This is a genomic window from Neorhizobium sp. USDA 3394 (assembly GCF_056280385.1).
This window is the reverse complement of the sequence record NZ_JBWCDU010000002.1, coordinates 1,298,164-1,527,930: the sequence shown is the minus strand read 5'-3', so window position 1 is coordinate 1,527,930 and position 229,767 is coordinate 1,298,164. Positions and strand designations below refer to the sequence as shown.

The window sequence follows — 229,767 nt, the reverse complement described above, 5'->3', positions numbered from 1 at the left end:
GGATATAGCCGATAAAGAATTCCGGCAGCGAGATCGCCGCCAGTGAAATGACGTTGATGATCTTGTCGGGCATGCGGTTGCGGAAATGGACCGCCAACATGCCCAAGCAGAGCGCCAGTGGCACCGAGATCAAGGCGGCAAAGCCGGCGAGAAACAGGGAATTTCCAAGCCGCTTGCCGATCTGCTCGCCGACGGAATTCTTGCTGGCCCAGGAGGTGCCGAAATCGCCCTCAACGGCATTGCCGAACCAGTGTACATAGCGGTTGACGACGGGCCGGTTGAGGCCAAGCTCCTCGCGGATATTGGCGACAGCCTGGGGTGTCGCCGACTGGCCGAGATAAGTCGTGGCGAAATCGCCGGGCAGGGCTTCGAGCCCGCCGAAGATCAGAACGGAGACCGCAAACAGCAGGATGATGCTGAACAGGCAACGCTCGAAAATGAGGTGCAGCAGAGGAAAACGCTGCTTGAACTTCAACCCGGGGAGAACGGTTCCGGGGGGCAGATTGGACATGGCCGATGCCTCGCGTTTCGAGCAGTTCAGCGCCCCAGGGCGCGCCGAATTGTTCAATCTTGTTGTTTCATGCAGTTGCGGACGGAAAAGCGCAGCGCAGTTATTCCTGGAATTGCCTGAAACGTCGGCAGGACTGCGAAAGGCTTCCGCGGTCCCGGCTTCCTTAGAGATGAGAGCCTATTCGCCCGGCGTCGGGCATCAGGCGTCCAGCCAGACACGCGTCGCGACGTAGCCGTTCGACATATCGTTGCCGATGTCGTCGACATAGCCCTTCAGCGTCTTCGAAGAGGCCATGATGTTGTCGTTGAAGACGGGCAGGATCAGACCGCCATCGTCTCGCACCATCAGGGCCAGCTGTCGATAAAGCACCTTGCGCTTGGCTTCATCGAGCTCAGACCGCGCCTGCAATACCAACTTGTCGAAGTCAGGGTGCATGAAATGCGTGTCGTTCCATTCGGCGGTCGATAGATAGGAGGTGGAATAGCGCGAATCCTGTGTCGGACGACCGCCCCAGAAGGAGGCGCAGAAGGGCTGCTTGTTCCAGACGTTGGTCCAGTAGCCGTCTTCCGGTTCGCGCTTCACGTCGATCGTGATCCCGGCCTTGCGCGCGCTTTGCTGGAACAGGATCGCCGCATCCACGGCGCCCGGGAAGGCTGCGTCCGAGGTGCGCAACAGAATTGGACGGTCGAGACCCGACTTCTTGAAGTAGAAGGCGGCCTTGTCGGGATCATACGGCCGTTGCTCGATATCGGTCGGCGCCAGGGAGTAGTTGGAATTGACCGGATAATCGTTGCCGATCGTTCCGTAGCCGGCGAGAACCTTGTCCAGGATCGACTGGCGATCGATGGCGTACTTCAACGCGAGACGAAGGTCACTGTTGTCGAAGGGTGCCGTGTCGCAATGCATCAGGAAGCAGTAGAAGCCCTTGCCTGCATTCCGGATGATACTCACCGTCGTTGCCCGCTTCAGCATGGGAACTGTCTTCGGGTCGATACTGTTGACGAAATGGACCTGGCCGGAGGCAAGCGCCGCAACGCGGGCGGTATTGTCGTTGATGACGAGTATTTCGACGCTGTCGACAAAGCCGCGGTCGGAGCGCCAATCCTTTGGATTTTTCTCGAATGTGGCGCGGACCCCGGGTTCGAAGCTTTTCAGAATGTAAGGACCGGTGCCGACAGCTGCTGCCGGCTTTTCAACGCCGCCCTTCGGCTGGATGATCAGGTGGTAGTCGGTCAAAAGGAGGGGCAGATCCGCATTGCCTTCGGAAAGCGTCAGAACGAGATCGCCCGCCTTTTCTTCGATGCCTGCAATTGACGCCATGAGCCCAAGAGCGCCCGACTGCGAGTTTTTGTCCGCGTGCCGCTTCAGCGTCGCGATGATATCGGCGACGGTCATCCTGCTGCCGTCGTGAAACCGCACATCGTTCCTGATCTTGAAGGTCCAGATCGAAGCATCCGTCGACGGCGTCCAGGAGGTTGCAAGCGAGGGGAGCGGTGCGCCAGTCTTGGGGTCGGATTCGATAAGTGTGTCGCCCCAGAGGCGGCCAATGACGAACAGGACCGAGGCACTGTATGTCGCCGGGTCGAGCGCGTCGCTGGTGGCGCCGCCCTTGAGGCCAAGCTTCAGATGGCCGCCGCGCTTGGCTTCCTGCGCCCGTGCGTCATGCGGTATCAGGAGGCCCGAGGCGAGGGCCGGCAAGGCGCCGAGCGCGACGGCACCGCCGAGGAAGTGGCGGCGGTCGAAGCTCGGCTGCGAAGATTGATCCTTTTGATGCGTCATGGCGGTTCCCTCTTTTTCATTTGTAAGGTGGGAACGTAGAACCCGGGCTGGCTCACGCAATTTCGCGACTTGACGCATCGTTAAGCGAGTTTACGCTACTTGACGAGAAGACGGAGTTACGGATGCCCCACTTGGTCGAGAACCTCAAAATCGCCTGCGCAACGCAGCGTTCCATTTCGCATCTGTGCCGTGCAATCGATATCAACCGGCAACAGTTCAATCGATACATCAACGGTCAGACGAGGCCTTCCGCCCATAATCTGGCGCGCATCGCCAACCATTTCGATCTTGATGCAGCCGACTTTGGCCTCGCTCCCAAGCAGTTTCGCGAGCGACTTCACAAACCCGTCCCCGGTATCAACGAAGGTTCAGAGCTTCTCAAAGCGTTTCCCGGAAACCTAGCCGCGCTCAGGCGTCACATCGGCTATTTTCAGACCTATTATCGTTCGCCATCCTGGCCCGGGATGGTTGTCTGTTCGTGCAGCCGCCTTATGGAGCAGGGTGGGCTGGTGCAGGCCAAATCGATGGAGCGGCTTCGAGACCTCGGAAGCGGCATTCAGCAGTTTTCGAAATATGTCGGTTTGGCGGCCTTTTATCGCAACCGGATCTTCATCACACAGCGTGTCGTCGGACCGAACGCCATGCTGTCGCAGACGATCCTCCTGCCATTCGACGAGTATCAGCGCGTCTATCTACGTGGGACGACGATGGGAATTTCCTGGCGAAAGGAAAACCTCCCCTATGCCTCGCGGATGATCTGGCGGCATGTCGGTGCCGAGCCGGACTTGCGTGAACTTCTTGCTCGCTGTGGACCTGTCCCGCTATCGTCGCGCCAGTTACCACCGACGGTGCGCTCATTCCTCGGGGATCCATCTGCAGAAGTATATGAGGTGCCAGCAGAGTATTGAGGCCTCGATTGTCTGATTTGGCCTGCGGTGAGATCTGGGAATGATGTGGTCGGCCGTGGAACCTGTGGGGGAGGTTCAGGCAGCCGACTGCCATCGAGAACCTGGCCCAATTCGCGGTCGACGCGACGCGCCATTGACCACACCTCGTCTGAAGTCGGGCCGGGGCCAAATGCTGGCGTGTTTAAAGCGTGCTGTCGCGACTTCGCTGACTACGAATTTGAGCTTGGGCGCCCGGGGATATGGCTTAAGATTGATTTTGAGAAGCCGCCGTCGACGCAGAGGTCTTGACCGGTGATGTAACTCGCAAGCGGGCTTATCAGGAACTCAATCGCATTAGCAATGTCTTTTGGATCGCCGATCCTGGAAAGTGGGATCAGATCCTCTCTCGCCCGCTTGATCGCTGGATCGGCATACATCTTTGCGGACATTGGAGTGTGCGTCATTCCCGGAGACACGATGTTCGAACGAATGCCATCCGGCGCCCATTCCAAGGCAAGGGTCTTCGCAAGCATAGTGAGCGCCGCTTTGGTTGGACTATATGCACCTGATCCCGCATGAGGTACTTGCCCCGACATCGACGATGTGAAGCACGCTGCGCCTCGACTCTGCTTTAAGTGCGGGTGGCAGTGTTTGGCCAGAAGCCAAGCCCCGCGAAGGTTGACCGCGAACATCTTGTCCCAGTCTGCAACCGACAAATCACAGATATTTCCGGGACTTGCGATGCCAGCATTGGCAACAAGAGCGTCCAGGCCACCAAACTCCGACACCGCCGCCTCTACGAGGTTCTGGGCCACATCGATGTTGCCCAGGTCGCCAGACAGCGCAATAGCATCGCCTCCCAACGCGCGCACCGAACGCGCAACGTCCTCTTGCCCTTCGGAGGGACCAAGGCCGCACACCGCGATCAGGGCACGCTCGCCTCTCGATGCAGCAGCTTCTGCGATACGGATACAAACCGCCGCGCCAATTCCGCGGCTTCCTCCACTCACTAAAACTTTCATGGACACTTCTCCCATTGATGTTGTGGAACTGTATGGAATTCACTTCCAAATCGCAATGCAATTCTAAACGAATTCCAGATACGAAAATTGCTGAACTTTGCCCGCCAGCAAGATGGCTTGTTGTGGCATCCAGGGCGTCATGGACACTCACCAAAATTCGCGTTCGCCAAGGCATCGTGGGCGAAGCGCGCTCATTTGCTGACGTGGGATTTTCCACCGAGCGGAATTGCGATGCGGGGTTTATCAGTCAACCCTCCAGCCCCTCTTTTTGAGCTCCTGCATGGCATTGTTAACTTCCAGCAGCGGCTCTTCTTCGCGAATAACCTCCAGGACGACGCTATCAATACTAAAAACTGAATCGACGGCGCGCCCGAGACCCTCAAAATCTATGATCCCCGTGCCGATAGGATCGTGGCCCCAGACGTCCGTACCCGTATCCGAGATATGCACGAGACCTATGTGAGAGTGATGCAACGAAAGACTCGCTACTGGATCCTCGCCAATGTAGGCCGCGTTTGCGACGTCATAGACGATGCCCAGATCTTCGCTTTTGATTTCCTCGACGAGACCGACGAGTTCCCCGATTGTCGGTCTGAAACAATAGGGGGTGTTCTCCATGAGCAGCCGCACGCCGGCTTGCTTTGCAACCGGTAGAAGCACGTCAAGGCTCTCATATAGCCATCCAAGGGTTTGCGGGATGGTAGGAGAAATCATCGGACGACGCGTTCCTGGAGAGATTACAACGTCGGCTACCCCCCAATCGACCGCGAGCTGGATGACATCTTTAATGTGGTCAGTGCTTTTGCGCCTCATATTTGAGCCTGGGCTGGCCAGATTAATATCATATCCGCCAGCATTCAGCGACCTGACGCTCGCTCCGTGGTCCTGCAGTTGCTTTCTCGCATCCAAACGCGAACTTGTCGACATTTCGTCCGGCCAGCAGTGTGGGGAACTCACGGGAACTTCAAATACCGTAAAGCCATGCCGGATAAGTTCAGACATCGCCTGTATCGCAGTGGATTTCCAAAGGTAGGAAAAAGTATTTATGATCATTGACGTCTCCTAGTCGCTTTCAGCGCGACATCTCGCTGCGTGATGCTGTTTTATCTGCAATCCAAAGAGAGAAAGATCGCAGGCCAATCGACCGATCTCGATCATCTGGGCCGCCAGAATTTGTTCAAGAATGATGCGCTTTCCAGAATTGCTCTGTCCGGGTCAGCTGAAACGATCTCGAAAATCGAAGGCCCGCGATAATCGATGCTATCCAGAACCCGAGCGATAGGTTCAAATGACACTGCGCCTCCTCCAAGTGGATCGTGACGAAACTCTTCTAGGGGCGTGTCTGCAACGTAGATGGCCGACAGATGCTCTTTTAATTTGGGGATCACGTCGACCGCCGGATCGCGCCCGAAGGCAGCATTCGCAATGTCATATCCCAACCCGATCTTCGTCCACCCATAACGATCAAAAAAGGACAGAAGGTCGGTGCCCCTATAAAGCCACGACAGCGGATGGTTCTTAACTATGAGCTGGACCTGCAGATCGGCCGCGCGCGGCACAAGGATGTCGAGGGACGATTGAAAACACTCGGTAAGCTTCTCAAGACTCGTCGGGAAAACAGGGTTTGTCTTTCCAGGGTTGACGACTACTCCAGCGGCACCCCAGTCAGCCGCAAGCTCCAACGCAGCGGCAACAACACCGCAGGAGTAGTTGCGGCATTCGGGCGTCAGGGCTGCAAGATTAACGTCGAGATTTGGCTGATTGAGGGTTTCGATGCGGATGTTTCGTTCGTTTAGAAGACTTGCGACCGCTTTGCGCTCCCCGATTGTCGCGGTACTCGGCCAATAATGCCCCGGGACAAGCATCATTTCGAAGCTAGAAAAGCCAAGACCAGAAAGATGGCGTAGGCAATCGAGAGCGGAGTAACGGGTCGTGTAAGAATAGGTGTTCACAGTATAGGAAGCATTCAACTGCATCACTTCGGGCTCCTTTCGTCATGTGTAAAGAGGCTCAAGACAGTGCAAAATCCAGCGAAGTATACTCACCCAGTTGAATGGAAACCTGGCAAGGAGCGCGAACGTCTACGGCACCACAAAGGCTTCCGGTTGTTATGACTGTGCCTGTATCGAGCGAAGACGCGGGTCTGGATCCGTCATTCGCGTAATCACAGAGCCATGTCAAAACGTCTTTCGTCGGATGCTGAGCGGCATTGTCGAAAGCGACATGCTTATTGAGCCAAAGCTTGAGGGGAATTTCCGAACCGGGCTGAAGGACTGCGGGGGGTAGTGCCGGCCCCTTTACATAGCCCGCGTTTCCAAGGCGGTCTGCAAAAAAGGCTAGGAAGGAAACGCTGCCGTATTCCGCAATGCCGCTCCAAACCAATTCTGCGCCAAGGTACACTTCGGAAATTGCGGCCTCGATATCGTTCCGCTGGTAGGCTCTACCCGTTCGAGCGGGAAGATCCTTGCCGAGCCTCACCGCAATTTCGACCTCGATCCTCATATCCTTTCGCCAGGCAACTTCCGCATCGGAGGGTTCATCTAAGTAAGGATGCAGCGGAGCCACGACCGGACGACCGTCGGGCGACTTTGCAACCTTTAACGCGGAGACGTCCGCTCCTTCAAGTTTCGATAACTGGTCCTGTACTTTTATTGCGTCCTCGATCGTTGAAGGAACAGCGACCAACTGATTTGTCAGAACTTGACGAACATCCATACGAAGACTGCGTAGTTGGTAGGCCAAAGCTGTGATATCTGGAACGAGCATAGGGGTCATATCTACCTCTGGAAGGTATCCGGTGCGAAGTTGGTTGAACGATGGGTTACATACTCGACCTTAAGGGCGTTAAAGGGATACTCGACTAAAATCAAATATGCTGGGCGGCGAGGTTCAAGCCGCACCGATGCTGCTTGTGGACGTTATCGGATGAGGTGCCTGCACGGTGCGCAAAGTTTGCCGTTCTTGGCGAAGATGGGCCAAGAGCTCCATGTTTGGCTAACGAAGTTCGGCAAATTCATCAGCTCTCATCTAAAGGAAGGACGCCCTCAAGTTTGAGCATCAATGCTAAACTCGTCACATATCGAATTCGCTGCGACAGTATTCGCAATAACAGTGCCCCGAAGCGACCGTATGCGCGGATGAGGCACTTAGATGTGCGGTCGTTCGGGTACAGCGTCTTCTCAAAAAGCCCCGGATGAATTCTAGTTGCTCGCGATGGATGCTAGCCCAATCGCGAGCAGGCAGAACGCTAGGGCGCCTGCGCGATCAGAGCTTCAGCGTATTTTTGATAAATGCCGTGACTGCCTCGGTCGACGCGCGGGTTGCTTCGGGATCGTGGCCAACGACCGGACTAATTTTTACACAGGCGTCCTTGTAGCTGAAGGGCTCATTGGTCTCAGCGTTGATCAGGATACCTCTATCGTTTTCTCTGATCTGGCAATCGCGCACCGATTGATCAGCCTTCGTGGGCATCGGCGGATTGGCCCCGAGGGGGTTATCGAATGCGTGCGGTGCAGTCGGGTATTCAGTGATCGTGACGTCAACCCCACTTAACTTCAGCCGCTCCGCATAAGCCTTGCATGTATGAACAGGGTTATAATCGTCCGCGGTGCCATGGAAGATGCGGATCGGACGTTGCTGGACGACGCCGTCCTCGCGATAGGTCGTCCCGCAGTCGGGATAGAAAAGCACGTAGCTTGCGAAATCGATGCCACTCCTGTTCCACATTTTCTGAAACCGCGTGACACTCGAATAGAGGGCGCCTTGGCCACCGCGGGAGAAGCCCATGAGAATAATCTTCTCGGGATCGACCCGGGGATGTTTTGCCAAGATGTCAAGCGACCGAAAAATATCGAGAGAGAAATTAAGGCGACCTAAAAGAGCTTGGTTATCGCCCACGCCGGTCAGCCCACGCCCAGTCATTCCGTCGATAATAAAGGTAGAAATTCCTATAGAGTTGAAATGACGACGCCAGTACTGGGTGTTGGGACCAGGGCCTCCCGAACCGTGCATCAGAACGACAACTGGGAGCCGCCCCTTACCTTGGGCAATGCTCAGTTCGCCTCCTAGGATCACCTCTTTCCCATTGGTGTCTCCGCTCAGATACTGCGTGTCCGTGATTGTCAGCGAGTGAATCGGATGAAATTCTACCCTGGCAGGCGTCGATTTATCCGCAAGTTGTTGCTGGCTACTCTGCCCATACGCCAAAGATGTCAAAAGCATAAAAGCGAGCGAGCCTTGCAAGAGTATTCTGATCATATTTTCCTCCCGAAAGTGATGGCTACAAAAACCAACCAGTGAACTAGAAGACCAAAATTTCGAAATCTGACAGCTGTTTTGACTTGCTAGGACATGTGCTTGATCCGCTCTCTAAACCTATCGGTCCCTTGCCGAATATGGTCTAGCAGATCCATGACTGCCCAGTGCCGCTCGGCAATGTCATAATCTGTGACACGGGAATGAACGCTCTCAAACGTGCCAAGGCGCTTGTGCCAAACCTTGGCAAGACCGGGATAGCCCATCGGCTCTGCCATCGCTGCCAGCGCCAGGAAGTTTTCAAGGTCGCGGCGCAAATCGCTGTCTTCGGAAGCGTGCTTGTAAAGCCAGGCGTAGAGGTCTGGGTGGATATTGGTGAAGACGCCAGAAAAGCCTTTCGAACCTGCGCGCATAGCGGCAGCGGCGATGGCCGCATTGGCGTTGACGATCGCAAAGCCGGAATCGCCAGAAAGCGCGATGCGCCGCTTGACCGTTTCGAGGTCACAGGAGACATCCTTCAGTGTTACGAAGCGGCCGGTGTCGCGGCACAGCTTGAATTCGTCATCGCTCAAAAGGCGGCGATAGGGAGCTGGGCATTCGTACAGGCCGAGGGCCAGCTCGCTCGGGAGCCAACTCAAAATGGTATCGAGGCTTGAGCGAAATGCTTCGGTGCCTGCATTCGAGGTATCGAGCCTGTTGCTGACCAGGACAAGCGCGTCAATGCCAGTCTCCGCCATCGCCACCAGTTCTGCGCGCTGGTCATCACGGCTATCGCTGATGTGTCCTGATGAGATGACCGGCACGCGTCCGGCAGCTAACGAGACAACCTTTTTGGAAAGCTCAACTCGCTCCTCCAGCGACAATTTTTGCATCTCGCTCGACTGGCAGACGGCGAAGAGCGTATCGGCACCATTGGCGATGTACCATTCAACAAGTCGCTCGAGACCTTCCCAATCGATCCGGTTATCCGGCTTGAAAGGGGTAAGCATAACGGGAACGATCCCCTGGGCTTTGATCTTCATGATGTAATCTTTCGCTGGTTTTTTCGGTTAAAGCGCAGTTCCTGCCGGCAAGCCTGCGGCAAAACCTGCCATCAGGCGGATCTGCGCAAGCAGCATGTCATTTCCATCAGATAGGGTTGCGCCGGCTGCCTTAGCGGCGCGCAGTAGTTCCGTTTCGCCGCTCAAGCTGGCGATGTCTGCGATGACCATTTCAGGCCGTATGGCCGCGGCTGGCATAGGAAAGACGCTGTCACCCTTGACGCCGATCGGAGACGCATTGATGACGATATCGTAGTCCCAGCCTGTCGATCCATCGACCGCAACTGCGCATTCTTCACCACGGAAGGAATTGACCATATTCGCGGTGAACGCGACGGATTCAGCTGAAAGATCCATAAGATCGATCTTCCCTACGCCCTCTTCAGCTAGCGCAAAGGCGATCGCGCGGCCTGCTCCGCCTGCTCCGACAATCAGCACACGGGCGCCGCGCAGTCGCGATTTCCCCTCTCCAAGTCCTTCAACGAAGCCCACACCATCAAAGAGCGCGCCATGCATCTGGCCGTCCTCGCCACGCTGAACGCAGTTGACGGCACCAACTGCCTTTGCCGTCGGCGTGAGGGTTGAACACCTCTTGGCAGCCGCCACCTTGTGAGGGATGGTCGTGCTGATACCGCAAAGATTGGGAATCGCAGCAAAAATATCCCACGCCGCCGCGAAATGTTCGGCGGTTATCAGAAACGGCACTGCGTAGATGTTAACTTCGGCGGCGGCAAAGATCGGGTTGATCAGCCGCGGCGTCTGGACCTGGTGGATTGGATCGCCAAACACAGCGTAGATACGTGAGTTGCCATCAAGGTTGGGAATATTCACGCGCATAAGTTCATTCCTTGCTGAACAGGCTGCGGCAGCGATCGATCGCAATGTCCATCACCTCGGCCGGGTCGCGAGACCACCAGTCGGTGGAGAAAATCTCTACCTCGATCGCTCCATGGTAGCCGGCATCTTGCATCATCGAGTAGATGCCGCGCAGGTCTATGATCCCGTCTCCCATCATGCCTCGATCGGTCAGGAGATGCCGCGTAGGGATCAGCCAGTCGTTGACATGAAATCCAAACAGCCGGCCGGCGTCGCCCGCCCGTTCGATTTCGGCTGCCAGTCGCTCGTCCCACCAGCAATGATAGACATCGACGACCACACCGATGCCTGGTCCCAATGCTTCGCACAGGGAATTTGCATGGGAGAGGCTGGAGATGACGGTGCGATCACCCGTAAGCATAGGATGAAGTGGCTCAATCGCCAGCTTCACTCCAATCTTGCGTGCGCGCTCGAGGACTGTGCCAACCAGATCCTCGATGCGTCGTCTTGCTGAACCCAGATCCTTTTCATTGTCCCGCAAGCCTCCGGTAAACAGGAAAACATGATCAGCCTCGAATCTGGCTGCGCGCTCAAGCTCCGCCTCAGCCCGGTCAAGGGAATCCGCGGCTAACGGTCCAATGCGATTATATCCTGAGACCGCCATCCCGAAATCATGCAAAACAGAGAGAGCCTCTGTCTCGCCGACCTTGGCAATCTCGTCTCCCCAAATGGAGACGGTCTGAAGTCCTCGCTCCGAGCAGAGGCGAAGAAACGTCAACATATCTGCTTTCTCTCGCACGGTGGCGTGGTTGAAGACAATGTTTGTCATCGGCCCTCTTAGTGTTTGAATTTCAGTGGTCCTCGGACATTCGACAGGTCGCCGCCACAGCCTTGGTACTCGGATCGGGTCGCTCGGTTGGGCCGAAAAACGATCAACTTTTACCTGACAGCAAAAGCGCGATCGCAGTCGGCTTTTGCTAGTCCACCTTCCTCACGTAACGCCGAACCTCCTTCGCGAGCCATGGAGAGACATAGCCACGGTCAGCTTCTTCAATTAGCTCTCCCGGCGGCACAAGTTCGTCAATCTGGTCAAGCGTCGATGCGTGAAGAACGGTCTCAAACCCGGCTTCCATGGCCTTGAACTGCTCGAGCGTGCGAGGCCCGAGGATCACAGACGTCACCGCGGCATGCGCGAGGGGAAACGCCTGAGCCATGTGTATGAGGGACAAGCCGGCTTCAGTTGCGACACGTTCAAGTTCTGGAAGCAGTTCCAGCTTGCGCTTGTTGCCCTCGCGCTGCATGTCGAAGCGGGTTTGCAGGATAGGATAGTGTTGTCCCCACTGCCCTTTGACGCGCTCGGCCCGGGAACCAGACGGCGTGGAGCCATCGGCTTTGTATTTGCCGGTTAACCAGCCGCCGTTCAGGGGACTCCAGGCGGTGAAACCCATACGATAGTGTTGAACTGCGGGAAGGGTTTCTCTCTCTACGGCGCGTTGAAAGATCGAGTAGGGCGAGCTCTCATTGATGAACCGCGCCGTCTTGTTCAATCGGCTAACCGATTGTGTCTCAGCAAGGTACCAGCTCGGCAGTGTCGAGGAGCCGATGTAACGAACTTTGCCTTGGGTTACCAGGTCGCTAAGAGCGCCCAATGTCTCATCGAGATCAGTTTGAAGGTCGGGCCGATGCATTTGGTAAAGATCAATATGATCGGTCTTCAGCCGGCGCAGGCTGTTTTCGACCTGCTTCATAATCCAGTAGCGTGATCCGCCCTGTTCGTTGCGTCCTTCACCGGCCGCCAGACGAAACTTGGTTGCGAGCACCACCTTGTCCCGACGGCCTGCAATCGCTTTGCCGACAATCTCTTCGGCCTCTCCATGGGAATAGGTGTCCGCAGTGTCGATGAAGTTGATGCCGCGGTCCAAAGCATGGTGCACGATGTCCATGCACTCTTTTTCGTCAGTATTACCATCTGATCCGTAGCTCATGGTCCCCAGCATGTATTCGCTGACCTGAACTCCCGTCCTCCCAAGGTAACGATACCTCATAACCGACGCCTCTCTGCAAGTTTGAAAGCGGCCCGGTTCGGATGGTGTTCACGCACGATCTGCGATCGCCGGGCACACCGATGCCGTCGGCTTATTTCAGCCGGCGAAAAGCCTGAACACGGGCCGTCGAAACCACTAATCTTCGCGTCGACGATCGACGACGCGCGTTGATGGTAATGTCTTGGTAGCGGCTGGATGGAGGGGAATATTCACCCCCATCCAGCATTTTCATCTGCAGTTAGGTCAATTACTGCGCCTTCGCGAGTGCCGCGCCATACCGTTCGGTCAGCTCATCGTAGGCATCTGCCGGCGATCCGTCTTTCAGGATCATTCTTTGGAAAGCTTCGCCCAAGATGGTGTGATACGTGGAGAGGATGGGGGTGTAGGTCACAGCTTGGCCGCGCTGGGCTACCAGGTCAGCCCACTTCTTCTGATCCGTACCGGCATCGCTCTGGAAATATGGCGCGGTGTACGCTGATTTACGCGATACAACTTCGCCGCCCTCGGCTGCGAAAGCTTGTGCCTCGGGTGACACCATGAACTTTACGAAGGTCCAAGCGGCACCCTGATTGGCGGTCTTCTTGTTGATCGCAATGTTGTAGCTGTAGACCGTCTGTTTGTCATTTGCTGTATACCCCGGCGCCGGAGCCCAGGCCAAATCATCACCGCCACCTTGCTGCTTCACTGTCTTATAACGATACAGGCCGAAAACGGCCGACGCCGCACTGCCCGACCGGATCGCGTCGTGCAATTCGTTGAACCCCATCTGCGCGCTACGCAGCGGCGTCACCTTGCATGTCGTGTAAAAATTTTTGATCGTTTGCGCCGCTTTGATGAACGACTCTTTTGAGAAAGCAATCTTACCATCAGGGGCGAAGTACTCACCGCCGTTTCCAGGCAACATTGTACTCAGGAAGAATTCGCCGAGGCTCTGGGCGCCACCAAGGCCGCCTGTGGCTCCCAGCGGAACGGCGAACGGAATCGTGTCGGATTCGCCGAATTTGGCACCTAATGCACACACTTCATCCCAAGTCGTCGGCGGCTTCACCCCGGCCTTTTCCAACATGCTCTTGCGGTAGAAGAGGATCGGAATGCGAAAATCCTGGGGGAGAGCATAAAGCTTTCCGGCGACCTTCGTGCTGGACAGGGGCAAGAGCCAATCCTCATCCGGGATGCCGTCCTTCTTCACCAGGTCATCGAGCTGGAGAAGATTTCCGGTTGCGGCAAATTCGGGAACAGCAAAGCCGACCACGCGGATCACGTCCGGTGTCTGGCTGCCGGACTTGATAGCACGAGATGCTGTAGCCCCCGTCGGATCGACAAGGAGCTCGACCTTGATGTCAGGGTTCTTCGCCTGAAAAGCATCGATCATCTTGGTCTGAGCAGCAGACCGGGGATCCTTCGAATTGTTCGGATCCAAGAACGTCTGGTAGATGATCTTCGTGCTCTGAGCAAAGGCTTGCGGAGCAAGGAAAGCGACGATGGCGGTACCAATTCCCAGTGCCGCGACCGATTTGATGAGTTTCCGTTTTGATGTGGTTTGCATGCGTCTTCCTCCCAGGTTGAACAAGGTGTGTGGATGTTTGTGTGCGCCATCAGCCTTTGACGGCGCCTGCCGTAAGGCCGGAGATGAACCACTTCTGAACGAAGCCGAACATGAAGATAACGGGCGATGATGCGACCATGACAAAGGCCATCATGTAGGACCAGGAAATCCCGACAGCGTCGAAAACCTGATTAACGAGGGCGACCTGCAGGGTCCGTTTTGCAACCTCGGGCGCAAAAACTGCGACGGTGATGTAGTCATTCCAGGTCGTTACAATGCCGATCGTCGCGACAGCCGCGATACCGGGACGTATCAGCGGCAAGATCAGGCTCCAGATGATCTGGAAGCGGGAAGCGCCGTCGATCATGGCTGAGTCCTCGATTTCGATTGGAACAGCCTCGACGAAATTTGCGATGAACCAGACGGTCTGCGGGATGATCCTTGCGGAAAGGATAATCGTCACAACGACACCGCTGTTGAGTAAACCGACCGTTTCCAGCAGGTAATAGGTGGGAACCAGCAATGCGACTCCTGGCACCATCGAGGTCGCAAGAACCGTCAGCATCAAGGCACGCTTGCCTTTGAAGGAAAAGCGCGCGGCGGCGTAGCCCCCGGGAATTCCGACGAGGAGAGCGATGATCACGGCACCGACGGAGTAAGCGACGGAGTTCCAGAGATCGGTCAAGAAAGCCGCGTCCTGCAAGACCTTGGTATAGTTCTCGAGAGTTGGTGAAATTGGCCATATGGTCGGAGGAACAACAACCGCTTCAACTTCTGTCTTGAACGACGTTGCAAAGGCCCAAAGAATCGGCCCGAGAACGATAATCCCGATAACAAAGGATCCCAGGACGGCGGGTATTTGTCCGCCTGTGCGGTTCGAAAGAGCGCTACTCATGTTAGAATCCTATCCCGTCACGCGGCCGGTTAGCCGGGTGTAAAGAGCACCAAGGGCGACATTGATAATGAGGACGACGATCGAGACGACAGCAGTCGGCCCAATGTTGACCGCCTGAACGGTCCCACGGAAGGCTTCGAAACTGAGCGTGGTCGTTGATCCCAGTGGTCCTCCCCCTGTCATGACAATGATCAGTGTCATCAAGGTCAGGTACATGATGGAAAGCGTCAGTGCCGTGCTGCCCAAGGTGGGAAGAATTTCAGTGAGCGTGACGTAACGGAACTTCACAAACGCGCCACCTCCATCGATCTCTACCGCTTCGTAGAGTTCTTTCGGAATGGACTGCATGGCTGCCGTCGCCATTACCATGACATATGGGAACGACCACCAGGCTGTGACGATGATGATGAGGGGCAAGGCCATTCCTGGGTCCCCCAACATCAATCCTGGATCGATACCCAGTTTTTGAATCACATAGGGTATGGGGCCAAACGAGGGGTTGAGGAGCCAGAGCCAGATGCTGCCAACGACAGACATGGACAGCGTCCAGGGAAAAAGGATGAAGACGCGTAGAGCAGACCCGGTAACGCCCGCACGGTTCAAAACCAGCGCTGAGGCCATGCCAAGGATTATGGCACCTGCTAGAGATCCGGCAACATAGGTCAAGGAAATTATGGTCGTGTCCCAGAACTCGGATGAGCTTAGAACTTCGACGTAGTTGGCGAGACCGGCAAAGCCAACGAGATCGTAGTATTTCGTTTTCTGAAAGCTCAACCAGATCACGAAGATCGTCGGATAGAGCGTAACAAGAAACAGGATCAAGATAGCGGGGGTAAACCACAGAAAGGGAGCCCAACTAAAGCGGTTTGCGTCGTCAGGGGCGTCCACGACGTCGCTCGCAAGGTTGGTCCCGCTTTGATCAGTGCTGAGTTGTAGCGGAGGTATCGACATTCGATTACTAATCCCGTGTGGGCGCCTCAGGCAGAGTGGGGTTGTCGCGTGCTTTAGGACAGGCGACGGCCAGTGCTCTCGCTGAAGAGATGAACGCGTGAAAGATCAGGGGCTACGGTGATGGTCTCGCCGACTTTCGGCAGAACTCGATCACGGAAGATGCAGACTATGGTCTGTGAGCCATGCCGGGCGATGATCTGCGTTTCAGACCCTGTGGGTTCGACGACCGTAACGGTTATCGGCATTCCTTCGTCACTTAGAGTTAGATGCTCGGGGCGAACGCCGTAAATCACCTTCTCCGATGTATCGGCAATACGCGCGGGCATTGGAAGAGTGTGGCCGTCCTCAAGAACGAACCGACCATGCTCGACTTTGCCCTTAAGGAAGTTCATCGACGGCGATCCGATGAAGCCGGCGACGAATATATTGGCGGGGTAATCATAAAGCTCAAGCGGCGCACCGATTTGCTCAACATAACCGTCGTGCATGACGACGATCTTGTCGGCCATAGTCATCGCCTCGACCTGGTCATGGGTGACGTAAACGGTCGTGGTTTTGAGCCGTTGATGCAGTTCCTTGATCTCAGCGCGCATTTGCACGCGCAACTTTGCATCAAGGTTCGAGAGCGGCTCGTCAAACAGGAATACCTGCGGATCGCGAACAATCGCGCGGCCCATCGCCACGCGCTGACGCTGCCCGCCCGAAAGTTCGCGAGGGTATCGATCAAGGAGTTTGGTGAGGCTGAGGATTTCAGCTGCTCGTTGAACGCGCGTCGCCCGCTCCTCGCGGGGCGCCTTTTTCAGCTTCAAGGAGAAGCCCATGTTTTCCGCAACGGTCATATGCGGGTAAAGGGCGTAATTCTGGAAGACCATAGCAATGTCTCTGGCCTTGGGAGGAATATCGTTGACGGTGCGTCCGCCAATCTGGATCTCGCCACCTGAGATGTTTTCCAGGCCTGCAATCATCCTCAACAGGGTTGACTTTCCGCAGCCCGAGGGCCCGACCAGAGTTACAAACTCTCCTTCATTGATATCGACAGACACGCCATGAAGCACGGGGACGGCGCCGTAAGCTTTGCGAACGGACTTGAGCTCAACACTAGCCAACTGTTTCCTCCTACCGGCCACCGAAGTAGCCACTCCCTTAAGGCGATCTCCACAATCGCTATTGGAACGTTATTCCATTAAGAAGCGCGGGTGTCAACAGACGTGAGTGCCGCGTAGGGCGCTCTGAAAACTAAAAAGGCTATTTATATAATGTTTCCAACGACTTGCGAATTTCTCGGCGCGTTGGTTTGCGGGCTAGGGGAGGCGATCCGATATGGCCAAAGTTGTGAAAGTTCATCGGCGGTGGCCTTCACCTGTTCCGCTAACTGCGGAAGTACGAGCGGAGAAAAGTGGTGGATTGGTCCCGCAATGCTCACCGTTCCAACAACCTGGCCTCCAACGCGAATGGCAGCTGCAACAGCAGCGACGCCAGGTTCAGCTTCCTCGATCGCTGTCGCCCATCCCCGTTCTTCAGTCTCATCCAGAGCGGCAGAAAATGTCTGCTTAGACGTGATAACACGCGGACCGCCTATGTCTGTCCGTCCCAGTCCACTGGCAACGGCTCTGGCGAGCGCCTCCTCCCGATCCAGCGTCGCTAGCCAGGCTTTTCCATTGGCTGTTGTGTGCAACGGGACTTTTGCGACCAATTCTGGCTGGTAAATGAGGCCGGATCGCATGCCTTGCGAGTGGGATATCCACGTCAAACCATCGGGATCGAGGATCGCGATCCTGCCCAACCCCTTCGTATTGCTGGCCAACCGGTCAAGGATCGGTTGACAGATATCGGGGATCCGTGTGCCGGCCAGCAGGCGCTGGCCCATCACGGCGAGGCGCAGCGAGAGCCGGTAGAAGCCGTTTTCGGGATCCTGTTCGGCCCAACCCAGGTCACACAGACTGTTGAGCAGCCGATGCGCTGCACTCTTTGGGACGTCCAGTCGGCGGCTGATTTCGCCAAGTGACAGTCCAGTGGCGTTCTCACTCAACAACGTGATGACGTCGAAACAACGGTCTAGAAGGGATTTGACAAGTCGCATGGTACCACGATATTCGGTTTGTCGGAACGCTATTCCAATAGCATTGCGAGAGGCGTTTCACAAGGAGCCGCCTGAGCGGCGGTCCGCGGACCGTCGGATTCCATCCGGCCACCGCACTTGTTCTGTTTAATCACGGCTCCTTACCTTGATAAACCCGCAATAAACGGAGTCGAGATGAAGATCGCAATATTCGACGTCAGCCACTGGCATTTTCCGCTTTACATCGCTGCGCTGAAGGATCCGGGTATCGAGGTAATCGGGATATCGGACAGCGCTTCATTCGCCGGGCCTCGTTTTTCCGATCTGCTCAATTGCAAGCTCTATGGTTCCAATGATGAACTGATGAGCCAGGACTTCGACTTCGCGCTTGTATTTAGCCGCCATTCCGACATGGCCAAACTTGCAGAGAGTCTGATCGCCAAAGGCAAGCCATTTCTTATAGAGAAGCCATGCGGGGTAAATCTCGAGGAAGTTCGTCGTATTCGCAAACTTTCGGAGAAGCATGGCGTCTATGTGAGCGTGCCTCTCATTATGCGCGTGAGCGACCTGGGCGATCGTCTCTCTCCGGCTGCAGGATTCGCGCCGGAAGGGTTCCAGCATATTTCCTTCAGGTTTATCGTGGGGTCGGTGGCTCGTTATGAGCGAAACGGGTGCGGTTGGATGCTTGACAAGGCGCTCGCGGGAGGTGGGTCGATGCTGAATGTTGGGGTGCACTTCATCGACATGATCTCAAATCTTACACAATCCCCGATCACTCAAGTCTCGGGCCAGGTCCAGATCTATCGACCCGACGTAACAGTCGACGAACAAGCTGTGTTCACCTGCCGCACCGGTTCAGGTCAGATCGGTGTAATCGAGACTGGCTATCTGTATCCGTCCACAGCCGAGGATCAGCGAGATTTTGCGTTCTCGATCTCACATCGTCAGTCTTACGTCCGCGGCTACGCCGACCAATATTTCGCAAAGTCGCGTGAAAGCGATATGGCTCGCTCGACGATGATCGAATACAATACGGACGAATATTATCCGGTTTTCCTCCGCCGTTGCTGGGCGGATCTCGCGAATGCTCGCCCTCCCGTTGCAGGCCTGTTGGAAGCGGAACGTGCACTTGCCGTCATTGAGGCGGGATACCGTTCGGCGGAAAATGCGGGAGCCCCTGAAAAGGTCGATCCCGATAGCTAGTGGGTGCTCGTCACGCCTTACGGGGCACTGGCTCCTTTGGCGCTGAAGTCAGCCATGACAATGCCATCGCTACAACCGCCTAATCCCGGAACTGCGGGTTCAAATTGCATTTCGTCCGCCGGAGTTTTTCGCGCGGAGATCGTCATTCAACATCGGCAAATCTTATGACAGTACCTGACCTTGAGATCATTGCCACGGGTCTCCACTTCCCGGAGGGGCCAGTCGAACTTCCGGATGGATCGATCGCTGTCGTCGAGATCGGTCGTGGTAGAATCCTAAGGATAGGAGAAGAAGGAAAACAGGATGTCTTGGCAATTACAAATGGCGGTCCTAACGGGATGGCTTTAGGGCCGGATGGAGCGCTCTACGTCTGCAACAACGGTGGCTTCTCCTGGGCTGAAGAGGGTGGATGGTTGCGTCCCGTTGGTCTGGCTCCATCTTACAGCGGTGGAACGATCCAGAGGGTGGACGTGCATACGCGTGAGGTCTCGGTCTTGTATGACCAGTGTGATGGCCGACCACTCAGCGGTCCTAACGACCTCGTTTTCGACGATCAGGGCGGGTTTTATTTCACCGATACGGGTAGGGTTCACGAGTTCCAGCGCGACCACGGTGCAGTCTATTACGGAAAAGCCGACGGTAGTTCGATAAAGAGGGTCTTATTCCCACTTCTCGCACCAAACGGGATTGGTCTATCGCCAGATTTAAAGACCCTCTATGTCGCCGAGATGGAGACCGCACGATTGTGGAGTTACGACATCGCAGAGCCAGGAAGAGTTCATATGAAGCCTTTCCCAAGTCAGAGCGGTGGTGCGCTTGTAATCGGAGTCGGCGGCTTCCAGCGGTTCGATAGCTTGAAGGTCACAGCTTCCGGAAACATTTGCATCTCAACTTTAGTTTCCGGATGCATAACAGTGGTCTCGCCAGACGGCGAGTTGCTCGACCAAGTGTGGATGCCGGAGCTCTACCCGACAAACCTGGGCTTTATTGGGCGAGACTTGCAACATGCCGTCGTCACCCTGTCGCTGACAGGTCAGATCGGCCGGCTTCGGTGGCAGGAAAGGGGCTTGAGATTGCAAAACCAAGTGACGAAATAATCTAGCCCCACCCGAAATTATGCCGGTAAAGCGCCGCAGCCAACCTCTGCTGCGGCTAATCAAGAAAATTTCAAAGAATTCCAAGCATCTCGTGAATGATCGCAATGCGCCGCATCTTCTTGGACTCTGCTCGATACCGGTTTGGTCCCTGCGAGCTTGAAATTGCCGTGATGCCCCTGGTTGATAACACGCATTTCGGTTTGCCTATCGGCGTCGCCGAAGCTCCGACATTATCCCTTCATCGTTTCACATAAGTGAAGGCCGGTGATCCATCCCCCTAAGACCAAAAGAGACTTTACATTAACGGAATGCCATTCCATTATTGGCTTGGGAGTGAGCTAATTCGCAGCGGATCTCGATGGTTTTGTGGAATGACGCGTAGAAGCCCTGACGGCATCGCCGCGTGTTCGACGCCTGGATCGATCTCCTTCTCGCAGATGCACCATAGGAGGAATGATGTACAATCGACGCGAACTTATGAAGGGCGTAGCAGCAGCCGGCCTTTTCACTGGTATTGTCCATGAAGCGATGGCGCAGGCCGGACAGGCCGATTACCCGGGGGGGTATAGGGAAAGTGTCGAACCGGTGCCCCAGGGCACCCCGAGTTTCGCCACGGTTCGGGAGGGTGTGCTCGAAGGTGTCGTCGCTGCAAACGGAATTCGCTATTACCGAGCAATCCCATACGCCGCCCCGCCTGTCGGCACGCTTCGGTTCAAGCGGCCTGCGCAACATCCTGGATGGCCCGGAACCCGGAAAGCTGTCGAGAACCCGGCGGCCCCAATACAGGCGCTCAAGGATTTGGTGAATAGTAATGCGCCAGCGGATACCAAGGTCAGCGAGGATTGCCTTACGCTCAGCATCACCGCACCATCGTCGGCAGGGCCGCATCCCGTCTATGTTTTCTTTCACGGCGGCGGTAATTCTTCTGGTTGGCAATTAGAGGATCGGGTCGATGGCGCTAGTTTTGCCCGCGATGGCGTAGTTTTCGTCACCGTCGGCTATCGTGTCGGCGTCCTCGGCTTCCTTGAGCTCGGCAAGTTGATCGGCCCGGAGTACGCCGGGAGCGGCAACAATGCAGTCTGGGACCAGATCGCCGCCCTGCAATGGTTGCGCGTAAACATCAGCGCGTTCGGTGGAGACCCGAATCAAGTAACGATTGGAGGTCAATCGGCAGGTGGATACGACGTATGCGCTATGCTTGGCGCTCCAGCCACTGCCGGATTGTATCGCGGAGTTATCTCGCAGAGCGGCGGCGATGGTACGGTCCTCACAAAAGACGAAGCGTTTGCTTCGGCCGACATCGTGGCGGCCGCCTTTGCGAAGAAAGGCATTCACGGCCGTGATATCCTGACGGCAGCAGTCGAGAATTTCGTCGATAAGGTGCCAGGTTTCCAGAATGCCCCTTTTGTCGATGGAGAATTGCTGGCCGCAAAACCTAGTCAGACAATTGCGTCAGGCGTCAACAAAGACGTGTCGCTGCTCATCGGATGGAATCGCGACGAGATTGCCGGGCTGGGGAACGACGCGTCGGGACCACTTTTTGAAAGATTTAAGGCTTTAAACCCTGGCCTGACAGAAGAGCAATGGAAGCGGCGGTTTGGGGCCACCCGCCTTTTTGGCGCACCGAGCTGGATGATTGCCGACGGTCATGCGTCGGCGGGCGGATCGACTTATGCGTATTACTGGACATGGGCGCCCCCTAGCGGCAAGAATGCCGGCTTCGCCTTTCACGGGGCGGAAATGTCCTATGTATTCGATAATATCGAGGCATTGAGGGCGCGTTACATTGTCCCCGATGCAGCGATCCAGGCGCGTGCCACAGCCATGCACGCACTGTGGGTTAATTTCGTGAAGACTGGAAAACCCACAGCACCTGGGGTTCCTGCTTGGCCGCAGTGGACGCCAGCAACGCGCCGTTATCTCGAGATCGACGAAGACTTCAAGACGTCGGAGTGGCAAGACGCCCAACTCGCACTGTGGCGCGACGCGACAAAGTGAAAGACGGCTAGCCGCGGCACGGCCGCGAGCGATGACGGCGGGTTCAGCCCGCCGTCTTTTTAGAACCTCGTAAACTGCTACTGGTCTGTCCTTTGCAGGTTTTGCAGCCATTAGTCTCGGATTTAGGTGCCGATCTGAAATGCTCGTATAAAGTAAGTATGCTGGCGAGTTTACCGCCAGCTTCAACGATCTGGAGGCATCCGGATCGGCATGCTGAGGGGCAGGCATGCCGATCATCTTAGTATAAATAGCTAAGCCCAAAGCTCGCAAATATGGTCAACGGTAAGGTCAGCCTGTCCGGTAATCATAAGCATCCCGGAATGAGTCTCGACGCCCTTTTCGGCTGCGAGCCTGAGAAGCCTGGTTGTTTCCGGCTGAGCAATGACTTCAGCGAATGTCATCTCAGGCTGCAGGAGATCCGGATCGAGGGGTAGCGCGTCCGTATCTTGAAGGCCCAGTGACGTGGCATTGACGACGAGCTGGCCCGCTTCCGGCTCGGCTTTGCCAGCCTTGGCAACTTTTCTTCCAAAGTCGGCGTTCACTGTCTCCGCCAGCGCTTCGGCTTTGTCAAAAGTTCGATTCGACACCGTAATGCTGTTGGCACCTGCCTCGACGAGTGCAAACGCTATAGCGACCGAAGCGCCACCGGCTCCGATGATGAGTGCATCCCGACCCTCGATCGCGATCGCCTTGGATTGGAGGCCGCGCACAAAGCCTTTGCCATCGAACTGGTAGCCTCGAAAACTACCGTCGCGTTCGCGCCGGACGAAGTTGACTGCTCCGACCCGAGCTGCCACCGGATCGAGACTGTCGCAGAGACCGATCGCCGTCTGTTTATGAGGCAGGGTAATGCCGAACCCCACGAGGTTCGGCATCGCCCTCAGGCCGGCCCAGATTGTGGCCAGGTCTTTTGCTGGGACATGGAGCGGGACAGAGACGATATCTGCCCCGCGTGCCGCAAAAAGAGGATTGACTGCAGCTGGCGACTTGGCTTGCGCTATCGGGTCGCCGATAATGCCAATCAGCTTGGTTGTACCTCGAATGCTGACACTGCTCACCACGACAATTCCTCGCGCTTGAGCCAGACGATGCTGCCGTCCTCGATCCCGACAACGATATCGAGATTTCCGCGGCCGGCCCAATCAACAACTTCCGGAGAGGCGACATGCATTGCCATCTGAATTGTCTCGTCGCGGTGTTTGATCGGGATTGGCAATGCAAAGCGCGGCTCTTCCGGCGTTCCGACATTGCGGCAGTAGAACAGGCCGGCCTGCTTCGTTGTATTACGTGGCGCGCCGGTCTTCGGATCCGGTGGCACGCAGGCGCGGGCATGGGTGCCAAAAATAAGGTCCGTGCGACCTGTGCCTTCCCAATCGCAGAAGCACAGCTTTACGCGCCCGCGCCCGCCGCCAACATCGACCGTAAAACGAATAGCTTCGCCGTCTTCCCAACGTAGGAAACGTTTGTCGACGAGTTCCGTATCGGACGCCTTACTCCAGTCGCTGAGGACTCCGTCCTCATCCAGTGCGACATAGTGGAGGCCGTTGTCCTTGAGCCAGTCGACGACAGCTGGTCGAACCCGCCAGACTGTCTTCAACGGCTTGCCCTTGAAGGTTAGGAACTCCTCCTCGCCGAAGCGTGGCGGCAGGACCTTTTCGCCGGTATTGCGGAACAGCCGATGACGGCCCGTAACGTCGCTGACCAATATGTCCATGCTGCCATTGCCGGTCCAGTCCGCAAGGGTCGGGCAGGAATAGCCAAACATCTTTTCCGATGGCCCCTGGATAGAGCCCGTCAATCCGGCTGCAAGCCGGATCGGCGTGTCGCCACCCTTAAGCATGACTTCCTTGTCGAGATAAATGATCCCGTCTTTTTCCCGGCTCCGGTAGAAGAGCAATTCGCCTGTGCTGTTGCCAACGACAAGATCGTAGTGCCCGTCGCCGCTGAAATCATAGGCCGCCGGGCTTGGCAGGATACCCGCGTGAATCAATGGCTTCGTGGTTTCGATGCGGCCGCGCTGCTCGAAACGTGGAAGTCCGTCTTCGCCAGTGCCGACGTTCTTGAGGAAGCTGATATATCCATCCTCGGCACCGTAAAGGATGTCTTCGCGACCGTCGCCATCCCAATCGACGACGCAGGGGAGATGGATACAGTGTCCGAGTTCCAGAACCTTATCGTCTGTACTGCGGATCAGGCTGGTCGGCTCGAAGGTTCCGTCTTCGCGCTGTCGGGCAATATGCAGGATATTCCAGAACTCGCCTGCGATGATATGTTGCTGCCCAGTCCCGAACTGGCCGAATGCAGGCGCCAGCTGCCCATAGACCTCAAATGGCGTTTCTCCGGCGATGAGGGCATGACCCTTTTCCAGTACGGGAGCTGCGAGCGTACCGTTGTTCTTGAACGCGTATAGGAAGCCCCGCAGCGGACCGCCGAGCCAACGTCCGGCATCGTCATAGCCGCGATAGCCTTCGTCGTTCCATTCCAGACCGTTCGGCCAGTAGTCATTCCAGTAGTCGCTACCGACGATCAGTTCCGCCACCCCGTCGCCATCGATATCGTGGAACCGGGCCATATGGAAATATTCGTTACCCCTAACCCAGTCGGCATCGAGGTCAAGGCGCACAGGGTCGCCAAATTCAGGGGCGCCTTTTTCTCCAATGTTGGGAAACACATAAATCTGCTTTCGCAGCCGCGACGCGGAGACGAGATGGAAAATATCTCCGTCCTTGACGGCCGTCACGTAGCCGCGGACGCCTTCGACCAGTTCTTCTTCACCCAGAATAGGTGTGCCGTCAGGATTGGTGCCGATTTGGCGACGCAAGAAGACGCGACCGTCGTAGCAGGCGTCCCATGCAGAAATCAGCATGTCCTTTGTACCTGTGCCGCTCCAATCGACGATCTCGACACACGTGATGATCCGACCTGCGACAGCCGCCGACTTGACGTCCGGGTGGTATTTCAAAGCCTCCGAGCCATAGTCTGGACCGTGCCAAAGAGTGGCGTCGTCCTCCCATCTTGTTACGCTCATCGCAAACCCTCTCCACTTGCGGAATTAATTGGAAATGATTTCTAAAACGAAACTACCTTTCAAATCCAGTGGAAAATTCAGTCTGGCGCGCCTTCGGGTGCAGGACATCGGGCCGCGATAGATAGGGAGGGAACGGCTGATGTCCGGCAAAGGGCTTGAGGATAAGCGCGAGTGTCCTCCGATTCAGCCTGCGTTACTGGCGGGCTGGCAGTGGACAAGCTGTCCTGGCGATGGCGCGGGACTGCTTCCGTGATGGGACGTGATGAGGTCCGCAATGCCAGAGCCGGGGTGATCCTTGCAGATCCAGCCGGCCGTGATCATGCTTCAAAGTAACCGTAGACGCAGCTACCGCACTGCGCCGGTTGCAACGATCAGTGGCGTCATGGTTCGCTGACGAACGCGCAGAGGCCAGATATCGCTCAGTTCTTCCGCAGCTTTTTTGAGGGACCGAACTAAGTCGGGCCAACGATCTTCGGTTATGCGCATAAGAGGTCCCGCAACGGAGATCGTTCCAGCGACTGGCGCTTCAGCATCAGAACTCGTTCGAAAGGGAACCGCAACTGCTGCGGTACCAGCCTCACCCTCCTCGACAGAGGTTGCGAAGCCGCGCTCCCGGGTTTCATTCAGTCGCACCCTGAGTTCATCGATTGATCGAGCAGAATTGGGACCAAGCTTCCGTTTGGCCGTAAAACCGCGAGAATAGACGATCTCCAGTGCGCGTTCTTCGGGCAGAGTAGAAAGCCACGCCTTTCCATTCGCCGTTGCGTGAAGAACGATTTCCTGTCCCATGTCCGGATCATATCGGAGGCCGGTTGTCGCACCTTGTGCGCGTGCCACCCATATCAAATCCTGACCTTCCAGGATCGCTAGGCGGCAGTATTCTTGTGTTTCCATAGCCAACCGATTCAGGACGGATTGGACCACGTCGGGAACGTTCCGGGCATCGAGATTCCGGAACGCCAAAGCACTCAATCGAAGAGAAAGGGCATAGTTTTGGCTGGCGGCATCTTGGGTCACCCAACCGTGGCTAATCAGGGTCGTCAAGAGGCGATGGACCGCACTCGCCGGCATATCGAGACGTCCAGCGAGGTCGGACAACTCGATTGATCCTGCTTCTCCAGCCAGCACTTCCAAGAGCGTCAGGCATCGTGATACGGCTGCGACGGTCAAACCTTAGTCTCCTTTTCGTCAAGCCTATAAGGTTTGTTTCCAATATGGAATAGGCTTCCATAACCGATCCCCATCTGTTGTCGCTGCCGTCAAGTCTCGGTTTTGGCCCCCGGCCCGCGTGCGCCACAAACGTTCGGAATTGCTCCTTGAGCTTGATAAAAATAGAAACTGATTCTAAAAGCAAATTAAATTCTGATTATGTGCGATGCGCTGAGAGTGAGAACTGACCTGAATTTGTCAGGGCGACGTTCATTTCGATTACCAACGAAGATCACAGCGTTCGCATATGGCTTTGGGACCAATTTCGCGCCGCCGGCGGAAGCAAGTTAGGACATGTCGCATGATCGTCACCTTCGGATCCATCAATGTTGACCTCATCTACCTGGTCAACGAGATACCTCAGGCAGGTCAGACGGTCTTAGCCCGAGGATCCCGCACCGAGCCTGGAGGGAAGGGGGCTAACCAAGCGCTTGCAGCTGCGCGGGATGGCGCAGATGTCGTCATGATTGGGGCGGTGGGTAACGACGCCATGGCCCCTATCGCCCTTCAGAATTTGGAAAGCGAGGTCGATATCAGCCGCGTGGTCAGATCGAACGAGCCTACCGGCTCCGCTGCAATAATCATCGATGCCGATGGCCGCAATATGATCGCAGTTGCAGCAGGCGCCAACCTGGCAGCCCAGTCAGATGGCGTTGAAGATGAGCTGCTTCGCAACGCAAGTTACGTCCTGATGCAGATGGAGAACGACGCTGTTCAGATTGAAAATCTAATCCGACGGGTTTCCAATCATCCCGCAAAATCGATTCTCAACCTCGCGCCGGCCTACCGGCTGGATCGCGACCTTCTCTCTCTCGTCGATATCGTAATCGTCAACGAAGACGAGGCCGAAGCTCTTTCGGGTTGGCTTGGTTGCGAGCCGAGCGCAAGATCGTTGTCCGAGGCTCTCAACACCGGTGTCTTACGCACCATGGGAGGAGAGGGGGCCGAAGCTTTCATCAATGGCGAGAAAGTAACGGTGCCGGCGCTTCGCGTTGATGCTGTGGATACGACCGCAGCTGGTGATTGTTTTGTAGGCGTCCTCGCCTCGGCTCTCGACCGAGGCCTCTTGCTCGACGCGGCGATGCGACGAGCCGCAAAGGCCGCTGCGATTGCCTGCTCGCGTCCGGGAAGCCAGTCGAGCATTCCTGACAACGGCGAGACAGATAGTTGGACCTGGGAAAACCAAGGGCAATCACCTGCGTGAACCCCATCGGACTTGACTAAAGACACTACCACTACAGGCGACCTGCATGAGCTATCCAGCATTTATCTCGGCGGTGTTCATTCTCCTGCTGAGCCCCGGCCCGACCAATGCCTTGATGGGGTTGGCATCGGCACGCTACGGTTTCTGGCTCGTTCCGAGACTACTGCCTGCCGAACTGCTCGGTTACCTCAGTATGATCTTGCCGCTCACGTGGCTTGGGGGAGAGCTGATAAGTCGTTGGCCGGAAACCGCTCTGGTGCTGAAGGCCGCAGCGGCCATTTGGGTTATGTATCTCGCAATAAAGCTTTGGGTAGCGGGAACCAAGGATGTCATGGACCGCGGCGTGACCGCTCGATGCATATTTGTGACGACGACGCTCAACCCCAAGGCTCTTGTGTTCGGGCTTGTTCTTCTACCTCCGCCGACCGCGCCGGACTTCCTGCCAAAGCTTACAATCTTCGTTGCCTTGGCGAGCATCGTTGCCGTGATTTGGGGTTTGCTCGGCAGGTTGACGCAGGTCGGTGCGCGAAGCCATTGGCGCCTGATGATACTTCAGCGGACCGCGTCCGGCTGGCTCGCTATCGTGTCCTGCACGGTCGTCGCGAGTCTTTTTCAGATCTAGGCCATTGGTTGAATGGGTCCAAGTCCGCATCCAATTAGATTTCAGTAATGGCGCAGCAAATTTGAACCATTAATTTGGCGCAGACCTGCACATAGTCCCGATGGCCATGCCTTGCCATGCGGCCTTCCATCGGACCGGAAAATCATGATAAGAAATGTCAAGTTTATTGGCGGCGGGCCGTTGGAGTGATATAGCTGCCGCAATCTTGTCGATTGATCCAAATTTCGGATTGAGAAGCGTTGATCAGCAGTGCCGATAGCGCCTGCAGGACTGCATATGTTTTGAGTATTTTGGAATGAATGTCGGAAAAAATGGCGACCGGTACGCAATGTACCTGCAAAACCGCAAGGCGCTTGTCGACTACGCGACGCCGCTCGTTGGATCGAGGGCTGAAGCCGAAGATGTTGTCCAGGACGCCTACCTGAAATTCGTGCCTGCCGAAACTCGCGAAAGTATTTTGCACCCAGGATATCTCTTCCAGATCGTCCGCAATCTTTCTTTCAATAGACGGCGGCGCCGGAAACTTGAAGAAACGGTGGCGCCTTCTGACATTCCCTGGTGGGCATTGCCGATGCCCAATGATACGCCTGAAGATAGCGTGCTTTTTCAGGAGCGCGTCAAGAGGGTCGCGTCAACTGTCGATGCATTGCCGGAAAGGGCCCGGCTGGTGCTGCAAATGTACAGGTTCGACGGTCTCTCGTTGAAGCAAATTGCCGAAATTCTCAATCTCTCCACAACATCGGTTCATCGGCTGCTCAACGATGCGATGAGGATGATCAAGGAAGAAATGTCGCGCATGCCCTGAGTTGAGAAGCCCTCGAAAAATACGTGCGACTCTGGAATTTTTCAGCGGGTTGAGTGTCTATAGAGTAAGAACAGGGAACAACGCTCCGCGTAATTTAAAGCTGGCAGTATGACCATCGATTCAAAGACGAAGACGCCGTCCGACCAGGCCACGGACTGGCTTATCCTGATCCGTGAAAATCCGGAGGATCCGAGCCTGCGATCGGCATTCGAAGCCTGGCTCCTTGAGGCTCCGGAACACCGACGCGAGTGGGAGGAAACCTGCGAGATGTGGCAGGCCTTGGGGCAGATGCCATCATCCGCTCTCGAAGCCTTGCCGCACCCCGCAGGCGCACCGCCCATGCGCCGTTTCGGCCTGACCTCCAGGCTTGTGGGCGCTGCGGTTTTCACAGGCACAGCGCTCTGTCTTCTGCTCCTGGCCGGCCCCTCTCTGCTGATCCGGCTGCAGGCGGATTTTGTAACCGACACGGCCCAAAGCCGCAGCATAACGCTTGAAGACGGAAGCTCAGTCGTGCTTGCAGCCGATAGTGCCATGGCACTGGCATTTTCCGGCGACCGGCGTGGCGTCATCCTCCTCAAGGGGGAAGCGTTCTTCGATGTTGCACCCGAAAAGACGCGGCCGTTCACTGTCGAAGGAGGTGGACTGAAGGTCGAGGTTTTGGGAACCGCCTTCGACGTCCGCGTCGGTGGCGATGAGACGGCGATCGCCCTCGCTCGTGGCGCGGTCAAGACTTCCCCCGACAGGGCTGGCGCGGCGGAACACGTCCTTGCCCCCGGGGGAATGTTGACGCTTGATCACACAAGTGGTGGCATTACAGTTTCCGCTGTCGCTATCGCCGATATCGGCTCCTGGAGGCAAGGCAGGCTCCACGTCGTTGACCAGACAATCGGTTCGGTCATCGAACAGATTCAGCGCTACCATCCGGCCCTGATTTCGATCCCCGACCGGAGCCTTGCGAACCGGAGAGTGAGCGGGATCTACGACCTGAACTCCCCCGATCAGGCCCTCGGTGCACTGGTTGACCCCTATGGCGGAAAAGTTCGCAAAATATCCGATTACGTCCGGGTCATATCCCGCCTCTAAACAAAGTTGATAATAAAATTCATGATTTAGCGGAAAAGTGAAGCTTTCCGCGGAAATCTGGCATTGCCCAATTGTCTCTAAGTCGAAGGCCCCGCGGATGACGGGCTGAAGACGGAGAGTTTTAGGGCATTATGGCATTCGGGGCGGACGCAAGGGCAATTCGTAGCAAGGGCAGATGGCACGCCCGCAGGGTGATGTTGTGGACCTCTGTAGTCCTCACCGTCTTGTGCCCGGCAGGCTATGTCGTTGGGCAGGACGGGACCGGCGGAGCGTCACCGACGACAAGTCGGGCAGACATGCACAACTTCGACATTTCGGCGCAACCGCTTGCCGGCGCCTTGTCCGCATTCAATCGCCAATCCGGTTTTCAGGTTACGCAGGCCTCGGGTAATGCGCCGCGAGAGGTTACCGTCAATGCGGTGCGAGGCACCATGTCGCCGCAACAGGCGCTGGCGCAGATGCTGGCCGGAACCGGCATACCCTTCTGGTTCACGGGGAACCGGGCGGCGTTGATCGGCGGCCAGCTTTCGGTCAGCACGGGCGCGGCGGATGAAAGTTCCACAGTTCTGGCGCCGATCATCATCAGGTCAGTTCGACGGGCAAATACGGGATCGGGTTTTCAGGGAACGCCGGATTGGGTCTATGAAACGCCCTCCAGCATCAGCGTCGTATCGCGGGAAGCGATCAAGAAGGCCCCATCGCGAAATGCCCGCGATCTTCTCGACAACGTGGCCGGCGTCTTGGTCAACCGCTCCGAAGGCCAGAATCCGGGCATGAGTATCAACATCCGCGGCCTGCAGGATCAGAACCGCGTGGTTACGATGATCGATGGCGCCCGACAGAACTTCCAGCGCAATGGTCATGGTGCAAGCCAGCGGACCTATGTCGATACGGCATTCATCCGCGAAATCGATGTGGAGAAAAGCGGCGTTTCCGGCGTCGGTGGTGCGGGAGCCCTGGGCGGATCGGTAAACTTCCGCACGCTTGTTGCAGACGACCTCATTGAAGGTGGCAAAAACTGGGGCCTCGAAGTCAACGGCACCACCGGTAGCAATGCGTTCAATTTCGATGGATCGGTCCTCGGCGCAGTTCGTCTTTCGGAAGACTTCTCGCTTCTTGGGGGCGTGAGCCACAAAAATATCGGTGCCTACAAGATCGGCAAGAACGGCGACGTCGAACTGAGCGGCGAGGTGACGAATGGTGACGACACATTGGTGTTCACCGGCCAGGAATCGACCAATACCTTCTTCAAAGCCGAAGGCAATCTGACGGACGACCTGAACTTTTCGCTCTCCTGGCTGCGCAACGATTCGCGCTCGAGCCAGGGAGCAGCGGAGAATACCGGGGCTGGCGGCGAGGATATCCAAAACGTCGTTAACAATACTCTTACCGCAGGTTTCGAATGGGATCCGGAAAGCGAGTTGATCGATCTCAAGGTCCGTTTCTGGTATAATCACACCCAGAACGACGAACTGCGAAATCGCGTCTACGATGGGGAAGACTGGACCTTACCCGTCGATTACCGGCTGGCCACCTATGGCGCCAGCATCGAAAACACCAGCCGCTTCGACACCGCAACCGGGCTGCTCTCCCTCAATTACGGCGTCGAAGCCTTTCGGGACGACGGCCAGTCCAGCACGCCGTTCATGGTCCAGGACGGTATCGACTATTCGTTGACCTATACCGGCACCAACCCGGCGGGCCGTCGCGACATGGTCAGCGGTTTTGCCAACGCGACGCTTGAGCACGACGATTGGCTGGTGGTTTCCGGCGGCCTTCGCTATGATTACTATCATCTTCGCGGATCGACATCGTTTTATGGCTCGCAAACGACCACGACGCCGCGCGTTTGCCTCCTGTGGAACGCTGCTGGCACAGTTTGCAGGCGGTGGGGACCCGGCGGCACCGTCACAACCTATTACCCGGTCGAAACCGATATCGACCATTCGGGCGGAGCGTTCCTCCCAACCGCTATGATCGCGGTGAAGGCCACCGACTGGCTTCAGCCTTTCGTCAAATATTCCCGCAGCTATCGGCCGCCGACGGCGATGGAGTCGCTGTTCAGCGGTGCGCATCCCAATACGACGCCCATCCAGTACGCTCCGAATCCGTTCCTCCAGCCGGAACGCGGCAATACCTATGAGATCGGCGCCAATATCTCGCTCGATGGCGTATTTTCCGACAATGATACGCTGCGGATGAAGGTTGTCGCGTTCCACCGCGAAATCGACGATTACATTTCCTTCGGAACGAACGTCTATCGCCCTGAAACAGGAATGGACTACGATTCCTTCGTCAACCTCGATGGCACGACCCGCATGAAAGGGCTTGAATTCGAGGCGAATTATGATGCCGGTTCCTACTATATCGGCGGTTCGTTCACGTGGCTGGATGCGGAATTCCCGACTGCTTACAGCTACAACGGCCAGACGTTCGACGCTGCACCTGCCGCTCTCTTCGTGCCCCCCACGAGTCGTTTCACCGTGGATGCCGGAGCGCGCTTCCTGGAAGAGAAATTGACGGTCGGCGCGCGCGTCACCCATGTCGGAGACAGCGAACCTGCCTACGGGCAATTGGCCGGCAACTACAAGACCGACAAATATACTCTGCTGGACCTTTATGGTTCCTACACATTCAACGAGACGACGACGCTCAGGGTCGCCGTCAACAACGTTGCCGATATCGCCTACGTTCCGGCGCTTGGTTATCGAACGCTTCCGGCACCGGGGCGGACGGCAACGCTCTCCCTCAACGTCAAATTCTAGAATTTCGGCGGCAGTCCTCTGTCGCGGATCCGGGGTTCGCCAAGGGGCGGACATTTGAACTAACCCAAGGAGAAAGCAAATGACTGCAGTCCTTTCATTGACGTCGGCAAGCAGCAATCTGCTCTATTATTTCGAAGAGGTTTGGAGTGCCGGTTTTGCTCCCTATAACGGCAACGGCGAGTTCGATAATCCAACCAGCACGACCCATAGTAACTTTGGCGCCGGCAACGCCACTGATTACGGTGTTGTCCTTGAAGGGAGCCCTCTCGACTACGCGCAGGGCGGGCTGGCGGGTACCAGCGATCTCGACACGATGGAGTTCGGCAACGGCTACAGCTACAATACAGCGTCCGGTTCGAGCCTGACTGGCGTTGATCTGTCAATCGATCTCGGCGGTGCTGCGCCGACCGCCATCTTCAACCAGGCGATCTACTCGCTGACCCATGGTGGCGCCCTGGAAGGCGCCACCTTCTTCGGGCAATCCTTCAGCGGCCTGTACGACTATTTCGCGGAAGTCGGAACGGAACAAATTGGAACATCAGGCGACAACGAGCTTTATTCGTTTGAGGGAAATGACGTCCTGACCGGTGGTGCGGGAGTGGATTACTTCTTCTTTGACCTCAACGGCGCCGGCTTGCTCGATACGGCATTCTCAGTTATCGGCGACGACACGATCGCCGATTTCAACTATGCCGCAGGCGAGGGGATCGTCATCGGGCTCAACAATGCGGCCTACGACACATATGCCGAAATCATCGCGGCGACGTCCAATACTGCATCCGGCGCGGTCATCGATCTCGGTTCCTACGGATCGATCACGTTGACGGGTGTCACGGTCGCAAACCTGTCCGCCTCGAATTTCGAATTCGTCTAACGCGGATCAGACATGTTTGGCTCATCCAAGCGGGTACCGTCGCAGCCTCGTGCTGCGGCGGTCACCTTCGATCTCAAGCATAGCATCGCCGGGATAGCCCTGGTGAGCGGCGTGATCAATCTTCTGGCGCTGACGTCGCCGTTGTTCATGCTGCAGGTCTACGACCGGGTACTGTCAAGCGGCAGCGTTCCGACGCTCGTCGGGCTCGCCGTTCTTGCGGCGGGACTCTATGCGTTCCAGTCATTGCTCGACATCCTGAGAGCGCGTGTGCTGTTGAGGATCGGCGAACGGTTCGACGGGCAGATATCTGGCCGCGTGCATGATGCCATCGTTCGCCTTCCACTTCTGACGCGGATGCCCGGAGATGGTCTGCAGCCGCTGCGCGACCTGGACAATGTGCGCGGCTTCCTGAGCGGCAGCGGTCCAACCGCATTTTTCGACCTTCCATGGATGCCATTCTATCTCGGGATCTGCTTCCTGATGCATGTGTGGATCGGCGTCACCGCCCTCGTCGGCGCGGTCATCCTGATTTCGCTGACGCTCATCGGTAATGTGCTTTCGCAAAAACCGATTCGCGATACGATCGCTCATAACATGGCGCGCAACGGTCTTATGGAGGCAGCCCGCCGCAATGCCGAGATCGTCCAGGCGCTCGGGCTCGGCAAGCGGATTTCTTTGCGCTGGCAAAGGACGAACACCGAATATCTTGCCGCCCATCGCAGAGCTGGCGACGTCGCCGGTGACCTTGGCGGCGTTGCGAAATCGCTGCGCATGGTGTTGCAGTCGGCCATACTTGCGGTCGGCGCCTATCTCGTCATCGAACAGGAGGTCACAGCCGGAGTCATGATCGCCAGCTCGATCATGATGGGCCGGGCGTTGGCGCCCGTCGACCTTGCCATCTCCAGCTGGAAACCTTTCCTCTTGGCGCGACAGAGCTGGGCGCGCATCAAGATCCTGCTGGCCAAGCTTCCTGAAGCGCCGTGCGTCCTGTCGCTGCCGGCGCCGGAGCGCCAACTGCGCCTCGAGGGCGTAACGATCATTCCTCCCGGAGAGAAGAAACCCACCGTTACCAACATCTCGTTCACCGTCGAGCGGGGCAGTGCGCTCGGCATCATAGGCACGTCCGGCTCAGGGAAGTCGACCCTGTCTCGCGCCATTGTCGGCGCGTGGCTGACGGCTGCCGGAAAAGTCCGCATTGACGGCGCCAGCCTTGAGCAGTGGGATCGCGAGATGCTCGGACGTCATATCGGCTATCTCCCGCAAGGCGTCGAGCTGTTCGACGGAACGATTGCCGAAAACATCGCCCGTTTTGAGGACGACCCGGATCCCGCCGCCATTGTCGCGGCGGCCAGGGCCGCCGGCGCCCACGACCTCATCCTGCGCTTCGAGCGCGGTTATGAAACGCCGATCGGTGAAAGCGGATCGGCACTGTCGGCCGGCCAGCGCCAGCGCATCGGCCTGGCGCGGGCCCTTTACGGCGATCCCTTTCTGGTCGTGCTCGACGAGCCGAATGCCAATCTGGACGCAGACGGCGAAGCCGCCGTCGTTCGGGCAATCGCCGCAGTGCGCGAGCGAAGAGGTATTGCCATCGTCGTTGCCCATCGTCCAAGCGCCATTGGCGCCGTCGATCATATCCTGGTGATGGAAGATGGCCGACAGAAAGCCCTGGGGCCACGCGACGAGGTCCTTTCCAAGGTCCTGAAAGCGTCCCGGCCGCCCGGACCGTCGGGCGGTTTCTTCTCGGCCCCTTTCGGCATATCGCCCCTGCGGGTCATCTCAAACCCGGCGCATCCCTCCACCGAGACTGCGGTTGCCGGCGGAAAAGATCATGCAGACGACGACGAACCTGATGTCCAATCTTGACCCCAATTCGGGCGTTTCCCGCTCGATCCGGCTCCACCTGATGGTCGCCTTGCTGGCAAGCGCAGCCCTTGTCGGCGGGGCAGGGGCCTGGGCTTCCGTCACCAATCTATCCGGTGCTGTTATCGCCTCGGGGCATTTCGTAGTCGATTCCTATGTCAAGAAGGTGCAGCATCCGACCGGCGGTGTGGTCGGCGAAATCCGGGTCCGTGAGGGTGACGAAGTGAAAGCGGGCGACATAGTCATCCGCCTTGATGCGACCCAGACGCGCGCCAATCTCGCAATCGTGACCAAACGGCTGGACGAGCTTGTGGCAAGGCTGGCGCGGCTCGAGACCGAACGCGACGATCTGGCGGTGATCGTCTTTCCCGATTGGCTGCTGGCACGTCGCGACAACGCCGATGTCGCTTCGGCGATTTATAGCGAAATGCGGCTATTCGACTTCCGGACTCAATCTCGAAAAGGCAAGAAAGCCCAGCTCGCAGAGCGCATCACCCAGTACGAGCATGAAATCGAAGGCCTCAAGGCTCAGGAAGATGCATATCAGCAGGGGATAGAGGTTCTTGCCAAGGAGATAGGTTCCCTCACCGGCCTCAGGCAAAAGGGCATCGTCTCGGATCAGCGCCTGAACAGCCTCAAGACGCAGCTCGCGACCTATGGCGGGGAACGGGGGGAAAAGATCGCCTATCAGGCGCAGGCGGCCGGCCGGATCACCGAGACGCGGCTGCAGATCCTCCAGGTCGACCAGGACCTGAAAACCGAGGTTGGTAGGGAACTGCGCGAAGTGCAGGCGCAATTCGGCGAATATGTCGAGCGCAAGATCGCGGCTGAAGACGAGTTGCGCCGGATCGACATCACCGCGCCTCAGTCCGGTATCGTCCACCAGCTTGCCGTCCACACAATAGGAGGCGTGGTCGCCCCTGCCGACCCCATCATGCTGATCGTTCCCGAAGACGACGACTTGGCGCTAGAAGTGCAGATCGCGCCGCGGGATATCGACCAGATCCAGCTCGGTCACAAGGCCGTGCTGCGCATGTCGGCTTTCAATCTGCGCACCACACCCGAACTGAAGGGCTATGTCGATCGTATCGCCGCGGACCTCACCGTCGACGAGCGCACCGGTCGATCCTATTATCTGGTCCGCATATCGGTGCCGCACGCGGAAATTCGCAAGCTTGAGGATCTTTCACTTGTTCCCGGCATGCCAGCCGAAGCCATGATCAGGACAGGAGATCGCACCGCCCTTTCCTATCTTGTGAAACCGCTTTCCGACCAGATCAACAGGGCGTTCCGAGAGGAATGACCCTGTCGGCTGACCCTTCACGACGGCAACGAAAACGAGGACTTGATGCACGACAGAGCTGGATGCCGGTCACCACGGTCATCAAGCGATCCTCGGGCAGACGGGGAGCTTGTTGCGCGCCGGCAGCAAGCCATTTCGATTTCGTCAAGTCTTCCCCCGGTAGTCGATTTGGCGCGAGGCGACCGGGTCGCCGCCTCGCGCCTGTGGCGTCATATCCGCACTACAGCTTGTTGATGCGGTCGATCATGCCTCGCGGCCAGGACGAGGACAGCGGCGATCCGGCATACTGCTTCTGGGCATAGTCGCGGAAGGCAGCAACATCCGGCTCGTAGACTTCCAGGCCCTTGTCCTTGAAGAATTGTATGAGCTCGCTTTCCTGCTTGAGGTATTCGGCCGTGCTCCAGGCGAACGCCTTCTTGGCGACGTCCCGCATGCGCTTCTGCTCGGTTTCGGGAAGCTTGTCGAAGACGGAGGAGCCGATCAGCAGCATGCCAAATCCGACATTGTGGCCCGTCAGTACAATCTGGTTCGTCACCTCGTAGAACTTCATCAGCTTGTCGTTGGGCAGCGGATTGTCCTGCGCGTCTATCGCACCGGTCTGCAGACCGGTGTAGACCTCGGCGTAATCCATGGCGACGGGATTGGCGCCAATCGCCTTACCGAGGAACTGCCAGCTTTCGCCGCCCGGCATGCGAAGCTTGACGCTGGCTAAGTCCTCCGGCTTGGATACTTTCTTGTTTCCCTTGAGGTTTACGTGGCGTGCTCCGTAATAGGCGGGCGCCAGGATCTCCACTTTCAGTTTCTCGCGAGCCGTTTTTCTGAACTCCTCGCCGACGTCGCTCTCGAAGATCTTGTTGAGATGATCGGCGTCGCGAACCACATAGGCCGCGCCGAGGATATCGAATTCGGGCGCCTGCTTGGCAAAGTCCGAAGGCGGCAACATTGCCATCTCCAGGTTGCCGCGCTGAACGGCGACCAGCTCCGTGCCCTGCTTGAACAGCGTCGATCCGAAATAACCCTGAAATTCGTAGTCGGATCCCATCTCCTTCGCGAAGATGTTGGTCAGTGCGAGCGAACGCGGCGCATCTGCTGTGGTCACGTCCGCAAAACGCAGCTTGGTGGCCGCAAGTGCCGCACCGGGCAGTCCGGCCGATGCCGCAACCGCGGCCGCGCCCGCCAGAACGTGTCGTCTCGATAAGGCCTGCATGTCTTCCTCCCCTTCAGCGCTCCCGGCGCTCCTCAGATTGCAAATCGGTGTTCCGCGAATCCCTGCGCCACGCCCTCGAGGGCGAAGACGGCGCCCGCCATGGGCTCGGCCGCTCGCTGTTCCTCCGTCAGGAATTTCGATGCAGTGGTGATGAACAGCGTTCGGTAGTCTCGCCCCCCGAAACAGACGCAGGTCGGATTGCTGACAGGCATGGATAAAACGGTGTCGATACGTCCATCCGGGGCGTAACGTAGCACCCGTCCTCCGCCGAAGAAGACGGTCCATAAACCGCCGTCCACATCGAAACAGGCTCCGTCCGGCCGATCGCCCGTCGCCGAATAGTCGGCAAACATCCGCCGTTCCGTGACCGACCCGGTAAGCGGATCCACGTCGAGGATCCAGCTCTGGTAGCGGCGTGTATCGGTAAAATGCATGCGGCGCCGGTCCGGCGAGAAGGCGATGCCGTTGCTCACGATCACCTGGTCAAAGATCCTCTCGACGGTGCCATCCGGATCGACGCGGTAGAGCGCGCCATTCGGGCGGTGGAGCTGGTTGTCCATGGTCCCGATCCACAGCCGGCCCCAGGCGTCCACCCGTCCGTCGTTAAGGCGATTATCGATCCCGCTTTCGATCTCCGCGAAGAGCCGAAGCTCGCCGTCGTCGGAGCGGGTGAAAAGCGACAGGTCACGGGCGAGGAGGTGGCCTCCCGAAGAGGTAAACGCCTGGCTGCCGAGATAGGTGACGTCCGGATCAGGGAAAACGTCATGGCGGCCGGACGATAGATCGAAGCTTTGCAGCTTCGGCTTTTCGATGTCCACCCACCATAACTTGCGCGTCCTGTCGCACCAAAGGGGCGTTTCACCCAATTGGTCCGCCGTACGCACCACGCAATCCAGTTTTTCGGCGGAGATCATCCTCTCAACCATCAAAACCTCTCATATCGATCGTGCCTTCGCCTGAACTCATTGATCAGCGGCAGCCTCACCGTGTCCTGGACCAGCGCGATCGCACGCGTCGGGCCGCCGGTGAGCTGACGCCGTGTGGAAAGCTCGCCTGCTATGATCCTCATCACGTCCCGCATGCCTCTGTCCGCCATGGACGCTGATCCTGTGGGGCAGCGGTCAGGGACATGGTAGATGCTCCTCCAAGCTCTGTGACGGTCGGCGAACACACAGACGACCGTTCGAAGCTTTTGGCTCCGGCGAAAACGAACTGAATGTCGAGAAGCTTGGCGCCTCTCCTCCCCAGGAAAATAAATAAACGTACTATTTGGTTAATTCAAGCGGAAGCGAGCGGGCGCTCCGATTTTTCTGGACCGCGCCAGTCTCTTCACCTGTGGGAAAGCGGATGGCGTCAGCGGCGGCGGGCGATGTCAGCTCAGCTTTAACTCGGATACACGGGAAACGTTCGGTCTTTGGGATTGATCTCAGGCCATGGCTCCGGTCGCAGCTTTCCGCCTGCGAGCTTCCGGAAGTGGCGCTTCGGCGGCATAGCTTCCATAAACCAATCCCACGAAGTAAAAATCATGGGTTGACGGTTCGATGCCTTTCAAGATCTGCGGCTACTCCAGTGTGTTGATAGCGTCTTTGCCGTGTGCATGTTGCCGTACAGGTATTCCCAGAACTCATCTCTCTCTTCGACGGCCGTTCTCGACCATGCTTCATCGACGGCCATTTCTCCACACCAGTAGGCATAAACGAACGGTGCGCGGAGGCGGTGGCCCAGAAAAGCGAGGCGTGATCGGGTTATGTCAGGAGACTGTAAGGACGCGGCCGCGATATCCGGTAGGAATTCGTCAAGTGACCGCTCCAAGCCGAGCACCTGCCAGGCGGCGCGGCACCTGAGCGCCGAACGAAGCCGCTGCAGCAGGTGGCCGAGATGATCCTCTGGTGTTTCGATCCAGTCGAGAAACTGCAGGCCATTATCGGCAATGCCTTCGAAAATGGCCGAACTCGCCGAACTCGTGACGACCTGAGCCGCATCGAGCGGCATGAGGCCTTCCGTCACGCGCCTCTCGCGCAGTTTCAGATGAACGAGATGGCCCGGAAAGGCTTCGTGCACCGCGAGGTGCTTGAGGCTGAACGCAGTGTAGGGAAAATCGATATTGAGCAACAACCGCCTTTCGGGGAAATCGCAATAGGCCGAATACGGGACGTTCCGCTGACCGATCGGCTTGAGCCATTCGCCACCGAGCCAGTCAGCCTTCAGCGCGGTTGCGAGAGCCCCGCATCTTGCCCGCGCCTGACGCTGAAAGTCCGCCAGCACGTCCAGCACCTTGTCGGCAGGTATGCGTGCACGCTCCTCCCAGCGCGCAAGATCTTCCGACAGGTTCCCGCCGCGGAAGCCGAGTTCGTCCAACGCCTCGCGGATCCCCTTGTGATAGCTCGCGATGATCTCTTCGGGGATGTCGCGCACATCGACGCGGATCTGTCGTTCCAGCCTTTCGGCAAAGCTGATGGTCTCGCCGCGGAAGGTGGCGATCAGGGCGAGCAGTGAATCCGACATCTCGTCGAGCCAGTCCCGGCGCAATGCGTTTTCCGCTTCTCCGAGGCGGTCGCGCAAGGACAGGAGTGCGCTTTCCGCCTCCTCGTAGGTGCCGAATGGACGCGGCGAAACGTCGGCGACAGCGACCGGTATCAAACCTTCGGCATCGAGAATACCGGCATTGCCATTGCGCCTGCGATAGAGCAGGTCGAGACCTGCTGTTATCGCCGCCATCTCTCTTCCCAATTCCATCCATCTTACCCCTGATTTTTCACAAAAATCCCGCCCCGGACGATGATCGGCATATGGGCGCCCTGATGTGTCAGCAGCGACATGTCGCTGAGCGGATTGCCGTCGACCACGACCAGGTCAGCGAAGGCACCCGGCGCGATGCATCCGATCTTGCCCTCCATCCTAAGCAACTTGGCTGCGACATGCGTTGCGGAGGCGATGACCTCATGGGCGGGCAGGACGCGTGTGCGGATCACGAATTCCTCTGACTGATGCCGGTGCATTTCGCCGAGCAGATCGGTGCCGTAAGCCATCGGCAGGCCGGCGTCGCGCATGATCGATAGCGATTCCATGCCGGCCAGCCGCACGGAATCGACTTTGGCGACGGAGGCGGGCGGCAGGCCGAGCGCCGGCCCCTCGACGCCGAGCTTCTCGTAGGTGACGAGCGTCGGCACGGAGATGCAGCCGTTTTCGACGGCAAATGTCGCAGTTTCCGCCGTGATCAGGTTGCAGTGTTCCAGTGAGTGGATCCCGCATTCGATAGCCCGGCGGATCGCCTTGTCGGTATAGAGATGCGCTGCGACATAGGTGCCGGCATTCTCCGCCTCCTCGACGGCGGCGATCAGCTCTTCCCGCGAGAAGCCGAGGAAATGGATCGGGTCGGTCGGCGAAGCGATGCCGCCGTTCGCCATGACCTTGATGAAATGGGCGCCCGATTTCAGTTCTTCGCGGGCGGCCTTGCGGACTTCCGGCACTCCGTCGCAGATGCGCCCGAGATTGCCGAGCGTATGGCCGGTCTTCGGCGTCGGCGTGTCGTCATAGGGGCCGCGATAGTCCGTATGGCCGCCGGATTGCGAGAGCGCCTTGCCGCAGATATTGAGCCGTGGTGTCGGCCAGGGCGCTTCCTGCGTGGCGGCCAGCAGGCCGGAGGTCGCGCCACCCAAATCACGCACCGTGGTGAAGCCGCGCATCAGCATGTCGCCCATGATCTTGAAGGCGCGCACGGTGACGATCGGATCCGGAAGTTTGGCGTTCTGGCCGAGGTTCGCCATGCCGGCGATAACATGCACATGGGCGTCGATCAGGCCCGGCATCAGCACCTTGCCGGCAAGATTGATCCGCTGCGCGCCGGCACTGTTGATGGAGGGCGAAACCTCGCGGATCAGGTCGCCCTCGACGAGAACCGAGACCGGCTCGCTCGCCTGGGGGCTCGTTCCGTCGACAATGCGTGCATTTTCGAAGAGATAGGAGGTCACGGTCTTGTTCCTTTTCCATCTCTGGGCGCATGGCCGGCGCGGCGGGCTTCGAGGAAGGCGGGGATCAGCAGCGGAGCGAATTTCCGGGCGATCTCGACATGCGTTTCCTCGTAGAAGAATTCTTCGTGCAGCAGGTTGATCGTGCCGATTGTTTCGCCGTCATAGACGACCGGGATGTTGATCGCCGCATCGAGGCCGATGCTGGCAATCAGTTCGTGATCGAAGAAGGCCCATTTGATGGCGTCTCGGTCGCGGCCGAGAAAGGGTTGCTGCCGGCGCAGCACCAGGTCGCCCCAGGGCGTGACCCCCATCGGCTTGCGGCCGAAGACGGGATAGACGTCCGGCATGTTCGAATAGACGCGCGCCACCTCGTCGCCATCCGTGTAGAGCAGCGTCAGCAGGCGGTGGCCAACGTGCCTGGCGAGAGCGGCGTCCAGCGCGTCGTAGAAGAAGTTTGGCTGGCCAGGTTCTGCCAGAAGCCCGATCAAGTCCTCGATCATCGTGAAACTCCTCTATCGGTGATGGCAGGCGACGGACTGGCCGTCGGCCTTGTGTTCGAGCCGCGGTTCGATTTGGCGGCAGATATCGGTCGCGAGGGGGCAACGGGTGTGGAAGGCGCAGCCCAAGGGTTTTCGCGTGGCGCTCGGAATGTCGTCGCTGACGGCGCTGAACTTGTGACGCTGGCGCGGATCATGCGCCGGCGCCGAACGCAGCAGCAGTTCCGAATAGGGGTGAAGGGGTTTCGTGAAGATCGTATCTTTCGACCCTGTCTCGACGATCTTGCCGAGATACATGACGGCGACCCGGTGCGAGACGTGTTCGACCACGCCGAGATCATGGGAGATGAACAGGTAGGAAAGGCCGAGTTCCTTCTGCAGGTCGCCTAGCAGGTTGAGGATCTGCGCCTGTACGGACACGTCCAGTGCAGAAACCGGCTCGTCGCAGACGATGATATCGGGCTTCAGGGCCAGCGCCCGGGCAATGCCGATCCTCTGGCGCTGGCCGCCGGAGAACTGGTGCGGGAAATTGTCGGCCTGGTCGGGCCTCAAGCCCACCAGCGACATGAGCTTGGCGACCTCGGCTCGCCGTTCCTCGATCGTGCCGATGCCATGGATATCGAGCGGCGCGCGGATGATGTCGCGCACCCGCTGGCGCGGGTTGAGCGAGGAGAAAGGATCCTGGAAGATGATCTGCATGCGGCGGCGGTAGGATCGCGGGATGCTCCGCATTTGCGTGACGTCCTCGGCACCCTGCATGGCGATCTGTCCCTCGGTGGCCTTCACGAGGCCCATGAGGGCGAGCCCGGTGGTCGACTTGCCGCAGCCGCTTTCGCCGACAAGGCCGAGCGTTTCGCCCGGACCGATCGAGAAGGAAACGCCGTCGACGGCCTTCACCTCGCCGACCTGCCGCTGGAAGACGCCGGAGCGGATGGCAAAATGCACCTTGAGGTTCTCAACGGAGAGGAGAGGGGCCGCAGCATCAGGCATTGTCATGCTCCCAGCAGGCGGCAAAATGACCGGGTTTCTTTTCGATGAAGGGTGGGCGTTCCTCCAGGCAGCGGGCCGAGGCGCCGGGACAGCGGGGCGCAAAGGCGCAGCCCTTCGGCAGGTCCCAGAGCGGCGGCACGGTGCCGGGAATATCCGTCAGCCGTTCCGGGGCGGCTTTGCTCCTGTCCCGATGGGGGACGGCGCCCATCAGGCCGATCGTATAGGGATGGATCGGGTTTTCGAAGAGTTCGTAGACGCTGCATTCCTCCACCCGCCGGCCGGCATACATGACGATGACGCGGTCGGCGATTTCGGCAACCACGCCGAGATCGTGGGTGATCAGGATCTGGGCGGTGCCGAGCCGCTTCTGCAGGTCGGAAATCAGTCCGAGAATCTGCGCCTGGACGGTGACGTCGAGGGCCGTTGTCGGCTCATCGGCGATGATGATCTTCGGCTCGCAGGCAAGCGCCAGAGCAATCATCGCGCGCTGCCGCATGCCGCCGGAGAGTTCATGGGGATATTGCCGGGCGCGGCGTTCGGGGTCCGGCATCTGGACCAGTTCCAGGCATTTGACGGCGCGCGCAAAGGCCTCGCGTCGCCCAAGCCTTCGATGCTGGCGGACGGATTCAGCGATCTGTTCGCCGATCGTCAGCACCGGGTTCAGCGCCGATAGCGGTTCCTGGAAGATCATGGCGATCTTGTCGCCGCGGAAATCCTCGACCTTGCGTCGATCCATGGCGAGAAAGTCCTCGCCATGGATCCTGATCGAGCCGGATGCGACGCGGGCGCCGTCGGGCAGGAGGCGCAGCAGCGACAACGCGGTCATCGATTTGCCGCAGCCGCTTTCGCCGACGATGCAGACCGTCTCGCCGGCGCGCACCGAAAGGCTCATCTCCGAGACGACGGGAAAGGCCCCGTTCTCCCCGAGGATCTCGACATTCAGGTCGCTGACGGCAAGCGCCGGTTCCATCGTCTTTTCCATTGCTCGATCCTGCATCCGTTCATTCCATCTGCCGGAGGGATCCGATCAGTCGGTGGACCCTTCGATATTGCCGACCATGAAGCCGTAATCGCCCGCCTCGACGAGGTTGCGGGTCAGGTGCTGCATGACCATGATGCCGGTTTCGAAGGGCGTCGGGATTTCCTCGATCGTCTCGAAGTCGTAGGGGCTGACGACGCGGCCGAGCAGCGAACCGCCCTTGATGATCTCGCCATTCGCCGGAGAAAGCGGCTCCAGCCAGCCGCCATGCTTCGGGCGGATGCCGACGAGTTCGGTGACCACGACCTGTTTCGGATTGGGCTTCACTTCGCCTTCGATCGAGCCGATCAGGCGAAGCTGGTTCATCAGGCCAGCGACGGTGAGCTCGACATAGGGGGTTTGGTCGACGATGCCGCCGCCGAGCTCGATGGTCACGACCTTGGTGCCATGGCGGTCCATCGAAACGGATTTGCTGGTGCCGGAATAGACCGTGCCGGCCTTTCCGGTCGTCGGGCGATAGAGGATCTTCGAACCGAAGGCACGCGACAGCGGCTCGTCATTCCAGATGTAGACATAGTCGACGGTCGGCCGATCCGTGCCGGAATGCAGGTCGAGATTGTAGTCGATCTTGGCGTAGAACTCGTGTGCCAGCGCATCGGCGAGCTGCTGGCTGTAGGTACCGCGCGGATCGCCGGGGAATTCGCGGTTGAGGTTCAGCTGGTCGAGCGGATTGTGACGATGATTGACGGCGAAGGAACGCGGGTTGGCGACCGGCAGGAGAATGATGCGGCCCTTGAGCGGCATGTCCTTGATGATGCGGTAGAGTTCCAGGATCGCCTGCGAGCCGGTGTTTTCGTTGCCGTGGATGGAGGCGGAAATCCCGACGGTCGGGCCGTCCTGTTCGCCCACCAGTTCGTGCATGAAGATCACCGCGTCGCTGCCGTCCGCGTGGGTGGTGAATTTGGGACGAAGCTTGTTGATTGACTTGACCATGGATGTTTCCTTTCAGTGTCGTTGTCGTCTTGATCCTGAGGTTTTGGCTATTTCTTCTTGCCCGCAGAGCGCGAGAGATGCCGCGGGTCGAGCACATCGCGCAGGCCGTCGCCGAGCAGGTTGAAGCCGAGTACCGTCACCATGATCGTGGCGCCCGCTATGATTGCCAGCCACGGCTCGTCCCGCATGAAGCGTGTTCCGTAGGCGAGCGTCCAGCCCCAGGTAGGCGCCGGCGGCGGCAGGCCGAAACCGAGGAAGCTGAGCGCCGATTCCGAGATGATCGCGGTGCCGAAGCCGAGCGAGGCGAGCACGATGATCGGCCCTATCGCATTGGGCAGGATTTCCTTGACGAGGATGCGGACCGGATGGGCGCCGAGCGCCCTTGCGGCCTGCACATAGTTCTGCTCGCGCAGGACCAGCGTCGTCGCGCGAACCACTCGCGCATATTCCGTCCAGGCGACCACGATGATGGCAATTGCCACGTTGACGATGCCGGGGCCGAGCACCGCGACGATGGCGAGTGCGAGCACGATCGCCGGAAAGCCCAGGAAGATGTCGGTGATCCGCATCAGGATCAGGTCCGTCCAGCCGCCGAAATAGCCGGCGGCGAGCCCGACCGTCGTGCCGATGAGAGCCGACGCCGTGACCGAGATGCAGGCGATGGTCAGCGAAACGCGTGCGCCGTAGATCAGCCTTGCCCAGAGGTCCCGCCCGAAATTGTCGGTGCCGAGCCAGTGGGTGAGCGTCGGGCCGGAGAAGCGGTTGCGCATGTCCATCTGCTCGATGCCATGCGCCGACAGATAGGGCGCGAAGACCGCACAGATGACGATCGCCAGCACGATCGACATGCCGAGGATCAGGGAGATATTGCGGAAACGCCTGGATAATCTCATGAGCCTCAACCCAAACGGATGCGCGGATCGACGACCGCATAGAGAAGATCGACGACGAGGTTCACCAGTGCGAAGATGATCGCGAAGGTGAGCACGATGCCCTGGATGAGCGGCAGGTCGCGCTGCGAGATCGCCGTGATGGTCAGCTGGCCGAGGCCCGGCCAGGCGAAGATGGTCTCGGTCAGCACCGCGCCACCGAGCAGGGCGCCGAAGCGCAGGCCGACGACGCTCAGCACCGGGAGGAGCGCGTTGCGGAACGCATGGCGAAGGATGACGCGCTGGCGGCGCAGGCCCTTGGCATAGGCGGTGCGGACGAAGTCCTCACGCAGGACTTCAAGCATCGCCGTGCGCACGAGCCGCGAGATGATCGCGGCAGAGTTCGCGGCAAGCGCCACTGCCGGCAAAAGGATATGCGCGAAACTGTCGACGAGAACCTGCGGCCGGCCGGTAAGAGCCGCCCAGAGCGCTTCGGGGAAGGGTGTTCCGCGGCCGATGGCCGGAAGCCAGCCGAGCGTCACGGCAAAGAGCAGCATCAGCAGCAGGCCGAGCCAGTAGACCGGCATCGAAACGCCAAGCTGGGCGAAGATCATCGAGACGGTATCGACGATCGAACCCTGTCGCGTGGCAGCCAGCACCCCGAGCGAGATGCCGACGAGACAGGCAAGGATCAGCGCGACAACCGCAAGCTCGATGGTCGCGCCCAGCCGACCGGCGATGATTTCCGACACCGCCTGGTTCTGGAAGATCGAGCGGCCCATGTCGCCCTGCAGCAGGCGGGCGAAATAGGCGCCGAGGCGGACATACCAGGGATCGTTGAGGCCGAGCGCGTTGCGCAGGTTGTTGATCGCTTCGACCGACGCCTCCTGGCCAAGCAGGACGGAGGCCGGATCGCCGGGGATCAGCAGCAGCAGGCCGAAGGTGACGACGACCATGCCGGCTGCCATCGGGATGAGCAGCAGCAGACGGCGGACGATATAGGCTAGCATGGGTCAGCTCCCCTTGGCTGTGCCGGCGCGAAGGTCATGACAGCACGATCTCCTCGAAGCGGCGCGGGAATTTCGTGAGTGAATCCGGACCTTGCCCGGTGACGAGAACCGTGTCGGCGAGGCGAAAACCGCCAACCTCCGGCACGTAGAGCGCCGGCTCGCTCGAACAGATCATCCCTTCCTGGAGAATAGTCTGGTCGCCGGCCTCGACCCAGGGCGGTTCGTGGAAGGCAACGCCCATGCCGTGGCCGACGCGGTGCTTGAGATAGGGACCCATGCCCTGTTCGCGGATATAGGCAAGCGCGGTGATATCGGCAGAGGCGCAGGTGCGGCCGGCGACGAGGCCTGCCGTGCCCAGCCGCTGCGCTTCCTGGGCGATGGCGTAATATTTCTCGTGATCCTTGCCCGGTTCGCCGAGTACGAACGTGCGCTCGCTTTCCGCCGAGCGGCCGCCGACCCGGCAACCCAACGACAAGATAAAACTCTCACCCGGCTGGATGCGACGGTGAGAGATGATGCCGTGCGGGTAGGCCGAGTTCGGTCCGCCATAAACCAACCCGCCCGCCAGCGTTGGGACATTCATGATGTACTCGTGCTCGTTTTCCATGATGTCGAGCGCATGACGCACCACATGCGCCTCCAGCGCTATCTCGCTCGGCAGCGGCTTGCCGGCCCGGAAGGCGTCGGTGACGAGATCGACGCCCGCCTGGACCATGGCGTCGGATATGCGTGCCGCCTCGCGATGCAGCCGCAGCTCTGCGGGATATTTCACCTGCCGCATCCTGGCGACGATATCCGTCGGCATTACGCGGTTGTTTGGAAAGAGCCCGGCGAGTTCCTTCGCCCGTCCCACCGAAAGCCCGTAGGAATGGGCAATATCGCCTCTGATTTCGCCGATCGAACGCGCGAGCAGCGAGAAGGCCCGATCTACGCCCGGAAATTCGAAATAGACGAGGGTTTCTGCCGCCACGTTCTGACGGTCGGCGTGCTCGCGCTCCAGTTCGGGGATCATCAGGATCGCATCCGTTGCGGTCAAAGCCAGCGCCACCGGCCGTTCGTTCGGTCGGAAGGAGAAGCCGGTCGTGTAGAGCACGTCGTCGGCAGCATCGAGGATCAGCAGGCCCATGCCCTTTTCCTCCATGCGGGCGCGGATGTCGCGATGGAGCCGCTGGTAGAATTCCGGTGCTAGGCGCTGGCTGAAACTCATTTTCCGAACCTCAGGCGATGATGACGTCTTCGAGCTTGCGGGGATAGAGCGTCATGCTGTCCGGCCCTTCGGCCGTAATCAGCACGGTGTCGGCGATGCGGTAGCCGGCAAAGCCCGGTACGAAGATCGCCGGCTCGCTGGAGGTGATCATGCCGGGCTCCAGGATCGTCTGGTCGCCGCCTTCCACCCAGGGCGCCTCATGGAACATGATGCCCATCCCATGGCCGACGCGATGGAGCAGGTATTCGCTCATGCCGCTGTCGCGGATATAGGCAAGCGCCAGGTTGTCCGCCGAAGCACAGGTATGCCCGGCGATCAGCGCCGCAGTCGCCATGCGCTGCGCCTCGTAGGCGACGGCATAATGCTCCCGTTGCAGCTTCGACGGTTCGCCGATGAAGAAGGTGCGTTCGCTTTCCGAAGCGCGAGCGCCAACCCGACAGCCGAGCGACAGGATGATGCTTTCGCCGATCTTCACCGGATTGCCGGTCGGCATGCCATGCGGGAAAGCAGACCGCGGGCCGGAATAGACGAGCCCGCTTGCCAGTCCCTGCACCAGCAGGACGTCCTCATGCTCCTCGTGCATGGTGCGCATGGCGTGGCGGGAAACGTAGGATTCGATCTCGACCTCGCTCGGCAACGGGCCGCCCTTCCGCATCGCCTCGCGGATCATATCGACGCCGACCTCGACCATCCGGTCGGACAGGCGCGCGGCCTCGCGGTGCAGGGCGATCTCTTCCGGATGTTTCCGGAGCCGCATCTGTTGGACGATATTGCTCGGGATCACCCGTTCCGCATTCGGAAAGGCGCTTTCGATGGGTTTTACCCGGGCAAGCGAGATCGCGTGGCCATAGGCGACGGTTCCCCTGAGCCCGGCAAACTTCCGGCCGAGCACCGCGTGCCACGGGTCGATCCCTGGAAACTCGAAATAGACGATCGCCTCTGCGGCTATATGCTGGTGTGCCGCGTGGGTGCGCTCCAGTTCCGGAAGCAGCAGGAAAGCATTCGTCGCCGTGATCGCCACGACCACCGGCCGCTCTGTCGTGTAGTGCGAAAATCCGGTCGTGTAGATGACGTCGTCGTTGGAATCGAGAAGCAGCAGATCGATGCCGGCCGCGTCCATCCGCTTGCGGATGTCGGCCTGAATTTTCGCGTAGAAGTCCGCGCCGAGACGCTGTGAGAAAGCCATCGGGTCACCCTGGAACTACAATTTCGGCTATGGCGCGGGCCGACCTCCAATACTGGATTGGCCGGCCCGCGATCTGAGCATCAGTCCTTGAGGCCGATCATGCCGCGCATGTTGCCGCGCGAGGTCGCCTGCACCTCGAAGGGCAGTTTCTTCGAGTAGAAGAGCTGGTAGCCCTGGTAGGAGACGATGTAGTAGGGCAGGTCGCTCGCCAGCAGCGTTGCGACCTTCTGGTAGGCTGCGGTGCGGTCCGCCTGGGTGGTTGCCGAACGGCCCTGCTTCAGGAGATCATCGACTGCCGGATTGGAATATCCGCCCCAGTTGGTCGAGCCGCCCGTGGTCAGCTGGGCGAACAGGAGACGGTCCGGATCGACGATGTTCAGCCAGCCGAGCAGCGCGATCTGGTGCTGGCTCTTCTGCACGTAATTGGTGGAGAAGGACGGCCAGTCGCTGACCTGCGTCTTGGCATCGACGCCCGCGGCCTGGAAATTCGCCTGCATGAATTCGACCGTCTGGACGCGGTTGCTGTCTTCGCTATGGGTGGACAGAACGATGCTTAGCGGCTTGCCCCCCTTGTCGAGGATGCCGTCGCCGTTGGTGTCCGCCCAGCCTTCTTCCTTGAAGAGCTTCTTGGCACCCTCGACGTCGAAGACCGGCTGCTTGATGTCCTTCGAATAGGCCCAGGATGAGGGAAGGACGATCGAGGAAGCCACTGCATCGACACCCTGGTAGATGTCGTTAACGATGGTCTTCTGGTCGATCAGCATCGAGAAGGCCTGCCGCATCTTCGGGCTCGAGAGCAGCGGATCCTTGGTGTTGAAGTTGATGTAAGTCACGCCGAGGCCCGGCTGAACGACGGCGCCGAAGCGCTTGTCCGCCTGCAGCCGCTTTATGTCCTGCGGTGCCAGCGGCGACTGGATAATGTCGAGGTCGCCGGCTTCGAAGGCCTGGGCGCGGGCCGAGCCGTCACCGATGATCTTGATGGTGACCTTGTCCACCTTCGGCTTCTCGCCCCAGTAATTCGGATTGGGCTCGAGCTGGATGGCGCTGCCGCGTGTCCAGGAGGCGAATTTCATCGGGCCTGCGCCGACCGGCTTCAGCGCAATGTCCGTGCCAGCTTCGACCAGCGCCTTTGAAACGATGCCGATGTCGAGATAGCTGAGCAGCGGTGCATAAGGTGCGGAAAGCGTGAATTTCACCGTCTGGGGATCGACCGCCTCCACGGCCGAAATCGGCGTATAAAGCGCCCGCATCGGCGCGTTGAAATCCTTGTTCAGGATCGAGTTGAAGGTGAAGACGACGTCAGCCGCTGTCAGCGGGCTGCCGTCCGAGAACTTGAGGTTCGGGCGGAGCTTGAAGATCCAGGTCGTCGGATTGGGGGTTTCCCAGCTTTCGGCGAGATCCGGTTTCGCTTCCAGGCTTGGTGTCGTGTGGACCAGGCCGGAATAGATGAGGTCGATCACGCGGTAAGCGGTCGTGTCGCGCGAAAGGCGCGGGTCCAGCGTGCCGGCATCGACGTCTGTCCCGATGGTGACGGTCGCGGCTTGCGCGGACGAAAGGGCGGTGAAGGAAAGTCCTGCAAGCAGGAACGCGGCTGTGATCGATAGTGCTTTGCTCATGTCTGTTCCCCTTATTGGTTTGGTTCATTCAAAGCGTTGCTCGTATCAGCGGGTCTTGGTCCTCCGCGACGCGAGTTCGGAAACCCTGGCCGGCGCTTCGCCGTCCGTGATCTTGTTGTGGCGCAGTTCGGCAAGTGCCGGTGCAAGAAGGTTCTCAAGCACGCCGGGATCGGGCGAATGGCGGTATTCGAAGCAGCGTTTGTTCGGTCCGGCGAGATCGGCGACATGGTCGGCGCCGGAGGCGAAAATGACGACATCACAACGGGCGATGATGTCGGCGAGATCGTCGGCATAGGACCATGCGACGGTGATGTCGGAAATATGCGGCGCGAACTCGCGCACGCTCGGGCGCATGATGGCGATATAGTCCTTGAGCTGCGTGACGGCGGCGACCCGCGTGCGCGGATCGAGAAGTGCGAGCGACTGCCGGGTCCGCTCCGACGGGATGAAGCGGATCGCCAGGATGTTGGCCTCCGGCACAAAACCGCGGATCTCCACCTCGCGATGCACGAAGGTGAGCACGAGGTCGGCATTGCGGCACTGCTCGCGGACTTCGGCGCTGTCGCGCACCTGATCGGCTGTGACCAGGCTGATCACATCGTTCGCAGCAAGCGTCGGGCGGATCTGCTCGACGTAGTCGCGCGCCGGCGCCTCGAAGATGCCGACGAAGACGATGTTCAGATGAACCCGCGGTTTCCTGAGCCGCGCCTGGGCCTGTACCATGGAGGCGAGCGTGACCGGCGAAATTCCGAGCCGTTCCGCCTTTTCGAGCAGGCTGTCGATATCCGCGCTCAGCACGTTCGCCGGTGCCACGCGGCCGATCTGCCGGTTTGGCTCATAGGCGGTAAAAGCCCCGAGGCCGGCCCGGATCTCCACCAGCCCTTCGGCCCGAAGCTGCTTGTAGACTTCGGCCACCGTCATCGGCGCGATGTCGAGTTCGGCGGCCAGCTGGCGCACCGACTGCAGTTTCACGCCCTTCGGCATGTCGCCAAAGGACAGCATGTAGGCCAGCAGTCCGTAGAGCTGTTTGCCGACCGGAACCGGGAGGGAGCGGTCGATGCTGGAGGCGTCGATGGTGAACATATGCGTATTACTCGTTTGATACACGAACCGTAACACGAGATGCGAGGATGACAATCCCCCTGATAAAAATTTGCATATTTCAACAGCAAGGCGATTGAATGCCTTGAAAGATTCCAATTATATGGCTTTTTCCAAGCCGGCCGCGCGGCAGGTGGCGCTTCTTGAAGGCGAGGTGTATCAATGGATTATGTCAATCTTGGTCGGACTGGCCTGAAGGTTTCGCGTCTCGCGCTCGGCTGCATGACCTTCGGATCGAGCGAATGGGCGCCTTGGGTGCTGGATTTCGAAGACAGTGCCAAGATCCTCCGGCAGGCGGTCGATCTCGGCATCAACTTTTTCGACACGGCGGACATGTATTCGCTCGGCAAGAGCGAGGAGATCACCGGCAAGGTGTTGCTGGACCTCGTTCCCCGCCACAAGCTTGTGATCGCCACCAAGCTTTTCCATCCGATGAGCAGCGACATCAACGACCGCAGCCTGTCACGCAAGCATATCCTCGACGCGGTCGACGGCAGCCTGAAGCGCCTCGGTACCGACTATATCGACCTCTACCAGTTGCACCGGTTCGACTACGGCACGCCATTGGAGGAGACGCTGGAGGCCTTGAACGATGTGGTGCGCGCCGGCAAGGTGCGTTACCTCGGCGCCTCCTCCATGCATGCGTGGCAGTTCATGAAGGCGATCGGGATGCAGAGGCAGAATGGTTGGGCGCCGTTCGTTTCGATGCAGCCGCACTACAACCTCATCTATCGTGAAGAAGAGCGCGAAATGCTGCCGCTCTGCATGAGCGAAGGCGTGGGCGTCGTGCCCTGGAGTCCGCTTGCCCGTGGCCGGCTGGCAGGTCGGGCTGACGGCGAGACGACCCGCGGGCAGACTGACAACACGGCTCGGTCGCTCTACGACCGGACCAAGGCCGCCGACGACGCGGTGATTGGCGCCCTCAAGGCAGTCGCCGAGCGACACGATAGGCCGATGGCGCAGGTCGCCTATGCCTGGGTCGCGAGCCGTCCGTCGGTGACGGCACCGATCGTCGGCATCTCCAAGCCGGCGCAGTTCGAGGATGCTGTCAGGGCGCTGGAGATCAACCTCAGCCCCGAGGATGTGGCGGATCTCGAGCGGGACTATCTGCCGAAGCCGATTGCCGGCCATGTCTGAGGGATGACTGTGGGCGGTCCCGGTGGAATTTGCAGAGCGTCTGGCCAAAGCCGTTCATGAAGAACTCGACATCGACGTCGATGCAAACGTTTACATTAGGAGTGGTGGTCCCGGTCTTGCGGCGATCCGGGATCACCTGACCGCGCGAAAGCTCGCGGCGCATTCGACATCCACCTGCATGGACTCGACTGTAACGAGGCCGGGGGCGGGCGTGACGACGACCGCCAGAGGGTCGTGCGGCGCACAGCCGGTAATTTGCGGATACTGCTCGCGATAGGCTTCGCCTCGCCCGTAGAAAAATCCCGAGTATCGAGCGGAGACTAGTTTTGCGGCTCCTCGGCGTCGCTCCGTCTGCTTGATGCGCGTCAAGGCCACTCCAGCGAGACATGGTAACGATGTCCCGATAGCAGTCCTCTTTGCCAGAATTCAACCCTGCGAATACTGGATCCCAAATTCGGCATGGGGTTGCCTCAAACGGCGATGAACACGAACCATGGCTTATACAAACTCGGACCGATTCAAATCCGCCCTGCTCGTATTGGCCGCGCTGGGTCTCGCACTCGGACTTCTTTTCCATCTCATGGACAGGCCGGATGCGGCTGAGCGCGCCTGGCAAATGGGTGTCGTCCCCGTTCTTGCCGTTTTGGTCTCCGAAATTCTGCGCAGCCTCTGGCGGGGCGAGGTTGGACTGGACATCGTGGCCGCGCTTTCGATGTCAGCGGCACTCCTGTTTGGCGAGACGCTCGCCGCATCGGTGGTCGCCGTGATGTACTCCGGCGGTACATTTCTGGAAAGTTTCGCTGAAGGGCGGGCCAGGCGGGAAATGAGCGCGCTACTGTCGCGGGTACCGAGATTCGCCACGCGTTATGCCAACGGGAGGCTCGAGGACGTCACCCTCGAGGATATCAAACCGGGCGATCTGCTTTTGATACACCAGGGTGCGGTCGTGCCGGCAGACGGCGACATCGAAAGCCAGCGGGCGATCCTCGACAAATCCGCTCTCACGGGAGAATCCATGCCCGTGCGACTGGATCGCGGTCAAGAAGCAATGAGCGGATCGACCAACGCAGGAGATGCCTTTGATCTGCGGGTCCGGCATCGTGCAGCCGCCAGCACCTATGCCGGCATCGTTCGGCTGGTTGAGGCCGCCCAGGCCTCCAAGGCGCCGATGAGCCGGTTGGCCGATCGGTACTCCCTGCTGTTTCTGGCCGTCACCATTGCATTGTCAACAGCGGCATGGTGGCTCACCGGCGACCCTATTCGTGCGGTGGCTGTTTTGGTTGTCGCGACACCTTGCCCGCTGATCCTTGCCGTTCCGGTGGCCCTGGTGGCAGGTCTCTCCAGGGCGGCACACTTTGGCATTCTCATCAAAGGAGCAAAGCCGTTGGAGGTTTTGGCGCGGATCAGCACCTTGATCCTCGACAAGACCGGTACGCTCACGGACGGACGCCCTCAGATCGTTTCGATCGAAACACACGACGGAATGTCGGCCAGCGAGGTCTTATACTTCGCGGCCGCTCTGGAACAGGCGTCGAAACACCCGATGGCCCAAGCGATCGTCACGGCGGCGCGCCGGCAGGGTCTGGTACTGCCAACCCCTGAAAACGTCGCCGAGCGGCCCGGGGAGGGCCTTGCCGGAAACATCTCCGGTCGGGAGGTCGTCGTGGGAGCGGTCGCATTCGTCAGTGCAGCCGTCGGCGTGAGAGCAGCGGCGAGCCCGATCATGAACGCGGGAACCGTGGTTGTTGCCCTTGCCGTCGATAACAGGATCGCCGGCTATCTTACCATGGCGGACACACTCCGATCCGGCACTGCCGAGCTTATTGCCGGTTTGCGGCGATTAGGCGTCAACCGCATTTTGTTGGCGACTGGCGACCGACGGGCGGTCGCCGAAACAGTGACCAAAGGTCTGGGGCTGGATGCGGTCCGCTCGGACCTGACGCCGGACCAGAAGGTTCTTCTGGTGCTGACCGAGCGAAAAAATGGACCGGTGATGATGGTCGGCGATGGTGTCAACGATGCGCCCGCGCTTGCTGCCGCTGATCTGGGTGTTGCCATGGGGGCCCGAGGCTCGGCTGCGTCGGCCGAGGCAGCGGATATCGTTCTTCTCGTCGATCATCTGGATCGCTTGCTGCCGGGCATCGAAATTGCCAAGCGTGCGCGGCGTATTGCACTGGAAAGCGTGATAGCCGGGATCGGAATGTCCGTCTGCGGAATGATTGCGGCCGCGCTCGGCTATCTGACGCCCGTTCAGGGGGCCCTGCTGCAGGAACTGATCGATGTGGCTGTCATTCTGAACGCCCTCCGGGCCTTGCGTATCGAGCCCGATGCTTTGGAAGGATTGATCCATTCGCATCCGCAGGCCCTTTAGGCCCGGTGGTCCGCATCCATATAGATCACCCGCATCGACCGGAAATCCGACCTCAATGAGGCAGGCGAGCGACTTCTTCCTGATCAGGAACATTTGCCGCCCACTTCAGGGCTCGCGGACAGCAGCCGCCGTTTCGGGAGGTTGAGTGCCGAGCGCTCGCAGCTCGCCGAAGAGGCCGGCTTCGATACCGTGTTCGCGCGCGGCCTCCGTCAGCCGATCGACACCGTACCCCTTGGCGATTCCATTGGGGTCGAAGTGGGATTCTCCGCAGGTTAATGTTTTGATAAGTCGCCACCAGTAAGATGTCGGATATCGTAATCTGCGATCGAGTTGATCGTTCCTTACGAGCGTGCGGTGGATCAATGTTGACGAATTCCCGGTTCCAACTTCCATCAGAGTAGATCGGTTCTGAGTGACCCACGCCCTCCCAAATGAAATCGAAACTCATCGTAGCGTGAGACTGTGGGCCGAGCTCGAGCATCGGACCAGAGTCACGCCCGCAATGCTTCATTCGATCAACAAGGAGGGACGATTGATCGCGGTGAGCGACGCCTGGTTATCGAGGCTCGGTTACTCCCGCGAGGAGGTTATCGGGAGGCGGTCATCCGAGTTCCTGACTCCGGAATCGCGAGAATATGCGATCAGGGATGTGTTGCCCGGTTTTTTTCGGACCGGTCGCATTGATGACGTCGAGTACCAGATGGTGTGCAAGGACGGACGGGTGATCGACGTCCTGTTGTCCGCCGTTCTGGACGACAATTCCCCGGGGGGCGGTGTTTCGCTGGCTGTCGTCACGGATGTGACCGCGCTCAAGACCGCCGAGCGGCAGTTGACCTTGAGCGAGGCGCGTTACCGGGAATTGGTCGAGAGCCAGTCGGAACTGGTGTCGCTCGCCAGCCCGGAGGGCGAATTGCGCTTCGTCAATCATGCCTATGCGCGGCAATATGGCCGGCTGCCTGACGAAATGGTGGGCAGGAGCCTTTTCGACTTCGTCCCCGAGGAGGGCCGCGCCGCCGTAGCGGAGCACTTGAAGCAAGTATGCAGCATCGATCGAAGCGTCGAAAGCGAAAATCAGGTGGTTCTGCCAAATGGCCAAACGCGATGGATGGCTTGGACGAATAGAGCGCTCACCGACGCCGAAGGACGAGTAACGGCTATTCATTCGGTCGGTCGCGACATCGACGAACGCGTTGCTGTCGAGCGGCGCCTTCAGGAGAGCGAAGCGCGCTACCGCCTCCTGGCGGATAATTCGACCGACATGATTCTTCTTGTTGGCCGCGATGGAAAACGGACCTATGCCTCTCCAGTATGCGCAGCGCTTCTGGGCTATGAACCCGAAGAGATGCTTCAGATCCGGACCAAGGATGCGATCCATCCCGACGACATCGGCTTTCTGGCCGATCGGCGGGCCTACATCGACGATGAAGCGACGACTTACCGCTATCGAATGCGCCACAAGGACGGCAGTTACGTTTGGGTCGAGAGCGTTTCGAGGGCAATTGCGGCCGAGCCGGGGCAATTGCCACAGCGGCTTGTCGTTGTTCGCGACATCGAACAGCGCCTGGCAGCGGAGCAGCGCCTCAAAGAAAGCGAGGCCCGCTACCGCCTGCTGGCGGATAACGGGACGGATTTGGTGTTTCAGCTCGATCTCGACCTGGTGCGCCGATATGTATCGCCGGCTTGCCGCGAAATTCTTGGCTACGCCCCGGAAGAATTGATCGGGATAAAACCCGTCAGCATGGTTCATCCGGAGGACGCGGGGGCTGTCACGTTGGCTTTCCAATCGCTGCTGAGCGGCCATGTGGATCGCCACTCGATCATCAATCGCTTTCGCCATCGTGACGGACATTGGATTTGGGTGGAGGCGCAACTCAAGGCGCTCAAGGATCCCCAGACAGGCCTGCCGTCAGGCATTATTGGAACCCTTAGGGACATCTCGGCTCGAAAGGCCATCGAGGATCAACTGCAGGACGCCAATCGGCGTTTGCAAGCGCTCGCGGAGCAGGACGGACTGACCGGCCTGGCCAACCGGCGGTCTTTCGATAACGCATTTTCACGCGAGTATGGGCGCGCGCGACGAGACAAAAAGTGCCTCGGGCTGCTCATGATCGATGTCGACTGGTTCAAATCCTCAACGATCGCTATGGTCACCCGGCCGGCGATGAATGCTTGAAGAGGATCGGCGCGGCAATCAAAAACACAGTCTGCCGGCCTGGTGACGTCGTCGCGCGCTATGGCGGGGAAGAATTTGCCGTGCTCTTGCCGGATGCCGATGAAATCGGAACAGCGTCAATCGCAGAGCGGATTCGACAGGCCGTGTTCCGCTTGGCGATCGAACACGAAGCCAGTCCGAAACACGTCGCGACTATCAGTGTCGGAGCCGTCTCACTGGCTGAAGGGGGGCCGGCCGAACCTGAGGCTCTTTTGCGCAACGCCGACCAAGCGCTCTACCGCGCGAAAGACAATGGTCGAAACACCGTCGTTCGTGGCTCACATCTGGTTCCGCACGGATCGCCGGGATGAGGGAATGCCCCAGATCATTTCGCAAACAGATTCAAGCATTTGGACGAGATGGTGATTTCCATCGGCGGCCGGAAAACATTGGCTTTGGCACGCAGTTGACGCCCACATTCATCACTTGACCAGCAAACGTCGGATCGGGATGCTTCAACGCGCTGGCACCGATGATGGTGGCGGGATAATCGAGGCGGAAATCCACTAGCAAAACGCTCGAAACTGTTCAGACAAACCGAGCCAGCTCTCTCTTGCAGATCCCGCGCCACGACATCCCCTCCAACCATCATCGCGAATTGCGTTCAGCGGCGATCGACCCGCGGGCGAAAATCGCCCGGGCATGGCCGACAAAATTGGCCGGCGTCATGGTCTGGCATCTTTGCCTTTGAGTTTGCGATGCCATAAATCCAGCTATTAATGTGACGAACCTGCCTCAAGATGTGTGCGGATTTCACCGACTTGCTTGTCCGATACGGCGTCGGCGTCGTTGGTCCACGCGCCGCGAACGAAGGTCGCCAGTGCGGCAATCTCTTCATTGGAAAGGCGATTGGCAAAACCGGGCATAAGATTGACCGATGGGCCCTTCGGGGTCGACGGGGTGCTGGCGCCGGCAAGGATGGTGGTGATCAGGCCGACCGGGCTCTTGCCAGTCACGATGGAGGCGCCGTCCAGTGTGGGGAAGATCTTCTGACCGCCGCGGCCGTCGACGAAGTGGCAGGCGCCGCAATTGTCGATATAGACCCGTTCGCCGAGCGTCAGGTTCTTCGCCGCCGTAAGCCGGCTGGCCGTCTCCGCGGCGGCCGAGGCGGGCTTGGCGTTTTCGGGTGCTGACGGCGTCAGCGTTTTCAGATAGGCGGCGATGGCATGAAGATCCTGGTCGCTCATATAGCTCGACGAATGGGCAACGACGTCCTTCATCTCGCCGCCGACGGCCGCGAAGCGGTTCCGCCCTTCGGCAAGATAGTCGACGATATCCTGCTCGCTCCAGCCGGCGATACCGGGGCCGGTCGCAGCCTTTGCGCGCAGGGAGGGAACGGGCCAGCCGTTCAGCTCACCACCGGCCAGGAATGCGTCAGACTTTGCATCATACGCCTTTTCCTGCATGCCGAAGCCGCGTTTGGTATGGCAGCTGCCGCAATGGCCGAGCCCTTCGACGAGATAGGCACCGCGGTTGATCGCATCGGATGCCGCGGTTTGGGGTGCAAAGGAGGTACTGCTGGAAAAGACGGCGTTCCAGAAGACCATGCCCCAGCGCTGGTTGAAGGGAAAGCCGAGATCGGTCTGCGGCGAGGCCTGTGCTGCCGGCTCCACACCCTTCATGAAGTAGGCATAGAGCGCGTGCATGTCCTCATCGGTGATCTTGCTATAGGACGGATAGGGCATGGCCGGATAGAGATGCGCCCCGTCGGCCCGCAGACCATGGCGAACGGCATCCGAGAACTGCGCTTGCGTATAGCTGCCGATCCCGCTCCTTGGGTCCGGCGTAATATTGGTGGAGAAGATCGTGCCGAGATCGCTGATGATCGCCCGGCCGCCGGCATAAGGCGTGCCGCCCGGCGCCGTATGGCAGGCGACACAATCGCCAAGGCGCGAGATGTAGGCGCCGCGGGCGATCAGGTCCTGATCGTCCTGGGCGAAGGCGGATCCGGTCAGGCAGGCCAGGGCCGCGAAACTTGCGAAGATGCTTTTCATCGTCGTCATCCCTCTCAGGCCTGGACCAGCGCGCCGGGGTTCTTGATGTACTCTCCGACGATCTTTTCGGCGGAGAACAGCGACAGCGCCCCGATCATGTCGGTCGGATTGGCCTGGAAGTTTTGCGGGAAGGCATTGCCGCCGACCGCGAAGACGTTGTGGACGTCCCAGCTCTGCAGGTACTTGTTGATGGCGGAGGTCTTCGGATCGTCGCCCATGACTGCGCCGCCGACATTGTGCGTCGATACGTAGGGCCTGAGGTCGTAATGCGAGTCCATCTTCAGGAAACTCTCGGTGAAGGAATCCGGCTGCAGTTCCTTGGTGATGTTCAAGACGATGTCACGCAAATACTGCTGCAGCTTCAGCTCGTTCTCCTTCCAGTCAAAGGTGATGCGGGCGAGGGGATTGCCGTACTTGTCCCTGTAGGTCGGATCGAGATCCATGTAGTTGCCGCGATAGGACATGCAGGTCGTGGTGATCGACACCTTCATCGAATGCCCGTACCAATCCTTCATGCCCTTCTTCCAGCCTGCACCCCAGTTGGGCGTGCCCTTGGGAAGCGAGGTGCCGATGGGATTGCCGGTGGCCTGGGAGGAATGGATCTTCGCGCCGCCGATGAAGCCGTATTTGACGCCGTCCTCGAAGCCCGGGCGCGGCGAGATGTCGTTGAACATCTGCCCGGTCGCGCCGGCCGTCGCGAAGGGATTGAAGTTCTTGTCCTTGTAGAACAGCGTGGCGTTGCCATTCGACAGGAAGGCGTAGTTGCGCCCCACCACGCCCTCGCCGGTCATTGGGTCGTAGGGCGTGCCGATGCCCGACAGGAGCATCAGCCGGACGTTTTGGAACTGGAAGGAACAGAGCAGGACGATCTTCGCCGGCTGGAAGACCTCTTCGCCGTTTTCGTTGTAGTATGTCACGCCGCGTGCGGTCTTTTTGTCGTCATGCAGGTCGACGCGGACGACCTCAGCATTGGTCCGGTAGGAAAAATTCGGATGCCGCTTCAACGCGTCGAGGATCGTGGTCTGCGGCGATGCCTTGGAATAGTTCAGGCAGGGATATTTCGAACAGAAGCCGCAATAGTTGCAGGGCGCGATCTGCTGTCCGTAGGGATTGGTCCAGGCCTGGCTCGCATTGGCGGAGGGGTTGGGGAACGGATGGTAGCCGAGCTTCGTCGCGGCTTCCTTGAACATGCTGCAGTTCAGCGTGTCCTCTAGCGCCGGAAGCGGCATGGGGTTCGAACGCGGTCCTTCGAAGGGGTCGCCGCCGGGCAGGATTTCGCCCTTGACGTTGCCCGCCTTTCCGGACTGGCCGCAGACCTTTTCGAAATAATCGAAATGCGGTTCCATCTCCTCCCAGGTAACGGGAAAGTCCTGGAGCTGCATGTCTTCCTGAAGCTGTCGGGGCGCGTAGGTCTCGTCGGCATAGGTCTTCAGCTTCAGATCGGTCGGCGTCGGACGGATCAGGACGGCGGTCCAATGAAGGCCCGCACCACCGACATTGCTGCCTGGTCCGAAGGAGCCCCATTTGCGGGTCGGGAGCGCTGTATCGTCCACGGTATGGCGAACGGTCATCGCGGCGTCTTTCGGCTTGGCGAAAATCTTGTTGCGAACGTCATAGCCGTACTGGTCGGCAGGCATGGGATAGGCAAAATCCTTGCTCGTCTGGTCGCTGCCGCGCTCGAGCGCCCGCACCTTCAGTCCGGCACGGGCAAGTTCGATGCTCATGATCGAGCCGCTCCAGCCGAGGCCGACGACGACGGCATCTACTTCATCATTGATAATGGCCATTTGAAATCTCCTTCGTGCCGCCGTGGTCTCAGGCGCGCTCGCCCATGACGCTGACAGGCCCCAGCGGATAGGGGACGTTGTGCTGCTTCACCCATTCGCGGAAGCTCGCGCGGGCGCCGGGATACCCGATCATGGCCCACGCCCCCATGCCCTTGTTGCCGCCATACATAGGGTCGGCCAGGTAACCGTTCTTCGTGTCGCCGAGGACGTGGCCGAAGAAGCCGCTGGAGGTCAGATATTCCTCGCCATGGGCGGCGAAATCGATCTTGCCCTTTTCGCAGGCGGTCAGGAATTCGTCCTTCTGCGCATCGGCGAGATCGGCGAAGTCCTTGCCGTAGATCTTCTTCGCCTCGGCGGAGAAGATCGCCAGACCCTTTCGGTAGATGTCGGAGGGCAGGTAGGGCAGCTGGTAGCCCATCAGAGGGCTCGGGTCCTTCACGAACGGCCCTTCGAGATAGATTTCGTGGCCGTAATCGCCGCCGACCTGCAAATCGAGAAAGATCGGGACATTCGTTTCCAAAGCCCCAGGACCTTCGTCACCGGCCGGTATGAATCGATCGACCATGGCGCTGAGCGTGCGGAACTCGTCTTCGGTGAAAAAAGACGGCTGGTAGCTATGAAGCTCGGGAGCGGCCTGCCGCAGGATGTCGGAGGCAGCGACGGCCTCAAATGGCTTTCCAATCTTGATTGCGGCCGCGACGGCAAGTGCGCCGATCGCCGCCGTACCGAGCAAAAAGCCCCTGCGCTTTACGAGAGAGTCACTTTGTTCAGTCATGGAGCACCTTTCATGGCCCTATGCGTCAGGAAATACCTCGCCACGAGGCGATGCGATGAATTCGGAGATGTCATGAAGACGCGCACCAATCGCGCCGGGCACCTTGCGGCGTGGCCCATATAGCTTCGGGCCGGCAGTTACCGGTGGGACATCGGTCATTCTGCCCGAGAGCAAAAAAGTGGAAGTCGCAGAAAAGAACGCCTGAATTCATGCTAATATGTTTAAAGAGCCCTGATACGGCCCTTAAGAAGGAACCATTCAAAGCGAATGATGGATGTATGGCAGACTCGTTTTAGGCAGGAGCGAGCGGCAAACACGCAAATGCGCTGCCCGTATTACATTAAACGATATGCGTCGTTTTTCGCTGCGCCGCAACAGAAATGTTGCGGCGGCGCAGCAGAAAAATCCGATCACGTCACGGGCAGCTGCGGAAGACATTCTGGCTGATGGCGTTGACTAGATCCGAAGGTACGCGGTATGTGATGCATTCCATTTCAGAAGGCCTTTTCGTCGGTTATGTTGCTGATAAATTTGAAAAAAATGATCGCCTGTTCGCCTTGTTTCGTGTGCGCAGGACCGGATCAAAAACTACAAAGCGTGTGATAGGCGCTTACGAGAGATCGGGATCGGTCATGACGATATCGACACCGGCCGCTGTCAGGGCCGCTGCCATCTCCGTGTCAGGCATGCGGTCGGTTATCAGGCGTGCGATCTGGCTCAGCTCCGCCACCTGAAAAACGGCTGGACGACCAAGTTTGGTATGATCGGCCAGAACCGTGATGCTCTGCGCCTGGGCGATCATGGCGCGGGCCATCTCGGTTTCCCGCAGGTCGTAGTCCATGATAGCGGTCGCGGTGATCGTGCCAACAGTCAGTACGACATGCTCGGCCTTGAACTGGGCGATCTGTGCGGTGGCCATCGCCCCCAATGTTTCGCGGCCCTCGGCCGCGATTTCGCCGCCGACCAGATAGACATGATGGCGCATCTCCGCCTGAGCCATGATCCTGGCGATCTGCGGAGAATTGGTGATCACCGTCATGTTGCGCCGCTTGGCCAGCGCCTGCGCGAAGGCGATCGTCGTCGAGCCCGTGTCGATGAACAGCACAGAGCCCTCAGGGAACAAGGTTGCGGCCTTGCGGGCGATGGCGGTCTTCTCCGCCTTTCGCTCCTTCATGCGCGTGTCGAATTCGCTTTCGTGAGGCGAGGCATCCGTCAACTTCATGGCGCGCGCGCCGCCATGGAACTTGCGAATGTGGCCGCCGGTGTCCAGATCCGAGAGATCACGCCTGATGGTCTCGCGGGACGCATCAAAACGTTCTGCCAGATCCTCGACCGTGACTTCGCCGGTCTCATCGAGAAGCCTGAGAATTTCCTCCCGCCTGGCTGCCGGTTTCATCGTCTATTCCTTCATCGTGCAGGTGCTTCCAGTAACTGCCGCAGCAGCGAGACCGGATGCTGCAACTCGGTGCCGGTCATATGTTTGGTCTGACATCGGCACGAAAAGCCCGTTGCGAGAATGGCGTCGGCGCCGGGTGCCGTCGCAGCCTTCCAGCTGTGTCCGAAGATTTCATTGGACTTGGTTCGATTGGTGGCCTCATGCCCCCACATCCCCGCCATGCCACAGCAGCCGGTGGCAGGCATGTCGAGCTTGATGCCGAGGCGATCGAAAATAATGCGCCATTCTGCGGTGGCTCCGGCACCCAGAACCCGTTCGCTGCAATGCGGCAAAAGCCGCACCGCCATCTCTGACGTCCGGGCCGGCAATGCGGCAATCAGGGGCGCGAGGATCTGCTGCGGCAGTGCCACTGCCGGCATGTCGTCCGGATAGTCGGTGCGATAGGAGAGCGTCACTGGCGGTTCGAGCCCCATCAGCGGCACGCCTGTCGCGGCTATCGCCTTGAGGCTGTTTTTCTGTTTTTCCGCCTGGCGTGAAAACCCTGCCAGCCGCCCGAGAACCTTGCGAGCCTTGCCGGAAGGCCGGTAGGGCGCCAGCCAAAGTTTTTTCTGCAGGCGGGCCAGTACGACGTCGAGATCCGCGACGACCTGCGGCTCGAAAAACTGGGTGAAAGCGTCGGGTACCAGAACCACGTCGACCTTTGGGTCGAGCCGGGCGATATCGGCCTGTCTCAGCCATCGAAGGTCTCGGGCCTGTTTCGGCATGCTCGGCAGCGCCGTCAGGCCGATCGCGGCCATCAATGCCGCGCCGGGGCCGTCGGTCATCAGATTGAAACCCCATCGGAATTTTGCGGCAAGCGGCAGCAAGCCTTCCAGATGGGCGAGTGCGGTGTCACGCAGGGGCCGGCGATGGCGGCGATAAAAGCTGTCGAGAAACAGCGACCGGATCGAGGGAACATCGACACGCACCGGACATTGGCTGGCGCAGGCGCCGCAACTGAGGCAACCGTCGATCGCCTGCTTGACCTCGATCTCGAACTGCGGATCGGCGTGACCGCCCGGCCCGCCCTGCCGCAGCCATTCGCGCACCAGCCCGGCGCGCCCTTTCGGCGAGTGACGCCGGTCGCCGGTGACCTTGTAGGAAGGACACATGACGTCGTCGAGCGTGCGGTTGAAGCAGGCGCCATTGCCGTTGCAGCCGAATGCGGAGGCGTATTCAGTGCGCAGGTCGGCCGGGACGGTGCGGTCGTTCTGGCCGCGCAAGGGCACCCCGTCGATCTTCCACAAGGGGCCATTGTCGGGCGTGGCGATCTTGCCGGGGTTCATCTGGTTGCGCGGATCGAAGGCCGCCTTGATCCGCTGCAGCGACGGGTAGAGCGGGCCAAAAACCTCGGGCACGAATTCCGATCGGACGCCCTTGCCATGCTCGCCCCAGAGAAGGCCGCCATGGCTGCGCGCCAACGCCTCTACCGCTTCGGTAATGCGGCGGATAAGTGGTTCCTGGGCGGGATCGGTAAGGTCGATCGCCGGCCGAACATGCAGGACGCCGGCATCGACATGGCCGAACATGCCGTAGGCCAGTCCTTCGCGATCGAGGATTGCCCGGAAACCGGCAATGAAGGGCTCAAGATTCTCAGGGGGAACGGCGCAGTCCTCGACGAAGGGGATCGGCCGTTTGTCGCCGATCGCACGTCCGAGCAGCCCGACGGCCGTCTTGCGCAGCACCCAGACCAGCTCGACCTCGCGGCCGTTGGCAACCGTCATCGCCAGTCGCGCGGGCATGCTTGCGAGTTGTGCCACCAGCGTTATCACCCGTTCAGCAAGCGTTGCCGGGTCGTCGTCGGTGAATTCGACGATGTTGACCCCTTGGACACCCGCCTGCGGGAAGAGGTGTGCGACGGCGGAAAAGGTAGGCTCCTCGCGTGCCAGGCCGAGCACGCGGCTGTCGATGGTTTCGACCGACGTGGCGCCGAGCACGGCCATTTCGCGCGCGTCCCGCAGCGCCGACTGGAAATCGGGGTAGAAGATCAGGATCAGCGCCGCAGCCTTGGGAATCGGCAGGACATTCAACCTCGCCTCGGCAATCAGCCCGAGCGTACCTTCCGAGCCGCACAGCACGGCCGCCGGATCGATCGTGTCGCCGTCACGGATATGGGCGAGATCGTACCCGGTCAGCGATCGGTTGAGTTTTGGGAAACGCGCCGCGATCAAGTCCGCCTGGCTGGCCGAGATGTCGTCGAGACAGGCGAGAACCTCGCCGGCACGGCCCATGATCGTCCGATCGAGCGGTGCCCGGCGGGTTTCCAGGATCTCGCCGCCGACCAGCACCGCCCGCAGGTTGAGGACATGGTTGGAGGTCTTGCCATAGACGCAGGATCCCTGTCCGCAGGCATCGGTGGAGATCATGCCGCCGAGCGTCGCGCGCGACGACGTCGACAATTCCGGAGCAAAGAATAGGCCGAGCGGTTTCAGCGCTGCGTTCAACTGGTCCTTGATTACCCCGGGCTGGACCCGCACCCAGCCTTGTTCAGCGTTGATCTCGAGGATCCCGGTCATGTGGCGCGAGCAGTCGACCACCAGGCCGTTGCCGAGCGACTGGCCGTTGGTGCCCGTGCCGCCGCCGCGTGGCCGCAGGACGATGCCGTGGAAACGCGGCTCGTCAAGCAGCTGAGCGATCAGCACGAGATCCTGCTCGTCCATCGGCCAGGCCACGGCATCCGGCAGAAGCTGGTAGATGGAGTTGTCGGTTGCCAGCACGACGCGGTCAGATGCGGCGATGGTCGCCTCGCCACGGAAACCCTTCGATTTCAGGGTTTTCACAAATGCGCTGTAGTCCGCGGATTGCAGGAGGACTGGAGACTTCACGTTCGTTACCTTAGCGCAGAAAATTGGCGGCCATGGGCCGCATGCCGTTTTTCGTGCGGTGACTGGGACGATACAGCGCCTGCCGCACCGGTCTCGAAATCGAACCGCCTCGCTCTTCACTAGCATGATTGTTTAGGCCATAAAATAACACATTCAGTCATCAAGATGACCGAACGTACAATTTTAGCTCGTCAAAAGAGCGGTGTCGCGGTAAGCGTAGGGGACCTGTTCACCTAGCCGTCGATATGGCGGTTGCTCGCTGGCAACGGAGTACGATTTTGACTGCTTTCGGCGATCTTGTGGATGCAGTCATTATCGGTGCAGGCGTCGTCGGCTGCGCCATGGCGCGCCGCTTTTCGGTGGAAGGGGCCAGTGTCGTCGTTTTAGAGCGGGCACCCGACATCCTGTCCGGTGCATCGAAAGCCAACAGCGCCATCCTGCATACCGGTTTCGATGCGCCGCCCGGCAGCGTCGAGCTGCAATGCATGCAGTCGGGTTACGACGAATACATGCAGATCCGCGAGAGTTTCAACCTGCCTATCCTGGAGACTGGCGCGATGGTTGCCGCATGGGACGACAGCGAGGAGGGCAGGCTTCCCGAATTGCTGGACCAAGCGCTCTTGAACGGCGTTGCCGACGCCCGGCTTCTCGGCCGCGCCGAAGTGCTTGCCCGCGAGCCGGCATTGGGGACACATGTGCGCGCCGCACTGCTGGTGCCACGCGAGATCATCATTGATCCCTGGTCGGCGCCATTGGCCTATGCGATGCAGGCCAAGGCGTTGGGCGCCCGGTTCCAGTTCAATGCCGGGCTGTTGTCGGCCCGTTTCGATGGCGACCTTTGGCACCTGGAGACGCCCAGCGGCACGCTGGCCGCGCGTAGCGTCATCAACTCTGCGGGTATTCAGGGCGATAGCGTCGAGCGGATGTTGCTCGGCGAGGCGCAGTTCGAGATTCGTCCGCGAAAGGGGCAGTTCGTGGTGTTCGACAAGGCTGCTGCCAAGCATCTGCGAACGATCCTGCTGCCGGTGCCGACGGCCCGCACCAAGGGTGTGGTGCTGACGCGAACGATCTTCGGCAACCTGCTGGTCGGACCGACGGCGGAAGAACAGGAAGAACGCGAGCGCCCGGACGTCACCCGGCCGGAACTCGACATGCTGATCGCCAAGGCCGTCGAGCTTGTGCCGGCGCTGGCGCAGGCCCAGGTGACGGCCGTTTATGCCGGCTTGCGACCGGCTTCCGAGGAAAAGCATTACCGGGTCCACTGCCTTCCGGAAAAGGGCTATTTCTGCGCCGGCGGCATACGCTCCACCGGGCTGACCGCCGCGCTGGGTATTGCCCGTCATGTCCATGGGCTATGGGCACAAAGCCGGACTGCCGGCGGCGAACGGTTCGCAGCGCCGCCGACCTTCCCGCTGCCCAATCTGGCCGAGCACCTGCCGCGTGACTGGCAGACGCCCGGGCATGACGGCATCGTCTGTCATTGCGAAATGGTGACCGGTCGAGAGATAGAGGCTGCGCTTGGCAGCCCCTTGCCGCCCGGAGATTTTGGCGGGCTGCGTCGGCGTACGCGTTGCGCCATGGGGCGATGTCAGGGGTTCAACTGCCTGGCCCGTCTGGCGAGCCTGACGGAGGGCCGGTTGTCCGTGCCGATCGCACCGGAGGTCGATCCATGAGCGCGGAAACGTATGACGTCGCAATCGTCGGCGGTGGCCCTGCCGGCTTGTCTGCCGCCATCGAGCTGAAACGTCGGGGCGTGGCCAAAGTCGCACTCTTCGAGCGTGGTACCGAGCTCGGTGGCATCCCCCGCCATTGTGGCCATCCACCTTTCGGCATGCGCGAGTTCGGCCGCATTCTCACGGGCCAGGCCTATGCCCGTCGCCTGGCGGGCGCGGCCGTGGCGGCCGGTGTGACGATCCTGGCGAAATATACCGTCGTCCATACGGGTCCAGACGGCCTGCTGACGGTCGCCAGCCCCGCCGGCATCCAGACCATCCAGGCCGCCCGCATCCTGATCGCCACGGGCGCCCGCGAGGCGACCCGCGCGCAGTTGCTGGTGCCGGGCGTGCGGCCGCTTGGCGTGATGAATACCGCAGCGCTTCAGGCTTTCGTCTACCAGGAGGGGCGTATTCCGTTTCGTCGCCCGGTCATCGTCGGCAGCGAACTGGTGTCGCTGTCGGCGATCCTCACCTGTCGAAGCCACGGAATCCGGCCCGTCGCCATGGTGGAGACGGAGCACGAGGTGCAGGCTCGCCCGGCATTTTTTGCGCTGCCGCGAGTGCTCGGCGTGCCGGTGATGACCGGTGCGCAGGTGCTCGCCATCGAAGGCAGCCCGCGGGTGACATCCGTGCGTTTGCGCTTGGCTGACGGCAAGGAAACGGTGCTGGATTGCGACGGGCTGATCTTTTCCGGTCGCTTCATCCCGGAGGCGGCATTGGCTGAGGCAAGCGCCCTTGCGCTCGATCTCGGAACCGGAGGCCCGGTGATCGACCAGCACGGCCGTAGCTCCGACCCCAACATCTTTGTTGTCGGCAACATGATCCACCCGATCGAGACGGCCGGCTATTGCTGGGCCGAGGGGCGCCGCGTGGCCCGCTTGATTGCTGCCGAACTTGCCAACGCGAGAAATGCCGAACCCGATAAGACGCCCGGCCGTCGCATCATCGCCGGCGCAGGGCTGAAATATGTGGTTCCGCAGCGACTGACGCTCGAAGGCAGGGGCACTGTGCCGGCTCTGAACATACGCGCTATCGGGGCCGCGCGCGGCCGATTGATCCTCTCGGACGGCAGCGGTACGGTCCTGCGCACCCAAAGCGTCAATACCGCGCCGCAGAAGTCGATCCGCTTTTCTCTGGCGGGGCTGAACCTTGCCGTCGATAGCAGCGATCTTCAGCTGCGACTGGAGCCACGACCATGAGCATTTTCCTCGCCCTCGATCAGGGCACCACATCGACACGCGCCTTGCGGGTCACGGCCGATGGCGACGCCAGTGTCGTTTTTTCCGCCGCGCACAAGCAGCATTTTTCCGGCACGGATCGGGTCGAACATGATCCGGAGGAACTGCTCGCCAATCTTTGCGCAGCGCTTTCTGCCGCCGGCGAAGCCACGGCGATCGGTCTGTCCAATCAGGGTGAAAGCTGTCTTGCCTGGGATGCGATTGATGGCAGGCCGCTCTCTCCCGTCATCGTCTGGCAGGATCGTCGCACCGCCGCGCAGGTTGCGGCCCTTTCCCATGCGGAAGCCGAGATCAAGACGCTGTCCGGGCTGCCGCTCAGCCCTTATTTCTCGGCCGCCAAACTGGCCTGGCTGCTGGAGAACAATGACGAGGTCAAGGCTGCCCGGCGTGCCGGCAGATTGATGCTCGGCACCACGGATGCGTTCTTCCTGCAGCGCCTGACCGGACGCGCTGCGACCGACATCACCACCGCTTCGCGCACCGCCTTGATGAATATCGCGACCGGCCAGTGGGACAGTACGCTCTGCCAGCTTTTCGGCGTGCCGATCGAGTGCCTGCCGCCCATTCTGCCGACCGTCGGCGATTTCGGTGGCATCGATGGCACGCCGCTGACGGCCTCGGTGGTCGACCAGCAGGCTGCCCTTTACGGCCATGGTTGCCGGGTTGCCGGCGATACCAAGATCACCTTCGGTACCGGTGCGTTCGCGCTGTCGCTGACCGGCCCGCACCTGCGTCTGGATGGCCAAAATGGCCTGCTGCCGACCGTCGCATGGTCGATCGGCGGCGAGACAAGTTATGCCACGGATGGCGGTGTCCATGCAGCCGGCGCGGCGATCAACTGGGCGCAAAGGATCGGGCTGCTGAATGACCCTTCGGAACTCAATGCTTTCGAGGCGGGACCGGCCATCGACCGCGGCCTGGCTTTCGTGCCGGCCCTGGCGGGGCTTGGCAGCCCGCATTGGGATGACAGTGCAGCCGGGCTTTTCATCGGCATGACCGGCGCAACGACGCGACAGGACATGCAACAGGCGCTGATCGAAGGCATCGCCTTGCGTGCCAGCGAAATCGTGGCGGCCATGGCGTTGGATGCGCCGGTCACCCGGATCTCGGTGGATGGTGGCGTCAGCCGTTCGCGTTACCTATGCCAGTTTCTCGCCGACACGACGGGTTGCACCGTCGTCATTCCGAGTGTCGATGAACTGACTGCCTACGGCACGGCCCAACTGGCGGCCCGTGCGCTTGGCGAAACGCTCTCCACGCCGGCACCATCGCAGATTATCGAGCCGAACCCGTGTGACGCGCCCGCGCGGCTATCGCGATTTTCCCAGGCCGTGGACAGGGCCAAAGGTTGGCATTTAGGCCCCGTCAGCTAGCCGCAGGCGCCGCAGACGGTAACGCACTCGCACGTTGAGGCCAGCAAGCGGTGGGATCGCAGGGAGTTCTTGCGGGATCAGACGTGCTGTCCGCCATTGATGTGGATTTCCGCGCCATTGATGTAGGCTGATGTCTCGCTGCACAGGAAGTGGATGGTTTCGGCGACTTCCCGCGGCGTACCGAGCCTTTTCATGGGAACGGTTGCTTCCACCAGCTGATCGGTACCGAGAGACAGGATCGAGGTTGCGATTTCACCTGGTGCAATGGCATTCGCGCGAACGCCATGCGGGCCGAACTCGTGGGCGATCTCGCGCGTCAGAGCTGACAGGCCAGCCTTGGAGGCAGCATAGGCGACGCCGGCAAAGGGGTGTACGCGCGACCCGGCAATCGATGTCACGTTTACGATCGATCCCTTCGCCGCCTCCAGTTCGGGCAGCAATGCTCGGGCAAGCAGGGCGATCGAGACGAGATTGACGTTGAGGACCGTCGTCCACGTCAGCGCGTCGGAAGCGATGACGCCCAGACGCGTGCCCCCGGGACCTTTCGGAGAAATGCCGGCATTGTTGACCAGCGCATGCAGGGCTGCCCCATCCAGCCGCTCGCGCACTTCTGCCACCAGCTTGTCGATTTGCGTGAGATCGGCCAGATCGGCCTGGATATGGCTTTCGCGGGCTGACGGCCAGCGGCACTCCTCGGAGAAAGGTTGCCTTGAAACGGTCAGAACGCGCCAGCCCTTTTCCAAAAACAGTTTGACCGTCGCGTGGCCGATACCCCGGCTGGCACCCGTCAAGAGCATGTAGTGTTGTGTCATTGGTGGCCTTCTCCGGATGCCAGAGGCATCAAATGTCTGAACGTCGTTTTCCGATAGCGGTCCATGAAGATGTGGTGCTGAATTTGCCGGTTGCCAGCAGCCTCGCGCCGGCCGGCGGTAATCAATGCGCTTTTATGGGATCGAACTTCATCGGTTTGATGCGGGCTTTGCCGGCGCCTTGTCCGGCCAGAACCGTACGCCCGGACGGGCCAGCCCGCCACCGAGTGCTGCCACCGTGCCGTCGGCGCGCCAGCAGGCGGCACCAGTCATCGTGTCGCCAAAGGCGATGGCGTTCATGCCGCCGCCGATATGCGGCATCACCCGTACCTCGTGCCCGAGTTCCTCGAGTTTTGCCTGTTGCGGCGCATAGGCCTGCTCGATTTCCACTTCCTGGCCTTGGGTCCAGATGCGGGGAGCTTCCACGGCTTCCTGCAGGCTCATCTTGTGGTCGATCAGGTTGACGATCGCCTGCATGGCCGAGGGGAAAATCCTGAGGCCGCCCGGAAGGCCGAGGGCAAACACCGGCGCGCCATCCTTCATCAGGATCATCGGCGCCATCGAGGTCGGCACACGCTTCCCCGGAACCACCGACAAGGCGTTGCCGGGATGCGGATCGAAATTGCTCATGTAGTTGTTGGGAATGATGCCGGTGCCCGGCACTGCAAGTCGCGCCCCGAACAGCCCGTTGATGGTATGCGTGGCAGTGACGATGTTGCCGTCGCGATCGGCCACGGTGACATGCGTGGTGTCGTGGCTTTCATGGCCGGGCGCCCTCGGTGCCGGCAGGCTGGCAGCCTGGCGGATCAGGGCGCGGCATTCGGCGGCATAGGCTTTCGAGGTCAGCCGCTCGACCGGCACGTCGACAAAGGCCGGATCGCCCGAATAGGCCCGCCGGTCGGCAAAGGCGATGCGGATCACCTCGACGAGAAGATGCAGGGATTGAGGACTGCCAAAACCCATGCCCTCGATGTCATAGGCCTCCAGCATGTTGAGCATCTGGGTGACATGTACGCCGGAAGATGCCGGCGGCGGCGGTCCGGCGATCTCGAAGCCGCGATAGCTGCCGATGATCGGCTTGCGCTCGATCGGGCGATAGGCGCGCAGGTCGGCTTCGGTAACCCAGCCGGCATCATCACCGCCGGTCAACATTCGCGCGGCCAGCGCCGCGCCAAGCGCACCGCCATGCAGCGCCGCGGCGCCCTCACGTTGGATCAGCCGCAGGCTTCCGGCATAATCGCCCATGACAAGGCGGTCGCCGGGTGCCGGCGCCGCGCCACCCGGCATGAGGATCGTGGCGATTTCCTTGTCCTGCGAAAGCTCGCTGGCTGCCTCGCCAATCGCGCCCGAAAGATAATGGGTGACGGCGAAACCGCGCGAGGCCAGCCGGATCGCCGGTTCGACGACATCGGCGAAGGGCAGCTTGCCATAACGCGACTGCATGTCGCACCAGCCCGCAAGGTTGCCGGGAACGGCAACGGAGGATGCGCCGATGATGTTGCGCCGCCCCTTGGCGTCCATGTAGCGCGCCGGCTCGTCCGAAACCGGTTCGTAGATTTCCGGGTGCATGGTCGCTGCCGCCGAAGAAAGCGCGTCGATCACCACATGCGTACCGTCGGCTATTCGCAGATGTGACAGGCCGCCGCCGGCAATGCCGACCATCATCGGCTCGACCACGGTCAATGCCAGAAGCGAGGCGACCGCGGCATCCACCGCATTGCCGCCTGCCGCCAGTATCTCGAAGCCAGCTGCCGAGCCCAGCGGATGGTTGGTGACCACCATGCCACCAGCACCACTGGCAGGGGATTTTTCGCAGGTAAATGGCAGACGGGAAGCGGTCATGGCGTTCTCAATTCGATGGGTATGGCAGTCGTCGGAAACTGGCCGGAGCAAACACTCCGGCTAGAGAGCATGGATCAGCCGAGCTTTGCCAGAACTTTGGCGGTCGCACCCGACAGATCGCCAAGCTTGACGCCGGTTTCGCGCACGCTTGCCTCGCGCGCCTTGCCGCGGATCTGGATGTCGATGGCTTTCTGTGCCTCCGATGCCACTTCTTCCGGCGGCAGGACGATGACGCCGCTCTCATCGGCCAGCACGGCGTCGCCCGGCATGACCACGGTATTGCCGACAGAAACCGGTATGTTGATCGCGCCGCCGAGGTCATAGATGCGGGTGGTGATCGGCGAGATGCCGCGGCACCACATCGGGAAATCCGACTGGACGATTTCCTCAAGGTCGGTGCAAGGGCCGTCGACCACGGCGCCGACGGCACCGGCTGCCTTGGCGCCGACCGTCACGCCGCCGCCCCAGCAGGCATAACGGTCATCATGCAACCGGTCGACGATGACGAAGTCGCCCGGACGGATGAGGCTGAGAAGATGGTGCAGCAGGGTGGAGTCCGGTCCGGGAATGGCAATGGTGACGGCGGTGCCGACGACGCGGCGGCCCGGTATCAGCGGCTGGATCTGCCGGTGCAGGAAGCCGAAATGCCGCCAGTGGCCAAGCGTCGCGGTTTCGACCTGTGCCAGAAGGTCGAGGTCCTGCTTGGCGATCTGTGCCGGCATCGGATTGATTTTGTAAGCCATTTTCGGATCCAATCTGTGACGTGAAAATTAGCGGCCAAAGGCCTTGGCGAAACCGACGCTGCGTTCGACGACGAGTACGATGGCAAGCGAAAGCGCGATCATCAGAACGGCCAGAACTGCCACCATCGGGTCGGTGCGCTCATCGACATAACGGTAGAGGGCGACCGGCAAGGTCTGCAGCCGCGGCCCGACGATGAACAGTGAAAGCACGATCTCGTCGAAGGACAGGATGAGGGCGATGGCGCTGGACGCGATCACGCCGGGCGTCAGCCGGGGGAGGGTGATCTGCATGAACACCTGCAGCGGCCGGGCACCGAGCGTCATCGCCGCCTCATCGACATCGGTGCCGAGATTGCTGAGCGCCGTCTGCAGGATGCGGATGCTGAAGGGCAGCGTCATCACCAGATGCGCCAGCACCAGGCCGGGATAGGTGGCGACAAGGCCGGCCGGCGTGAACACCATCAAGATGCCCAGGCCCAGCATCATCGCCGGCAAGACAAGCGGCGCGATCACCAGACTGCGGATCAGCGCGCGGCCCGGGAAATCCAGCCGCACCAGTGCATAGGCGGCCGGCAGGCCGAGGGCAAGGCTAAGCGCAGCTACGACCCCCGCGATAATGGCGCTGTTGCGGAAACCCTGCATGAAGCTGGTATTGCCAAGCACCGTTCCGTACCATTTCAGGCTCCAGCCCGAGGGTGGGAAGGACAGGTAGCTGTCGGCGCTGAAGGAGATCACCAGGATGATCGCCATCGGCATGAACACGATGCAGAATACCAGCGTGACGTAGGTGCGAGAGATGAAGGAGAGGAAACGTGTCATGCGCCCTTATGCCCTCCGGGTCAGCAGTCGCAGCACGAGACCGGTCAGCCCCATGGCGAGGACGAAAAACGCCAGCATGAGGAAGGACAGCGCCGCCGCCGTCGGCCAGTCGAGCGAGACCAGCGCAAGATCGTAGACTTCGGTCGCCAGCAGGAACACCCGGCCGCCCCCCAGCAGCGATGGCGTGATGAACGACGATACGCACAGCACGAAGCCGATCGTCAGCGCGGCAAGTATGGCCGGCAGGCTGAGCGGCAGCGTCACGTGCCAGAAGACCTTCTGCGGCGGCGCGCCGAGCGACATGGCGGCATCATCCAGCCGCCTGTCGAGCTTGCCCAGCCCGGCCGCGATGGTGAGGAACATGTAGGGCATGATGCTTTCCGACAGGCCGATAATCACGCCCGAAAAGTTGTTGACCATCTGCAGTGGCGCGCTCGTCAGCCCCAATAGGCGCAGCAGGTGGTTGACCGGGCCGGCATCGCCAAGCGTCACCAGCCAGCCGAAGGACCGTACCACGGCCGAGATCAGCAGCGGCGATGCGGCGAGCACGGTCAGCGGCGTGCGCCAGCGCGACGTCATCCGCGACAGCGACAGCGCCATCGGATAGGCCAGCAACAATGCCACTACGGAACATGTGATCGATACGCGCAGCGTCCGGCCCAGAAGGTCCAGGTAATAGCTGTCCTGGAGGATGCCGAGATAGGTCTGCAGGCTGATCGCCTTGGTGATTGCCCCATAATCCGAAATGTTCAGCGACATGCGGAACAGCCAGACGATCGGGCCGATGAATGAGATCGCCAGCACGATCAGAACCGGCGCGAGAAGCAGCCAGGGTGTCATTCTCGTGCTGGTGCCGGGAACGGTGAAGCGGTTCATGCGGCAAAGATCCGCATGTCTGTGGAGCGCCAGCTCAGCGCCACATCGGCGCCCGGTTGGGCAAGCTGCGCTTCCTCGCTGCCGGGGCGAAGTTCGGCCACCAGCTTCTGGCCGCCGCCCAGTTCCAGCTCCACCTCGATCACGCTGCCGACGAAGACGCTGCGGATGACGCGTGCCGTCAGTCCGCCGGCATCCGGCCTGGAAAGCTGGATGGCATGCGGTCGCACCATGGCGGACATTTTTGCGCCTTCACCGGCGTCTTTCGGCAGTTCGTCGACGCCTGGCGCGGGCAACGCCTGGCCTTCGTGATCGAGCCGCGGCGCGCCGGTTCCGAAGCTGAGGGTCGCCGGCACGCTGTTGGCTCGGCCGATGAAGCCGGCAACGAATGGCGTCGCGGCCTTGTCATAGACCTCGACCGGGGTTCCGATCTGCTCGAGCCGGCCGCCGTTCATCACGGCGATGCGGTCGCACATGGTCAGCGCTTCCTGCTGGTCATGGGTGACGAACAAGGTGGTGATGCCGGTGCGGGATTGGATATCGCGGATCTCGAAGCGCATCTCGTCGCGCAGGCGGGCATCGAGGTTCGACAGGGGTTCGTCGAGCAGCAGGATTTCCGGCTCGATGACGATGGCGCGGGCAATCGCGACACGCTGCTGCTGGCCGCCCGAAAGCTCGGCCGGACGCCGGCCGCCAAACCCTTCGAGCCGAACCGCTCGCAATGCCTCGGCTACCCGTGAAGCACTCTCTTCCTTGCCGACCTTGCGCAGGCGCAGGCCGAAGGCGACGTTCTGGGCCACCGTCATGTGTGGAAACAGCGCATAGGACTGGAAGACCAGGCCGAGATTGCGCTCCCACGGGGGGCGAGACACGATGTTCTCGCCGCCCATGATGATCTGTCCGGATGTCGGGGCGAGAAGCCCCGCGAACATCCGCAGCGTGGTGGATTTCCCGCAGCCGGAGGGACCCAGAAGCCCGATGAATTCGCCCCTGGCGATATCGAAGGACAAGGCGTCGACGGCCGGGCGTTCGCCGCCATAGTCGAAGGTCAGCTTGTCGATGGTGATATGGGCGGGCGATGAGGCGAGCTTCATGGGTCCGTCCTGCTGTTTCACTTGCCGGCTGAGATGATCTGGCGCTTCCAGATCTGGTTCCACTCATCCGACTTCGTGGCAGCCCAGCCCCAATCGAGCGGCAGCGTCTTGTCGATCTGGCCTGAAACGGTGCGCGCGGTGGCGGCGGCGCTGACCTTGGCCTTGGCATTGACCGGTGCGTAGAACATCGCTTCCGTGAAGGCGGCCTGTGCCTCGGGCGACAGCGCATAGTCGATGAAGGCCTTGGCGGCGACCGGGTTCTTGGAGCCCTGCACGAGGTTGATCGTGTTGATCTGCAGAATGGTGCCTTCCTTCGGCACCATCACGCCAAGCTTACCCTTGGATTCGTCGGCATAATACTGGCCGCGGGCGTTCCAGCCGGTGCCCAGCACATCGGTGCCGTTGATGACCAGCGTGTAGGAATCGGGCTTGGGGTCGAAGGTCTGTACGCCCGGCGCCATCTCGGCGAGCTTGGCCGCGGACTGCTTGACCGACTTCGTATAGTCCTCGCCCAGCATGGCCGAGGTCATCACCATCAGGCCGGAGCCGAGAATGGACGGCATTGAGGTGACGGCCAACTTGCCGGCATAGGCCTTGTCCCAGAGAACCGCGAGCGAGGTGGGGGCGGTCGGGAAGGCTTCCTTGTTGTAGATCACCACGAGGTTGTCGAAGGTGACGGCCGGGCCATAACCTTCCTTTACGATGGCCTGCGGTACCAGGTCTACGAGGTTTGGAACGTCGGTTTTTGTCAGCGGTGCCAGCAGGCCTTCCTTGTCGCCGATCAGCGAGGTGGAAACGTCGAAGATCACCACGTCGGTCTGCGGGTCGCCGGCCTGCGAGCGCAGGTTGCCGAGCATGGCCGAGGAGGCATTGGAGGCGAAATAGTTCACCTTCACATTGGGATATTTCGCCAGGAATGGCTTGATCACCGCATCGTTGTATTTGTCCTGAAAGACCCCCGAATAGGCGGCGAGAGTGATCTCACCCGAAACATCGGCGGACTGGGCATGCGTGGCGGTTGAGATCAGCGCGGCAAAGATGACGGGGGCAAGAAGACGGGTAATCATCAGCACATTCTCCTGTCGGGTGAAGCGGCCCGGTTGTCGAGGTGGCTGCCAGGATGGCAGGCGGCACGGTGAGACGTGGATCGGCCAGAGCCTTCTTCGCCCGGCCTGTCCGTCTTGGCGAAGCTGGTGGGCGTTTCAAACGATCCACTGCCCCACGATGCAACGATCTGCGGCCGGCATTGTCCAATCGAATTTTCTTAAGTCCAACATCAGAAAAATTTTGGAGAAAATTGCCTGATTTTTTAGCCGATTGCCGAACTAAGCGACTGAATTGTGATGATTCTTTGAACTGAGACCTCCAGCCGTCACGATGGCGGCCAGAAGGTCAGGGAAGATCTGAAAATGAAATCTATGGGGTTAGTAGCCGCGTTTGGCATCCGCGAGATCGGCGACCGTTCCGGTCTCCTGGAAGGTCCTGATGTTCTTGGCGACGATCTTGCTGCCCGTCGGTGCGTCGATCAGTGACGCCACGTGCGGCGTGACCGTGATCTTCGGGTTGGTCCAGAACGGATGCGTCTTGGGCAGCGGTTCGACATGGAAGACATCGAGCGTCGCGCTGCTGATCTGGCCCGAATTCAGCGCCTCGACGAGATCGCTGTCCACCAAGTGCGGACCACGAGCCGCGTTGACGATACTGGCGCCACGCTTCAGCCGGTTGAAGGTGTCGGCATTGAGAATGCCGCGCGTGCTTTCGGTCAAGGGCAGCAGGCAGACCAGGATTTCCGTGCCCTCGAGAAAGGCTCCGAAACCCTCGGTGCCGGAAAAGCATTGTATGCCCGGCAGGTCCTTCTGAGATCGCGACCAGCCGCGGACCTCGAAGCCGATCTGCTTCAGGAGATCGGCTGCGACGGCGCCGAGATTGCCCAGCCCCATCACGCCGATGCGGCGCTGGGTGGCGGGTGGTACGACGATCTGCTCCCAGAGCTGTCGCGCCTGATTCGCCTGGATGGCCGGAAGTTCGCGGTGGTGGCGCAGGACATGCAGAGCCACGTATTCCTTCATCCGCTGCGTCAGGTCGGTGCCGACGGTGCGGATGATCGGCACATGTGTCGGCAACTGCTCGTCGGCCAGGACGTGGTCGATGCCTGCCCCCAGCGAGACGATGGCCTTCAGGTTCCGGAATGGCTTCATGGAACCGGTTGCTGGACGCCAGAGCACGGAATAGGTGACCGCATCAGGATCCGGCACCTTGTCGATCGGGTAGACGTTCCAGTCCGGCATCAGATCGCGCAGCATCTGGCACCACCACTCGGTCTTGTCTGCGGCGGGCAGCGAAACGACAATGTTCATGGAGCATCCTCATTGGCTCATGCGTCACGGTGTGCCTCCATTCACCGCAGGAGAGGCGCGCAGGTCAAAGCAAAAATTCCTGTCTCTTTCATAGAAAATCTTTATGTAGATTTTTGATCGCATTGATCTAGGCTCTGATCATGAATTTCAAACAGCTGGAAGCCTTTTACTGGCTCACTCGTCTCAAGAGCTATCAGCGCGTTGCCGATCATATCGGTTTAACGCAACCGGCTGTTTCAGCGCGGATATCCGGGCTGGAAGACAGTCTGGGCATCCCGCTTGTCGATCGTGCCCAATCCGACTTCACTCTGACTGAACAGGGGTACGAAGTCGCCGAATATGCCGAGACCTTTCTCAATCTCAGTGAGACGTTGACAAGCCGTCTGAAGTCGAAGCAAAAAAGACGTTATACGATCGGCGTGGTTTCCATGGTCACCCAGACCTGGGCGGTCACCTTGCGCCACAAGATTGCCGCCCTGCCGGACCCGCCGCTGGTCGATTTCTATTCCGGCTCGAATCTCGATCTGCGACCCATGGTAAAGTCCGGCGCGCTGGACATGGCGTTCGTCACCGGAGAAGCCGGGCTACCGCAGATCGTGGACAGCTTTTCGGTCCAGTATCATGTCGGTTGGGTGGCTCGGCCGGATGTGGTCGGCGAGATCAACCGCCCTCTGACACCGGATGAACTGCGCGAGTTGCCGCTGGTACTCTACCCGCATACATCGCCGCTGTTCGGGCCTGTTGCCGACCTGATCGAAGAGACGAAACGCCGCCCCAATTCCCGCCACACCGGCAATTCGCTGGCCACCATCTGCGAGATGGTCAGGGCCGGCTATGGCGCCTCGGCAATGCCTCTGGTGTCGCTGGAGCCGGAAATCGCCACCGGAATGCTGGTCGAGATCCCGACCACGGTCCAGCTTGCCCCTCTCGATATCCGCTGCGTTCACCAGAACAGGGCGCGCAAGGCGCAGACCGAGCAGATATTTCAGCTGGCCCGACAGGCGGCCGAGGAATGGGTGGCAGCCCATCCGCGTTATGTCAGCTTTCGCAAGACCTGAGTTCCCAACGGATCGCTTCGGGAATCCCCGGGGCATGCCGCGGATGTTCTTCCGGAATGCGGCACCGAACGGCACCGCATTCCAGACGGTAAGTGATCAGGCGGCAAAGCGCTTGGAGACGTGGTCGCGGATGAAGCCGGCGCCGATCTTGACCAGGCGCTCGGTCAGTGCTGCCCCCGTTTCGGCCGTGCAATAGGCCGGATCGCCGCCCCATACGCCATGGGGCGCAGTTTCCATGGCCTCGATCGGTGCCTGCAGGCGGGCACCGGCATATTTCAGCGCGGCAAAACCCGCGACATCCACGCCCATCGCCTTCCGGCCCTTCGGTGGCGCCTTGGCGAGATCCATGCGCAGGATTTCGGGGTAATAATGCAGGCCGACCGATGTCAGCGGATCGCCGCCGTGACCGGAGGACTTTGCAGCTGCTTCCGGCCCAAGGATCTCCTTCAGCAGTTCATAGCTGATCTGCCACAGATACATCGAAGCCACGAACATGCCGTTGGCCTGGCGCCATTTCAGGGAAACCTCATTGATCGCGCTGACGTTGCCGCCATGGCCGTTGATGACCAGAACCTTGGTCAGGCCGTGGCGGGCCAGGCTGGCAAACATGTCGTTCAGGAGGGCGACGAGCGTCGACTGGCTGAGCGCGATGCCGCCATGCGAGGAGCCGAAATAGTCGGCGCCGCCAAAGGGGATCACGGGGGCAATGAAGGTGGGGACGCCTTCGGCACGCGCGGCGCGGGCAATGTCGAGCGCAACGGCTTCAGCCGCGAGATAGTCGCCCATCGGCGCATGAGTGCCCTGGTCTTCCAGCGAGCCCATCGGCAAAAGGATGACAGCGTCGTCGTTGAGGAACTGGCGGGCTTCTTCGCTGGTCAGTTCGGCGATCTTGATTTTTTCAGTCAGCATGTTGATTTCCTTACAGGATGTCGGTTCTAAGACAGGCCGACTGATGCTGATCGCCAACCGTTTGCAACGGTGGGACGGTTTCGGCACAGGCGGGCTGGGCATAGGGGCAGCGGCTGCGGAAGATGCAGCCTGAGGGCAGGGCGAGTGGCGAAGGGATCTCGCCGGTCAGGCGGATACGGCGGTTTTCGCGGTGCAGGCTGGGCTCGGCCGAGACAAGCGCCGCCGTATAGGGATGTTTGGGTGAGAAATGCACCCGATCAGCGGGGCCGACCTCCATGACGCGGCCGAGATAGAGAACCATCACCCGGTCGGAAATGTAGCGTACCACCGAAAGGTCGTGGCTGATAAACAGCAGCGAGACGCCGGTCTTGGCGCGCAGGTCGGCCAGAAGGTTCAGAACCTGCGCCTGGATGGAGACGTCAAGTGCCGACACGGCCTCATCGCAAACGATGAAGCTCGGCTCGACGGCAAGCGCCCGGGCGATGCCGATGCGCTGTCGCTGGCCGCCGGAAAATTCGTGTGGGCGCCGGTCGAGAAAGCTCGGGTCCAGCCCGACGAGGGTGACGAGCTCGATCAGGCGCGGTCCGCGGGCAGCACCCTGGTGTAGCCCATGGGCGTCGAGCGCTTCCGACAGCACCGCGCGGATGGTCTTGCGCGGGTCGAGGCTGGCATAGGGGTCCTGGAAGATGATCTGCATCTCCTTGCGCAGGATGCGCATCCGAGCCGGCGAGATGCTGTTCAGATCCTGCCCGCCAAAACGCATCACGTCGCTCTGGGAGTCGATCAGGCGAAGGATGGCGCGGCCGATCGTACTTTTTCCGGAGCCGCTTTCGCCGACGAGGCCAAGCACTTCGCCCGGTGCGACGCTGAAGCTGACATCGTGCAGCACTTTCAGCGACCGCTTGGAGAAAAGGCCGCTTCGTCCGATCGAATAGCTTTTCTCGAGGTTCTGGACGTCGAGAAGGGGTGCGGCTGTCATGCGGCCTCCGTCTGGTGGTTCATCAGGCCGGCCGGGGCTTCCGGCGCCCGCAGACAGCGCACGGCGCGCCCCCCATCGGCGCTCGGATAGAGGGCCGGCCGGATTTCGGCGCAGGCGTGCACCGCGATCGGACAGCGGTCACGGAAGGTGCAGCCGGAAGGGCGGGCCGACGGCAGCGGCGGCGTGCCGGAAATTGCCGGAAGCCGGTCGCCGCCGGCGGAGTGCAGCCCTTCATGCGAGGACGGCATGCTTTCGATGAGCGCGCGTGTATAGGGATGATGCGGATCGCGCAGGATCTGGTCGGCGGGACCTTCCTCGACGATCTGGCCCGAATACATCACCGCCACGCGGTCGGCGATATCGGCAACGACGCCGAGATTGTGACTGATGAACAGCAGGCTGAGGCCGGTTCCCTGGTCCTGGCGCAGGGTTTGCAGCAGTTGTATGATCTCGGCCTGGATCGTCACGTCGAGCGCGGTGGTCGGTTCGTCGGCGATCAGCAGTCGCGGTTCGCAGCTGAGCGCCATGCCAATCATGACGCGCTGGCGCATGCCGCCCGACATCTGGTCCGGGTAGCTGTCGATCCGCTGCTCGGCGTCATTCATGCCGACACGTTTTAACAGCTGGACGGCATGGGCGCGGGCGTCGGATTTCGACATCGGCCGATGCGCCTGAATGGCCTCGATCATCTGGTCGCTGATCTTGTGGATCGGATTGAGCGAGGTCATCGGTTCCTGGAAGATCATGGCGATGTCGTTGCCGCGGATGTCTTCGAGCGTCCGCGCATCCAGAAAGCCGAGGTCGACGACTTCCCCGGTCTTGCGCCGCAATTGCAAGGTGCCGGAGGCCTGCCGGATAGCACCGGGCAGGAGGCCCATCAGCGCCAGGGACGAGAGCGATTTACCCGATCCGCTTTCGCCGACAAGTGCTGTGCACTGGTTGGCGCGCAGGGTAAGCGACACGTCTTCGATAACGGCGGCAGATGTTCCGAAGCGGGCGGTCTCGAGCCGCAGTTTGTTGATGACGGCAACCACGTCAGGGTCCTTGATGGCCGGTGCGTCGGCCAAGGCCAGCGGCTTGGACACTTCATCCATGCCGCTGCCGGAAGCGCCCTTCGGATCCAGCGTGTCGCGCAGGCGGTCGCAGAAGAAGTTGATCGCGTAGATCGTCAGTACCAGGGCGGCGCACGGGATCATGATGCCGAGCGGGTCCTGGTTCATGAACTGCCGCGCGCCGCGGATCATCTGTCCCCAGGAGGGTGCCGGCGGTACGACGCCGAGGCCGAGGAAGGACAAACCACTTTCGATGGTGATCGCCGCCGCGGCCGTCAGCGAATACTGCACCGACAACGGTCCGGCGATATTCGGCAGGATGGTGCCGAGCACGATGCGGCGCGACGGCGTGCCGAGCGCGCGGGACGCTTCGACGAAATCGAGCGAGGTGACGCGCAACGCTTCGGAAAAGGTGATGCGCGCAAAGGTCGGGAAATAGAGGACGGAAAGCACGGCCACCAGCGTGCCTGCCCCCGGTCCGAACAGGGTGACGACCAGCAGCGCCAGCAGGATGGGCGGAAAACAGAGGACGATGTCGGATAACCGGCTCGTTATGAATTCCGAAGGGCCGCGGAAATAGGCGCCGATCAGACCGAAAAACGTGCCGATGATGCAGGCGATGGTGGTCGCGACGAAGGCTACGGTCAGCGATACCTGTCCGCCATGAAGTACCCGGGCCAGCCTGTCGCGACCGAATTCGTCGCGTCCCAGCCAGTGTTGCAGGTCCGGCGCCGCCAGCCGGTAGCGGACGGCGATCTTGATCGGGTCTTCAGCGGTGATCAGCGGGGCGGAAAAGGGGATGATGATCAGTGCTGCCAGCAGGACGCTTGGCAGGAACATGCGCTTGGGAAAGTTACGGGCTGACATCATTGCAGGCGGATCCTCGGATCTAGCAGCGATGACAGGATATCGATCACCAGATTGATACCGATGAAGATGGTGGAGACGGTCAGGATGACGGCGCGAACCGTCGGGTAATCCCGCTGTTCGACCGCCGAGACCAGCAGGCCACTGAGGCCCGGCCAGTTGTAGATGAACTCGACGAGAACGGTGGAGCCGAGAAGGATGCCGAGCTGCAGGCCAACCACGGTGATGATCGGGCCGAGCGCGTTGTAGAGGATGTGCCGGCGGACCACGCGCTTGCGGCGAAGGCCCTTGGCAACGGCGGTGCGCACCCAGTCGTGGCCGCGCATTTCGAGAACGCTGGCCCGCGTCATGCGAAACACGATCGTGGCCAGGTGCAGGCCGACGGTCAGCGAGGGCAGGATCAGCATCTGCAGATGTTGAGCGGGATTGGTCGCGAAGGCGACATAACCGCCGGCCGGCAGCCAGCCCAGGATCTGCGCGAAGAAGTAGATGAACAGGGTGCCGAGCACGAAACCCGGCACGGAGGTCAAGAGCGCGTTGATGGCAGACGTGGCAATGTCGAACTTGCCGCCGGCCCGCAATCCCGCCGCTGTGCCTGCCGGAATTGCCAGCAGCAGCGCAAAAATCGTACCGGCGACGATGATTTCCAGCGTGCGTGGCAGGCGCAGTGCGATGACGGACGAGATCGAGCCGTTATCGACGATCGATGTGCCGAAATCCAGCCGTGCCGTGTTGTAGAGGAAGGTTACGTATTGAGTAAGGACGGGCTGGTCGAGCCCCATATTGGCCCGCAGGTTGGCAATGGCCTCTGCGGAAGCGGAGCCGCCGCCCGTCGACAGCAGGAGTTCGGCCGGGTCGCCCGGTACAATGATGAGAAGCGAGAAGATGATCGTGCCGATAACCAGCAGCATGGCAGCAGCTGCTGCCATGCGACGAGAGATGAAGGCCAGCATGCAGCGCTCCTTATGCGAATTTGGTCTCGTCGAGCGCGTAGCCTGATGAACCGCTGAGGAAGCCGGGCAACTGTTCGAACCCTTCGACCGACTGCTTCATCGCATAGGCCTGGATGCGCCAGTTGAGCGGAACTTGCGGCACTTCCTCGTAATAGGCGACGACCAGTTGCTGGTAGATCGCCTTGCGCTTGTCCGGATCGACCTGGTTGCGGCCCTGTTCGAGCAGGCCGTCGATGCGGGCGCTCTTGAAGCCGAAGGACTGCAGGTAGGACGGATTGCCGGAATAGAGCAGCGACCAGAGCGCATCCGGATCATTGTAGTTGCCCGACGTGCCGTGGACGGCGATGTCGTATTTGCCTTCCTTGCCCGCCGTGACGCGTGTGCCCCAGTCGGGAAGATGGAGCGTCGCATTGATGCCGATGGCGCCAAGATAGGCCTGAACAACGGAAGCAGTGTCCTGATGCATGCCGTAGGTTGCGGTGGCCAGCAGGCGGCATTCGAAGCCGTTGGCATAACCGGCCTCGGCGAGCAGTGCCTTGGCTTTCTCGACGTCGTATTTCCATTCATGGGCCGGATCGGCCAGATCGAATTTGGACCCTCGCGGGTTGGGGAGGCCGTAAAGCGGTTCGCCACGGCCGGCAAAGGCGGCATCGACGACATCCTGCCGTTCGATCGCATAGCCGACTGCCTGGCGCACCTTTGGATTGGCGAACGGGCCGCTGGTGACGTTGAACAGCAGGAACATGAACGGTCCCATCGTGGTCTTCATCTTCAGCGCCTTGGAAGCTTCGACCGCGTCGAACTGGGTCCAGGGAAGATATTCGATGAGGTCGACATCGCCTGCTTCGAGTGCCGCATAACGCAGGTTTTCGTCGGCATAGGCGACGAAGCGGATGCCGTCGACCTTCGGCTGATCCACCTGATAGAAGTCCTTGAAGCGGGCAACCTCGATATAGACGTTCTTTTCGCTGCCCTTCAGCGTGAACGGACCGGCGCCGATGATCGCGCTGTCGGTGCTCTTCTTCGAAATGACCGGGCAGCAATAGCTGGCCATCAGGTCGAGGAAAATCGCGCTCGGCGCTTTCAGCTTGATATGCACCGTCTTGTCATTGACGGCCTCGACGGCGGCGATGATCTTCAGGTCGCTCTTCAGGTAGGCAGTGGAGCCATCCTTGGTGATTTCGTTGAGCGAGTAGGCGACGTCGGCGGCGGTGACCGGGCTGCCGTCATGGAAGACGGCGTTCTGACGCAGTTTGAAGACGGCGGTCGTCGGGTCGCTCCACTCGACGCTTTCGGCGAGTTCCGTGACCAGCTTGCCGGTCGCGTCGTAACCCATCAGGCCGCGATACAGCATCAGCTTGACGGTATTGGCGGCACCGCCGGTATTGTCGAAAGGTTTGATCGTCGGCGGGAAGGTGGACAGGCCGAATTTCAGCACCGAGGTGCGCGCCTGTGCGAAGGTGACCTGCGGCAAGGTGAGCGCGACAACACCTGTGCCGAGGCTGATCAATACTTTGCGTCTGGTGGGGTTCAGGCAATCGGAAGGTGTCACAGCTACCTCGAATTTGTTGGGAGGGAAAGTGCGGCTTCGGTCTGTTCCATCAGTCCAGCTTCCTTGCCGTCAGCTGTCCAATCGAAAATATTTTGATGGAATATAGATTTCTTTGCCGGCCAAGGCGGTGAGGGGTGTGCCGTTTAATTTGGCGATTGATTCATATGCATAAATCGTAGCCATGATGGAGTGGCCGGCAATCATAAACCGACGACAAGCTTTTTGCGCGATCACCGATTTTGTTTGATCCGGCTGGAGCCGGCGGCATTTTCCATTGGGGCCTCAGCATGGTGGAAGGCGAGCCAGTGGTCTGGGCAGGCCAGACGGCACTCAAGTTCTATGGCCGCGTCGCGGTCGATCAGAACTACAACGGTCTTGCTCTGGACGAACGCGAAGGCGACAGGATCGCCTCCGTCCTCAGGGACAGGGACATCCTGTTCATGAGAAACCATGGCGTCATTCCGTCTGGGTCAGGACGTCGCTTTCAATAGGGGCGTTTCACCCAGTGTTATGACCATGTGCTCGATGAAGGCGCGCACGCGGTGGGGCAGGGGGCCGCCACCGACGTAGACGGCATGCACCAGTTCAAGATCGCCTGGATTGAAGTCTTCGAGCAACGGGATCAGCCGTCCCGCCGCAATCTCGTCTGCGACGTGAAACAGCCCCACCCGGGCAATGCCGGCGCCGGCCAGCGCCATTTGCTTCATCGTCTCGCCGTTGTTGACGACGATGCTGCCCTTGACGGGTTGCGCGATATCCCGACCGTCGTTGCGAAACGGCCAGGACGGCCTTGCGCGCCGGAAATTGAATGTCAGGCAGTCGTGATGCTCAAGATCCGCCGGAGTTTGCGGCGACCCCTGGCGCGCAAGGTAGCCGGGGGCTGCACAGACCACCCGCCGGCTCTGTCCCAGCTTGCGGGCGATCAACCCGCTGTCCGGCAGGTTGCCCATGCGGATGGCGACGTCGGTCTTTTCCGCGACCAGATCGACAATGCCGTCGGTGAAGCTGAGATCGACGATCAGATTGGGATTGCGCGCAATAAAATCCGGAATGGCCGGTGCGACGAACATCGTCCCGAACGGTATCGTCGTATTGATCCGCAGCCGCCCGCGAACCGCTCCTCCCGCAGCCTCCTGATCCGCATCATTCAAGTCCTGCAGGATCCTCAGGGCCGCATGGTGATAGGCCTCGCCCTCTTCCGTCAGCGTCAGAGCGCGGGTTGTCCGCACCAGAAGACGTGTGCCGAGCCTGGCTTCCAGACGTGCGATCAGTTTGCTGACCGCCGAGGGGGTGATGTCGAGATTACGGGCGGCGGCAGAGAAGCCACCGTCTTGTACAACGCGTGCAAACACTTCCATCTCACCGGAGCGCTCCATCAGGATAGGGGGCATTGATGATCCTCATTCACAGGTGCATGTCCTCTGTGGGCAATAGTGCCTTGTGCTCCTACATCATAAATTGTCTCCAGCAACAATCTGGAGATAGACATGGATCTGCAACTCAAAGGCAAAACCGCCCTTGTTACCGGCGCCACCGCTGGCATTGGGCTCGAAATCGCCCGCACGCTCGCCGTGGAAGGCGCGCGTGTCATCATCACGGGACGCGACCGCGCCAAGCTCGACAGCGCGCTCTCTGCCGTCAAGGCATCCGGCGGATCGGACATAACGGGCATTCTGGCGGACGCCGCCGGGGCCGAGGGCGCCGGGGTCATCGCCAGGGCCGAAGCTTCAGTCGATATCCTCGTCAACAATCTCGGCATCTACGAGAGCAAGGCCTTCGGCGAAATATCGGACGCCGGCTGGAGCCACCTGTTCGATGTCAACGTCATGAGCGGCGTGCGCCTGTCACGGACCTATCTTCCCGGCATGCTGGAACGCAACTGGGGCCGGATCATCTTCATATCCAGCGAGTCGGGCCTGGCCATTCCCCACGATATGATTCACTACGCGACCACCAAGACGGCGCAGCTTTCGGTCTCTCGTGGACTGGCGCAATTGACCCGCGGCACCAATGTCACGGTCAATTCCGTGCTGCCGGGCCCGACCCGTTCGGACGGTATCGAAGGCTTCCTGCGCAGCCAGGCAAGCGATCCGTCAGCGCCGATCAAGCAGATCGAGGCCGAATTCTTCGCCACAGCCCGCTCTGCTTCGATCCTCCAGCGCATGGTCGAAGCGGAAGAGGTGGCAAACCTCGTTGCCTATCTCGCCAGCCCTCGCTCATCCGCCACGAACGGCGCAGCCCTTCGTGCCGAAGGCGGTCTCGTCAACACCATCGCCTGAGAAAGGCTTCCCCCATGTCAAATACGCCTTTGACCATCATCGCCATCACCACCGCCAAGCCCGGCAAGGAAGCGGCCCTTGGTGCCGCACAGGAAAAGCTGGTTGCGGAGACCTTGGTGGAAGACGGTTGCCTTCGTTACGAGTTGCACCAGTCGCTCGATGATGGGCGCGTCCGCATCTTCGTCGAGACCTGGCACAGCGAGGCGCAGTGGCGCGCACATATGGAGGGTGCCGCCATGCAGCGCTTTCAGGCGAGCGGCGTGGGCGACTATTTCGCCGACTTCGCACTGCATCGTCTCACCAAGGTGGTCGGCTGACCGAGCCGCGACCCGTCGCTTCCAAGACTAACATTCATCCATTTTGGAGATAAATCCATGAAACTTCCGCGCAGCCTTGCCATCTCTCTTGCACTCGCCGCCAGCACCTTAAGCGCCCACGCCGGAGACGTGCTGATCGTCCTGTCCGGTTCCGACCACCTCGATCTGAAGGACGGCAAGGTGTTCAAAACCGGATTTTACCTCAACGAATTGATGCAGCCGGTAAAGGCGCTGCGTGACGCCGGCCATGAGATCACCTTCGCCACGCCGGAAGGAACCGTGCCTTCCGTCGATGCGACCTCTATTGACAAGATGTATTTTGGCGGTGACGAGGCGGCGATGAACGCTGCCGAAGCACAGCTGTCGGAGCTGAGCCTGATGTCGAGCGAGAAGTCGCCGGTCATCAGCCTCGCTCGCGTCGAGCAGATCGGCTACGACCATTATGACGCCGTCTACGTTCCGGGTGGGCATGCGCCCATGCAGGATCTTTTGGTGAGTTCCGAACTCGGAAATCTGCTCCGCTATTTTCATGAAAACGGCAAGACGACCGCGCTGGCCTGCCATGGTCCCATCGCGTTACTCTCTACTTTGCCGGATGCACGTGGGTTCGTTACGCAGTTCGAGACGAGCGGAACCGCAAAGGCACAAACGGACTGGATCTATGCCGGCTACAAGCTCACGGCCTTCAGCAACCAGGAAGAGGAAGTGGCCAAGGGACTGCTGGGTGGCGGCGAGATGAAATTCTATCCGCAAGATGCGCTCACACGGGCGGGCGGTCAATTCAGTCAGGCTGACGCAGCTTTCTCCGCACATGTCGTGACTGATCGGGAACTGATCACCGGTCAGAACCCCGCTTCCGCCCCGGCCCGTGGCCCAAGAGCTACTGGACCGATTGAAGTAGTATCTGTCGAAGTCGCTCACTGGGAGAACGTCGGCTTCGCGTCTTCAAGTCGGCACGGACGCCGATGTCGAGCGGGCTTTAAAGCAGACAGCGTCTTGGCGAGGTCTACGCCGACTTCGTGCCGATTTCAGTCACCGACACGTGTTCACGAAATGCAGACCGGTTCCAACGTCCACAATACAGCCGCTCGCCGTTCATCGCGGTAACTTGGCCAGGCCCTTGGCAAGGATCGGCCCGGTTGGGCGCCCCGTAGGCGAACCACCGGCCTGTTCCAACGTGATCTCGTAAAGTTGCCCGTTGCGTGGCAAGGGCAGGCTCGGTCGATCGAGACGCGCAGAGCGGATCCCGTCGATCAGGCCCAGCGAGACAGGTCCCATATCCCGGGAAGGCAGCGTCCAGACCTGGATCGTCTTGTCGTCTGGGACGTCGAAGTCGGCGAGCATTTTAATGACGGCCTGCTGGCTGCCGAAGTCCTCGATCACCGCCCGCACCTCGCCGGCTTCATCGACCAGGACAGCGACCACAACCGGTTCCGTCGTCCGCATCAGGCTGAAGGCAAGACCGACGGCCAGTATAACCGTGGCCGCGATTGCCGAGATCGCGGTGAGCCGCCACCCGGCGCGATTGTCGTTCAGGCCAGGAGGTGGGGACGGCTGAGCCGGTTTCACCTGCGGCTGAAGACTTGCTTCGATACGAGACCAGAGGCTGTCGTTCACCGCGGCCGGCTCGATACTCATATCAAGTGGCAGGAAGCGGTCCCGGCTCGCGGCAACCGCGGCCATCAATTCCTTGTCCTCTTCCATGTCAGCTTCGAGTTGCGCGGCTTCGCCATGATCTAGCAACCCCAGCACGTACTCGTCCGCGATTGCGGGAATGTCCTTGCGGTCGGAGATCATGCCATGCACTCCCTCAGCGAGGCGAGCCCACGCCTGATCCAGGATTTCGCCGTTCCGAGTGGAATTTGCAACCGCCCGGCGATCTCGCCATGGGAGTAGCCACCGACATAAGCCATCAGGATACCGCGTCGCCGGATCTCGTCCAGAGCACCAAGGCACTCACGAAGGCGGGAATTGCGGTCGAGCCTGTGCCACGCGGCCATCACCTCGTCGGCCTGGTCGCGTTCCTGCAGTGCCTCAACCTCCTCGACGGTATGTTCCCGTCCGCTGTCTCGCAACAGGTTGAGCGCCCTGTTTCGGACGATCGCATAGATCCAGCCGCGGGCGGAACCGCGATTGGGCTGATATTGATGCGCATGGGTCCAGATGCGGATGAACGCTTCCTGTACGACCTCTTCTGCAAGATCCCGCCGTCGCACGATCCGTTGAGCGACGGCCACCAAGTGTGCGGCCTCGCACTCGAAGATGGCGCGCAAGGCCATCTGATCCCCCCGGGCACAGGCAACAAGCGCTTTGTCGAGATCATCCGACACTGGGCTTATCAACATCCACTAACCTCTTCCTCATCGCTCGCCGGCCAGCATGCGGCTCCAGCTATACCCGATAGAACACAATTTGGATGCATGATGAAATTTTTCAGGTGCCTGCATCCAAGCGCCAGTTCTCCCGTGTCTCCCTTTCAGGAAGCATCGAAAGCCGAGTGGCTGGTGTCTTCCACAACGGATCAACACGGGAGAAAGACATGAAGACCATTCGTTTCGCTCTGATAGCCTCCTCAGCCTTTGCAGCAACGGTTTCGGCGGCATCCGCTGCCTCGGTCGTCGGCCTCACAGGCGACAAGACGCTGGTGATGTTCGATACGGCGAAGCCTGCCGTCACCAAGACGATGGAGGTCACCGGCGTCGACAAACTCGTCGGCATCGACTTCCGTCCCGGTAACAAGACCGTGATCGGCGTAACCCCGGATCACCGCATCGTCACGATCAACCTCAAGACCGGCGCAGCCACCGAAGTTGCGAAGATGGACAAGATGTTGACCACTACCCAGACGCCCGTCCTGGTCGATTTTAACCCGATGGCGGACCGTCTACGGTTTATGACTGGCACCACCAATCATCGCGTCCATCCCGACACTGGGGCAGTCACCGTCGATGGTGCGCTCGCCTTCGAAGATGGCGATATGCACAAGGGCGAGGTCCCCAATATCGTCGCGGCGGCCTATACAAATTCCATTGGCAAGCCGGAAAAGACTGCGATGTACAATATTGATGCCACCATCGGTGCGCTTATCCAGCAGACAAGGCCCAATGACGGCACGCTGAAGGCAATCGGCAAGCTAGGCATCAAGGACAGCCCGGCCACCTACGCGTTCGACATTCAGGGCGAGGATAGTGGCAAGAACACCGCCTATCTCGCGGCTGGCAAGATGCTCTACACTGTTAACCTCGAAAGCGGCACCGCGACCGAAGTGGGCCCGATCTCCGGCCTGGACAACGAAGTGCGGGATATCGCCATTCTTCCGGCGATGTAAATCCGATCCCGAGCCTGTTCGGCTATTTGAATTAATTAGCAAGAAAGTCGGCCCCGATTGGCGGCTTGACGATATGCTACCATTCTTGCAGCAGCTAGGCGCCTCCATCTCGGGCATAAGGTCTACCCGGCGGCGTCGCTAAAGCGGACAGGGCAGGGTGATGTCAGGTTAATCGGCAGGGATGGGCAATCGGCCGGCATGGAGCGGTCATGCGGCTATCCCTGCCACGCTTCTCCGATGTGCGATCGCCCGAGGCGATGCAAGTGGACGACGATAGCGGTCTTATTCAGGGGAGTTAGGACGAACAGATTCCGGACCGCAGAGAAGACGCTGACGAACCGTTGCAGCGCACCTGGCAAGCGAAATTGCTGCATCACCCGCTCCCGTTTCCGCAGCGGCAAGTGCTGATTACCCCGCCGGAACGTTATTGGGAGAGGTTGAGGCGAGGGGGAAGCGACGAAATAAAGTCGGTCAGCTGGTCGCCCAAAAGCTGGACGTGGTCGCTTGCCGCCTTCTGCGCGGCGTCGGGATCGCCCGCATCGATCGAATCCATGATCCGCACATGCTCGGCCAGCGTTCCCAGCATTCGCCCCGGCTGATAGGTGGCGCGCAGCCTGTAGGCGCCGATCCGACGGCGGAGCTGGATAGTTTGTTCGGCGATGAAATGGGTATGCGCTGCCTCATAGAGCAGATCGTGGAACTGCTGATTGATCTTGTAGAAGTTCACCGGATCGCCGGCTTCGTACGCCTTGACGAGTTCCTCATGGACCGCGCGCATGGCGGCCCGCTCAGTCGGCGTCGCGCGGCGCGCTGCAAGCTTGGCGCATAGTCCCTCAAGAGAGGCCATGACATCGAACATCTCGATGATCGCGGGTATCGACAACAGGGCGACATGTGTGCCCTGGCGCCCACGTGTTTCGATCAGGCCGATGGCGAGCAGCGATTTGATCGCTTCGCGGACCGGAGTTCGCGAAAGCCCGAACCGGCGCGACAATTCCATCTCGTCCAGCCGCTCGCCGGGCGCCAGACGGCCGTCCAGGATCATCTCCTCGAGATGATCACGCAACTCGTCCGATCGTGTCGCTTGGCGTGTCGCGACGACATTGGATATGCGAACCGCATCTTGGTTCAATTCGAATGCTCCTCTGCCGGCGTTGCTGGTGACCGGTCGGGCTTTGGTGGCGCGCATATACGTTCATTTCTCTGCTGCATTCAATATCATATAATCAGTATACCAAGCAGGCGATGCAACTTCTGATCTTGTCCACAATCATCGTCGGCGCCTCTACCATGGGAAAGTGGCCGGAATCGTAGGTGGCGATCGTGGTTTGGGCGAAACAAGGCATGGGCTCGGGATGCGCCAGACGCGCCACGTAAGGTGAATTCAGCAGCATTTTCGGACAGGTTACCAGGGGCCAGCGATCTTCGGCATTCCAGAAGAACAGGTCGTCCTTGATATCCAGCGCGAAGTCGCCCGGTGCCGCGGCCAGCATGCCCTCGGTGATCCGGGCTCGCATGGCCTCCTCGGTGGTCGGATGAACGATCATATCGACCATGGCCCGCATCCGGCCTGGATAATCCAGCTGGAAATCCTCGTGCCGACGCCGGATCTCGTCATCAGGCACACGTCCGTAATAGTCCCGGTCGGACAGCGTATCGAGACCGATCACTGCGGCCACTCTCTGCGGTGCGGCAATCGCCGTCTCCGTGGAGATGGGGCCGCCCATGGAGTGACCGACCAGGATGGCGCCCGAGATGTCGAGATGATCGAGGACATGCGCGACCGCAGCGCCCATGGCCGCGATTGTCTGCCCGCTTGCAGGCGGCGGTGCTGTGCCACCGAAACCGGGATGTGAAAGTACAAGGACCCGGAAATTGCGGGCGAGTTCGGGTCCGATGATATCCCAGTGATCGGCGCTGCCGCACCAGCCATGGATCAGCACCAGCCAATCTCCTGCGGCGCCGAGCGTACGATAGCCGATCTGGCCGCCGAAAGGCGCGTCCAGGAGAAGGAGATCGCTCATCTGCTCAGCCCTTTATCCCGCTGGTGGCCATGCCCTGGGTGAAGTACTTCTGGAGCACCAGGAAGAGCAGGATGAGCGGCACCGTGGCGACCGTCGCTCCGGCGAATGTCTCGCCCCAGTTCGGCAGCTGGGTCGGCGAACCCTGCTGGGCGATCGCCACCTGGATGATCTGGCGCGCAGGATCCTGGACGATGACCAGAGGCCACAGGAAGCTGTTCCAGCAGAACAGGAATGTGATGAGCCCGAGCGTCACCATCGGTACTTTGACGTTTGGCAGGACGATGGAAAAGAAGATGCGCACATGTCCGGCACCGTCGATGCGCGCCGCATCCTCCAGCTCTGTCGGCAGTTCCTCGAAGGCCTGTTTCAGCAGAAAGAGACCGAAGGGGCTGGCGATCCAGGGGATCATGATCCCGACCAGACTGTTGGAGAGGCCGAGCCCGGAAACCACCTGGTAGAGGGGCACCATCATCGCTTCGATCGGCAGAAGGAAGGTCAGAAGGATCAGCATGAAGACGACGTTGGCGCCAGGAAACTTGATGCGCGTCAGCGCATAGGCGGCCATCGAGCACAGCAGCAGCGTGAACGCGACCTGACCGATCGCGACGATCGCCGTGTTCAACAGAGCTCTCAGGATATTCGTGCGCTCGAACAGCGACACATAGTTTTCGATCGTCGCGCCGACCGGCACGAAGGCGCGCCAGGAGAGCGGCGTCACGTCGCCAAACACGGTGAACTGGTTCTTGAGCGACGACGCCACGACCCAGGCATAGGGCGCCAGGAAACAGGCGATGATCAACAGGATGATCACGAGAGTAAGCGCGGTGCGGCGGATGCGGGTCGTTGTCATGTCAGTAGTTCCAACGCGATCGCAGGAGAGCCATCTGGACCATCGAGATGGCGAGGACGACGAGCAGCAGCACGACCGAAAGCGCCGAGGCATAACCGGCCTGCTGCATGATGAAGGCGGTATTGTAGATGTGGTAGACGATCAGGTTCGTCGCCTCTTGTGGTCCGCCCTGGGTCATCAGGAAGGCGGGCGCGAAGGCTTGCAGCGAAAACACGGTCATGATCACCACGACGAACAGCGTGGTCCGCGACAGGAGCGGTATGGTGATGTTCCACAGCACCTGCCACCGCGTGGCGCCATCGATGCGCGCCGCCTCGCCCAGTTCGGAAGGCACGCCCTGGAGGCCGGCCAGAAACAGGATCGCCCCGAACCCGACCTGTTGCCACAGCGTCATGGCGATCAGCGACGGCAGTGCCTGGGTGGTGCTGGTCAGAAACGGTTGCCGGGCGATGCCGACAATATCCAGCGCGCCGTTGATCAATCCGTTCGACGGGTCGAGCAGGAAGGACCACATCGTCGCGATCACCACCGAGGATGTGACGACCGGCAGCATGATCATGGTGCGCACCAGGCCGCGCGCCGGAAGTTTCGAATTGAGGAAGAGGGCAATCGCGAAGGCGATCGGGATGACGAAAACCACTACGCCGAAAGCGAAGAGGAAGGTGATGCCGAAACTTCTCCCGGCATCGTCGTATTCGATCATGTCGGCGAAGTTGCGCAGGCCGACAAATTTCTCCGCCGCCGGGTTGAGCAGCGAATAATCGTAGAAGCTGTTTCTCGCCATCACCAGCAGCGGAACGTACTGGAAGATCAGCAGCAGCAGCATGAAAGGCGCGAGAAAGCCGACAGCGACCAGACGCTCCTGCTTTTGCCGCCGGGTGGCGGCCTTGCGTGGCCGGGTCTTTGCACCCGCCGAAACGGTAAGGGCCTGTTCGCCTGTCGACATTCTCGCGTCCATTGTCATTATCGGTCGAGGATACGCTGAACCTTCTTTTCAGCGTCCGCCATCAGTTCTGCCGGATTGCCACCGAAGGCAACGCCGCGAAGAGCCTCGCTGACAATCTTGTCATACTGGGCGAATTTCGGGCCCGGCGGGCGCGGCTGGCCCCAGGACTGCAGCTGATCGACGAACACCTTCATCGGATATTTATTGTAGACATCGAAGCGGGAGAACAGGCTCTTCAATGTCGGCAGATTGCCGCGCTGGCTGACGTTCATATAGGCATATTCGCCCCATGACATATCGACTACGAACTTTGCGGCGATCTCGGGATGTTTGGAGCGGGCGGTCGCACCGAACGTGGTCGAGCCCGTATGCACGACCGGCGTCTTGAAATACGGCAGCGGCGTGATACCCCATTCGATCTTCGGATCCTTGATCAGCGCGTTGCCGGCCGCCGGAGTGTCGATGTAGAAGCAGGCCTTGGCGTCGAAGAAGGCATTCGGAATGCCGACCTTCGGCGCAACACCTTCGGCATTGAACATCGACTGGTAGAATTTCAGCGCTTCGACGGCTTCCGGCGTATTGAGATAGCCTTCAGCCGTCTTGCCGTCCGGCGCGAACGCCCAAAAGGTCTTGTAGGCGCTGCTGGTCGGGGCTGCCTTCGGGTCGCCGGCGGAGCGCTGGTAGATCAGGTCCTGATAGACGAGACCCGGCTGCCCGTTGCCGAAGCGGGTCGGGCCGAGGCCCCAGACCGTGGCGGCACCTGCCGGACCCTGTTGGCACTTCTTGAAGGCTTCGAGCGCCTGGGGCCATGTCCATGCCTCGGCAAGCGTCTGCGGCGGCTTCACGCCTGCGGCTTCGACCAGCTTCTTGTTGTAGTACATGGCAACGGTGGTCTGCTCGATGCCTGGCGAATAAACCTCGCCATTGTAGCTGTGCTCGGCCTTGGTGGCCGGCAGGATGTCGTCATCCCAGCCCTTCGGCAGGTATTTGGTGATCGGCAGCAGGATGCCGGCAGCCGCGTAGGACTGGGTGTTCGGGCCGTCATAAACGATGATATCAGGCGGATTGGAGCTGGCTGCCTGAACCGAAATCGTGTCCGCGAGCTGCGGGAACGGGACTTCGTTGACGTCGAACTTGACGCAAGGGTTTTCCTTCTGCCACGCTTCCATCGGCTTGGGATAGGGGTAGTTGCCAGGCGTGCGCAGGATGCGCAGCGTCACGGTTTCGCCGGTGCAGGCAGGCGTGCTTTGCGCGTTGGCGCCGGTCGCACCCAACGCCGTGGCGCCGAGCAGACTGGCAAAAACGATAGAATAGATCTTCATCAGCCGTTCTCCTTCTGGTGTTTTAACGGACAGCGTCTTTCAGATGGCGCCGCCGGTATCGGGGTCGAAAAGCGACATGCGGTCTTGGGCGATGCGGAGCGGCTGCTGACCTCCTTCGGGGAGCGCGTGCTGCGGCGCAAGCATGGCTGCGCAGGGCACGCCGGCAAGGGTGAAGTGAACCAGCGTGGTGGGTCCGAGCAGTTCGGCCATATCGACGGGAACCGAAAAATCCGGCTCGCCGTCGCCGGCCAGGAAGTGTTCCGGCCTCAGACCCACTTCGACCGTCTTGCCCACATAGGCAAGGAGAGCATCGCGCCGGTCGGCTGGCGACGGCAGGGTGGTATTGTTGAGTTTCAGCACCGGCGCCCCGCCGTCCAGGGCAACCTGCGCCGGGAGGAAGTTCATCGAGGGGCTACCGATGAACCCGGCCACGAAGCGGGTGGCGGGACGTTCATAGAGTTCCTGCGGGGTGCCCTGCTGCTCGATCTTGCCGTTGTTCAGCACCACGACGCGATCGGCGAGCGTCATCGCCTCGACCTGGTCGTGGGTCACGTAAACGGTTGTCGCCTTCAGGCGCTTGTGCAGCCGGCGGATTTCCGTGCGCATCTGTCCGCGCAGCTTGGCGTCCAGATTGGAAAGCGGTTCGTCGAATAGGAAGACTGCCGGATCACGAACCATGGCGCGCCCCATGGCAACACGCTGCCGCTGGCCGCCGGAAAGCTGCTTCGGCCGCCGGTTCAGCAGCGCGGAGATCTCCAGCACCTTGGCGGCTTCCTCGACCTTGCGGCGTATTTCCGCTTTGTCCACTTTGGCGAGTCGCAGGCCGAAACTCATGTTCTGGGCGACGGTCATATGCGGATAGAGCGCGTAGTTCTGGAAAACCATGGCGATGTCGCGCTCGCGCGGATCGAGCTCGTCAACCCGACGCTCGCCGATCCAGATCTCGCCGCTGCTGACCTCTTCCAGGCCGGCAATCATGCGCAGCGTCGTGGACTTGCCGCAGCCCGAGGGGCCGACAAGCACCACGAATTCACCGCTGCGAATATGCAGGTCAAGTCCATCGATCGTGGTTGCCGAAGCACTCTCGTAGGTCTTGCCCACCTTTTTAAGCTGAACGTCTGCCATGCCGGCTTTGAGGCCTTTTGCTCTTGAAAATTCCAGAGACCTGCTGGTCCTGCCATCCGGACATTAAGGGACGGAACATGTATTCGTGCAATAGATAAATGTATACGTATATTACTTTTTTGTCGCGCAGCCTGCTTCGCCTATTTATTGGGCTGATTGCCTTCTCATTTTGCCTATATTGACGGCATATTGGAATAAGATAGCCATTAAACCCTCTTTATCAGGTGGAAAATTTCAGGCCTTGGCAAAAAATCCATGGACAGAGCGCAGAAATGGCGTATGCAAAAAAGATAAATATGTATTCAGAACAGGAGACGCAGGTGGAACTGAATCTTGCCGGCAAAACGGCCCTCATCACCGGAGCATCCCAAGGCATCGGCTACGCGATCGCGAAGGTTCTGGCCGCTGAAGGATGTCACCTCCACCTGGCCGCCCGCAACGGCGCAGCCATGCAGGCCCTTAAGAAGGAACTCGCCCAGTATCCGGTCAACGTTACCGTGCACGAGGCGGATCTGAGCACGACCGAAGCAATGGTCGCACTCGACAAGGCCTGTGGCGACTATGATATCCTGATCAACAACGCGGGTGATATCCCCGCCGGTTCGATCGAGGACGTCACCGACGAGGCCATCCGCCGTGGTTTCGATCTCAAGGTCTTCGGCTACATTACCCTTTCGCGCGAATTCTGGAAGCGCCGCAAGGGTCGCGACGGCGTCATCATCAACGTCATCGGCAATTCCGGCGAAAACTGGGATGCCGCCTATTTTGCCGGCTCGACCGGTAACGCAGCGCTGATGAGCTTCACCAAGGCACTCGGCGGCCGCAGTCTCGATCAGGGCATCCGCGTCATCGGCGTCAATCCCGGGCCGGTCGATACCGCGCGGATGTTCAAGATCATGAAGCGCAAGGCGATCGACATGCTCGGTGATGAGAGCCGTTGGAAAGAACTCTACGACAAGTATCCGGGCAAGCGCCCGGCTACGGCCGAGGAAGTCGCCGATCTCTGCGCCTTCCTCGCCTCGCCCAAGGCCGGTTATATCACCGGCACGGTCGTCACCATCGACGGCGGTATCGCGGCGCGTGGTTCGGTGATCTGACGATCATGAGCGACGCCCGCATTCGAAACCGCTATTTCGACGACTTGTTCTCCACGCCGGACCTGGCGTGGATGGGGCAGAACACCAACCACATCCCCGCGCATCCCGCTGTTCGCGAGGCCATGATCCGCTCGGTCGAGGCAGGTGAATTCAATGCCTACGCGCCGCCGATGGGTTTTGAGGCGCTTCGAGCCGGGATTGTCGCCGATCTCGGCGTCCTGTCGGCAGAGGCGCTGGTGACGGAAGGCGGCGTCAATGCGCTGGCGATGATCTGCAAGGCGCGCGCCAGGCCCGGCACGACACTGGTGACGACGGACCCGACCTGGAAATGGCCGTGCATGTTTGCCGAACAGGCCGGCGCCGAAGTCATCCAGATTCCGATCTATGACCCTGCGACCAAATACAAGCTGACCCCGGATGCCCTGCGGGCTGCCGTCGATGAGCGTTGCGCGCTGATCTACATCGTCGATCCCAACAATCCGCTCGGCATCCGCTACGACCGCGAGGAAATCGAGGCCTTTGCCGAGATCGCCCGTTCGGTCGGCGCCTTGATGATCCACGACTGCACCTACCGCGATTTCGCCGACGGCCACACGCCTGTCCTGCAGGTCGCGCCGGAAGGTACGGTCGTTTCGCTGAGTTTCTCCAAGTGGCTGGGGCTCGCCGGCATGCGCATCGGCGCGCTCGTCGCATCCCCCGCGCTGGTCGACGAGTTTTCGTCCGCCTCGACCTCCGTTCTCGGTGCATCTGTCGTCGCCCAACGCGCCGCGATGGCCGGGCTTTCGGTCAAAACCGAATGGATGAAGGACGTACGGACTATCGACAGGGCGAACAAGGCGATGATCGTCGCGGCCGCGGAAGCTGCCGGCATCACAGTGCCGGTCCAGCCGTCGCACGGCAATTTCCTCGTGCTGGAAACGGCGGCCACCGGCGTTTCGCCCGAAGCGATCGTCGAGGCGGCCCGCCGCGAAGGCGTCATGATCCGGCAGGGTCGGTACCACACGGCGCGTTTCGGCGACCGGTTCATCAAGGTCTCGACCTCGGTGCCATCAGCCTGGGCCGAACGCTTCTGCGAAGGCCTGCCCGGCTATATCGCGACCGCGCGCACACTGAACGACGTGCCGGCCCTCTTCTAGGGCCGGTCTCTTGACCCAGCAGCATATACGGGAGTAGCCGGTTCATGTTCGTGACCAGCAAGGATGGCATCAAGCTCTATTACGAAACGGCAGGCGAGACCGGAACGCCGATCCTGTTCATCCACGAGTTCGGCGGCAATTACGACGCCTGGGAACCGCAGATGAGCTTTTTTCCCCGGCGCAACCGCTGCATCACCTATGCGGCCCGCGGTTATGCTCCGTCCGATATCCCGGCGGATGTCGAACAGTATTCGCAGGCGCTGGCGGCAGAAGATGCCCTGGCCGTGCTCGACGGTCTCGGCATCGAGAAGGCCCATATCGTCGGCCTGTCGATGGGCGGTTTTGCGACGCTGCATTTCGGCCTGCGCTTCCCTGAGCGGGCGCTATCGCTGACGGTTGCCGGTGCCGGTTACGGTACGGAGCGCGCCACGGCCGATTATTTCCGCAATACGTCGCTGAAGGTCGCCGATAATTTCGAAAAGGATCCGGTCGGTTTCTCGAAGATCTATTCGCTCGGCGCAAGCCGCGTGCAGTTCCAGAACAAGGATCCGCGCGGCTGGGCAGCTTTCGCGGAGCGGCTGTCGCGGCACTCCGCCGTTGGCGCGGCCAACACCATGCGCGGCGTACAGTGCCGCCGGCCATCTTTCTGGGACCTGGAAGACGAACTGAAGAAGATGATGGTTCCGACCCTGATCATGTCCGGCGACGAGGACGATCATTGCCTCCAGCCGAGCATCTTCCTGAAGAAGACGCTTCCCGCCAGCGGCCTCGCGATCCTGCCGAAGACCGGGCATACGCTCAATCTCGAGGAACCCGCCCTGTTCAACACGCTGGTATCCGATTTTATCGGCCAGGTGGAAGCGGGCGCCTGGAAAGTGCGCGATCCGCGCGCCGATCCGGGACAGGTGATGCGGACGGAATAGCGCAATGACCGGCGTGGCCTCGATATCCCCGGAGCGGCTGTGGTCGCGGCTCATGGAACTCGGCAGAGATGGCGCCCTGCCCGAGAAGGGCGTCAATCGCCAGGCCCTGTCGGCCGAGGAAATTCTCAGCTGGCGCCGCATCATCGCATGGAGCGCCGAGGCAGGCTTGAAACCCTCCACGGACGCGGCCGGAAACCTTTTTCTGACACTCGACGGCAAGTTTCCCCACCTGTCGCCCGTCGTCGCCGGCAGTCATATCGACAGTCAGCCGACGGGCGGTCTTTTTGATGGGGCATTCGGCACGCTGGCGGCGCTCGAAGCCGTAACGGCTATAGCCGAGGCAGGCATGATACCGGAGCGGCCCATCACGGTTGTCGCATGGATGAATGAAGAGGGCAGCCGGTTTGCGCCTGGAATGATGGGGTCCGAGCTTTTCGCCGGCAAGCGAACGATGGATGAGGTCATGGCGGTCAAGGACGCCGCCGGTATCACCGTGGCCGAGGCACTGGCCGCCGTGCATGCCGCCTTTCCGGATATAGAGCATCGGCCGCTCGGGTTTCCCGTCCACGCCTATATCGAACCGCATATCGAACAGGCGGACGTGCTCGAACGCGCCGGTGCGGTAATCGGCGTCGTTTCCGGCATTCAGGGCAAGAAGACCTACGAGATCATCATATCCGGACGTGAAGCGCATGCCGGCACCGAGGCGATGGAGCGCCGCCAGGACGCGTTGCAGGCGTTTGTGCGCATGGCGCTGCGCATGCAGCAGGACATGGCGGTCGATGACGTGGTGAAATTCACTATCGGCCGGCTGGAAATCCAACCCAACGCGCCGTCGGTCGTGCCTTCCAGCGCAGTCTTCCGCATCGATCTCCGGCATCCGGACAATGCTGTGCTCGACCGGCTCGGCCTGCGCCTGGAGGCGATCGCTGCCGAGGAGGCGCATCCCTGCAGCTTCCATATCAAACGCCTGGTCGATGCCCCCTCGAACACGTTTGACGAGGGGCTTCGGGCAGCGATACGCCGTTCCGCCGGCCGCCATGGCTATTGGGCGCTCGATTTGCTTTCGGCGGCAGGGCATGATGCCCGGCAGATGGCGCCGCTTGCTCCGAGTGCGATGATTTTCATCCCCTGTCGCGCCGGTCTCAGCCATCATCCCGACGAGTGGGCTGAACCGGAACACGTCGCAGCCGGTGCGGCCGTTCTTCTCGATCTGCTACTGGAGCAGACAGGTCTTTCGCAGAAATATGGAGATGCATCATGAGCACCGTCAACGACATGGCCGAAATGCCGGTTCAGCTGCCTCGCAATCCAGCCAATGCTGCCGAGGCGCGCAGCCGCTATTTCAACTCCGGCAATGCCTTCAACATCAAGCTTCCGCCGGTGCCGGGCAAGATCTTCACCGACGAACCGACCAGCGCTTTCGCGCTCGAAAAGACCGGGTTCATCAACTGCGATCTGTCCGCGGAAATGCAGTGCCCCTTTCCGGCGACGACCCCGTTGATGCTGGCCCGCTATGCGGTGATCAAGTCCGGCGAAGTCCTCGATACGACGCTCACCAATACCGCGTCGATCTGGTACGTCATCAAGGGTAAGGCCGCTCTCGCCGTCGGTGACGAAAAGGCTTTATTGGGCAAGGCAGATGTCTTCCTTCTTCCCGGCGGGGTGCCTTCTGCCATCACTGCGAGCCAGGACAGCATCTTCTGGCTGGTGGGCAATGATCCGCAGCTGATGTTCGATGCTTCGGCGCCGATCGTCGGCGAGGGCGCTGCCGTCAGCTTCGTGCATTACCCGGCAGGCGAGATCAGCCATCAGCTCGACGTGGTTTATGGGACCAACGCCAATGCCAGCACATCCGGCCATGCGCTGATCTTTTCGGCTGAAAAGACGGAAGCAAGCCGCAATATCGCAACCACGATGACCCTGTCGCTGAACACGCTGAAGCCGCGGAGTTTCCAGCCGCCGCACAAGCACAACTCCGCCGCGATCACGCTGGTGGTCAACGGCGATCCGGCCTATTCGATGGTGGCGGATGCCAAATGCGCGTGGTCGCCATGGGCGACGCTGGTGACACCTCCGGCTGCCAAGCATAGCCACCACAATGATGGAGATACCCGGGCCGAATTCCTGATCGTCCAGGACGGCGGTTTCCACTATCATGCCCGCACGATGGGTTTCGAGTTCTACTGATATGCGGCTGATCATAGACACCGATACGGCGGGAGACGACACCTATTCGCTCCTGCTTGCCATGCGCACCCCCGGCTCGACGCTGGAGGCGGTGACTATCTGCGTCGGCAACGTGCCCTTCGACCAGCAGGTTGAAAACGCTCTGGCGACCATCGAGGTGGCCGGTTTCTCTGGAAAGGTGCCGGTCTATCTCGGCGCCCGCCGCCCCATGGTGAAGCCCTGGGAAGCATCCACCATGCACGGCAACGATGGAATGAGCGGTGCTAACCTGCCGATCGCCCGTCAGCGGCCGGAAACCATGCATGCGGTCGATGCCATCATCGAACGGGTGATGGCAGAGCCGGGCGAGATTGATATCCTGGCCCAGGCGCCGCTCACCAATATCGCCCTGGCGGTCATGAAGGAGCCGCGGATCGCCAAGGCGGTGCGCCACCTCTGGATCATGGGCGGCACCGACAATGCGGTCGGCAATATCACGCCCTGCGCCGAATACAATTTCTTCATCGATCCGGAAGCCGCCCGTATCGTCTTCGACGCGGGTTTCGATATCACGCTGTCCACCTGGACGTTGACCATGCGTTCCGGGCTTCTGGAGGGCGACCAGCTGGACGAGATCTTCGCGATGCAGACGCCTCTTTCGGAATTCTACCGGAAGGTTTCTGCGGTGCCGCGCGAGACTGCGGAAGCGCGCTACGGCCGGCCGGTCAGCACCCATCCGGATTCGCTGACCTGCGCCTGCGCTCTCGACCCGGATCTGATCGAATCCTCGCGCGAGGCCGTGGTGCGCATCGAGACGTCGGGTGAAATCACCCGCGGTTTTTCCGCCATCCACCCGCCGAAGCTCGGCACCCGCTGGCCGGAGTTCAAGGTCAACGCACGCGTCATCGAAAAGGCGTCGACCGACGGTTTTCTCAAGATGATGAAGCAGGCATTCGCCGAAGACTGAGGTTTCGGCGGGAGCGATCCCGCCGATGCGTTTCGATGTTGCCGCAGGGCTCAGGCCGCCGGCGCCAATGCGCCATAGAGTGCGTCGGCATCGGCAGCCGTGGCATCCGATCGGATGGTGACGATCGGCGGCATGTCCTTGCCGACCTTCCTGAAGCAGGCCGCCATCGCATCCAGCCAGACGCCTTGCTGCGGCAGGTCTTCCACGGCGGCGATCACTACGTCATAGCCGTTCTTGCGGTAATCGATAAGGTCGCCTACGGAAACCTCGATCAGCCTTTCGCAGCTTTCCGGTTTTGCCACATGCGGCGGCATCTTCATGATGCCCCAGCCGCGCTCCACCAGCGCATCCATGAAGCCGCTCGGCGGTGCTTGTTGTCTGCCGTAAAGTGCCGAGCCGGGATTGACGACGAAATCGGCGATGACCGCAATGCGGCGACCTCTCAGGTCTTCCCGGATCACGCTGCATTCTCCGTGCCTTCGGTCAGAAACTCGTCGAGCTCGAGCATTGCCTTCTGGAGATCGAAATCCTGCGCATCCATCGCGACGCCCGTCGCGCGCGGGAATGCAAGGCCGCGTTCCTCGAACTCGAATTTCAGCTCTTCCATCCAGATGCCCATGCCGGGTCGGCGATCGCTCCCGCCGTGGACGGCGCCCTCCGGTCGGCCACCCCAGGATGCCTTGGTGCTGGTGAGACGGACGCCGCTTGACGGACTGCCGTCCAGGCCGACGATGACGACGTCGTAGCCGGCGTCCTGATGCATGATCACGAGATCCACGACGCTTTTTGCCAGGTTGCGGCAATGGCGCCGGTAACCAGGTGTGTCGTACTGTTCTCGGGATGCCCACCACCGGACGGCACCCATATGGCTCATCTCCGGGCAGGGCAGTTGTTGCAGCTCGAATCCGTTCTTGACCAGCCGCTCGACCAAGGGAGAAAAAACGCCGGCGCATTTTGCGAACTCACTGACCTTGGCATTCTGGTTCATGAGACAGTGCGCCACATAGGCTACTCGTCTTGGTTCATCCTGCATGATGTGCTTCTCCCGATGTCTTGATCTGCCCGATGCGGATAGTCGAAGTCTGCCATGCGGTTGGCTCGACATGCCGATTGGTCCTCGATGCAATCGCCATGCCACTATTCTGCGCCTGGCCGTTTCCGGCAAGTTGAGCGCTTTGCTGGAAATGCCACCCGCGACAATGCCGTAATAGCGGTCAATCTGCGTCCAAAATATGCGCATTGCGTATGCATATTTTTGATTGTTGGATATTTGAGCTGCGATTTGTTGCATGGTAGCACGTTGATCGTTCGATCCTGCCCAAAAAACCCCTAGATTAGTGGCATTCTTTAGCAACTTGTAAAGCTGGCGTGTTTGGCACGAGGCTTGCTTGCATCCTTAATGGTAATAATTGCATGCAAGGAGATGCCTCTCGATGACCGACATGTCGATTGCTTGGAGTGAGGACTACGCATGCGGATTGAATCCGGGAGCGCGCGGTCTCGCGGGCCTGTTGCGGCCGGTAAAGACCAAAGCCCTTGCTGCACCTGCCGCGGAACCGGCCTGGACCGTATCGGGTAACAGGCCGCTCATCGAACTCCGCAAGGTATCCAAGAGCTTTGGCCCTGTGATGGCGCTGGATAACTTGGAGGCAACCATCCTTCCTGGTGAGCTGGTGACGGTGGTCGGCCCTTCCGGCTGCGGCAAGAGCACGCTGTTCAATATCCTCGCGGGCCTCGAAGAGCCGGATCCGGGCAATATCCTGCGTTTCCGAGGCAGGAGTTCTGCGGCCTCGGAACTGCTCGGACAAGTTTCCTTCATGCCGCAAAGGGACCTGCTGCTGCCATGGCGAAACGTCATCGACAACGCCATCCTGGCGCTGGAGATCGAAGGCATGCCGCGGGTGCAGGCCCGGGCGGAGGCGCTGAAGATGCTGCCGGAATTCGGGCTTTCCGGATTTGAGGCGCAATATCCCAATCAGCTCTCGGGCGGCATGCGCCAGCGCGTGGCCCTGATGCGTACGTTTCTCTTCAAGCGCGATCTCATGCTGCTCGATGAACCATTCGGCGCGCTGGATGCACTGACACGAACCATGATGCAGCGCTGGCTGCTCGACGTTTGGCAGAAACACCGGCGCACCGTGCTCTTCATCACCCACGATGTCGACGAGGCGATCTTCCTCGGCGACCGCGTGCTTGTCATGACGGCCCGGCCGGGCAAGGTGAAGCTTGAACAGAAGATCGACTTGCCGCGCCCCCGCAAGGCCGACATCGTCACGTCGCCCGAATTCATCGGGTTGAAGAAGACACTCCTCGACGCCATCGAGGAGGAAAGCATGAAGTCGTTCATGACTTCAGGACATTAGAATATGAGAGGAAACACGGTGGCCAGTGAATATGCCGAACGTCCCGCCCACATTCCCGAAGCCGAGTGGAAGGCGCGCGTCGATCTCGCCGCATGCTACCGCATGGTCGCGCGGCTGGGCCTGGATGACCTTATCTACAACCACATTTCAATGCGTGTACCGGGGCATGACGACCAGTTCCTGCTCAACCCCTACGGCTTCCTGTTTGGCGAGATAACGGCCTCCAGCCTCGTGCGGATCGATATCGACGGCAACAAGCTCGACGACACGCCCTATACGATCAACAAGGCCGCTTTCGTCATCCATGGCGCCATCCACAAGGCCGTGCACGATGCAGCCTGCGTTCTCCACACCCATTCCGATGCCAGCACCGCGATCTCCTGCCAGAAGAACGGACTTCTGCCACTGACGCAGTTTGCCATGCGCTTCTACCAACGCCAGGCCTTCCACGATTACGAAGGTGTGGCGATCGACATGGACGAACAGGCTCGCCTCATCGCCGACATGGGCGACAACCGGGTGATGCTGATGCGCAACCATGGCATCATGACGCTCGGTCGCACGCCGGGCGAAGCATTCATGCTGCTTTATTACTTCGAACGCGCCGCGCGCATTCAGCTCGATCTGCAGGCTTCCGGTGCCGAGCTTCTGACCCCGCCGCACGAGGTTTGCGAGAAGGCGGCACGTCAGTTCTGGGAGAACAAGGGTGACATCCTGATTGCAGGGGAACGGGAATGGCCGGCCTTCCTTCGCCAGCTCGAACGGGAGGGATCGGATTACCGCCGATAGTCGGGAGGAGAACGACTAACGCAACCATAACCCAACCAAGAATCGACAGAGAGGGACCATGCTTAAAAAACGACAGCTTCTCGCGGCGCTTGCCGCAACGTTCATCGGCGTCCAGGGCTTGGGCTACAGCGCAATCCCGGCTGCTGCCCAGCAGACAGTGAATGCCAGCCTGCGTCTCAAATGGCTGACCCAGGCTCAGTTCGCCGGTTTCTACGTCGCGCTGGAGAAGGGGTATTACAAGGATGAGGGCATCAACCTCACCATCAACCCCGGCGGCCCCAATCTGTTGACGGAAAACCTGGTAGCGACCGGCTCCGACACGTTCGGCCTTTCGGGCGGCACCGACAGCGTCTTTGCCGCACGCGACAAGGGCCTGCCGATCGTCTGCATCGGGGTTGCGCATCAGGTGACGCCATTCGTCTTCGTGACCTACAAGGACGGCCCGATCAAAACCATCCAGGATTTCAAGGGCAAGAAGGTGACCGCCTGGTTCACCGGCGCAAACCACGTGCTCTCGGCCATGTTGGCCAAGGCGGGCATCAAAGCTGGTGAAGTCGATGTCCAGCCGCAGCAGGTCTCGATGACGCCGTTCATCGACAAGCAGGTCGATGTCGCGACCGCAACCCGCTACAATGAACTTCAGATCGTCGCACAACGTGCCGGCATGGACAATTTGCGGATCTTCGTGCCCGAAGATAGCGGTGTTTCCTTTCCGCGAGACACATTGATCGTGTCGGAACAGACTGCCAAGGAAAAGCCGGAACTGGTCGAAAAATTCCTGCGTGCCAGCATCAAGGGCTGGAAATATGCCCTGACCAACGAAAAAGAAGCGATCGACATCGTCATGAAGGTGGCGCCGACTCTCGACCGCGCCCAACAAGCAGTCATGCTGTCCGAGATCAAGAAGCTGATGGTCGCCGGCAAGGGCGGCACGGATGGCCTCTTCGCCATTGACAAAACAGCCGTTGGCTCCGCCAACAGCCTGCTCGCTGAATACAAGGTGATCTCTAAGCCCGTCGATCTCGATGCCGCGTTCAACGACAGCTTCCTGTCGAAGATCCCGGTTGCGGAAAAGCGCCTGTGAGCCTCTCGGGCCTGTCTCGTGTATCCCTGTCCGCCGTAAAGGCGGACAGGTTTGTCTCGATCGTGAAGTCCCTGATCTGGATCGCGGCATTGCTGCTGGTGGTGGAGCTGATCGTCGTGGCGCTAGGCATCAGACCTTATTACCTGCCACGACCAAGCGCGATCGCAGCCGCATTCCTTGCCACGCCGCAGGCTTATCTGTTGAGCATGTGGCGCACGCTGCTGGAAACGGTGATCGGCTTCGTCGCGGGCAGCCTTTTCGGCGTTGCCATGGGCGTTCTTTTCCATCGCTGGACCCTGCTCAGGGAGCTGTTCTTTCCGCTCTTTGTGGTGTCACAAACCATACCGGTCATCGCCTTCGGCGCCGTCGTCGTCCTGTGGTTCGGCAATACGCTGCTCGCCAAGGCCGTCATCGCCTTCTACATCAGCTTCCTGCCGGTGACGGTGAACGCGCTTCTCGGCTTTGCAACGGTCGATCCTCGCCAGGTCGCGCTGATGCGCAGCTTCGGCGCAAAAGAGGGGCAGATCCTGCGGCGCCTCTACCTGCCGGCCGCACTGCCGCAGATCTTCGTCGCCCTCAAGCTCGCCTCGTCGCTGTCGCTGATCGGAGCGATCGTCGGCGAATGGTTCGGGGATACGACCGGCCTCGGCGTGCTGCTGCTGCAGGCCATGTACAACGAGAACGTCGTCGGCATCTGGGTCACCATTGTCGCTTCCGCCTGCCTCGGGATCGGCCTTTACGGCGCGGTTTCCGAAGCGGAAAGGCGGATCGTCTTCTGGGGAGCGGAACAATGAGCCCCGTCACCGCAAGCAGCAACGCGCGCCGCATCAGCCGGGGTTTTGCCGGGGCCTTCCTCCTTGCGGCAATCTGGGAACTGAGCGTCCGCGGTTTCAACCTGCCGGCCTATGTCCTGCCTTCGGTCAGCAGCATTATTACCGGCATGTTCGCCGATGCGGGCAAACTCGCCGACGCCGCCCGCTTCACCGCCGCCGAGGCCCTGACCGGCTATCTACTGGGCTGCGTCATCGGCATTGCGGTTGCCGTCGGGGTCAGCATGGTCCCTCGCACCCGCAGCGCCGTCATGTCGGTTGCGACGGCCATCAACTCGGTGCCGGTCGTCGCCTATTCGCCGCTCGTCCTGCTCTGGTTCGGCATCGGCATGACGTCCAAGATCGTCATGGTCGCCGTCGCCGTCAGCTTCACCGTCTTCCTCAGCACCGTCGCGGGGTTGGATCGCGTCGATCGTAAATCGATCGATCTGGTCCGCTCGTTCGGGGCAGGGCGGATGGCGGTGCTCTGGCGTCTGCGGCTCCCAACGGCTTTGCCGTTGATCATTGCCGGCATACGGGTGTCCACCGTCCGCAGCGTGATCGTCGCCATCGTCACCGAAATGCTGGGTGCTTATGGCGGGCTTGGCTGGGTGATCTATCAGGCCGTGCTGCAGATCGATTTCGTCCAGGTCTGGGCGGCGATCATTGTCGCGTCGGCGATCAGCCTCTGCTTCTTCGGTGTGATCAGTTTCATCGAGCAGCGTTACATTTTCTGGAGATGATCAATCCTATGACGCGCAGCATCCACTTGGGCCTTTTCCTTCTGGGCACCGGCAGCCATGTCGCCGGCTGGCGGATACCAGGGGCGATGGACAGCTTCCAGGATATCGAAATGATGCGCAGCGTTGCCAAGGAGGCGGAGCGTGGTCTGTTCGACCTGATCTTCATGGGCGACAATCTCAATGCGGACCCCGGCGCCCACCCGTCCTACACGGCGCGGCTCGAACCGCTGACACTTCTCGCGGCGATTGCTGGCGTGACGCGCCATATCGGCCTCGGCGCCACGATGTCGACCACCTACAGCGATCCGTTCACGGTCGCCCGCGCATTTGCTTCACTCGACCATATCAGCGGTGGCCGCGCCGCCTGGAATGCAGTCACCACGGCCAATCCGGCGGCAGCGGCAAACTTCGGAACGATCCATCCTGATCATTCCAAACGTTACGAGATCGCCGAGGAATTCCTGTCGGTGGTTCGCGGTCTTTGGGACTGTTGGGCCGACGACGCGATCGTCGCCGACCGGGAAAGCGGCGTCTATATCGATGCCGCAAAAGTCCGCGCGCTCGATCACGACGGCACCCATTTCAAGGTCAAGGGACCCATCAACATCGGCCGCTCGCCCCAAGGCCAACCGATCATCCTCCAGGCCGGCGGCTCCGGTCCGGGACAGGAACTCGCGGCCAAGTCCGCCGATGTCGTCTTCTCCGTCACCCAGGATCTCGACGAGGCGCGCTCTTTCTACGCCTCCGTTAAAGGGCGGCTTCCGAAATACGGCCGCAATGCGGATTCGATGGTCGTCTTGCCGGGCGTTATGCCAATTGTCGGGCGCACCGAACGCGAGGCCCACGACAAGCTCGCGGAGTTGCAGGGCTTCATCAGCGAAACCAACGGGCTTTCCATTCTAAGCGACCGCTTCGGCGTGGACATGAGCCAATTCGACCTCGATGGGCCGATCCCCGATATCGACCCGTCGGACAATTATCATGCCTTTGCGCGGGTCATGCTGGACAAGGCAAGGCGGGAAAACATGCGCCTGCGGGACCTCTACAATCTGGTCGCCGCGGCGCGCGGCCACTGGGTTCTCTGCGGAACCCCTGATTACGTGGCGGACACGTTTGAGACTTGGTTCACAACTGGCGCGGCCGATGGCTTCAACATCATGCCGTCTCACTTTCTCGGCGGATTGACGGATTTCGTCGATATGGTCGTGCCGATTCTGCAGCAGCGTGGACTCTACCGCACGAAATACGAGGGCACGACGCTGCGCGATCGGATGGGTCTCGCAAGACCTCCGCGTTCTCAAAATACGCGACCTGTGTGAATTACACGCTTTGAAGTTGCTCACCGAGAGATGATGGGTGTCCGCTTGCGTCAAGGGAACGGTCCCGAGAGGCATTGGTGCAGGGATCAGGAAGAGGTCAGCCTTCGGCCTTTTGCGAGCTCCCCGATCACGGCTGGATGGCATAGGAGACGATCGTCCTCAATAATCCTGAGCAGCTCTGAATCGGTATGCCGGAAATGATCGATCCAGATGGACGTGTCGGCAAGTATCATCGGTCAGTTGCGCCCCGGCGGCGTGGGGCTGCCTCCGCATCCGGCATAGTTCCACCAAGCGCGATGAGGCGTTTTCCCGACTCCACACGCACAAGCGCTTCCAACGCTTGGCGGACTAGAGCGGCGGTTTCTTTCGTGCCGGTTAGGGACCTAGCCTTTTCGATGAGGGTGTCGTCGATATTGATAGTCGATCGCATCGTTTGGTTTCCCGACCTGCTGCTATAGATAGCGCCATTTGGTGATGAATCTACGCTTGGTCTCCACTCAGATACGCCCGCCGTCGGATGTGCAAGTCGAGCGACGTGGTATTTCTGCCCGGTCCCGAGCACCCCCAAGCTTAAAGCAAGTGCAGCCTAGCCAGCGATATGCGTCGACATGGTACACTTGAAACTAAGAAACTACAGGCGCACGGGTTCATATCCCTCCAAGAGCTGCAGACGGCGTCTAATTTGCCCAACCTTTCAATAGCTGAAGTCAAATCGTCGCTGGACAACCGAATTTACCTCCGACGTATATCAGCGCTCGCATGGAATCTTCCTTTATGATCGCTTTGACACGCCCGACAAGGACTGCATGGGTTGGTGAATCGTATTCGCATTCCAGCCGGCAGTCGAAGACGCTAAGCGCATCGGCAAGTATGGGCGCGCCGGTGGCAAGCCGGGTCCATGCGCCGTAATTAAACCGGTCGGAACCATAGATCTTCGTCATTCCCGCAAAGCACTGGGCGAGTTCCGCCTGGCCTTCGGCAAGGAAATTTGCAGAGAAGCAGCCATTAGCGCGCAGATGAGGCAGGATGACGCTGTTGCGGTTCACGCATGCAAGGATCATCGGTGGCTGGTCGCTGAGTGAGCATACGGCGGAGGCGGTCATGCCATGGCGTATCTCGCCATTGCCGGTGGCGATGATCGTCACCGGCGTTGCGACTTTTTTCATCGCCGTCCTGAAAATCTGGGCATCGATCGGCGGCGGATCCATCTGCTCGGCGATCTTGATCGTGTCCACTATCATTATGCATCTGCCTTTCGACGATCGTTTCGGGAGGGGCGGAGGAGGTCTGTTTATTATTTTGCCATCGGTGTGGATGTGTCGCCGCCGTTCAGCCATTTCAGGATCGCGACCAGATGCTCCCGCGTCGCCTGTTCCGCCTCGGCAGCCCTGCGGCCGCGAATGGCATCGACGATCATTTCATGGTGTCGCCAACCGGTCTCGTTCGTGTAGGCCGGCAGACGCGTGCGGATTGTCTCGTCCCAGGTAAGATCCATGACCTGCTCGAGCAGATAGGCCGCAAGGATATTGTGGCTCGCCACCGCGATCGCCCGGTGGAAAAGGTTGTCGTTGCCGCGATCGAAGACCGTCGGCTCGGCCAGCGCATGGGCAGCGACGATATCGTCGATTTCGGTCGGCGTGCCGCGGATCGCCGCCAGGCGGGCGATCTCCGGTTCGAGAAGCAGGCGAACTTCCCATAATTCCGCAGGACTCGTCCGGCTCGCAATATTGGCGCGTGTGGCGATCGCCTGCTTTGCGTTGCGGGGCTTGCCCCTGGTTGGCTGGGCGCTGCGGCCGCGGATTTCCGGAATCCTGTTGTCGTCGCGCAACGTCGAAAGCGCCTTGCGCAGCAGATGGCGGCTGACGCCGATCTGCTCGGCCAGCTGTCGCTCGGGCGGAAAGCCGCCGTTTTCGGCAAGGCCGAGAATGGCCTGGGTAACCTCCTCTATGGAACTGGGAGGGTTCTTTGTATCGATGCCTGCGTTCATGGTGCTCCTCCAGATTTTCCGAATGAAGCAAGCCGGATATGGTTTCCGGCTTTCGTCCGAAAAACTGTGCCTGTTGTTCGGCAGCCCTACGGGTCGCCGTTTTGGTTTCTTGTGCGACCCAATGTATATGGTTGGCGCAACCAAATGTCCATATTGTATCTTGGTTGAATTTTGGTTGCTGACATAATTTCACGGCCGTGCACATAAAATAGACTATTCGCGCCGTGCCTAAATTTTTTTCACGTTTTCCAAGCATAATATAATAACGTAAAATCAATAATTTAGATGGAGTGTTTTAGGGAATTTCGATGCTGCGATTGCGAAATTGTACGAAATTCGTGAAAAGTTCGCTTGCAAGGTTGTCAACCAAAGTCTAGCTTTCGATAAAGTTTATGAGGCGGTTGAGCCTTTGGTTGTGTGAATCCGTTGCGTCAACCAAGTGCGATCAAACTCATCCCAGGAAATAGATCCAGCGCGAATGCTGCGGAACAGCCCGACGCTTTTGTCCGATCCGGACCTTCGGATCGGCAGGAAACCTGTGCGCCCATCCCGCCCGACCAAGCTTGCGGCCGGACCCGGAAGAAGACGGAAGTCAGATATGAACACCATGACGACAATCATCCCCAAACATGCGCTGAAAACCGGTGAGGAATTCAAGGCCTCGCTCGACGATGGACGCCAGCTCTGGGTCAACGGCAACAAGATCGCCAAGGTGATGGACGAGCCGGCACTCGCAGCCGGTGTCGAGCTGATGGCGTCGATGTTCGACGACCAGTTCACCGCGGAATATGCCGAGGCGACCACGGTTCTTGACAAGAAGTCCGGCCTCGTCACCGGTCGCTCCTGGCAGGTGCCGGAGACGAAGGAAGAGATGATCGGCCGGCGGATGATGATGGAATACACATCCCGCAAGACGGTCGGCACCTTCGGACGCCCGCCGGATCTCGGACCGACGCTCGCCGTCGGCATCCTGGCGCATCTGCATCTGTTCAAGGATTTCAAGTCGGCCTTTCCTGAATGCCAGCCGGATTTCGTCGAAAACGTCCAGCGTTATGTCGAATTCGGCCGGAAGAACTCGATCACCTGCGCCGAAAGCCTGACCGGCCCGCAGAACGACCGTTCCTCGCCGCTTGCCCAGGCCGCCTCGCTGCTGCGCGTCAAACGCGTTGAAAAGGACGGCGTCTATATTTCCGGCGCCAAGTCGGTCGGCTCGATCGCGGCACAGACCAACGAGATCTTCTTCTCCAATCTCGCCTATCCCGGCACGCCGGCAGAAGCCGCAATCTGGGGCGCGGTTCCGATCAATTCCGAAGGCATCAAGCTCATCAGCCGCGAGATGCTCTCCAATCCGGGCGCCGATCCCTTCGACCATCCGCTCGGCTACAAGGGCGAGGAAGCCGATCAACTCGTCATCTTCAAGGACGTCTTCGTCCCGAAGGACCGTATCTTCAACCTCGGCAACGAGCATGTCTCGGCGATTTCCGGCAAGGCGACACTGTTTGCCCACTACCACGTGCTGACCCGCCTCAAGGTAAAGTCGGAAGTCTTCGTCGCCTGCGCCAAGATGGTGACGGAAGTGCTCGGCACCGGCCAGATCCCCGGTGTCCGCTCGATGCTCGCAGAGATCATCGAATATAACCGTACGCTCGAAGCCTTCATTCTTGCCGCCGAAGCCAATGCCGAGATCAACGCAAGCGGCGTGATGTGCCCGGACGTGATGATGATCACCACCGGCCGCCTCTACGCTATCCGCAACTATCCGCACATCATCCATGTCCTACAGGAAATGTGCGGCCAGGGCCTCGTCATGCGCTTCGGCAAGGCTTCGTTCGAAAATCCCGACATTGGCCCGGATCTTGCTGAGCTGCTGCCGGGCAAGGGTGTGACCGGCATGCAGAAGGAGAAGCTGATGAACTTCATCTGGGATCTGACCTGCTCGTCGCTCGCCGGCCGCGTGGCGCTGTTCGAAAACGTCAATGCCAGCCCGGCGCCCCGCATGCGCGAGCGCCTCGTCGCCGAATTCGATACGTCCGCCATGGTCGCGGATCTCAAGAAGATTGCCGAGCTCGACTGAGGGATTTCACACCATGCCTACTCAACATGAAATGGTGAAATTGTTCACCGAGCAGCTCAAGCTCTGCGCGATGAAGCCGGAAGAAACGGTCATCATCCTCTGCGAGGACGATATTCGCGCCGATTATGCCCAGGCCTTCATGCTGGCGGCGCGTGATCTTGGCGCCACGCCTTTCCAGATCACGGTTCCGCTGCGCGAAAAGCGCTCGGCCCGGCAGACGACGGGCAAGACCGCGATCGCCGGCAACCGGCCGGTGATCGAGGCGCTGAAAAAGGCTGACCTTATCGTCGATGTGATGGGCACGCTCTTCTCGCCGGAACAGGACGAGATCTGCGGCGCCGGCGCTCGCATGCTGTTCGTCCGCGAGCCTTACGACGTGCTTGCCCAGAATTTCCCGGATACCGATCTGCGTCGCCGCATCGAATACGGCGAAAAGCTTCTGGAGAAGGCAAAGACGCTGCGCATCTGGTCGGATGTCGGCACCGATGTCACCTATGAAATGGGCGGCTACCGGGTGATGACCCAATATGGTTATACCGATACGCCCGGCCGCTGGGACCATATGGGCACCGGCCAGGTGCTGAGCCAGGCCACCGACGGCAAGGTCAATGGTACCGTGATGATCATGCCGGGCGACACAGTCACCGCCTTCCAGCGGATGATCGAAAGCCCGGTCAAGCTCACCATCAAGGAGGGTTTCGTCACCGATATTGAAGGTGACGGAATGGATGCGCCGCTCCTGCGCGATTACATGGAGAGCTTCAAGGACCCGCGCGCCTATGCGATCAGCCATATCGGCTGGGGCCTGCTCAACACCGCGACCTGGTTCCACCGGGCGATCACCCGCACTCGCACCCAGGAAATCAGCGTCAACTCGCTGAGCTATTACGGCAACGTGCTGTTCTCGACCGGCCCGAATACCGAGCTCGGCGGCACGAACGACACGATGTGCCACATGGATATTCCGCTGCGCAAAACCTCGCTGTCGCTCGACAACGTCACGATCGTCGACAAGGGCCGCATTGCCATTCCCGAAATGGCCGTCTGAACCGTCCCGGCCCCCATGTCGGGGGCCGATCCCATGCCTGAGATCCCATGCCTGACCGGCAGAGAATACAGGAGAAGCGATGACTCCGATCGATGCATCCGAGCCTGCGGAAAAGGCCAACAGGCTCATGCCTGGTCCGCCGCCCGTGACGCTCACGGCGTGGCAGAGACAGCAGCGGGGCCTGACGGTTTCGCTGATGGCGCTGCCGACCGTGGCGATGATCGGGGTTTTCGTCATGCCCCTGCTCGTGCTGCTATGGATGAGCTTTGGCGGTGGTACGAAAACCGGGTTTTCGGTTCAGGGTTATATCGACCTGATGCAGCCGGTCTATCTGAAGCTGTTGATGTTCACGCTTCAGCTGGCGTTCATTACCACCGTGCTCTGCGCGCTGTTTGCCTATCCGCTCGCCTATCTGATGGTCAATGTCAGCTCGCGTTTCGCCGCCTGGATGGGCGTCGTGCTGTTCATTACGCTGTGGCTGAGCTTTCTGGCGAGAACCTTTGCCTGGATCATCATCCTGCAGCGGCGCGGCATCATCAACAACTTCCTGGTCGGCATCGGCGTCATCGATAGCCCGCTGGAGCTCGTCTACAATAAGCTCGGCGCTTATATCGGAATGGTCCATATCCTTCTGCCGTTCATGGTCCTGACCTTGATCCCGGCCATGAAGGCGATCGATCCCGCCTATGTCAGGGCAGGCTTGAGCCTCGGGGCAAGCCCGGCAAGGGTGTTTCGCGACATCTACATGCCGCTCAGCCTTCCCGGCCTCGTCGCCGGATCGATGCTGGTCTTCACGCTCGCCTTCGGTTTTTTCATCACGCCGGCCATTCTCGGCGGTGGCCGCGCGCCGACCATCGTCATGGCGATCCGCGACCAGATCCAGCAGCTCGGCAATCTTCAGCTTGCGGCAGCCACATCCATGGTCCTGCTCGTTTTTTGCCTCGGCCTGCTTTTCCTCTACGACCGCATCGCCGGCATCGACCGCATCTATGACAAGGGAGGCAAGTGATGGAACTCCTCGTCCAGGGCAATGCCGCCCGTGTCCTGAAGATCTATGGCTGGGTGATGCTCGCCGTCATCATCCTGCCGGTGATCATGATCGTGCCGATCAGTTTTGGCGCCGGCAGTGCCATCGTCTTCCCGCCGAAGGAACTGTCGCTCGAATGGTATTATAACCTCATCGACGATCCCCGCTGGGGCCGCGATGCGCTGCTGTCGCTGCAGGTGGCGGCCCTCGCCACCCTGCTTGCGACGGTCACCGGCACGGCTGCGGCGATCGGGATGTCGCGTGTAGAGAACAAGGCGCTCTCGAAATTCCTGAAAATGTTCTTCATCGCGCCGATGATCGTGCCGCTGATGGTGATTTCGGTCGGCCTCTATATCGTCTTTGCCCGCAATGGCCTGCTCGGTTCGATGTGGGCGCTGGCGATCGCCCATGCCATCGTCGTGCTGCCCTTCGTCGTCATGCCGGTCACGTCGCGGCTCGCGAGCCTCGACCCGGCCTATGAGCGGGCCTCCGCCTCGCTCGGAGCGACTCAGATCCGCACGCTCTTCGAGGTGATCCTGCCGCTCCTCGTGCCGGCCATCATTGCCGCCGCGATCTTCTCCTTCGTGTTTTCCTTCGATGAGGTCGTGCTTGCGCAGTTCCTCTCGAGCCCGCGTTTCGAGACCCTGCCGAGAAAAGTCTGGGACGGCCTCAGCCAGAACGGCCTCGACAAGACCATTACCTCCATCGCCTCCGTCCAGCTGTTCCTCGTGCTTGTAGCTTTCGCAGGCTGGAACATCTGGAAAGCCGCTCGGACCGGTGTTCTCGCCAGCCGTGCGAAAACACTCGCCGCCGCTGCCGCGAATGCCTTGCCCGCCGTTGACCTCACTGCCAATGGATCTATGCCCATGAACGTCGCACTCAAGACCGCTCCGCCCGTCGGCACGCCCGCCATCCTCCCTTCTGCAGAGGCAGGTCCCGTCAAGGCCGGCGAGCAGCATGGCTACGGCATCGATTTCCAGCACATCAGCAAGTTCTACGGCGACAAGGTCGTTGTCGAAGAGGCGAATTTCTCGGTCAAGCCGGGCGAGTTCCTGACAATCCTCGGTCCCTCGGGTTCGGGCAAGACCACGCTTCTGATGCTGGTTGCCGGCTTCATCTCGCCCGATGCCGGCCGCCTCATGCTCGGCAAGCGCGACATTTCCCGCGTGCCGCCGCACCAGCGCGATATCGGCGTCGTCTTCCAGTCCTACGCGCTCTTCCCCCACATGACCGTGGCGCAGAACGTCGCCTATCCGTTGCGCGCCCGCGGCGTCTCGAAATCCGAGCAGCAGGCCAAGGTGAAATGGGCGCTGGAGCGCGTCCACATGCAGGACTTCTCCGAACGGCGCATTGCACAGCTTTCGGGCGGCCAGCAGCAGCGCATTGCGCTTGCCCGCGCCATCTCCTTCGGTCCGCGCGCACTTCTGATGGATGAGCCGCTTTCGGCGCTCGACCGCAACCTGCGCGTCGATATGCAGCGCGAGATCCGCAGCCTGCAGCAGAGCCTGGGCCAGACGGTGATCTTCGTCACCCATGACCAGGAAGAGGCACTCAACATGTCCGACCGCGTCGCCGTCATCAACGAAGGCCGTGTTCAGCAGGTCGCTACGCCACGCGATCTCTATCTGAAGCCGCAGAACAGCTTTGTTGCCAACTTCTTCGGTGAATCCAACCTCTTCCACGGCGTGGCCGACGGCAACAGCCTGAAATGCGGCGACCGGGCCTTCCCGATGATCGAAGCGCGCTCCGATACGGCAATCCTTTGCGTGCGGCCGGAAACGGTGCGTCTCGCAGCTCCAGGCCAGCCGGCGCCGAACTGGGCGATCGAGGGCACGCTCGCCAATGCCCGCTTCCTCGGCAGCCTTCTGCATATGCAGTTCGCGACGGCCCACGGCACGCTCGTCGTGACGCGGCCACTCGATGGCACGATCGATATTCCCGAACAGGGCGCCGTCCGCCGCCTGTTTTGGGCTCCGGAAACGGCACACGTCATGACCCACTGACGGCCAATACCGTCCAGACAAAGCAGGCAGAAACACGATTCATCCAACCGCCCCGAATGCCTCCCAAGCACGTCCACGGGCCAGCACTTCCGACAGGAGAGACCGATGAAATCTAGATTTGGATTGTCCGCCCTCGTGGCACTCGCGATGTCATTGCCGATCGGCCTCCATGCTGCGGAAGTCCCCCCCGAATTCAAGGGCACCGGCAAGCTCGTGGTCAACAACTGGGGCGGCCCGACGGTCGAAAAGATGCACGCCGCCTGGTATGGCGATTTCCCCAAGACAACCGGCATCGACGTCACCTTCACCTCCATTCCCGACGTCGCCAAGCTGAAGATCATGAGCCAGGTCGGCAATGTCGAATGGGACGTGGTCGATTTCGAAGGCGCGCAGATGCTGCAGGCCATGAAGGGCGACCTGCTGGAGCCGATCGATTACGACCTGATGCAAAAGCTGGTGCCGAAGGACCAGCTCGATCCGGCCCAGATGACGAAATACGGCATTGGTTCGATCGCGTTCGGCACGATCATGGCCTGGAATACCGAGACTGTCGGCAAGAAAGGTCCTGCCAACTGGACGGAATTCTTCGACAAGAAGGCGTTCCCGGGCCGCCGTGCACTTTATGCCCGTCCGAAGCCGACGCTGGAAATCATGCTGATGGCTGACGGTGTGGCGCCGAAGGACATCTATCCGATCGATATCGACCGTGCCTTCAAGGCGCTGGCGAAATTTGGCCCGAGCGTCGATCTCTGGGTCGAGAAGACCTCGCAATGGGACGTGCTGATCCAGAACAAGGAAGTCGATCTGATGGGATCGAGCCTTGGGCGCACGGTCACCCAGATCGACAAGGGTGAGCCGCTCGCGATCAACTTCAACCAGAGCATCATGGAACAGTCTTTCTGGACGATTCCCAAGGGCGCACCGAACGTCAAGGACGCCCAGAAACTGGTGGCCTGGATGATGCGGGCCGGGGGCCAGCGGGCGTCGCTCAAGCTGTTTCCCTATTACAGCGTAGCCAACAAGACGGCGTATGACGGACTGCCGAAGGAGCTTCTTGCGAAGATGCCCGGCACGCCGGAACACTCGGTCAACAGCCTGACGATCAATGCCCAGTGGTGGCTGGAGCATGATGCGGAAGTCCAGACCCGTTGGCTCAACTGGCTGAGCAGCCGCTGAGCCGGCGCTCCATTCTCTGAGCTGCAATTTTTGCCTTAGCCGGCGCGGATGTCGCGCCGGCCCGGGCAAGGCATGCCGAATGTCTCTCATCCATCCCCTCCGGAGATCATCCCATGATGAAAGAGAATGACCTATCCAATTCCGTTCAGCCGGCGGAGACCACAGGCACCGAACTCGACCGCCGCAGTTTTCTCGCCGGGATGGGAGCCACGGGCCTTGCGCTTGCTACCGGCATCAAGCCTGCCCTGGCGCAAGACATGTCGCTGCTGAAGGGTTCCGGCGACGTCGTCGTCTGCACCTGGGGCGGCGCCTCGACCGACGCCATGAAGGAGGTCTGGTTCAAGCCGTTTTCCGAGGTGAGCGGCGTCAACGTCTCGACCGCTTCCGTGCCCGACATCGCCAAGCTCGAAGTCATGGAAAATGTCGGCAATGTCGAATGGGACCTTCTGGATGCCGAAGGCACCCAGATGGAACTGGCGATGAAGAAGGGCCTTCTGCAGAAGATCGATTACGACCTGATCTTCAAGATCGTGCCAAAGGAGCAGATCGACCCGAAGGTGATCAAGGAATATGGCGTCGGTTCGGTCGGTTTTTCGACCGTGATCGCGTGGAACACGACGCTGTTCGGCAAGGACGGTCCGAAGGACTGGAAGGAATGGGCCGATACGACCCGCTTCAAGGGACGTCGCGCCCTGTATGCCCAGCCCCGGCCTTCCTTCGAGATCGCCCTGATGGCGGCTGGTGTTCCGCCGGAAAAGATCTACCCGATCAATGTCAACGACGCCTTCAAGGCGCTCGACGAGTTGCGGCCGAAGATCAATCTCTGGGTCGAAAAAACCTCCCAGTGGGGTGTCCTCATGCAGAATGGCGAGGTCGACCTGATGGGGTCGAGCCTGTCGCGCACACTCGATGAGAAGAAGAGGTCCGGCAAGGTTGATTTCACCTTCAACCAGAGCATCGTCGAACAGGATTACTGGGTTATCCCGAAGTCCGCACCCGGCGGTGCCAATGCGCAGAAGCTGATCGCCTTTGCGCTGATGGCGAAGGGTTCGCTCGGCTTTGCGACGAAGATGCCGTTCAGCCTGGCGAATACCTCGATCTACGGCGACATCCCGGCCGAGATGAAGCAGCAGCTTCCCGGCTACCCGGAAAATTCGGCCCGCAACGTGCAGATCGATCAGGCCTGGTGGGTGGCGAATGCCGATCAGGTCCGCCTTCGCTGGCTCGACTGGATGAGCAAGGGCTGAGCCGACGCTTCTCCGACAAAAGGCGAGGCCTGAACCTCAAGGGCTCGCCACCACGATTGCAGTGCAGCCCGCAGGAGCCGATATGGAACTGTCCGATATGACTGCCCGCCAGATGTTCGAACATCTGAGCAAGAACCCTACACGTCCGCGTTACGGCTTCGGCACCCGCCCGATGCTGATCAATGTCGACCTGCAATGCGCCTATACGCAGCCGGACATCTACAAGACAGGCTATGAGACGGATCCGAACCAGACCGAATACATCAACAAGCTGGCGTCGGAGACCCGCCGGCTCGGCCTGCCGGTCATCTGGACCTATGTCGCCTTTTCGGAATCCGGCGACGATTGCGGCGTGTTCGGTTCCCGCACCGATACGCCGGACAGCCTGCAGAATATCAAGGAAGGATCGCCGCGCGCGGCGCTCGATCCGCGCCTCGACGTGGTGAAGGGTGACGTCATTCTCAACAAGAAGATGCCGTCCGCCTTTTTCGAGACACATATCGCGTCTCTCGCCACATACCACAAGACCGATACGGTCATCGTCACCGGTGGCTCGACCTCCGGCTGCGTGCGGGCAACCGTGGTCGACAGCCTGTCGCGCGGTTACCGGACGATCGTGCCGATCGAATGCGTGGCCGACCTACATGAGAGCCCGCATTTCGCCAATCTCTACGACATGCACAAGAAATATGCCGACTGCATTCCCGTATCAGAGGTGATCGACTGGTATGCGACACTCGGCTGACATGGTTGCCATGGAGCAGGACCGCTTCGTTGTGCAGGCTCCGGTCGTCCATGACGGCGCCGGTGCCCTGCCGGACGAATTGCGTGGTTCAGTCCTGCTGCTCGGCAATTTCGACGGTCTGCATCTCGGCCATCAGGCGCTGCTCGCGCTTGCCTCGCGGCGGTCGAGGAAAACCGGAAGCCCTCTGGCGATCCTGCAATTCGACCCGCATCCCCGACATCATTTCCGGGGAGAGCAGGGGTTCCTGATTTCGGGCAAGGCTCTGCAGAGTCGGCTTCTGGCCGAGGCGGGCATCGACCTCATCTATGCGCCCGTCTTCGACGCGCAATTTGCAGGCCAGCCGGCAGAAAGTTTCGTGCTCGACCATCTCGTCGCGCGGCTTGGCATTTCGGCGGTCGTGACCGGCGCCGATTTCCGCTTTGGCCAGTTCCGCGCGGGAGACGTGCCGCTGCTGCAGGCGATGGGCCGGATGTGCGGTTTCGCGACCCATGTTGTCGGCGACTGCCGGGATCGGGGGGAGGAGGGCGTTCGGATCTCCTCAAGCCAGGTCCGCCAGTTCATCAGGAGCGGTCGGTTGGATGAGGCGGAACGCCTGCTCGGGCGCCCTTTCGAGACGACGATCGAAGCCGGCCCGACTGGTTGGCAATTCGATGTGATGCAGATCCTGCCGCCGGACGGAATTTTTATGGTTGAGGCAAGAGAAGCCGCCGGCCGGCGGCTGGGCCGACGGACGCTCGTCCTGAAAGGACGGCGTCCCGAAGCCCGGCTGCCTGCCGGAACATCGACCCTTCTCTGGCATGCGGCGGCATCTGTCGGAGCCGCGGAAACAGGACTTAAAAGGACTGAAAATGGACTATGACAGTCTCGACGCGCTCGCCATGGCGGATCTGGTCAGACGCGGCGAAGTGGCGCCGGATCACTTCGTCAAGGAGGCGAAGGCCCGGATCGCGGCATTGAATCCGAGCCTGAACGCGGTCGTGCACCATTTTCCGGATGAAACGTCCTACGCGACCGAGGGGCCTTTTGCTGGCGTGCCACTTCTCCTGAAGGATACCGGCGTGCCTTTGAAGGACATGCCGATCACCTCGGGCACGCGGCTTCATCGGGATGTCGTCAGCTCCGCCGACAGCACGATGGGCACCCGCTTGCGACAGGCGGGTTTTGCCTTTCTCGGCCGCACCAACACGCCCGAACTGGCGCTGAGTTTCACCACCGAAGGCACGTTTTATGGGCCGGCCCGGAACCCCTGGGATCTGACGCGCACGCCAGGCGGCTCTTCCGGTGGCGCTGCCGCAGCGGTCGCGGCCGGCATCATGCCGATGACGCAATGCTCGGATGGCGCAGGCTCGATCCGCGTCCCGGCCGCCCATTGCGGCGTCTTTGGCCTCAAGCCCTCGCGCGGGCGCAATCCCTTTGGTCCCGCCATCGTCGAAACCGTCGGCGGCATGGGAACGCTGCATGCGATCAGCCGGTCGGTGCGCGACAGTGCCGCCATGCTCGATGTCACGCACGGCGCCGATATCGGCGACCCCTGGGGGCCTCCTACGATGGAAGGCAGTTTCCTCGATGCCGTCTCCCGCCCGCCGCGCTCGCTCAAGATCGGCATGGAAGTCACTGGTGATGCCGATTGCCGGGCAGCCGTCGAAGCGGCGTCCGCTCTCTGCGAAAAGCTTGGCCACAAGGTCGAGCTGGCCGCTCCGAACTATGACCGCGATGCGGTGAGCCGGGCCTGGCTGACCATTGCGGCCGTCAATATTGCCCGCGGCACCCGCAACCTTGCCAAGGCAAAAAACATCGCCGATCCGCTGGCACTGCTTGAACCCGTCAATGCCGAGTGGGTGAATATGGGCGAGGGACTGTCCGGCACCGACTATCTCGGCGCAATTGACGCGCTGCATCAGTCGAGTCGGGCGATGGGCCGCTATTTCTCCGACTACGACATCTATCTCTCGCCAACGACGGCGGAAGTGGCTCCGAAACTCGGCCATCTATCGGGCGTGGGCCTCGGCGTTAAGGAATTCTTCCAGCGCTTCTGGAACCACGCGCCGCTGACGGCGGTCTTCAACGCCTCCGGCTGCCCGGCCATGAGCGTGCCGCTCTACTGGACCGAAGCGGGTATCCCTGTCGGCGTGCATTTCGGGGCGGCTTTCGGTGCCGAGGCTCTGCTTTTCAGTCTGGCCGGCCAGCTTGAAGCCGCCAGCCCCTGGGCGATGCGTCGTCCGAAACTTTCAGCCTGACATCCCGAAGGTGACATCATGATTATGAATTCGTCAAAGCCATCCGCCGCCGACATCACCGCGATGAGCGCACGCGCGATCGCCAAGGCCGTTGCCGCCGGCACGCTCACTGCCGAGGCCGTCACCGAAATCTGGCTCGATCGCATCGCCACGGCCGAGCCGTCGCTGCGCGCCTTCATCCATCACGCGCCGGAAAAGACCCGTGCGCTCGCTGCCGTGGCGCCAAAAGGGCCACTTGCCGGCGTCCCATTCGGCATCAAGGATGTCATCGAGACGCGCGACATGCCGACGGAATACGGTTCGGCTGCCTATCCCGGTTGGCAGCCCTGCCGGGATGCGTCGGTCGTCCATCTCGCCCGCCAGGCGGGCGCGGTCTTTATGGGCAAGACGGTCTCGACCGAATTTGCCACCGCATCCCCCGGCGCCACCGTCAATCCGTTCGATCCGAAGCGCACGCCGGGCGGCTCTTCCAGTGGCACGGCGGCGGCGCTCGGTGTCGGGCTGATCCTGCTCGGCCTCGGCACCCAGACCTCAGGCTCCACCATCCGCCCGGCCGCCTATTGCGGCGTTGCGGCAATGAAACCGTCGCCGAAACTGATCGAGACCTTTGGTGTCAAGCCGTTGTCGCGGACGCTCGATGTCGTCGGGCCGATGGCGCGCGACCTCCGCGACCTCGCGCTGCTCGTCTCGGTCTGCATGCGGCGTCCGGAGCTTGTTCCGGATATTCTCACCCCTGAAGGCTCTCTGCCGCTTTCGAAAATGGGTCTCTGCCTGCCGGTCCACGAACCTGTCGCCGATTTTTCGCCCCTCGAACGGGCCGCCTCCGTGCTTGGTTCCGTGTCGACAAAGGCGGTACCGGCCTGGTTCGAGGCGCTCGGCCCGGCGCAGGACGATGTCTTCGGCTGGGAGGCTTCGATCGCGCTCAGCACCGACCGCGACCTTCATTGGGACAAGCTGACCCCGGACACTCATGCTTTCATGGAGCGGCAGGCAAAGAGCACCTTTGCAGGTTGGCAGGCCGGACTTGCGGCGCGGGACCGTGCCCTTGCCAATCTCGACGCCCTGTTCGGCGATACGGACTTCCTTATCACTCCATCCGCACCGGGTGAGGCGCCACTCGGCATCGAACGGACCGGGCCTGCAACCTATAATATCCGCTGGACCCTGCTCGGCTGCCCGAGTGTCACCATTCCGGCCGGTTTCGGCCCAGCAGGCATGCCGGTCGGCCTGCAGCTTGTTGCCCGTCCGGGCGAGGATGCTGCCCTCCTGCGGCAGGCTGCAGCGGTGGAAGATCGTCTGCGCGCTGCAGGCATCGAGGCGCGGCCTTCAAAATCGTGATGAAGGTCTCGACATTGCCGGTGTCGCTGCAATGGCTGCTGTTGCTGGCACCGGGCCTCATCCTCGGACAGGTCCTGCAACTGCTCTCGCTTCCCGCCGCATTGATGCTCGGCCCGATGGTCGTCGGCATCGTCATGGCGCGGGGCGGCTGCGAGGTTCGTATTCCCGGCGTCCTGCACCGCATGGCACAGGGTGTTGCCGGATGTCTGATCGCCGCCCATCTCGATCCCGCGCTGCTGGTGCGGATGGGCGAGATCTGGCCGATCGTCATCGTCTTCGTAGCGCTGACCTTCCTTGCCTCCTGCTTTACCGGCTGGATGTCGGCGCGCATGTCGGGGATAGACGGCGAGGTAGCGATCTGGGGTTTTCTGCCGGGAATGGCAGGTACCGTGATTGCCATGGCGCACGAGCACGGTCTCGACAGCCGTCTCGTGGCGCTGATCCAGACGGTGCGGCTGATGGTGGTCATCACAACCATGGTCGTCGCAGCGCTCTTTATCGTTGGCGCTGCGGTTGCGCATCCAGCTGCCGGGTCTGCGCCGGATCTCGCCTCGATATCGATCGTGCTGGGCCTGGCATTCGTCGGCGCGCTCAGTGGCCGTTATCTGCGCTTCATTCCATCAGCGGCATCGCTGGTGCCCTTGACGCTTGCCGGGGCGCTTCAGGTTGCCGGCGTCAATCTCGCCGTGCCGGCCTGGCTGGTGGCGCTCGCCTATCTTGCCTTCGGTGCTCATATCGGCCTTCGGATGACGCCGGATATCTTGCGTGCCGGAGCCCGTGCGCTGCCGGCGCTTGTCGGTGCCGCATTCCTGCTGATGTTGCTTTGCGGTGCTTCCGGTGCCGTGCTTTCGGTTATCGCCGGCGTCGACCTGATGAGCGCGCTTCTGGCGACTGTGCCGGGCAGCATCGATTCCATCGCGCTGATTGCCGTCAATGCCGGAGCCGACATGACCTTCGTCATGACGCTGCAGACGCTGCGTCTATTCGCCGTTTCGATCTTCGGCCCCTTCGTGGCGCGCAGCATGGTTCACATGCTGCATCGCTGGAAGCCAAGTTAAAGCTGACATCAACAGGGAGACAATTCGATGCACAAGCAGATTATCAAGGCCGACGTGCCAGAAAACGGCGGCGCCTACAATCTCTGCGTCCGTTACGGCGACATGCTCTATCTTTCGGGGCTGGCGCCTTTCGACGCGGCATTTTGCGCCGAGGTTGCCGCTGCCCGGATTGCCGGCACGAAGGTTCCGCCTATGCCCGACACACCGTTCCCGCGGCAGGTCGAGATCATCATGGAGAATATCAAGAAACTGGTCGAGGCAGCCGGCTCCAACATGGATTGCCTGCTGAAGACCAATGTCTGGCTGAAGGACCAGACCCAGGCCGAAGAATTCGAGAAGGTTTATATCAAATATTTCTCCAGCCGCGAGACGTTACCCGCCCGCGCCCGCCTGCAGGCCGGCCGCACGCCGATGGATTGCGGGCTGGAGATAGAAGTCATCGCCTACGTGCCGAACGACGACTGACATCCGCATCCCGAGGACCGCCTGATGAGCAATTTTTCAAAGACGCAGCGTGTCAGCAAGGATGTCGTCTGGAGCAACGGCGGACTGGTTGCCGCTCACCATCGGACCGCAGCCGAGGTCGGAGCAAAGATCTTGGCAGAGGGTGGCGATGCGATGGATGCGGCGATCGCCACCTCCTTCGCGCTCGGCGTGGTCGAGCCATGGATGAGCGGCCCGATGGGCGGCGGCATGATGACGCTCTGGCGGGCTAGCGAAAAGCGAGCCGAAACGATCGAGTTCGGCATGCGCGCGCCGGCCGGGCTCAGGCTTTCGGACTATCCAATGGTCGAAAGCGGCGGCGTATCGGACCTTTTCACCTGGGCGCGCGTCAGGGATGACCGGAATATTTTTGGTCCTCATTCGATTGCTGTCCCCGGCCTTGTGGCCGGCATGGAGCTTGCCCACCAGCATTATGCGACGCGGCCCTGGGCGGAGCTTCTGGCGCCGGCCGTGGCTCTGGCGGAAAAGGGCATGTTGGTCGACTGGTATGCTTCGCTGATGATTGCTTCGGTGACGCGTCAGCTGGCGAAGGACAAGGACGCGGCAAAGCTTTTCCTCATTGACGGACAATGGCCGAACATTGCCGGCTGGACCGATACCAAGGAAAGCCGGCTCGACCAGTCCGTCATGGCGGCCGCGTTGTGGCGTCTGGCGGAAGCCGGGCCACGGGATTTCTACGAAGGTCAGTTGGCCGAGGCACTCGTCTCCGACATGCGCGACAAGGGCAATCCGCTGTCGCATGAGGACCTGAGAGCTTACCGCGCCCGTGTCAGCCCGGCCCGCACCGTCTCCTACAGGGATGCAACGATCCATGCGCCGTCCGGTCTCAGCGCGGGCAGTGAACTGGTGACGACGCTGCGGCTGATGGAGGCTGAGCTCTCGACCGGCAAAAGTCCTGATTCCGGCAGTTATGCCGCCATGGCCCGTGCCTTGCGCGCGGCCTATCAGGACCGGCTCGAAAATGCCGGCGACGAGAGCTGTGATACGGAAGCTGCCCCCTGCACGACATCCTTTAGTGTCGTCGACAAGGCCGGCAACATGGTCAATGTCACCCAGACGCTTCTGTCGAAATTCGGCAGCCGCGTCGTCGCGCCTTCGACCGGCATGCTGATGAACAACGGCATCATGTGGTTCGACCCGGAACCGGGCAAACCGAACTCGCTTGCGCCCGGAAAAGCCTGCCTGATGAATGTCTGCCCGACGATCGGCGAACACCGCGGCCGGATGTTTGCGATCGGCGCTGCCGGCGGACGAAAAATCCTGCCGGCCGTCACCAATCTCATCAGCTACATGGTCGATTTTGGCATGAGCTTGGAAGAGGCATTTCTTCATCCGCGGATTGATGTCAGCGGCCTCTCGCAAATCATTGCCGACGAGGATCTCTCCGCGGAGATCCAGTCGGCGCTGGCAGAGATTGCGCCGACTGTCGCCGCCAGGCGCACCGTCCACCCTTATGCCTTCGCGGTGCCGGTTGGCGTGATGCGCAGCGAGGGCCGCAACTGCGGCGCCACCGAGATCATGGCGCCCTGGGGCGATACCAGCCTGGAGGAAAGCATTATCGGCCGGTAAAGGCGGCGGAGAAGTTTTCGGCGATCGCCAGAACCGCCGCATGGACAGGGCCGGACGCGATGCTCGGAATGACCGAGGCATCAACGACATAAAGTCAGGTGATCGAGGGTTGCCGCGGAGGGGGCGAAATTAATAGCCCGGCCGAACCGCAATCAGCGGCTCGAAGTCGTCGTCCGGGCGACGAGCGCCGTGGTGATCGTGAAAGTGTCGGGCCGTCTCCGGCCCGTGCCGATGAGGGCGCTTTCCAACCAAGCTGTTCCAGAGCTTCTGCTTGGCTCGTTGGGGTGTCCAGGCTGTTGTGATCCGGATCAGCCGCATCGCCTCGGTGGCCGGCTTTGACGTCATTGGGGATGTACCAGATAAATTCGGAACGGCTGCTCATGATTTAATCTGTCACCTGATTTCGAAGTCTTCCTTCATCGAGCAAAATCCTGACTGTCTTCGCCGCATTCAGACGCATCTCGACAGCTGCATGATCGGAGTAGAAGGCATTGTGCGGCGTGATAACCAGCCGCCCGGCAAGCCAGTCCTCCCGGTTACGCCACGCCGTCAGCAACGGATGGTCACCGGGTGGCTCCTTGACCAGCGTATCGATTGCTGCAGCGGCCAGGTGTCCGCTCCGCAACGCGACCTCGAGCGCATCGAGATCTTCGATCAACTCGCCGCGTGCGGTGTTGACGACAACGGCGCCGGGCTTCAGCCGGGCAAGTCCATCAGAGTTCAGGAGGCCGCGAGTCTCGGCGTTCGCCGGGCAATGGAGGGTGACGACATCCGACCGGGCGAAAAGCTCCTCCAGTCGCCCCGTGCGTTCATAGCCGATTGCTTTTTCATGTCCTGGCGGCTGTCCGGGATCATAGCCAAGAATGTGGAAGCCGAAGGGTTTGAGTCGGTTGATCACCGCGGTTCCAATTCGCCCGACGCCGACAATGCCCACGGTCGCCCGGTTGGATCGGCAAAGTGGTTTGAGGCTGTGGATCTGCCATCCCGATGTGTAGCCGCGGGCACGAGCGTCGTGTTCCCAAAGCCGTCGATGCAAGGACAGGATCATAGCGAGCGCGTGATCGGCGACTTCTTCAGTGCCATAATCGGGGTTGTTGGCAAAGGGGATGCCTGCGCTGCCGAGCGCCGCGAGATCGATCTTCTCGTAGCCGACGCCATAACGCACCACGCCCCTGCAGCGGGTCAGGTGCGCGATGCTTTTTTGCCCCAGCGGCGCCCCCCAGACCATCAGGGCATCGAGCCTTGCCAGGCGATCGGGGGCGAACGACGCTTCGTCCGTGCTGGCGAAGAAATCTATCTCGACATCATTGCCGAGCACCTCGGCTTCAAGATCGGGGGCGCCGATCATGTGGTCGGTTATCCCGACCACGTATTTTTTACGATCTGTCATTCTCGTCCCGATGCTTTCGCGCTAGCGCGTCATTCCCCATTTCGTCACGGTTCGCTGCTCGAGCTGGCGGAACAAGACGTTTTCGACCAGCAGGCCAAAGAGGATCACCATGATCAATCCGGCGAACACCCGGTCGGTGTAGAGTTCGTTCCGGTTTTGAAAGATGTACCAGCCAAGCCCACCCTTGCCCGAGGAGGCGCCGAAGACGAGCTCGGCGGCAATCAGGGTGCGCCAGGCGAAGGCCCAGCCGATCTTGAGCCCGGCAATGATCGATGGCAGCGCAGCCGGCACAAGGATCAGCAACACATACCGCGAGCCGCGCAGTCCGTAGTTGCGGCCCGCCATCCGCAGCGTTTCCGGCACGCCGGTGAAGCCGGTATACATGTTGAGCGCCAGCGGCCAGAGCACCGAATGGATCAGCACGAAGACGAGACTTCCTTGCCCCAGGCCGAACCAGAGGAGTGCCAGCGGCAGCAATGCGATCGGCGGCAAGGGATTGAGCATGGAGGTGAGCGTCGACAGGAGGTCGCGTCCGACCTGCGTTGAAACGGCAAGCGACGTCAGCACGAAGGCCAGAACGACCCCGGCCGCGTAGCCTTTGATCAGGACTTCCAGCGAGCTCACGGCTCGGCTTGGAATGATGCCGTTGGAAATATCCTCCACCAAGGCTTTCATCGAGGCGGTGAACGACGGCAAGAGGAGCTCATTTCCCTGGAGCTTGGCTGCAATTTCCCACAGGAGGGCAAGGCAGATCAGGATAAGGCTCTTCCTCAGCCAGGCGTATTGCCAGAGGCGCTGGTATATCGGCAACAACTCTTCGCTTTTCGTCTCGGCAAGCGGCTCGAGCGGTCGCTCATATTCCGGCCGGACCGGTGGTATGGCGCGCGTTATCGTTTCGAGGCCGGGGCTCAAGATGTCACTCATGGCTGGCTCCATCGGCTGCTCCGGCCTCTTCGAAGAGGAGCCGGTGAATGCGGTTGGCAGCCGCCTGGAATTGTGGACTTCCGCCACTTTTCAGATCCCATTCATGACTGTTGATCTCGGCCCGCATCCGCCCGGGATGCGGCGACAAAAGCGCGATACGATTGCCAACGACCAGAGCTTCCTCGATGGAATGCGTGACAAACAGCAGCGTGAAGCGAACCTCTTCCCAGAGCGCCAGGAGTTCCTCCTGCATTTTGCGCCGGGTCAGCGCGTCCAATGCAGCAAACGGTTCGTCCATGAGCAGGACGCGCGGCTCCATGGCGAGCGCGCGGGCGATGGCCACGCGTTGCTTCATGCCGCCGGACAGCGTGTTTGGATAGGCTTCGGCAAAACGGGTCAGGCCGACTTTCTCGATATAGTGCTCGGCGCGTTCAGCAGCCTCTTTACGGCTGAGGCGGCCTGAAGCGCGCACCGGGAAGGCCACATTCTCCCGCACTGTTTTCCATGGCGGCAACTGGTCGAATTCCTGGAAAACGACGACGCGATCCGGACCGGGACCGTGCACCGGCCGGCCGTCCAGGAGTATCCGACCCTCACGAGGTGCAATGAAGCCGCCGACGGCCTTCAGCAGGGTGGACTTGCCGCAGCCCGAAGCCCCGAGCAGAATGAAGCGATCGGCTTCCCAAACATCGAAGCTGACATTTTGCGTTGCGCGTACCACCCGACCGGGCGCCTCGTATTCGAGGGTGACGCCCTCGACCGAAAGAAGGGGCCGGGAAGGCGGAACAGCGTTCTCTCGAACGGGTGCAGACATGCCGTCCATTCTCACTTCCATCATGTTGACGGCCCAAAACCGCTTTCAATGCATCGAACCCTGAGCCGTGAATGTTGTGATGCGATATCAGCTGCCGGTTTCGCCGTGTGCCTCGGGGAAGAAATAGTCCTTCCAGGAACCGGCTCCTCTCTTCAGCACACCCAGCTTGTGAAGCTCCGCAGCGTAAACGAAGGTGTTCTGCGGGATGATCGTGAAGTCATTCTCGGGATCGTTGATGATGTCGAGAACCAGTTTAGGTGAGAGCTTGGAACCCTGCTGACGGATAAAGGTTTCTGCAGCCCCCTGCTTGTTTGTGTTGATCCAGTTTGCAGCTTCGCGTAGCGCGGCGTAGAAGGCGGCATAGGTTTTCGGATTTTTGTCGTGGAACGCCGTGCTGGTGTAAAGAACGTTGAACGTCGCAGGCCCGCCCAGAATCTCATAGGAACTGATGACCTTGTGCACGGCCTTGTTGCCTTGCAGCGCCTGATAATAGAAGGGCGCTGAGGAAAAGTGCGAGTTTACCTCCGTGCCGCCGGCAATCAATGCCGCGGTCGCGTCCGGATGCGGCAGGCTGATGGAGATTTGGTCGAGCTTCTGGAAATTGTCGGCCCCGAAGAGCTTGGCCGCTTCGATCTGCAGCGTTCGCGACTGGAAGCCAACACCAGCGGCAGGTACGGCGATCCGGTCCTTCTCGCTGAGATCCTTTAGTGTACGGACATTCGGATTGGTGGTGATGAGATAGTTCGGCAGGGAGCCGAGGGCCGCCACCAGCTTGACATCACCCTTGGTGCGATCCCACATCGTCAGCGCCGGCGGCACGCCTGCGGAGACGATGTCAAGATTGTTGGCCAGAAGCGCCTCGTTCATCGCGGTCGCGCCGGAAATGCTTGCCCACTCGACCTCGATGTCGACGCCGGCTTCCTTGCCGTGTTTTTCGATGAGTTTTTGGTCGCGAACAACGTCCAGGATCAGGTAGGAAATGCCGAACTGCTGTGCAATCCTGATCTTGCCCTCGGCCGCGGCCTGACCAGCGATCAGCGCGGCGGCAATGCCGAACGCCGCGCCAAAAGCCTTGCGGCGACCAAGTTTGACGCTCAATGTCGTAAGGCCAAGTGCCTTCATAAAATACCCCTATTCGGCCAATGAATCTACGTGAACGCGATGAAGCGCATGCTTCTCCGCGAGGATTTCCTGGAAAGCTGCTTCTTCGCTGTAGACGGGAACCAGCCTGATACCGACAGGCTAAGTTTCAATATCAAATCTATCAACATTGTGGTGTTCTATTCCAACGGGTGAAATGAGAGCAGAATCGCTCCGCTCTGTCGAAATGTCGAAAAATCTACTCGGCGCGCGGTTTCTCCTTGAAGGAGGTGACTTCGCCGGTCGGTCCGCGCGAAGTCGTTCAGCAATGGAGACACCGCGCTCCAGACGTGGCCACCAACATTCGCGAAATAGACATCGATTCCGTTTGCACCCAGCAAAGGCACAGTGACAACAGTATTTACTTTTATAATTATGTAATGCAAAACTGTCTTCGTCCGGCTCAGGAGGTGAGCCTTTTTCGATGCGAGGAGGGATATCCATGCGCACTTTCATGAAATACGGCCTGTTGGCCGCCGTAGTCGGCAGCATTGTCGGTTTGGCTGACGGTCAGGCCTCAGCCCAGAATCTGGAACTGACCATTACTGCGCCCGCTGGGGCGGGGGGCGGTTGGGATTCGGCGGCGCGCTCGCTTCAGGAAGCGATGCGAGCTAGCGGCAATGCCAAGAGTGTGCAGGTAGTCAACGTTCCTGGTGCGGGCGGTACGGTCGGCCTTGCCCAGTTTATCGGATCGGCCAAAGGCAGCCCCAATCAATTGCTGGTCGCTGGCATCACCCTCGTCGGTGCAAGCATCTCGAACAAATCGCCTGTCGACCTGACCAAGGTCACCCCACTGGCGCGTTTGACCGGCGACCCGCTTGTGATCGTCGTGCCGAAGGCCTCGCCGATCAAGACGATTGCTGATCTCCAGGCAACCATCAAAAAGGACGTTGCCAAGACAATCTGGGTCGGCGGTTCGGCTGGTGGCGCAGACCACATCCTCGCAGCGCTTGTCACCAAGGCCTCCGGTGCTGACCCCAGTAAGGTAAACTACGTGGCCTATTCGGGCGGCGGCGAGTCGCTCGCAGCCATGCTCGGCGGACAGGCAACTGCTGGTGTTTCGGGCTATGGGGAGTGGGAGGGTCAGATCAAGTCGGGCGATCTTCGTGCGTTGGCCATCTCTTATCCTGAACCCATCCCTGGCATCGAAGCCAAACCGCTCAAGGCCCAGGGGCTTGACATCGAACTGGTTAATTGGCGCGGCATTTTCGCAGGCCCCAATGTTCAGGGCAAAGACCTCGACGCTCTCAAGGCTGCAATCGACAAAACTGTCAAGTCCGAGCAGTGGAAGACGATCCTGAAGACGCGCGGCTGGAGCGATTATTATGCACCGGGAGACGAGTTCAAGACTTTCATCGCGTCCGAGACTGACCGTGTCCGCACGGTTCTGAAGTCTATCGGCCTTGCCGATTGATCTTGCGGCAGGAGGGAGGAGCCTGGCTCCTCCCGTTCGCAGTGAGGAAAACATGATCACCAAAACCCCGAGTTCCGTAAACCGCACCCCGGCGGTGATTGCAGTCGTCCTGTTTGCTGTTGCGGCGATCACCTATTGGGATGCCAGTCATATGGCGACCCGCGCGACGTACGGAATGAGCGCGAGCGCCGCATCCTACTTCGTTGCTTTGCTATTTCTCGTCCTTGGCATCGGGCACCTCGTTTCCGCGTTCAAGCCATCTGATATCGACATTGAAATGGCCGACTGGAAAGCTGTGGCCTGGATTGGGCTGGCGCTAGCAGGGCTAGTTGTCTCGATATGGCTGGGCGGTGGTTTCATTCTTGGATCAACGCTGCTTTTCGCGTTCACCGCTCGTGCCTTCGGGCGCAAGGCGCTGCTCGTCGACGTCTGTCTCGGGGCGGTGATTGGCATGTTCGTGTTTCTGCTTTTCAACAAGCTTCTGACCCTCGCGCTGCCACAAGGCCCGCTTGAGCGGCTGTTCTGAGGAACAACAATCCATGGAATCCATCTCGTTCCTGCTCGACGGCTTCTCGCTGGCGATCCAGCCCGCCAATCTACTCTACGCCGCCATTGGCGTCATCATTGGTACTGCCGTGGGCGTGCTTCCCGGCATCGGTCCGGCATTGACGGTGGCGCTGCTGTTGCCCGTGACATTCAAGCTGGACCCCGGCGGTTCAATCATCATGTTCGCTGGCATCTATTATGGTGGCATGTACGGTGGATCGACGACGGCGATTCTCCTGAACACGCCCGGTGAGAGCGCATCGGTGGTGACGGCGCTGGAAGGAAACAAGATGGCGCGGGCCGGTCGGGGCGGACCGGCGCTCGCCACCGCTGCCGTCGGATCGTTTGTTGCCGCCCTGATCGCCACGCTTGGCCTGGCGTTTCTTGCGCCCATGCTGGTCAAGGTCGCCGTGCAGTTCGGCCCATGGGATTATTTCGGTTTGATGCTGATCGCCTTCGTCACCGTATCGGCGACATTCGGCTCATCTCCGCTGCGAGGCCTGACCAGCTTGGCATTTGGACTATGGCTCGGGTTGATGGGTATCGACCAGCTCACCGGGCAGGCGCGCCTGACATTTGGCGTCCCTGAACTTCTGGACGGCGTCGAGGTAACGACCCTCGCCGTCGGCCTCTTCGCCATAGGCGAAGCCCTTCTGGTGGCGTCCCGACACCTTCGTAAACCGGAACAGCCCATTCCCGTGAAGGGCTCGATCTGGATGACCAAGGAGGACTGGAAACGGTCCTGGAAGCCTTGGCTGCGCGGCACTGTCATCGGCTTCCCTATTGGCGCTCTTCCGGCAGGGGGGGCGGAAATTCCTACCTTCCTGAGCTATAACATCGAGCGGAAACTCAGCCGCAAACCAGAGGAATTCGGCTACGGAGCCATCGAGGGCGTTGCGGGGCCAGAAGCCGCCAACAATGCATCGGCCGCAGGCACCCTTGTCCCGCTACTCACGCTGGGACTGCCGACATCCGCGACCGCCGCCGTGATGCTGGCGGGGTTCCAGCAATACAACATCCAGCCGGGTCCACTTCTCTTCACGCAGCATGCCGATCTGGTCTGGGGACTGGTGGCGAGCCTGTTCATTGCCAACGTCATGCTGCTTGTGCTTAACCTTCCGCTGGTGGGGATATGGGTGAAGCTGCTCAAGATTCCTTTGCCCTGGCTTTATGCGGGTATTCTGGTGTTCGCATCCATGGGAACGATTGCAGCGAACCCATCCGTTGTCGAACTGCTCCTTCTTTCTGGCTTTGGTGCGGTAGGCTTCCTGATGCGGCGGTATGACTACCCCATCGCACCTGCGGTGGTCGGCCTTATCCTCGGACCGCTCGCGGACAGCGCCTTGCGGCGGTCGTTGCAGATGAGCCTTGGCGATCCGATGATCCTGTTTCAGCATCCAGGTTCGGCAATCATGATCGGCATCGCGACGATTGCCCTTGTCGCACCATTCATCTTCCGTGGTTTGTCACGGTTTCAACAGGATGAGGATTGACGTTACGGGCATTGTCGCGAACTTACTCTGCAAGCTGCTCTGCAGCCGACAATCTTGGGACACAGGGCGAAAGGTATTTGACACAGGCATGGCCAGAAACAGCCTCTCTCCCCAGATCAGCATCGAGATCATCGAATTCGTGAGAGCAAACGAAATGCGAAAAGGCGAGCATCTGCCTCTGCAGAAACTCGCCGACACGTTCCGGGTCTCTCGCGCGCCGATCATGAGTGCATTGCGCAAGCTCGAAGAGCGCGGGATCGTCAGGGCGGAAGCCAATCGCGGTTATTTCCTGAATATCGACAGCGACAAAATCGATGTCGCCAGCAGGAGCGAGCACGCCCAAGGGAGCGACCGCGAGGAGCCGATCTATTTCAGAATAGCCGAAGATCGGCTGTCCGGCGTCCTTCCCGAGAAGGTCAGCGAGAGCGAGTTGATGCGCATCTACGACTTGCCGCGCACGAAGCTTCTAAAGATCCTGCACAGGATTTCGGACGAAGGTTGGATTGAAAGACTACCAGGCAACGGCTGGACCTTTCGCCAGACCCTGACATCGAGAAAGAGCTACGAAGAGGGCTATGTGTTTCGCGCGGTCATTGAGCAACAGGCAATGTTGCTGCCGAGCTTCGAACCCAATTACGAAGGTTTTCTGAAGGCGCGGGAAGTGCAGACAGCACTCGGCGATGGTGGATACGAGCATTGGTCGCGCGCAGAGATATTCAAGGCGAACAACGACTTTCATGAAATGCTTGTGGCCTGCTCCGGCAATGAATTCTTTCTCGACTCCATCAAGCGCATCAATCGGCTGCGACGGCTTGTCGAATACCACGTGACCATTGATCGCAGCCGCCTTCCCAAACAGACAATCGAGCATCTCCATATTCTCGATCTGCTGGAGACGGACCGACGCACCGAGGCCGCCGCCTTTCTCTACACGCACATAATGGGTGCGGGACGGATCAAGACGCCTCAGCTTTAACTTCAGGTGCGCTTTCCAGCCGCTCGACACAATCAAGCGCACGCTCCATGGAATTGTATTTTATAATTATATTATGTAAATATGTGATCTGGATCCCAAGCCTCAAAGCAGATGCCCGAATGACAGCGACCAGCAAGTTCACGATTAGAAATACCGAATACGAGATCATCGATCTTCCGAAGGTGGCGGGCGACGATCTCGCGCGGCTGCCTTACATACATCGCGTCCTGCTGGAGAACGTCCTGCGTACGGCCGGATCGGACGCACCGAGAGCTGCATCCGCCATTCTGGGGTGGCTCGCAACGGGCACCAGTGAGCTGGAAATCCCGTTCCTGCCAAACCGCGTTCTCATGCATGACACGACCTGCGGTCCGGCCCTTGTCGATATTGCCGGAATGCGATCTTCCTTGGCGGAGGCGGGAGGTGACCCCGCATTGCTCAATCCCGTTGTCCGGGTCGACGTGTCTACGGATCATTCGGTCGCCGTGGATTTCTTCGGCGGTTCGGGCTCCCTGCGCAAGAACATGACGCGTGAGTTCGAGCGTAATGCCGAACGCTACCGGTTCATGAAATGGGCGACCAACACGCTTGCCGACTTCCACGTCCACCCGCCGGGCACGGGCATCATGCACACGCTGAACCTGGAGCGTTTGGCGACTGTCGTCAGCGTCAATCGAAAGGATGGCAGGAACTGGCTGGCCCCGGACACGCTGATCGGCACCGACAGTCATACGCCGATGGTCAACGGGATCGGTGTTCTTGCCTGGGGTGTTGGGGGACTTGAGGCGGAAAGTGTATTCTTCGGCATGCCTGTCGCTCTGCGCGTGCCGGACGTTGTCGGCGTCCGCCTGACAGGACGTTTGAAGGACGGCGTCCTCGCGACCGATCTCGCGCTTGTAATTACCCATATCCTCCGCAAGGTCGACTTGCAGGACAAATACGTCGAATTCTTCGGGCCGGGGGTATCGACGCTGACGGCCGGTGACCGTTCCGTGGTCGCCAATATGACCCCTGAGTTTGGCGGCAATAGCGGCTATTTTCCGATAGACCAGAGCACGCTCACCTACCTCCGCGCGACTGGACGAACGGAAGAACAGATTGATCTGGTCGAGCAGTATTCGAGACGTGTCGGTCTCTGGTTCGATCCTGAAGCAAGCGCCACCTATACAAGCGTTGTCGATATCGATCTATCGAGCGTCGAGCCCAGTCTTGCCGGACCAGCCCGGCCGCAAGACAGGATAGCCGTCAGCGCCTCGGCGGCGGCGATTGCGCCTTTGAGGAAACCGGGGGCGCGCAACGCCGGTGCTGGGGAACCCAATGACGGTGCTGTTGCAATCGCCGCGATTACGAGCTGTACCAATACCTCCGATCCGAGACTGGTGATCGCGGCAGGACTGCTTGCCAGGAATGCCAGAGCCTTCGGCCTTCGACCGCCGCAATGGGTCAAGACCTCACTCGCACCGGGATCGCCCACCGCAGAGCGCTACCTGCGTCGGTCTGGTTTGCTGGAGGACCTTGAGGCGCTTGGCTTCGGGATCGTCGGTTTTGGCTGCACAACCTGCATCGGGAATTCAGGCCCCCTCACGCCGCTGGTCTCGTCGGCTATAGTGGAGAGGAATATCCTGCCTGTCGCCGTGCTTTCGGGAAATCGAAATTTTCCCGGCCGGGTTCATCCGGAGCTTGAGGCGGGCTTCCTGGCGTCGCCACCAATGGTGATTGCGTTTGCCTTGGCTGGAACTGTCAACCTTGACATCCTGTCCGATGTGATAGGCATTTCCGACACTGGGACGGAGGTGCGATTGTCGATGATCTGGCCAAGCAGTACAGAGATCGACGACGCGCTCGCTCTGGCTTCAAGCCCTGGCGACTTTATGCCCGCCTACGACGATGCCGAAGCGAGCCGGGTCTGGCACGACCTCGATGCGCCAACGACGACGGTCTTCCCGTGGGATGAGAATTCGACCTATATCAGACGACCGCCATTCGCGGGCTTCGGCAAAGGCAGCCTGCTCGGAACTTACTCTGCAACGCCGCTCATGGTGCTTGGTGACGATATAACCACCGACCATATCTCTCCTGCCGGAGCAATTTCTGCTCAAAGTGAAACCGGAAGATATCTTGTTGGGCGAGGCGAGAGCCCGACGGACCTGAATGTACATGCGTCGCGGCGCGGTAACTGGGAATCTATGGTCCGGGGACTTTTCACCAACCGCGCAGTCCGCAACCTGCTGGGGGAGGGCCTGCCCCCCGGCTCGACCATTCATTGGCCCTCGCAGCGGATCGTTCCTCTCTGGACCGCCGCCGATCAATATGCGGCAGACAGCCAGCCGGTGGTCATCGTCGCTGGTGAACGATACGGCATGGGATCGTCGCGAGACTGGGCCGCCAAGGGCGCATCACTACTTGGGGCAAGAGCGGTACTCGCTTTAAGCTTCGAGCGCATTCACCGCTCGAACCTGATCGGCATGGGAATTCTGCCGATGAGACTTCCGGCCGGGTGGGGCCCCGAAGTGCTTAAACTTACAGCTGGCGATCTGATCGAGATCATCGCTGAGTCTGGCCTCATCGAACCACGCTGTCCTATCAACGTGACCGTTAAGCGTGGCGGGGGAGGCGTAATATCGTTCACCGCGATTGCTGCTATCGAGACAAGTGCTGAGGTCGAAATCCTCAAAGCTGGAGGAGTTCTCCCGCTCATTCTGAAGGACGTCCTTGCACGTTCTGCTCCGGCGGGTTCCTCATCTTAGCGCCAGTTCGTCTCGTCAGTGTCATCCCAGCTGTTTGCGCAATAATCGAGGTCCATCGCCGCCATCGGCTCGAAGAGGACGATAACCTGTTGCGGAGACATCATGCCTTCTGCGATGCCGCCTCGCCAGATGCCGATACCTCTTGAGGTTGATTAACGTGACGCCAGATGCTCCTATGTGGTTCATCGCGGCAACTCCTTTTCCGCCGCCTGATATCAACGAGTGGCAGTCCCCAAAGGAGAGGTTCGGTTCCATGGACGAGGCGGTTGTCTCTCCAATGGCGGCGCTGTGTTGACCTTCCGAGCTGAGAGAGTTGCTGAAATACTTCCTCTTTCAGCGCTTCGGGCCTTTGGCTGCGGGAGGTTGTTGCCGAGTTAGTGATCACGCGCGGCGTCGATAGCCTCTCGAAGAGCCTCCGCAAGCTGCCGCCGCGAATAAGGCTTCACAAGTGGTCGGAATCTCGATTCAGCGCCGATGCTTTCGACATCCGCATAACCGGTCGTCAGGACGACGGGGAGCATCGGATATTGCTTTATAAGTTCTGTGGCCAGAGCGCGGCCATCCATCTCCCCGGGCATAACCACGTCGGAGAAAACCAAATCGAATGGGCCGTCTGTTTTTAGTATCCGCAACGCTTCGGTTGCGTCGGCCGCACATGTTACGGAATACCCGAGAGAAATGAGTGTGCCTTCGGCGAATTCGCGAACCATCGTATCATCCTCGACAACAAGAATGTGCTCATTGCCACGATCCAACACCCCGCTCGCGGAAGTCTCGGCAGGTATTTCCGTTGGAGCCAGTCGTGGAAAGTACAGGGAGACGATCGTTCCCTTGCCCGGTTCCGATTCTATTTCGATCCGCCCCCCAGATTGCCGCACGAAACCGTAGACCATGCTAAGTCCTAACCCACTGCCTTTGCCGAAGGGCTTTGTCGTGAAGAAAGGTTCAAAGGCCTTGGCGCGCGTCTCCGCGTCCATGCCGAACCCACTATCCGCGATCCGGACCACCGCATCGCAACTGCTTTGTTCCGTCGAAATGGTCACCTTGCCGCCGTTTGGCATCGCATCACGCGCGTTGATGCAAAGGTTCACTATAGAGGCTTCCAGTTGCGCCGCGTCCGCTCGCACGTGACCTGCGGCCGGATCGAGCTGCAGATTGAGCATGATTGTCTCGCCGAGTGCACTCGACAGCAATCCCTCCATTGCCAGTATTGGGCCGTTGACATTCAGCGCTGCCGGTTCGAGAGGCTGTCGCCCTGCAAAGGTCAGAAGTTGGCGCGTGAGGGCGGCGCCCTGCCGCGAAGCCTTGTGATTAAGCTGCGCGACGGCGGAAAGCCTCGGATCCGAAATTTCGTCAGCCAGCGTTTCCGCGGTGCCGATGAGAACCGTCAGCAAATTGTTGAAGTCATGAGCAACACCGCCGGTCAACTGACCGATGGCTTCGAGCCGCTGTGCCTGCAGTCTTTTCGCTTCCTTTAATCTTGTCTCGGTGACATCGCGGACACCGCCTACCATGCGAGTCGCCTCGGCAGAAGTGTTTCGGATAATGTGGCCCTGATCGAAAACCTCGGCATACGTCCCAGCACCACGGCGGAAGCGGTATTCTTCCTGCCAGGTCTCAGCCTGGTCCTCAATTGCGGCAAGCAAGCTTGATACTACGCGTGAGCGGTCGTCCGGATGAATCTTGGCCTCCCACGCCGCAAATCCGTCCTCGACCGGTTCCTCGCCATGCCCAAAGATAGATGCGATGCTGCCGTTCCATTGGACACGGCCGTTTTTTATATCCCAATCCCAGACTGCGTCCGTCGTCATCATGGCGACGATTGCAAAGCGTTCCTCGCTCTCGACCAGCTTTTCCGCCGCTCTCTTGCGGTCGGTGATATCACGGCCGGTCGCCACGAAATGGGTTGCGCGTCCATCAGGGCCGATGATTGGCGCGATGAGCATGTCCACCCAATATTCACGACCGTCCTTAGCGTAATTGACGAGTTCTGCGTGGATCGCCCTCGACTGTGCGATGGCGCGATTGATCTTCTCGATGGTGGCGACGTCGGTACGCTTGCCTTGGAGGAAGCCCGGCGAGCGACCAGACGCATCGTCTGATGAGTAGCCAGTGATCTTGACGAAGGCGTCATTGACATAAACGATCGTTTGACCGTTTCCGGGCTGCGATCCGGCCGTCGTGATGATGACGAAGTCTTCGATCCGTGAGATCGCCATTTCCAGCAGGTGCAGCTGCTGATCGGCGGCCCGTCGTTTCGTGACGTCACGGAAATAGACGGTCAACCCTGTCGGGCCTGGATAGGCAGTAACAGAAAACCATACGTCGAGCGACTCGTAAAAGACTTCGAAATCGGCCGTCTTGCCTTCGCTGACGGCGCCTTCGTAGTGTTGCCGGATCACACCCGACGCGGCCTCTGGAAACTCTTGCCAGATCGAGGAGCCAAGAAGCGCCGAACGCGAGCGCTCGAGCAGACGTTCGGCCTGATGGTTCAGATAGGTGAAGCGCCAATCGGGATCGAGCTGGAAGAATGCATCACTGATGTGTTCCATGGATTCGGCAAAGCGCCGCTCGAGGTCTCTGGCCGTATTCTCCAACCGCTTGCGCTCATCGATATCCTGAAAGGCGCCTTGGATCCGGGAGACGCGGTCCATGTCATCGCGAATTGCCACGCCAATCACGCGGACCCATTTTCGCCTGCCAGCGGCAGTGATGATTTCCGCCTCGGTGTCGTAGGGAAGGCCTGTCGTTACGCACGACTCGAAGAGCCGAACGACCTTATTCTGCCATTCGGGCGCGAAATAACCGATCCCCTCTTCGAAGGTGATGGCCTCGTCCCCTGTTCTCTCGTGGATCGCCCACGTCTCATCCGAGCACCGTAGTTTCCGGTCGGGCAGGTGCACGACCCATCCACCAAGCTTCGCCGTCTTGCCAGCGATTTCGAGAAGGGTTTGGTCGCCATAAAGATCAGGCTTCTGTCGGCTTGCAACCTCAGGAGTGGCTGCACCGCGACGGAACTGCCACCAAGCGACGATAGGCGCGGCACTGACGACCCAAAGCCAGGCATATGTTGCGGGCCAGGCAACGACAAAAGCCGAGATCCCGCCGGTGAGCAATCCAACGGAAAATCGATCCAGTACGGCTTGCCTGAGACTGGTCACGAGAGCGCGAAAGCCGGTGGCGCCACCAACGTTTCCTCGTGGCATGTTCTCTGTCGTCCTCATTGTCGTTGATACAAGATGTCGATATTCCCTGTTGGCGTCGCGATCCACGAGAAATCGCCCTGTTTATCTTTTTTAAATTTGAAGCCGCAGTCGTTTAATCGTGAGGCGCTCTAATCGATGCAACGAATGTCGCGTCGTCCCTTGCCTTCCGGCGGCGGATGGGATTCGGCAAGCATTGAGGCCAGGGCATGACGTCTACAAAGAGAACGACTTACCTCACTCGTGTCGAGTCCAACTTTTACAGCCGCAAATGGTATCGCCGCAGTGTTATGCTCTTCTGCAATATGCTCTTCACCGGCAAGTGGATGAAACGAACTCGGATCCTTCGCTGCCTCGTTCTTGAGATCAGTGAAGGCGGAGCGACGGTTCGCGCTGAAAAGTCGCAGGTTCCAGATCACCTTTATCTTATTTTTGGACGGTTTGATGTCGTCGTTGGGAGTATTGTCGTTCAGCGAGATCAGGGGCTTCTGCATCTTTGCTTCGTCAAACCGCTGAAGCCGGAATTCGTTAATCGGCTGGCGCGCATGACCTCGCCGTATTCTACCTTGGAAAGACTAGATCCAGGAGCCATATCAGCTGATGAAAACCTGCGACCAACTGCACGTCCGATGCCATCTGCGCCCAATGCTCAGCAAGGAAGCATGGACCAAACAAGCAAGCAAACATCATGAACATAATGATCATCGAAGATCAGCGAGATGTCGTTGAAATGTTGCGCCTCAACTGGTCGGATTCCCGGGACCGCCTGGATTCCCTCGCATCCGTAAGGCAGGCGAACCGCTTTATCCATTCGAATGAACTCGCTGCTTATGATTGCATCCTCATCGATATCAACCTGACGGACGGGAGCGGGCTGGAACTGCTTCGCGATGCGCGTTCACGTTCCGACGTCCCGATCATCATGATCTCCGGCGCTGGTGATGCCGACAGCCGTGCTGACGCTATCAGTGTCGGTGCAGACGACTACGTGATGAAGCCATTCAGCGTGAAAGAACTGCGGGCCCGCGTGCATCGTTTGCACGATGCACGCCTCAGCCGTGTTCCGCCCCGGCAAGGCGCTGCGTTCAAAATCGGCAATATCGATTGCGACATCGCGGGCCTATCACTGGATTGCAATGGCGCGAGCCAGCCACTCACCGCACTCGAAGCCAGGATATTGCAGGTACTTCATGACAAAGCGGGTGATGATTGCCCAAAGTCGTGCATTGCCCGGCAGGCGCTGTTTCGCGAGCACGACCCTCGCGACAAAACGATCGACGTCTACATCAATCGACTGCGCGGCAAGCTTGCGGAACTGGATCCCGCGAGCGGCCACGCCATCAAGACGATCCGCGGCGTGGGTTATCGCATGAGCGATGCCCCCCGATAATGAGAGTTGAAGTCTCATGCCTCAATCGGCTACCTACGATGATATTACGGCGACCACGGTGGCCCAACCCCAAGGATCGTCTACGGAGGAGGGGGCTCGCCTTAAACGTCTGAACGAGTTGGGCATTGTTCTCAATAATCCGGATCCGGTTCTTGATGCCCTGGTCGATGCTGCCTGTCTTGCGGCCGGAACGCCGATTGGCCTCGTCACCTTGCTCGACAGCGACCGCCAATGGTTCAAGTCGAAACGGGGTATAGAAGGCGAAGGTTCTTTTAGGGCGGACGCGTTCTGTGACCACACAATCCGGTCGCCGAGGCCGTTTGTCGTGCCGGACGCCCTTCGCGACCGGCGCTTTGCCGACAATCCCTTCGTGACTGGAAACAACAAGATCCGCTTTTATGCTGGCGCGCCGCTGGAAATCGAATCGGGGCTTCGGCTTGGCTCGCTTTGCGTGCTCGATCGGGTTCCAAGACGCCTCAGCGCTGGTATACACGGTTTGCTGGAGCGGCTGGCGCGCTGCGCCGTGGAACGCCTCCTTCAGCACGAGGACCAGTATTTATTGTCGCGGATCAATCCTCTCCAGCTGGATCGCTCCAAAGCAGATAGGACGGCTCTGGCGCTTGCGGAAGCGGCGCTCGCGCAGGGTTCCTTCATGCTCCATTACCAGCCGAAGATAGCGTTCGATACCGGACGACGCGTTGGTTTTGAGGCTCTCCTAAGACTGAAGAAGCCGGATGGATCAGTGGTCGGCCCATCAGTTTTTGCCGCGGCTCTCGAAGAGCCTTCACTCTCCAGGCGCATCGGCAGCTATGTTTTGCAAAGTGCCGTCGCACAAGCCAAGGCGTGGGAGCTGGCCGGCATTGATTTCGGGCACATCGCGATCAACGTTTCGTCGTCCCAGTTCATCGAGTTGCCAGGGCATCCTTGCCTGGCGGATGAAGTGATCGGTGCGACGCGGTCCTTTGAACTGTCTCCTCTCCGGATCCAGATCGAGGTCACGGAAGGTGTCATGCTGACAGGGCAGGGCGGCAATATAGGTGCCCAGCTTGAAGCGCTCCGTGCGGCCGGCTTCATCGTTGCTTTTGACGATTTCGGTACCGGCTATGCTTCACTCGTGCATCTCAAGGGGCTCCCCTACGACCAAATCAAGATCGACGGTTCCTTCGTGCGTGCGATGATGGGTTCGAGCGCCGATCAGGCCATCGTAAAGGCCATTGTCGATATGGCAAAGGCGTTGGGAAAGCGCGTCGTCGCAGAAGGTGTGGAAACCATTGCAGAGCACCACGCCCTACGCGCGCTTGGCTGTCATTATGGCCAGGGGTACCTTTTCGGACGGCCTGCCGGCGTCGCTGATTTGCAATTTTCCTAATCAAGGGCCAGGAAAGCGGCAAAAAGGGCCAAGGGGCGGCCATGTTTAGTTGCGTCCAATCAAATGCAGATATCGCACAAAATTCGACAGCATCACATCACCGTAATGCGCAACTCAAGTTCGCGCTTCTGCGCCGTAACGGATCACCAGGCAATTGAAAAAAAGCTTGATGCGTCAGGGAATACCCGTTCAAGAACTAAGAGGCTTTGCCGTGTCACGACGTCCACCGTGTGCCATGTCGCGCTACCTGAGGAGGCCACTCAAAATGGGTCGAGCAACTTTCAATATTAGACTTGATGCTTTATGATCGTCCGGATTTGATGGAGTTTGCCTAGCTTGAAGACGGATGGCGTTACCATGAACGACATAGCTAAAATATTCACGGATCCACCGTCGCCGATCGGGTCGGAAAGGCCACCGCTGGTTCAGCGGCACTCATCCGTGCGCCGGACGATGGAGATCGTTCTCGACACCTGGAGCTTCCTCATCCTTCGTGAAGCCTATTTCGGCGTGCGTCGTTTCGACAAGTTTCAGCAGCGGCTGGGCATTCCGCGCCAGACCCTTTCATCCCGGCTTTCTGTGCTGGTCGCCAACGAGATCGTCAGCCTCGGGAAGCGGCCGAACGAACCAGGTCAGCAATACTTCCTGACCGCTCGCGGCAAGGAACTGTTCTCGACCATGCTGTCGTTGATGGAGTTCGGCGACAAATGGCTCGCAGGTGATAACGAGCCGCCGCTTCAGTTGATCCACAAGACCTGCGGCTGCGAATGCCATCCGGTGACTGTCTGCAGCGAGTGCCTGGAGCCCTTTACGGCCAAGGAAGTGGCCCCCCGTGACGGACCGGGCGCCGGTTATGCCCCCGTCGAAAACCGGCTGACGTCGCGCAGGAGTTCCGACTCGGCGCTGCTGGAAAGGGTTAGGCCTTGTTCGGTTGCACGCACGCTCGGTATTATTGGCGATCGCTGGAGCTTTCTTATCCTTCGCGAAGGCTGGCATGGTGTGAGGCGCTTCGAGGAAATGCGGGAGAACCTCGGTATCGCGACCAATATTCTCGCCGATCGCCTGACGAGGCTTGTGCAGGCGGACGTATTCCGGAAAGTGCCTTACAATTCCGGCGACCGGTTCGAATACCGGTTTACCCAGATGGGGCTCGATCTCTACAAGCCGATGCTGGTGATGATGGCCTGGGGTGACCGGTGGCTCGCGGATGGCAAGCCACCCATGCGCCTGCGCCACAAGACCTGCGGTCATGATTTCTCGGCCATCGTCGTATGTTCGGAATGCAGGAAGCCGCTGGCGGCCAAGGATACCGATTACCTGCTTCGGTATCCGTTCGACCTGTAAACCTCGCGTAAATGCAGCTCAAGCGGCATCCGTGGTCTTTGCCGATACTCCACGTTTTGCGTGTAGCATCCGGTATATCCGCTCGGGCGTGACCGGAAGCGTTTCGACCGAAATGCCCAGATGGGAAAGCGCGTCGGATACTGCATTGGCAATGGCTGCCGGGGCGCCGATCGTGCCGCCTTCGCCCATGCCGCGGAAGCCGCCGATATTGTTTGGAAGATCGGCCTCTATGTGGACAATGCCGATATCGGGCACGCTGCTTGCGACGGGAACGAGATAGTCGGCGAGGCTTGCGGCCACGGCCTGTCCCTGATCGTCATGCACGATTTCTTCCAGCAGGGCTGCACCAATGCCCTGCGCCACGGCGCCATGAACCTGGCCGTCCACGATCATCGGGTTGATGATTTTACCGCAATCTTCCGCCACAACATATCGAAGGATCTTGACGGCATAGGTTTCCGGATCGACCTCGATCATGGCCAGATGTGTCGATGAACTGGCGGTTCCGAGATAGGGGTCGTAGGTTTCCGATGCGCTCAGGTCTTCGCGCTGGTCTCGCGGAATGCGGCCCATCTGGGTATAGACTGCGGAGGCGACCTCCTTCAGCGTCAGTGACAGGTTCGAGTTCCGACTGGTGATGATGCCGTCGTGGATATCGAGGTCCTCGACACCCTGCTCCATGAGGAATGCGGCCGCGCGCAGTACCTTCTCCTTGACGACGCGGGCCGCGAGTGTGGCCGCACCGCCGCCAAGGACAGCCGAACGGCTGGCATAGGTACCGCTGGCCATGGGCACCAGCGCACTGTCGCCGTGCTTGACCTCGATATCTTCCAGCTTGCAGCCCAGTTCGTCGACGATGACCTGGGCAAGCGTCGTCTCCAGCCCCTGACCGTGGGAAGAGATGCCGAAAGCAGCGGTGATGGCGCCCGTTGCGTCGATTTCGATCTTGGATGTCTCGGTGCCTGTATTGATCGGCATGCCGGGGGCGACCGAGATACGCGAGCCGATCCCGGTCAATTCGGCGTAGCTTGCGAGCCCGATTCCAACCCAGCGCCCGGCCTTCCTTGCCTCGTCGCGCTCCCGAACCAGCGACGGATAATCGACGTACCTGCAGGCACCCTCCAGGCATTCCTGAAAGGCCGACTTGTCCCAGATGATGCCGGAGGCGGTACGGTATGGAAACTCCTCGTCGCGGACGAGGTTTTTCCGGCGAAATTCGACCGGGTCCATCCCCAGCTTGCGCGCCGCCATCTCGATCAGCCGTTCCATGGCGAAGGTCGATGAGGGGCGGCCGACGCCGCGATAGGGGCCGGTCGGCGGCTTCGGGGTCAATACGCCGCGGATCCGGCCCCGATAGTGTTCCATTCGATAGGGGCCGGGCAGGAAACTGACGACCTGAACGGTTTCCAGCGCTGCCGTCCACGGATAGATCGAATAGGCGCCGACATCGCCGATGACGTCGGCGCGCAGACCGATCAGCATTCCGTCTTTCGTCACGGCAAGTTCCGCCTCGATCAGTTCGTCGAAGGCCTGGCTGGTGGCAGAGAGATCCTCGAGGCGATCACTGATGTATTTGACGGGGCGTTTCAGCTTGCGCGCCAGTGCGCAGACAAGAATTTCCTCGCCGTAAAGCGATCCCTTGCCGCCGAAGCTGCCGCCCACATCCGGAGCGACGACCCGCATCCGCGTTCCGGGAAGATCGAGACAGCCGGACAGGACGTCGCGGATGACGCCGGGTATGTTGGAGGAGGTGTAAAGCGTCAGCGATTGTTTCCGGCCATCCCATTCGGCGAGATAGGACCGATTCTCCATGGCGACCGCCGTCTTGCGCGTCATGCGGAACCGGCCTTTGACGGTGATCGCCGCGCCCTTGAAGGCGGCATCGACATCGCCGCGCTTGAACTCGCGACGAATGATCGTGTTCGTTCCCGCCTCCTCGTGCAAAAGCGGTGCGTCGTCCTTGACCGCATCGACCTGCCGGATCGCAAAGGGCAGGGGTTCGTATTCGATCGTAATGTGTTCGAGCGCATCCTCGGCGGCGTAGCGGCTTTCCGCAACCACGGCGATGACCGGTTCGCCGACGTAGCGGACCTTGCCGCGGGCCAGCGGCCAGATCGGGGTCGCGTAATAGCCCGGCATGCGAGAGGTCGCAATAGCTGGCTTGACCTCTCCCTCGAGATCGCTCGCATCATAGATCGCGACGACGCCTGGAACCGAGAAGGCGTCGCCGATGTCGATATTCAGGATCCTGGCATGGGGCTGGTCCGAGCGCCGCAGCGCGACATGCAGCATCCCTGCCGGTGCCATGTCATCGACATATTGCCCGACGCCCGTCAGAAACCGCGGGTCCTCCGTGCGCTTGACCCGCTTGCCCACCAGTTTGGGGCGCAGCTCGATGGAATGGTCAGAATCGCTCATTCATAGAACTCCGAGCATTTTCTTAGCCCCTGCCACTGCGCGTCGTCATGGCCGGAGATGATCGTGTCTCCGCCATCCCGAAAGGTTTTCAGGCGCTTGAGTGATGCCACCGCAAGATCCATTTTCCAGGTGTTCTTCGGCGCGGTGGCAGTGTCGATGTTGACCTGAAGCGGTGCCGCGTCGGATGCAAGAACGAAGACGCCATCCCTTTCCAGTTCGACGCGCGCCACGCTCATGCCGGGCGTATGCCCGGGCATGGGCAGGACGACGATACGGCCGTCGCCGAACACGTCATGTTCCGCGTCGAATGTCTGAAAGCCCTGTTCTTGCTCCCATTCGGCGCGCAGATAGCCGACATTCTCCGCGCCTTCAGCCTTTGCCGCTGCGGCCTCCGCCTCGTGGCAGAGGAGGGTCGCCTTGCGAAAGTAGCTGTTGCAGCCGCAATGGTCCGGGTGAAGGTGCGAACAGATGACGACGTCGATGTCGTCCGGTTGCAGGCCGATCGTTTCAAGCTGGCGGACGACGGTCTGATCCGGTGTGAAGATCGGGGTCATGACCCGGCTCAGCCCGCCCCAGCGCGCCTGGGGGTCCATGGCCGCTTCCGGGTTGCAACCACTGTCGAAAAGAACGTTGCCCTGGGCATGGCGCATCAGCGTGGCATGGACCGGCAGGTCGATCGTTTCTTCCTTTGCTGCCCCGGCGATATAGATCGAACGTCTCATCCGGAGCCGACCACCTTCGAGAAAATGCATCTTCATGTCAGTGGTCCTCTTTCCCTTGCCAGTTCGCGGACGGCGTTGACGATGTGCTCATAGCCAGTGCAGCGACAGATGTTTCCGGACAGCGCTTCGCGGATCTCATCATCGCTCTCCAGCGGATGGTGGCAAAGGAGATCGGTGATCGCCATGATGAAGCCCGGGGTACAGAAGCCGCATTGCAGTCCGTGATGCTGGCGAAATGCTTCTTGGACGCGACCGAGCCTATCGATGCTGCCCTGGCCTTCGATGGTTTCGATCTGCATGCCTTCCGCCTGTACGGCGAGGGTCAGGCAGGAGCGCGCACTGCGTCCGTCGAGGATGACGGTGCAAGCGCCGCACACGCCGTGTTCGCAGCCGACATGGGTTCCTGTCAGGCCAAGCTCCTGGCGCAGGAAATCGCTCAGCAACATGCGGGCTTCTACGGTGCGCGTATACGAGAGGCCGTTGACGGTAATGGTGATCTTTTTCTCGGTCATGGACGTTTCCGGTTTTGGGCGCGGCTCCAGGCCGCACGGAGCGCGCGCTTGGCAAGCACGCCCGAAAGGTGCCTGCGGTAATCCGCCGAGGCGTGGATATCGGAGTTGGGGGTGAGGATGTCTGCCAGCCTGTCTGCGACCGTGTCGAGAACGGCGTCGGAGAGATGGGTGCCTTCGACGATATCCTCGATCTCATGCAGGCGCAGCGGCGTTTCTCCGACCCCCATCATTCCGATACGAACGTCGGCCGCCACACCGTTTTCGACGCGAAGGGTCGTGGCGAAACAGGCAAGGGCGAAGTCGCCATGGCGTCGGGCAAATTCTTCGAAACCCCAACTGGCTTCGGGAGGCATGGCATCGATTTCCACGGCGATCAGCAGCTCGTCCTCTTCGAGCGCATTCACCAGCGAGCCGACGAAGAAATCCGCCGCGGGAATCCTGCGTTCACCGCGCACGGAATAGGCAATGATCGTGCCATCGAGAAACCGGGTCATCAGCGGCATTTCGGTGGCCGGGTCCGCATGCGCGACGCTGCCGCAGAAAGTGCCGCGGTTGCGCACGGTCATGTGAGCGACATGGTGCATGGCGTCATGGACCACGGGCAGGTGCTTGGCGACGAGAGCGTCGGTGGCGGTCGTGTGATGCCGCACGGTTGCTCCGATCCGCAGACGAGTGCCGTCGAACTCGATCCGGTCCAGTCCGGCAATCCTGTTGATGTCGATCAGCACGGACGGCTTCACCAGCCGGAAGTTTATCATCGGCATGAGGCTCTGGCCGCCGGCGATGATCTTGCCGTCGCCTCCGGATGCAGCCAGTGCCGCGGCCGCCTCCTCGATCGTTGCCGGCGCGATGTAGTCGAACTGTGCGGGCTTCATTGTTCCGCCCGTTCCGCCGGCCCGGCCGTCGTTCTTGTCGATGAACGTGCCATCAGTGCTCCTCCGGCGTCATTTCCCAACAATGACGCTCCTTGTAATTTAGCTTGCATTATTAGACTTAAAAGAAGAATGTCAAGCGAGCTCGGAGGCGGTGTCGTGCGTATCGTCCCGATGGAGATGAGGAGGATTTTCAATGGAAATGTCTGGTCAGCAATTAATACCGGCCACGAGGGATGAGGTCTGGGCGGCACTGAACGATCCGGACGTGCTCAAGGTCTGTATTCCCGGATGTCAGGAACTGACAAAATCGTCCGCGACCGAAATGTCCGCTGTCGCGGTTATGAAGGTCGGGCCAGTCAAGGCGCGGTTCCAGGGCGCGGTGACGCTCTCGGATCTCGATCCGCCGAACGGGTACAAGATTACCGGCGAAGGGCAGGGCGGCGTTGCCGGTTTCGCCAAGGGCGTGGCCGTCGTGAAACTGTCCGAAGTCCAGGGCGGGACTGTTCTGGACTATACCGTGGACGCGCAGATCGGCGGCAAGCTTTCGCAGCTTGGCGGGCGGCTGATCGACGTCACGGCAAAGCAGATGGCGGGTCATTTTTTCAAGCGGTTTGCCGAGGAAATACAGGCGCGCCAGAACCCGCAAGAGGCAGCTCCGGTGGAAGCGGCCCCCGCCGCGCCAGTGCATTACGAACCTGCCGCCGCACCGCGTGAGGTGCCTGTGAGAGCAGTCTCAAGGCCTGCCGCGCAGCCAGCCATGGCGGTCGGGTCCGGCGCCTCGCTGCCGGTGATCGCGGTCGTGGTGTTTGTCTCGGTGCTGGCCGCCCTGTGGATTGTCTATGGCGGGCTTTTGCCGAGTCTTGCTCCGGCTGTGGAGGCGCCCTCGCGCATATCGCCAGATCTTGCCAGTATCGTCCAGCTGGTCATGGCGGTGGCCATCGGTTACCTGTTTGGTAGAATCTCAAAATAGGCTTTTGTCATTTGAGCGAAAAAGGCCGGTGCATATGCTCCGGCCTTTTTCTTTTTTTGCTTGCACAGGAAGACTTCAATCTCCTTTCCGGCGCTCCAGAAAAAGCTTCAGTTCGCCGAACATGCCCCGCCTGAACATCATCACGCAGATCACGAAGAACAAACCGATGATGAACGTGATCGGCAGGCCGCTGGTCGAGAGGAAATGTTCCAGCCCGGCGACGACAGTTGCTCCGACGATCGGCCCGATCAGCGTTCCCATGCCCCCGAGAAGGGTCATTAGGATGACTTCGCCCGACATGTGCCATGTGACGTCCACGAGCGAGGCGAGCTGGAAGGCGATCGCCTTCAGCGAGCCGGCGAAGCCCGACAGCGCCGCCGATAGCGTGAAGGCAATCAGCTTGTATCGCTCCGGCTTAAGGCCGAGCGAGGTCACGCGGGTCTCGTTTTCGCGAATGGCCGACAATGTATGACCGAAGGGCGAATTGACGGCGCGCCATATGATCACCAGCCCGATGACCGTGCCGCCCAGGACGGTGTAATACATCGCGGTGATGTTCCTGAGGTCGATCACGCCGAGCAGATAGCCCCGAGGCACGGCCTGGATACCGTCTTCGCCGCCAGTGAACGGCATCTGGACCGCCATGAAATAGACCATTTGGGCAAGCGCCAGCGTGATCATGGCGAAATAGATGCCGTGGCGGCGGATCGCCAATGCCCCGAATACGAGGCCCAGGATCGTCGCGAACACCGTTCCGGCCAGTACAGCCAGTTCGAACGGCCATTGCCAGACCTTTGCCGCATGCGCCGCGATAAAGGCACCGCCGCCGAAGAATGCCGCATGCCCGAAGGAGAGCAGCCCGGCATAACCGAGGACCAGGTTGAAAGCGGCAGCAAACAGGACGAAGCAGAGGATCTTGATCAGGAAGAGAGGATAGACCGCGAGCGGCGCAATCAGCATGGCGACCACAATGGCGACAAGCAATACGCGGCCGATCATCTGGCCGTAACCGAGCGGGGTGACAGGATTGGCAAGGGTCACGCTTTTCATCTCAAGCCTCACGACTGAACAGGCCGGCTGGCCGGATAAGGATCACCAGCACCATGATGATGAACACCGCGATCGACGAGGCGGCCGGATAGAATGTCTTGGTGAGGCCCTCGATTACTCCGAGCGCCAGTGCCGTGACGATCGCGCCGCCGATCGATCCCATGCCGCCGATCACGACGACGGCGAAGACAACGATGATGATGCTGGACCCCATGCCGGGACTGACCTGATAAAGGGGGGCAGCCAGCGCGCCGGCAAAACCGGCCAGCCCGACGCAGAACGCATAGGTAAGCGTCAGCATGAGGGGTACGTTGATGCCGAAGGCCTGGACCAGCGAGGGATTTTCCGTCGCGGCCCGCAGATAGGCGCCGAGGTTCGTCTTCTCGATGGCGAGCCAGGTCAGGAGGCAGATGACGAGCGAGACCGCAATCACCCAGGCGCGATACATCGGAAGGAACATGAAGCCGAGATTGATGCCGCCCGTGAGGGCTGCGGGAACGGGATAGGGCTTGCCGGCCGCGCCGAAGACGTGACGGAATAGTCCCTCCAGCATCAATGCCACGCCGAATGTCAGAAGCAGGCTGTAGAGATGATCCATGCGATAGAGCTGCTTCAGAAGCAGTCTTTCTACGACTGCCCCGCAAAGGCCTACCACCAGAGGCGCGGCGATCAGCGTGCCCCAATATCCGAGCCCGAGCCGGGAAAGCATGTACCAGGCGACAAAGCCGCCCAGCATGTAGAAGGCTCCATGTGCGAAGTTGATCACGTTGAGCATGCCGAAGATGATCGCCAGCCCGAGGCTAAGAAGCGCATAGAAAGAGCCGTTGATCAGTCCGAGCAGCAATTGGCCGAGAAGAACGGGAATTGGCACCCCGAGGAAATCTGTCATCTGATTCCTACCTGTTGAAACGTGCGCATAGCGATTAGACCCCCAGATACCGGTTCAACCGGTCCATGTTGGCGTCAAGCGCATCATTGGAAATTTCGTCGACGACCTTTCCCTGATCGAGGATGAAGTGCCGGTCGGCGACGGAGGCGGCAAACCGCAGGTTCTGCTCGACCAGGATGATGGTCATGCCGCGATCCTTGAGGATGCGCAGCGCAGCGCCGATCTCTTCGACGATGACGGGGGCGATACCTTCCGTCGGCTCGTCGAGCAGGATGAAGTCCGCTCCGGTGCGCAGGATGCGGCCGATCGCCAGCATCTGCTGCTCGCCACCCGATAGCCGCGTACCCGGCGTGGTGTCCCGGCCCTTCAGGTTGGGAAACAGGCTGTAGATCTCTTTGACGCTCATGCCGCCCGACTGCCAGGCTGGCGGAAACATCAGGTTCTCGATGACGGTCAACTTGGAAAATATGCCCCGCTCCTCGGGGACATAGCCGATGCCGAGCCGTGCGACCTTGTGCGCCGGTGTCCGGAGAAGATCGACCCCCTTGTAGGTGCCGGTGCCCGCCCGTTTGCCGACAACGCCGATCAGGCTGCGCAGGGTGGTCGTCTTGCCGGCCCCGTTGCGGCCGATCAGCGTGACGACCTCGCCCTTGCGGACATTGAAATCGACGCCGTGCAGAACGTGGCTTTCGCCGTACCAGGCCTGAAGATTGCTGACGTGCAGAAGTGCTTCAGCCATGGGCTGCTCCCATATATGCCTTGCGGACTTCGCTATTCGTCGAAACTTCCGCATAAGTTCCTTCGGCGATCACCTCGCCGCGGCGCAACACGGTGATCGTGTCGGACAGGTCGGCAACGACGCCCAGATTGTGCTCGACCATCAGCACGGTTCGGCCCTTGCCGACGCGGCGGATCAGCGCCGCCGTCCGGCCGATGTCCTCGGTCCCCATGCCGGCCATCGGCTCGTCGAGGAGCATGACTTCCGGCGCCAGCGCCAGCGTGGTCGCCAATTCCAGGGCGCGCTTGCGTCCGTAGGAGAGTTCGCTGGCCTTCGTCCGGGCCTTTTCGGCAAGTCCGACGCTTTCGAGGAGTGCCAGCGCCTCTTCGTCAAAGCGCTTCAGATACTGGCTGGACTTCCAGAAAGAAAAGGTCTCGCGCTCGCGGGCCTGCAACGCGACCCGCACATTTTCGTGCGCGCTCAGATGCGGAAAGACCGACGAGATCTGGAACGAGCGGACCAGGCCGAGCCGCGCGATATCGGCAGACGCCATCTGCGTGATGTCGCGACCCTTGAAGAAGATCTGGCCGGAACTCGGGGAAAGGAACTTGGTCAACAGGTTAAACAGCGTGCTCTTACCGGCGCCATTGGGGCCGATCAGAGCGTGGATAGTGCCCGGCCGGATTTTGATGTCGACGTTGTTTACGGCGATGAAGCCGCCGAACGAGCGCGTCAAACCGCGCGCCTCGATGATGGGTGCGTTCTCCGGCACGAGTCCTCCCTCCCGGCTGAATTTCTCTCTTCCAGCAGCGCCAGGCAAAGCCGGTCCGCAAGCCTCATCCAACGGAAAAGGCAACTACAGAAAAACACATAAAGTCTAATAATGCAAGCTTGCGTATCGGGAAAAATTCTGTTTATCTTGATTGCATGGCCTTTTGCATAGCAGCATGACTGAGGTCTATGCCTATCATAAAGTATGATAGCGCAAGTTTATCGTCGGCGCTCGTGGAGGAGCTTCGGCGCCAAATCTGGGAGGATGGATTGATGAAGCGCTTAAGAATTTTGCTGTCGTGCGCCGTGGCTTTGGGCGCGATGGGCATTCAGGCACAGGCCCAAGATACGGGGCCGATCCGGATCGGCGTCCTGACCGATGTCAGCGGTCAGTTCTCGCATGAAGCCGGGGACGGCGCGATTGCCGCCGTGAAGATGGCGGTAGAGGATTTCGGCGGAAAGGTTCTCGACCGTCCGGTGGAAGTCCTCGTGGCCGATCACCAGAACAAGCCGGAAGTGGCCGTTTCGACCGCCCGTCAGTGGTACGAGTCGCAGGGCGTGAGGATGATCAACAATCTGATCAATTCCGGCATTGCGCTGGCGGTGACGCAGGTTGCCAAGGATCAGGACAAGATCGCGATCGTCAACGGTTCCGGCACGTCGCGTCTGACGAATGACAGTTGCACGCCCAACAGCATTCACTATTCCTATGACACCTATGCGCTGGCCAATGGCACCGCCAACGAGCTGATCCGCGAAGGCAAGAAAAACTGGTACTTCCTGACTGCCGACTATGCTTTCGGCCATGCGCTGGAAGCCGATGCAAGCCTGATCGTCAAGGCAAACGGCGGGACCGTGTCGGGTGCAGTCCGCTATCCGATCGAAACTTCCGACCACAGCGCATTCATGTTGCAGGCCCAGGCATCGCCCGCCGAGGTCGTCGCTATGGCAGGCTCCGGCACGACCTTCGTCAATGCAGTGAAATCCGCCGCCGAATTCGGGCTTGCGTCGTCTGGCAAGACGGTTGCAGGCCTGCTTGTCTGGGACACCGACGTCCATTCGCTCGGGCTCGAAACCGCGCAGGGCATGATCCTCACCAACGCATTCTACTGGGATCGCGATGACGAAACCCGCGCCTTCGCCAAGAAGTTCCAGGCGCGTGTCGGGCGTCCGCCGCATATGGGCGACGCGGGAGATTATTCCTCGACGATGCACTACCTGCAGGCAGTGAAGGCCGCCGGCACGACGGATACAAAACAGGTCATGGCGAAAATGAAGGAAACGCCGGTCAACGACTTCTTTGCCAAGGGCGGCAAGATCCGCGAGGACGGCCGGATGGTTCATGACATGTATGTCTATCAGGTCAAGGCGCCGTCTGAATCCAAGAGCGAATGGGACCTGCTGAAGCTCGTCACCACCATTCCAGGCGACAAGGCTTTCCGGCCGCTTTCCGAGAGCAAGTGCCCGCTGGTCAAGAAGTGAGCGAAAGCAGTGCCCGGCTTTCACCGCGCCGGGCACTCACCCCACCATGGCATGAGCAGCGGTAACGGCTGCGGTCGGCAGGAGAGACGAGCAGGACATGAGCGACATTCTGGTCGAGAAATCCGATGGCATCGCCATCGTCACGCTGAACCGGCCAAAGCAGCGCAACGCCGTGACCTATGCGATGTGGTGCGAGCTTGCGCAGCGGTTCGGCGCATTCGACACCGATGCGGATATCCGCGCCATTCTTTTGACGGGTGCTGGCGCCGACTTTTCGGCAGGCGCCGACATCAGCGAATTCGATGCGGTGAGGGGCGGTGCCGAGGAAAGCGCTCGCTACGAGGTCGCCGTCGATGCGGCGGGTGACGCGATATACGAGGTTTCCAAGCCCACGATCGCTGTCTTGCGCGGTTATTGCCTCGGAGGTGCCGCACATCTGGCGATGTCCTGCGATTTCCGGATCGCGGAGGAGAGCGCCGTGTTCGGCATTCCCGCCGCACGCCTGTCGATCGTCTACGGCGTATCGGCAACCCGCAAGCTGTTTTCGCTTGTCGGCGTCACCGAAGCGAAGCGGATACTCTACTCGGCCAAGCGCTTCACCGCCGACGAGGCGCTTGGCAATGGCTTCATCGATGAGTTGGCGGACGATGCGACCGCTACTGCCCTCGATCGTGCCAATGCCATGGCCGCCAGTGCACCCCTCACGATCAGGGGAGCCAAGTTCATCCTCAACGGCTGCGCCCGGGGCAATCTCGATCAGACCGAAGCGGACAGGCTGATCGACGAGGCAAGTTCGAGCCACGACTACGCCGAGGGACGCAAGGCGTTCGGCGAGAAGCGCCCGCCACGGTTTAGGGGCCGCTGAACGCCGCGCCGAACCAGTCAACACGCGTGCTGCAGAGGCAGCATCCCATTACCAAGGAGACATGCAATGGACACCAATCTGAATGGCAAGGTGGCGCTGGTCACAGGCGGCGGCAGGGACGTCGGAGGAGATATCGCCCGCGCGCTTGCTGCAGAAGGGGCCGCCATCGCGGTGAACTATAGCCGGTCGAAAGATGAGGCCGAAGCGGTCGTCTCTTCCATCGAGGCAAGCGGCGGCAAGGCGAAGGCCTACAAGGCGGATATCAGCGACAATGTCCAGGTGAAGGCAATGGTTGCCGGGGTCAAGGCGGATTTCGGCACGGTCGACGTCCTCGTCAACAATGCCGGCTACGTAAAATATCAGCGCTTCGTGGATTCGACACCGGAGGACTGGAAACAACAGGTCGACGTGTGCCTCTATGGCGCGATCAATTGCTGCCACGAGGTGGCGCCGCTGATGATCGCGCAGAATTCCGGCCGCATCATCAATCTCGTCGGCGACAGTTCCCGGATCGGCGAAGCGAACCTCGCGCTGGCGGCGGCGGCACGCGGCGGGACGATCGCTCTCGGCAAGTCGCTTGCCCGCGAATTCGGGCGTAACAACATCACCGTCAATACTGTCTCGCTCGGCCTGATCGAGACATCTCATTCGGACCCGGACTTCCTTGAGAAGAACCGGGAGAAGATCGTCAAGGCTTATCCTCTACGCCGCATCGGCAGGCCGGACGACGTCGCACCCATGGTAACATTTCTCGCCGCTGGGGCCTCGTCTTGGATTACGGGGCAGGTGATCAGTGTCAATGGCGGCTTTTGCATGGTCTAACAGGAGGATTGGGAGGAGCCAACATGATACACTTCGATCTGATCGCGCCCGTCGGGGAGATACTCCGGCGGAATGCGCGCCTGTATCCTGAAAAGATGGCCTTCGAGGACCGGAGGAGGACGGTCACCTATCCGCAACTTGATGCGGAAACTGAGGCTCTGGCGGCGCACTTTGTCGCTTCGGGGCTTCAGAGCGGGCAGACCGTCGCGATCTTCCTGCCGAACTCGGTCAACTGGGTCGTCGCCTGCCTCGCGGTCGTAAGGGCCGGAGGGATTTCCGTTCCGGTGAGCATCGAATCCACCGAGGCCGAGCTTGCTTATCGCTTGACGGATGCCGAATGCACAGTGCTCGTGAGCGTGCCCGAAAAGCGCCCGATGGTGGACGCCGTCCTGTCGCGGCTCGATCGCCCGGTCATCGTGATCGATGCAGATCCGGCTTCTGGATTCGATGGTATTGAGCGGCTGCAGTTGCCCGGTTTCGAGGACGATCCGGATGTCGATCGACCCGCCTACATCGTCTACACGTCGGGAACGACCGGGCAGCCCAAGGGCGTACTTCTTTCGACGAGATCCATGCTTTGGGTGACGGCGGCCTGCTGGACGCCGATTGCAGGGATGAACGAAAAGGACGTCGTTCTCAACACGCTTCCGCTCTATCATTCCTACGCGCTGAACATCGCGGTGCTTTCGATCATCGCGACCGGCGCCAGCGAATACATTATGGAGAAATTCTCCACCACACAGGCGACCGGACTGCTCCGCACGGGGCGATTCACCTTCATGCCCGGCGTGCCGACCGTCTTCCATTATTTCCTGTCCGCCTGCCAGGCGAGCGGCGAGAAACTGCTGTCGTCAGTCAGACTCTGCGTGTCCGCCGGCGCGATCCTGCCCGGCACGCTGAACAACGATTTCGAAGAATTCTTCGGCGTTCCCCTGCTCGATGGCTATGGGATTACCGAGACATCCACCATGGTGACCATGAACTGGCCCGGCCGCTGGCGGGTGCCCGGTTCCTGCGGTCTGCCGTTGCCGGGGCTTACCGTTCGGGTGGTCGATCCGAAAACGGGTCTGGACGTCCCTGCCGGCATTGAGGGCGAGCTGATCTGCAAAGGGCCCAACCTCATGCAAGGGTACCACAACAAGCCGCAGGAAACGCAGAAAGCGGTCGTCGACGGCTGGTACCGCACGGGCGATCTCGCCAAGTCGGATGCGAACGGGTTTCTGACGATTACCGGCCGTCTGAAGGAACTGATCATTCGAGGCGGGCAGAACATCGCGCCGGCCGAGATTGAAGAGACAATCCTGCTTGACCCCTCGGTCATGGACTGCGCCGTGATAGGCATGCCACATACAATGCTTGGTGAGGTTCCCATCGCATGCGTCGTTCTCAAGGATGCTAGCGCTTTCGATGAGGCCGCGTTGCTGACACACTGCAAAGAGCGCCTGTCGGCCTACAAGGTTCCGGACCGGATTTTCGTCGTCAGCGAAATACCCCGGACGGGATCCGGCAAGATCCTGCGCGTGAAGCTTCGCGAGAGCCTCCCCGCTGCTTGAGCGGATGATGATACAGGAGAACTGCATGAACCCGTTCATTTTCAACACGACTGCGCAGATAGTCTTCCGGCCGGGTGCGGCTGCCGAGATCGGCGGTATCGTCCGAACGAAGCTCGGGCAGCGGATCCTCTTCGTAACCGATCCTGGCTTGCGGAAACTCGGACTATGCGAACCGGCTCTGGTGTCGCTTGCAGCGTCGGGCGTCGAGTCGATCGTATTCGACAGCGTTGAGGCTGATCCGTCGCTTGCCACCGTCATGGCGGCATCGGATGCGGCAAAGGCGGCTGGTGCGACCGGGATCATCGGTTTCGGTGGCGGCTCCTCGCTCGATGTCGCAAAGGTCGTGGCGCTTCTCTGCGGCTCGGGCGAGGATATCGATGGGGCTTGGGGCGTCGGAAATGCAAAGGGGCCGCGATTGCCTCTGGTGCTCGTCCCGACGACCGCCGGGACAGGGTCCGAGGTGACGTCGGTCTCCATCATTACCGTCGGCGGCGACGAAAAGCGTGGCGTGTCGTCACCGATCATCCTACCCGATATCGCGATCCTCGACGCGGATCTGACGCTTGGCCTTCCTGCCCATATCACGGCCGCCACGGGCATCGATGCCATGGTCCACGCGATCGAAGCCTATGCCTCGAAGAGCGCCAACAACAATCCGCTGTCGAAAATGCTGGCGCGTCAGGCCCTCCAGCTTCTCGGTGCGAATATCGAAGCGGCCGTTCTGGACGGCAAGGATCGTGCCGTACGCGGTGCGATGCTGCTTGGATCGATGCTGGCTGGGCAGGCCTTTGCCAATTCTCCGGTTGCCGCAGTGCATGCGCTTGCCTACCCGATCGGCGGCATGTTCCACATCCCGCATGGCCTGTCCAACGCGCTTGTTCTTCCTCATGTCCTGCGGTTCAATGCGCCCGAAGCCGCTTCGGTCTACGCCGAAATCGCGGCCGACGCGTTTCCGGATCTTGGCATCGGAGCAGGGGGCCCAGGGTCGTTGCGCGGCGTTCATCGAGAAGCTTGCAGGACTGTCGGCCAGGCTCGGCCTCCAGCCGAGACTTCGCGACGTCGGCATAGGCGAGGAGCATCTGGCGGGAATGGCCCGTGACGCCATGAAACAGACGCGCCTCCTCGTCAACAACCCGCGCGAGGTCGGCGAGGCGGATGCGCTCTCCATCTACAGGGCGGCCTGGTAAATGGCGGAACGTCCAATCCCTTCAAGTCGTTCGGCCTACAAGGTTTACCGGGAGATCGGCCTGCGCTGGTCGGACAACGACATCTACGGGCACATGAACAATGTAGTGCATTACAGCCTGTTCGACACGGCGGTGAATGCCTACCTCATCGAAAACGATGTGCTCGACATCAAGAACGGCGCAGAGGTGTTTCTCGTGGTGGAAACGGGTTGCCGCTACTATGCCGAGATGGCCTTTCCCGATCGCGTAACGGCGGGCCTCCGGGTGAGAAAGCTCGGCAGTTCCTCGGTTCGCTACGAAATCGGCCTGTTCCGCAATGACGAGGACGCGGCCGCCGCCGAAGGATTTTTCATCCACGTTAACGTCGACCGGCTGTCGCGCCGACCTGTTCCTTTTGGCGACACGGCAAGACGGCTGCTCGAGCCGCTTGCCGTCCACGCCTGATTCAAAAACACAAGGATATTCCTATGGCAGCTCTAATTCTCAAGGATCCATCGCTCCTGCGCGACCAGTGCTTTATCGACGGTGAATGGCATCACGCGGATGACGGCCGGGTATTCGACGTCACCAATCCTGCCGATGGTTCCGTGGTCGCGGCGGTTCCGCGCATGGGCGCCATGGAAACACGGCGGGCGATCGAAAGCGCCGAAAGGGCGCAGTCCGATTGGAAGGCGATTTCCGGAAAGCAGCGCGCCGCCATGCTGCGAAAATGGTTCGATCTGCTGATCGAACACCAGGACGATCTTGCCGCCATCATGACGGCAGAACAGGGCAAGCCACTGGCGGAAGCCAAGGGTGAGATCGCCTATGCGGCCTCCTATATCGAATGGTTCGGTGAGGAGGCGAAACGGGTCTATGGCGACACGATTCCCGCTCCCACATCCGACAAGCGCATCGTCATCATCAAGCAGCCGATCGGTGTCTGCGCCGCGATCACGCCCTGGAACTTCCCGGCGGCGATGATCACGCGTAAAGCAGGCCCAGCACTTGCGGCCGGCTGCTCCATGATCATCAAGCCGGCCAGCCAGACTCCGCTCTCGGCATTGGCGCTTTGCGTTCTTGCAGAACGCGCCGGCGTGCCGAAGGGTGTACTGTCCTGCGTGACCGGATCGGCCGGCGAGATCGGCGGCGAGTTGACATCCAACCCGATCGTACGCAAGCTGAGCTTCACCGGCTCCACGGAAATCGGCAAGGTGCTGATGGCGCAGTGCGCGGCGACCGTGAAGCGCACGTCGATGGAGCTTGGCGGAAATGCGCCCTTCATCGTGTTCGACGACGCGGACGTGGAGGCCGCGGTCAAGGGTGCAATCACTTCGAAATACCGTAATGCGGGTCAGACCTGCGTCTGCGCCAATCGCTTTCTGGTACAGACCGGTATTTATGACGCCTTTGTAGCGCGGCTGAGCGAGGCCGTGGCGGCGATGTCCGTCGGAAACGGCCTTGATGCCGGCATCCAGATCGGCCCACTGATCGATGACAAGGCTGTGGCGAAGGTCGAAGAACTCGTGGCCGACGCGGTGAACAGCGGTGGCCGCGTTGTGACCGGAGGAAGCCGCCATTCGCTTGGCCACAGTTTCTATGAGCCGACGGTCATCGCAGATGTTTCGCCGCAGTCGCAGATTTTTGCGGAGGAGATTTTCGGACCGGTCGCTCCGATCTTCCGTTTCGAGACCGAAAGCGAGGCGATCCGGCTTGCCAACGACACCCAGTTCGGACTCGCGGCCTATTTCTACGGCCGCGACATTTCCAGGGTCTGGCGGGTCGCCGAGGCGCTCGAGTTCGGCATCGTCGGGATCAATGAAGGACTGATCTCAACAGAAGTTGCGCCGTTCGGCGGCGTGAAGGAGAGCGGCAACGGTCGCGAAGGTTCCAAATACGGAATGGATGACTACCTCGAGCTCAAGTATCTGTGCATGGGGGTGTCGTCATGACGAGACTGGTTTTATTGGTCCTCCCGGCGCAGGAAAGGGAAACCAGGCCGAACGGCGGGCGTAGGAAAGAGACCTGCTCTCCATCTCGACCGACGCGTCGATGCGCAGCAGAGCATCGATGAGTTCGCCGACGAGATAGCCCCGTCAATCGATACGCGCTTGATTTTCCCACCTCCAAACATTTGTCGTGGTTAGCGCGTCCCTTAAGTTGCGGCACAATAGGTGCCGATGGAGCTGGTCATGACCAAATTCGCGCTCTACGTTCCGCTCGAGGCAAAATCCGGCAAGGAAGAGGCGGTCGCGAATTTCTGCGATCAGCCATACCGCTGGTCAATGCCGAGCCTGGCACGATTTCCTGGTATGCGATACAGGAGGGTCCAAGTTCGTTCGCAATCTTTGATACGTTCGACGATGAGGACGGAAGGGATGTCCACTTAAACGTCCAAGTCGCTGCGGCCTTGATGGCAAACACAGAGGAAGGGGACCTGTTCGCTAAGCCACCGCAGGATCTTGCCCTATGTCTCAGGGACGAACGAAGATATGCTTCAAGCGGCCCTGCTTTCGCGGAGCGTCTGCTTGAACAGTTCGAAGGCAGTCGTCCCGCTTCGATCGGGGTAGTAGAGCTGATAGCCGGCGAACGGCTCGCACCACGGCTCCAGCAGACGGACCAGACGGCCGTCGGCAATCGGCGCCGCCACCAGATCCTCCAGGATGTAGAGGATGCCGAAACCCTCAAGTGCGGCGGCCACCGGCAGGTCTGCGTCGTTAAACACCGGTCCGCGTCCGGGAGTGACGCTTAGATATGTGTCGTCTGCGCCGCGTTGATCGACGAGATGAAGCTCTTGGTACGTTCCTGTCTCGGATCGCCAAAGATTGCTTGCGCGCTGCCGGACTCGACCACTTTTCCGCTCTCGAGGAAAACCACGTGATTGGCGATCCGCGAGGCAAGGCGCAGGTCGTGCGTCGCCATCACCATCGTTGTTCCCTCGGCCGCAAGCCGGCCGAGCACATCGACGACCTCGGCGGACAGTTCTGGATCGAGGGCCGAGGTCGGTTCGTCGCAGAGAAGAACCCGGGGCGAAGGCGCGAGTGCCCGGGCGATCGCCACCCGTTGCTGTTGCCCGCCGGAAAGCTCTGACGGCCAGGCATCTGTCTTATGCGCCATTCCCACCTTGGTGAGCAGTTCGCTGGCGCGGTTATGCGCCTTTTCGCGCGGCCACTTGAGAACCGTCGTCAGCCCTTCCATGACGTTTTCGATTGCGGTTCGATGCGGAAAGAGCTGGAAATTCTGGAAAACCATGCCGGTCTGACGCCGGATTGCCTGGATCGATTTCCAGCCGATCTTCATGCCGGGCTCGAAATCCAGTTTTTCGTCGCCGATGCGGACGGAGCCGGTTGTGGGTATCTCGAGGAGATTGATGCAGCGCAGCAGAGTGCTCTTGCCGCCGCCCGAAGGACCGATAAGCGCGGTCACGCTTCCCTCGGGAATGTTGAGGCTGATGTCCTTCAGGATGACCGCATCGCCGAAACGCTTTTCGATTTTGGAAAGCTCGATCATCGGTTTGACTCCAACATACCGCCATATCGGGCGAAGCGCTTTTCCAGCTTGTTCTGCAGCGACGACAGCACCGAACTCAGGACCAGATAGATCAGGGCCGCCTCGATATAGAGGATGAGCGGTTCATAGGTGGTCGCGACGATCCGCTGGGCGGCCTGGAAGAGTTCCGGCACGGTGATCGCCGCAGCGAGTGAGGTGTCCTTGACCAGCGAGATGAAGGTGTTCGATAGCGGCGGCACGGCGACGCGCGCCGCCTGCGGCAGGATGGTGCGGCTCATCGCCTGGCGCCACGACATGCCGATCGAATAGGCCGCTTCCCACTGCCCCTTCGGAACCGAGGAGATGACGGCGCGAATGATTTCGGAACTGTAGGCGCCGATATTCAGGGTAAAACCGATCAGCGCGGCGGGGAAGGCGTCGAGCAGGATGCCGATGCTCGGCAGGCCATAAAAGATCACGAAAAGCTGTACAAGCAACGGCGTGCCGCGGATCACCCAGACGTAAAACCGGGCAATCAGCGCCAGCGGTGTCGGGCCGAACAGTCGCGTGACCGCCGTGATCAGGCCGAGGATGAGGCCGAACAGGAAGGACAGCAATGTCAACGGAACCGTAAAGCGGATGCCCGCCCATAGGAGGGTCGGAAGTGAATCCGACATCAATTGAAGCCAGTGCGGCACGGTGTGATCCTCAAAAAATGACGCGTCCGGCGCAGGCGCCGGACGCTGGATTCATGCATTCAGGAACGACCTGACAATCTACTTCGAGACGTCCTGCCCGAAATACTTGTCGGAAATCTTCTGATAGGTGCCGTCGGCCTTGATGTCCGCCAGGGCCTTGTTGATCGCTTCAAGCAGTTCCGGTTCGCCCTTGCGGATGATGATGCCGGAATATTCGGCATTGTCCTGCTGGGCTGCGATCTTTACCGGCGCGTCGGGCTTCTGCTTCTTGAAATCCAGGAAGGAGAGGCTGTCATTGATCGTCGCGTCGGCGCGCCGTGTCAGCACAAGCTGGATCGACTGGTCGAACCCGTCCGTCCCCACAAGTTCGGCGCCCGCCTGTTGGGCGATCTTCCCGAAGTTGCTGGTTAGCGACTGAGCGGATTTCTTGCCCTTGAGATCGGCAAAGTCCTTGATGTCGCTGTTGTCCTGGCGAACGATCAGTACAGCCTTGGAAGCGATGTAGGGTTCGGAGAAATCGTACTTCTGCTTGCGAGCTTCCGTGATGCCGACCTGGTTTATGACGGCATCGTAACGCTTGGCGTCGAGGCCCGCGATAAGGCCATCCCACTTGCCTTCCAGGAACTCGGCCTTGACGCCGATTTTCCCGGCAACGGCCTGCCCGATCTCCACGTCGAAACCTACGAGTTTACCGCTTGCGTCATGGAAGGTGAACGGTGCGTAAGTTCCCTCCGTGCCGATCTTGAAGATACCGGAAGATTTGATGGCAGCGAGATTTTCGCCGGCGAGGGACGGCGTAAGGGCCGCCGCGTGAATAAGGGCCGCGGCGATAATGGTTTTCAGCCGGAACATTTGGGTCATCCTTTCAGCAGTGCTTGCTGGCGACTAGATGCCAGAAAATAGGACGCGGCGATTGAAAGAAAACCGCGAATAAAGGCGGCAAATGCGAATATTTTGCTCACATCCGGGTGAGTCCGCATGGTTCCCAAAGAATAACGACGGGTGGCAGCCCACCAGCAGCCATGAATTCCTTCCTCGAAGACCGATGCACGTCAAGGCTGCGGATTTATGTCACCCGGTCATGCCCAAGACTGCGGCGCGCTGAATTCATCGTAAAAAAATCCAAACACCCTCAGCCCCTTAGTGGTGAGCATGCCGTTTTTTGCGCGCAATCGCCTCCGGCGCGATTGACATAAATCAATGACGGCCGGATTATATTCGACATGGATACAGTATATTCAAATAGAATACAAGAGGAAGGCGGCGGGGTTCGCCCACTTTCGACGGTTCTGAAGACCATGGCGGTGCTGGACGTGCTGGCATCGAGCGCTCGCGGCATGAAGCTGCCCGAGATCGCGTTGGCCATGGAGCTTTCGCGGCCGACCGCCTACCAGCGGCTGTTGACGTTGATCGAAGCGGGCTGGGTTGAGCAGGATCAGGAGATGCGCTACCGCCTCTCGATGCACGCCTGCCGGCTTGCAGCGGCAGCCATGGAGCAGGCAAATCTTGGGACGCGGATCCAGCCGATCATCGAAATGCTGGTTCATCGGGTGAAGGAAACAGCGTCGCTGGCGGTGCTCGATCGGGGGTTGCCATGCATCGTCTCGCGCGTCGAATCCGAAAGCGTGCTGCGCGCGGAACAGAAGATCGGCACGACCATGTCGCTCGAGGGTTCCGCATCCGGCCGCGTCCTGACCGCCTTCGCAGACGAAGTGACGCTCGCCCGCCTGAAGGAGAGCGGCGAACCGCTGGCTTCGGAAGAGCTTCTGGTGGAGGCGCGGGCCAATGGTTACGCCTTGTCGAGCGGCTATACCGATAGCGGCGTTGTCGCCATCGCCGCACCGATCTTCGATCTCCATGGCAAGTGCACGTCGACGATCTCGCTGGTCATGCCGGAGATGCGTTTCGACCTCGAAAGCTTCCGCGAGCCGCTTCTCGAAACCGCCCGCACCATCACGAAAATGCAGCAGGGAGAACGTTGACGGTGATGACCGCGACTTCCGAACAGGTGGCCATGCCACAGCCGCGTCCAGATCACGAGGTGATGAAGACCTCGCGGCTGGCGGCAATCCAGCCGAGCCGGCTCAGCGGCACACGCGCCTTCATGAACAAGATGATCCGCGAGCGCTGGGACATTTCCAATGTGCTTTTCGACGTGGACGAAAACGCCGAAGGCACCGTGGTTTACTCCATCAAGGCGCCGGACCAGGAATTCTCGTTCATCGGCTTTTCCCGCCCGCCGAGCCGGACGGCCCGCACCGGGCGTATCATCGGCCAGGCCTGGGATATGATGGGAGCGCTGATCGAAGGACCGGCGACCGAGGTCGAGATCGAAACGGCGCGTCGGGAGATTCCGAAGCTCTATACGGGCCGGGCGACCGCCGGCACGCTCATCTGGTGCCGCTCAAACCGGTCGATGCGGGTCTTCGACCAGACGCTCGAAGCGCTTGCAGAGGGCCGTCAGCCCTTGGTCGCCGATCTTTCCAAGGTCTGCTACCTGATGCGCAATACCGGCCTCGACGGCAACGGCACGTTCGGGACGCGCTCCTTCCCGTCGCTCGGGTCCCGTCACGCGCTCGGTGGTGTCCTGCAGGCGCAGTTGCTGACCGCCTACCTGATGCGCGAGTTCTCCTGCGATCTCGTCGAACATCTCGCCGCAAGGAAATCGGACAAGGCAGTGCGCCTCGACCCGCAGCTTCGCCGCTATATCGGCGTCGGCAACGGTTCAGCGCTCGGCCTCATCTTCTTCGTCCACAAACATCCGCGCCTGATCGACGGGCTTCTGTCTGCCCGCGAGGGCGCGATTGCGATGGCCCGCGCGCTGAGGCTCGCCGCGTCGGATCCCCGCATCGCCAGGCTGCTCGAACTTCTCCGCCAGGCAACAGTGTTCCGCAAACAGGACCAGATGGTCTACGAGACATTTGCGTCGAGCGCTGACGTGTCGGCCGACCTCGAAAAGGTCATGGCAGCACTCGAAGAATTCCGCCGCAGCGGAATGGTGTTCGGCCATGCGACGGATTTCCCGCTTGATGTACTTGCTGCCGGATTCGAAGCCAATCTCATCCCCGAGGCCTTCGAAACACTCCTGTCGTTGATGATCGAGCTGGTGCCGGAAGAGGCCGATAGGCTCCTAGCCGCGATTGATGGCCCTGACGAGTTCAGCGTTTCGCCGGCCGAGACCGTAGGAAGCCTGATGGCACTCATCAGTGACGAATACCGGTGGGCGCTCGACACCGACATGGCCAGTCCCGACGCCTATAAATATGTCTGGTACAAGTCCGAGACGGCAGAAGAGCCACGCCGCGGCGCCCGCGAGGAGGTCCCCGATGCGCTCGATCTCGGCCTCGATGTCTGCGGCAACATCCAGTCCCTTTTTGCCGATCTCGGGAAGGCGGCGGCTTCGCTCAGCATCGCCCGCTTCCTGATGAGGCATCCCGAACATCGCTACATGGCGGCGCGCATCCAGAGCCTGCGCGGGCAGGGCTATCACACGCCCCATGCCAATATCAACGCGGAGGCTTTCGTGCCGATCGACCTCGTGCGGCTGATGAATGTCGGCATCCACGGCATCGACAAGACCCGTGACTTCCTGAGCCGCAACCTGCGCGGTGTGCTTTATCACGGCGCACCGACCCCAGACGATCTGCGCGCCGGCTACACCGGCACCTGGTATTACCCGGCGGAACCTGTCCTATGATCTCCTCGCATTTTTCTTCTTCCATGCGCGTCATGCCCCGCGAAATGCGGCTGATGTCCGAACGGATCTTCTCGCTGAGCAGCCTGCCCAAGGGCTTTTTCCTGACGGTCTGCGACATTCCGATGTATTCGCAGAAACTCGGTCTCGGCGGTTTCAAGCTGTTCGAACAGCGGTTTGAGAGCTTCAAGTCAGCGGCTCCCGCCCGTATCGTGATTGCCTCCGAAGCCGACAACCGCATGACGCTCGACGCTTGCGGCGAACACGCCTGGTTCGTGTTGCCGACCGCAATCGATCTTCTGGGCGAACTCACGGAACGTTTCGGTTCGGCGGAACTGACCGTGACGCGGACGATAGATGCCGAGGAACTTGCCATTGCTGCGCGTTTCGGCGGTCGGTCGGGGCTTTCGATCTCCGTGTCCGGCAACGTGCTGAAGGCCGTTCCGGCCGCTGTCACCGGCGACGTCCGTAAAGATGATCCTCTCCTCTGGTCGCTTCTGGAAAACGGCGCCGAGATCGAGACCGACCTCTGGTGGCGCATCTACCACCTGGCAAAGCAGGCACTCGCGACGGACAGCATCGTCTCGCGCCGCCACGCCGGCCCAATGATCGTCAACGAGGACGGTACCGTCATCGGCCGCAAGGACAATGACGACGAGACCGACGTGTCGTTCCTGTCGTCCAAGCTCTCGGAACGCGAAAAGGCAGAACGCCAGAAGGAAAGCGCAAGATCATGATCATCGATGGTTTGCAATGCGGGCATTTCGATCGCGCCGCCTTTGAAACTCTGCTGAAGGGAACGGTTGGCGGCGTCGTCAACACCTGCGGCTTCTGGGAAGGCACGGTGGAATCGCTCGATTCGATCGGCCGTTGGCGCGATCTGGTCAGCGACAATTCCGACATCGCCGAGATCGCACGGACGGCCGGGGACATCACCCGCATTTCCGATGCCGGCAAGCTTGCGATCATCATGGGCTTTCAGAACAGCAACCTGTTCGAAGGTCGCATCCGCTTTGTCGAGATGTTCGCCGAACTCGGCGTGCGTGTCGTGCAGCTCACCTATAACAACCAGAACGAACTCGGCGGCTCCTGTTATGAGGCCGAGGATTCGGGCCTTGCCCGCTTCGGGAAGGAAGTGGTGCGCGAGATGAACGCGGCCGGCATCCTGGTTGACTGCAGCCATGTCGGAGACCGCACGACGCTCGATGCGATCAAGGTCTCCGAAAAGCCGATTGCCGTTACCCATGCCAATGCCCAGTCGCTGTTCATGCACAAGCGCAACAAGTCGGATGACGTCATCCGGGCGCTGAAGGATACCGGCGGCGTGATCGGCTGCGCGGCCTACCGCAACATCACCGGCGACGAGTACTGCGCCTCGATCGAGGCCTGGTGCACGATGGTCGCCCGCACGGTCGATATTGCCGGCATCGATTCCGTCGCGATCGGCACCGACAAGAGCCACAATTTCACCGCCCCGGACTATGCCTGGATGCGCAAGGGCCGTTGGACCCGTGGCGAGGATTATGGAGCGAGCGCCGCCGGCAAGCCGCTCAAGGCCGCGCCGCCGGAATGGTTCCAGAAGGTCGAGGATATCAGGGTGCTCCCGGACGGTCTCAGCGCCGTCGGCTTCTCGAAGGAAGAAGTCGCGAAGATCACCCACGGGAACTGGCTGCGGCTCTATGAAGCCACTTTCAGAAAATCATAAAAGAGGAGAACTGCAATGACCGGAATGAAGACATTTCTCATGCCTGACCGCCGCCGTTTCCTGAAGACGGCCGGCGCTGCGATCACCGCCTCGCTTGCCGCTCCCTATCTCGTTCGCGCGCAGGAGAAGATCCTCTACGTCAACACCTGGGGCGGTCCGTGGGAGGCTGCCGCAAAGGCCCATCTCATCGACCCCTTCACCGCTGAAACCGGCATCCAGGTGAAGACCGTCTCTCCGGTCTCCTTTGCCAAGCTCGCCCAGCAGGTGAAGACGGGCACCTATGAATTCGACGTCACCACGCTTGGCGGCGGCGAGCTGGTGCGGGCCAATCAGGCCGGCATCATCGAAGCGCTGAAGGAGCCCTACAAAGGTGGCCTCTTCGAAAACGGCGTTGCTTCGCATGCGTTCGCCACCATCATGGCCTGGCGCAAGGACAAATATAAGGAAAGCCCGAAGACCTGGGCCGACTTCTGGAACGTCGAGAAATTCCCCGGCGGACGGTCGCTGCAGCGTTATGCGTCGCGGGTCATCCCGATCGCGCTTCTGGCCGACGGTGTCGCGGTCAAGGATCTCTATCCGCTCGATGTGGACCGGGCCTTCAAGTCGCTCGACAAGATCAAGCCGCATATCCGCGTCTGGTGGACTGCCGGCGCCCAGTCGACGCAGATCCTGCGGGACGGGGAGATCGACATGATCGGCATTTGGCACGGCCGTTATTTCGAGGCCGAGAAGGCGGGCGCTCCGGTGGCCATGACCTGGAACCAGGGCGAGATCGAGCGCGCCTATTGGGTTGTCGCCAAGAAGACGCCTAACCTCGAGAACGCCAGGAAATTCGTCGAATTCGCAACCAGTGCCAAGCCGCTCGCCGGCTTCTCCAAGGCTGCGGATTACGGTGCACTGAACCCGGCCTCCAACCAGTTCGTCGATCCGGCGGATGCCAAGCGCATGCCGACCTCGCCGGATAACTACAAGCTGACCTTCGAGCAGGACATGGCGAATTTGGGCATAGACCCGGCGGAACTCGCCGAACGTTTCGAGGAGTGGGTCGCGAGCTGATCCGCTCTCCTGGATCAACCCGACCCGCTGGCCGGCATCGCGCGGGAACGACCGCGCGATGCCGCAGCGACCCTGCCTGCCATAAAAAGGGAACGGCAATGGGCATCAGCCTTTCAAAACTGACGGAAAAGACGAACATCTGGCCATGGCTGCTTCTGGCGCCGCTCGGCATCTACATGCTCATCTTCTTCGTCGTGCCGCTTGCCGAAGTGGCGATCATGAGCTTCACGGAGCCGAAAGTCTCGCTTGCCAACTATCAGAAGGTCCTGACCGGAGCGCTCTACCAGCGTGTCTTTCTGAACACGTTCGTGACGGCCGCCTTCGTGACGCTCTGCTGCCTTCTGGTCGGTTATCCGCTGGCCTATCTGATGGCGCATTCCAAACCGCGCACGGCGATGCTGATCCTGCTGCTCGTCACCATGAGCTTCTGGACCAGTTTCCTCGTCCGCACCTACTCATGGATGGTTTTGCTCGGCAATAACGGCCCGCTGATCGCCTTCCTGGAGATAATCGGCTTCGACAAGCCGCCGCAGCTTCTCTTCACGCGGTTTTCCTCGACGCTCGCCATGGTGCATATCCTGGCGCCCTACATGATCATGAACATCTACACGGTCATGAAGAAGATCGACCCGGCGCTGATCCGCTCGGCGGAAAGCCTCGGCGCCAGGGGCTGGTCGCTGTTCCGGCATGTCTATCTGCCGCTGACGGCGCCCGGCATCGCCAATGGATCGGTTCTCGTCTTCGTCATCTGCCTCGGTTTCTATGTGACGCCGGTTCTGCTCGGCAGTCCGCGCGAGCAGATGATCGCCGGCCTGATCGGTCACCAGATCGAGGAATTCCTCGCATTCGGCCTGGGCTCCGCCATGGCGATGATCCTGCTCGTGGTGACGCTCATCATCCTCACCATCTATCACCGCCGTTTCGGCCTCGACAAACTCTGGGGGTGACCGAACATGAACACGTTCATGCGCTGGGCAGGTTTCATCGTTGTGCTCTTCATTGCAGCACCGCTCGTCATCGTCGTGCCGATGTCGTTTTCGAATGCGAGTTCGCTGCAGTTCCCGCCGCCGGGCTATTGGCTTGGGTACTACCGGGCTTATTTCACCAGCATGGACTGGCTGATCCCGACCTGGAACAGCATCCTGATTGCGACCGCCACGACCATTCTCACCATGGCCCTGGTCGTGCCCGCAACATTCGCTCTGGTGCGCCACAAGTTTCGCGGCAAGGGTTTTGCCGACCTGATGATGCTGATGCCGATGGCAGTGCCGCATATCGTCATGGCGGTCGGCTATTATTCCTATTTCGGCGATCTCGGGCTGGTGCACAGCCATCTCGGCGTCATCCTGGCACATACCTGCCTGTCGGTGCCGATCGCCTTCCTCGTCCTCTCCGCCAATCTCAAAGGTTTCGACCGAAACCTTGAACGGGCTGCGCAGAGCCTCGGCGCCAGCCCGGCGAAGACCTTCCTGCACGTGACATTGCCGATCCTGCGGCCGGGACTGGTCATCAGTTCGCTCTTCGCCTTCATCCAGTCCTTCGACGAGACCGTGGTCGCGATCTTCATCTCGGGCCGCGACGCCGAGACCCTGCCGCGCAAGATGTTCGACAGCATCCGCCAGGAGGCCGATCCGGTAATCGCCGTCATCTCGACGCTGCTGTTCTTCGTCGTGCTGCTCGGCATCGCGGCTCCCTATTTCGCCAGCGCGCTGCGCAGCCGCGCTCCCAAGCCAAGCCGGCCGGCCGCCGCGCACTGAACATCCCCAAGGGCTTACCCAAGGACTTCCGATGACGAATTACCTGCAACTCTCCAACATCACCAAGACCTACGGGCATTTCACGGCGCTCGACGATGTCAGCCTGTCGGTCGACAAGGGGGAGTTCGTAACCTTCCTGGGGCCGAGCGGCTCGGGCAAGACGACGACCCTGATGATCATTGCCGGTTTCGAAAAGGCGAGCGGCGGCAAGGTGCAAGTCGGTGGCCAGTCGATCTCCGAGCTTGCGCCGCATGAGCGCAATATCGGCATCGTGTTTCAGAACTACGCCCTGTTTCCGCACAAGACGGCGGTCGAAAACGTCTATTTCCCGCTGCAGATGCGTGGCGTCAGCCGTTCAAAGGGCTTGCGGCAGGCAGAGGACATGCTGTCTCTCGTCGGCCTCAAGGGCTTTGGTCATCGTCATCCGAAGGAACTGTCCGGTGGCCAGCAGCAGCGTGTCGCGCTTGCCCGCGCACTGGTCTTCGAGCCTTCGCTGCTCCTGCTCGACGAGCCGCTCGGCGCGCTCGACAAGAACCTGCGCGAGCAGATGCAGATCGAGATCAAGCGCATCCAGCGCAGCCTCGGCGTGACCACGATTTTCGTGACCCACGACCAGTCGGAAGCCATGTCGATGTCCGATCGCATCGTGGTGTTCGAGAAGGGACGCATCGAGCAGGTCGCAGCACCCTTGGATATCTACCATCGCCCGCAGACCTCCTTCGTTGCCGCCTTCATTGGCGAGAGCAACCTGATCCCGGCAACCATTACCAGCGGAGCCGGTAGAACGGCCGAAAACTCGACGCTTGGAGCCTTCCAATACGCTGCCACGGATATTCTTGCCGACGGCCAGAAGGTGACGCTGCTGATCCGCCCGGAGCATATCAAGCTCTCGCGCAACCCGATCGAGGGCCGCAAGAACGTCCGCATGATCGTCGAGACGATCGTCAACTACGGCGACAATGCACTCGTGATCGGCCGGGCAGGGGATATTCCGATGCGCGTCAGGGTGCTCGGCGCCGATGTGGTGATCATCAGGGAAGGCGAGGAATGTTGCATCAGCTGGATGCCGGAGGCTGTCTTCGTCATCACCAAATAGGATCGCAACGGGAGTAAAAGGACGGCCGACGTGATTTCGTGGCAGCGGCGTAACGCAGATCGGTCGCCCAACCCCGTTCTAGATCTGACGGCAGTCGCGCCCCGGGCGGCTCGTGAGAGGTGTGGCAGAATTCGTCTAGCGTTTAACGCAACGGGTCGTTCAGCCTCAACACGGGATCCGGCGCTCGACATCCCACGGTCGTCCACGCGACAAATCTCAATAGAACTTGCCGTATATGTGCATCTTTGGATTCCCGGGTCCTGCTGCCGACCGCAACGCCGCCGGCACGCCAATTCCCTTAATATCCGCCGGCGCTGATCGGCCCGCCGGTGATTGGGCAGTTTTCCGCCTCGAAGCGCCAGCCAACCCATGGCGGGAGCCGTTGGCCGCATTGCCTCGGTTTATGCAAAGCAACGGACCGGAAATCATTATTTTTCAAAGCGGGTGCCTCCGGCAATAGTCCGCGAAGGCTACGGCATGATCCGCAGGCGCCGGATACGGCGTGCATTGTTGCGGACATTGAAAATCTAAAAACGAGGAATTCGAAAATGGTCGTTCACAAACGCATCCGCCCGTTCAACACGAAGGAAACCTACCCCGAGCAGAAGCTGGACAACGATCTGTGCCAGACCGTCGTCGCCAAGGGCAGCATGGTTTTCGTACGGGGCCAGATCGGCCAGGATCTCGACACCTCCGAAAGCGTCGCGATCGGCGATCCGGAAGGCCAGACCGAGAAGGCCATGGCCAATATCAAAATGCTTCTGGAAGAGGCCGGGTCGAAACTGGAGCATATCTGCAAGATCACCATCTACATCATCGATCCCCGTTATCGGGAACCGGTCTACAGGACGGTCGGCAAATGGCTGAAGGGCGTATATCCGGTATCCACCGGCATCGTGGTTTCAGCGCTCGCGAGGCCGGAATGGCTGGTTGAGGTGGACGCGATTGCCGTCATTCCCGACGAAGCATAAGCGAGCCGTATCCTATGACCTTTTCAATATCCGCCCGCTGCCCCGACACCGGAGCCTTTGGCATCGCGATTTCCTCCTCGTCGCCCGCCGTTGCGGCCCGATGCGCGCATGCAAAGGCAGATGCCGGCGTCGTGGCAAGCCAGAACATCACCGATCCCGTGCTCGGCATTCGCGGGCTTGAACTACTGGCGACCGGGCAGTCAGCCCCGCAAGTTCGCGATGCACTTGTCGCCTCCACGCCGTTTGCGGATTTTCGCCAGCTTGCCATCATCGATCGAAACGGCATCACGGCCGCATTTTCCGGAAGTGGCGCATTGGGTATCCATCGGGTCGCGGAGGGACGGGATTGTATTGCGGCGGGCAACCTTCTGGCCGCAGCGTCGATACCGTCCGCGATGGTCAAGGCCTTCGAGCAAAGCCGCGGCTTTCTGGGCGCGCGGCTTCTCGTTGCGCTCAAGGCTGGACTGGACGCCGGCGGCGAGGCCGGGCCGGTCTATTCCGCCGGTGTAAAGGTCGTGCGTGAGGCAGAGTGGCCGGTCGTCGATCTCAGGGTCGATTGGTCTGAACAGCCGATCGAGCGCTTGATCGACATCTGGCAGGTTTACGAGCCGCAGATGGAGGATTATGTGCGTCGGGCCGTGGCGCCGGAAAGTGCGCCCTCCTTCGGGGTTCCGGGAGACGCATAACCGTTCATCGACCGCTTGTTCGTTCAGCATTTGCCGATATAAGCGAGCGGTATGAGATATACATTACGGCAGATCGAGTATTTCATCGCGACCGCAGAAACCGGCAGCATCACGCTGGCTTCCGAACGCCTCAACATATCGCAACCCTCTATCTCGACTGCCATTACCCATCTTGAGGAAGAGCTGGAAACCCAGCTCTTCGTTCGCCACCACGCGAAGGGTCTTTCCCTGACGCCTGCCGGGCGCGTCCTGCTCGTCGAGGCGAAGCGGTTGGTGGACCAGGCCGAGCACATGTATACCGTGGCCTCCGAGGTGAACGACAAGGTTCGCGGCCAGCTGTCGCTCGGCTGCATGGTGACCCTGGCATCGATGATCATGCCCGAACTGTCCCATTCCTTCACCGCCGCATTCCCCGCGACACGTATTGCCCAGACTGTCAGCGATCATGAGACGTTGCTCGACAAGTTGCAGCGGGCGGAACTCGATGTCGTCATCAGCTATGATTTGCTCATTCCAACCGGATTTGAGTTCCTGCCGCTTGCAAGCCTGCCGCCGCATGTCCTGGTTGGTGAAAACCATCCGTTTGCGAGGTTTTCCTCGATCAGCATGGAGGAATTGGCCGGGGCGCCGCTGATCCTACTCGATCTTCCGATCAGTCGGGAGTATTTCCTCGGCTTGTTTGCCAAACACGGGCTTGAGCCAACGATTGCCACGCGCTCGACCCATCAGGACGTGATCCGGACCATGGTGGCCAACGGATACGGCTATACGTTGGCGAATGTCCGGCCGAAATCCCAGGTGGCGATGGACGGAAGGCCGGTCGTACGCGTCCCGATTACCGGCGACCACAAGCCGGTGGTTATCGGGGTCTTCTCGCTGAAGAGCGGGCGAAAAGCCCGTCTTCTGGAAATTTTCGAGCAGCACTGCAAGTCGTTCGTATCCGACGCCTATATTCCCGGCATGGTCGCCCCGCTGATGGAGCGTCGGCGCTCGCCGACATAGGCATGCCAAGCTTTTGGTGAACCTGCGCTTCGGAAATGCTTTCTTTCCTCGGTCCGTTCGCAGTGCCAAGCTGACATCAGTGAAATGAACCTCGATTCCCATGCGGTCCTTCAGCCATCAAACGCACTTGCCTCAGCCCACGGCGAGATGGATGCTGCCGACAGGGAGCCTGCGCCCTTTCATCGTTCGCTTCATCCAGGGAACCATGAAATATCGCATCATCCGGAGACGTGAGAATTGACATACCAAAGACTGATGGACGGCAAGTTTGCTGAGCTCGTCGCCGAAATGACGGATGAGGAGAAGGTTTCGCTTCTCGCTGGGCACCGGATGTGGAAAACCGAGTCGATCGAACGTCTCGGCATCCCGCGCATTGTGATGACCGACGGCACCTATGGGGTCCGGTATTCCATCCCGCAGATCGATGGCGACGAGGCCGGCGGCCAGGATTTTGCCGCGTTCCTGTCGGTCGTGAACCAGCGGGCCGACCACGTGCAGATCGCCTGGGGTCAGATGAATCTGGCGACATGCTTTCCAAACGGCTCGAGCCTCGGATGTTCATGGGATGTCGAACTCGCGCGCCAACTCGGAGAGGCGCTTGCCATGGAATGCCAGGAGTTTGGCGTCCATCTCCTGCTTGGTCCCGGCATCAATATCCGCCGCACGCCGCTCGGCGGGCGCTCCTACGAATATTATGCGGAAGATCCGGTATTGACCGGCGACTTTGCAGCCGGCGTGATCAATGGACTGCAAGACAACGGTGTTGGCGCCTCGCTCAAGCACTTTGCCTGCAATAATTCGGAAGTCGAGCGAACCACGATGGATTCCGTGGTCGAGGAACGCGCTTTGCGCGAGATCTACCTGCGTGGTTTCGAGCGGGCGATCAAGCAGAGCAACCCCTGGACCGTCATGAGTTCCTACAACCGGCTGAACGGCGTTCAGGCTGCCGAAGATCCATGGCTGCTCAATGAAGTGCTGCGTGAGGAATGGGGCTACCAGGGGCTTGTGGTATCCGACTGGCACGGGATCAAGGACCGACCCGCCTCACTGGCCGCCGGCAATGATCTGGACATGCCTGAAAGCGAGACCCGCAAGGCAGACCTTCTGGAGGCAATCCGCGCCGGCCAGGTTGACCGCGCCGTTGTCGACACTGCGTGCGAAAGGGTCCTGAAGCTCGTATATCTCGTAAAGCTCGGTGAGAACCGCGCCGTTACCTTCGATCGCGCCGAGCATCATGCGCTCGCCCGCAGGATGGCGGCCGAATCGATGGTCCTGCTCAAGAATGAAGGCGGGATTCTTCCGATCGAACCTTCCAGGGTCAAGCGCATCGCCGTCGTCGGCGAGGGTGCCGGCACTCCCGTGATCCAGGGATCGGGCTGCGCAACGACCATGCCGACCTCCGTCGACGTGCCGGTCGAGGAAATCCTCAAGCTCGCAGGCGACGATATTGAGGTCAATGTGTTCCGCGGGACGAGTGAATTCCAAGCCGAGCGCGAAGCCTTGATCACGGAGGCCGAAGCCGGCGTGGCCGAAGCCGACATGGTGATCGTCTTCGTCAACAATGAAAACGGTTATGACGGAGAGGGGTCGGACCGACGTACCCTTGGCCTCGCACCGGGGCATGACGAACTTGTGGAGCGGCTTATTGCTGCCAATCCCAATGTCGTCGTGGTCGTTGCCAGCCCAGATGCGGTCGTGATGCCGTGGATCGACAAGGTGCCGGCAGCGGTGGAAATGTTCTTCTCCGGCCAAGCCATGGGCGGCGGCATTGCCGACATCCTGTTCGGCCGCGTCAATCCGAGCGGCAAGCTCACTACAACCTTTCCGAAGCGGGTGGAAGACATGCCTACTTATCTCACCTACCCGGGCGAGAACGGCCGTCACGTCTACAGCGAGGGCATCCATGTCGGTTATCGCTGGTACGATGCGCGGCAGATCGAGCCGCTGTTCCCCTTCGGCCATGGGCTGAGCTACACGGATTTCGCTTACTCCGATCTTATATTGGACAGGCACGAGCTTCGCCTCGGCGAGAGGGTGACGCTGAGCTTTACCGTGACCAATGTCGGAGCGCGCGAAGGCAAGGAGATCTGCCAGGCCTATGCCCGCTGCGACGCTCCGCGTCTCAAACGACCGGTCCGCGAGCTCAAGGCGTTTGCCAAGATTTCGCTGAAACCCGGCGAAAGCCGGAAAGTCACGCTGACCATTCCGGCTGAAGATCTTTGCGCCTACGACACGGCCCGCCGGCGTTGGACGCTGGACGATGACATGATTACGCTCGAAATTGCCGCATCGTCACGGGATATCAGGCTTCATGCAGCGCTTCGCACCGTGTCCTCCGCCTCGGTGCATCGGCGGATCGAGCGGGATACCCAGCCTGTCTTCGTGCTTGCCAACCCGATCGCCCGCCGCAAGGTCATCGGTTTCCTGCAGGAGCAGCTCACGGTCGGTGCCGAAGATGCCGAACGCATGCTGGAACACTGCGCAAATTCGTTCTTCGGCGTGTTCACCACGTTCGACCGCCGCTTCCGCAAGACCTTCAGCAAGGCGGATATCGACGCCCTGATCGAGGACATCAATCGGGAAATGGCGGAACAGGAACGACGGGCGGCCTGAGAACAGCCCGTTTCGCTTCAGGCCCGTGCTTCGCGCGGGCCTTTTCTTTCAATGGTCCGCTCATGAATACGATTACCCTTCTCGAGAGGCTCGTCGCCTTCCCTACGGTCAGCAGCGAAACCAATCTGCCGCTGATCGGCTTTGTTCAGTCCTATCTGGAAGAGCGTGGTTTTTCCTGCCGTCTGATCGCTGATGACAGCGGCGCCAAAGCCAATCTGTTCGCCAGTATCGGCCCGGATAGTGACGACGGAATCATCCTGTCGGGCCACACGGATGTGGTTCCTTGTACGGCGCAAGCCTGGACGTCCGATCCGTTCCGGCTGACTGAGCGCAACGGCAAACTCTTTGGGCGCGGCGCCGCCGATATGAAGGGGTTTCTAGCCTGTATGCTGACCGTCGCCGACCTCGCGTCGAAGTCCGTTCTCTCAAGGCCGCTGCATCTTGCCTTCTCGCATGATGAGGAAATCGGCTGCGTCGGCGTGCGCAGCATGCTCGACGATCTCGTGAAACGGCAGTTCCGTGCGGCCTTTTGCATCGTCGGCGAGCCGACGGCCATGCGGGTCGTTACCGGGCATAAGGGAAAGCTTGCCGCACGAGCGACCTGTTTCGGCATGGGCGGCCACTCGTCATGCGCGCCGCTTTATCTCAACGCCATTCATATGGCGACGGACGTCGTATCGCTTCTCCGGCAGGCTCAGGATGAGTTTGCCACAGCCGGTGCGCAGGACGATGCCTACGAGGTGCCCTATACTACGATCCATGCCGGCCGCATCGCAGGCGGCGTCGCAGTGAACGTCGTCGCGTCTGAGGCAATGGTGGATTTCGAAATCCGCCATCTGGTGGCAGACGATCCTTGCCGTATCATCGAGGATTTGAGGCTGCGGGCAGATGTCCTTGCCGAAGCTCTCCGGCCCCGCTTTCCGCAGGCGCGCGTGGCTATCGACATCGTCAATGCCTATCCCGGCCTTGACCTTGCAAAGGACGCCGCGGCAGGCCTTCTTGCCGGCCTGGTGGATCAGCCGTATGTTGCCAAGGTGTCTTTTGGGACGGAAGCCGGGCTGTTCATGGAGCGCCTCGGCATCCCGACACTGGTGCTCGGCCCCGGTTCGATGGAACAGGGTCACAAGCCGGACGAGTTCATCGAGATGAGTGAGCTCGAACGCTGTGACGCCTTTCTGAAGGGCGTGCTGGAGCGGCTTATCGGTTAGGTCACCCCTAACCAATAAGCCCGAAATAAATAATTTACATAAGCAGTCACGAATGGCTTGTTGAGCGGGCTACACGGCTATCAAAAAAGGGGAACTGGACATGGCCACCAAGGTCAGCTTGACACGCCGCAATCTTTTGAAGACGGGGGCCGGCGTCGCGACCGCATTTGCCGCTCCCGCAATTTTCACGAAGGGCGCCTTCGGCGCCGAAGTCCTGAAGGTTCAGGACATGGGCGGTGCCTTCGAAAAGGGCTTCCGCATCGCCTTTTATGAAGGCTTCGAGAAGGAAAACAACGTCAAGATCAGCGTGACGACCAACGGGCCGGATCCGATCCCGCAATATAAGATGGTCGTGGACACCAAGACGAACCTGTTCGACGTTTGCATGATGACGCCCGAGCACGTCTTCCGCATGAAGGCGCTTGGCGGCGATTATATGCAGAAGCTCAAGATCAAGGTTGCTGATCCGGAAAATTACGTCGCCGGTTCGATCAATGAAAATTTCGCAGGCGTGGCCGTATTCGCGCTGGCGCTTGGCTATCGCACCGATACGTTCGGTGACAAGGGCCCGAAGAATTTCCAGGACTTCTGGAATGTCGAAGCCTTCAAGGGTCGTCGCGGCCTGTGGCGCAGCCCGGTTCTGACCATGGAACTCGCGCTGCTCGCCGATGGCGTGCCGATGGACCAGCTCTACCCGCTGGACGTCGATCGTGCCTTCAAGAGCCTCGACAAGATCCGCAAGAGCGTCGATGTCTGGTGGACAACTGGTGCGCAATCCACCCAGTTGATCCAGAGCGGCGAGCTCGACCTGATGAGCATTTGGAGCACGCGCGCCCAGACCGCCATCGACGACGGCGCCCCTGTGTCGCTGGCCTGGGGCCAGGGCTTCTATAACATCGACGGCTGGACAATCCCGTTCGGCACCCCGAATACCGAGCTTGCCAACAAGTTCATCGAATACTGCATGAACGCCGAACGGCAGGCGAAATACACGGATGTACTGGCTTGCGGCCCCACCAACGTCACGTCTTACAAGTATATCAAGGCTGAGCGCGCCAAGCTTCTTCCCACCGCCCCTGAAAACGTCAAGGGACTGCGTCCCCTCAATGCAGACTATTGGGGCAAGAACCAGACTGCCCTGACCGAGCGTTTCGAAAAGTGGATGCTGAGCTGATAAGCCTCTTGTCGGAATTCCTTCAAGATCGATAGCATTCGAGGCGCGGATGTATAAGGATCCGCGCCGATCATGATGTGCACATGCCCGCGTTGCGTCTTTTGAACAAGCAGCCGGTTCCGTGGCATTCATGGCAACAGCCAAGCTTCCAGAGATCGACGTAATGGCCGAATGGCAATCCCCTTCAAGACGCCGCTTCAAGCTGGATCCGTTATGGCTTGCCGGGCCGGGGATCTTCTACCTCGTCCTGCTGCTGATCGTCCCTGCCGCCGGATTGATGTTCCTGTCGTTCCGCGATTCCTCGGGTTCGTTGAGTTTTGAAACCTACCGGCAGATGTTCGGGGCGGGCATCTACGTCCAGGTTCTCATCAACACCTTCTCCATTGCCACGCAGACGACGATTGCCTGCCTTCTGGTCGGCTACCCGCTCGCCTACTGGCTGGCAAAGATGCCTGAGAAGCGCCGGCGGGTCGTCATGTGGCTTGTTCTTCTGCCCTTCTGGATGAGCGCGCTTCTCAAGAATTTTGCCTGGATGGTGCTCCTGTCGCGGCGCGGCGTGCTGTCCCAGATCCTGACCGGAATGGGAATCGGCGGTCCCGTCGATCTGCTCTATGGCCGAGGAGTCGTCGTTTTCGCGATGGCGCACACGATGCTGCCGCTTGCGGCGCTGACGATGCTGCCGACGCTGCTCAGCATAGATCTGGGACTGGCCCGGGCCGCCAAGACGCTGGGCGCATCGGGCGGCCAGGCCTTCTGGCGGATCGTGTTCCCGCTGTCCATGCCCGGCGTTGCTGCGGCCGGTCTTCTGGTCTTCATCGGCTCGCTCGGCTTCTTCATCACGCCGGCACTGCTCGGCAGCCCGCGGGAGACCGTCATTGGCCAGTTGCTGATCACGCAGGTCCAGCAGCTCCTGAACTGGCAGCTTGCCGGCGCCATCGCCGTCATGCTGCTGGTCGTGACTTTGGCCGTCTGCCTCGTCTATGATCGCGCTTTCGGTATATCCGCTGTGTCGGGAGAACGGAGCGACCGTCGCTCAACCGGCCTCTTCGCGCGTATCGGCACGGTCGTCATCGCTTCTGCGGCCCGGGTTACCGATATTCTTGCGGGCGTTCTCGACGTCGTGCCCGGCCTGCGTCGGCGCGGATGGCTGCTTGACGCCTTTTGCGTGCTGGTCATGGCCATGCTGCTGGTACCGGTGCTGATCTTCCTCCCGATGGCATTCGGCAGTTCGAGCTTCCTGGAATTCCCGCCGCGCGGATATTCGCTGCGCTGGTTCGAAACCTATTGGAATTCGTCGAACTGGACCGGTGCGACGATGCGCTCCTTCGGGATCGCCATCGTTTCGGCGCTGCTTGCATCTGCTATGGGTGGAATTGCGGCATTCGGCGTGGCCCGCAGCAAAAGCAGGATCGGCAATGTGGCATTCCTGCTTTTCATGCTGCCGATGATCATCCCGAATATCGTCATCGCGGTGGCGCTCTTCTATCTCTTCGCTCAGATCGGCCTCATCGCGACGGACGCCGGCATTGCGCTCGGGCATACGCTCACGGCGCTTCCCGTCGTGTTCGTGATCATCCTTACCACCTTCAAGAACTACGACTGGCGCCTCGACCAGGCGGCCGCGACGCTCGGGGCAACCCGGATGGGAACCGTCCGCAAGGTCACCTGGCCGATCGTCAAGGGAAGCGTGGTCGCAGCGTTCCTGTTCGGCTTCCTGCATTCGTTCGAGGAGTTGACCATCGCACTCTTCGTCGGCGGTGGCGTGCGCCAGACCCTGCCCAAGCAGATGTGGGACGACGTTCTTCTGCAGGTGAGCCCGACACTTGCTGCGGCGTCGGTCATCATCCTGGCTGTCGTTACAGTCGTCTTTGTCGCTGCGGAACGTGCGCGTCCGCGCTGAGACCGAACCTTTTGTTGGAATAACCCGGATGTCCCACATGCCAAGTCAGTCGCAGTTCTCACCGCAAGCCGGAATCTCCCCCAAGCTCAGCGTGAGAGGTATCCGGAAGGATTACGGCGCTACCACGGTGCTGCATGCACTCGACCTCAATGTCCACTCGGGCGAACTTCTGACCCTGCTCGGCCCATCCGGGTCCGGAAAGACGACGCTCCTGCAGATTATCTGCGGATTGGTGGAACCGACCTCGGGGCGCCTGTTCATCGACGGACGGGACGAAACCAGCCTTCCGGTCAACCAGAGAGATATCGGCGTCGTCTTCCAGAATTATGCGCTGTTCCCGCATCTCACGGTGAAGGAGAATATCGCGTTCCCGTTGCAGATGCGAAGGATTCCGGCCACGGAGATCGACAAGCGGGTGGCGGAAGTCCTCGATATGGTCAATCTCGGCCATACGGCAGACCGCCTTCCCAAGGCGCTTTCCGGCGGACAGCAGCAGCGTGTTGCCCTGGCGCGCTGCCTTGTCTACCGCCCGAGCGTGATCCTGATGGACGAACCGCTTGGAGCCCTCGACCGCAAGCTGCGCGAAACCATGCAGATCGAAATCAAGCGCATCCATCGCGAAACCGGCGCTACCATTATCTTCGTGACCCATGACCAGGAGGAGGCGCTGGCGCTTTCCGACCGGATCTGCCTGATGAATGACGGTGTCATCGCGCAGGTCGGCACGCCGCAGGAGATCTACGAGGCGCCGGCAAACCGTTTCTCGGCAGAGTTCATTGGCCTGTCGAACATTTTCGACGGAGACATCGCCGATGGAATGCTGCGGTCTGCCGACGGCAATATCCCTGGTATCGCTGGCATGCAGGCGGGGGATGGTCTCATGGTGCGGCCAGAGCATATCGCGCTGACCGACCCGGCGCAGGGTTTCCTGTCAGGAACAGTCACCGAGACAGTGTATGCCGGAGCGGATACCCGTCTTCTGGTGGCTCTGGAATCCGGCAAGTCGATCATCGTTCGGCAGGCTGCGGGATTCCCTATTGCGCCGATCGGATCGTCGGTTGGTCTTACGTGGCAGTCCTCGGCAATCCGTATCGTACGGTAATCGCTCCCAAGGCGAGCATATGGCGTTGTGAGGTGTGATAACCTCCGACGCCATGTGCGTTCTGGCAATCCTGACGGCAGCAGCGCCTTGTTGGTCCTATGCCAAAGCGACCGGGACAGAACATCCCGATCGCGGTTGATTTCCCAAGCTCATCGTATTCGCAGACCCGCAGGCCTATCTTGCGGCGCTCGATGCAATCTTGTCGGCACCGGCAATATTCCCTGCGCGACCCGCTATATGGTCGCCCAGATAGTCTGCATCGTGCCAGACTCCCCAGATGAAGGGAGACGCTCGCCGGGAAAGCCATGCCAGCCCGAGAAAATAGAGCCCAGGCACGGATGCGACGCCGCGCTCATGGACTGGTCGTCCCTTGTCGTCGAAAGCATCGACTTTCAGCCAGCTGAAATCGAGAGCATATCCCGTTGCCCAGATGATGGACGTGACGCCTGCCTTGGCAAGATCAAGCTGCAGGATGGGGTCGGTAACGCATTGCGGGTCCGGCCCGATATTTCGGGCCTCGGGTTCTTCGGGCAGATCGAGCTTGTTTCGGGCGGCATAGGCATCGGCCTCGTCGAGGACGGACAGGTAGTTGGCATCGCCCTGGGCAATATTATCCGCAAGGTCGGGCTCGAAATGCATCACTCCATCCCTGAAGAAATCCGCCTTGCCGACCAGGGTCATGCCGCGCGACGCAAATTCCCGGAAATCGACGGTATGGCCGCCGCGGGCTCCGCTGACTGCGATGGTGACGTGCTCCATCGAGGGATCGCGGGTCTTTGCCTCCCAGTGCCCGAGGACGCCCAGCCACCAGCAGAAATCCTTACCGCGATAACTCCGAGGCGGCCTCTGGTGCGGGCCGACTGCCAGATAGACGCGCCTCCCGGATCGGAGGATTTCGTCGGCAATCTGCGCTCCGGAAGAACCGGCTCCGATGACCAGGACAGCGCCATCCGGGAGCTGGCCGGGATTGCGGTAGTGATTGGAGTGCATCTGCAGAATGTTGCTTTCTGCCGGAACGACCGTTGGGATAATGGGACGCTGGAAAGGCCCGGTCGCCGCAACCACATTTGTGGCCTCGTAATTTCCTTCGGACGTTTCAACGAGGAAGCCGGCGCCGTGGGCTTTCTGCCGTATCGAGATTACGTCGACACCGGTGCGGATGGGAGCCGCGATCTGCTTCGCGTAGGCCTCGAAATATTCGACGATCTTTTCTTTCGTCGCAAAGCTGCCAGGCTCGATGCCGTCGAACGTCATTCCCGGAAACCGGTCATGCCAGGCCGGACCATTGGCGACGAGGGAATCCCACCGCTCCGAGCGCCAGCGCTCGGCGATCCTGTTCCGCTCCAGAACAAGGTGAGCCACGCCACGCCTGCCCAGATGCTCGCTCATTGCCAATCCTGCCTGGCCGCCGCCGACAATGATCGTATCTACTTTTTCGACTGACATTTCGGCGTACTTTCCCTTGGGGTCTCGAGCGTCTCGGCAAATGTTTTCCAGTGGTATGACTGGTGTATGCGAGCCGTTAGATCGGGAAAATAACGATTTGATTCAGCTTTGATTAGGTTGTCCCTAAGTCAGCCATGCCCGGATATGGAAGGAGGGGATCGGTCCGAGGCAGTCACCAGACGGTGGAAGGTTCGACTGTCGTCACCACGAAACGATAGCGGCGTTTACAGGTCAACGTATTACGCTTGCCAGGAGTCCGGCCGCTGCGGAAACATTTGGAATACGGCCGTAAAGCAGGCCGATGAGCTGCAAAGCAGACAGATGAGCTGCTACAGCAGATCGTACCTTTTCAGGATTGCCTTTATTTTCTCGTCCTGGGCTTCATCTGGAAGCAGGGCGGGCTGCCTGCTCGCGCCAACCGATTTGTCCTGAAGGTAAAGCGAACGCTTGACCATGGCCGGCGCAAAGCCCAGCGCATAAAGCTCGGTACGGAAGGCGGTATAGATCTCCTGCTGACGCTCCGCTTCGGCAATGTCGCCGGAGTTGAAAGCCGTGAGGATGCCGGCGAGCACATGGGGCAGGGCATTTCCGAGGCCTGAAATGCAGCCTGCAGCACCGTTCTGCAGCGACCATAGGACCAGATGGTCCGGGCCGGAATAGACCTCGAAGCCCGGGTTTTCTTTCGAGACCTGAAGGTAGGCTGCCAGCGTTTCCTGGGCGCCGCCGGAATCCTTGATCCCCGCGATATTGCCATGCCCGGCGAGCTTTGCTGCCGTCGCCGGTTCGATGTGGTTCTGGGTCCGGGCGGGAATGTCATAGAGGTAGACCGGCGTCGTGACCGTATCCGCGACCGTCGAGAAGTGGCGGACCAGTCCGTCCTGGGTGCAGGCGATGAAGAAGGGGGTGATGACGGCAATGCCATCGACGCCGATCCGGTCGAACGCCTTGGCGAGCTGCACCGTCTCGAAAGTGGCGGGCATCCCGGCATTGACGATGACTTTCGCGCGCCCCGCAACCTCGTCAACCACGTGTTCCGTCAGGCGGATCTTTTCTTCGTGGGTGAGAGCCGTGAAATCGCCGTTGGTGCCGGCGCACATGATGTTGTTGCCTGCCGCCACCTGCCGGCGCACCTGCGCGCGGGTGGCCTCAAAGTTGATCGTCTCGTCCTCGTTGAAGCAGGTCACGAGCGCGACAAAGGCATTTTTGGTCATTCAATCAACTCCGCTTATCCGCCGCTCGGCGGTGTGTCATGCACGTTTGAGACGGGCTGCCCGGTGTTCGGCCTGAACATCCGGGTCTGGGTCGAGGCTCGCCGCCAGGAGCGCTTTTGTATAGGCTTCACGAGGCGCCTCGAAGATCTCCCGGACCGTTCCCAATTCCACCACTTCGCCCTTTTGCATGACCATGACGTAGTCCGCGAAGTCGCGAACGACCGGCAGGTCGTGGGCGATGAAGATGAAGGAGATGCCCATGTCCCGGCGCAGCCTGTCGAGAAGCGCGATGACCTGGGCCTGCACCGACACGTCGAGCGCCGATACCGCCTCGTCGCAGACGATCAGTTGTGGTTCGAGCGCGAGCGCCCGGGCGATCGCGATCCTCTGCCGCTGGCCGCCCGAGAACTGGTGCGGATAACGGCTCATGTGTTCGGCCGAAAGACCAACCTGCACCAGCAGTTCCGCGACCCGTTCCCGCCATTGGCGTTTCGGCAGAATGTCGGGATGGATGACCCATGCTTCGGAGACGAGCTGGAACACCGTCATGCGCGGATTGAGCGATTGCGTGGGGTCCTGGAACACCATCTGAAGATCGCGCCGGAGCTTGTAGAGCTCGGAGGGCGAGAGCTGAAAAAGATCGCGTCCCTTCCAGTGCGCGGTGCCGGCATCGGGCTCGTCCAGCCTTAGAAGAACGCGGGCGAGAGTCGATTTGCCCGAGCCACTTTCCCCGACGATCGCCATGGTCTCGCCGGCCCTGAGGTCGAACGAAACGCCCTTCAACGCCTCGAAGGAGCCGTAGCGCTTGCGCACGTCCCGGACGCTGAGCAGCGGTTCGCCCGAAAGCTGCGCGATGTGCATCTCACCTTTTCCGGGGGCGGCGCCGATCAGCTTTTTGGTATAGGGATGCCTCGGGTTCTTGTAGACCTCGCGCACCGTGCCGGTCTCGACCAGCTCGCCTTTTTCCATGACGACCACGCGATCAGCGATTTCGGCCACCACGCCGAGATCGTGGGTGATGATCAGCACACCCATGCCGGTTTCCCGCTGCAGCTCCTTCAAGAGCGCCAACACCTCGGCCTGGACCGTCACGTCGAGCGCGGTGGTCGGCTCGTCGGCGATCAGCAGGTCGGGGCGCAGCGCAAGCGCCATCGCAATCATCACCCGCTGCCGTTGGCCGCCGGAAAATTCGTGCGGATATTTGCCCATCGCCCCTTCCGGATCGGGAATGCCGACCCGCGTCAACAGGCGCACAGCTTCGCTTCGGGCCTGTTCGGCCGGCATCCCATGGGTCGTCATTGCCTCGCGGATCTGCCATCCGACGGTATAGACCGGGTTCAGATGGCTGAGCGGGTCCTGAAAGATCATGGCCATTCGCCGTCCGTTCGCCTCGCGGCGCGCCGGGGCCGGCATGGTCAGCAGGTCCTTGCCGTCCAGCAGGATCTGCCCGGTGCTGATCCGCCCGGGCGGCATGTCGATGAGGTTCATGATCGCCGCCGACGAAACTGACTTGCCCGATCCGCTTTCGCCGAGGATCGCCAGCGTTTCGCCGCGGTCGAGATGATAGGAGATATTGCGCACAGCATGCACGACGCCAGCCGCAGTATGGAACTCGACCGAGAGGTTGCGGACTTCCAGCAGGTGCTCAGCCATTCTTTCGGCCTTTCATTTCCAGGCGCCAGCGCTGAACGGGATCGAGCGCGATGCGCAGCCAGTTCGACAAAAGGTTGAGCGACAGGGTGGTCATGATGATCGCCAGTCCGGGCCAGAACGAGAGCCACCAGGCATTGGTCAGATACTGGCGCCCCTGGGAAATCATCAGCCCCCAGGTGATCGCCGGAGGCTGGATGCCGATGCCGAGGAAGGACAGTGCGCTTTCGGCAAGCATGACATAGGCGAAGTCCAGCGTCGCCAGTGTCGTAAGCGTCGGGAAAACGACCGGCAGGATGTGGCGGAACAGGATGCGGTTCTGCGAAGCGCCCATCACCCGCGCCGCCTGCACGAACATCCGCTCGCGGATCTCCAGCACTTCGGCGCGGGTGGTGCGGAGGTAGACGGGGATGCGGGTGATGGACAGGACGGCGACCAGGTTCAGGATCGAGGAACCCAGGAGATAAAGGACGATGACGGCGATCAGCAGTGAGGGGAAGGACATGATCACGTCCGCCAGGCGCATGATCACCTGCCCGATGCGCGGTGATGAAAAGCCGGCGATGAGACCGAGCAGCGTGCCGATGATCGACGACAGGATCACCGCGCCGGCGGCGACCATGATCGTATTCTGCGTCGCGACGATGATGCGGGCGAGCAGCGGCCGGCCAAGCGCGTCGGCCCCCATCCACCACACCCATTCGCGGCTCCAGTCGAACGGCGCGAGGTTGCGGCCGCGCAGGTTCTGCTTGGTGGCGAGCTCACCGAGCCAGGACGGCCCGACCAGCGCAAGCACGATGATGACGAGCAGGAAGACGACCGCGCAGAGCGCGAATTTGTCGGCCCAGAGCATTCGCGCCATGCGGATCGGCAAGGGGGGCTCGTGGGTGATCGTCGTATCGGAGGTGGAAACACTCATCGTTGCGCTCCTCAATGACGGATGCGCGGATCGAGAAGCGCATAAGCGAGGTCGATCAGCAGGTTCATGAGGAAGATCGCCAGCGCGGTCACCAGGATCGCGGCAAGGACGACGTTGAAATCCCGCTGCAGGATCGAATCGATCATCAGCTTTCCGACGCCCGGAAAACCGAAGATCGTCTCGACCACGACGGCGCCGTTCAAAAGGCTCGCCGCCTGGTCGCCGATGACAGTGATGACCGGCAGCATCGCGTTGCGCAGGGCGTGGATGAAGATGATCGGGCCGGCCTTGACGCCCTTGGCGCGCGCCGTCTTCACGTAGGCGGAGGACAGTGCGCCGATCATCGAGCCGCGCACCACCTGCACGATGATACCGAAGGGACGGACGAACAGCACGGCGATCGGCAGGATCCAGTGCAGGATCGAGCCGGTGCCGGAGGTCGGCAGCCATGCGAGGTTGACGGAAAAGACGACGATCGCGACGATGGCCAGCCAGAAATCGGGAACCGACGCGCCGACGAGTGAGATGATCGAGGAGAGCCGGTCGAAGAAACCGCCGGAACGAAAAGCGGCGAGCGAACCGACAACGATGGCGGCCGCCGTGACGAGCGACATGGTGATCACGGCAAGCCAAAGCGTCCACACGAAGGCTTCCGTCACCACACCCAGCGCCGGCCGCGCCTTGCGGAGCGATTCACCGAGATCCCCGGTCAGCACGTCGCCGACATAACGTCCGAACTGCACCATCAGCGGATCGTTCAACCCGTGAAGCTCGCGGAACTGCTGCTTCATTTCGGCCGAGGCCTCGACGGGCAGGAAGAGGGCGGCCGGATCGCCCGTCAGGCGGGACAGGAAAAACACCAGCACGAGCAGCCCGACCAGTGAAATCAAGCTCGCCACGGAGCGCTTACGAATGAAACTGAGCATGTCGCCCTCACTATTGTGGCGGCGGATGGGTACCCGCCGCCCTTTGATCGTGATCGGAAATCGGTTTCCGCTGATTATTTGATACCGATCTCGGACAATTGCAGCATCGAATTCGTGGCGATGGTCGGCTTGAAGTCGATGCGCGGCGAAACGCGCGAGAAGCCGACCATGTGGAAGAGGAGGCCGTCGGCGACAACGTCGTCATGCAGGTAGGCGATCAGCTGCGACCAGAGCTTTGCACGTTCATCGCCCACTGCGGCGGAAGCGCGCTTGATCAGGTCGTCGACCTTGGGATCGGAGAAGCCCGACTGGGTGCCCTGCGAGGCATATTTGAAGAACATGGTGAAGGACGGATCACCCTTGGAGTTGTCGTGCATGGCGGCAACGATGATCGGCCCACGACCTTCCTTGAAGGGCTTGGAATAGTAGCTCTCGTGCTCGGCCACTTCGACAAACTTCAGATCGACCTTGAAGCCGACTTCCTGGAGCTGCGACTGAACCGCTTCCATGATTTCGGTGACGTTCGGGAAGTTTGCCGTGCGGGCGATCAGCGTGATCGGCGTATCGACCTTCACGCCGGCGGCCTTGGCCTCCGCGAGAAGCTTCTTGGCAGCTGCCGGATCATAGGGGAATACCTTGACGTCCGGGTTCCAGCCCTGCGTGGTCGGCGGAACCAGCGCCGTTGCCAGCACTGCACCATCCGGCACCAGTGTGCCGATGAATGCCTGGCGATCGATGGCCAGATTGAGCGCCTTGCGAACCCGCACGTCGTTCAGCGGCTGAATGTTGTGGTCGAGACGCAGATAGACCGTCTCACTGTCGAGATAGGAGAAGTCGGTCTTCGGATCGGTCGCATCCAGCTGCGAGATCGACGGAGAAAGGTCCGCTTCACCGGCTTTCACCATCGCCGCACGCACGGACGGATCGGAGCGGAAGAGATAGGTCGCCTCGGTCACCTGCGGTTTGGCACCCCAGTAGTCGCTGCGGGCGGCGAGCACGATCTGTTGGCCCGGGGTCCAGTTCTTCAGCGCATAGGGGCCGGTTCCGATCGGCTCGCGAATGAAGGCGAGCGGGGTTTCTTCCGGAACGATCGTCACCAGCGACATCAGCAAAGGCAGGATCGGCTGGGCCGGGTCGGCCTTGAAATCGATCGTATAGGGATCGACGACATTGGCGCTGATCTTCATGCCGCCGAAATAGCGGCGGGATTCGCATGCGTTCTTGTCGCTCATCACGCGGTCGAAGCTGTGCTTCACGTCCTTGGCGTCGAACGTCGTCCCGTTTGAGAACTTGACGCCCTGCCGCAGATGGAATCGCCAGCTGCCATCTGCGGTCTGTTCCCATTTTTCGGCAAGGCGCGGCATGACGCCCTTCTTGCCGCGAACGTCCAGTTCGGTCAGCGTTTCGCTGACATTCTCCATGATGATACGGCCGATATTGGACCGGGTCGCCATGCAAGGCTCCAGCAGATCGGCTTCTTCAGGCAGCACGATCTTGATGGGGCCGGATCCTGCGTAAGCGGGCGCAAGCGCAGATCCAAGGATCAGCGCGGTCATCAGCATCTTCTTCATGTGGTTCACCTCCCGAGTGAATATAAATTGATTAGGCACCGTTCCGGTCGACCTGCCTTGGTCGGTGGATGAACGGCTTATTCGGTGATTGGCGAGCCGACCCGTAAAGGAAGAGCGATGGCGATTTAGAGGCTCTGTCGTGGAGCGTTCGGATCTTGGACCGAAATCCTCTGACGGCAGGCCACATATTTCGCTGCACCGCGATCGCCTATTCCTCCTGTGTTATTCTCCTTCAAACCATGTTCTGTCTCGTGCACTTTGTCAAATTGTTTTGCGAGGTTATTTTTTGAGAAAAAATTGCTCGCGAAATTATCATTATTTTACATTGGCTTGATTTGAATGGTGTATCCGAAAGCTGCGGCTTATGCATATTATAAAACTTGACAACTTTGTGTTTCTGGCAATTCTCAGTGACGAGAGGAGAGCTTTATGAGCCCTGACGAAATAGCGGCCGCAATGACCGGCACGGTACGGATGGTGACCGCCGGCCGGCGCGAAGCCTTTCTGCCTTCCCCCATGGTGCAGAACCATGCAAGCTTCCTGCATCTCCTGCCCGACGGCACGTTGATCTGCGCCTGGTTCGGCGGCTCGCTGGAAGGCAAGTCCGACATATCCATTTTCGCGTCCGTCCTCGTACCGGGCGCTGACCTCTGGGGTCCGCCGCAGAGGCTGAGCTTCGATGACGCACATTCCGAGCAGAACCCGGTTCTGTTTAGCGCGCCCGATGGCCGGCTCTGGCTTTTCCACACGTCGCAGCCTTCCGGTAATCAGGACGAATGCCGTATCCGCATGGCCGAGATCCGGCGTGATCAAGGTGACGCGACAAGGCTGACGGCCGAGGCGGGCGATTACCTCGGACTGCCGAAAGGATGTTTCATCCGGGCCCCGCTGACGGTGCGGGACGACGGAGCATGGCTTTTGCCGATCTTCCGTTGCGTTCAGCGGCCGGGCCAGAAGTGGAATGGAAGCCATGACACGGCGGCCATCGGGATTTCGACGGATGCCGGGAAAACCTGGCGCCTCGAAGAATTGCCGCAATCGACCGGCTGCGTCCACATGAGTCCCGTCGCCTTGCCGGCAGGCGGTCACGCGGCGTTTTTCCGCCGGAGGCAGGCGGATTTCGTCTATCGGAGCGAGAGCGCCGATGGCGGCAGATCCTGGTCGGTGCCCGAGGCAACGGATGTGCCGAACAACAATTCCTCCATTGCGGCTATTCGCCTGGCCGATGGCCGGCTCGCGATGATCTGCAATCCGGTAAACTCTCATCAGTCAGACGATCGTCGTGCTTCGCTTTATGACGAACTGGGCGAGAGTGACGAAAGGCCGGATGCCGATCCCACAGGCGGTTGCGTGCCCGTCTGGGGCGTGCCGCGCGCGCCGGTTTGCGTCTGTCTCTCGAATGATGGTGGGCTCAGCTTCCCGGTCCGTATCCTGATCGAGGATGGGCCGGGTACTTGCCTGTCCAACGATTCCACCGATGGTCGGAACAAGGAAATGTCCTATCCGTGGCTACTGGAAGCGCCGGACGGGACCCTGCACATCGCCTATACCTATCACAGGCGGGCAATCAAATATGTAAGCCTGGCTTCTGGCTGGGCAGACGCGACTGACGGGAGAATTTGATGAGCAATATCATTGGCATCACCATGGGAGATCCCTGTGGCGTCGGTCCGGAGATCACAGTCAAGGCGCTCGTCGAAATGTCGGAGGCCGATCGCTCCGCAACGCGGGTCTATGGCAATCTTTCGACGCTGGAGGCGGCGCGCGATGCGGTGGGGGCCACGCTCGATCTTACGCCTTATGTGGTCGACCTTCCGGTGGAGGGAGCGCCTCTGCCCTGGGGGCAGTTGTCGGCGGTCGCCGGCGACGCCGCGTTCCGCTTCATCGAGCGCGCCGTACGCGATGCAGAGGCGGGCTCGATCGGCTGCATCGTCACGGCGCCCATCAACAAGGAAGCGCTCAATCTTGCCGGCCATCACTACGATGGCCATACGGGCATGTTGCGCAGCCTCACCGGTTCGGCAGCGGCATACATGCTGCTGGCGTCCGATCGCTTGAAGGTGATCCATGTCTCCACGCATGTTTCCCTGCAGGAGGCTATCCGGCGCGCCACGACGGAACGGGTTCTGGCGACGATCCGCGCCGGTGACGCGCATCTGAAGCGCATCGGTTATGAGCGTCCGCGCATCGCCGTTGCCGGCATCAACCCCCATTGCGGCGAAAACGGCCTCTTCGGCACGGAAGACGACGACCAGATCGCACCGGCCGTTACGGCTGCCCGCGCCGAAGGGATCGAGGTTCACGGTCCGATTTCCGCCGATACGGTTTTCCACCGGGCCTATTCCGGCGCCTTCGACCTGGTGGTCGCGCAGTATCACGATCAGGGCCATATCCCGATCAAGCTGGTGGCCTTCGATACGGCCGTCAACGTTTCTGTCGATCTGCCCATCGATCGCACCTCCGTCGATCACGGCACCGCGTTCGATATCGCCGGCAAGGGGATCGCCAATCACGGCAACATGAATTCTGCCATCGCCTACGCGCGCAAGCTCGTGGCGGGGGGCCGATAAGGAAAGCGTCATGGCCATTGCACCCATCACACTCCACCAGCCGCTGCGCCTCGCCGTCGGTGCCGGTACCATCAGCCAGGTTGGCGCCTGGGCTGGCGACGTCGCCTCGACCCTGGTCATTGCGACGCCGATCACGGCCGGCTTCGCCGATCGCCTGCAGTTACCCGGCCGATATTCCGTATTCGACGCCATTCCGGGCGAGCCTGATACCCTGACGCTGGACGCTGCGCTGGCGGCTGCCCGCGACGCCCGTCCGCAACTGATCGTCGGGCTCGGTGGCGGATCGGTATTGGACGTCGCCAAGCTTGTCGCGGTGTTGTGGGATTGCGAGCAGACCCTCGAAGACGTTGCCGGTCCCAATCGCGTCGCCGGCCGCCGCACGCGGCTTGCCCAGGTCGCGACCACGGCGGGCACCGGTTCGGAGGCGGGGATCCGCTCGCTCATCACCGATCCGGTCAAGCGGACCAAGATCGCGGTTGAAAGCCCGCATATGATCGCGGATTTAGCAGTGCTCGATCCTGAACTGACCTATTCGGTGCCGCCGGCCGTGACCGCCGCCACGGGCGTCGATGCCATGGCTCATTGCGTCGAGGCCTTTACCAACCGCCGCGCCCATCCGATGATCGACGGCTTTGCGCGCATGGGATTCGGGCTTGTTGGCCGATATCTGGCACGGGCCGTAAAGGACGGGCAGGATACGGAGGCCCGGGAAGGGCTGATGCTCGCTTCCTATTACGGTGGGATTTGTCTTGGCCCGGTCAATACGGCAGCCGGCCACGCGATCGCCTATCCACTGGGCACGCGTCTCAACCTGCCGCACGGTCTGGCGAATGCCATCGTTTTCCCGCATGTCCTGGCTTTCAACCAGCCGGTCGCTGCCGCCAAGACCGCGGAAGTGGCCGCAGCGCTCGGTCTCGGTGAGGACCTCTCCCCGGACGAGTTGCGATCGTCAGCATACGACTTTTGCGGAGCGCTTGGCATCCAGATGTCGCTGGCGGCTCACGGTGCCAGGCACGACGAGCTTTCCCTCTACGCTTCGGAGGCGCATGCGATCCGCCGGCTGATGGATAACAACCCGGCCGAAATGAGCGTCGGCGATGTCCTGGCTATCTACGAGGCGGCATTTTGAAGTGACGGTCATCCGGCTATGGGTTACCGGATGACATCTACAGGTTTCACCGGTGCGACGACTGAAACAGCCGTTCGCGTGAACCTTTCAAGTGGTCCAGCATCAACTGGCGCGCCGCTTCCTGGTCTCCGCTCGTGATCGCATCGGCGATCGCCTCGTGCTCGCCGAACACTTTCGCCAGCCCGGTCGCCTCTCTTTTCACGGAGGCTCCGTGGAATTTCATACCCACGGCAATATGATCCTTCAGAGCTTCCATTGCCGTCGAGAAGTAATTGTTCTGGGCCGCGCGCGCGATGGCCAGATGGAACTGATAGTCGGCGTCTTCGCGGTGGGCCTGGCGGTTCGTGGCATCGCGCAGCAATTCCAGCGCCCGCTTTATGGCCGCCAGGCTTTCCTTGTCATGACGCACTGCGGCGGCGGCTGCCGCCGCTGGTTCAAGCGTCATGCGAAACTCATAACAGTTGAGGAGATCGGCGACATTTTCCAGCTGGCCGAAGCCAAGCGGCTCGCGCAGGCCCAGTGCCCGCACGAAGCTGCCGGCACCACGTCTCGAATAGATCAGCCCCTGTTCGCGCAACCGTCTCAGCGCTTCCCGGATGATCGGCCGCGACACTTCAAATTCGTTGGCTAGCTCATGTTCGGTCGGCAACCGTTCGTCCGGCCTGTATGCCCCCGACTTGATCGCGCGCAACATCCGCTCGAAGACGATATCGGGAAGGCCCTTGCGGGCAGTACCGCTCTCAAGCCCCATTGTTCAACCCTTCTCGCCCATGGCTATTCTTGCTATCTCGCACAATGTGCCCGGCCTGCCGAATCCGCCGGATTTGGCGATGATGCATTGACCATCGATATAAGCCAAGCCAAGGCCGGGCAGGCATTCGCCGAGAAGCCGGAACCTCGAAACATTCATTGCCTTCAAGACAGCCTCGGCGGTTGCGCCGCCCGAGAGAAGCAGAGTGGCGGGCGGCGCCGTCATGTGCGGAACTATGCTCGCCGCCAGCCTGTCCGATACGAGAAGCGGCGGATCGTCCTTTCCATCCGGCGTGGCCTGAACCAGGGTCACGGAATGCACGGGCGGTGCGATCCTCTCCGGGCGGCCGTTCGGCGCGGCTATATAGTCAACCACTGCCGACCGCCGCAGTTCCTCGACTTGTGCCAGCGTGATCGGATCTCTCGAGCCGATGACAAAAAGGGCAGGGCCGGGTTCAGGAAGGGCCGGTTGGGCGAGCTGGCTGCCGGTCATGTGAATGGCCAGCGCCTCGGCGAGACCCCTGGCGCCGACAAAAAGATCGGCCCCGGCCTCACGGCCAATCGCCAGAGCCGCGGACATCTCTTCCTGTGAAAGAGTGTCGGGAATGACGGCGCGTTCGGCATGAACGCCCAGCGCATCGGCGACGTTCAGGGGTTTGTCCAGGCCGAAACCTTCGATATGTCCCGCTCGCACGTTCCGTCCGAAATCAGGTATCGCCGGCGCCACCAGCGCCAGGTGAAAAGGCGTGACGTCGAGTTCGGCGGCGATATTGCCCTTGAGGCGGGAATCGATCTTCTTGAACAGAACGATGTCCGACGGCAAGGACGACAGGGCCGACGCAGCCGCCCGCCGCGCATCCTCCGCCTCGACTTCCCGAGATCCGAGATTGACTGAAAGAACCGCGGGCCTCGCTTGCAACGCCGATCCGATAGCCTCGATGCTCAACGCGATTTCAGTATGCAAACCCCTGCCGGCAAACGGCGCCGCGCAATCAAGCGCGCCAGTCAGGTCGTCGGCAAGAATAACCAGCATGATGGACCACATAATCTGTTGTTATCTTTTTGAGCGAAATTTGCTCATATTGTCAATCAGGTAACTGGTGTAATTAACAAATCTACGGTCCGACGGCCGCTGCGGGATTGGTCCGTTGGAGAGGCTGGAGATGATTTCAGCGAGGAGCAGCGAAAAAATGACGAACCGGAAAGACCGCGTCCAAACTTGAAGGCAGATCAGATCCCTGACGGCCCTGTCCGGCGCTCCGATAAACGCACGGCCCTGTCGAACATTCGCTCGTTGCAATTGCCGCTCTTGTCCGAACCGAATTCGCCTCCCTGATGCCGGAGGCGGAGTACGTCCGCCTGTGGTCTTTTTGAAATCGCGCACTAGATCTACTGGATTTTAGGGCAGGGGGGTTCCGTGGCTAGACAGGGCAATGACGTTCAGCGCAGCGGTGAGGATTCGGGCGACCTTTTGGATGTAGATGTCGCGGCGATGACGGACGAAGACTCCCGCGCTTTGCTCGAAGCGCTTCTGGCGATGAGACGGGGAGACTTTTCGGTCCGGATGCGCTCCGACATGACCGGGGTCACCGGAAAAATTGCAGATACTTTGAACGATATCATCGCGGCCAACCAGAAAATGGCCGCGCAGCTTGAAAATGTCGGCCAGGTAGTCGGGCGGGACGGGCGCACCAGCACGCGTGTGAGATTTGGCCTTTCCGATGGGGCATGGGCGGATATGGAAGGGTCGATCAACACCCTGATCGACGACTTGCTGTGGCCGACGACCGCGGTTACCCGGACGATCACGGCGGTGGCCAAAGGCGACCTGCTGCAGACGGTTCCGCTCGACGTCGACGGGCGTCCGCTGAAAGGGGAGTTCCTGCGTTCGGCCGAGATCGTCAACACGATGATCAAGCAGCTGAGCGTTTTCACGTCCGAAGTGACGCGTGTCGCCCGCGAGGTCGGTACCGATGGCAAGCTGGGTGGCCAGGCTCAGGTTCCGGAAGTGACCGGCGTCTGGAAGGACCTGACCGAGAGCGTCAACTCGATGGCGTCGAACCTGACCGCCCAGGTCCGCAATATCGCGGACGTCACGATTGCGGTTGCCAACGGCGATCTTTCCAAAAAGATCACGGTCGATGTTCGCGGCGAGATTCTGCAGCTGAAGGAAGCCATCAACACGATGGTCGATCAGCTCCGCTCCTTCGCATCGGAAGTGACGCGCGTTGCCCGTGAGGTCGGCACGGAAGGAAAGCTGGGTGGCCAGGCGCTCGTGCCGGGTGTCGCCGGCACCTGGAAGGATCTGACCGACTCGGTCAACGCGATGTGCGGCAATCTGACGGCGCAGGTGCGAAACATCGCCCAGGTCACGACCGCGGTCGCCCGCGGCGACCTTTCACGCAAGATCACCGTCGACGTCTCCGGCGAAATCCTTGAACTGAAGGAAACCATCAATACGATGGTCGACCAGCTCAACGGCTTTGCCGGGGAGGTGACACGCGTCGCCCGCGAAGTCGGTACCGAAGGCCGCCTGGGTGGCCAGGCTCAGGTGCCGGGCGTGGCCGGAACCTGGAAGGACCTCACCGACAACGTCAACTCAATGGCGTCCAATCTCACGGCCCAGGTCCGAAACATCGCCGAAGTGTCGACGGCAATCGCCAACGGCGACTTGTCGAAGAAGATTACGGTCACGGTTTCCGGCGAAATCCTGGAGCTGAAGGAGACCATCAACACGATGGTCGACCAGCTCAATGCCTTTGCCTCGGAAGTGACCCGTGTTGCCCGTGAAGTGGGCACAGAAGGGAGGCTTGGCGGTCAGGCAAACGTCCGTGGTGTCGCCGGGACCTGGAAAGATCTCACCGAAAACGTCAACTCGATGGCGGGTAACCTCACGGCGCAGGTGCGCAACATCGCCGAGGTATCCACGGCAATCGCCAATGGTGACCTGTCCAAAAAGATCACCGTCGACGTCAAGGGCGAAATCCTGGAGCTGAAGGAGACCATCAATACGATGGTCGACCAGCTCAACGCATTTGCATCCGAAGTCACGCGTGTCGCGCGCGAAGTAGGGACCGAAGGTCGGCTTGGCGGTCAGGCCAACGTGCGCGGTGTCGCCGGAACCTGGAAGGACCTGACCGACTCGGTCAACTCCATGGCCTCCAACCTCACGGGCCAGGTGCGAAACATCGCCGAAGTCGCGACCGCCGTCGCTCAGGGCGATCTGTCGAAGAAGATCACCGTGACGGTGTCCGGCGAAATCCTGGAGCTGAAGGAAACCATCAACACGATGGTGGACCAGCTCAACGGTTTTGCCGGCGAGGTGACGCGTGTCGCCCGAGAGGTCGGGACTGAGGGGCGGCTCGGCGGCCAGGCGAACGTCCTGGGTGTTGCCGGCACCTGGAAGGATCTGACCGATTCCGTCAACTCGATGGCGGGCAATCTGACTGCCCAGGTCCGCAACATCGCGGAAGTATCGACGGCGATCGCCAATGGCGACCTTTCGCGAAAAATCACCGTCGATGTGAAGGGTGAAATCCTTCAGCTCAAGGAGACCCTCAACACGATGGTGGACCAGCTCAACCGGTTCGCCTCGGAAGTGACGCGCGTGGCGCGTGAAGTGGGCACCGAAGGCAAGCTCGGCGGCCAGGCTCAGGTGCCCGGCGTTGCCGGTACCTGGAAGGATCTGACCGAGAACGTCAACTCGATGGCGTCCAACCTCACCGGCCAGGTGCGAAACATCGCCGAAGTGACGACTGCGGTCGCGCGAGGAGACCTGTCGCGCAAGATCACCGTCGACGTGAAGGGCGAAATCCTGGAACTGAAGAACACCATCAACACGATGGTGGATCAGCTCAACGCCTTCGCCGGTGAAGTGACGCGCGTGGCACGCGAGGTTGGCACGGAAGGCAAGCTTGGCGGACAGGCGCAGGTTTCGGGTGTCGCCGGCACCTGGAAGGACCTGACCGACAGCGTCAACTCGATGGCCGGCAACTTGACGGCCCAGGTCCGCAATATCGCCGAGGTCGCCACCGCGATTGCCAATGGCGACTTGTCGCGCAAGATCACCGTCGATGTTCGTGGTGAAATCCTGCTGTTGAAAGACACCCTCAACACCATGGTCGATCAGCTTCGATCTTTTGCAGGGGAAGTCACCCGTGTGGCGCGCGAGGTCGGCACCGACGGCCGCCTTGGCGGCCAGGCGGTCGTCCCGGGCGTTGCCGGAACGTGGAAGGACCTCACCGACAACGTCAATCTGCTTGCCGCCAATCTCACCACGCAGGTCCGCAACATCGCCGAGGTGACGACCGCAGTCGCGCGAGGCGACCTGTCGCGCAAGATCACCGTGGATGTGAAGGGCGAGATCCTGGAGCTCAAGAACACGATCAACACGATGGTGGATCAGCTCAATGCCTTTGCGGGTGAAGTGACCCGCGTGGCGCGCGAAGTCGGCACCGAAGGCAAGCTCGGTGGACAGGCGCAGGTGCCCGGCGTGGCCGGCACATGGAAGGATCTGACCGACACGGTCAACGTCATGGCCGCCAACCTGACCGAGCAGGTTCGCGGTATCGTCAAGGTGGTGACGGCGGTTGCTAACGGCGACCTCAAGCAGAACCTCACCGTCGCCTCCAAGGGCGAGGTCGCGGCGCTTGCCGAAACCATCAACAACATGACCAATACGCTCGCGACCTTCGCCGACCAGGTCACCACGGTTGCCCGCGAAGTGGGCGTCGAAGGCCGCCTCGGCGGTCAGGCGAACGTACCGGGCACCGCCGGCACGTGGAAGGATCTGACGGGTAACGTCAACCTGCTGGCCGCCAACCTGACCACCCAGGTCCGGGCTATCGCCGAGGTCGCGACGGCCGTCACCAAGGGCGACCTGACGCGGTCGATCCAGGTGGAAGCGCGCGGCGAAGTCGCCGAGCTCAAGGACAACATCAATACCATGATCGGCAACCTGCGCCTGACGACGGAACAGAACACCGAACAGGACTGGTTGAAGACGAACCTGGCAAGATTCACCAACATGCTCCAGGGGCAGCGCGACCTGACCCTGGTCGGGAAAATGCTGCTTTCGGAACTGGCGCCTCTCGTCGGAGCACATCAGGGCGTGATCTATCAGGTGGACGCGGAGGATCGTCAGCCAACCCTCTCTCTGCTGTCCAGTTATGCTGACGGGGTCGGCGCGGCACATCCGCGGCGCCTGGAGTTCGGCCAGGGTCTGGTCGGGCAGTGCGCCATCGATGCCCGTCGCATTCTTGTGACCAATCTGCCCGACAATGTCGTTCCCATCAGCTCGGGGGTTTTCTCGACCCTTCCCAAGAGCGCCATCGTTCTACCGGTTCACTTCGAAGGACAGGTCAAGGCGGTGATCGAGCTTGCTTCGGCCGGTGAATTCACCGAGCTGCAGCTTTCCTTCCTCGACCAGCTGACGACGTCGATCGGTATCGTACTCAACTCGATCGAGGCGACGATGCAGACGGAAGGCCTGCTCAAGCAATCCCAGCAGCTTGCGACCGAACTCCAGACGCAACAGAGGGAATTGCAGCAGACCAACGAACAGCTTGAGCAAAAGGCGCAGCAGCTCGAAGAACGAAACGTCGAGGTCGAGGCGAAGAACCAGGAAATCGAGCAGGCCCGCCGCGCGCTGGAAGAAAAGGCGACCGAGCTCGCACTCACGTCGAAATACAAGTCCGAGTTCCTTGCCAACATGTCGCACGAGCTGCGCACGCCGCTCAACTCGATCCTTATTCTCGGCCAGCAGCTGGGAGAAAATCCCGACGGCAATCTTTCCGCCAAGCAGGTGGAGTTTGCAAAGACGATCCATGGCGCGGGCACCGATCTCCTCAACCTGATCAGCGATATTCTCGACCTCTCCAAAATCGAATCAGGGACCGTTTCGGTCGATGCGGAGGAGATATTCATCACCAACCTGCTGGAGATGATGTCGAGGCCGTTCCGGCACGAGGCGGAAAATCGCGATCTCAGCTACATGGTGGAGATCGGCGAAGAGGTGCCGAGGAGCATCATTACCGACTCCAAGCGGCTGCAGCAGATCCTCAAGAACCTGCTGTCCAACGCCTTCAAGTTCACCGCGCAGGGCGGCGTCAAGCTGAAAGTCGCTCCCGTGAGCGAAGGCTGGTCCTTGGATCATCCTTCGCTCAAACATGCTCCATCGGTGATCGCCTTTGAAGTCTCCGATACCGGTATCGGCATCCCACCCGAAAAGCAGCGCATCATATTCGAGGCATTCCAGCAGGCGGATGCCTCGACCAGCCGGAAATACGGGGGCACCGGACTGGGTCTTGCGATCAGTCGCGAGCTCGCAAGCCTCCTTGGCGGCGAGATCCAGCTGCGCAGCACGCCGGGCGTCGGCAGCACGTTCGTACTCTATCTGCCGCTGACATATGTCGGCGCTTCTCCCGTCCCAAAATACCTGCCGGCGCAAAGCAACGTGGTTCAACTCGCGGAGGCCGCCGCAGCACGGCGGGCCGACAAATCCACGGAACAGGTCGATGACGATCGCGGTCAGATAAACCCCGGAGATGCGGTTCTGTTGATCGTCGAGGACGATCCTCACTACGCCCGCGTGCTCGTCGATCTGGCCCATGACAGCGGGTTCAAGGTCCTGGTGGCCACGCGCGGCAGCGAAGCCTTGAATTTCGCGCAGGAATACAAGCCTGCCGCTATATCCCTCGACATCTTCCTGCCGGACATGCTCGGCTGGACGGTGCTGAGCCAGCTCAAGCAGAGCGCGGCGACGAGGCATATTCCGGTCCAGATCATCAGCCTTGATGAAGACCGCCAGCATGGCCTCACGCGCGGCGCCTTCGCCTTCATGAGCAAGCCCACAACCACCGACAGCCTTGGAAAGGCATTCATGCGGCTCAAGAATTATGCCGAGCCCCGCCGCAAGCGGCTTCTGCTCGTTGAAGATAGTGAGGCCGAGCGGCTGAGCGTAACGGCTTTGCTCGGCCATGATGACATAGACATCAAAAGTGTAGGCTCGGGGGCCGAGGCGTTGGCCGCGCTCAAGCAGGATCCGGCCGACTGCGTCGTTCTCGATCTTACCCTGCCTGACATGTCGGGCTTCGAGGTTCTCGAAAAAATCCGCGACGACAGTGACATTGCCGAGGTTCCGGTCGTGGTCTTCACAGGCCGCGAGCTCTCGCCGGAAGAGGACGCCCAGCTCCACACGATGGCGCGCAGCGTCGTCGTGAAAGGTGTGGAGTCGCCCGAGCGTCTCCTGGATGAGACCGCGCTCTTCCTCCACAGGGTGGTCGCCGACATGCCGGCCGCCAAGCAGGCGATGCTCGAGGAACTTCACAGTTCAGATGAGGACCTGATCGGGGAGACCGTTCTGCTGGTGGACGACGACGCCCGCAATATCTTCGCTCTCAGCAGTGTTCTGGAGCGCCGCGGGATGAGGGTCCTGACCGCGACGACCGGCAGCGAAGCCATCGACGTCATTCACAGGGAGCCGGCTGTTGCTATCGTGCTGATGGACATCATGATGCCGGGAATGGACGGTTACGAAACAATGCAGGTGATCCGCTCAGACCCCAGGTTCCGGCGCCTGCCCATACTTGCGCTGACCGCAAAAGCGATGAAGGGAGACCGCGAAAAGTGCCTTGAGGCGGGTGCGTCGGATTATCTGGCAAAGCCGGTCAATACCGAGCAATTGCTTTCCGCGCTCCGCATGTGGTTGCATCGCTAGGGACAGTGGCCATGAACCCCGTCAATATCCTTCTCGTGGATGATCAGCCGGCAAAGCTCCTGAGCTATGAGGTCGTGCTCCAGGAGCTGGGCGAGAACCTGATCAAGGCCCAGTCCGGCAGAGAGGCCCTGGAGCATCTCCTGCGCAACGACATCGCGGTCATTCTCGTGGATGTCTGCATGCCGGAGCAGGACGGCTTCGAACTCGTCAGCATGATCAGGGAACATCCCCGATACCAGCATACGGCGATCATTTTTGTCTCGGCCGTCATGATGGCGGAACCGGACCGGCTGCGCGGCTATGCGGCGGGTGCCGTGGACTATGTCTCCGTACCCATCGTCCCGGAGGTTCTGCGGGCCAAGGTACGGGTATTCGCGGACCTGTACCGGAAGACGAGGGAACTTGAGCGCTTGAATGCCGACCTCGAGGACAGGGTTCGGGAACGCACCGCCGAGCTCGAAGCGTCCTCGAACCAGCTCCGTCAGCTCAATGAAGAACTCGAAGAACGGATCGACCAGAGGACGCGCGAGCGCGAAGAAGCGCTTGCGCAATTGTTCGAGGCGCAAAAACTGGACACGATCGGCCAGCTGACCGGCGGCGTCGCCCACGACTTCAACAATCTGCTGATGGCAGTGCTGGGCAGCTTGAACCTCCTGAAGAAGCGGCTTCCAATCGATGAAAAGAGCGAGCGGCTGATCGCCAATGCGATACAGGCGGCCGAGCGCGGCGCGGCCTTAACCCAACGCTTGCTGGCATTCGCGCGCCGCCAGGAATTGAAGCCGCACGCGGTCGATTTCGCCGAGCTCTTCGAGAATATTCAAGACCTGCTGAGCAAGGCGCTCGGACCTGGGGTAGATATAACGAAGGATATCCCGCCACGGCTTCCGCAGCTGTTGGTCGATAGCAATCAGCTCGAACTTGCTCTCCTCAATCTGTTCGTGAATGCGCGGGACGCCATGATCGGGGGCGGCACGATCATGGTGTCCGCAGAAGAAAAAGATGTATCGAGGCACGGCAGCCTGGCCGCGGGCCGATATGTGCGGATTTCGGTTTCCGACACCGGAGAGGGCATGGACGAAACGACGGTGACCCGCGCGGCCGAGCCGTTTTTCACCACGAAGGGACCTGGGAAGGGAACCGGCCTGGGTCTTTCCATGGTGCATGGCCTGGCGGCTCAATCGGGCGGTATCCTGGACCTGTCGAGCGTCAAGGGAGAGGGGACGACGGTATCTTTGTGGCTGCCGGTCGCCGAGAATGTCGCGGCGGCGGCCTCACCGGAGGCCACGTCGCAGGACGCCGCTCCCAATCTGCCGCAAGCACTGACGGTGCTTGTGGTCGATGACGATTCGCTCGTGAGCATGGGCACGTCGGCAATGCTGGAAGATCTTGGCCATGTCGCCACGGAGGCGTCCTCGGCCGCCGCCGCACTTGAGATCCTCGGCTCTGGCGGGAAGTTCGACCTTGTCATCACGGACCATGCCATGCCGGGCATGACCGGCGCGGAACTGGCCCGCCGGATCATTGCCTCCTATCCGGGCCTGCCGGTGATCCTCGCCTCCGGTTATGTCGAATTACACGAAGATCACGGGCTTTCAGATCTCCTGCGGATGACGAAACCGTTCACTCAGGAACAGCTTCAGATAGCGGTGCATCGGGCAGTGGCTGAGCGGGCGACGGCCGCCTGAGCGACACTTTTCGGGCTGAGCGATTGTCGTGCTGTTCAGTCCGGCAGCCAGCCTGCGGCGAAGGGATGATCTGCCGGAAGCGGCAGGCGTACGATCTGGCTTTCTCTGGCCGATGCGTAGATTGCCGTAACAAGCTCGATCGAGTGATAGCTTTCCTGAAGCGACGGCAGATAAAGATCCGGTTTGCCGGTGAGACGTGCGTGGACATCCTCGAACAGTCCCGGAAATCGGGGAAGGACATCGGGTATTTCTCGCGTTGCCGCATCGATCACTGCCTGCCGCGAGGGGTCGGTGGCTTCGAATTTCCACGGCCCTGCGCCTATCTGATAGGGTTCCGTGCCCGACGTGACGGTGACATGCTCGAAACACATCCTCAGCCGCGAACTGTTTCCGGCCGCACCCAGCGTGACCGAGGACGTGATCAGCGCCCCCGTTGCGGTGCGCATCGAAAGCACGGCGCAATCTTCGGTCTCGATGGAATTGACGCGGGTATCAAGGAAGGCGGCGACCTCCACGACATCGCCCACGAGATGAGTCGTCAGATTGTGGATATGACACGCATGACTGACGAGCACGCCGCCGAGCTCGCCCTTCCAGGTGCCCCGCCAGCGCTCCGCGTAATAATCGGATCCGCGTTGCCAGTGTGTCTCCAGGGCCACCACGTAAGGCTTGCCCAGCAGGCCCCGGACCTTCAATTCGTGTGCTGCCCGGTAGCCGGCGCCATAACGATACTGGAATACGGGAAAGACCTGCCGCCCTGTTTGTGCGGAAAGCTCAGTGAGCCGACGCACCTCGGTTATCGAACCGGCAAGGGGCTTTTCGCAGACCACGTGCTTTCCTGCCTCCAGTGCGGCAAGCGTCATCGGTGCGTGCAGTCGCGGCGGCAGGCAGATGTCGACCAGATCCACGGAGGGGTCGGCGAAGACCTCGCTGATGTCGGAAATGACCCGGCTGCCCGGAGCCTGTTGCGCGGCGTCCTCGGCGCGCTGCAGGTTGAGATCGCAGACGTATCGGACGTCGAAAAGGTCGGCCAATTGCGCATAAGCGGCAACATGCGCCTTGCCTATACCCGCACCGATGACGGCGACACGGATGCGCTTCGTCATCGGTCTTTTTTCTCTTCGGCGATAAGTTGGGCCTGCAGTCCCAACCGGGTCGCAAGCAACGCATGGGACTGGGCCATGGCCGTCTCGGTGCGCCTTTCGACATCGCCAGCCAGGCGGGCGAAGAAGGGCTTGCCGGCGCCTCTCGCCTCAAAACGCTGCACGCCCGACTTGTCGACCACAAAGACGTGGTCCTGACCCTCGTGACCGGCAATGTCGATATATTTGCGCAGCTCGATATAACCTTCCGTCCCCAGAATGGTCATCCTGCCGTCGCCCCAGACGGGAAGACCGTCGGGCGTCAGCCAATCCACGCGGGCATAACCCCGGCCGCCATTGCCCTCCAGAAGCACTTCGCCGAAATCCTGAAATCCGGGCCGATGCGGATTTGCGACATTGGTGACATGGGCGGAAACCACGCGTGCCTCGGTCGATCCGGTATAGTGCAGGAACTGATCGAACTGGTGGGCACAGATATCGGCAAGGATCCCGCCGCAGCGCGCTCTATCCCAGAACCAGTCCGGCCTCAGATGCGCATTCAGGCGATGCGGCCCGAGGCCGACCGTCTGGACAACCTTGCCGATCCGGCCTTCGGCGACCAGCTGGTCCGCCAGGGTGGCGCTCTCGACGGAGACGCGTTCGGAAAAGGATACGACCCAGCGCCGCCCGGTCTCGCCGACAGTGCGCTGGATGTCTGCCAGCTGTTCCAGGTTGGTGCAGCCGGGTTTGTCGACCAGGACGTCCTTGCCGTGCGACATCGCCGCGACCGCGATGTGGGCGCGGTCACTGTTGATTGCGGCCGACAGGACAAGGACGATGCTTTCATCGTCGAGGATGGCCTGCATCGGCCGGGCCGGCAAATCCGGATAGGTCTCCTGGAATGTCTTGCGGACCGCCTCCGGTGTCTCCTCGCCGGTTGTCCATGCAACGAGCGTGGCGCCGGCATTCAGCATGCCGTTGATCATGCCGTATATGTGTCCGTGGTCTATGCCGATGACGCCGATGCGAAGGTTAAAAGCCATGGGAACTACCTGTTCAGGTGGATGCCGCGAGCGCGGAGCATGGATTGGATGTTGACGAGCGAGCCCGTCTCAATGGAAGCATTGGCGGCGATGCCGGTGAGGATGGACCAGGCGCCGGCAACATGATCGGAGGCCCGGCCATAAGGGTCGGGCTGCATGCTTTCCGGATCGAAGATATAGCCCAGCATGACCGGATCCGCGCCACCGTGATCTCCCGCAGCCTTGGGAGCGGCAAGCTGGCGCGGAGGCTCGCCGGCCAGGTGGAGTTCCGTGGTGATCGCATCTTCATCCGCATGGGCGCGTTTGCCGCCGAATACCCCATGAACCTCGACATGGCGATGGGTGATGTCGCCCCTGGTGCCCTGGAACTTGATCTCCAATCCCTCCCAGGGTGAATAGGCAGTCAGCGTGTAATTCGCGGTGACGCCCGAGGCGTAGCGGATATGCGCCTGCATCGTATCCTCGATGCCGATCTCTTCGTCGAACACGCAAAGGTCGCGGAAATAGCCGTCTTCGTGCTCAGCTTCCACATAGAGATTGCGCAGGTTCTCGTCGGCTGCAAGATCGAGCCGGAAATCGCACCTGTCGGCGACGGGACAGTCGCTGCAGCGTGGCCCACGGCCCGTCAGACCTAGTTCCACCGCCATTTCCGGGCGATAAAAGACCCGGCGGCCGGAGGCCAGGACCTCTGTCGGCGCGGTTCCCAGCCACCAGTTGAGAAGATCGAAGTGATGGGTCGATTTGTGGACCAGGAGCCCGCCGGAATTCTCTTTCTGGCGGTGCCAGCGGCGGAAATAATCGGCGCCGTGAACCCGGTCGAGGTGCCAGCGGAAATCGACCGCCGTCACCGTGCCGATCGCTCCGGATAAGATCAGCTCCTTGATCTGCGTACGTGCCGGCGAATAGCGGTAGTTGAAGGTCACGGTCACCTTCCGGCCCGTGCGCGCCTGGGCATCGACGATCTGCTTGAGACGGCTGAGATCGATCGTCAGCGGCTTTTCACAGATGACGTCGCAGCCCGCCTCGAAGGCACGGACGATGTAGTCGGCATGCAGGAAATCCGGTGTCGCGACGACAACCGTATCCGGCTTCTGTTCCGCAATCAGCCGGTCGAAATCGGCGGCGAGATAGGTGGCAACCCCGTTCGTCCCGGGCTTCGAAGCCGCTCGCGCCGCTTCGCCGAGGCGATGGGCGTTGCTGTCGCAGAGTGCCACGATCTCATGTTTGTCAGCATAATCTTCAACAACGGAATTGCGGAACATCTGATGCCGGGAACCGCATCCAACAATGGCGATCTTCACTGTATTTGGCTTTCTTTCTGGGTGGGTTCGATGCGTTTTCCTGCGCCATCGAAATAGTGGAGGTCGGAGAGGTCGAAACCGATGTTGACCGGATCCCCCATTCGGTAGGGCGCGCGCCCATTGTCGCTGGCCAGCAGGACCTGGCCTGAAGACAGGGTGATATGCAGCAAGGTCTCGCTGCCAAGGTATTCGACCAGCCGGATCGTGCCTTGGCCTGTGACATCGCCACTGCCGACGCGCAGAGACGAAGGCCGCACGCATAAAGTCAGCGCCTGATCGTCGGTCGGAAGCTCGGCAATCGCAAAATCAGGCATGCCGGCCACCGAGACCACGGTCCTGCCCGCGTCGCGCGTCGCTTTCGCCTGCAGCATGTTGATCTTCGGAGAGCCTATAAAGCCCGCGACAAAGAGGTTTTGCGGCCGGGTATAGAGCTCCTGGGGCGTGCCGAGCTGCTCGATCTTGCCGCCGCGCAGGACCACGATCCGGCTTGCCATGGTCATTGCTTCAACCTGGTCATGGGTCACATAGATCATGGTGGTGCCGAGGCGGGCATAGAGAGAGGCCAGTTCCGCTCGCATCTGCACGCGCAGCTCTGCGTCGAGATTGGAAAGCGGTTCGTCGAACAGGAAAAGCTGTGGCTCGCGCACGATCGACCTGCCGATCGCCACCCGCTGTTTCTGGCCACCGGACAGCTGGCGCGGCTTGCGGTCCATAAGCTGCTCGATCTGCAGGATGCGCGCGGCCTCTGCCACCCGCCGCTCCACCTCGGCGCGCGAAACCTTGAAGTTTTGAAGGCCGAAAGCCAGGTTCTTTCGCACGCTCATATGCGGATAGAGAGCGTAGCTTTGAAAGACCATCGAAAGCTCGCGCTTTGAGGCGGGCAGGTCGTTGACGACCTTTCCGCCGATCGAGATCGTGCCTTCGCTGATGTCTTCGAGGCCCGCGATCATGCGCAGGAGCGTCGACTTCCCGCAGCCCGAGGGACCGACGAGAACAAGAAACTCGCCGTCGTGGATGTCCAGATTCAGCCCCTGGATAATGGACAGCGCCCCATAGCGCTTGCCGACGTTTCGAAGCGTCAATCCTGCCATGCGTCTTGTTCCCTATTTCATTCCGGAGGTGGCGATGCCGCGCACGATGAGTTTCTGGAACAGGACGAAGAAGATGACGACCGGGACCAGTGAAAGCACCGACATCGCGAACATCTGGCCGTAGGCGGACTGGCCTTCCTGGTCGAGGAAGAGGCGGAGCGCGAGCGGCACGGTATAGCTCTTGATGTCGTTGAGGTAGATCAGCGGGGCGAGGAAATCCTCCCAGACCCAGATCAGCGAAAAGATCGCCGCCGTGCCCATGGCCGGCAGCGAAAGCGGCAATATGATTGCCCAGTAGATCTTGAAGGGCGAACAACCGTCGATCATGGCCGCTTCATCGAGCTCGCGCGGCAATTGCCGAAAGAACTGCACCATCAGAAAGATGAAGAAGGCATCGGAGGCGAGGAAACGCGGCACCACCAGGGGCAGATAGGTGTCGACCCAGCCGAGATTCAGGAACTGGACATATTGAGGGATGAGAACCACGTGATAGGGGATCATCAGGGTCATCATCATCAGCGCGAAGAAGAAGCTGCGTCCGGTGAAACTCAATCGCGCAAAGGCATAGGCCGCGAACGAGCAGGAGACCAGGTTTCCGATCACCGACAGGCCCGTGACGATCGCCGAATTCACGTAGAAGACGGTGAAGGAGATCGGCAGGGCGTACCAGCCCTTGGTGTAGTTCTCGAACCGGAACTCGGAAGGCCAGAGCGTCAGGCTTCCGAAGATCTCGTTTTCCGGCTTGAAGGAGGACGCGAGCAGCCAGAACAGCGGATAGAGCATGACGCATGACACGATGATCAGGAAGGTATGCTTCAGGATCCGGCCGTTGCGGTCTTGTCTGTCGCGCTTCAGCCGCAGCTCGTGAGCCACGCGCGCGGCCTCGTCCATCTGGATGGCGAGCTCCAGATCAGTCGCGCTCGTTTTCATAGTGCACCCAATATTTGGAAGTGAAGAAAGCGATCGCGGTGAAGGTCGCGATGATGACCAGCAGGAACCAGGCAAGCGCCGATGCATAACCCATGCGGAAGAACTTGAAGGCCTCGTTGAACAGGTAGACCGTATAAAACAGGAGGCTGTCCGCCGGAGCGCCGGTGCCGTTGGAGATGATGAACGCGCTGGAAAAGGTCTTGAAGGAATCGATGGTCTGCAGCACCAGATTGAAGAAGATCACCGGAGCAAGAAGCGGCAAGGTGATGCGGGTGAATTGCCGCCAGCCGGGTGTCCCGTCGATTTCCGCGGCCTCGTAAAGATCGCGCGGTATGCCGCGCAGGCCCGCCAGAAAGATCAGCATCGGCGAGCCGAACTGCCACATGGCCAGCACGACCAGTGTATAAAGCGAGGTATCTGGATCGGTGATCCAGGAGGCTCCCTGGATTCCCACCATCGCCAGAACCTGATTGACCACCCCGTCGGCGGCGAAAAGCTGACGCCACAATATGGCGATGGCAATGGAAGCGCCGAGCAGCGACGGCAGGTAGAAGATGGCGCGGTAAAGGCCGATCGTTCGCAGGCCCTTGTCGAGCAGCATGGCGACGCCGAGAGCCATGATCAGGCGGGCGGGCACGGCGAGTGCAACATAGGTAAACGTCACATCCAGCGCTTTCCAGAAGCGCCGGTCCCGCGTGAACATGTATTCGTAATTGCCCCAACCGATCCATCGCGGCGCGCTCACCATGTCGTAGCGGGTGAAGGAAAGATAAAGCGACGCAAGAATCGGCCCCAGGGCGAGCAGGAAAAATCCGATCAGCCAGGGAAGAAGAAATATGTAGGCCGGCGCATTACGGGCAAAAAAACGTTTCATCGACACGACCTTGTTGTCGGAAGAGGGCCCCGGCGGCAGGAGGCCGGGGCCTTGATATTCCCGCGCCGATTACTGGGCGCGCTCGATGATTGCCTGGGCATCCTCGATGAAGGTGCCCGCGGCTTTGGCGACTTCCACCTTGCCGAGCACGACGTCGGTGCCGATACGCATGAAGGCGTCGCGGACCTCTCCCGCTCCCTTGGGGGCGGGTACCGGCAGCGGGCCGACCTTGCTCTGGATCGCCGTGAAATAGTCGACGGAGAGCTTCTCGACTTCCGTGAGCTTCGGGGCCAGCGCTGCGCGGATTTTCGGGGAACAAGGAATGCCGCGTTCCAGGCCGAGAATGCCGGTAATCTCAGGATCGTTGACCCAGGCGTTCATATAGGCAATTGCGGCCGACGTATCCTTGGCGTCCCGGCTGAGAGACAGGAACATCGAAGGCTTGATGAACTGGCCAGGCTTGCCGCCCGCCTTGTGAGGCACCATGGCGGCACCGATCTTGTCTTTTGCCACAGCCTGGATGCCGACCAACTGGTTGGACCAGTAGTGGGACATGGCGGTGTCGCCGACGGCAATGCCCGACTCCGCAATCGGCGGATCGAGAATGACGGTCTTGTTCTTGTCGCGGACAACACCCGCCTTGCGCAGATCGGCCCACATCTGCCACCAGCTGCTGACGTCGCCGGCTGTCGCCGTGACCTTGCCGTCGGGACCGTAGAATTCCCGACCGTTCTGACGCACCCAGGATTCGAAGGTCTCGATCATCAGGGACAGATCGTCCGAGCCCTTCATCTTGCCGCCGGACTTGGCGGTAATCTTTTCGCACGCCTTGGCAAAGTCGTCCCAGGTCCAGTTGATCAGGTCCGCATCGATGCCCGCTTCCTGGAAGGCGCGGGTATTGTGGACCATGACCTGGCTGTTCGAGCCGATGTTGAGAGCATAGAGCTTTCCGTCGACCTTGCCGCCATCAAGAGGCCCCTTGTCGAAGTCGGCGATCATCAGGCTCTTGCCGACGAATTCGTCGAGCGGCTTCAGCGCTCCGCGATTGACGTATTCGAACAGGAATCGGTAATCCATCTGCACGAGGTCGGCCATGTTCCGGCCGGCGGTCTGGGTGGCCATTTTGGTCCAGTAGTCGCCCCAACCGATCGTTTCGCCGGAAACTGCGATACCGGCGTTTTTCTTCTGGAATGTGTCGATGACGGCAAAGGTGCGCTTGTCGCGCTCCGGATTGCCCCACCAATAGTGCCGGATGGTGCGATCGGCAGCAAACGCCGGCATGGCCGGAAGTGCGGCAGCGGCGGCAGTCGCTCCCATGGTGCCCAGCAATGCCCGTCTCGTCAGTTTGGTCATTTCGTCCTCCTCCTTCTAATCCGTATCGCCTCTTGGGCGCCGGATGCGGTTGTTCATGGCTTGTTGCGTGCCGGCTCCTCCTGCCGGACACGCTCCATTCTTCCTCGGCGCAGCTTGTCAGATGAAGCTGCGTAAAAGCTCGGTCAGGCAGAGCATCGCCATCGCCTGCCCGTAAGGCATGGATGTCAGCTTGATCTGCCGATAGAAATCGAGATCGCCGCCCATCGCCGTGCCGAAGGAAACCTGCTGGAGTTCTCCTTCGGGGCTGATGTTGTCGATCACGCCTTTCATGGCTTGCTCGGCGGTTTCCAGATACTCGCTGCCCAGATACCGCTTGCGTACGCCCTTCATCAGGCCATAGGCGAAGCCGGCGGTCGCCGAGGCTTCCAGATAGCTCGACCTATCGTCGATCAGCGTGCGCCACAGGCCCGATGGATGCTGGTGCAGTTTCAGCGCCGCTGCCTGCCGGCCGAGCAGGGACACGAGATGGCGGCGGAGGGGATCGTTTTCGGCAAGATCCAGGAGTTCGATGAATTCCGGAATGGCGATCGTGATCCAGCTATTGCCGCGTGCCCATCTGGCGCGGGCAAAATTATGATTGCCGTCGAACGTCCAGCCGTGAAACCAGAGGCCGGTCTGCGGGTCGCAGAGATATTGGGCGTGAACCAGGAACTGGTATTTTGCCTCTTCCACGAAATCCGGGCGTTTGAGCACGAGGCCGATTTTGGCAAGCGGCAGCACGCTCATCATCAGCGTGTCATCCCACATCTGCTGATCATTGACGCTGTTATAGACGATATGCTGCAGCCCGCCTTCGCGGGTGCGCGGCATCTCGTGCATCACCCATTCGGCCCATGTTTCCAGGTAGGGCCGCCACCGCGGATCCCCCGTGAGTTCATAGAGATGAGCAAGCGTCAGGAACGGTGCGACCGTATTGATGTTCTTTGTGGGGGTCCCTTCGGCGAGCCGGGCTTCGAACCAGTCGACGATGATGTCCCTCACCTTCTGGTTGCCGGTCAGCTGCCAATATTTGAGAAGGCCGAAAAGCGCGACGCCATGGGTCCATTCCCAGCCAGCCCAGCCCTTGGTGTCGATAACCCGGCCGTCATCAAGGCGCAGGAGGAATTCACCGGTGCGATCCTCGATATGGACAAGGTTTTCGATCAGCCGATCGATGAGGCCGCAGACGTCACCGCGCTGGATCAGGTGTTGCTTTTGCCGCAGCAGCGGATGCATGCCGTCCGTCCTCCAAAAATATTCGGAACGATATTCCGGATTTTAGGAAATCACACTCCTTGCGGCTTTTCAACCGTGTTTTTCTGTGCATTCTTCTGCAGGAGCAGGGTTTGTCACCCGTCCATCCTTTATCTTGACACAGGTTTCCGCAAATTCCAGAATAGAATTTCGAAAAAAATAGAACGTGCTATGTCAGAGCCCAACCCGAAAACTGAAAATGTCGCCGCCGTTCTCAAGGTCTTCGCCGTGATGGAGGCGTTGGTCGAGGGGAAGAAGGTGAGTCTTGCCGATCTCGCTCAACGCGCCATGACGTCGAAGACCACGGCGCATCGGCTACTGCAGACCATGGTTGAACTCGGTTATGTGGAGCAGGATGCAGAGACGGAAAAATACGGCCTGACGCTGAAACTTTTCAGCCTCGGCGCGCGCTCGCTGACCGAGCAGACAGATCTGCTGCGTGTGGCGGACCAGGCGATGGGAAAACTTTCCAGGGTGACGGGCGAGTCCGTCAATCTCGGCATTCTCGATGATCGCGACCAGAAGGTCGTCTACATTCACAAATACGATTCAGCCTACAGCCTCTCGATGAAATCGACGCTCGGGCTGCGCAATCCGCTGCACAGCACCTCGCTCGGAAAGGCGCTTCTTGCATGGCGCGACGACGACGAGATCCGGGAGCGGATCAGCAAGATGGAACTGACCAAGCTCGCGCCGCGGACCATCACCGATCCGCAGGAATTGTTCGCCCAGTTGCAGATGGCCCGCAGTCGTGGTTTTGCCGAAGAGGTGGAAGAGAGCGAGGCGGGCGTGCGATGCATGGCGGCGCCGATCTTCAATTATCTCGGAAAACCGATCGCCGCGGTCTCGATTTCCTTTCCGATGTTCCGCTTCGATGAAAGCCGGAAATCCGAATATGTCGACCTCCTGCGCACGGCAGGCCTTGCCGCCTCCGCCGGGCTCGGTTACCAGCCCGCAAAACCAACATCTGACGGCTTCAACGGGTCTTGACGGATCCCTGAAGGCAATATGGACGACTTTCGTCGATGCGGAACCGACATTGCGGAAGCGCGGCGGCTCAAAGAGCCGCCAGGATGCCGCCATCGACATAGAGCACCTGGCCGTTGACGAAATCCGATGCCGGAGAGGCCAGAAAGATCGCCGCACCGGAAAGTTCGTCCGGCTGGCCCCAGCGAGCGGCGGGCGTGCGGTTCTTCACGAAGGCGTCGAATACCGGATCGTCCATCAGCGCGCGGTTCATCTCGGTCGCGAAATAGCCCGGGCCGATGCCGTTGACCTGAATGTTGTGCCGGGCGAGTTCCGTCGCCATGCCGCGGGTCAGCATTTTCAGGGCGCCCTTCATTGTCGTGTAGGGCACGACGGTCTTGCGGCCGACCTCGCTCATCAGCGAGCAGATGTTGATGATTTTGCCGCCACCGCGTTCGATCATGCCAGGCAGCACCGCTTGCGAGGGAAGCACCGCGCCCATCACATGGGTGTCGAACATCCGCCGCCAGGTTTCGGCGCTATGCTCGAGGAAGGGCGCACGGATCTGAATGCCGGCATTGTTGACGAGGATATCGACCCCGTCGAGGCCTGCGAACGCAGCTTCCGTCTCGTCGGCCTTGGTGATGTCGCAGACCAGCCCGCAGGCCTCGTACCCCTCCGTTTTCAATTGGTTCACGGCCGTGGAAAGCGTCGCCTCATCGCGCCCGTTCAGCGTGACCCGGGCTCCGGCAGACGCGAGCCCGCGCGCCATGGCAAGGCCGAGGCCCCGGCTCGAACCGGTAAGGACGGCATGGCGCCCGCGCAGATCGAAAAGTGGATGTCGGATGTTCATCGAAATTTCTCCCGCATGGCCTGAATACCGGGAAGGGCATCCATAAGACAATCATGACGAGGATCAAGACACCTGATCGGATCGCGGCGATGCCGGCCGACCAGGATCCGTGAATATCTATCCCCTATGACCGGGCGAGGTGGAGGTCGGATGATATCCTTTGTCAAGAAGGAAGGTATAGCCGGGGTGGTCAGCGGGCTCTGCGGTGCGGACCTTTACTATCCGCCCGGAGCCTTTATATACATGAGGCAAATTATCATATTATGAGGCGTCTCCGAGCAAGCTGGTTGCGACGCCTTGCTGGCAAGTATGATGTTTCCAATGGCAGATGGTGAAGGATTCCGGCGTTGAGTTATTGGCATTCCATGGCTTGGCATACGGAGGGGATAAGGGTTGTCGCTCCCGTCAAGTGGCGTCGTTTCGACGGGTTGGTCAGCGTCTTCTGGGAGGCGGAAAGCCAGTCCGGTGCCACGGGCTATTATTTGGCGGACGACCCGCGCATCATGATTTTCTTCAATGACGTATCGTCTCGAATTCGCATGTCGAACCGGGACGGCTCGCAGCACTACCGTCCGATGACCCGCGCCGTTTATGTTCCCGCCGGCGTTCCCATGTGGACCAGCAGCGAAACCAAGCACCGCTTTTCGCACCTCAACCTGCATATGCATAGGGATCGGTTGCTCCGGTTCCTGTCGCCCTCGGTTGGGGCCTCCGCCGCCTTGGCCGCGGTGCGCCGGCCGGTGGAGCTTCAGGATGTCGGCGCCATCGAGACGCTGGCGGGTTTGCTGGTCGACGAGATATCCAGTCCGTCAAGGCACGCTGTCTATGGCGAAAGTCTCGTGGGCAGCATCGTCGCCGGTCTTCTCGACATCCCCGACCATGAAACCGAAAAGGCCAATGGCAGGCTGACCCAGGCACAGATGAACAAGCTGGTGTCACGCATCGACGGCTTGAGTGACAGCCGCCTGACGGTTGCCGAAATGGCTGCCACCGTCGGCCTTTCGGAAAGCTGGTTTGCCAATGTCTTCAAGCATACCACCGGTAAAACGCCGCTGCAGTGGCAACTCGCTAGGCGCATCGACCTGGCGAAAAGTCTGCTTGTTGAAAGCGATCTGGCTGTCGCGGAAATCGCGGCCCAGCTGGGCTTCACCGACCAGGCACATTTGACCAAGGCGTTCAGGCAGATTGCCGGCGATACGCCTGCCGCCTGGCGCCGGATGCGGCAAAGCCACTAGGCTCAGGAACCTGCCATGCCCGGTGTGGCTGCCGGGCATGGCGATTGCGCTACCAGGTCTGGCGCAGCGTTGCATAGATTGCGCGGCCGGGATTGTAATAATAGGCGCCGCCGTCATCGTTGGCGATATGCTTCTCGTCAAACAGATTGCTGGCGTTAAGCTGGAACGTCGTGTTCTCCTGGATCTTGTAGGTGAAGGCGGCGTCGAAGACGATGGCACCGTCCGACTTCCGGGTATTTGCGTTGTCGAAGTAATACGAGCCCGTATAGCGGGCACCGACACCGAAGGTCATGTCACCCCGGCTTCCGTTGCCTTCCACCGTATAGGTGCCCCACACCGAGGCAAGATGCTCCGGAACCTGCGCGAAACGCTTGCCATCGTAGGTGCCGCCGTTCTCGACGATACTTGAATCGATGTAGGAATAGGATGCGATGAGGTTGATGTTGTCGGTCACTTCCGCCTTGGCCTCGAGATCAACACCACGATGCCGGATTTTGTCGACCGTCGCCGGCAGGTAGGTCGGAGCTTCATAGGTCGTGATGTTCTCCATCGTCAGGTCGTAGACGGAGGCGGTGAACAGGGCGGGGAATGCATCCGGCCGATACTTGATGCCGGCTTCGTATTGCTTTCCAACCGTAGGCTCGATACCCGCGCTCGGTGGCGCAACGGATTCGGCATAGCTCACATAGGCCGCGAGTTCCTCCGTGAGCTTATAGCTCAGACCGAAGCGCTTGGTGAATTCGCTGAAATCGCCTGTCGCTACGGAACCTGTAAGCCGGTTTGTTTCCTTGAGGTCAAGCCAATCATTGCGCAGGCCGATGCTCGCCGTCAGCTTGTCGAAGAAGGTCAGATCCTGTTGCAGATAGACCGCTTTGGTCTTTTGGTCGCTTGCTACGCTGTTGTAAGGCGACAGCGAGACAGGCCCGCCCGAATAGACCGGATTTTGCCAGTTTATGGCCGGTGCAGCGGTGTAGAAGCTGTCATTCTTCGACTCGAACTTGTTATACTCGACGCCGAGCAGCGTACGGCTTTCCACATCGTTGAAATTCGTCTCATAGAGCAGATGCGCATCGACGATGAACTGCTCGGAAGACTTGTCGCTGCCGAAGTAACTGCGATCCATCATGCCCGTGGGATCATTGGCGCCCAGCGTATCGTAGATATAGGCGTAGCCGAAGCCCGTATCCGACTTGCTGTAGCGGGCGTTGGAGTTGAAGGTCAGGCCATTCCCGAAGTCGTGGTCGAGCATGACACTGTAGGTATTCCTGTTGGTCGTATCGTAATTATAGTCCGGTTCGCCGAAGAAACGATCCCGGTCGAGGTCCGTACCCCTCGGATGGCCGCCCCCGCTGGGTGTGCCGTCCTTATCGAGGTGATCGAAGACGAATGAAAGGCTTGTCGCCGCCGTGGGGCGCCAGGTGAGGCCGCCCATGATGAAGTTTTCGTCATCCTGCGAATAGTCGTATTCGGCGTCCGAGCGCTGCACCTTGCCGGTCAGGCGGTATGAGAGGGTGTCATCCTCGGTGATGTTGTCGCCGAAGTCGAAACCGGCCTCCTTGTGATTGAAGGAGCCGCCCGTGCCATAAATCTCGCCGAAACGCTCGCTTTTCGGCAGTTTGGTGACATAATTCACCGAGCCACCAGGATCGGAAACCCCGAAGCCTGTGGAGTTGGCTCCCCTCAGCACCTCGATACGCTCGAGGGCATAGGGCTCTTCCCGAATTCCGCTCCACGTTCTCCCGACGACCAGTCCGTCACGATATGTAAAGGGCGTAAAACCCCGGATCTTGAAATAGTCATAACGATCGTCCGAACCGTAATAGTCCGTCACCACGCCGGCGGTATATTGCACGACCTGCTCAACGCTGTCCGCGCCTCGCTCCCGGACTTCCTTGGACGTGATGACAGAGACCGAAGCGGGCGTTTCCAGAATATCCGCAGGCATCTTGCCAACACCAGTCGTCTTCGTCGCGATGATCGACTTCGAGTCGTTATCGGTATCGAGGCCGGCGCCGCTGCCCTGGATGACGATCGGTGCGAGTGTGGTATCGGCGCTCGAATTTTCCTGGCCAAGCACCACGGTCGGCGTGAAGGCGACAAGCGCCGTGCAAGCCAGAAGGGCGGCATTCCGATATCGGATAAGGGCCGGTCTCGAGCGAGCGCTTGTTCTTTCGTTGTCCATTTTCACGTTCCAGAGGTTGATGTGGCGAGAGATCGCCGAGACTGATGCCAGGTCGGGGAACCATCCCGAACGACATCCCGGCGAACCACACGCGAGGGATCCCTCCGGTCATGGCGCCCGTAATGGCTTGGTCTGATATGCCCCGGGGCGGCTATTAACTTGAGCATGTTTGTCCAGTATTGTAAATTCTCCGCGCTTTGTAGGATCCCATGGAAATCTCAGTGTTCTTGCCGGTGAAGGCCCGGAGAGTGTTGACGGGGCTCCCTTAACCTGAAAGTGGAAGTCCACTTAAGTCTGCGGAGTTTGACCATGCTGCGGTTATTGCTTTCGGCCGTGAAAATGGCGGCGACATGCATCTGGATTGTTGCGTTCTGCGTCGCCGGGGCAGGCGCCCGGGCGGCCGAGGGGACGACCTATCCCGTCACCATCAAGCATGCGTTCGGCACGACGATCATTCCCAGAAAGCCTGTGCGGGTAGCGACCGTGGCCTGGGCAAACCATGAAGTGCCGCTGGCGCTCGGCGTGGTGCCCGTCGGATTCGCCAGGGCCAATTTCGGCGACGATGACGGCGATGGGGTGTTGCCTTGGGTGGCCGAAAGGCTGGCAGCGCTCCATGCCGCCAGGCCGGTACTTTTCGATGAAGGCGACGGCATCGATTTCGAGGCGGTCGCCGCGACCAGACCCGATGTGATCCTGGCATCCTATTCCGGCTTGAGCCAATCGGATTACGAGACGCTGAGCCAGATCGCCCCGGTCGTCGCCTATCCCGAAGCACCCTGGTCGACCGGTTGGCGTGAGATGATACGCTTGAACAGCGCCGGGATGGGCATGGGCCCGCAAGGCGACGCCTTGATCGCCGGGATCGAGGCCGACATCGCCAAGGTGGTGGGCGGGCATCCTGAGCTCCAGGGAAAATCCGCGATGTTCATCACCCATCTCGATGCGACTGACCTGAGCACCGTCAACTTCTATACGACGAACGATACCCGGGTGAGGTTCTTCGAGGATCTCGGTCTGATGTCCCCGAAAAGCGTTGTCGAGGCCTCGAAGTCCGGGAAATTTGCCGGGTCTGTCAGCGCCGAGCGCATCGATGACTTCGACGACGTGGATATCGTCGTCACCTACGGTAGCCAGAAACTGCTCGATGCGCTGGCGGCAAACCCTCTGATGTCCAGAATGCCGGCCGTGGACAAGGGCGCTCTCGTCATGCTGGGCCGTAATCCGATCGGCACGGCGGCCAATCCGACACCGCTTTCGATCTCGTGGGTCTTGAAGGACTATGTGGATCTGCTTGCGGAAGCGGCCAGAAAATCCAAATGACGGCCGGCAGCATAGGATCGTTCTCTCGGTCGTTCGCCTCTGGACGTTCGAACCGGACCCGCGGCCTCTGGCTGGCCGGGTTGGTCGTGGCCCTTTCGGCCCTCTGTGCGCTCTCGGTAACGGTCGGCACCCGCGAAGTGGCCTGGAGCGATGTCGTCGCGGCGCTCGCCGGTCAGATCGACAACATCGGTCAGGCGGCGGTGAGCGTGCGTATCCCAAGGACGGTACTTGCGGTACTTGCCGGCGCCGCGCTCGGGCTTGCCGGGGCGATCATGCAGGGCGTGACCCGAAATCCTCTCGCCGATCCGGGTATTCTTGGCGTCAATATGGGTGCGTCGCTGGCTGTCGTGACCGGCGTCGCCTTGTTCGACATGTCCTCGGCGCAGGCCTATATCTGGGCTGCTATCCTCGGAGCGGGGTCTTCGGCAGTTTTCGTCTATACGATAGGATCGCTCGGGCGCGGCGGGGCAACGCCGTTGAAGCTGGCGCTGGCCGGAGCCGCAACGTCGGTTGCCTTCTCCTCGATGGTGATCGCCGTCGTGCTGCCGCGCGCCGATATCGCGGGCGGCATCCGCTCCTGGCAGATCGGCGGCGTGAGCGGAGCGACCTTTGAGCGCATTGTTCCGGTGCTGCCGTTTCTCGCCGTCGGTTTCGTGGTCAGCCTTTTGTCGGCGCGAAAGCTGAACTCGCTGGCTTTGGGCGATGATGTCGCCGCAGGGCTTGGCGAGCGTGTCGCCGTGGCCCGCGCCGTCGCCTCGTTCGGCGCCATCTTCCTGTGCGGGGCGACAACGGCAGTGTGCGGGCCCATCGGCTTTCTTGGACTGGTCGTGCCGCATGTCTGCCGTCTGCTGGTCGGGGTCGATCACCGCTGGCTGCTGCCGTTTTCCACCCTTGGCGGCGCGTGCCTGCTGCTGGCGGCGGATGTGGTCGGTCGTATCGTCACCAGGCCAGCCGAGATCGAGGTCGGAATCATCACGGCCCTCGTCGGCGCGCCTTTCTTCATTTGGATCGTCAGGCGGCAGCGGGTTCGAGAACTGTGACAGTGCTTTCCCCAACCATTGGTCTCATTGTTGAAAATCGCCGCCGCCGGGCGCGCCGGCATGTTCTCGTGATCGCCATTCTGCTGGCCATCATGGTCGCCCTCTTTGCGGTGACCTTGTCTCTCGGCCAGTCGTTCACCCCGCCCGGGGACGTCATGCGTGTCCTGCTCGGGGAGGATGTCGCAGGCGCTGCCTTTACGGTCGGCAAGCTGCGGCTGCCGCGCTCGGTCCTTTCCGTTCTCGCAGGACTGGCCTTTGGGCTCGGCGGCGTCACGTTCCAGCTCATGCTGCGCAATCCCCTCGCCAGCCCGGACATCATCGGCATCACGTCGGGCGCAAGTGCCGCGGCCGTGTTCGCCATCGTCGTCCTGTCGTTGAGCGGACCGATTGTTTCGGTCCTGGCGGTCGTCGCGGGCCTCGGGGTGGCGCTGCTGGTCTATGCCCTGTCATTCCGCAGCGGAGCGGCGGGGACGCGGCTCATCCTGGTCGGCATCGGTGTCTCGGCCATGCTGGAAAGCGTCGTCGCCTATATCCTTTCCAGTGCGCCTGCCTGGAACCTGCAGGAAGCAATGCGCTGGCTGACCGGCAGCGTCAACGGAGCGCAGCTCGGTCAGGCGCTTCCGCTTCTTCTGGCGCTGGTGACGTTCGGCGGGCTGCTGCTCGGCCGGGCACGCGATCTGGAGGCGCTTCGCCTGGGTGACGACATGGCTGCGGCCCTGGGGGTCAAGGTGGCAAGGACCCGCATGCTGGTGATCGTTGTAGCGGTCGGAATGATTGCATCCGCAACGGCGGTGACGGGACCGATCGCGTTTGTGGCTTTCCTGTCGGGACCTATCGCCTCCCGGATCGTCGGACGCAACGGCTCGCTGCTGATACCGGCGGCGCTGATCGGTGCGATACTTGTCCTGGGGGGCGACTATGTCGGTCAATTCCTTCTGCCAGGCCGTTATCCGGTGGGCGTGGTGACCGGAGCGCTGGGCGCGCCCTATCTGATCTACCAGATCGTGCGCGCCAACCGGATGGGAGGCTCGCTATGACCGTTCGCCCCGCTCACTCTCTTAACGCCAGCGGGCTTGCGGCCGGATATAACCATGCCGAGATCCTGCACGGGCTTGATCTTGCCTTGCCGCCCGGCAAGATCACCGCAGTGGTCGGCGCCAATGCCTGCGGCAAGTCCACGCTCCTGCGCACCATGTCCCGGCTCATCTCGCCCAGCCAGGGACATGTTTTGCTGGACGGCAAATCGATCCACCGCATCCCGTCCCGGGAATTGGCTCGAACATTGGGTCTACTTCCTCAGTCGCCGATCGCGCCGGAGGGAATTACCGTCGCCGACCTCGTCAGCCGCGGGCGGCATCCGCATCAAAACCTGTTTTCACGCTGGACGCGCAAGGACGATGAAGCCGTGGAAAGCGCGCTGACAGCGACCAAAACCGTTGAGCTTGCCGAACGGCCGGTGGACGAACTGTCGGGCGGGCAGCGCCAGCGCGTCTGGATCGCCATGGCTCTGGCGCAACAGACGGACGTTCTGCTGCTGGACGAACCGACGACGTTTCTCGACATCAATCACCAGGTCGAAGTTCTCGATCTGCTGACAGATCTCAACCACGCGCGGGGAACCACCGTCGTCATGGTCCTGCACGACCTTAATCTCGCGGCGCGCTACGCGGACTACCTCGTCGCGATAGCCGGGGGGCGGGTGCATGTCGCGGGGCGGCCCGAGGACGTGCTGACGGAAGAGAACGTGCAGCAGGTCTTCGGGCTCGAAAGCCGCGTCATTACCGACCCGACATCGGGCCGGCCGATCATGCTGCCGATCGGTCGTCATCGGATGGCGGAGGGCCAGGATTTGAAGGAGAATCGGTCATGAATGCAGTCCAGCCGCTCAAGTTGTCAGGCATTGCGCTGCCAAAGGATGCCGAGCGCATGCTCGACGAAATCTGCGAGCACTTCATCGAGCATGCAGAGGTGCAGCGAAGCAAGGACCACGCCCTGCTGAAAAGCAAGAACAGCACGACGAGCATCCGACTGGCAGACAGCAAGCTCCTGATCGAACTGGCATGCGAATCGGAAGCGGCGCTGCAACTGAATCGAACGATGCTCGCGGAACACCTGTTCTACTTTGCGGGCGAGGACCCGTTCGAATTGACGTGGTCGCGGCATTCGCCCCTCGCGACGCTGCCGAACATCCACGAGGTGACGGTCGTCTCGGCGGGGGATGTAACCCCTCACATGCGGCGAGTGAAGTTCGCCTGCGCCGATGTCGCGCCGTTCGTCGGCGGCGACATGCACGTTCGCCTCCTGGTCCCCCCGAAGGGCAGGCCGCCGGTATGGCCGGGCATCCGCGAAGACGGCCGCGTCGCATGGCCCGAGGGAGAAGACGAGATTCTGGTTCGCATATACACGATCCGCGCCGTCGATATCGAACGCCGGGAATTGTGGATCGACTTCCTGCAGCATCCGGCGGCCCATATTACGACACCTGGTGCCGACTTTGCCCGCGACGTGCAACCCGGAGAAAAGGTAGCGCTGCTCGGACCAGGAGGGGGCGGTCTTCCGGCGGCACAGTCCATTCTCCTGGTCGGCGACGAAAGCGCGCTTCCCGCCATCGCCCGGATCGCGGCCGAGGTGGCGCCGGGCACCCGGATGCAGGCTATCATCGAAGTGCTGGATGAGGCGGAAGAGCAGCCGCTTCCGTCAGCGGGTTCGCTGGATGTCCGCTGGCTGCATCGGCGGCGCTATCCGGCCGGAGCGAAAGGCATTCTCGCGGAGGAAGCCAAGAAGGCGGTCGCTTCCATCGAGGACGATACCTTCGTCTGGGTCGCCTGCGAAAAGGAGGATGTGCGTTCCATCCGCGCCTTCCTGAAAGGCCGCGGGCACGACAAGAAGCAAATGTATGTGGCCTGGTACTGGGAACAACCTTCCGCCTGACCCTTGGTCCCCCGATGAGCCTTGTTTGCGTCTGCCGTGTGAGGAACGCGTGGCGACCGATATCGCCGGCTGCGGTCAGGACGCCCGGTGAACTCATTCCGAGGGGCGACCTGCCAAGCAGTCGAAGCTGCCCGGCACGTTGGGGCCTCTTGAGGCTTGTCCGTCGCGAT

General features: G+C 60.4%; 192 protein-coding genes and 8 pseudogenes (1 of these 200 only partly in view). 94 read left to right on the top strand and 106 right to left on the bottom strand.

What is annotated here, in order from left to right; all coding sequences use genetic code 11:
* Together ACZ9EJ_RS28820 and ACZ9EJ_RS28815 are read right to left on the bottom strand one after the other, a co-directional pair.
* Positions 1-511, bottom strand: partial view of an ABC transporter permease gene (locus tag ACZ9EJ_RS28820; protein WP_046642084.1) — the 5' portion only. The gene continues 497 nt to the left of window position 1, outside the view; the window shows 511 of its 1,008 coding nt (coding positions 1-511); its start codon is at positions 509-511; its stop codon lies off the left edge, out of view.
* A gap of 198 nt (positions 512-709) precedes the next feature.
* Positions 710-2,290, bottom strand: a complete 1,581-nt coding sequence (locus ACZ9EJ_RS28815; protein WP_046642080.1) for an ABC transporter substrate-binding protein — start codon at positions 2,288-2,290, stop codon at positions 710-712.
* 122 nt (positions 2,291-2,412) lie between these two features.
* Between ACZ9EJ_RS28815 and ACZ9EJ_RS28810 the strand changes: the two genes are divergently transcribed.
* Complete coding sequence (locus ACZ9EJ_RS28810) at positions 2,413-3,198, top strand: helix-turn-helix domain-containing protein (RefSeq protein ID WP_046642081.1); 786 nt, start codon at positions 2,413-2,415, stop codon at positions 3,196-3,198.
* Between the two features lie 209 nt (positions 3,199-3,407).
* Here ACZ9EJ_RS28810 and ACZ9EJ_RS28805 read toward each other — a convergent pair whose 3' ends face one another.
* The 14 genes from ACZ9EJ_RS28805 to ACZ9EJ_RS28740 form a co-directional block, all read right to left on the bottom strand.
* Entirely contained in the window at positions 3,408-4,199 is a 792-nt protein-coding gene (locus ACZ9EJ_RS28805) for an SDR family NAD(P)-dependent oxidoreductase (RefSeq protein WP_046642082.1), read from the bottom strand.
* A 243-nt stretch (positions 4,200-4,442) separates the two neighbouring features.
* Positions 4,443-5,252 carry a sugar phosphate isomerase/epimerase family protein gene (locus ACZ9EJ_RS28800; protein ID WP_476100314.1) on the bottom strand — a complete coding sequence of 270 codons (810 nt, stop codon included), beginning with the start codon at positions 5,250-5,252 and terminating at the stop codon, positions 4,443-4,445.
* Between the two features lie 101 nt (positions 5,253-5,353).
* Positions 5,354-6,175 (bottom strand): sugar phosphate isomerase/epimerase family protein, encoded by an 822-nt coding sequence (locus tag ACZ9EJ_RS28795; RefSeq protein ID WP_476100312.1) that lies wholly within the window; start codon positions 6,173-6,175, stop codon positions 5,354-5,356.
* Between the two features lie 34 nt (positions 6,176-6,209).
* Positions 6,210-6,974, bottom strand: coding sequence for a fumarylacetoacetate hydrolase family protein (locus tag ACZ9EJ_RS28790; RefSeq protein WP_046642673.1), 765 nt, complete (start codon positions 6,972-6,974; stop codon positions 6,210-6,212).
* Positions 6,975-7,463: 489 nt separating this feature from the next.
* Positions 7,464-8,456 (bottom strand): dienelactone hydrolase family protein, encoded by a 993-nt coding sequence (locus ACZ9EJ_RS28785; protein ID WP_476100310.1) that lies wholly within the window; start codon positions 8,454-8,456, stop codon positions 7,464-7,466.
* Positions 8,457-8,542: 86 nt separating this feature from the next.
* A complete protein-coding gene (locus ACZ9EJ_RS28780) occupies positions 8,543-9,475 on the bottom strand; it encodes a dihydrodipicolinate synthase family protein (RefSeq protein ID WP_046642474.1) in 933 nt (310 codons plus the stop codon).
* A gap of 27 nt (positions 9,476-9,502) precedes the next feature.
* The gene (locus ACZ9EJ_RS28775; protein ID WP_046642475.1) at positions 9,503-10,330 is read right to left on the bottom strand and encodes a shikimate dehydrogenase family protein; all 828 of its coding nucleotides are present in this window, start codon (positions 10,328-10,330) and stop codon (positions 9,503-9,505) included.
* A gap of 4 nt (positions 10,331-10,334) precedes the next feature.
* Complete coding sequence (locus tag ACZ9EJ_RS28770; protein WP_046642476.1) at positions 10,335-11,138, bottom strand: sugar phosphate isomerase/epimerase family protein; 804 nt, start codon at positions 11,136-11,138, stop codon at positions 10,335-10,337.
* A 148-nt stretch (positions 11,139-11,286) separates the two neighbouring features.
* Positions 11,287-12,294 (bottom strand): aldo/keto reductase, encoded by a 1,008-nt coding sequence (locus ACZ9EJ_RS28765; RefSeq protein WP_476100308.1) that lies wholly within the window; start codon positions 12,292-12,294, stop codon positions 11,287-11,289.
* 307 nt (positions 12,295-12,601) lie between these two features.
* A complete protein-coding gene (locus ACZ9EJ_RS28760) occupies positions 12,602-13,900 on the bottom strand; it encodes an ABC transporter substrate-binding protein (protein WP_046642478.1) in 1,299 nt (432 codons plus the stop codon).
* 49 nt (positions 13,901-13,949) lie between these two features.
* Complete coding sequence (locus ACZ9EJ_RS28755) at positions 13,950-14,795, bottom strand: carbohydrate ABC transporter permease (protein ID WP_080955871.1); 846 nt, start codon at positions 14,793-14,795, stop codon at positions 13,950-13,952.
* A 9-nt stretch (positions 14,796-14,804) separates the two neighbouring features.
* Positions 14,805-15,683 carry a carbohydrate ABC transporter permease gene (locus ACZ9EJ_RS28750; protein ID WP_255742612.1) on the bottom strand — a complete coding sequence of 293 codons (879 nt, stop codon included), beginning with the start codon at positions 15,681-15,683 and terminating at the stop codon, positions 14,805-14,807.
* Between the two features lie 116 nt (positions 15,684-15,799).
* Positions 15,800-16,852 carry an ABC transporter ATP-binding protein gene (locus ACZ9EJ_RS28745; RefSeq protein WP_046642481.1) on the bottom strand — a complete coding sequence of 351 codons (1,053 nt, stop codon included), beginning with the start codon at positions 16,850-16,852 and terminating at the stop codon, positions 15,800-15,802.
* A gap of 143 nt (positions 16,853-16,995) precedes the next feature.
* Positions 16,996-17,826: an IclR family transcriptional regulator gene (locus tag ACZ9EJ_RS28740; protein ID WP_046642483.1), complete on the bottom strand. Its 831-nt coding sequence runs from the start codon at positions 17,824-17,826 to the stop codon at positions 16,996-16,998.
* Positions 17,827-18,000: 174 nt separating this feature from the next.
* Here ACZ9EJ_RS28740 and ACZ9EJ_RS28735 point away from each other — a divergent pair, with 174 nt between their 5' ends.
* From ACZ9EJ_RS28735 to ACZ9EJ_RS28725, 3 genes are all read left to right on the top strand, one after another.
* Entirely contained in the window at positions 18,001-19,008 is a 1,008-nt protein-coding gene (locus ACZ9EJ_RS28735; protein ID WP_046642484.1) for a Gfo/Idh/MocA family protein, read from the top strand.
* A gap of 164 nt (positions 19,009-19,172) precedes the next feature.
* A complete protein-coding gene (locus ACZ9EJ_RS28730; protein WP_046642485.1) occupies positions 19,173-20,105 on the top strand; it encodes an SMP-30/gluconolactonase/LRE family protein in 933 nt (310 codons plus the stop codon).
* A gap of 456 nt (positions 20,106-20,561) precedes the next feature.
* Positions 20,562-22,103: a carboxylesterase/lipase family protein gene (locus ACZ9EJ_RS28725; RefSeq protein WP_476100305.1), complete on the top strand. Its 1,542-nt coding sequence runs from the start codon at positions 20,562-20,564 to the stop codon at positions 22,101-22,103.
* 251 nt (positions 22,104-22,354) lie between these two features.
* Here the strand turns inward: ACZ9EJ_RS28725 and ACZ9EJ_RS28720 are convergent, their stop codons facing one another.
* From ACZ9EJ_RS28720 to ACZ9EJ_RS28710, 3 genes are all read right to left on the bottom strand, one after another.
* Positions 22,355-23,161 (bottom strand): shikimate dehydrogenase family protein, encoded by an 807-nt coding sequence (locus ACZ9EJ_RS28720; RefSeq protein ID WP_476100303.1) that lies wholly within the window; start codon positions 23,159-23,161, stop codon positions 22,355-22,357.
* Positions 23,158-25,131, bottom strand: a complete 1,974-nt coding sequence (locus ACZ9EJ_RS28715) for an FG-GAP repeat domain-containing protein (protein ID WP_080955872.1) — start codon at positions 25,129-25,131, stop codon at positions 23,158-23,160. Before ACZ9EJ_RS28715 ends, ACZ9EJ_RS28720 begins: the two co-directional genes overlap by 4 nt.
* A 345-nt stretch (positions 25,132-25,476) precedes the next feature.
* Positions 25,477-26,301: an IclR family transcriptional regulator gene (locus tag ACZ9EJ_RS28710; protein ID WP_046642488.1), complete on the bottom strand. Its 825-nt coding sequence runs from the start codon at positions 26,299-26,301 to the stop codon at positions 25,477-25,479.
* 340 nt (positions 26,302-26,641) lie between these two features.
* Here ACZ9EJ_RS28710 and ACZ9EJ_RS28705 point away from each other — a divergent pair, with 340 nt between their 5' ends.
* The 8 genes from ACZ9EJ_RS28705 (at position 26,642) to ACZ9EJ_RS28670 (ending at position 36,856) form a co-directional block, all read left to right on the top strand.
* Complete coding sequence (locus ACZ9EJ_RS28705; RefSeq protein ID WP_476100301.1) at positions 26,642-27,544, top strand: ribokinase; 903 nt, start codon at positions 26,642-26,644, stop codon at positions 27,542-27,544.
* Positions 27,545-27,590: 46 nt separating this feature from the next.
* Positions 27,591-28,166, top strand: coding sequence for a LysE family translocator (locus ACZ9EJ_RS28700; RefSeq protein WP_052764733.1), 576 nt, complete (start codon positions 27,591-27,593; stop codon positions 28,164-28,166).
* Between the two features lie 295 nt (positions 28,167-28,461).
* Positions 28,462-28,971, top strand: coding sequence for a sigma-70 family RNA polymerase sigma factor (locus ACZ9EJ_RS28695; RefSeq protein WP_046642654.1), 510 nt, complete (start codon positions 28,462-28,464; stop codon positions 28,969-28,971).
* A 108-nt stretch (positions 28,972-29,079) separates the two neighbouring features.
* Positions 29,080-30,054: a FecR family protein gene (locus tag ACZ9EJ_RS28690; RefSeq protein ID WP_046642653.1), complete on the top strand. Its 975-nt coding sequence runs from the start codon at positions 29,080-29,082 to the stop codon at positions 30,052-30,054.
* A 296-nt stretch (positions 30,055-30,350) separates the two neighbouring features.
* Positions 30,351-32,819 (top strand): TonB-dependent receptor, encoded by a 2,469-nt coding sequence (locus ACZ9EJ_RS28685; protein ID WP_255736743.1) that lies wholly within the window; start codon positions 30,351-30,353, stop codon positions 32,817-32,819.
* Positions 32,820-32,898: 79 nt separating this feature from the next.
* Positions 32,899-33,693: a hypothetical protein gene (locus ACZ9EJ_RS28680; protein WP_046639855.1), complete on the top strand. Its 795-nt coding sequence runs from the start codon at positions 32,899-32,901 to the stop codon at positions 33,691-33,693.
* Between the two features lie 12 nt (positions 33,694-33,705).
* Positions 33,706-35,556: a type I secretion system permease/ATPase gene (locus ACZ9EJ_RS28675; protein WP_046627536.1), complete on the top strand. Its 1,851-nt coding sequence runs from the start codon at positions 33,706-33,708 to the stop codon at positions 35,554-35,556.
* Complete coding sequence (locus tag ACZ9EJ_RS28670) at positions 35,543-36,856, top strand: HlyD family type I secretion periplasmic adaptor subunit (protein ID WP_046627747.1); 1,314 nt, start codon at positions 35,543-35,545, stop codon at positions 36,854-36,856. Before ACZ9EJ_RS28675 ends, ACZ9EJ_RS28670 begins: the two co-directional genes overlap by 14 nt.
* A gap of 220 nt (positions 36,857-37,076) precedes the next feature.
* Here ACZ9EJ_RS28670 and ACZ9EJ_RS28665 read toward each other — a convergent pair whose 3' ends face one another.
* From ACZ9EJ_RS28665 to ACZ9EJ_RS28595, 15 genes are all read right to left on the bottom strand, one after another.
* Entirely contained in the window at positions 37,077-38,063 is a 987-nt protein-coding gene (locus ACZ9EJ_RS28665) for a sialic acid TRAP transporter substrate-binding protein SiaP (RefSeq protein ID WP_046639856.1), read from the bottom strand.
* Between the two features lie 32 nt (positions 38,064-38,095).
* On the bottom strand, positions 38,096-38,989 hold the full coding sequence (locus tag ACZ9EJ_RS28660) for an SMP-30/gluconolactonase/LRE family protein (protein ID WP_046627531.1): 894 nt from the start codon (positions 38,987-38,989) through the stop codon (positions 38,096-38,098).
* Positions 38,989-39,159 (bottom strand): hypothetical protein, encoded by a 171-nt coding sequence (locus tag ACZ9EJ_RS28655; protein ID WP_255736740.1) that lies wholly within the window; start codon positions 39,157-39,159, stop codon positions 38,989-38,991. Before ACZ9EJ_RS28655 ends, ACZ9EJ_RS28660 begins: the two co-directional genes overlap by 1 nt.
* A gap of 452 nt (positions 39,160-39,611) precedes the next feature.
* Positions 39,612-40,781 carry a hypothetical protein gene (locus ACZ9EJ_RS28650; protein WP_476100297.1) on the bottom strand — a complete coding sequence of 390 codons (1,170 nt, stop codon included), beginning with the start codon at positions 40,779-40,781 and terminating at the stop codon, positions 39,612-39,614.
* A 23-nt stretch (positions 40,782-40,804) separates the two neighbouring features.
* Positions 40,805-42,034, bottom strand: coding sequence for a metal-dependent hydrolase family protein (locus ACZ9EJ_RS28645; protein ID WP_046627526.1), 1,230 nt, complete (start codon positions 42,032-42,034; stop codon positions 40,805-40,807).
* Complete coding sequence (locus tag ACZ9EJ_RS28640) at positions 42,031-42,534, bottom strand: GAF domain-containing protein (protein ID WP_046627524.1); 504 nt, start codon at positions 42,532-42,534, stop codon at positions 42,031-42,033. Before ACZ9EJ_RS28640 ends, ACZ9EJ_RS28645 begins: the two co-directional genes overlap by 4 nt.
* A 12-nt stretch (positions 42,535-42,546) precedes the next feature.
* Positions 42,547-43,521, bottom strand: coding sequence for an ABC transporter ATP-binding protein (locus tag ACZ9EJ_RS28635; RefSeq protein ID WP_046639857.1), 975 nt, complete (start codon positions 43,519-43,521; stop codon positions 42,547-42,549).
* Positions 43,514-44,503, bottom strand: coding sequence for an ABC transporter ATP-binding protein (locus tag ACZ9EJ_RS28630; RefSeq protein ID WP_046627520.1), 990 nt, complete (start codon positions 44,501-44,503; stop codon positions 43,514-43,516). Before ACZ9EJ_RS28630 ends, ACZ9EJ_RS28635 begins: the two co-directional genes overlap by 8 nt.
* A gap of 45 nt (positions 44,504-44,548) precedes the next feature.
* Positions 44,549-45,493, bottom strand: a complete 945-nt coding sequence (locus ACZ9EJ_RS28625; RefSeq protein WP_046627517.1) for a succinylglutamate desuccinylase/aspartoacylase family protein — start codon at positions 45,491-45,493, stop codon at positions 44,549-44,551.
* Positions 45,494-45,540: 47 nt separating this feature from the next.
* Positions 45,541-46,386: an ABC transporter permease gene (locus tag ACZ9EJ_RS28620; RefSeq protein ID WP_046627514.1), complete on the bottom strand. Its 846-nt coding sequence runs from the start codon at positions 46,384-46,386 to the stop codon at positions 45,541-45,543.
* A 5-nt stretch (positions 46,387-46,391) separates the two neighbouring features.
* Positions 46,392-47,372: an ABC transporter permease gene (locus ACZ9EJ_RS28615; RefSeq protein WP_046627512.1), complete on the bottom strand. Its 981-nt coding sequence runs from the start codon at positions 47,370-47,372 to the stop codon at positions 46,392-46,394.
* Between the two features lie 34 nt (positions 47,373-47,406).
* Positions 47,407-48,579, bottom strand: coding sequence for a M24 family metallopeptidase (locus tag ACZ9EJ_RS28610; protein WP_046627510.1), 1,173 nt, complete (start codon positions 48,577-48,579; stop codon positions 47,407-47,409).
* Positions 48,580-48,589: 10 nt separating this feature from the next.
* On the bottom strand, positions 48,590-49,765 hold the full coding sequence (locus tag ACZ9EJ_RS28605; protein ID WP_046627509.1) for a M24 family metallopeptidase: 1,176 nt from the start codon (positions 49,763-49,765) through the stop codon (positions 48,590-48,592).
* 80 nt (positions 49,766-49,845) lie between these two features.
* Positions 49,846-51,381: an ABC transporter substrate-binding protein gene (locus tag ACZ9EJ_RS28600; protein WP_046627507.1), complete on the bottom strand. Its 1,536-nt coding sequence runs from the start codon at positions 51,379-51,381 to the stop codon at positions 49,846-49,848.
* Positions 51,382-51,426: 45 nt separating this feature from the next.
* Positions 51,427-52,464 carry a GntR family transcriptional regulator gene (locus ACZ9EJ_RS28595; protein WP_046627505.1) on the bottom strand — a complete coding sequence of 346 codons (1,038 nt, stop codon included), beginning with the start codon at positions 52,462-52,464 and terminating at the stop codon, positions 51,427-51,429.
* A 180-nt stretch (positions 52,465-52,644) separates the two neighbouring features.
* On the opposite strand from ACZ9EJ_RS28595, the gene ACZ9EJ_RS28590 reads away from it, so the two are divergent.
* Entirely contained in the window at positions 52,645-53,619 is a 975-nt protein-coding gene (locus ACZ9EJ_RS28590) for an aldo/keto reductase (RefSeq protein WP_046627503.1), read from the top strand.
* A 132-nt stretch (positions 53,620-53,751) separates the two neighbouring features.
* Here the strand turns inward: ACZ9EJ_RS28590 and ACZ9EJ_RS28585 are convergent, their stop codons facing one another.
* A complete protein-coding gene (locus ACZ9EJ_RS28585; RefSeq protein WP_251090598.1) occupies positions 53,752-53,988 on the bottom strand; it encodes a nucleoside hydrolase in 237 nt (78 codons plus the stop codon).
* 124 nt (positions 53,989-54,112) lie between these two features.
* On the opposite strand from ACZ9EJ_RS28585, the gene ACZ9EJ_RS28580 reads away from it, so the two are divergent.
* On the top strand, positions 54,113-55,990 hold the full coding sequence (locus ACZ9EJ_RS28580; RefSeq protein ID WP_046639858.1) for a heavy metal translocating P-type ATPase: 1,878 nt from the start codon (positions 54,113-54,115) through the stop codon (positions 55,988-55,990).
* A 105-nt stretch (positions 55,991-56,095) separates the two neighbouring features.
* On the opposite strand, the gene ACZ9EJ_RS28575 is transcribed toward ACZ9EJ_RS28580, so the two are convergent.
* The gene (locus ACZ9EJ_RS28575) at positions 56,096-56,383 is read right to left on the bottom strand and encodes an FAD:protein FMN transferase (RefSeq protein WP_080954016.1); all 288 of its coding nucleotides are present in this window, start codon (positions 56,381-56,383) and stop codon (positions 56,096-56,098) included.
* A 109-nt stretch (positions 56,384-56,492) separates the two neighbouring features.
* Here ACZ9EJ_RS28575 and ACZ9EJ_RS28570 point away from each other — a divergent pair.
* Positions 56,493-58,513, top strand: a pseudogene (locus ACZ9EJ_RS28570) (sensor domain-containing diguanylate cyclase).
* Between the two features lie 405 nt (positions 58,514-58,918).
* Here ACZ9EJ_RS28570 and ACZ9EJ_RS28565 read toward each other — a convergent pair.
* The 5 genes from ACZ9EJ_RS28565 to ACZ9EJ_RS28545 all read right to left on the bottom strand — a co-directional run bounded on the left by ACZ9EJ_RS28565 (position 58,919) and on the right by ACZ9EJ_RS28545 (position 67,018).
* A complete protein-coding gene (locus ACZ9EJ_RS28565; protein ID WP_476100292.1) occupies positions 58,919-60,196 on the bottom strand; it encodes a c-type cytochrome in 1,278 nt (425 codons plus the stop codon).
* 14 nt (positions 60,197-60,210) lie between these two features.
* Positions 60,211-61,983 (bottom strand): GMC family oxidoreductase, encoded by a 1,773-nt coding sequence (locus tag ACZ9EJ_RS28560; protein ID WP_046627497.1) that lies wholly within the window; start codon positions 61,981-61,983, stop codon positions 60,211-60,213.
* 28 nt (positions 61,984-62,011) lie between these two features.
* Entirely contained in the window at positions 62,012-62,758 is a 747-nt protein-coding gene (locus ACZ9EJ_RS28555) for a gluconate 2-dehydrogenase subunit 3 family protein (protein ID WP_046627495.1), read from the bottom strand.
* A 610-nt stretch (positions 62,759-63,368) separates the two neighbouring features.
* Entirely contained in the window at positions 63,369-64,154 is a 786-nt protein-coding gene (locus tag ACZ9EJ_RS28550; RefSeq protein WP_046627493.1) for a DeoR/GlpR family DNA-binding transcription regulator, read from the bottom strand.
* 11 nt (positions 64,155-64,165) lie between these two features.
* On the bottom strand, positions 64,166-67,018 hold the full coding sequence (locus ACZ9EJ_RS28545; RefSeq protein ID WP_046627490.1) for an FAD-binding and (Fe-S)-binding domain-containing protein: 2,853 nt from the start codon (positions 67,016-67,018) through the stop codon (positions 64,166-64,168).
* Positions 67,019-67,296: 278 nt separating this feature from the next.
* Between ACZ9EJ_RS28545 and ACZ9EJ_RS28540 the strand changes: the two genes are divergently transcribed.
* From ACZ9EJ_RS28540 to ACZ9EJ_RS28530, 3 genes are read left to right on the top strand one after another with little or no spacing between them, the layout of a single operon-like run.
* Complete coding sequence (locus tag ACZ9EJ_RS28540) at positions 67,297-68,691, top strand: FAD-dependent oxidoreductase (RefSeq protein WP_476100288.1); 1,395 nt, start codon at positions 67,297-67,299, stop codon at positions 68,689-68,691.
* Positions 68,688-69,932, top strand: coding sequence for an NAD(P)/FAD-dependent oxidoreductase (locus ACZ9EJ_RS28535; RefSeq protein WP_046627489.1), 1,245 nt, complete (start codon positions 68,688-68,690; stop codon positions 69,930-69,932). The genes ACZ9EJ_RS28540 and ACZ9EJ_RS28535 overlap by 4 nt, the downstream gene beginning before the upstream one ends.
* The gene (locus ACZ9EJ_RS28530; RefSeq protein ID WP_046627487.1) at positions 69,929-71,344 is read left to right on the top strand and encodes an FGGY family carbohydrate kinase; all 1,416 of its coding nucleotides are present in this window, start codon (positions 69,929-69,931) and stop codon (positions 71,342-71,344) included. The genes ACZ9EJ_RS28535 and ACZ9EJ_RS28530 overlap by 4 nt, the downstream gene beginning before the upstream one ends.
* Before the next feature lie 77 nt (positions 71,345-71,421).
* Here the strand turns inward: ACZ9EJ_RS28530 and ACZ9EJ_RS28525 are convergent, their stop codons facing one another.
* From ACZ9EJ_RS28525 to ACZ9EJ_RS28490, 8 genes are all read right to left on the bottom strand, one after another.
* Positions 71,422-72,156, bottom strand: a complete 735-nt coding sequence (locus ACZ9EJ_RS28525; protein WP_046627485.1) for an SDR family NAD(P)-dependent oxidoreductase — start codon at positions 72,154-72,156, stop codon at positions 71,422-71,424.
* A gap of 147 nt (positions 72,157-72,303) precedes the next feature.
* A complete protein-coding gene (gene ggt, locus ACZ9EJ_RS28520) occupies positions 72,304-73,995 on the bottom strand; it encodes a gamma-glutamyltransferase (protein ID WP_046639861.1) in 1,692 nt (563 codons plus the stop codon).
* A 74-nt stretch (positions 73,996-74,069) separates the two neighbouring features.
* Positions 74,070-74,738, bottom strand: a complete 669-nt coding sequence (locus tag ACZ9EJ_RS28515; protein ID WP_046627481.1) for an RraA family protein — start codon at positions 74,736-74,738, stop codon at positions 74,070-74,072.
* A gap of 27 nt (positions 74,739-74,765) precedes the next feature.
* Positions 74,766-75,557 carry an ABC transporter permease gene (locus tag ACZ9EJ_RS28510; protein ID WP_046627479.1) on the bottom strand — a complete coding sequence of 264 codons (792 nt, stop codon included), beginning with the start codon at positions 75,555-75,557 and terminating at the stop codon, positions 74,766-74,768.
* A gap of 6 nt (positions 75,558-75,563) precedes the next feature.
* On the bottom strand, positions 75,564-76,433 hold the full coding sequence (locus ACZ9EJ_RS28505; protein ID WP_046627478.1) for an ABC transporter permease: 870 nt from the start codon (positions 76,431-76,433) through the stop codon (positions 75,564-75,566).
* A complete protein-coding gene (locus ACZ9EJ_RS28500; protein WP_046627476.1) occupies positions 76,430-77,524 on the bottom strand; it encodes an ABC transporter ATP-binding protein in 1,095 nt (364 codons plus the stop codon). The genes ACZ9EJ_RS28505 and ACZ9EJ_RS28500 overlap by 4 nt, the downstream gene beginning before the upstream one ends.
* Before the next feature lie 17 nt (positions 77,525-77,541).
* The gene (locus ACZ9EJ_RS28495) at positions 77,542-78,591 is read right to left on the bottom strand and encodes an ABC transporter substrate-binding protein (RefSeq protein ID WP_046627474.1); all 1,050 of its coding nucleotides are present in this window, start codon (positions 78,589-78,591) and stop codon (positions 77,542-77,544) included.
* Positions 78,592-78,948: 357 nt separating this feature from the next.
* A complete protein-coding gene (locus ACZ9EJ_RS28490) occupies positions 78,949-79,881 on the bottom strand; it encodes a 2-hydroxyacid dehydrogenase (protein WP_046627472.1) in 933 nt (310 codons plus the stop codon).
* 140 nt (positions 79,882-80,021) lie between these two features.
* Here ACZ9EJ_RS28490 and ACZ9EJ_RS28485 point away from each other — a divergent pair, with 140 nt between their 5' ends.
* The gene (locus tag ACZ9EJ_RS28485) at positions 80,022-80,939 is read left to right on the top strand and encodes a LysR family transcriptional regulator (RefSeq protein ID WP_046627470.1); all 918 of its coding nucleotides are present in this window, start codon (positions 80,022-80,024) and stop codon (positions 80,937-80,939) included.
* Positions 80,940-81,035: 96 nt separating this feature from the next.
* Here the strand turns inward: ACZ9EJ_RS28485 and ACZ9EJ_RS28480 are convergent, their stop codons facing one another.
* The 5 genes from ACZ9EJ_RS28480 to ACZ9EJ_RS28460 are packed head-to-tail and all read right to left on the bottom strand — an operon-like array spanning position 81,036 to position 87,251.
* A complete protein-coding gene (locus ACZ9EJ_RS28480) occupies positions 81,036-81,848 on the bottom strand; it encodes a creatininase family protein (protein WP_046627469.1) in 813 nt (270 codons plus the stop codon).
* 10 nt (positions 81,849-81,858) lie between these two features.
* Positions 81,859-82,827, bottom strand: a complete 969-nt coding sequence (locus ACZ9EJ_RS28475; protein ID WP_046627467.1) for an ABC transporter ATP-binding protein — start codon at positions 82,825-82,827, stop codon at positions 81,859-81,861.
* Positions 82,824-84,749 carry a dipeptide/oligopeptide/nickel ABC transporter permease/ATP-binding protein gene (locus ACZ9EJ_RS28470; RefSeq protein ID WP_046627465.1) on the bottom strand — a complete coding sequence of 642 codons (1,926 nt, stop codon included), beginning with the start codon at positions 84,747-84,749 and terminating at the stop codon, positions 82,824-82,826. Before ACZ9EJ_RS28470 ends, ACZ9EJ_RS28475 begins: the two co-directional genes overlap by 4 nt.
* On the bottom strand, positions 84,746-85,699 hold the full coding sequence (locus ACZ9EJ_RS28465) for an ABC transporter permease (protein ID WP_046627462.1): 954 nt from the start codon (positions 85,697-85,699) through the stop codon (positions 84,746-84,748). Before ACZ9EJ_RS28465 ends, ACZ9EJ_RS28470 begins: the two co-directional genes overlap by 4 nt.
* Positions 85,700-85,709: 10 nt before the next feature.
* Complete coding sequence (locus tag ACZ9EJ_RS28460) at positions 85,710-87,251, bottom strand: ABC transporter substrate-binding protein (RefSeq protein ID WP_052764562.1); 1,542 nt, start codon at positions 87,249-87,251, stop codon at positions 85,710-85,712.
* A 281-nt stretch (positions 87,252-87,532) separates the two neighbouring features.
* Between ACZ9EJ_RS28460 and ACZ9EJ_RS28455 the strand changes: the two are divergent.
* Positions 87,533-87,712: pseudogene (locus ACZ9EJ_RS28455) on the top strand (class II aldolase/adducin family protein); the annotation flags it as partial.
* Between the two features lie 9 nt (positions 87,713-87,721).
* Here ACZ9EJ_RS28455 and ACZ9EJ_RS28450 read toward each other — a convergent pair.
* Entirely contained in the window at positions 87,722-88,642 is a 921-nt protein-coding gene (locus ACZ9EJ_RS28450) for a LysR family transcriptional regulator (protein ID WP_046627457.1), read from the bottom strand.
* A gap of 96 nt (positions 88,643-88,738) precedes the next feature.
* Here ACZ9EJ_RS28450 and ACZ9EJ_RS28445 point away from each other — a divergent pair, with 96 nt between their 5' ends.
* From ACZ9EJ_RS28445 to ACZ9EJ_RS28435, 3 genes and pseudogenes are all read left to right on the top strand, one after another.
* Positions 88,739-89,530, top strand: a complete 792-nt coding sequence (locus ACZ9EJ_RS28445) for an SDR family NAD(P)-dependent oxidoreductase (protein ID WP_046627455.1) — start codon at positions 88,739-88,741, stop codon at positions 89,528-89,530.
* 14 nt (positions 89,531-89,544) lie between these two features.
* The gene (locus ACZ9EJ_RS28440; protein WP_046627454.1) at positions 89,545-89,847 is read left to right on the top strand and encodes a putative quinol monooxygenase; all 303 of its coding nucleotides are present in this window, start codon (positions 89,545-89,547) and stop codon (positions 89,845-89,847) included.
* 57 nt (positions 89,848-89,904) lie between these two features.
* Positions 89,905-90,748, top strand: a pseudogene (locus tag ACZ9EJ_RS28435) (type 1 glutamine amidotransferase domain-containing protein).
* 194 nt (positions 90,749-90,942) lie between these two features.
* Here ACZ9EJ_RS28435 and ACZ9EJ_RS28430 read toward each other — a convergent pair.
* Positions 90,943-91,644 carry an anti-sigma factor gene (locus ACZ9EJ_RS28430; protein ID WP_046627450.1) on the bottom strand — a complete coding sequence of 234 codons (702 nt, stop codon included), beginning with the start codon at positions 91,642-91,644 and terminating at the stop codon, positions 90,943-90,945.
* Positions 91,641-92,192, bottom strand: a complete 552-nt coding sequence (locus ACZ9EJ_RS28425) for a sigma-70 family RNA polymerase sigma factor (RefSeq protein WP_046639863.1) — start codon at positions 92,190-92,192, stop codon at positions 91,641-91,643. The genes ACZ9EJ_RS28430 and ACZ9EJ_RS28425 overlap by 4 nt, the downstream gene beginning before the upstream one ends.
* A gap of 194 nt (positions 92,193-92,386) precedes the next feature.
* Between ACZ9EJ_RS28425 and ACZ9EJ_RS28420 the strand changes: the two genes are divergently transcribed.
* Positions 92,387-93,175 carry a DUF4394 domain-containing protein gene (locus tag ACZ9EJ_RS28420; RefSeq protein WP_046639864.1) on the top strand — a complete coding sequence of 263 codons (789 nt, stop codon included), beginning with the start codon at positions 92,387-92,389 and terminating at the stop codon, positions 93,173-93,175.
* Positions 93,176-93,599: 424 nt separating this feature from the next.
* On the opposite strand, the gene ACZ9EJ_RS28415 is transcribed toward ACZ9EJ_RS28420, so the two are convergent.
* From ACZ9EJ_RS28415 to ACZ9EJ_RS28390, 6 genes are all read right to left on the bottom strand, one after another.
* Positions 93,600-94,307 carry a GntR family transcriptional regulator gene (locus ACZ9EJ_RS28415; RefSeq protein ID WP_046627741.1) on the bottom strand — a complete coding sequence of 236 codons (708 nt, stop codon included), beginning with the start codon at positions 94,305-94,307 and terminating at the stop codon, positions 93,600-93,602.
* 94 nt (positions 94,308-94,401) lie between these two features.
* On the bottom strand, positions 94,402-95,199 hold the full coding sequence (locus ACZ9EJ_RS28410; protein ID WP_052754000.1) for an alpha/beta fold hydrolase: 798 nt from the start codon (positions 95,197-95,199) through the stop codon (positions 94,402-94,404).
* A gap of 4 nt (positions 95,200-95,203) precedes the next feature.
* A complete protein-coding gene (locus tag ACZ9EJ_RS28405; protein WP_052753999.1) occupies positions 95,204-96,049 on the bottom strand; it encodes a carbohydrate ABC transporter permease in 846 nt (281 codons plus the stop codon).
* 1 nt (position 96,050) lies between these two features.
* Positions 96,051-96,995 (bottom strand): carbohydrate ABC transporter permease, encoded by a 945-nt coding sequence (locus ACZ9EJ_RS28400; RefSeq protein WP_476100280.1) that lies wholly within the window; start codon positions 96,993-96,995, stop codon positions 96,051-96,053.
* A 17-nt stretch (positions 96,996-97,012) separates the two neighbouring features.
* Positions 97,013-98,317 (bottom strand): extracellular solute-binding protein, encoded by a 1,305-nt coding sequence (locus ACZ9EJ_RS28395; protein WP_046627444.1) that lies wholly within the window; start codon positions 98,315-98,317, stop codon positions 97,013-97,015.
* Between the two features lie 39 nt (positions 98,318-98,356).
* Entirely contained in the window at positions 98,357-99,442 is a 1,086-nt protein-coding gene (locus ACZ9EJ_RS28390) for an ABC transporter ATP-binding protein (RefSeq protein ID WP_046639865.1), read from the bottom strand.
* Between the two features lie 320 nt (positions 99,443-99,762).
* On the opposite strand from ACZ9EJ_RS28390, the gene ACZ9EJ_RS28385 reads away from it, so the two are divergent.
* From ACZ9EJ_RS28385 to ACZ9EJ_RS28360, 6 genes are read left to right on the top strand one after another with little or no spacing between them, the layout of a single operon-like run.
* Positions 99,763-100,539, top strand: coding sequence for an SDR family oxidoreductase (locus ACZ9EJ_RS28385; protein WP_046627732.1), 777 nt, complete (start codon positions 99,763-99,765; stop codon positions 100,537-100,539).
* Positions 100,540-100,544: 5 nt separating this feature from the next.
* On the top strand, positions 100,545-101,675 hold the full coding sequence (locus tag ACZ9EJ_RS28380; RefSeq protein ID WP_046639866.1) for a pyridoxal phosphate-dependent aminotransferase: 1,131 nt from the start codon (positions 100,545-100,547) through the stop codon (positions 101,673-101,675).
* 44 nt (positions 101,676-101,719) lie between these two features.
* Positions 101,720-102,598 carry an alpha/beta fold hydrolase gene (locus ACZ9EJ_RS28375; protein ID WP_046627439.1) on the top strand — a complete coding sequence of 293 codons (879 nt, stop codon included), beginning with the start codon at positions 101,720-101,722 and terminating at the stop codon, positions 102,596-102,598.
* A 4-nt stretch (positions 102,599-102,602) separates the two neighbouring features.
* Entirely contained in the window at positions 102,603-103,862 is a 1,260-nt protein-coding gene (locus tag ACZ9EJ_RS28370) for a hydantoinase/carbamoylase family amidase (RefSeq protein WP_046639867.1), read from the top strand.
* Positions 103,859-104,788 (top strand): hypothetical protein, encoded by a 930-nt coding sequence (locus ACZ9EJ_RS28365; RefSeq protein WP_046639868.1) that lies wholly within the window; start codon positions 103,859-103,861, stop codon positions 104,786-104,788. Before ACZ9EJ_RS28370 ends, ACZ9EJ_RS28365 begins: the two co-directional genes overlap by 4 nt.
* A gap of 1 nt (position 104,789) precedes the next feature.
* A complete protein-coding gene (locus tag ACZ9EJ_RS28360; RefSeq protein ID WP_046639869.1) occupies positions 104,790-105,734 on the top strand; it encodes a nucleoside hydrolase in 945 nt (314 codons plus the stop codon).
* Positions 105,735-105,784: 50 nt separating this feature from the next.
* Here ACZ9EJ_RS28360 and ACZ9EJ_RS28355 read toward each other — a convergent pair whose 3' ends face one another.
* Positions 105,785-106,195: a hypothetical protein gene (locus ACZ9EJ_RS28355; RefSeq protein WP_046639870.1), complete on the bottom strand. Its 411-nt coding sequence runs from the start codon at positions 106,193-106,195 to the stop codon at positions 105,785-105,787.
* A complete protein-coding gene (locus ACZ9EJ_RS28350; RefSeq protein WP_251090573.1) occupies positions 106,192-106,767 on the bottom strand; it encodes a hypothetical protein in 576 nt (191 codons plus the stop codon). Before ACZ9EJ_RS28350 ends, ACZ9EJ_RS28355 begins: the two co-directional genes overlap by 4 nt.
* A gap of 400 nt (positions 106,768-107,167) precedes the next feature.
* Here ACZ9EJ_RS28350 and ACZ9EJ_RS28345 point away from each other — a divergent pair, with 400 nt between their 5' ends.
* The 6 genes from ACZ9EJ_RS28345 to ACZ9EJ_RS28320 are packed head-to-tail and all read left to right on the top strand — an operon-like array spanning position 107,168 to position 112,841.
* A complete protein-coding gene (locus ACZ9EJ_RS28345) occupies positions 107,168-108,097 on the top strand; it encodes an ABC transporter ATP-binding protein (protein WP_080955703.1) in 930 nt (309 codons plus the stop codon).
* 18 nt (positions 108,098-108,115) lie between these two features.
* Entirely contained in the window at positions 108,116-108,886 is a 771-nt protein-coding gene (locus tag ACZ9EJ_RS28340; protein ID WP_255736712.1) for a class II aldolase/adducin family protein, read from the top strand.
* Between the two features lie 58 nt (positions 108,887-108,944).
* Positions 108,945-109,970, top strand: coding sequence for an ABC transporter substrate-binding protein (locus ACZ9EJ_RS28335; protein ID WP_046627427.1), 1,026 nt, complete (start codon positions 108,945-108,947; stop codon positions 109,968-109,970).
* Positions 109,967-110,764 carry an ABC transporter permease gene (locus tag ACZ9EJ_RS28330; protein WP_052764563.1) on the top strand — a complete coding sequence of 266 codons (798 nt, stop codon included), beginning with the start codon at positions 109,967-109,969 and terminating at the stop codon, positions 110,762-110,764. Before ACZ9EJ_RS28335 ends, ACZ9EJ_RS28330 begins: the two co-directional genes overlap by 4 nt.
* Positions 110,761-111,522 (top strand): ABC transporter permease, encoded by a 762-nt coding sequence (locus ACZ9EJ_RS28325; protein WP_046639871.1) that lies wholly within the window; start codon positions 110,761-110,763, stop codon positions 111,520-111,522. The genes ACZ9EJ_RS28330 and ACZ9EJ_RS28325 overlap by 4 nt, the downstream gene beginning before the upstream one ends.
* Before the next feature lie 8 nt (positions 111,523-111,530).
* A complete protein-coding gene (locus tag ACZ9EJ_RS28320; RefSeq protein WP_046639872.1) occupies positions 111,531-112,841 on the top strand; it encodes an LLM class flavin-dependent oxidoreductase in 1,311 nt (436 codons plus the stop codon).
* Between the two features lie 107 nt (positions 112,842-112,948).
* Here ACZ9EJ_RS28320 and ACZ9EJ_RS28315 read toward each other — a convergent pair.
* The 4 genes and pseudogenes from ACZ9EJ_RS28315 to ACZ9EJ_RS28300 all read right to left on the bottom strand — a co-directional run.
* Positions 112,949-113,074, bottom strand: a pseudogene (locus tag ACZ9EJ_RS28315) (type II toxin-antitoxin system VapC family toxin); the annotation flags it as partial.
* Entirely contained in the window at positions 113,071-113,271 is a 201-nt protein-coding gene (locus ACZ9EJ_RS28310) for a type II toxin-antitoxin system VapB family antitoxin (RefSeq protein ID WP_046627416.1), read from the bottom strand. The pseudogene ACZ9EJ_RS28315 and the gene ACZ9EJ_RS28310, both read right to left, overlap by 4 nt.
* A gap of 277 nt (positions 113,272-113,548) precedes the next feature.
* The gene (locus ACZ9EJ_RS28305) at positions 113,549-114,076 is read right to left on the bottom strand and encodes a flavin reductase family protein (RefSeq protein WP_476100273.1); all 528 of its coding nucleotides are present in this window, start codon (positions 114,074-114,076) and stop codon (positions 113,549-113,551) included.
* A 59-nt stretch (positions 114,077-114,135) separates the two neighbouring features.
* Positions 114,136-114,828 (bottom strand): FadR/GntR family transcriptional regulator, encoded by a 693-nt coding sequence (locus tag ACZ9EJ_RS28300; protein WP_052753994.1) that lies wholly within the window; start codon positions 114,826-114,828, stop codon positions 114,136-114,138.
* 598 nt (positions 114,829-115,426) lie between these two features.
* On the opposite strand from ACZ9EJ_RS28300, the gene ACZ9EJ_RS28295 reads away from it, so the two are divergent.
* The 13 genes from ACZ9EJ_RS28295 (at position 115,427) to ACZ9EJ_RS28235 (ending at position 130,854) form a co-directional block, all read left to right on the top strand.
* Positions 115,427-116,902, top strand: a complete 1,476-nt coding sequence (locus ACZ9EJ_RS28295; protein ID WP_046639873.1) for a 4-hydroxyphenylacetate 3-hydroxylase N-terminal domain-containing protein — start codon at positions 115,427-115,429, stop codon at positions 116,900-116,902.
* A 13-nt stretch (positions 116,903-116,915) separates the two neighbouring features.
* Positions 116,916-117,950: a 2,5-dihydroxypyridine 5,6-dioxygenase NicX family protein gene (locus ACZ9EJ_RS28290; RefSeq protein WP_046639874.1), complete on the top strand. Its 1,035-nt coding sequence runs from the start codon at positions 116,916-116,918 to the stop codon at positions 117,948-117,950.
* A 79-nt stretch (positions 117,951-118,029) separates the two neighbouring features.
* On the top strand, positions 118,030-118,959 hold the full coding sequence (locus ACZ9EJ_RS28285; protein ID WP_052764564.1) for an ABC transporter permease: 930 nt from the start codon (positions 118,030-118,032) through the stop codon (positions 118,957-118,959).
* Positions 118,959-120,980: an ATP-binding cassette domain-containing protein gene (locus tag ACZ9EJ_RS28280; RefSeq protein ID WP_052764565.1), complete on the top strand. Its 2,022-nt coding sequence runs from the start codon at positions 118,959-118,961 to the stop codon at positions 120,978-120,980. Before ACZ9EJ_RS28285 ends, ACZ9EJ_RS28280 begins: the two co-directional genes overlap by 1 nt.
* A 105-nt stretch (positions 120,981-121,085) precedes the next feature.
* The gene (locus ACZ9EJ_RS28275; protein WP_080954010.1) at positions 121,086-122,156 is read left to right on the top strand and encodes an ABC transporter substrate-binding protein; all 1,071 of its coding nucleotides are present in this window, start codon (positions 121,086-121,088) and stop codon (positions 122,154-122,156) included.
* A gap of 113 nt (positions 122,157-122,269) precedes the next feature.
* On the top strand, positions 122,270-123,403 hold the full coding sequence (locus ACZ9EJ_RS28270) for an ABC transporter substrate-binding protein (protein WP_046627409.1): 1,134 nt from the start codon (positions 122,270-122,272) through the stop codon (positions 123,401-123,403).
* An 82-nt stretch (positions 123,404-123,485) separates the two neighbouring features.
* The gene (locus tag ACZ9EJ_RS28265) at positions 123,486-124,148 is read left to right on the top strand and encodes an isochorismatase family protein (RefSeq protein WP_046627406.1); all 663 of its coding nucleotides are present in this window, start codon (positions 123,486-123,488) and stop codon (positions 124,146-124,148) included.
* Positions 124,132-125,007: a hypothetical protein gene (locus ACZ9EJ_RS28260; protein ID WP_080954009.1), complete on the top strand. Its 876-nt coding sequence runs from the start codon at positions 124,132-124,134 to the stop codon at positions 125,005-125,007. The genes ACZ9EJ_RS28265 and ACZ9EJ_RS28260 overlap by 17 nt, the downstream gene beginning before the upstream one ends.
* Positions 124,997-126,385: an amidase gene (locus ACZ9EJ_RS28255; protein WP_052753990.1), complete on the top strand. Its 1,389-nt coding sequence runs from the start codon at positions 124,997-124,999 to the stop codon at positions 126,383-126,385. The genes ACZ9EJ_RS28260 and ACZ9EJ_RS28255 overlap by 11 nt, the downstream gene beginning before the upstream one ends.
* 18 nt (positions 126,386-126,403) lie before the next feature.
* Positions 126,404-127,723 (top strand): amidase, encoded by a 1,320-nt coding sequence (locus ACZ9EJ_RS28250; protein ID WP_052753989.1) that lies wholly within the window; start codon positions 126,404-126,406, stop codon positions 127,721-127,723.
* Positions 127,723-128,781 carry an AbrB family transcriptional regulator gene (locus tag ACZ9EJ_RS28245; protein ID WP_046627404.1) on the top strand — a complete coding sequence of 353 codons (1,059 nt, stop codon included), beginning with the start codon at positions 127,723-127,725 and terminating at the stop codon, positions 128,779-128,781. Before ACZ9EJ_RS28250 ends, ACZ9EJ_RS28245 begins: the two co-directional genes overlap by 1 nt.
* Positions 128,782-128,808: 27 nt before the next feature.
* Positions 128,809-129,246, top strand: coding sequence for a RidA family protein (locus ACZ9EJ_RS28240; protein ID WP_046627403.1), 438 nt, complete (start codon positions 128,809-128,811; stop codon positions 129,244-129,246).
* Between the two features lie 24 nt (positions 129,247-129,270).
* Positions 129,271-130,854, top strand: a complete 1,584-nt coding sequence (locus ACZ9EJ_RS28235; RefSeq protein WP_046639875.1) for a gamma-glutamyltransferase — start codon at positions 129,271-129,273, stop codon at positions 130,852-130,854.
* A gap of 92 nt (positions 130,855-130,946) precedes the next feature.
* On the opposite strand, the pseudogene ACZ9EJ_RS28230 reads toward ACZ9EJ_RS28235, so the two are convergent.
* The 5 genes and pseudogenes from ACZ9EJ_RS28230 to ACZ9EJ_RS28210 all read right to left on the bottom strand — a co-directional run.
* Positions 130,947-131,236 (bottom strand): annotated as a pseudogene (locus ACZ9EJ_RS28230) (LLM class flavin-dependent oxidoreductase); the annotation flags it as partial.
* A gap of 3 nt (positions 131,237-131,239) precedes the next feature.
* Positions 131,240-132,244, bottom strand: a complete 1,005-nt coding sequence (locus tag ACZ9EJ_RS28225; RefSeq protein ID WP_046639876.1) for a C-terminal binding protein — start codon at positions 132,242-132,244, stop codon at positions 131,240-131,242.
* 21 nt (positions 132,245-132,265) lie between these two features.
* Entirely contained in the window at positions 132,266-133,168 is a 903-nt protein-coding gene (locus ACZ9EJ_RS28220) for an ABC transporter permease (RefSeq protein WP_046639970.1), read from the bottom strand.
* Entirely contained in the window at positions 133,161-133,991 is an 831-nt protein-coding gene (locus tag ACZ9EJ_RS28215; protein WP_046639877.1) for an ABC transporter ATP-binding protein, read from the bottom strand. The genes ACZ9EJ_RS28220 and ACZ9EJ_RS28215 overlap by 8 nt, the downstream gene beginning before the upstream one ends.
* Before the next feature lie 78 nt (positions 133,992-134,069).
* Positions 134,070-135,104 (bottom strand): ABC transporter substrate-binding protein, encoded by a 1,035-nt coding sequence (locus ACZ9EJ_RS28210; protein WP_476100268.1) that lies wholly within the window; start codon positions 135,102-135,104, stop codon positions 134,070-134,072.
* Positions 135,105-135,564: 460 nt separating this feature from the next.
* Between ACZ9EJ_RS28210 and ACZ9EJ_RS28205 the strand changes: the two genes are divergently transcribed.
* The 5 genes from ACZ9EJ_RS28205 (at position 135,565) to acnA (ending at position 142,298) form a co-directional block, all read left to right on the top strand.
* Positions 135,565-136,536: a Bug family tripartite tricarboxylate transporter substrate binding protein gene (locus tag ACZ9EJ_RS28205; RefSeq protein WP_046627394.1), complete on the top strand. Its 972-nt coding sequence runs from the start codon at positions 135,565-135,567 to the stop codon at positions 136,534-136,536.
* Between the two features lie 52 nt (positions 136,537-136,588).
* A complete protein-coding gene (locus ACZ9EJ_RS28200; protein WP_046627387.1) occupies positions 136,589-137,062 on the top strand; it encodes a tripartite tricarboxylate transporter TctB family protein in 474 nt (157 codons plus the stop codon).
* A 13-nt stretch (positions 137,063-137,075) separates the two neighbouring features.
* Positions 137,076-138,575, top strand: a complete 1,500-nt coding sequence (locus tag ACZ9EJ_RS28195) for a tripartite tricarboxylate transporter permease (RefSeq protein WP_046627385.1) — start codon at positions 137,076-137,078, stop codon at positions 138,573-138,575.
* A gap of 88 nt (positions 138,576-138,663) precedes the next feature.
* The gene (locus tag ACZ9EJ_RS28190) at positions 138,664-139,551 is read left to right on the top strand and encodes a GntR family transcriptional regulator (protein ID WP_046627383.1); all 888 of its coding nucleotides are present in this window, start codon (positions 138,664-138,666) and stop codon (positions 139,549-139,551) included.
* Between the two features lie 119 nt (positions 139,552-139,670).
* Complete coding sequence (acnA, locus tag ACZ9EJ_RS28185; RefSeq protein ID WP_046639878.1) at positions 139,671-142,298, top strand: aconitate hydratase AcnA; 2,628 nt, start codon at positions 139,671-139,673, stop codon at positions 142,296-142,298.
* Positions 142,299-142,672: 374 nt separating this feature from the next.
* On the opposite strand, the gene ACZ9EJ_RS28180 is transcribed toward acnA, so the two are convergent.
* Both ACZ9EJ_RS28180 and ACZ9EJ_RS28175 read right to left on the bottom strand, forming a co-directional pair.
* Positions 142,673-145,504 (bottom strand): hybrid sensor histidine kinase/response regulator, encoded by a 2,832-nt coding sequence (locus ACZ9EJ_RS28180; protein ID WP_476100263.1) that lies wholly within the window; start codon positions 145,502-145,504, stop codon positions 142,673-142,675.
* A gap of 128 nt (positions 145,505-145,632) precedes the next feature.
* Positions 145,633-145,995 carry a hypothetical protein gene (locus tag ACZ9EJ_RS28175; RefSeq protein ID WP_046639879.1) on the bottom strand — a complete coding sequence of 121 codons (363 nt, stop codon included), beginning with the start codon at positions 145,993-145,995 and terminating at the stop codon, positions 145,633-145,635.
* Positions 145,996-146,189: 194 nt separating this feature from the next.
* On the opposite strand from ACZ9EJ_RS28175, the gene ACZ9EJ_RS28170 reads away from it, so the two are divergent.
* The 3 genes from ACZ9EJ_RS28170 to ACZ9EJ_RS28160 all read left to right on the top strand — a co-directional run bounded on the left by ACZ9EJ_RS28170 (position 146,190) and on the right by ACZ9EJ_RS28160 (position 149,604).
* Positions 146,190-146,891 carry a response regulator transcription factor gene (locus ACZ9EJ_RS28170; RefSeq protein WP_046627380.1) on the top strand — a complete coding sequence of 234 codons (702 nt, stop codon included), beginning with the start codon at positions 146,190-146,192 and terminating at the stop codon, positions 146,889-146,891.
* 16 nt (positions 146,892-146,907) lie between these two features.
* A complete protein-coding gene (locus ACZ9EJ_RS28165) occupies positions 146,908-148,260 on the top strand; it encodes a sensor domain-containing phosphodiesterase (protein WP_080954006.1) in 1,353 nt (450 codons plus the stop codon).
* Positions 148,261-148,617: 357 nt separating this feature from the next.
* Entirely contained in the window at positions 148,618-149,604 is a 987-nt protein-coding gene (locus ACZ9EJ_RS28160; protein ID WP_251090853.1) for a winged helix-turn-helix transcriptional regulator, read from the top strand.
* Positions 149,605-149,622: 18 nt separating this feature from the next.
* Here the strand turns inward: ACZ9EJ_RS28160 and ACZ9EJ_RS28155 are convergent, their stop codons facing one another.
* Genes ACZ9EJ_RS28155 through ACZ9EJ_RS28140 form a run of 4 tightly spaced genes read right to left on the bottom strand, consistent with a single transcriptional unit; the run spans position 149,623 to position 154,131 of the window.
* Positions 149,623-152,022: a xanthine dehydrogenase family protein molybdopterin-binding subunit gene (locus ACZ9EJ_RS28155; RefSeq protein ID WP_046627379.1), complete on the bottom strand. Its 2,400-nt coding sequence runs from the start codon at positions 152,020-152,022 to the stop codon at positions 149,623-149,625.
* Positions 152,019-152,780, bottom strand: coding sequence for an N-acyl homoserine lactonase family protein (locus tag ACZ9EJ_RS28150; protein ID WP_046627378.1), 762 nt, complete (start codon positions 152,778-152,780; stop codon positions 152,019-152,021). The genes ACZ9EJ_RS28155 and ACZ9EJ_RS28150 overlap by 4 nt, the downstream gene beginning before the upstream one ends.
* A complete protein-coding gene (locus ACZ9EJ_RS28145; protein WP_046627376.1) occupies positions 152,777-153,256 on the bottom strand; it encodes a (2Fe-2S)-binding protein in 480 nt (159 codons plus the stop codon). Before ACZ9EJ_RS28145 ends, ACZ9EJ_RS28150 begins: the two co-directional genes overlap by 4 nt.
* Positions 153,253-154,131, bottom strand: coding sequence for an FAD binding domain-containing protein (locus tag ACZ9EJ_RS28140; RefSeq protein WP_046627374.1), 879 nt, complete (start codon positions 154,129-154,131; stop codon positions 153,253-153,255). Before ACZ9EJ_RS28140 ends, ACZ9EJ_RS28145 begins: the two co-directional genes overlap by 4 nt.
* 193 nt (positions 154,132-154,324) lie before the next feature.
* On the opposite strand from ACZ9EJ_RS28140, the gene ACZ9EJ_RS28135 reads away from it, so the two are divergent.
* Positions 154,325-155,101 (top strand): SRPBCC family protein, encoded by a 777-nt coding sequence (locus ACZ9EJ_RS28135; protein ID WP_046639881.1) that lies wholly within the window; start codon positions 154,325-154,327, stop codon positions 155,099-155,101.
* A 75-nt stretch (positions 155,102-155,176) separates the two neighbouring features.
* Here ACZ9EJ_RS28135 and ACZ9EJ_RS28130 read toward each other — a convergent pair whose 3' ends face one another.
* The 4 genes from ACZ9EJ_RS28130 to ACZ9EJ_RS28115 are packed head-to-tail and all read right to left on the bottom strand — an operon-like array spanning position 155,177 to position 158,530.
* Positions 155,177-156,151, bottom strand: coding sequence for a branched-chain amino acid ABC transporter permease (locus ACZ9EJ_RS28130; RefSeq protein WP_046627369.1), 975 nt, complete (start codon positions 156,149-156,151; stop codon positions 155,177-155,179).
* Between the two features lies 1 nt (position 156,152).
* Complete coding sequence (locus tag ACZ9EJ_RS28125) at positions 156,153-157,040, bottom strand: branched-chain amino acid ABC transporter permease (RefSeq protein ID WP_046627367.1); 888 nt, start codon at positions 157,038-157,040, stop codon at positions 156,153-156,155.
* 34 nt (positions 157,041-157,074) lie between these two features.
* The gene (locus ACZ9EJ_RS28120) at positions 157,075-157,779 is read right to left on the bottom strand and encodes an ABC transporter ATP-binding protein (protein WP_046639882.1); all 705 of its coding nucleotides are present in this window, start codon (positions 157,777-157,779) and stop codon (positions 157,075-157,077) included.
* Entirely contained in the window at positions 157,772-158,530 is a 759-nt protein-coding gene (locus ACZ9EJ_RS28115; RefSeq protein WP_046639883.1) for an ABC transporter ATP-binding protein, read from the bottom strand. The genes ACZ9EJ_RS28120 and ACZ9EJ_RS28115 overlap by 8 nt, the downstream gene beginning before the upstream one ends.
* Positions 158,531-158,802: 272 nt before the next feature.
* Here ACZ9EJ_RS28115 and ACZ9EJ_RS28110 point away from each other — a divergent pair, with 272 nt between their 5' ends.
* From ACZ9EJ_RS28110 to ACZ9EJ_RS28075, 8 genes and pseudogenes are all read left to right on the top strand, one after another.
* Positions 158,803-160,011: an ABC transporter substrate-binding protein gene (locus ACZ9EJ_RS28110; RefSeq protein WP_046639884.1), complete on the top strand. Its 1,209-nt coding sequence runs from the start codon at positions 158,803-158,805 to the stop codon at positions 160,009-160,011.
* A gap of 97 nt (positions 160,012-160,108) precedes the next feature.
* A complete protein-coding gene (locus ACZ9EJ_RS28105) occupies positions 160,109-160,876 on the top strand; it encodes an enoyl-CoA hydratase-related protein (protein WP_046627360.1) in 768 nt (255 codons plus the stop codon).
* 66 nt (positions 160,877-160,942) lie between these two features.
* Positions 160,943-161,698 (top strand): SDR family NAD(P)-dependent oxidoreductase, encoded by a 756-nt coding sequence (locus ACZ9EJ_RS28100; RefSeq protein WP_046639885.1) that lies wholly within the window; start codon positions 160,943-160,945, stop codon positions 161,696-161,698.
* Positions 161,699-161,721: 23 nt separating this feature from the next.
* Complete coding sequence (locus tag ACZ9EJ_RS28095; RefSeq protein ID WP_046639886.1) at positions 161,722-163,251, top strand: class I adenylate-forming enzyme family protein; 1,530 nt, start codon at positions 161,722-161,724, stop codon at positions 163,249-163,251.
* Between the two features lie 25 nt (positions 163,252-163,276).
* Positions 163,277-164,438 (top strand): annotated as a pseudogene (locus ACZ9EJ_RS28090) (iron-containing alcohol dehydrogenase).
* On the top strand, positions 164,439-164,882 hold the full coding sequence (locus ACZ9EJ_RS28085) for an acyl-CoA thioesterase (protein ID WP_046639888.1): 444 nt from the start codon (positions 164,439-164,441) through the stop codon (positions 164,880-164,882).
* A gap of 23 nt (positions 164,883-164,905) precedes the next feature.
* Entirely contained in the window at positions 164,906-166,369 is a 1,464-nt protein-coding gene (locus tag ACZ9EJ_RS28080) for an NAD-dependent succinate-semialdehyde dehydrogenase (protein ID WP_046639889.1), read from the top strand.
* Between the two features lie 240 nt (positions 166,370-166,609).
* Positions 166,610-166,875 (top strand): annotated as a pseudogene (locus ACZ9EJ_RS28075) (putative quinol monooxygenase); the annotation flags it as partial.
* Positions 166,876-166,914: 39 nt separating this feature from the next.
* On the opposite strand, the pseudogene ACZ9EJ_RS28070 reads toward ACZ9EJ_RS28075, so the two are convergent.
* The 4 genes and pseudogenes from ACZ9EJ_RS28070 to ACZ9EJ_RS28055 all read right to left on the bottom strand — a co-directional run.
* A pseudogene (locus tag ACZ9EJ_RS28070) lies at positions 166,915-167,151 on the bottom strand (LysR substrate-binding domain-containing protein); the annotation flags it as partial.
* A 14-nt stretch (positions 167,152-167,165) separates the two neighbouring features.
* Positions 167,166-167,927 (bottom strand): amino acid ABC transporter ATP-binding protein, encoded by a 762-nt coding sequence (locus ACZ9EJ_RS28065; protein ID WP_046639890.1) that lies wholly within the window; start codon positions 167,925-167,927, stop codon positions 167,166-167,168.
* A complete protein-coding gene (locus ACZ9EJ_RS28060; protein ID WP_046639891.1) occupies positions 167,924-168,604 on the bottom strand; it encodes an amino acid ABC transporter permease in 681 nt (226 codons plus the stop codon). Before ACZ9EJ_RS28060 ends, ACZ9EJ_RS28065 begins: the two co-directional genes overlap by 4 nt.
* A gap of 78 nt (positions 168,605-168,682) precedes the next feature.
* Positions 168,683-169,456, bottom strand: a complete 774-nt coding sequence (locus ACZ9EJ_RS28055) for an amino acid ABC transporter substrate-binding protein (RefSeq protein ID WP_046639892.1) — start codon at positions 169,454-169,456, stop codon at positions 168,683-168,685.
* A 371-nt stretch (positions 169,457-169,827) separates the two neighbouring features.
* Here ACZ9EJ_RS28055 and ACZ9EJ_RS28050 point away from each other — a divergent pair, with 371 nt between their 5' ends.
* The 16 genes from ACZ9EJ_RS28050 to ACZ9EJ_RS27975 all read left to right on the top strand — a co-directional run bounded on the left by ACZ9EJ_RS28050 (position 169,828) and on the right by ACZ9EJ_RS27975 (position 188,568).
* Positions 169,828-170,586, top strand: a complete 759-nt coding sequence (locus ACZ9EJ_RS28050) for an IclR family transcriptional regulator (protein ID WP_046627344.1) — start codon at positions 169,828-169,830, stop codon at positions 170,584-170,586.
* A 5-nt stretch (positions 170,587-170,591) separates the two neighbouring features.
* On the top strand, positions 170,592-172,301 hold the full coding sequence (locus tag ACZ9EJ_RS28045; RefSeq protein WP_046639893.1) for a hypothetical protein: 1,710 nt from the start codon (positions 170,592-170,594) through the stop codon (positions 172,299-172,301).
* Positions 172,298-173,035 (top strand): hypothetical protein, encoded by a 738-nt coding sequence (locus tag ACZ9EJ_RS28040; protein WP_046627340.1) that lies wholly within the window; start codon positions 172,298-172,300, stop codon positions 173,033-173,035. Before ACZ9EJ_RS28045 ends, ACZ9EJ_RS28040 begins: the two co-directional genes overlap by 4 nt.
* On the top strand, positions 173,032-174,003 hold the full coding sequence (locus ACZ9EJ_RS28035) for a dipeptidase (protein WP_046639894.1): 972 nt from the start codon (positions 173,032-173,034) through the stop codon (positions 174,001-174,003). Before ACZ9EJ_RS28040 ends, ACZ9EJ_RS28035 begins: the two co-directional genes overlap by 4 nt.
* Before the next feature lie 15 nt (positions 174,004-174,018).
* Complete coding sequence (locus ACZ9EJ_RS28030; protein ID WP_052753986.1) at positions 174,019-175,059, top strand: ABC transporter substrate-binding protein; 1,041 nt, start codon at positions 174,019-174,021, stop codon at positions 175,057-175,059.
* A gap of 98 nt (positions 175,060-175,157) precedes the next feature.
* Positions 175,158-176,006, top strand: a complete 849-nt coding sequence (locus ACZ9EJ_RS28025; protein ID WP_046639895.1) for an ABC transporter permease — start codon at positions 175,158-175,160, stop codon at positions 176,004-176,006.
* A 6-nt stretch (positions 176,007-176,012) separates the two neighbouring features.
* A complete protein-coding gene (locus ACZ9EJ_RS28020) occupies positions 176,013-176,816 on the top strand; it encodes an ABC transporter permease (RefSeq protein ID WP_046639896.1) in 804 nt (267 codons plus the stop codon).
* A 31-nt stretch (positions 176,817-176,847) separates the two neighbouring features.
* A complete protein-coding gene (locus tag ACZ9EJ_RS28015; protein WP_046639897.1) occupies positions 176,848-177,912 on the top strand; it encodes an ABC transporter ATP-binding protein in 1,065 nt (354 codons plus the stop codon).
* A 548-nt stretch (positions 177,913-178,460) separates the two neighbouring features.
* Complete coding sequence (locus ACZ9EJ_RS28010; protein WP_046627332.1) at positions 178,461-178,883, top strand: RidA family protein; 423 nt, start codon at positions 178,461-178,463, stop codon at positions 178,881-178,883.
* Between the two features lie 14 nt (positions 178,884-178,897).
* A complete protein-coding gene (locus ACZ9EJ_RS28005; RefSeq protein WP_046627330.1) occupies positions 178,898-179,569 on the top strand; it encodes a DUF1028 domain-containing protein in 672 nt (223 codons plus the stop codon).
* 51 nt (positions 179,570-179,620) lie between these two features.
* Positions 179,621-180,571, top strand: coding sequence for a LysR family transcriptional regulator (locus tag ACZ9EJ_RS28000; protein WP_046639898.1), 951 nt, complete (start codon positions 179,621-179,623; stop codon positions 180,569-180,571).
* Positions 180,572-180,826: 255 nt separating this feature from the next.
* Entirely contained in the window at positions 180,827-183,184 is a 2,358-nt protein-coding gene (locus tag ACZ9EJ_RS27995; protein WP_046639899.1) for a glycosyl hydrolase, read from the top strand.
* A 62-nt stretch (positions 183,185-183,246) separates the two neighbouring features.
* Positions 183,247-184,392, top strand: a complete 1,146-nt coding sequence (gene argE, locus ACZ9EJ_RS27990) for an acetylornithine deacetylase (protein WP_046639900.1) — start codon at positions 183,247-183,249, stop codon at positions 184,390-184,392.
* Between the two features lie 100 nt (positions 184,393-184,492).
* Complete coding sequence (locus ACZ9EJ_RS27985) at positions 184,493-185,566, top strand: ABC transporter substrate-binding protein (protein ID WP_046639901.1); 1,074 nt, start codon at positions 184,493-184,495, stop codon at positions 185,564-185,566.
* A 130-nt stretch (positions 185,567-185,696) separates the two neighbouring features.
* Complete coding sequence (locus tag ACZ9EJ_RS27980; RefSeq protein WP_476100236.1) at positions 185,697-187,466, top strand: ABC transporter permease subunit; 1,770 nt, start codon at positions 185,697-185,699, stop codon at positions 187,464-187,466.
* A 37-nt stretch (positions 187,467-187,503) separates the two neighbouring features.
* A complete protein-coding gene (locus ACZ9EJ_RS27975) occupies positions 187,504-188,568 on the top strand; it encodes an ABC transporter ATP-binding protein (RefSeq protein ID WP_046639902.1) in 1,065 nt (354 codons plus the stop codon).
* A gap of 174 nt (positions 188,569-188,742) precedes the next feature.
* On the opposite strand, the gene ACZ9EJ_RS27970 is transcribed toward ACZ9EJ_RS27975, so the two are convergent.
* The 6 genes from ACZ9EJ_RS27970 to ACZ9EJ_RS27945 all read right to left on the bottom strand — a co-directional run bounded on the left by ACZ9EJ_RS27970 (position 188,743) and on the right by ACZ9EJ_RS27945 (position 196,291).
* A complete protein-coding gene (locus tag ACZ9EJ_RS27970) occupies positions 188,743-190,014 on the bottom strand; it encodes a flavin-containing monooxygenase (RefSeq protein WP_046627317.1) in 1,272 nt (423 codons plus the stop codon).
* A 329-nt stretch (positions 190,015-190,343) separates the two neighbouring features.
* Complete coding sequence (locus ACZ9EJ_RS27965; RefSeq protein ID WP_046627316.1) at positions 190,344-191,225, bottom strand: dihydrodipicolinate synthase family protein; 882 nt, start codon at positions 191,223-191,225, stop codon at positions 190,344-190,346.
* Between the two features lie 36 nt (positions 191,226-191,261).
* Positions 191,262-192,878 (bottom strand): ABC transporter ATP-binding protein, encoded by a 1,617-nt coding sequence (locus ACZ9EJ_RS27960; RefSeq protein ID WP_046627314.1) that lies wholly within the window; start codon positions 192,876-192,878, stop codon positions 191,262-191,264.
* On the bottom strand, positions 192,871-193,794 hold the full coding sequence (locus ACZ9EJ_RS27955; RefSeq protein ID WP_046627312.1) for an ABC transporter permease: 924 nt from the start codon (positions 193,792-193,794) through the stop codon (positions 192,871-192,873). The genes ACZ9EJ_RS27960 and ACZ9EJ_RS27955 overlap by 8 nt, the downstream gene beginning before the upstream one ends.
* 11 nt (positions 193,795-193,805) lie before the next feature.
* Positions 193,806-194,720 carry an ABC transporter permease gene (locus tag ACZ9EJ_RS27950; RefSeq protein WP_046627310.1) on the bottom strand — a complete coding sequence of 305 codons (915 nt, stop codon included), beginning with the start codon at positions 194,718-194,720 and terminating at the stop codon, positions 193,806-193,808.
* Between the two features lie 74 nt (positions 194,721-194,794).
* Positions 194,795-196,291, bottom strand: coding sequence for an ABC transporter substrate-binding protein (locus ACZ9EJ_RS27945; protein WP_046627308.1), 1,497 nt, complete (start codon positions 196,289-196,291; stop codon positions 194,795-194,797).
* Positions 196,292-196,720: 429 nt separating this feature from the next.
* Here ACZ9EJ_RS27945 and ACZ9EJ_RS27940 point away from each other — a divergent pair, with 429 nt between their 5' ends.
* From ACZ9EJ_RS27940 to ACZ9EJ_RS27930, 3 genes are read left to right on the top strand one after another with little or no spacing between them, the layout of a single operon-like run.
* Positions 196,721-197,914 (top strand): sialidase family protein, encoded by a 1,194-nt coding sequence (locus tag ACZ9EJ_RS27940; RefSeq protein ID WP_046639903.1) that lies wholly within the window; start codon positions 196,721-196,723, stop codon positions 197,912-197,914.
* On the top strand, positions 197,914-198,861 hold the full coding sequence (gene pdxA / locus ACZ9EJ_RS27935) for a 4-hydroxythreonine-4-phosphate dehydrogenase PdxA (RefSeq protein ID WP_046639904.1): 948 nt from the start codon (positions 197,914-197,916) through the stop codon (positions 198,859-198,861). The genes ACZ9EJ_RS27940 and pdxA overlap by 1 nt, the downstream gene beginning before the upstream one ends.
* 10 nt (positions 198,862-198,871) lie before the next feature.
* On the top strand, positions 198,872-199,990 hold the full coding sequence (locus tag ACZ9EJ_RS27930; RefSeq protein ID WP_046639905.1) for an iron-containing alcohol dehydrogenase: 1,119 nt from the start codon (positions 198,872-198,874) through the stop codon (positions 199,988-199,990).
* A 46-nt stretch (positions 199,991-200,036) separates the two neighbouring features.
* Here ACZ9EJ_RS27930 and ACZ9EJ_RS27925 read toward each other — a convergent pair whose 3' ends face one another.
* Complete coding sequence (locus ACZ9EJ_RS27925) at positions 200,037-200,741, bottom strand: FadR/GntR family transcriptional regulator (protein WP_046627300.1); 705 nt, start codon at positions 200,739-200,741, stop codon at positions 200,037-200,039.
* 3 nt (positions 200,742-200,744) lie between these two features.
* On the bottom strand, positions 200,745-201,773 hold the full coding sequence (locus tag ACZ9EJ_RS27920; RefSeq protein WP_046639973.1) for a four-carbon acid sugar kinase family protein: 1,029 nt from the start codon (positions 201,771-201,773) through the stop codon (positions 200,745-200,747).
* A 459-nt stretch (positions 201,774-202,232) separates the two neighbouring features.
* Between ACZ9EJ_RS27920 and ACZ9EJ_RS27915 the strand changes: the two genes are divergently transcribed.
* The gene (locus ACZ9EJ_RS27915) at positions 202,233-208,457 is read left to right on the top strand and encodes a HAMP domain-containing protein (protein WP_476100525.1); all 6,225 of its coding nucleotides are present in this window, start codon (positions 202,233-202,235) and stop codon (positions 208,455-208,457) included.
* An 11-nt stretch (positions 208,458-208,468) separates the two neighbouring features.
* Positions 208,469-210,142 (top strand): response regulator, encoded by a 1,674-nt coding sequence (locus ACZ9EJ_RS27910; RefSeq protein WP_046639907.1) that lies wholly within the window; start codon positions 208,469-208,471, stop codon positions 210,140-210,142.
* A gap of 35 nt (positions 210,143-210,177) precedes the next feature.
* Here the strand turns inward: ACZ9EJ_RS27910 and ACZ9EJ_RS27905 are convergent, their stop codons facing one another.
* The 8 genes from ACZ9EJ_RS27905 to bglB all read right to left on the bottom strand — a co-directional run bounded on the left by ACZ9EJ_RS27905 (position 210,178) and on the right by bglB (position 219,052).
* Complete coding sequence (locus ACZ9EJ_RS27905) at positions 210,178-211,248, bottom strand: Gfo/Idh/MocA family protein (protein WP_046639908.1); 1,071 nt, start codon at positions 211,246-211,248, stop codon at positions 210,178-210,180.
* Positions 211,245-212,267, bottom strand: a complete 1,023-nt coding sequence (locus ACZ9EJ_RS27900) for a Gfo/Idh/MocA family protein (RefSeq protein WP_046639909.1) — start codon at positions 212,265-212,267, stop codon at positions 211,245-211,247. The genes ACZ9EJ_RS27905 and ACZ9EJ_RS27900 overlap by 4 nt, the downstream gene beginning before the upstream one ends.
* A 5-nt stretch (positions 212,268-212,272) precedes the next feature.
* Positions 212,273-213,568 carry a Gfo/Idh/MocA family protein gene (locus tag ACZ9EJ_RS27895; RefSeq protein ID WP_052764567.1) on the bottom strand — a complete coding sequence of 432 codons (1,296 nt, stop codon included), beginning with the start codon at positions 213,566-213,568 and terminating at the stop codon, positions 212,273-212,275.
* Positions 213,565-214,659 (bottom strand): ABC transporter ATP-binding protein, encoded by a 1,095-nt coding sequence (locus tag ACZ9EJ_RS27890; RefSeq protein WP_046639911.1) that lies wholly within the window; start codon positions 214,657-214,659, stop codon positions 213,565-213,567. Before ACZ9EJ_RS27890 ends, ACZ9EJ_RS27895 begins: the two co-directional genes overlap by 4 nt.
* A gap of 12 nt (positions 214,660-214,671) precedes the next feature.
* Positions 214,672-215,442, bottom strand: coding sequence for a carbohydrate ABC transporter permease (locus tag ACZ9EJ_RS27885; protein WP_245289935.1), 771 nt, complete (start codon positions 215,440-215,442; stop codon positions 214,672-214,674).
* Positions 215,443-215,569: 127 nt separating this feature from the next.
* Positions 215,570-216,463, bottom strand: coding sequence for a carbohydrate ABC transporter permease (locus ACZ9EJ_RS27880; RefSeq protein WP_046639913.1), 894 nt, complete (start codon positions 216,461-216,463; stop codon positions 215,570-215,572).
* A gap of 69 nt (positions 216,464-216,532) precedes the next feature.
* On the bottom strand, positions 216,533-217,816 hold the full coding sequence (locus ACZ9EJ_RS27875) for an ABC transporter substrate-binding protein (protein ID WP_046627282.1): 1,284 nt from the start codon (positions 217,814-217,816) through the stop codon (positions 216,533-216,535).
* Between the two features lie 117 nt (positions 217,817-217,933).
* On the bottom strand, positions 217,934-219,052 hold the full coding sequence (bglB, locus tag ACZ9EJ_RS27870; protein ID WP_046639914.1) for a beta-galactosidase BglB: 1,119 nt from the start codon (positions 219,050-219,052) through the stop codon (positions 217,934-217,936).
* A 189-nt stretch (positions 219,053-219,241) separates the two neighbouring features.
* On the opposite strand from bglB, the gene kdgR reads away from it, so the two are divergent.
* Positions 219,242-220,060 carry a DNA-binding transcriptional regulator KdgR gene (gene kdgR, locus ACZ9EJ_RS27865; RefSeq protein ID WP_046627278.1) on the top strand — a complete coding sequence of 273 codons (819 nt, stop codon included), beginning with the start codon at positions 219,242-219,244 and terminating at the stop codon, positions 220,058-220,060.
* Positions 220,061-220,127: 67 nt separating this feature from the next.
* On the opposite strand, the gene ACZ9EJ_RS27860 is transcribed toward kdgR, so the two are convergent.
* On the bottom strand, positions 220,128-220,889 hold the full coding sequence (locus ACZ9EJ_RS27860; protein WP_046627276.1) for an SDR family oxidoreductase: 762 nt from the start codon (positions 220,887-220,889) through the stop codon (positions 220,128-220,130).
* Between the two features lie 347 nt (positions 220,890-221,236).
* Between ACZ9EJ_RS27860 and ACZ9EJ_RS27855 the strand changes: the two genes are divergently transcribed.
* Complete coding sequence (locus ACZ9EJ_RS27855; RefSeq protein ID WP_255736687.1) at positions 221,237-222,124, top strand: helix-turn-helix domain-containing protein; 888 nt, start codon at positions 221,237-221,239, stop codon at positions 222,122-222,124.
* Positions 222,125-222,173: 49 nt separating this feature from the next.
* On the opposite strand, the gene ACZ9EJ_RS27850 is transcribed toward ACZ9EJ_RS27855, so the two are convergent.
* A complete protein-coding gene (locus ACZ9EJ_RS27850; RefSeq protein WP_046639915.1) occupies positions 222,174-224,306 on the bottom strand; it encodes a TonB-dependent siderophore receptor in 2,133 nt (710 codons plus the stop codon).
* A 339-nt stretch (positions 224,307-224,645) separates the two neighbouring features.
* Here ACZ9EJ_RS27850 and ACZ9EJ_RS27845 point away from each other — a divergent pair, with 339 nt between their 5' ends.
* The 5 genes from ACZ9EJ_RS27845 to ACZ9EJ_RS27825 are packed head-to-tail and all read left to right on the top strand — an operon-like array spanning position 224,646 to position 229,597.
* Positions 224,646-225,626 (top strand): ABC transporter substrate-binding protein, encoded by a 981-nt coding sequence (locus ACZ9EJ_RS27845; RefSeq protein WP_046627700.1) that lies wholly within the window; start codon positions 224,646-224,648, stop codon positions 225,624-225,626.
* Entirely contained in the window at positions 225,623-226,666 is a 1,044-nt protein-coding gene (locus tag ACZ9EJ_RS27840) for a FecCD family ABC transporter permease (RefSeq protein ID WP_046639916.1), read from the top strand. Before ACZ9EJ_RS27845 ends, ACZ9EJ_RS27840 begins: the two co-directional genes overlap by 4 nt.
* A gap of 2 nt (positions 226,667-226,668) precedes the next feature.
* Entirely contained in the window at positions 226,669-227,703 is a 1,035-nt protein-coding gene (locus tag ACZ9EJ_RS27835) for a FecCD family ABC transporter permease (RefSeq protein WP_046639917.1), read from the top strand.
* Positions 227,700-228,536, top strand: coding sequence for an ABC transporter ATP-binding protein (locus ACZ9EJ_RS27830; RefSeq protein WP_046639918.1), 837 nt, complete (start codon positions 227,700-227,702; stop codon positions 228,534-228,536). The genes ACZ9EJ_RS27835 and ACZ9EJ_RS27830 overlap by 4 nt, the downstream gene beginning before the upstream one ends.
* A complete protein-coding gene (locus tag ACZ9EJ_RS27825) occupies positions 228,533-229,597 on the top strand; it encodes a DUF2218 domain-containing protein (RefSeq protein WP_046639919.1) in 1,065 nt (354 codons plus the stop codon). Before ACZ9EJ_RS27830 ends, ACZ9EJ_RS27825 begins: the two co-directional genes overlap by 4 nt.
* The last annotated feature ends 170 nt before the right edge of the window (positions 229,598-229,767 follow it).

What these genes read in the sequence shown, in the direction of transcription:
- ACZ9EJ_RS28490 (WP_046627472.1), bottom strand. Translation starts at nt 79,881, where the DNA reads ATGAACATTGTCGTTTCGCTGCCCGCCGCAGACAAGACCGAGTGGTGG.
- ACZ9EJ_RS28275 (WP_080954010.1), top strand. Translation starts at nt 121,086, where the DNA reads ATGAAATCTAGATTTGGATTGTCCGCCCTCGTGGCACTCGCGATGTCA.
- ACZ9EJ_RS28775 (WP_046642475.1), bottom strand. Translation starts at nt 10,330, where the DNA reads ATGCGCGTGAATATTCCCAACCTTGATGGCAACTCACGTATCTACGCT.
- ACZ9EJ_RS28815 (WP_046642080.1), bottom strand. Translation starts at nt 2,290, where the DNA reads ATGACGCATCAAAAGGATCAATCTTCGCAGCCGAGCTTCGACCGCCGC.
- ACZ9EJ_RS28140 (WP_046627374.1), bottom strand. Translation starts at nt 154,131, where the DNA reads ATGAAGCCCGCACAGTTCGACTACATCGCGCCGGCAACGATCGAGGAG.
- ACZ9EJ_RS28510 (WP_046627479.1), bottom strand. Translation starts at nt 75,557, where the DNA reads ATGACACGTTTCCTCTCCTTCATCTCTCGCACCTACGTCACGCTGGTA.
- ACZ9EJ_RS27925 (WP_046627300.1), bottom strand. Translation starts at nt 200,741, where the DNA reads ATGGGGCTTGAGAGCGGTACTGCCCGCAAGGGCCTTCCCGATATCGTC.
- ACZ9EJ_RS27880 (WP_046639913.1), bottom strand. Translation starts at nt 216,463, where the DNA reads ATGAAACGTTTTTTTGCCCGTAATGCGCCGGCCTACATATTTCTTCTT.
- ACZ9EJ_RS27905 (WP_046639908.1), bottom strand. Translation starts at nt 211,248, where the DNA reads ATGACGAAGCGCATCCGTGTCGCCGTCATCGGTGCGGGTATAGGCAAG.
- ACZ9EJ_RS28450 (WP_046627457.1), bottom strand. Translation starts at nt 88,642, where the DNA reads ATGCCCCCTATCCTGATGGAGCGCTCCGGTGAGATGGAAGTGTTTGCA.
- ACZ9EJ_RS28365 (WP_046639868.1), top strand. Translation starts at nt 103,859, where the DNA reads ATGAGCACCGTCAACGACATGGCCGAAATGCCGGTTCAGCTGCCTCGC.
- ACZ9EJ_RS28085 (WP_046639888.1), top strand. Translation starts at nt 164,439, where the DNA reads ATGGCGGAACGTCCAATCCCTTCAAGTCGTTCGGCCTACAAGGTTTAC.
- ACZ9EJ_RS28020 (WP_046639896.1), top strand. Translation starts at nt 176,013, where the DNA reads ATGAACACGTTCATGCGCTGGGCAGGTTTCATCGTTGTGCTCTTCATT.
- ACZ9EJ_RS28715 (WP_080955872.1), bottom strand. Translation starts at nt 25,131, where the DNA reads ATGAGCGTAACAAGATGGGAGGACGACGCCACTCTTTGGCACGGTCCA.
- ACZ9EJ_RS28430 (WP_046627450.1), bottom strand. Translation starts at nt 91,644, where the DNA reads ATGATCTCCGACCGCAAGGACATTCCCGCAATCGCGGACGAGTACGTG.
- ACZ9EJ_RS28525 (WP_046627485.1), bottom strand. Translation starts at nt 72,156, where the DNA reads ATGACACAACACTACATGCTCTTGACGGGTGCCAGCCGGGGTATCGGC.
- ACZ9EJ_RS27960 (WP_046627314.1), bottom strand. Translation starts at nt 192,878, where the DNA reads ATGGCTGAGCACCTGCTGGAAGTCCGCAACCTCTCGGTCGAGTTCCAT.
- ACZ9EJ_RS28600 (WP_046627507.1), bottom strand. Translation starts at nt 51,381, where the DNA reads ATGAGCAAAGCACTATCGATCACAGCCGCGTTCCTGCTTGCAGGACTT.
- ACZ9EJ_RS27825 (WP_046639919.1), top strand. Translation starts at nt 228,533, where the DNA reads ATGAATGCAGTCCAGCCGCTCAAGTTGTCAGGCATTGCGCTGCCAAAG.
- ggt (WP_046639861.1), bottom strand. Translation starts at nt 73,995, where the DNA reads ATGACCGCTTCCCGTCTGCCATTTACCTGCGAAAAATCCCCTGCCAGT.
- ACZ9EJ_RS28250 (WP_052753989.1), top strand. Translation starts at nt 126,404, where the DNA reads ATGATTATGAATTCGTCAAAGCCATCCGCCGCCGACATCACCGCGATG.
- ACZ9EJ_RS27875 (WP_046627282.1), bottom strand. Translation starts at nt 217,816, where the DNA reads ATGACCAAACTGACGAGACGGGCATTGCTGGGCACCATGGGAGCGACT.
- ACZ9EJ_RS28080 (WP_046639889.1), top strand. Translation starts at nt 164,906, where the DNA reads ATGGCAGCTCTAATTCTCAAGGATCCATCGCTCCTGCGCGACCAGTGC.
- ACZ9EJ_RS28605 (WP_046627509.1), bottom strand. Translation starts at nt 49,765, where the DNA reads ATGGCTTTCTCACAGCGTCTCGGCGCGGACTTCTACGCGAAAATTCAG.
- ACZ9EJ_RS28280 (WP_052764565.1), top strand. Translation starts at nt 118,959, where the DNA reads ATGGAACTCCTCGTCCAGGGCAATGCCGCCCGTGTCCTGAAGATCTAT.
- ACZ9EJ_RS27995 (WP_046639899.1), top strand. Translation starts at nt 180,827, where the DNA reads ATGGACGGCAAGTTTGCTGAGCTCGTCGCCGAAATGACGGATGAGGAG.
- ACZ9EJ_RS28420 (WP_046639864.1), top strand. Translation starts at nt 92,387, where the DNA reads ATGAAGACCATTCGTTTCGCTCTGATAGCCTCCTCAGCCTTTGCAGCA.
- ACZ9EJ_RS28215 (WP_046639877.1), bottom strand. Translation starts at nt 133,991, where the DNA reads ATGGACGGCATGTCTGCACCCGTTCGAGAGAACGCTGTTCCGCCTTCC.
- acnA (WP_046639878.1), top strand. Translation starts at nt 139,671, where the DNA reads ATGACAGCGACCAGCAAGTTCACGATTAGAAATACCGAATACGAGATC.
- ACZ9EJ_RS28670 (WP_046627747.1), top strand. Translation starts at nt 35,543, where the DNA reads ATGTCCAATCTTGACCCCAATTCGGGCGTTTCCCGCTCGATCCGGCTC.
- ACZ9EJ_RS27940 (WP_046639903.1), top strand. Translation starts at nt 196,721, where the DNA reads ATGAGCCCTGACGAAATAGCGGCCGCAATGACCGGCACGGTACGGATG.
- ACZ9EJ_RS28025 (WP_046639895.1), top strand. Translation starts at nt 175,158, where the DNA reads ATGGGCATCAGCCTTTCAAAACTGACGGAAAAGACGAACATCTGGCCA.
- ACZ9EJ_RS28030 (WP_052753986.1), top strand. Translation starts at nt 174,019, where the DNA reads ATGACCGGAATGAAGACATTTCTCATGCCTGACCGCCGCCGTTTCCTG.
- ACZ9EJ_RS28765 (WP_476100308.1), bottom strand. Translation starts at nt 12,294, where the DNA reads ATGAGCTACGGATCAGATGGTAATACTGACGAAAAAGAGTGCATGGAC.
- ACZ9EJ_RS28360 (WP_046639869.1), top strand. Translation starts at nt 104,790, where the DNA reads ATGCGGCTGATCATAGACACCGATACGGCGGGAGACGACACCTATTCG.
- ACZ9EJ_RS27850 (WP_046639915.1), bottom strand. Translation starts at nt 224,306, where the DNA reads ATGGACAACGAAAGAACAAGCGCTCGCTCGAGACCGGCCCTTATCCGA.
- ACZ9EJ_RS28065 (WP_046639890.1), bottom strand. Translation starts at nt 167,927, where the DNA reads ATGATCGAGCTTTCCAAAATCGAAAAGCGTTTCGGCGATGCGGTCATC.
- ACZ9EJ_RS28290 (WP_046639874.1), top strand. Translation starts at nt 116,916, where the DNA reads ATGCCTACTCAACATGAAATGGTGAAATTGTTCACCGAGCAGCTCAAG.
- ACZ9EJ_RS28590 (WP_046627503.1), top strand. Translation starts at nt 52,645, where the DNA reads ATGGATTATGTCAATCTTGGTCGGACTGGCCTGAAGGTTTCGCGTCTC.
- ACZ9EJ_RS28135 (WP_046639881.1), top strand. Translation starts at nt 154,325, where the DNA reads ATGGAAATGTCTGGTCAGCAATTAATACCGGCCACGAGGGATGAGGTC.
- ACZ9EJ_RS28755 (WP_080955871.1), bottom strand. Translation starts at nt 14,795, where the DNA reads ATGAGTAGCGCTCTTTCGAACCGCACAGGCGGACAAATACCCGCCGTC.
- ACZ9EJ_RS28515 (WP_046627481.1), bottom strand. Translation starts at nt 74,738, where the DNA reads ATGGCTTACAAAATCAATCCGATGCCGGCACAGATCGCCAAGCAGGAC.
- ACZ9EJ_RS28395 (WP_046627444.1), bottom strand. Translation starts at nt 98,317, where the DNA reads ATGAAGATCTATTCTATCGTTTTTGCCAGTCTGCTCGGCGCCACGGCG.
- ACZ9EJ_RS28680 (WP_046639855.1), top strand. Translation starts at nt 32,899, where the DNA reads ATGACTGCAGTCCTTTCATTGACGTCGGCAAGCAGCAATCTGCTCTAT.
- ACZ9EJ_RS28685 (WP_255736743.1), top strand. Translation starts at nt 30,351, where the DNA reads ATGCACAACTTCGACATTTCGGCGCAACCGCTTGCCGGCGCCTTGTCC.
- ACZ9EJ_RS28790 (WP_046642673.1), bottom strand. Translation starts at nt 6,974, where the DNA reads ATGACCCCTATGCTCGTTCCAGATATCACAGCTTTGGCCTACCAACTA.
- ACZ9EJ_RS28040 (WP_046627340.1), top strand. Translation starts at nt 172,298, where the DNA reads ATGATCTCCTCGCATTTTTCTTCTTCCATGCGCGTCATGCCCCGCGAA.
- ACZ9EJ_RS28575 (WP_080954016.1), bottom strand. Translation starts at nt 56,383, where the DNA reads ATGGAAGTTGGAACCGGGAATTCGTCAACATTGATCCACCGCACGCTC.
- ACZ9EJ_RS28495 (WP_046627474.1), bottom strand. Translation starts at nt 78,591, where the DNA reads ATGATTACCCGTCTTCTTGCCCCCGTCATCTTTGCCGCGCTGATCTCA.
- ACZ9EJ_RS28130 (WP_046627369.1), bottom strand. Translation starts at nt 156,151, where the DNA reads ATGAAAAGCGTGACCCTTGCCAATCCTGTCACCCCGCTCGGTTACGGC.
- ACZ9EJ_RS28655 (WP_255736740.1), bottom strand. Translation starts at nt 39,159, where the DNA reads ATGGCGGACAGAGGCATGCGGGACGTGATGAGGATCATAGCAGGCGAG.
- ACZ9EJ_RS28630 (WP_046627520.1), bottom strand. Translation starts at nt 44,503, where the DNA reads ATGGAAAAGACGATGGAACCGGCGCTTGCCGTCAGCGACCTGAATGTC.
- ACZ9EJ_RS27965 (WP_046627316.1), bottom strand. Translation starts at nt 191,225, where the DNA reads ATGACCAAAAATGCCTTTGTCGCGCTCGTGACCTGCTTCAACGAGGAC.
- ACZ9EJ_RS28170 (WP_046627380.1), top strand. Translation starts at nt 146,190, where the DNA reads ATGAACATAATGATCATCGAAGATCAGCGAGATGTCGTTGAAATGTTG.
- ACZ9EJ_RS28725 (WP_476100305.1), top strand. Translation starts at nt 20,562, where the DNA reads ATGTACAATCGACGCGAACTTATGAAGGGCGTAGCAGCAGCCGGCCTT.
- ACZ9EJ_RS28550 (WP_046627493.1), bottom strand. Translation starts at nt 64,154, where the DNA reads ATGAAACCGGCAGCCAGGCGGGAGGAAATTCTCAGGCTTCTCGATGAG.
- ACZ9EJ_RS28695 (WP_046642654.1), top strand. Translation starts at nt 28,462, where the DNA reads ATGAATGTCGGAAAAAATGGCGACCGGTACGCAATGTACCTGCAAAAC.
- ACZ9EJ_RS28210 (WP_476100268.1), bottom strand. Translation starts at nt 135,104, where the DNA reads ATGAAGGCACTTGGCCTTACGACATTGAGCGTCAAACTTGGTCGCCGC.
- ACZ9EJ_RS28320 (WP_046639872.1), top strand. Translation starts at nt 111,531, where the DNA reads ATGACGCGCAGCATCCACTTGGGCCTTTTCCTTCTGGGCACCGGCAGC.
- ACZ9EJ_RS27890 (WP_046639911.1), bottom strand. Translation starts at nt 214,659, where the DNA reads ATGGCAGGATTGACGCTTCGAAACGTCGGCAAGCGCTATGGGGCGCTG.
- ACZ9EJ_RS28425 (WP_046639863.1), bottom strand. Translation starts at nt 92,192, where the DNA reads ATGTTGATAAGCCCAGTGTCGGATGATCTCGACAAAGCGCTTGTTGCC.
- ACZ9EJ_RS28700 (WP_052764733.1), top strand. Translation starts at nt 27,591, where the DNA reads ATGAGCTATCCAGCATTTATCTCGGCGGTGTTCATTCTCCTGCTGAGC.
- ACZ9EJ_RS28260 (WP_080954009.1), top strand. Translation starts at nt 124,132, where the DNA reads ATGCGACACTCGGCTGACATGGTTGCCATGGAGCAGGACCGCTTCGTT.
- ACZ9EJ_RS28235 (WP_046639875.1), top strand. Translation starts at nt 129,271, where the DNA reads ATGAGCAATTTTTCAAAGACGCAGCGTGTCAGCAAGGATGTCGTCTGG.
- ACZ9EJ_RS27945 (WP_046627308.1), bottom strand. Translation starts at nt 196,291, where the DNA reads ATGAAGAAGATGCTGATGACCGCGCTGATCCTTGGATCTGCGCTTGCG.
- ACZ9EJ_RS28255 (WP_052753990.1), top strand. Translation starts at nt 124,997, where the DNA reads ATGGACTATGACAGTCTCGACGCGCTCGCCATGGCGGATCTGGTCAGA.
- ACZ9EJ_RS28150 (WP_046627378.1), bottom strand. Translation starts at nt 152,780, where the DNA reads ATGAAGATGCATTTTCTCGAAGGTGGTCGGCTCCGGATGAGACGTTCG.
- ACZ9EJ_RS28105 (WP_046627360.1), top strand. Translation starts at nt 160,109, where the DNA reads ATGAGCGACATTCTGGTCGAGAAATCCGATGGCATCGCCATCGTCACG.
- ACZ9EJ_RS28485 (WP_046627470.1), top strand. Translation starts at nt 80,022, where the DNA reads ATGAATTTCAAACAGCTGGAAGCCTTTTACTGGCTCACTCGTCTCAAG.
- ACZ9EJ_RS28005 (WP_046627330.1), top strand. Translation starts at nt 178,898, where the DNA reads ATGACCTTTTCAATATCCGCCCGCTGCCCCGACACCGGAGCCTTTGGC.
- ACZ9EJ_RS28205 (WP_046627394.1), top strand. Translation starts at nt 135,565, where the DNA reads ATGCGCACTTTCATGAAATACGGCCTGTTGGCCGCCGTAGTCGGCAGC.
- ACZ9EJ_RS28480 (WP_046627469.1), bottom strand. Translation starts at nt 81,848, where the DNA reads ATGCTGACTGAAAAAATCAAGATCGCCGAACTGACCAGCGAAGAAGCC.
- ACZ9EJ_RS28200 (WP_046627387.1), top strand. Translation starts at nt 136,589, where the DNA reads ATGATCACCAAAACCCCGAGTTCCGTAAACCGCACCCCGGCGGTGATT.
- ACZ9EJ_RS28345 (WP_080955703.1), top strand. Translation starts at nt 107,168, where the DNA reads ATGACCGACATGTCGATTGCTTGGAGTGAGGACTACGCATGCGGATTG.
- kdgR (WP_046627278.1), top strand. Translation starts at nt 219,242, where the DNA reads ATGTCAGAGCCCAACCCGAAAACTGAAAATGTCGCCGCCGTTCTCAAG.
- ACZ9EJ_RS28050 (WP_046627344.1), top strand. Translation starts at nt 169,828, where the DNA reads ATGGATACAGTATATTCAAATAGAATACAAGAGGAAGGCGGCGGGGTT.
- ACZ9EJ_RS28690 (WP_046642653.1), top strand. Translation starts at nt 29,080, where the DNA reads ATGACCATCGATTCAAAGACGAAGACGCCGTCCGACCAGGCCACGGAC.
- ACZ9EJ_RS28625 (WP_046627517.1), bottom strand. Translation starts at nt 45,493, where the DNA reads ATGGTCAAGTCAATCAACAAGCTTCGTCCCAAATTCACCACCCACGCG.
- ACZ9EJ_RS28095 (WP_046639886.1), top strand. Translation starts at nt 161,722, where the DNA reads ATGATACACTTCGATCTGATCGCGCCCGTCGGGGAGATACTCCGGCGG.
- ACZ9EJ_RS28375 (WP_046627439.1), top strand. Translation starts at nt 101,720, where the DNA reads ATGTTCGTGACCAGCAAGGATGGCATCAAGCTCTATTACGAAACGGCA.
- ACZ9EJ_RS28240 (WP_046627403.1), top strand. Translation starts at nt 128,809, where the DNA reads ATGCACAAGCAGATTATCAAGGCCGACGTGCCAGAAAACGGCGGCGCC.
- ACZ9EJ_RS28300 (WP_052753994.1), bottom strand. Translation starts at nt 114,828, where the DNA reads ATGAACGCAGGCATCGATACAAAGAACCCTCCCAGTTCCATAGAGGAG.
- ACZ9EJ_RS28505 (WP_046627478.1), bottom strand. Translation starts at nt 76,433, where the DNA reads ATGAACCGCTTCACCGTTCCCGGCACCAGCACGAGAATGACACCCTGG.
- ACZ9EJ_RS28735 (WP_046642484.1), top strand. Translation starts at nt 18,001, where the DNA reads ATGAAGATCGCAATATTCGACGTCAGCCACTGGCATTTTCCGCTTTAC.
- bglB (WP_046639914.1), bottom strand. Translation starts at nt 219,052, where the DNA reads ATGCATCCGCTGCTGCGGCAAAAGCAACACCTGATCCAGCGCGGTGAC.
- ACZ9EJ_RS28740 (WP_046642483.1), bottom strand. Translation starts at nt 17,826, where the DNA reads ATGCGACTTGTCAAATCCCTTCTAGACCGTTGTTTCGACGTCATCACG.
- ACZ9EJ_RS28180 (WP_476100263.1), bottom strand. Translation starts at nt 145,504, where the DNA reads ATGCCACGAGGAAACGTTGGTGGCGCCACCGGCTTTCGCGCTCTCGTG.
- ACZ9EJ_RS28175 (WP_046639879.1), bottom strand. Translation starts at nt 145,995, where the DNA reads ATGCAGAAGCCCCTGATCTCGCTGAACGACAATACTCCCAACGACGAC.
- ACZ9EJ_RS28470 (WP_046627465.1), bottom strand. Translation starts at nt 84,749, where the DNA reads ATGATGTCAGCCCGTAACTTTCCCAAGCGCATGTTCCTGCCAAGCGTC.
- ACZ9EJ_RS28660 (WP_046627531.1), bottom strand. Translation starts at nt 38,989, where the DNA reads ATGGTTGAGAGGATGATCTCCGCCGAAAAACTGGATTGCGTGGTGCGT.
- ACZ9EJ_RS28555 (WP_046627495.1), bottom strand. Translation starts at nt 62,758, where the DNA reads ATGACTGAACAAAGTGACTCTCTCGTAAAGCGCAGGGGCTTTTTGCTC.
- ACZ9EJ_RS28245 (WP_046627404.1), top strand. Translation starts at nt 127,723, where the DNA reads ATGAAGGTCTCGACATTGCCGGTGTCGCTGCAATGGCTGCTGTTGCTG.
- ACZ9EJ_RS28380 (WP_046639866.1), top strand. Translation starts at nt 100,545, where the DNA reads ATGAGCGACGCCCGCATTCGAAACCGCTATTTCGACGACTTGTTCTCC.
- ACZ9EJ_RS28015 (WP_046639897.1), top strand. Translation starts at nt 176,848, where the DNA reads ATGACGAATTACCTGCAACTCTCCAACATCACCAAGACCTACGGGCAT.
- ACZ9EJ_RS28335 (WP_046627427.1), top strand. Translation starts at nt 108,945, where the DNA reads ATGCTTAAAAAACGACAGCTTCTCGCGGCGCTTGCCGCAACGTTCATC.
- ACZ9EJ_RS28535 (WP_046627489.1), top strand. Translation starts at nt 68,688, where the DNA reads ATGAGCGCGGAAACGTATGACGTCGCAATCGTCGGCGGTGGCCCTGCC.
- ACZ9EJ_RS27860 (WP_046627276.1), bottom strand. Translation starts at nt 220,889, where the DNA reads ATGAACATCCGACATCCACTTTTCGATCTGCGCGGGCGCCATGCCGTC.
- ACZ9EJ_RS27920 (WP_046639973.1), bottom strand. Translation starts at nt 201,773, where the DNA reads ATGCTGGTTATTCTTGCCGACGACCTGACTGGCGCGCTTGATTGCGCG.
- ACZ9EJ_RS28465 (WP_046627462.1), bottom strand. Translation starts at nt 85,699, where the DNA reads ATGCTGGCCTTCATCTCTCGTCGCATGGCAGCAGCTGCTGCCATGCTG.
- ACZ9EJ_RS28055 (WP_046639892.1), bottom strand. Translation starts at nt 169,456, where the DNA reads ATGTTCCGGCTGAAAACCATTATCGCCGCGGCCCTTATTCACGCGGCG.
- ACZ9EJ_RS28370 (WP_046639867.1), top strand. Translation starts at nt 102,603, where the DNA reads ATGACCGGCGTGGCCTCGATATCCCCGGAGCGGCTGTGGTCGCGGCTC.
- ACZ9EJ_RS28785 (WP_476100310.1), bottom strand. Translation starts at nt 8,456, where the DNA reads ATGATCAGAATACTCTTGCAAGGCTCGCTCGCTTTTATGCTTTTGACA.
- ACZ9EJ_RS28500 (WP_046627476.1), bottom strand. Translation starts at nt 77,524, where the DNA reads ATGAAGCTCGCCTCATCGCCCGCCCATATCACCATCGACAAGCTGACC.
- ACZ9EJ_RS27840 (WP_046639916.1), top strand. Translation starts at nt 225,623, where the DNA reads ATGACGGCCGGCAGCATAGGATCGTTCTCTCGGTCGTTCGCCTCTGGA.
- ACZ9EJ_RS28270 (WP_046627409.1), top strand. Translation starts at nt 122,270, where the DNA reads ATGATGAAAGAGAATGACCTATCCAATTCCGTTCAGCCGGCGGAGACC.
- ACZ9EJ_RS27950 (WP_046627310.1), bottom strand. Translation starts at nt 194,720, where the DNA reads ATGCTCAGTTTCATTCGTAAGCGCTCCGTGGCGAGCTTGATTTCACTG.
- ACZ9EJ_RS28410 (WP_052754000.1), bottom strand. Translation starts at nt 95,199, where the DNA reads ATGAGCGATCTCCTTCTCCTGGACGCGCCTTTCGGCGGCCAGATCGGC.
- ACZ9EJ_RS27900 (WP_046639909.1), bottom strand. Translation starts at nt 212,267, where the DNA reads ATGGCTTTTAACCTTCGCATCGGCGTCATCGGCATAGACCACGGACAC.
- ACZ9EJ_RS27985 (WP_046639901.1), top strand. Translation starts at nt 184,493, where the DNA reads ATGGCCACCAAGGTCAGCTTGACACGCCGCAATCTTTTGAAGACGGGG.
- ACZ9EJ_RS27955 (WP_046627312.1), bottom strand. Translation starts at nt 193,794, where the DNA reads ATGAGTGTTTCCACCTCCGATACGACGATCACCCACGAGCCCCCCTTG.
- ACZ9EJ_RS28475 (WP_046627467.1), bottom strand. Translation starts at nt 82,827, where the DNA reads ATGACAGCCGCACCCCTTCTCGACGTCCAGAACCTCGAGAAAAGCTAT.
- ACZ9EJ_RS27885 (WP_245289935.1), bottom strand. Translation starts at nt 215,442, where the DNA reads ATGCTCTATCCGCTGTTCTGGCTGCTCGCGTCCTCCTTCAAGCCGGAA.
- ACZ9EJ_RS28400 (WP_476100280.1), bottom strand. Translation starts at nt 96,995, where the DNA reads ATGTCGACAGGCGAACAGGCCCTTACCGTTTCGGCGGGTGCAAAGACC.
- ACZ9EJ_RS28295 (WP_046639873.1), top strand. Translation starts at nt 115,427, where the DNA reads ATGAACACCATGACGACAATCATCCCCAAACATGCGCTGAAAACCGGT.
- ACZ9EJ_RS28100 (WP_046639885.1), top strand. Translation starts at nt 160,943, where the DNA reads ATGGACACCAATCTGAATGGCAAGGTGGCGCTGGTCACAGGCGGCGGC.
- ACZ9EJ_RS27975 (WP_046639902.1), top strand. Translation starts at nt 187,504, where the DNA reads ATGCCAAGTCAGTCGCAGTTCTCACCGCAAGCCGGAATCTCCCCCAAG.
- ACZ9EJ_RS28440 (WP_046627454.1), top strand. Translation starts at nt 89,545, where the DNA reads ATGTCAAATACGCCTTTGACCATCATCGCCATCACCACCGCCAAGCCC.
- ACZ9EJ_RS28120 (WP_046639882.1), bottom strand. Translation starts at nt 157,779, where the DNA reads ATGGCTGAAGCACTTCTGCACGTCAGCAATCTTCAGGCCTGGTACGGC.
- ACZ9EJ_RS27845 (WP_046627700.1), top strand. Translation starts at nt 224,646, where the DNA reads ATGGCGGCGACATGCATCTGGATTGTTGCGTTCTGCGTCGCCGGGGCA.
- ACZ9EJ_RS28640 (WP_046627524.1), bottom strand. Translation starts at nt 42,534, where the DNA reads ATGATCGAGGACTTGATCGGGCTTCTGGCAGAACCTGGCCAGCCAAAC.
- ACZ9EJ_RS27830 (WP_046639918.1), top strand. Translation starts at nt 227,700, where the DNA reads ATGACCGTTCGCCCCGCTCACTCTCTTAACGCCAGCGGGCTTGCGGCC.
- ACZ9EJ_RS28810 (WP_046642081.1), top strand. Translation starts at nt 2,413, where the DNA reads ATGCCCCACTTGGTCGAGAACCTCAAAATCGCCTGCGCAACGCAGCGT.
- ACZ9EJ_RS28350 (WP_251090573.1), bottom strand. Translation starts at nt 106,767, where the DNA reads ATGCAGGATGAACCAAGACGAGTAGCCTATGTGGCGCACTGTCTCATG.
- ACZ9EJ_RS28110 (WP_046639884.1), top strand. Translation starts at nt 158,803, where the DNA reads ATGAAGCGCTTAAGAATTTTGCTGTCGTGCGCCGTGGCTTTGGGCGCG.
- ACZ9EJ_RS28665 (WP_046639856.1), bottom strand. Translation starts at nt 38,063, where the DNA reads ATGCAGGCCTTATCGAGACGACACGTTCTGGCGGGCGCGGCCGCGGTT.
- ACZ9EJ_RS28530 (WP_046627487.1), top strand. Translation starts at nt 69,929, where the DNA reads ATGAGCATTTTCCTCGCCCTCGATCAGGGCACCACATCGACACGCGCC.
- ACZ9EJ_RS28155 (WP_046627379.1), bottom strand. Translation starts at nt 152,022, where the DNA reads ATGAGCGATTCTGACCATTCCATCGAGCTGCGCCCCAAACTGGTGGGC.
- ACZ9EJ_RS28045 (WP_046639893.1), top strand. Translation starts at nt 170,592, where the DNA reads ATGACCGCGACTTCCGAACAGGTGGCCATGCCACAGCCGCGTCCAGAT.
- ACZ9EJ_RS28615 (WP_046627512.1), bottom strand. Translation starts at nt 47,372, where the DNA reads ATGCTAGCCTATATCGTCCGCCGTCTGCTGCTGCTCATCCCGATGGCA.
- ACZ9EJ_RS28675 (WP_046627536.1), top strand. Translation starts at nt 33,706, where the DNA reads ATGTTTGGCTCATCCAAGCGGGTACCGTCGCAGCCTCGTGCTGCGGCG.
- ACZ9EJ_RS28650 (WP_476100297.1), bottom strand. Translation starts at nt 40,781, where the DNA reads ATGGCGGCGATAACAGCAGGTCTCGACCTGCTCTATCGCAGGCGCAAT.
- ACZ9EJ_RS28160 (WP_251090853.1), top strand. Translation starts at nt 148,618, where the DNA reads ATGAACGACATAGCTAAAATATTCACGGATCCACCGTCGCCGATCGGG.
- ACZ9EJ_RS28125 (WP_046627367.1), bottom strand. Translation starts at nt 157,040, where the DNA reads ATGACAGATTTCCTCGGGGTGCCAATTCCCGTTCTTCTCGGCCAATTG.
- ACZ9EJ_RS28390 (WP_046639865.1), bottom strand. Translation starts at nt 99,442, where the DNA reads ATGGCAGACGTTCAGCTTAAAAAGGTGGGCAAGACCTACGAGAGTGCT.
- ACZ9EJ_RS28225 (WP_046639876.1), bottom strand. Translation starts at nt 132,244, where the DNA reads ATGACAGATCGTAAAAAATACGTGGTCGGGATAACCGACCACATGATC.
- ACZ9EJ_RS27910 (WP_046639907.1), top strand. Translation starts at nt 208,469, where the DNA reads ATGAACCCCGTCAATATCCTTCTCGTGGATGATCAGCCGGCAAAGCTC.
- ACZ9EJ_RS28795 (WP_476100312.1), bottom strand. Translation starts at nt 6,175, where the DNA reads ATGCAGTTGAATGCTTCCTATACTGTGAACACCTATTCTTACACGACC.
- ACZ9EJ_RS28190 (WP_046627383.1), top strand. Translation starts at nt 138,664, where the DNA reads ATGGCCAGAAACAGCCTCTCTCCCCAGATCAGCATCGAGATCATCGAA.
- ACZ9EJ_RS28405 (WP_052753999.1), bottom strand. Translation starts at nt 96,049, where the DNA reads ATGACAACGACCCGCATCCGCCGCACCGCGCTTACTCTCGTGATCATC.
- ACZ9EJ_RS28620 (WP_046627514.1), bottom strand. Translation starts at nt 46,386, where the DNA reads ATGAGATTATCCAGGCGTTTCCGCAATATCTCCCTGATCCTCGGCATG.
- ACZ9EJ_RS28705 (WP_476100301.1), top strand. Translation starts at nt 26,642, where the DNA reads ATGATCGTCACCTTCGGATCCATCAATGTTGACCTCATCTACCTGGTC.
- ACZ9EJ_RS28610 (WP_046627510.1), bottom strand. Translation starts at nt 48,579, where the DNA reads ATGAGTTTCAGCCAGCGCCTAGCACCGGAATTCTACCAGCGGCTCCAT.
- ACZ9EJ_RS28445 (WP_046627455.1), top strand. Translation starts at nt 88,739, where the DNA reads ATGGATCTGCAACTCAAAGGCAAAACCGCCCTTGTTACCGGCGCCACC.
- ACZ9EJ_RS28035 (WP_046639894.1), top strand. Translation starts at nt 173,032, where the DNA reads ATGATCATCGATGGTTTGCAATGCGGGCATTTCGATCGCGCCGCCTTT.
- ACZ9EJ_RS28595 (WP_046627505.1), bottom strand. Translation starts at nt 52,464, where the DNA reads ATGTTCACCATCGACGCCTCCAGCATCGACCGCTCCCTCCCGGTTCCG.
- ACZ9EJ_RS28780 (WP_046642474.1), bottom strand. Translation starts at nt 9,475, where the DNA reads ATGAAGATCAAAGCCCAGGGGATCGTTCCCGTTATGCTTACCCCTTTC.
- ACZ9EJ_RS28285 (WP_052764564.1), top strand. Translation starts at nt 118,030, where the DNA reads ATGACTCCGATCGATGCATCCGAGCCTGCGGAAAAGGCCAACAGGCTC.
- argE (WP_046639900.1), top strand. Translation starts at nt 183,247, where the DNA reads ATGAATACGATTACCCTTCTCGAGAGGCTCGTCGCCTTCCCTACGGTC.
- pdxA (WP_046639904.1), top strand. Translation starts at nt 197,914, where the DNA reads ATGAGCAATATCATTGGCATCACCATGGGAGATCCCTGTGGCGTCGGT.
- ACZ9EJ_RS27915 (WP_476100525.1), top strand. Translation starts at nt 202,233, where the DNA reads ATGACGGACGAAGACTCCCGCGCTTTGCTCGAAGCGCTTCTGGCGATG.
- ACZ9EJ_RS28770 (WP_046642476.1), bottom strand. Translation starts at nt 11,138, where the DNA reads ATGACAAACATTGTCTTCAACCACGCCACCGTGCGAGAGAAAGCAGAT.
- ACZ9EJ_RS27970 (WP_046627317.1), bottom strand. Translation starts at nt 190,014, where the DNA reads ATGTCAGTCGAAAAAGTAGATACGATCATTGTCGGCGGCGGCCAGGCA.
- ACZ9EJ_RS27980 (WP_476100236.1), top strand. Translation starts at nt 185,697, where the DNA reads ATGGCAACAGCCAAGCTTCCAGAGATCGACGTAATGGCCGAATGGCAA.
- ACZ9EJ_RS28325 (WP_046639871.1), top strand. Translation starts at nt 110,761, where the DNA reads ATGAGCCCCGTCACCGCAAGCAGCAACGCGCGCCGCATCAGCCGGGGT.
- ACZ9EJ_RS27930 (WP_046639905.1), top strand. Translation starts at nt 198,872, where the DNA reads ATGGCCATTGCACCCATCACACTCCACCAGCCGCTGCGCCTCGCCGTC.
- ACZ9EJ_RS28310 (WP_046627416.1), bottom strand. Translation starts at nt 113,271, where the DNA reads ATGCGATCGACTATCAATATCGACGACACCCTCATCGAAAAGGCTAGG.
- ACZ9EJ_RS28635 (WP_046639857.1), bottom strand. Translation starts at nt 43,521, where the DNA reads ATGCCTGATGCTGCGGCCCCTCTCCTCTCCGTTGAGAACCTCAAGGTG.
- ACZ9EJ_RS28580 (WP_046639858.1), top strand. Translation starts at nt 54,113, where the DNA reads ATGGCTTATACAAACTCGGACCGATTCAAATCCGCCCTGCTCGTATTG.
- ACZ9EJ_RS28760 (WP_046642478.1), bottom strand. Translation starts at nt 13,900, where the DNA reads ATGCAAACCACATCAAAACGGAAACTCATCAAATCGGTCGCGGCACTG.
- ACZ9EJ_RS28730 (WP_046642485.1), top strand. Translation starts at nt 19,173, where the DNA reads ATGACAGTACCTGACCTTGAGATCATTGCCACGGGTCTCCACTTCCCG.
- ACZ9EJ_RS28000 (WP_046639898.1), top strand. Translation starts at nt 179,621, where the DNA reads ATGAGATATACATTACGGCAGATCGAGTATTTCATCGCGACCGCAGAA.
- ACZ9EJ_RS28165 (WP_080954006.1), top strand. Translation starts at nt 146,908, where the DNA reads ATGCCTCAATCGGCTACCTACGATGATATTACGGCGACCACGGTGGCC.
- ACZ9EJ_RS28145 (WP_046627376.1), bottom strand. Translation starts at nt 153,256, where the DNA reads ATGACCGAGAAAAAGATCACCATTACCGTCAACGGCCTCTCGTATACG.
- ACZ9EJ_RS28265 (WP_046627406.1), top strand. Translation starts at nt 123,486, where the DNA reads ATGGAACTGTCCGATATGACTGCCCGCCAGATGTTCGAACATCTGAGC.
- ACZ9EJ_RS28010 (WP_046627332.1), top strand. Translation starts at nt 178,461, where the DNA reads ATGGTCGTTCACAAACGCATCCGCCCGTTCAACACGAAGGAAACCTAC.
- ACZ9EJ_RS28220 (WP_046639970.1), bottom strand. Translation starts at nt 133,168, where the DNA reads ATGAGTGACATCTTGAGCCCCGGCCTCGAAACGATAACGCGCGCCATA.
- ACZ9EJ_RS28800 (WP_476100314.1), bottom strand. Translation starts at nt 5,252, where the DNA reads ATGATCATAAATACTTTTTCCTACCTTTGGAAATCCACTGCGATACAG.
- ACZ9EJ_RS28195 (WP_046627385.1), top strand. Translation starts at nt 137,076, where the DNA reads ATGGAATCCATCTCGTTCCTGCTCGACGGCTTCTCGCTGGCGATCCAG.
- ACZ9EJ_RS28805 (WP_046642082.1), bottom strand. Translation starts at nt 4,199, where the DNA reads ATGAAAGTTTTAGTGAGTGGAGGAAGCCGCGGAATTGGCGCGGCGGTT.
- ACZ9EJ_RS28560 (WP_046627497.1), bottom strand. Translation starts at nt 61,983, where the DNA reads ATGGCCATTATCAATGATGAAGTAGATGCCGTCGTCGTCGGCCTCGGC.
- ACZ9EJ_RS28565 (WP_476100292.1), bottom strand. Translation starts at nt 60,196, where the DNA reads ATGAAAAGCATCTTCGCAAGTTTCGCGGCCCTGGCCTGCCTGACCGGA.